191 protein-coding genes, 5 tRNA genes, 1 pseudogene and 1 riboswitch (2 of these 198 cut by a window edge) are annotated in these 230,686 nt (G+C 65.2%); of the genes and pseudogenes, 108 read left to right on the top strand and 89 right to left on the bottom strand.

Going from position 1 to position 230,686, the window contains the following annotated elements; translation table 11 throughout:
• The 10 genes in view from GNT67_RS02755 to GNT67_RS02710 are tightly spaced (at most 23 nt apart) and all read right to left on the bottom strand, a layout consistent with a single transcriptional unit that may run on beyond the window.
• Positions 1 to 1,848 carry the 5' portion of an XrtA/PEP-CTERM system amidotransferase gene (locus GNT67_RS02755; protein ID WP_159628357.1) on the bottom strand. 66 nt of this gene lie to the left of the window's left edge, so the window shows 1,848 of its 1,914 coding nt (coding positions 1–1,848); it begins with the start codon at positions 1,846 to 1,848; the stop codon falls past the left edge of the window.
• Complete coding sequence (locus tag GNT67_RS02750) at positions 1,836 to 3,032, bottom strand: TIGR03088 family PEP-CTERM/XrtA system glycosyltransferase (protein ID WP_159628355.1); 1,197 nt, start codon at positions 3,030 to 3,032, stop codon at positions 1,836 to 1,838. The genes GNT67_RS02755 and GNT67_RS02750 overlap by 13 nt, the downstream gene beginning before the upstream one ends.
• Before the next feature lie 2 nt (positions 3,033 to 3,034).
• Complete coding sequence (gene xrtA, locus GNT67_RS02745; RefSeq protein ID WP_159628353.1) at positions 3,035 to 4,612, bottom strand: exosortase A; 1,578 nt, start codon at positions 4,610 to 4,612, stop codon at positions 3,035 to 3,037.
• On the bottom strand, positions 4,603 to 5,796 hold the full coding sequence (locus GNT67_RS02740; protein ID WP_159628351.1) for a TIGR03087 family PEP-CTERM/XrtA system glycosyltransferase: 1,194 nt from the start codon (positions 5,794 to 5,796) through the stop codon (positions 4,603 to 4,605). The genes xrtA and GNT67_RS02740 overlap by 10 nt, the downstream gene beginning before the upstream one ends.
• 4 nt (positions 5,797 to 5,800) lie before the next feature.
• The gene (locus GNT67_RS02735) at positions 5,801 to 6,898 is read right to left on the bottom strand and encodes a FemAB family XrtA/PEP-CTERM system-associated protein (RefSeq protein ID WP_159628349.1); all 1,098 of its coding nucleotides are present in this window, start codon (positions 6,896 to 6,898) and stop codon (positions 5,801 to 5,803) included.
• A complete protein-coding gene (locus GNT67_RS02730) occupies positions 6,895 to 7,779 on the bottom strand; it encodes an XrtA system polysaccharide deacetylase (protein WP_159628347.1) in 885 nt (294 codons plus the stop codon). Before GNT67_RS02730 ends, GNT67_RS02735 begins: the two co-directional genes overlap by 4 nt.
• Before the next feature lie 23 nt (positions 7,780 to 7,802).
• Positions 7,803 to 8,831, bottom strand: coding sequence for an XrtA/PEP-CTERM system-associated ATPase (locus GNT67_RS02725; RefSeq protein ID WP_159628345.1), 1,029 nt, complete (start codon positions 8,829 to 8,831; stop codon positions 7,803 to 7,805).
• A gap of 18 nt (positions 8,832 to 8,849) precedes the next feature.
• On the bottom strand, positions 8,850 to 10,436 hold the full coding sequence (locus tag GNT67_RS02720) for a TIGR03016 family PEP-CTERM system-associated outer membrane protein (RefSeq protein ID WP_159628343.1): 1,587 nt from the start codon (positions 10,434 to 10,436) through the stop codon (positions 8,850 to 8,852).
• Positions 10,417 to 11,361, bottom strand: a complete 945-nt coding sequence (locus GNT67_RS02715) for an XrtA-associated tyrosine autokinase (protein WP_159628341.1) — start codon at positions 11,359 to 11,361, stop codon at positions 10,417 to 10,419. The genes GNT67_RS02720 and GNT67_RS02715 overlap by 20 nt, the downstream gene beginning before the upstream one ends.
• Positions 11,362 to 11,381: 20 nt before the next feature.
• Entirely contained in the window at positions 11,382 to 12,914 is a 1,533-nt protein-coding gene (locus GNT67_RS02710; protein ID WP_159628339.1) for an XrtA system polysaccharide chain length determinant, read from the bottom strand.
• 424 nt (positions 12,915 to 13,338) lie between these two features.
• Here GNT67_RS02710 and GNT67_RS02705 point away from each other — a divergent pair, with 424 nt between their 5' ends.
• The 7 genes from GNT67_RS02705 (at position 13,339) to pepA (ending at position 19,035) form a co-directional block, all read left to right on the top strand.
• A complete protein-coding gene (locus GNT67_RS02705) occupies positions 13,339 to 14,166 on the top strand; it encodes a S1 family peptidase (RefSeq protein WP_159628337.1) in 828 nt (275 codons plus the stop codon).
• Positions 14,167 to 14,282: 116 nt separating this feature from the next.
• The gene (locus tag GNT67_RS02700; protein WP_159628335.1) at positions 14,283 to 14,951 is read left to right on the top strand and encodes an XrtA/PEP-CTERM system exopolysaccharide export protein; all 669 of its coding nucleotides are present in this window, start codon (positions 14,283 to 14,285) and stop codon (positions 14,949 to 14,951) included.
• Between the two features lie 174 nt (positions 14,952 to 15,125).
• The gene (locus GNT67_RS02695; protein WP_159628333.1) at positions 15,126 to 15,695 is read left to right on the top strand and encodes a hypothetical protein; all 570 of its coding nucleotides are present in this window, start codon (positions 15,126 to 15,128) and stop codon (positions 15,693 to 15,695) included.
• Positions 15,696 to 15,735: 40 nt separating this feature from the next.
• Positions 15,736 to 16,002 (top strand): HPr-rel-A system PqqD family peptide chaperone, encoded by a 267-nt coding sequence (locus tag GNT67_RS02690; protein WP_159628331.1) that lies wholly within the window; start codon positions 15,736 to 15,738, stop codon positions 16,000 to 16,002.
• A complete protein-coding gene (locus GNT67_RS02685; RefSeq protein ID WP_159628329.1) occupies positions 15,996 to 16,913 on the top strand; it encodes an HprK-related kinase A in 918 nt (305 codons plus the stop codon). Before GNT67_RS02690 ends, GNT67_RS02685 begins: the two co-directional genes overlap by 7 nt.
• Positions 16,910 to 18,001, top strand: coding sequence for a nucleotidyltransferase domain-containing protein (locus GNT67_RS02680; protein WP_159628327.1), 1,092 nt, complete (start codon positions 16,910 to 16,912; stop codon positions 17,999 to 18,001). Before GNT67_RS02685 ends, GNT67_RS02680 begins: the two co-directional genes overlap by 4 nt.
• Positions 18,002 to 18,156: 155 nt before the next feature.
• Positions 18,157 to 19,035, top strand: a complete 879-nt coding sequence (pepA, locus tag GNT67_RS02675) for a flocculation-associated PEP-CTERM protein PepA (protein WP_159628325.1) — start codon at positions 18,157 to 18,159, stop codon at positions 19,033 to 19,035.
• Between the two features lie 260 nt (positions 19,036 to 19,295).
• Here the strand turns inward: pepA and GNT67_RS02670 are convergent, their stop codons facing one another.
• The 9 genes from GNT67_RS02670 to icmF all read right to left on the bottom strand — a co-directional run bounded on the left by GNT67_RS02670 (position 19,296) and on the right by icmF (position 31,883).
• Positions 19,296 to 20,402 carry a nitroreductase family protein gene (locus GNT67_RS02670; protein WP_159628323.1) on the bottom strand — a complete coding sequence of 369 codons (1,107 nt, stop codon included), beginning with the start codon at positions 20,400 to 20,402 and terminating at the stop codon, positions 19,296 to 19,298.
• A complete protein-coding gene (locus GNT67_RS02665; protein WP_159628321.1) occupies positions 20,399 to 21,286 on the bottom strand; it encodes a ThiF family adenylyltransferase in 888 nt (295 codons plus the stop codon). Before GNT67_RS02665 ends, GNT67_RS02670 begins: the two co-directional genes overlap by 4 nt.
• Positions 21,287 to 21,338: 52 nt before the next feature.
• Positions 21,339 to 21,995 (bottom strand): N-acyl amino acid synthase FeeM domain-containing protein, encoded by a 657-nt coding sequence (locus GNT67_RS02660; protein ID WP_441295124.1) that lies wholly within the window; start codon positions 21,993 to 21,995, stop codon positions 21,339 to 21,341.
• Positions 21,996 to 22,240: 245 nt separating this feature from the next.
• Positions 22,241 to 25,021, bottom strand: coding sequence for an XrtA/PEP-CTERM system TPR-repeat protein PrsT (gene prsT, locus GNT67_RS02655; RefSeq protein ID WP_159628319.1), 2,781 nt, complete (start codon positions 25,019 to 25,021; stop codon positions 22,241 to 22,243).
• A gap of 176 nt (positions 25,022 to 25,197) precedes the next feature.
• A complete protein-coding gene (locus GNT67_RS02650) occupies positions 25,198 to 25,497 on the bottom strand; it encodes a hypothetical protein (RefSeq protein ID WP_159628317.1) in 300 nt (99 codons plus the stop codon).
• A 43-nt stretch (positions 25,498 to 25,540) separates the two neighbouring features.
• Complete coding sequence (locus GNT67_RS02645) at positions 25,541 to 26,803, bottom strand: carboxylate--amine ligase (protein WP_159628315.1); 1,263 nt, start codon at positions 26,801 to 26,803, stop codon at positions 25,541 to 25,543.
• Positions 26,800 to 27,411 (bottom strand): arsenate reductase/protein-tyrosine-phosphatase family protein, encoded by a 612-nt coding sequence (locus tag GNT67_RS02640; protein ID WP_201447555.1) that lies wholly within the window; start codon positions 27,409 to 27,411, stop codon positions 26,800 to 26,802. The genes GNT67_RS02645 and GNT67_RS02640 overlap by 4 nt, the downstream gene beginning before the upstream one ends.
• Positions 27,408 to 28,487, bottom strand: a complete 1,080-nt coding sequence (locus tag GNT67_RS02635) for a polysaccharide deacetylase family protein (protein WP_159628313.1) — start codon at positions 28,485 to 28,487, stop codon at positions 27,408 to 27,410. Before GNT67_RS02635 ends, GNT67_RS02640 begins: the two co-directional genes overlap by 4 nt.
• 108 nt (positions 28,488 to 28,595) lie before the next feature.
• Entirely contained in the window at positions 28,596 to 31,883 is a 3,288-nt protein-coding gene (icmF, locus tag GNT67_RS02630) for a fused isobutyryl-CoA mutase/GTPase IcmF (protein ID WP_159628311.1), read from the bottom strand.
• Positions 31,884 to 32,105: 222 nt separating this feature from the next.
• Between icmF and GNT67_RS03050 the strand changes: the two genes are divergently transcribed.
• The 3 genes from GNT67_RS03050 to GNT67_RS03040 are packed head-to-tail and all read left to right on the top strand — an operon-like array spanning position 32,106 to position 33,323.
• Positions 32,106 to 32,453 carry a DUF3391 domain-containing protein gene (locus GNT67_RS03050; RefSeq protein WP_308637934.1) on the top strand — a complete coding sequence of 116 codons (348 nt, stop codon included), beginning with the start codon at positions 32,106 to 32,108 and terminating at the stop codon, positions 32,451 to 32,453.
• Positions 32,454 to 32,510: 57 nt separating this feature from the next.
• The gene (locus tag GNT67_RS03045) at positions 32,511 to 32,996 is read left to right on the top strand and encodes an HD-GYP domain-containing protein (RefSeq protein ID WP_308637932.1); all 486 of its coding nucleotides are present in this window, start codon (positions 32,511 to 32,513) and stop codon (positions 32,994 to 32,996) included.
• A 3-nt stretch (positions 32,997 to 32,999) separates the two neighbouring features.
• Complete coding sequence (locus GNT67_RS03040; protein ID WP_308637930.1) at positions 33,000 to 33,323, top strand: hypothetical protein; 324 nt, start codon at positions 33,000 to 33,002, stop codon at positions 33,321 to 33,323.
• A 69-nt stretch (positions 33,324 to 33,392) separates the two neighbouring features.
• Here the strand turns inward: GNT67_RS03040 and rfbA are convergent, their stop codons facing one another.
• Positions 33,393 to 34,280: a glucose-1-phosphate thymidylyltransferase RfbA gene (gene rfbA / locus GNT67_RS02620; RefSeq protein ID WP_159628309.1), complete on the bottom strand. Its 888-nt coding sequence runs from the start codon at positions 34,278 to 34,280 to the stop codon at positions 33,393 to 33,395.
• A complete protein-coding gene (rfbB, locus tag GNT67_RS02615) occupies positions 34,277 to 35,353 on the bottom strand; it encodes a dTDP-glucose 4,6-dehydratase (protein ID WP_159628307.1) in 1,077 nt (358 codons plus the stop codon). Before rfbB ends, rfbA begins: the two co-directional genes overlap by 4 nt.
• Before the next feature lie 268 nt (positions 35,354 to 35,621).
• Between rfbB and GNT67_RS02610 the strand changes: the two genes are divergently transcribed.
• Positions 35,622 to 37,451 carry a glycosyltransferase family protein gene (locus GNT67_RS02610; RefSeq protein WP_159628305.1) on the top strand — a complete coding sequence of 610 codons (1,830 nt, stop codon included), beginning with the start codon at positions 35,622 to 35,624 and terminating at the stop codon, positions 37,449 to 37,451.
• A gap of 81 nt (positions 37,452 to 37,532) precedes the next feature.
• Here GNT67_RS02610 and GNT67_RS02605 read toward each other — a convergent pair whose 3' ends face one another.
• Entirely contained in the window at positions 37,533 to 38,567 is a 1,035-nt protein-coding gene (locus tag GNT67_RS02605; RefSeq protein ID WP_159628303.1) for a GGDEF domain-containing protein, read from the bottom strand.
• 337 nt (positions 38,568 to 38,904) lie between these two features.
• Between GNT67_RS02605 and GNT67_RS02600 the strand changes: the two genes are divergently transcribed.
• From GNT67_RS02600 to GNT67_RS02550, 11 genes are all read left to right on the top strand, one after another.
• Positions 38,905 to 39,093 (top strand): Flp family type IVb pilin, encoded by a 189-nt coding sequence (locus GNT67_RS02600; protein WP_159628301.1) that lies wholly within the window; start codon positions 38,905 to 38,907, stop codon positions 39,091 to 39,093.
• A 62-nt stretch (positions 39,094 to 39,155) separates the two neighbouring features.
• Positions 39,156 to 39,698 carry an A24 family peptidase gene (locus tag GNT67_RS02595; protein ID WP_159628299.1) on the top strand — a complete coding sequence of 181 codons (543 nt, stop codon included), beginning with the start codon at positions 39,156 to 39,158 and terminating at the stop codon, positions 39,696 to 39,698.
• A 111-nt stretch (positions 39,699 to 39,809) separates the two neighbouring features.
• Positions 39,810 to 41,246, top strand: coding sequence for an ATP-binding protein (locus GNT67_RS02590; RefSeq protein WP_159628297.1), 1,437 nt, complete (start codon positions 39,810 to 39,812; stop codon positions 41,244 to 41,246).
• A complete protein-coding gene (gene cpaB / locus GNT67_RS02585) occupies positions 41,243 to 42,091 on the top strand; it encodes a Flp pilus assembly protein CpaB (protein WP_159628295.1) in 849 nt (282 codons plus the stop codon). Before GNT67_RS02590 ends, cpaB begins: the two co-directional genes overlap by 4 nt.
• Before the next feature lie 18 nt (positions 42,092 to 42,109).
• The gene (locus GNT67_RS02580) at positions 42,110 to 43,603 is read left to right on the top strand and encodes a type II and III secretion system protein family protein (RefSeq protein ID WP_159628293.1); all 1,494 of its coding nucleotides are present in this window, start codon (positions 42,110 to 42,112) and stop codon (positions 43,601 to 43,603) included.
• Positions 43,604 to 43,612: 9 nt separating this feature from the next.
• Positions 43,613 to 43,879: a hypothetical protein gene (locus GNT67_RS02575; protein ID WP_159628291.1), complete on the top strand. Its 267-nt coding sequence runs from the start codon at positions 43,613 to 43,615 to the stop codon at positions 43,877 to 43,879.
• A gap of 46 nt (positions 43,880 to 43,925) precedes the next feature.
• Positions 43,926 to 45,101 carry a CpaE/TadZ family protein gene (locus GNT67_RS02570; RefSeq protein ID WP_159628289.1) on the top strand — a complete coding sequence of 392 codons (1,176 nt, stop codon included), beginning with the start codon at positions 43,926 to 43,928 and terminating at the stop codon, positions 45,099 to 45,101.
• A 23-nt stretch (positions 45,102 to 45,124) separates the two neighbouring features.
• Positions 45,125 to 46,471, top strand: a complete 1,347-nt coding sequence (locus tag GNT67_RS02565) for a TadA family conjugal transfer-associated ATPase (RefSeq protein ID WP_159628287.1) — start codon at positions 45,125 to 45,127, stop codon at positions 46,469 to 46,471.
• Positions 46,472 to 46,481: 10 nt separating this feature from the next.
• Positions 46,482 to 47,474, top strand: coding sequence for a type II secretion system F family protein (locus tag GNT67_RS02560; RefSeq protein ID WP_159628285.1), 993 nt, complete (start codon positions 46,482 to 46,484; stop codon positions 47,472 to 47,474).
• 7 nt (positions 47,475 to 47,481) lie between these two features.
• Complete coding sequence (locus tag GNT67_RS02555; protein ID WP_159628283.1) at positions 47,482 to 48,417, top strand: type II secretion system F family protein; 936 nt, start codon at positions 47,482 to 47,484, stop codon at positions 48,415 to 48,417.
• 19 nt (positions 48,418 to 48,436) lie between these two features.
• Entirely contained in the window at positions 48,437 to 49,459 is a 1,023-nt protein-coding gene (locus GNT67_RS02550; RefSeq protein WP_159628281.1) for a LytR C-terminal domain-containing protein, read from the top strand.
• Here GNT67_RS02550 and GNT67_RS02545 read toward each other — a convergent pair.
• A complete protein-coding gene (locus GNT67_RS02545; protein WP_159628279.1) occupies positions 49,426 to 50,235 on the bottom strand; it encodes a glycoside hydrolase family 16 protein in 810 nt (269 codons plus the stop codon). The two genes, GNT67_RS02550 and GNT67_RS02545, sit on opposite strands and share 34 nt — an antisense overlap.
• Positions 50,236 to 50,254: 19 nt before the next feature.
• Positions 50,255 to 51,115 carry a polysaccharide deacetylase family protein gene (locus tag GNT67_RS02540; RefSeq protein WP_159628277.1) on the bottom strand — a complete coding sequence of 287 codons (861 nt, stop codon included), beginning with the start codon at positions 51,113 to 51,115 and terminating at the stop codon, positions 50,255 to 50,257.
• Between the two features lie 532 nt (positions 51,116 to 51,647).
• On the opposite strand from GNT67_RS02540, the gene GNT67_RS02535 reads away from it, so the two are divergent.
• The 3 genes from GNT67_RS02535 to GNT67_RS02525 all read left to right on the top strand — a co-directional run bounded on the left by GNT67_RS02535 (position 51,648) and on the right by GNT67_RS02525 (position 56,532).
• Positions 51,648 to 54,680 carry a TonB-dependent receptor gene (locus tag GNT67_RS02535; RefSeq protein WP_159628275.1) on the top strand — a complete coding sequence of 1,011 codons (3,033 nt, stop codon included), beginning with the start codon at positions 51,648 to 51,650 and terminating at the stop codon, positions 54,678 to 54,680.
• A 126-nt stretch (positions 54,681 to 54,806) separates the two neighbouring features.
• A complete protein-coding gene (locus tag GNT67_RS02530; RefSeq protein WP_159628273.1) occupies positions 54,807 to 55,535 on the top strand; it encodes a SapC family protein in 729 nt (242 codons plus the stop codon).
• Positions 55,516 to 56,532: a cupin-like domain-containing protein gene (locus tag GNT67_RS02525; RefSeq protein ID WP_159628271.1), complete on the top strand. Its 1,017-nt coding sequence runs from the start codon at positions 55,516 to 55,518 to the stop codon at positions 56,530 to 56,532. Before GNT67_RS02530 ends, GNT67_RS02525 begins: the two co-directional genes overlap by 20 nt.
• A 51-nt stretch (positions 56,533 to 56,583) precedes the next feature.
• On the opposite strand, the gene GNT67_RS02520 is transcribed toward GNT67_RS02525, so the two are convergent.
• From GNT67_RS02520 to GNT67_RS02480, 9 genes are all read right to left on the bottom strand, one after another.
• Positions 56,584 to 57,891 carry a sugar MFS transporter gene (locus tag GNT67_RS02520; RefSeq protein WP_159628269.1) on the bottom strand — a complete coding sequence of 436 codons (1,308 nt, stop codon included), beginning with the start codon at positions 57,889 to 57,891 and terminating at the stop codon, positions 56,584 to 56,586.
• A gap of 13 nt (positions 57,892 to 57,904) precedes the next feature.
• Complete coding sequence (locus tag GNT67_RS02515; RefSeq protein WP_159628267.1) at positions 57,905 to 58,873, bottom strand: glucokinase; 969 nt, start codon at positions 58,871 to 58,873, stop codon at positions 57,905 to 57,907.
• Positions 58,870 to 61,398: a glycoside hydrolase family 3 protein gene (locus GNT67_RS02510; RefSeq protein WP_159628265.1), complete on the bottom strand. Its 2,529-nt coding sequence runs from the start codon at positions 61,396 to 61,398 to the stop codon at positions 58,870 to 58,872. The genes GNT67_RS02515 and GNT67_RS02510 overlap by 4 nt, the downstream gene beginning before the upstream one ends.
• A 35-nt stretch (positions 61,399 to 61,433) precedes the next feature.
• A complete protein-coding gene (locus tag GNT67_RS02505) occupies positions 61,434 to 62,798 on the bottom strand; it encodes a GH1 family beta-glucosidase (RefSeq protein ID WP_159628263.1) in 1,365 nt (454 codons plus the stop codon).
• 126 nt (positions 62,799 to 62,924) lie between these two features.
• Positions 62,925 to 63,971, bottom strand: a complete 1,047-nt coding sequence (locus tag GNT67_RS02500) for a LacI family DNA-binding transcriptional regulator (protein WP_159628261.1) — start codon at positions 63,969 to 63,971, stop codon at positions 62,925 to 62,927.
• Between the two features lie 79 nt (positions 63,972 to 64,050).
• Positions 64,051 to 65,097 carry an ABC transporter ATP-binding protein gene (locus GNT67_RS02495; protein ID WP_159628259.1) on the bottom strand — a complete coding sequence of 349 codons (1,047 nt, stop codon included), beginning with the start codon at positions 65,095 to 65,097 and terminating at the stop codon, positions 64,051 to 64,053.
• A 5-nt stretch (positions 65,098 to 65,102) separates the two neighbouring features.
• Entirely contained in the window at positions 65,103 to 65,957 is an 855-nt protein-coding gene (locus GNT67_RS02490) for a carbohydrate ABC transporter permease (RefSeq protein ID WP_159628452.1), read from the bottom strand.
• A 38-nt stretch (positions 65,958 to 65,995) separates the two neighbouring features.
• Positions 65,996 to 66,889, bottom strand: a complete 894-nt coding sequence (locus GNT67_RS02485) for a carbohydrate ABC transporter permease (RefSeq protein ID WP_159628257.1) — start codon at positions 66,887 to 66,889, stop codon at positions 65,996 to 65,998.
• Positions 66,890 to 66,893: 4 nt separating this feature from the next.
• The gene (locus tag GNT67_RS02480; protein ID WP_159628254.1) at positions 66,894 to 68,144 is read right to left on the bottom strand and encodes an ABC transporter substrate-binding protein; all 1,251 of its coding nucleotides are present in this window, start codon (positions 68,142 to 68,144) and stop codon (positions 66,894 to 66,896) included.
• A gap of 677 nt (positions 68,145 to 68,821) precedes the next feature.
• On the opposite strand from GNT67_RS02480, the gene GNT67_RS02475 reads away from it, so the two are divergent.
• Together GNT67_RS02475 and GNT67_RS02470 are read left to right on the top strand one after the other, a co-directional pair.
• Positions 68,822 to 70,822, top strand: a complete 2,001-nt coding sequence (locus GNT67_RS02475) for an acyltransferase family protein (RefSeq protein ID WP_159628252.1) — start codon at positions 68,822 to 68,824, stop codon at positions 70,820 to 70,822.
• 454 nt (positions 70,823 to 71,276) lie between these two features.
• Positions 71,277 to 71,585 carry a hypothetical protein gene (locus GNT67_RS02470; protein WP_159628250.1) on the top strand — a complete coding sequence of 103 codons (309 nt, stop codon included), beginning with the start codon at positions 71,277 to 71,279 and terminating at the stop codon, positions 71,583 to 71,585.
• A gap of 1,100 nt (positions 71,586 to 72,685) precedes the next feature.
• Here the strand turns inward: GNT67_RS02470 and GNT67_RS02465 are convergent.
• The 6 genes from GNT67_RS02465 to petA all read right to left on the bottom strand — a co-directional run bounded on the left by GNT67_RS02465 (position 72,686) and on the right by petA (position 76,945).
• Positions 72,686 to 72,761, bottom strand: a tRNA-Thr gene (locus GNT67_RS02465).
• Positions 72,762 to 72,786: 25 nt separating this feature from the next.
• On the bottom strand, positions 72,787 to 73,284 hold the full coding sequence (locus GNT67_RS02460; protein ID WP_159628248.1) for a ClpXP protease specificity-enhancing factor: 498 nt from the start codon (positions 73,282 to 73,284) through the stop codon (positions 72,787 to 72,789).
• A gap of 128 nt (positions 73,285 to 73,412) precedes the next feature.
• Entirely contained in the window at positions 73,413 to 74,024 is a 612-nt protein-coding gene (locus tag GNT67_RS02455) for a glutathione S-transferase N-terminal domain-containing protein (protein WP_159628246.1), read from the bottom strand.
• Between the two features lie 98 nt (positions 74,025 to 74,122).
• Positions 74,123 to 74,887 carry a cytochrome c1 gene (locus GNT67_RS02450; RefSeq protein WP_159628244.1) on the bottom strand — a complete coding sequence of 255 codons (765 nt, stop codon included), beginning with the start codon at positions 74,885 to 74,887 and terminating at the stop codon, positions 74,123 to 74,125.
• Between the two features lie 28 nt (positions 74,888 to 74,915).
• Positions 74,916 to 76,328: a cytochrome b gene (locus tag GNT67_RS02445; protein WP_159628242.1), complete on the bottom strand. Its 1,413-nt coding sequence runs from the start codon at positions 76,326 to 76,328 to the stop codon at positions 74,916 to 74,918.
• 2 nt (positions 76,329 to 76,330) lie between these two features.
• Positions 76,331 to 76,945 carry a ubiquinol-cytochrome c reductase iron-sulfur subunit gene (petA, locus tag GNT67_RS02440; RefSeq protein ID WP_159628240.1) on the bottom strand — a complete coding sequence of 205 codons (615 nt, stop codon included), beginning with the start codon at positions 76,943 to 76,945 and terminating at the stop codon, positions 76,331 to 76,333.
• Between the two features lie 223 nt (positions 76,946 to 77,168).
• Here petA and mscL point away from each other — a divergent pair, with 223 nt between their 5' ends.
• The 4 genes from mscL to GNT67_RS02420 are packed head-to-tail and all read left to right on the top strand — an operon-like array spanning position 77,169 to position 79,869.
• Positions 77,169 to 77,588, top strand: a complete 420-nt coding sequence (gene mscL, locus GNT67_RS02435; protein WP_159628238.1) for a large conductance mechanosensitive channel protein MscL — start codon at positions 77,169 to 77,171, stop codon at positions 77,586 to 77,588.
• 38 nt (positions 77,589 to 77,626) lie between these two features.
• A complete protein-coding gene (locus tag GNT67_RS02430) occupies positions 77,627 to 78,775 on the top strand; it encodes a trypsin-like peptidase domain-containing protein (RefSeq protein WP_201447562.1) in 1,149 nt (382 codons plus the stop codon).
• A 27-nt stretch (positions 78,776 to 78,802) separates the two neighbouring features.
• Complete coding sequence (locus tag GNT67_RS02425; RefSeq protein WP_159628234.1) at positions 78,803 to 79,501, top strand: DUF2461 domain-containing protein; 699 nt, start codon at positions 78,803 to 78,805, stop codon at positions 79,499 to 79,501.
• Positions 79,502 to 79,512: 11 nt separating this feature from the next.
• Complete coding sequence (locus GNT67_RS02420) at positions 79,513 to 79,869, top strand: cupin domain-containing protein (protein WP_159628232.1); 357 nt, start codon at positions 79,513 to 79,515, stop codon at positions 79,867 to 79,869.
• A 63-nt stretch (positions 79,870 to 79,932) separates the two neighbouring features.
• Here GNT67_RS02420 and GNT67_RS02415 read toward each other — a convergent pair whose 3' ends face one another.
• The 5 genes from GNT67_RS02415 to GNT67_RS02395 form a co-directional block, all read right to left on the bottom strand.
• Positions 79,933 to 80,964 (bottom strand): NAD(P)H-dependent glycerol-3-phosphate dehydrogenase, encoded by a 1,032-nt coding sequence (locus GNT67_RS02415; RefSeq protein WP_159628230.1) that lies wholly within the window; start codon positions 80,962 to 80,964, stop codon positions 79,933 to 79,935.
• Positions 80,965 to 80,978: 14 nt separating this feature from the next.
• Positions 80,979 to 81,434, bottom strand: a complete 456-nt coding sequence (locus tag GNT67_RS02410; protein ID WP_308637919.1) for an SH3 domain-containing protein — start codon at positions 81,432 to 81,434, stop codon at positions 80,979 to 80,981.
• 81 nt (positions 81,435 to 81,515) lie between these two features.
• Positions 81,516 to 81,977: a protein-export chaperone SecB gene (secB, locus tag GNT67_RS02405; protein WP_159628228.1), complete on the bottom strand. Its 462-nt coding sequence runs from the start codon at positions 81,975 to 81,977 to the stop codon at positions 81,516 to 81,518.
• Positions 81,978 to 82,121: 144 nt separating this feature from the next.
• On the bottom strand, positions 82,122 to 82,385 hold the full coding sequence (gene grxC / locus GNT67_RS02400; RefSeq protein ID WP_159628226.1) for a glutaredoxin 3: 264 nt from the start codon (positions 82,383 to 82,385) through the stop codon (positions 82,122 to 82,124).
• A 46-nt stretch (positions 82,386 to 82,431) separates the two neighbouring features.
• A complete protein-coding gene (locus tag GNT67_RS02395; protein WP_159628224.1) occupies positions 82,432 to 82,833 on the bottom strand; it encodes a rhodanese-like domain-containing protein in 402 nt (133 codons plus the stop codon).
• Positions 82,834 to 82,919: 86 nt separating this feature from the next.
• On the opposite strand from GNT67_RS02395, the gene gpmA reads away from it, so the two are divergent.
• From gpmA to GNT67_RS02315, 16 genes are all read left to right on the top strand, one after another.
• A complete protein-coding gene (gene gpmA / locus GNT67_RS02390; protein WP_159628222.1) occupies positions 82,920 to 83,666 on the top strand; it encodes a 2,3-diphosphoglycerate-dependent phosphoglycerate mutase in 747 nt (248 codons plus the stop codon).
• Positions 83,667 to 83,684: 18 nt separating this feature from the next.
• The gene (locus GNT67_RS02385; protein WP_159628450.1) at positions 83,685 to 85,139 is read left to right on the top strand and encodes a murein hydrolase activator EnvC family protein; all 1,455 of its coding nucleotides are present in this window, start codon (positions 83,685 to 83,687) and stop codon (positions 85,137 to 85,139) included.
• 11 nt (positions 85,140 to 85,150) lie between these two features.
• A complete protein-coding gene (locus tag GNT67_RS02380; protein ID WP_159628220.1) occupies positions 85,151 to 86,623 on the top strand; it encodes a S41 family peptidase in 1,473 nt (490 codons plus the stop codon).
• Between the two features lie 28 nt (positions 86,624 to 86,651).
• Positions 86,652 to 87,422, top strand: a complete 771-nt coding sequence (locus GNT67_RS02375; protein ID WP_159628218.1) for a HesA/MoeB/ThiF family protein — start codon at positions 86,652 to 86,654, stop codon at positions 87,420 to 87,422.
• Between the two features lie 193 nt (positions 87,423 to 87,615).
• Positions 87,616 to 88,053 (top strand): type II secretion system major pseudopilin GspG, encoded by a 438-nt coding sequence (gspG, locus tag GNT67_RS02370; protein WP_159628216.1) that lies wholly within the window; start codon positions 87,616 to 87,618, stop codon positions 88,051 to 88,053.
• 8 nt (positions 88,054 to 88,061) lie between these two features.
• Entirely contained in the window at positions 88,062 to 88,541 is a 480-nt protein-coding gene (locus GNT67_RS02365; RefSeq protein WP_159628214.1) for a GspH/FimT family pseudopilin, read from the top strand.
• A 14-nt stretch (positions 88,542 to 88,555) separates the two neighbouring features.
• Positions 88,556 to 88,936 carry a type II secretion system minor pseudopilin GspI gene (gspI, locus tag GNT67_RS02360; protein ID WP_159628212.1) on the top strand — a complete coding sequence of 127 codons (381 nt, stop codon included), beginning with the start codon at positions 88,556 to 88,558 and terminating at the stop codon, positions 88,934 to 88,936.
• Positions 88,933 to 89,592 carry a PulJ/GspJ family protein gene (locus tag GNT67_RS02355; protein WP_159628210.1) on the top strand — a complete coding sequence of 220 codons (660 nt, stop codon included), beginning with the start codon at positions 88,933 to 88,935 and terminating at the stop codon, positions 89,590 to 89,592. The genes gspI and GNT67_RS02355 overlap by 4 nt, the downstream gene beginning before the upstream one ends.
• Positions 89,592 to 90,563: a type II secretion system minor pseudopilin GspK gene (gene gspK / locus GNT67_RS02350; protein ID WP_159628208.1), complete on the top strand. Its 972-nt coding sequence runs from the start codon at positions 89,592 to 89,594 to the stop codon at positions 90,561 to 90,563. The genes GNT67_RS02355 and gspK overlap by 1 nt, the downstream gene beginning before the upstream one ends.
• A gap of 16 nt (positions 90,564 to 90,579) precedes the next feature.
• Positions 90,580 to 91,845, top strand: coding sequence for a type II secretion system protein GspL (gene gspL / locus GNT67_RS02345; protein ID WP_159628206.1), 1,266 nt, complete (start codon positions 90,580 to 90,582; stop codon positions 91,843 to 91,845).
• The gene (locus tag GNT67_RS02340) at positions 91,842 to 92,360 is read left to right on the top strand and encodes a type II secretion system protein M (RefSeq protein ID WP_159628204.1); all 519 of its coding nucleotides are present in this window, start codon (positions 91,842 to 91,844) and stop codon (positions 92,358 to 92,360) included. Before gspL ends, GNT67_RS02340 begins: the two co-directional genes overlap by 4 nt.
• Positions 92,357 to 93,130: a type II secretion system protein N gene (gene gspN, locus GNT67_RS02335; protein WP_159628202.1), complete on the top strand. Its 774-nt coding sequence runs from the start codon at positions 92,357 to 92,359 to the stop codon at positions 93,128 to 93,130. Before GNT67_RS02340 ends, gspN begins: the two co-directional genes overlap by 4 nt.
• Positions 93,130 to 95,556 carry a type II secretion system secretin GspD gene (gspD, locus tag GNT67_RS02330; RefSeq protein WP_159628200.1) on the top strand — a complete coding sequence of 809 codons (2,427 nt, stop codon included), beginning with the start codon at positions 93,130 to 93,132 and terminating at the stop codon, positions 95,554 to 95,556. Before gspN ends, gspD begins: the two co-directional genes overlap by 1 nt.
• A 5-nt stretch (positions 95,557 to 95,561) precedes the next feature.
• Positions 95,562 to 96,983, top strand: coding sequence for a type II secretion system ATPase GspE (gene gspE, locus GNT67_RS02325; protein WP_159628198.1), 1,422 nt, complete (start codon positions 95,562 to 95,564; stop codon positions 96,981 to 96,983).
• A gap of 46 nt (positions 96,984 to 97,029) precedes the next feature.
• Entirely contained in the window at positions 97,030 to 98,250 is a 1,221-nt protein-coding gene (gene gspF, locus GNT67_RS02320) for a type II secretion system inner membrane protein GspF (protein ID WP_159628196.1), read from the top strand.
• A gap of 31 nt (positions 98,251 to 98,281) precedes the next feature.
• Positions 98,282 to 99,028, top strand: coding sequence for a type II secretion system protein N (locus GNT67_RS02315; RefSeq protein ID WP_229407894.1), 747 nt, complete (start codon positions 98,282 to 98,284; stop codon positions 99,026 to 99,028).
• Between the two features lie 15 nt (positions 99,029 to 99,043).
• Here the strand turns inward: GNT67_RS02315 and GNT67_RS02310 are convergent, their stop codons facing one another.
• The 8 genes from GNT67_RS02310 to GNT67_RS02275 all read right to left on the bottom strand — a co-directional run bounded on the left by GNT67_RS02310 (position 99,044) and on the right by GNT67_RS02275 (position 106,834).
• On the bottom strand, positions 99,044 to 99,775 hold the full coding sequence (locus tag GNT67_RS02310) for a helix-turn-helix domain-containing protein (RefSeq protein WP_159628192.1): 732 nt from the start codon (positions 99,773 to 99,775) through the stop codon (positions 99,044 to 99,046).
• A gap of 379 nt (positions 99,776 to 100,154) precedes the next feature.
• Positions 100,155 to 100,358 carry a hypothetical protein gene (locus GNT67_RS02305; protein ID WP_159628190.1) on the bottom strand — a complete coding sequence of 68 codons (204 nt, stop codon included), beginning with the start codon at positions 100,356 to 100,358 and terminating at the stop codon, positions 100,155 to 100,157.
• 17 nt (positions 100,359 to 100,375) lie between these two features.
• The gene (hslU, locus tag GNT67_RS02300) at positions 100,376 to 101,713 is read right to left on the bottom strand and encodes an ATP-dependent protease ATPase subunit HslU (protein ID WP_159628188.1); all 1,338 of its coding nucleotides are present in this window, start codon (positions 101,711 to 101,713) and stop codon (positions 100,376 to 100,378) included.
• A gap of 13 nt (positions 101,714 to 101,726) precedes the next feature.
• Positions 101,727 to 102,263, bottom strand: coding sequence for an ATP-dependent protease subunit HslV (gene hslV, locus GNT67_RS02295; protein WP_159628186.1), 537 nt, complete (start codon positions 102,261 to 102,263; stop codon positions 101,727 to 101,729).
• A 279-nt stretch (positions 102,264 to 102,542) separates the two neighbouring features.
• Positions 102,543 to 103,796 (bottom strand): STAS domain-containing protein, encoded by a 1,254-nt coding sequence (locus tag GNT67_RS02290; protein ID WP_159628184.1) that lies wholly within the window; start codon positions 103,794 to 103,796, stop codon positions 102,543 to 102,545.
• Between the two features lie 223 nt (positions 103,797 to 104,019).
• The gene (dksA, locus tag GNT67_RS02285; RefSeq protein ID WP_159628182.1) at positions 104,020 to 104,469 is read right to left on the bottom strand and encodes an RNA polymerase-binding protein DksA; all 450 of its coding nucleotides are present in this window, start codon (positions 104,467 to 104,469) and stop codon (positions 104,020 to 104,022) included.
• Positions 104,470 to 104,707: 238 nt separating this feature from the next.
• Complete coding sequence (locus tag GNT67_RS02280; protein WP_159628180.1) at positions 104,708 to 105,763, bottom strand: CobW family GTP-binding protein; 1,056 nt, start codon at positions 105,761 to 105,763, stop codon at positions 104,708 to 104,710.
• Between the two features lie 174 nt (positions 105,764 to 105,937).
• Entirely contained in the window at positions 105,938 to 106,834 is an 897-nt protein-coding gene (locus GNT67_RS02275; RefSeq protein WP_159628178.1) for an alpha/beta fold hydrolase, read from the bottom strand.
• A gap of 137 nt (positions 106,835 to 106,971) precedes the next feature.
• On the opposite strand from GNT67_RS02275, the gene GNT67_RS02270 reads away from it, so the two are divergent.
• Positions 106,972 to 107,685 (top strand): autoinducer binding domain-containing protein, encoded by a 714-nt coding sequence (locus GNT67_RS02270; protein ID WP_229407892.1) that lies wholly within the window; start codon positions 106,972 to 106,974, stop codon positions 107,683 to 107,685.
• A gap of 12 nt (positions 107,686 to 107,697) precedes the next feature.
• Here GNT67_RS02270 and xerC read toward each other — a convergent pair whose 3' ends face one another.
• From xerC to GNT67_RS02250, 4 genes are all read right to left on the bottom strand, one after another.
• The gene (gene xerC, locus GNT67_RS02265) at positions 107,698 to 108,657 is read right to left on the bottom strand and encodes a tyrosine recombinase XerC (protein ID WP_159628176.1); all 960 of its coding nucleotides are present in this window, start codon (positions 108,655 to 108,657) and stop codon (positions 107,698 to 107,700) included.
• The gene (locus tag GNT67_RS02260) at positions 108,657 to 109,325 is read right to left on the bottom strand and encodes a DUF484 family protein (RefSeq protein ID WP_159628174.1); all 669 of its coding nucleotides are present in this window, start codon (positions 109,323 to 109,325) and stop codon (positions 108,657 to 108,659) included. Before GNT67_RS02260 ends, xerC begins: the two co-directional genes overlap by 1 nt.
• Before the next feature lie 115 nt (positions 109,326 to 109,440).
• On the bottom strand, positions 109,441 to 110,721 hold the full coding sequence (locus tag GNT67_RS02255) for a porin (RefSeq protein WP_159628172.1): 1,281 nt from the start codon (positions 110,719 to 110,721) through the stop codon (positions 109,441 to 109,443).
• Positions 110,722 to 110,938: 217 nt separating this feature from the next.
• Complete coding sequence (locus tag GNT67_RS02250) at positions 110,939 to 111,988, bottom strand: porin (RefSeq protein ID WP_159628448.1); 1,050 nt, start codon at positions 111,986 to 111,988, stop codon at positions 110,939 to 110,941.
• A gap of 427 nt (positions 111,989 to 112,415) precedes the next feature.
• Here GNT67_RS02250 and GNT67_RS02245 point away from each other — a divergent pair, with 427 nt between their 5' ends.
• A complete protein-coding gene (locus tag GNT67_RS02245; protein ID WP_159628170.1) occupies positions 112,416 to 114,074 on the top strand; it encodes a tetratricopeptide repeat protein in 1,659 nt (552 codons plus the stop codon).
• 166 nt (positions 114,075 to 114,240) lie between these two features.
• On the opposite strand, the gene dapF is transcribed toward GNT67_RS02245, so the two are convergent.
• The 3 genes from dapF to GNT67_RS02230 are packed head-to-tail and all read right to left on the bottom strand — an operon-like array spanning position 114,241 to position 116,871.
• Entirely contained in the window at positions 114,241 to 115,092 is an 852-nt protein-coding gene (gene dapF, locus GNT67_RS02240; RefSeq protein ID WP_159628168.1) for a diaminopimelate epimerase, read from the bottom strand.
• 16 nt (positions 115,093 to 115,108) lie between these two features.
• Positions 115,109 to 115,972 carry an LpxL/LpxP family acyltransferase gene (locus GNT67_RS02235; protein ID WP_159628166.1) on the bottom strand — a complete coding sequence of 288 codons (864 nt, stop codon included), beginning with the start codon at positions 115,970 to 115,972 and terminating at the stop codon, positions 115,109 to 115,111.
• Positions 115,969 to 116,871 (bottom strand): lysophospholipid acyltransferase family protein, encoded by a 903-nt coding sequence (locus tag GNT67_RS02230; protein ID WP_159628447.1) that lies wholly within the window; start codon positions 116,869 to 116,871, stop codon positions 115,969 to 115,971. Before GNT67_RS02230 ends, GNT67_RS02235 begins: the two co-directional genes overlap by 4 nt.
• A gap of 146 nt (positions 116,872 to 117,017) precedes the next feature.
• On the opposite strand from GNT67_RS02230, the gene metK reads away from it, so the two are divergent.
• The 4 genes from metK (at position 117,018) to metF (ending at position 121,130) form a co-directional block, all read left to right on the top strand.
• Positions 117,018 to 118,184 carry a methionine adenosyltransferase gene (gene metK, locus GNT67_RS02225; protein ID WP_159628164.1) on the top strand — a complete coding sequence of 389 codons (1,167 nt, stop codon included), beginning with the start codon at positions 117,018 to 117,020 and terminating at the stop codon, positions 118,182 to 118,184.
• Between the two features lie 146 nt (positions 118,185 to 118,330).
• Positions 118,331 to 118,405, top strand: a riboswitch (S-adenosyl-L-homocysteine riboswitch).
• 29 nt (positions 118,406 to 118,434) lie between these two features.
• Positions 118,435 to 119,847 carry an adenosylhomocysteinase gene (ahcY, locus tag GNT67_RS02220; RefSeq protein WP_159628162.1) on the top strand — a complete coding sequence of 471 codons (1,413 nt, stop codon included), beginning with the start codon at positions 118,435 to 118,437 and terminating at the stop codon, positions 119,845 to 119,847.
• A 109-nt stretch (positions 119,848 to 119,956) separates the two neighbouring features.
• Positions 119,957 to 120,313, top strand: coding sequence for a phage holin family protein (locus GNT67_RS02215; protein ID WP_147935132.1), 357 nt, complete (start codon positions 119,957 to 119,959; stop codon positions 120,311 to 120,313).
• Positions 120,300 to 121,130: a methylenetetrahydrofolate reductase [NAD(P)H] gene (gene metF, locus GNT67_RS02210; protein WP_159628160.1), complete on the top strand. Its 831-nt coding sequence runs from the start codon at positions 120,300 to 120,302 to the stop codon at positions 121,128 to 121,130. Before GNT67_RS02215 ends, metF begins: the two co-directional genes overlap by 14 nt.
• Positions 121,131 to 121,200: 70 nt before the next feature.
• Here the strand turns inward: metF and GNT67_RS02205 are convergent, their stop codons facing one another.
• Positions 121,201 to 121,797, bottom strand: coding sequence for a 5-formyltetrahydrofolate cyclo-ligase (locus GNT67_RS02205; RefSeq protein WP_159628158.1), 597 nt, complete (start codon positions 121,795 to 121,797; stop codon positions 121,201 to 121,203).
• A gap of 113 nt (positions 121,798 to 121,910) precedes the next feature.
• On the opposite strand from GNT67_RS02205, the gene GNT67_RS02200 reads away from it, so the two are divergent.
• The 8 genes from GNT67_RS02200 to GNT67_RS02165 all read left to right on the top strand — a co-directional run bounded on the left by GNT67_RS02200 (position 121,911) and on the right by GNT67_RS02165 (position 129,860).
• Positions 121,911 to 123,899, top strand: coding sequence for a lytic transglycosylase domain-containing protein (locus tag GNT67_RS02200; RefSeq protein WP_159628446.1), 1,989 nt, complete (start codon positions 121,911 to 121,913; stop codon positions 123,897 to 123,899).
• Positions 123,900 to 123,913: 14 nt separating this feature from the next.
• Positions 123,914 to 124,882, top strand: a complete 969-nt coding sequence (locus GNT67_RS02195) for a complex I NDUFA9 subunit family protein (protein WP_159628156.1) — start codon at positions 123,914 to 123,916, stop codon at positions 124,880 to 124,882.
• A 17-nt stretch (positions 124,883 to 124,899) separates the two neighbouring features.
• On the top strand, positions 124,900 to 125,619 hold the full coding sequence (locus tag GNT67_RS02190) for a glutathione S-transferase family protein (RefSeq protein WP_159628154.1): 720 nt from the start codon (positions 124,900 to 124,902) through the stop codon (positions 125,617 to 125,619).
• Between the two features lie 2 nt (positions 125,620 to 125,621).
• Complete coding sequence (locus GNT67_RS02185; protein WP_159628152.1) at positions 125,622 to 126,716, top strand: tRNA nucleotidyltransferase/poly(A) polymerase-related protein; 1,095 nt, start codon at positions 125,622 to 125,624, stop codon at positions 126,714 to 126,716.
• Positions 126,717 to 126,824: 108 nt separating this feature from the next.
• Positions 126,825 to 128,420 (top strand): diguanylate cyclase, encoded by a 1,596-nt coding sequence (locus tag GNT67_RS02180; protein WP_159628150.1) that lies wholly within the window; start codon positions 126,825 to 126,827, stop codon positions 128,418 to 128,420.
• Between the two features lie 33 nt (positions 128,421 to 128,453).
• Positions 128,454 to 129,116, top strand: coding sequence for a GNAT family N-acetyltransferase (locus GNT67_RS02175; RefSeq protein WP_159628140.1), 663 nt, complete (start codon positions 128,454 to 128,456; stop codon positions 129,114 to 129,116).
• Between the two features lie 128 nt (positions 129,117 to 129,244).
• Positions 129,245 to 129,493, top strand: coding sequence for a ribbon-helix-helix domain-containing protein (locus GNT67_RS02170; RefSeq protein ID WP_159628138.1), 249 nt, complete (start codon positions 129,245 to 129,247; stop codon positions 129,491 to 129,493).
• Positions 129,456 to 129,860, top strand: a complete 405-nt coding sequence (locus tag GNT67_RS02165) for a type II toxin-antitoxin system PemK/MazF family toxin (RefSeq protein WP_229407888.1) — start codon at positions 129,456 to 129,458, stop codon at positions 129,858 to 129,860. Before GNT67_RS02170 ends, GNT67_RS02165 begins: the two co-directional genes overlap by 38 nt.
• A 26-nt stretch (positions 129,861 to 129,886) precedes the next feature.
• On the opposite strand, the gene GNT67_RS02160 is transcribed toward GNT67_RS02165, so the two are convergent.
• Positions 129,887 to 130,396 (bottom strand): Lrp/AsnC family transcriptional regulator, encoded by a 510-nt coding sequence (locus GNT67_RS02160; RefSeq protein ID WP_159628134.1) that lies wholly within the window; start codon positions 130,394 to 130,396, stop codon positions 129,887 to 129,889.
• 217 nt (positions 130,397 to 130,613) lie between these two features.
• Between GNT67_RS02160 and GNT67_RS02155 the strand changes: the two genes are divergently transcribed.
• The 3 genes from GNT67_RS02155 to GNT67_RS02145 all read left to right on the top strand — a co-directional run bounded on the left by GNT67_RS02155 (position 130,614) and on the right by GNT67_RS02145 (position 137,842).
• Positions 130,614 to 134,174, top strand: coding sequence for an indolepyruvate ferredoxin oxidoreductase family protein (locus GNT67_RS02155; protein ID WP_159628132.1), 3,561 nt, complete (start codon positions 130,614 to 130,616; stop codon positions 134,172 to 134,174).
• Between the two features lie 170 nt (positions 134,175 to 134,344).
• Positions 134,345 to 135,925 carry a S41 family peptidase gene (locus GNT67_RS02150; RefSeq protein ID WP_229407887.1) on the top strand — a complete coding sequence of 527 codons (1,581 nt, stop codon included), beginning with the start codon at positions 134,345 to 134,347 and terminating at the stop codon, positions 135,923 to 135,925.
• Between the two features lie 156 nt (positions 135,926 to 136,081).
• On the top strand, positions 136,082 to 137,842 hold the full coding sequence (locus GNT67_RS02145; RefSeq protein WP_159628128.1) for a M14 family metallopeptidase: 1,761 nt from the start codon (positions 136,082 to 136,084) through the stop codon (positions 137,840 to 137,842).
• 78 nt (positions 137,843 to 137,920) lie between these two features.
• On the opposite strand, the gene GNT67_RS02140 is transcribed toward GNT67_RS02145, so the two are convergent.
• Both GNT67_RS02140 and GNT67_RS02135 read right to left on the bottom strand, forming a co-directional pair.
• Entirely contained in the window at positions 137,921 to 138,409 is a 489-nt protein-coding gene (locus tag GNT67_RS02140) for a hypothetical protein (protein WP_159628126.1), read from the bottom strand.
• A gap of 157 nt (positions 138,410 to 138,566) precedes the next feature.
• Positions 138,567 to 138,989 (bottom strand): hypothetical protein, encoded by a 423-nt coding sequence (locus GNT67_RS02135; protein WP_229407885.1) that lies wholly within the window; start codon positions 138,987 to 138,989, stop codon positions 138,567 to 138,569.
• Between GNT67_RS02135 and GNT67_RS02130 the strand changes: the two genes are divergently transcribed.
• Together GNT67_RS02130 and GNT67_RS02125 are read left to right on the top strand one after the other, a co-directional pair.
• Positions 138,990 to 139,271: a delta-60 repeat domain-containing protein gene (locus GNT67_RS02130; protein WP_159628124.1), complete on the top strand. Its 282-nt coding sequence runs from the start codon at positions 138,990 to 138,992 to the stop codon at positions 139,269 to 139,271.
• Complete coding sequence (locus GNT67_RS02125; RefSeq protein ID WP_159628122.1) at positions 139,208 to 139,564, top strand: hypothetical protein; 357 nt, start codon at positions 139,208 to 139,210, stop codon at positions 139,562 to 139,564. The genes GNT67_RS02130 and GNT67_RS02125 overlap by 64 nt, the downstream gene beginning before the upstream one ends.
• A 70-nt stretch (positions 139,565 to 139,634) precedes the next feature.
• On the opposite strand, the gene GNT67_RS02120 is transcribed toward GNT67_RS02125, so the two are convergent.
• From GNT67_RS02120 to GNT67_RS02095, 6 genes are all read right to left on the bottom strand, one after another.
• Positions 139,635 to 140,585 (bottom strand): GlcNAc-transferase family protein, encoded by a 951-nt coding sequence (locus tag GNT67_RS02120; protein ID WP_159628120.1) that lies wholly within the window; start codon positions 140,583 to 140,585, stop codon positions 139,635 to 139,637.
• Complete coding sequence (locus tag GNT67_RS02115) at positions 140,582 to 141,805, bottom strand: helix-turn-helix transcriptional regulator (protein WP_159628118.1); 1,224 nt, start codon at positions 141,803 to 141,805, stop codon at positions 140,582 to 140,584. The genes GNT67_RS02120 and GNT67_RS02115 overlap by 4 nt, the downstream gene beginning before the upstream one ends.
• Positions 141,806 to 141,943: 138 nt before the next feature.
• Positions 141,944 to 142,522: a SixA phosphatase family protein gene (locus GNT67_RS02110; protein WP_229407884.1), complete on the bottom strand. Its 579-nt coding sequence runs from the start codon at positions 142,520 to 142,522 to the stop codon at positions 141,944 to 141,946.
• Positions 142,523 to 142,567: 45 nt separating this feature from the next.
• Positions 142,568 to 143,515: a tRNA 2-thiocytidine(32) synthetase TtcA gene (gene ttcA / locus GNT67_RS02105; protein WP_159628116.1), complete on the bottom strand. Its 948-nt coding sequence runs from the start codon at positions 143,513 to 143,515 to the stop codon at positions 142,568 to 142,570.
• Complete coding sequence (locus GNT67_RS02100) at positions 143,512 to 143,910, bottom strand: dihydroneopterin aldolase (RefSeq protein WP_159628114.1); 399 nt, start codon at positions 143,908 to 143,910, stop codon at positions 143,512 to 143,514. Before GNT67_RS02100 ends, ttcA begins: the two co-directional genes overlap by 4 nt.
• A 9-nt stretch (positions 143,911 to 143,919) precedes the next feature.
• Entirely contained in the window at positions 143,920 to 144,717 is a 798-nt protein-coding gene (locus GNT67_RS02095; protein ID WP_159628112.1) for an SDR family oxidoreductase, read from the bottom strand.
• Positions 144,718 to 144,774: 57 nt separating this feature from the next.
• Here GNT67_RS02095 and GNT67_RS02090 point away from each other — a divergent pair, with 57 nt between their 5' ends.
• The 18 genes from GNT67_RS02090 (at position 144,775) to sodC (ending at position 165,972) form a co-directional block, all read left to right on the top strand.
• The gene (locus GNT67_RS02090) at positions 144,775 to 145,923 is read left to right on the top strand and encodes a class I SAM-dependent methyltransferase (RefSeq protein ID WP_159628110.1); all 1,149 of its coding nucleotides are present in this window, start codon (positions 144,775 to 144,777) and stop codon (positions 145,921 to 145,923) included.
• Between the two features lie 145 nt (positions 145,924 to 146,068).
• Complete coding sequence (locus tag GNT67_RS02085) at positions 146,069 to 147,031, top strand: J domain-containing protein (protein WP_159628108.1); 963 nt, start codon at positions 146,069 to 146,071, stop codon at positions 147,029 to 147,031.
• 150 nt (positions 147,032 to 147,181) lie between these two features.
• Positions 147,182 to 148,840 (top strand): tetratricopeptide repeat-containing response regulator, encoded by a 1,659-nt coding sequence (locus GNT67_RS02080; RefSeq protein ID WP_159628106.1) that lies wholly within the window; start codon positions 147,182 to 147,184, stop codon positions 148,838 to 148,840.
• Positions 148,841 to 148,844: 4 nt separating this feature from the next.
• Complete coding sequence (locus GNT67_RS02075; protein ID WP_159628104.1) at positions 148,845 to 150,389, top strand: HDOD domain-containing protein; 1,545 nt, start codon at positions 148,845 to 148,847, stop codon at positions 150,387 to 150,389.
• Between the two features lie 240 nt (positions 150,390 to 150,629).
• Positions 150,630 to 150,714: transfer RNA gene (locus GNT67_RS02070), tRNA-Tyr, on the top strand.
• A 37-nt stretch (positions 150,715 to 150,751) separates the two neighbouring features.
• Positions 150,752 to 150,825 (top strand) — tRNA-Gly (locus tag GNT67_RS02065).
• A gap of 33 nt (positions 150,826 to 150,858) precedes the next feature.
• Positions 150,859 to 150,933, top strand: a tRNA-Thr gene (locus tag GNT67_RS02060).
• 86 nt (positions 150,934 to 151,019) lie between these two features.
• Positions 151,020 to 152,210: an elongation factor Tu gene (tuf, locus tag GNT67_RS02055; protein WP_159628094.1), complete on the top strand. Its 1,191-nt coding sequence runs from the start codon at positions 151,020 to 151,022 to the stop codon at positions 152,208 to 152,210.
• A gap of 116 nt (positions 152,211 to 152,326) precedes the next feature.
• Positions 152,327 to 152,402 (top strand) — tRNA-Trp (locus tag GNT67_RS02050).
• A gap of 36 nt (positions 152,403 to 152,438) precedes the next feature.
• Positions 152,439 to 152,825, top strand: a complete 387-nt coding sequence (secE, locus tag GNT67_RS02045; RefSeq protein ID WP_005663637.1) for a preprotein translocase subunit SecE — start codon at positions 152,439 to 152,441, stop codon at positions 152,823 to 152,825.
• Positions 152,826 to 152,827: 2 nt separating this feature from the next.
• A complete protein-coding gene (gene nusG / locus GNT67_RS02040; protein WP_159628092.1) occupies positions 152,828 to 153,460 on the top strand; it encodes a transcription termination/antitermination protein NusG in 633 nt (210 codons plus the stop codon).
• A gap of 112 nt (positions 153,461 to 153,572) precedes the next feature.
• Entirely contained in the window at positions 153,573 to 154,004 is a 432-nt protein-coding gene (gene rplK / locus GNT67_RS02035) for a 50S ribosomal protein L11 (RefSeq protein ID WP_137172442.1), read from the top strand.
• Positions 154,004 to 154,702, top strand: a complete 699-nt coding sequence (rplA, locus tag GNT67_RS02030; protein WP_159628090.1) for a 50S ribosomal protein L1 — start codon at positions 154,004 to 154,006, stop codon at positions 154,700 to 154,702. Before rplK ends, rplA begins: the two co-directional genes overlap by 1 nt.
• A 273-nt stretch (positions 154,703 to 154,975) precedes the next feature.
• A complete protein-coding gene (gene rplJ / locus GNT67_RS02025) occupies positions 154,976 to 155,509 on the top strand; it encodes a 50S ribosomal protein L10 (RefSeq protein ID WP_123070149.1) in 534 nt (177 codons plus the stop codon).
• Positions 155,510 to 155,571: 62 nt separating this feature from the next.
• Positions 155,572 to 155,946: a 50S ribosomal protein L7/L12 gene (gene rplL / locus GNT67_RS02020; protein ID WP_159628088.1), complete on the top strand. Its 375-nt coding sequence runs from the start codon at positions 155,572 to 155,574 to the stop codon at positions 155,944 to 155,946.
• A 298-nt stretch (positions 155,947 to 156,244) separates the two neighbouring features.
• Positions 156,245 to 160,351 (top strand): DNA-directed RNA polymerase subunit beta, encoded by a 4,107-nt coding sequence (rpoB, locus tag GNT67_RS02015; protein ID WP_159628086.1) that lies wholly within the window; start codon positions 156,245 to 156,247, stop codon positions 160,349 to 160,351.
• Positions 160,352 to 160,578: 227 nt separating this feature from the next.
• Positions 160,579 to 164,823, top strand: coding sequence for a DNA-directed RNA polymerase subunit beta' (gene rpoC / locus GNT67_RS02010; protein ID WP_159628084.1), 4,245 nt, complete (start codon positions 160,579 to 160,581; stop codon positions 164,821 to 164,823).
• 642 nt (positions 164,824 to 165,465) lie between these two features.
• Complete coding sequence (gene sodC / locus GNT67_RS02005) at positions 165,466 to 165,972, top strand: superoxide dismutase family protein (protein ID WP_229407882.1); 507 nt, start codon at positions 165,466 to 165,468, stop codon at positions 165,970 to 165,972.
• 53 nt (positions 165,973 to 166,025) lie between these two features.
• Here the strand turns inward: sodC and GNT67_RS02000 are convergent, their stop codons facing one another.
• The 4 genes from GNT67_RS02000 to GNT67_RS01985 form a co-directional block, all read right to left on the bottom strand.
• Positions 166,026 to 166,874: an alpha/beta fold hydrolase gene (locus GNT67_RS02000; RefSeq protein WP_159628082.1), complete on the bottom strand. Its 849-nt coding sequence runs from the start codon at positions 166,872 to 166,874 to the stop codon at positions 166,026 to 166,028.
• A 94-nt stretch (positions 166,875 to 166,968) separates the two neighbouring features.
• Entirely contained in the window at positions 166,969 to 168,609 is a 1,641-nt protein-coding gene (locus GNT67_RS01995) for a M28 family peptidase (RefSeq protein WP_159628080.1), read from the bottom strand.
• An 84-nt stretch (positions 168,610 to 168,693) separates the two neighbouring features.
• Positions 168,694 to 170,922 (bottom strand): M28 family peptidase, encoded by a 2,229-nt coding sequence (locus GNT67_RS01990; RefSeq protein WP_159628078.1) that lies wholly within the window; start codon positions 170,920 to 170,922, stop codon positions 168,694 to 168,696.
• A 124-nt stretch (positions 170,923 to 171,046) separates the two neighbouring features.
• The gene (locus GNT67_RS01985; RefSeq protein WP_159628076.1) at positions 171,047 to 171,709 is read right to left on the bottom strand and encodes an energy transducer TonB; all 663 of its coding nucleotides are present in this window, start codon (positions 171,707 to 171,709) and stop codon (positions 171,047 to 171,049) included.
• A 417-nt stretch (positions 171,710 to 172,126) separates the two neighbouring features.
• On the opposite strand from GNT67_RS01985, the gene GNT67_RS01980 reads away from it, so the two are divergent.
• From GNT67_RS01980 to GNT67_RS01965, 4 genes are read left to right on the top strand one after another with little or no spacing between them, the layout of a single operon-like run.
• Positions 172,127 to 172,747 carry a response regulator gene (locus GNT67_RS01980; RefSeq protein ID WP_267872697.1) on the top strand — a complete coding sequence of 207 codons (621 nt, stop codon included), beginning with the start codon at positions 172,127 to 172,129 and terminating at the stop codon, positions 172,745 to 172,747.
• A gap of 52 nt (positions 172,748 to 172,799) precedes the next feature.
• A complete protein-coding gene (locus tag GNT67_RS01975) occupies positions 172,800 to 173,699 on the top strand; it encodes a hypothetical protein (protein ID WP_229407879.1) in 900 nt (299 codons plus the stop codon).
• On the top strand, positions 173,696 to 175,237 hold the full coding sequence (locus GNT67_RS01970) for a sensor histidine kinase (RefSeq protein WP_159628070.1): 1,542 nt from the start codon (positions 173,696 to 173,698) through the stop codon (positions 175,235 to 175,237). Before GNT67_RS01975 ends, GNT67_RS01970 begins: the two co-directional genes overlap by 4 nt.
• Before the next feature lie 5 nt (positions 175,238 to 175,242).
• Entirely contained in the window at positions 175,243 to 176,934 is a 1,692-nt protein-coding gene (locus tag GNT67_RS01965) for a M14 family zinc carboxypeptidase (RefSeq protein WP_159628068.1), read from the top strand.
• Between the two features lie 118 nt (positions 176,935 to 177,052).
• Here GNT67_RS01965 and GNT67_RS01960 read toward each other — a convergent pair whose 3' ends face one another.
• The 3 genes from GNT67_RS01960 to GNT67_RS01950 all read right to left on the bottom strand — a co-directional run bounded on the left by GNT67_RS01960 (position 177,053) and on the right by GNT67_RS01950 (position 180,587).
• Complete coding sequence (locus GNT67_RS01960; RefSeq protein WP_159628066.1) at positions 177,053 to 178,858, bottom strand: DUF885 domain-containing protein; 1,806 nt, start codon at positions 178,856 to 178,858, stop codon at positions 177,053 to 177,055.
• A gap of 20 nt (positions 178,859 to 178,878) precedes the next feature.
• Positions 178,879 to 180,015, bottom strand: a complete 1,137-nt coding sequence (locus GNT67_RS01955) for a branched-chain amino acid ABC transporter substrate-binding protein (RefSeq protein WP_159628063.1) — start codon at positions 180,013 to 180,015, stop codon at positions 178,879 to 178,881.
• An 86-nt stretch (positions 180,016 to 180,101) separates the two neighbouring features.
• Positions 180,102 to 180,587 (bottom strand): Lrp/AsnC family transcriptional regulator, encoded by a 486-nt coding sequence (locus GNT67_RS01950; protein WP_159628061.1) that lies wholly within the window; start codon positions 180,585 to 180,587, stop codon positions 180,102 to 180,104.
• A 152-nt stretch (positions 180,588 to 180,739) separates the two neighbouring features.
• Here GNT67_RS01950 and GNT67_RS01945 point away from each other — a divergent pair, with 152 nt between their 5' ends.
• The 3 genes from GNT67_RS01945 (at position 180,740) to GNT67_RS01935 (ending at position 191,354) form a co-directional block, all read left to right on the top strand.
• Entirely contained in the window at positions 180,740 to 182,275 is a 1,536-nt protein-coding gene (locus GNT67_RS01945; RefSeq protein ID WP_159628059.1) for an aminotransferase class V-fold PLP-dependent enzyme, read from the top strand.
• A 190-nt stretch (positions 182,276 to 182,465) separates the two neighbouring features.
• Positions 182,466 to 190,487 (top strand): GH36-type glycosyl hydrolase domain-containing protein, encoded by an 8,022-nt coding sequence (locus tag GNT67_RS01940; RefSeq protein WP_159628057.1) that lies wholly within the window; start codon positions 182,466 to 182,468, stop codon positions 190,485 to 190,487.
• A gap of 9 nt (positions 190,488 to 190,496) precedes the next feature.
• On the top strand, positions 190,497 to 191,354 hold the full coding sequence (locus GNT67_RS01935; RefSeq protein ID WP_159628055.1) for an outer envelope protein: 858 nt from the start codon (positions 190,497 to 190,499) through the stop codon (positions 191,352 to 191,354).
• Positions 191,355 to 191,369: 15 nt separating this feature from the next.
• Here GNT67_RS01935 and GNT67_RS01930 read toward each other — a convergent pair whose 3' ends face one another.
• Together GNT67_RS01930 and GNT67_RS01925 are read right to left on the bottom strand one after the other, a co-directional pair.
• The gene (locus GNT67_RS01930) at positions 191,370 to 193,466 is read right to left on the bottom strand and encodes an AAA family ATPase (RefSeq protein WP_159628053.1); all 2,097 of its coding nucleotides are present in this window, start codon (positions 193,464 to 193,466) and stop codon (positions 191,370 to 191,372) included.
• Between the two features lie 83 nt (positions 193,467 to 193,549).
• A complete protein-coding gene (locus GNT67_RS01925) occupies positions 193,550 to 194,086 on the bottom strand; it encodes a hypothetical protein (RefSeq protein WP_159628051.1) in 537 nt (178 codons plus the stop codon).
• 208 nt (positions 194,087 to 194,294) lie between these two features.
• Between GNT67_RS01925 and GNT67_RS01920 the strand changes: the two genes are divergently transcribed.
• Both GNT67_RS01920 and GNT67_RS01915 read left to right on the top strand, forming a co-directional pair.
• Entirely contained in the window at positions 194,295 to 194,708 is a 414-nt protein-coding gene (locus GNT67_RS01920) for a hypothetical protein (protein ID WP_159628049.1), read from the top strand.
• On the top strand, positions 194,708 to 195,715 hold the full coding sequence (locus GNT67_RS01915) for a helix-turn-helix transcriptional regulator (RefSeq protein ID WP_159628047.1): 1,008 nt from the start codon (positions 194,708 to 194,710) through the stop codon (positions 195,713 to 195,715). Before GNT67_RS01920 ends, GNT67_RS01915 begins: the two co-directional genes overlap by 1 nt.
• On the opposite strand, the gene GNT67_RS03020 is transcribed toward GNT67_RS01915, so the two are convergent.
• The 4 genes and pseudogenes from GNT67_RS03020 to GNT67_RS01900 all read right to left on the bottom strand — a co-directional run bounded on the left by GNT67_RS03020 (position 195,712) and on the right by GNT67_RS01900 (position 200,507).
• Positions 195,712 to 196,632 (bottom strand): ATP-binding domain-containing protein, encoded by a 921-nt coding sequence (locus tag GNT67_RS03020; protein ID WP_229407877.1) that lies wholly within the window; start codon positions 196,630 to 196,632, stop codon positions 195,712 to 195,714. The genes GNT67_RS01915 and GNT67_RS03020 overlap by 4 nt on opposite strands.
• Positions 196,633 to 197,029: 397 nt before the next feature.
• Positions 197,030 to 197,347: pseudogene (locus tag GNT67_RS03015) on the bottom strand (nuclease-related domain-containing protein); the annotation flags it as partial.
• 100 nt (positions 197,348 to 197,447) lie between these two features.
• The gene (locus tag GNT67_RS01905; RefSeq protein ID WP_159628045.1) at positions 197,448 to 199,787 is read right to left on the bottom strand and encodes a GH92 family glycosyl hydrolase; all 2,340 of its coding nucleotides are present in this window, start codon (positions 199,785 to 199,787) and stop codon (positions 197,448 to 197,450) included.
• A gap of 147 nt (positions 199,788 to 199,934) precedes the next feature.
• Positions 199,935 to 200,507: a YdeI/OmpD-associated family protein gene (locus GNT67_RS01900; protein ID WP_159628044.1), complete on the bottom strand. Its 573-nt coding sequence runs from the start codon at positions 200,505 to 200,507 to the stop codon at positions 199,935 to 199,937.
• A 162-nt stretch (positions 200,508 to 200,669) separates the two neighbouring features.
• Between GNT67_RS01900 and GNT67_RS01895 the strand changes: the two genes are divergently transcribed.
• Entirely contained in the window at positions 200,670 to 202,283 is a 1,614-nt protein-coding gene (locus GNT67_RS01895) for a CehA/McbA family metallohydrolase (protein WP_201447553.1), read from the top strand.
• On the opposite strand, the gene GNT67_RS01890 is transcribed toward GNT67_RS01895, so the two are convergent.
• Positions 202,280 to 202,855 (bottom strand): TMEM165/GDT1 family protein, encoded by a 576-nt coding sequence (locus GNT67_RS01890; RefSeq protein WP_159628042.1) that lies wholly within the window; start codon positions 202,853 to 202,855, stop codon positions 202,280 to 202,282. The two genes, GNT67_RS01895 and GNT67_RS01890, sit on opposite strands and share 4 nt — an antisense overlap.
• A gap of 185 nt (positions 202,856 to 203,040) precedes the next feature.
• Between GNT67_RS01890 and GNT67_RS01885 the strand changes: the two genes are divergently transcribed.
• Complete coding sequence (locus tag GNT67_RS01885; RefSeq protein WP_159628040.1) at positions 203,041 to 204,897, top strand: M1 family metallopeptidase; 1,857 nt, start codon at positions 203,041 to 203,043, stop codon at positions 204,895 to 204,897.
• Positions 204,898 to 204,914: 17 nt separating this feature from the next.
• On the top strand, positions 204,915 to 206,519 hold the full coding sequence (locus GNT67_RS01880; protein WP_159628038.1) for a serine hydrolase: 1,605 nt from the start codon (positions 204,915 to 204,917) through the stop codon (positions 206,517 to 206,519).
• Positions 206,520 to 206,567: 48 nt separating this feature from the next.
• Here the strand turns inward: GNT67_RS01880 and GNT67_RS01875 are convergent, their stop codons facing one another.
• Together GNT67_RS01875 and GNT67_RS01870 are read right to left on the bottom strand one after the other, a co-directional pair.
• Positions 206,568 to 208,172: a S1C family serine protease gene (locus GNT67_RS01875; RefSeq protein WP_159628036.1), complete on the bottom strand. Its 1,605-nt coding sequence runs from the start codon at positions 208,170 to 208,172 to the stop codon at positions 206,568 to 206,570.
• A gap of 121 nt (positions 208,173 to 208,293) precedes the next feature.
• Positions 208,294 to 209,079 carry a class I SAM-dependent methyltransferase gene (locus GNT67_RS01870; RefSeq protein WP_159628034.1) on the bottom strand — a complete coding sequence of 262 codons (786 nt, stop codon included), beginning with the start codon at positions 209,077 to 209,079 and terminating at the stop codon, positions 208,294 to 208,296.
• A 386-nt stretch (positions 209,080 to 209,465) separates the two neighbouring features.
• Here GNT67_RS01870 and GNT67_RS01865 point away from each other — a divergent pair, with 386 nt between their 5' ends.
• From GNT67_RS01865 to GNT67_RS01820, 10 genes are all read left to right on the top strand, one after another.
• The gene (locus GNT67_RS01865) at positions 209,466 to 211,100 is read left to right on the top strand and encodes a TldD/PmbA family protein (RefSeq protein WP_159628032.1); all 1,635 of its coding nucleotides are present in this window, start codon (positions 209,466 to 209,468) and stop codon (positions 211,098 to 211,100) included.
• A gap of 9 nt (positions 211,101 to 211,109) precedes the next feature.
• A complete protein-coding gene (locus tag GNT67_RS01860; RefSeq protein ID WP_159628030.1) occupies positions 211,110 to 212,444 on the top strand; it encodes a TldD/PmbA family protein in 1,335 nt (444 codons plus the stop codon).
• Positions 212,445 to 212,514: 70 nt separating this feature from the next.
• Positions 212,515 to 214,152, top strand: a complete 1,638-nt coding sequence (locus GNT67_RS01855; RefSeq protein ID WP_159628028.1) for a TldD/PmbA family protein — start codon at positions 212,515 to 212,517, stop codon at positions 214,150 to 214,152.
• A gap of 10 nt (positions 214,153 to 214,162) precedes the next feature.
• Positions 214,163 to 215,500: a TldD/PmbA family protein gene (locus tag GNT67_RS01850; RefSeq protein ID WP_159628026.1), complete on the top strand. Its 1,338-nt coding sequence runs from the start codon at positions 214,163 to 214,165 to the stop codon at positions 215,498 to 215,500.
• 15 nt (positions 215,501 to 215,515) lie between these two features.
• On the top strand, positions 215,516 to 216,139 hold the full coding sequence (locus GNT67_RS01845) for a DUF4159 domain-containing protein (protein ID WP_159628024.1): 624 nt from the start codon (positions 215,516 to 215,518) through the stop codon (positions 216,137 to 216,139).
• 3 nt (positions 216,140 to 216,142) lie between these two features.
• The gene (locus GNT67_RS01840) at positions 216,143 to 217,147 is read left to right on the top strand and encodes an AAA family ATPase (protein ID WP_159628022.1); all 1,005 of its coding nucleotides are present in this window, start codon (positions 216,143 to 216,145) and stop codon (positions 217,145 to 217,147) included.
• Between the two features lie 14 nt (positions 217,148 to 217,161).
• Entirely contained in the window at positions 217,162 to 218,046 is an 885-nt protein-coding gene (locus GNT67_RS01835) for a DUF58 domain-containing protein (protein WP_159628020.1), read from the top strand.
• A gap of 4 nt (positions 218,047 to 218,050) precedes the next feature.
• Positions 218,051 to 219,034, top strand: a complete 984-nt coding sequence (locus tag GNT67_RS01830; protein ID WP_159628018.1) for a BatA domain-containing protein — start codon at positions 218,051 to 218,053, stop codon at positions 219,032 to 219,034.
• Positions 219,018 to 221,102 carry a hypothetical protein gene (locus tag GNT67_RS01825; RefSeq protein ID WP_159628016.1) on the top strand — a complete coding sequence of 695 codons (2,085 nt, stop codon included), beginning with the start codon at positions 219,018 to 219,020 and terminating at the stop codon, positions 221,100 to 221,102. Before GNT67_RS01830 ends, GNT67_RS01825 begins: the two co-directional genes overlap by 17 nt.
• The gene (locus tag GNT67_RS01820; RefSeq protein WP_159628014.1) at positions 221,099 to 222,634 is read left to right on the top strand and encodes a hypothetical protein; all 1,536 of its coding nucleotides are present in this window, start codon (positions 221,099 to 221,101) and stop codon (positions 222,632 to 222,634) included. The genes GNT67_RS01825 and GNT67_RS01820 overlap by 4 nt, the downstream gene beginning before the upstream one ends.
• A gap of 2 nt (positions 222,635 to 222,636) precedes the next feature.
• On the opposite strand, the gene GNT67_RS01815 is transcribed toward GNT67_RS01820, so the two are convergent.
• From GNT67_RS01815 to GNT67_RS01805, 3 genes are read right to left on the bottom strand one after another with little or no spacing between them, the layout of a single operon-like run.
• On the bottom strand, positions 222,637 to 222,942 hold the full coding sequence (locus GNT67_RS01815) for a hypothetical protein (protein WP_159628012.1): 306 nt from the start codon (positions 222,940 to 222,942) through the stop codon (positions 222,637 to 222,639).
• Between the two features lie 58 nt (positions 222,943 to 223,000).
• Positions 223,001 to 223,783: a DUF4852 domain-containing protein gene (locus GNT67_RS01810; RefSeq protein WP_159628010.1), complete on the bottom strand. Its 783-nt coding sequence runs from the start codon at positions 223,781 to 223,783 to the stop codon at positions 223,001 to 223,003.
• A gap of 31 nt (positions 223,784 to 223,814) precedes the next feature.
• On the bottom strand, positions 223,815 to 224,615 hold the full coding sequence (locus GNT67_RS01805) for a hypothetical protein (RefSeq protein ID WP_159628008.1): 801 nt from the start codon (positions 224,613 to 224,615) through the stop codon (positions 223,815 to 223,817).
• Positions 224,616 to 224,844: 229 nt separating this feature from the next.
• Between GNT67_RS01805 and GNT67_RS01800 the strand changes: the two genes are divergently transcribed.
• A complete protein-coding gene (locus GNT67_RS01800) occupies positions 224,845 to 226,650 on the top strand; it encodes a caspase family protein (protein WP_159628006.1) in 1,806 nt (601 codons plus the stop codon).
• Entirely contained in the window at positions 226,647 to 229,913 is a 3,267-nt protein-coding gene (locus GNT67_RS01795; protein WP_159628004.1) for a CHAT domain-containing tetratricopeptide repeat protein, read from the top strand. The genes GNT67_RS01800 and GNT67_RS01795 overlap by 4 nt, the downstream gene beginning before the upstream one ends.
• A 3-nt stretch (positions 229,914 to 229,916) precedes the next feature.
• On the opposite strand, the gene GNT67_RS01790 is transcribed toward GNT67_RS01795, so the two are convergent.
• A protein-coding gene (locus tag GNT67_RS01790; protein WP_201447552.1) for a TonB-dependent receptor plug domain-containing protein crosses the window boundary here: on the bottom strand, positions 229,917 to 230,686 show its final stretch. The gene runs 1,654 nt beyond the window's last position; the window shows 770 of its 2,424 coding nt (coding positions 1,655–2,424); the start codon falls outside the window, past its right edge — the gene reads right to left on this strand; it ends in the stop codon at positions 229,917 to 229,919.

Here is a 230,686-nt window from a genome sequence, read left to right as displayed (position 1 = left end):
CCACAGCGTCGTCGCATGGTCCTTGGTCCCAGCCTGGTGCTCGTCCACCATCTGCTTCAGGTAGGCGACATTGAAGATTCCGGTGTCGAGCAGTGCCGGATTGAGTACCGCGCGCTGCATGGTCTCACGCAGTGGTCCACGCAGCCAGGCCGCGAGCGGGATTGAAAACCCCATTTTCTTGCGGTACAGGATGTCGTCCGATAGGTAGGGCTGGAGCGCCTTCTTGAAAATGTGCTTTCCTTCGCCGTTGCGCAGCTTGCAGTCGGACGGCAATCCCGACACCCATTCGACGAACTGGTGGTCGAGCAGCGGCACCCGCACCTCGAGCGCATGCGCCATGCTGGCGCGGTCGACCTTGGTCAGGATATCGCCCGGCAGGTAAGTCTTCATGTCCAGGTACTGGATCAGCGACAGCGGATCGTCGGTCGGCGCCGCGTCGGCATAGCCGCGCATGACCTCGACCGCGCGGTAGCCCTGCAGGCGCTGGCGGAAGCTGTCCGAGAACAGCTGCTTGCGCTGGCGGTCGTTATTGATCGACACGCCATGGAAGTAGCCTTCGGTCAGGTCGCGCGCCAGCGCCTCGAAGGTGGTCTTGGCGCGCAGCACGCGCGGCGCCCAGTCGGCTTTCGGATAGGCCTTGCCCAGCAGGCCGAATACCGGTTTTCTCAGGGCCAGCGGCAGCATCGAACGCACGCGCTGCTCGCCCATCGCCATGCGGTGGCGGCGGTAGCCGGCAAAGTTCTCGTCGCCGCCGTCGCCCGACAGCGCCACCGTGACGCGCTTGCGCGCCAGCTGGCAGACCCGGTAGGTCGGGATCGCGGAGCTGTCGGCATATGGCTCGTCGTACAGGCCGGCCAGGGTGTCGATCAGGCCGTAGTCGTCCTTGTCGACGGTTTCGCACTGGTGGTTGGTCTGGTAGCGCTCGGCGACCTGGCGCGCGTATTCCGATTCGTCGAACGAGGGGTCGTTGAAGGCGATCGAGCAGGTGTTGACCGGCGCGCTGCCGACGCCGGCCATCATGGTCACGATCGAGCTCGAATCGACGCCGCCGGACAGGAAGGCGCCCAGCGGCACGTCGGCGATCAGGTGGCTTTCCACCGCCTCGCGCAGGCGGGCGATCAGTTCGCCTTCCATATCGCGCTCGGTCATCTGCTGGTGCGGCGTGAACGGCACGTCCCAGTACTGCTTCGACTTCGGCACCGGCTGGCCGACGCGCAAGGTGAGCGTGTGGCCCGGCAGCAGCTTGTGGGCGCCAGTGAAGATGGTGCGCGGTTCGGGCACGTAGCCGTAGGCGAAATACTCTTCGACCGCCAGCGGGCAGATCTCGCGCTTCAGGCCGGGCAGCGCCAGCAGCGACTTCAGTTCCGAGCCGAAGGCGAACATGCCGTCGTCGAGCAGCGCGTAGTGCATCGGCTTGATGCCGAGGCGGTCGCGCGCCATGAACAGGGTCTGTTGCGGACGGTCCCAGATCGCGAAGGCGAACATGCCGCGCAGGTGGTTCACGCACGCGTGGCCCCACTGCTCGTAGGCGTGGACGATGGTCTCGCTGTCGGAGGGTGTGCGGAACACATGGCCCAGCGCCTGCAGTTTGGTGCGCAGTTCGCGGAAATTATAGATTTCGCCATTGAAGACCAGCGCCAGCGTCTCGTCTTCGTTGAACAGCGGCTGCAGCCCGGCTTCCAGGGCGATGATCGACAGCCGCCGGTGGCCGAAGCCGAGTCCCGGCTCGAGGTGCAGGTCGCCTTCGACCGGTCCGCGGTGGAACTGGGTCTGGTTCATACGGTCGAGCAGGTCGCGCGCGATCTCGCGGCCGCCCTTCAGGTCAAGAATGCCAACTATTCCGCACATGGTGTGATCGCTTCATTTACTTTGTTCTTGGAGTGTAGCAGGCCGTCGTACAGCGCAAGATAGGCCTCCAGCATGGCCTGCATGCTGTATTGTCGTTCGACGCGCGCGCGCCCGGCCGCGCCATGGGCCTGGGCCAGGGCCCGATCGCGCACGTAGGCGGCCAGCGCCTGCGCCAGGGCCTGCGGGTTCGATGGCGGCACCAGGGCGCCATTGGCGCCGTCGGCCACCAGGTCGGGAATGCCGCCCACGGCGGTCGATACCACCGGCAGGCCGCTGGCCATCGCCTCGAGCAGCGTGACCGGCGTGCCTTCGGCGATCGACGACAGTGCGAACAGCGAGAAGCCGCGCATCACCGGCGCCACGTCGGCGCGCGCACCGGCCAGCCAGACCCGGTCCTGGAGGCCGTTCGCCGCCACTTGCGCCGCCAGCGACGCGCGCAAGGGGCCGTCGCCGACCAGCACCAGCCGCAGGGGCTCCTGCGGCAGCATGCGGCACAGCAGCGCGAAGGCGTCCACCAGGGTGGCCTGGTCCTTGACGTCCTGCAGCCGGCCCACGCTGCCGATCACGAAGGCGTGCGGATCGTCGTGCCAGGCTTCGGCGCCGGATTCGCCGGGCAGGGCCGGGCGAAAGCGCTCGGTGTCCACGCCGTTGTCGATCAGGCACAGCCGCCGCTCGGCGATGCCGACCGCGTCGCGCAGCCAGGCGTGCAGGTCGCGCGAGACCGGCACGATGCGGTCGATGCAGGGCGCCACCAGTCGCCGCAGCAGGTTGTGCTTGCGGTTCAGGCCCTGGGGGTCGCCGGCGTCGCGGCCGTGCTCGGCATGCACCCGCACCGGCACGCCCGCCAGCAGCGCGGTGGTCGCGTACTCGATCGTGCCCAGGTTATAGGTGTGCAGGATCGCCGGGCGCAGCCGGCGCAGCAGGTACCACAGGTCCAGGTGCGTGCGCGGCGCCGCGCCGGGCAGCTTGTGCAGCGCGAACAGCTCCACGCCGGGACGCGTGATGCGTGCGGCGAACTCGGTGTAGTCGGTCAGGCATACCACTGCATGCCGGTAGCGCTCGGCCGGCATGCGGTTGATGGCGTCGACCAGCAGCGTTTCCAGGCCGCCGATGTCGAGCCGGTAGATCAGGTGCACGACCAGCGGCGGCTGGCAGGCGTGCGCGGATGATGCGATTGCGGCCATGCTCAACGTTCCCGGGTCGCCTGCAGTGCGGTATCCACCGCGCCGAAGTGGCCTGCCACGAAGGCGCGCAGGGCGGCGCGCGCGGTTTTTGGATCGTCGTTATAGGGGACGGCCAGCAGCACCGCGGCGCCATCGTCGCCCTGGAACAGCAGGCGTCCCTGCGCCTGGCGCAGCTTGCCGGCCACGTTGCTGGTCAGGTAGTCGCCGTTGATCCACATGGTCTGCCATACCAGCAGCTTGCCATTGGAGCTGTTCAGGATGGTTTCGCGTAGCGGCAGTGCGCGTGCGCCAAACGTTTCGCTGCGGTTGCTGCTGGTCAGCGGATGGAAGGCGTCCTTGTTGCCGGTCAGGCGGTTCACGGAACTGATGAGGCCTTTCTGTTTGTCCTGGTTGCGGTAGTACAGGATTTCGAGACGCACCGGACGCTCGGCGCCCGGCACCTGCCAGGTACGCAGCAGGCGCGCATCCGGTTCCATGTAGCGTACCTGCCAGTCGGGGAAGTCGCTGGCCTGGGCCAGCCTGATGTCGGGTTCGCCCAGCTGGACCGGCGCCGGGTTGAGGTTGGCGCGCTCGTTGACGAAGGAGAAGGCGGGCCACAATGCCAGCAGTCCAATTACCACGACCGCCATCGGCATGAGGCGGGCAGCGCCAGCCCGGGCGCGGGCAGGCGCGTCCACGGCCGCGTCGATCGCCGCGTCAGCGCGCGGTTTGGCCGGGGCCGGTGTCTCGTCCTGGCGCCAGAAGCTGCCGAGCCAGAACATGATGAACATGATCAGGCCGAAGAACAGCCAGCCGTAGACCAGGTGATCGACGCCGGTCGCATGTTCCATGCTGCTGTAGTGGCCGATCATCACGATCATGTAGGCGCGCAGGCCATTGGCCACGATCGGCACCACGATCGACAGCGCGATGAACACCGCGCGCCGGCGGTTGCTGCTGTAGGTGAGGTAGGCATACAGGCTACCCAGCGTAATCGACGAGATCAGGTAGCGGATGCCGCTGCAGGCTTCCACCACCGACCACGAGCCGGTAGGCAGGTCGAAGCGGGTGCCGTTGCGCAGCACCGGGATGCCGGTAGCCTGCACTGCCCAAACCGTGAAATCGGCCGTGACATGGATCAGCGGGTCGATAAAAATTTCACCGAACGGTACCGCGAACAACAGAAACATCAACGGGAAGGCGAAGGCGCCCGCCAGGCGCGGGCCGAGCAGGGCCAGCGTCGCGGTCGGGATCATTGCCACGAAACAGTACTGCATCACCACCGAGACGTCGCCGAAACGGCCGGCCAGCCAACCGGCGCCCAGCACGGCCAGCAGCAGCAGGGCCGGCGGATACGGCACGGCAGGAAGCTGGCCGAAGCGTTCGCGCCGGCGCCAGATCAGCCACAGGCTGATCGGCAGGATGGCATAGCCATGGGCGAAGGTCTCGGAACTGTTCCAGGTCGCCACCATCGAGGCGACGGTGCCGTAGTACAGGGCGAACGGCGCCAGCATGGTCAGCACCAGCAGGGCCAGGGCGGGGCTGGGCGCGCTCGACAGGAGGGCGGCGCCAGGCGCCACGGGCGATGATTTCAGTAGCATTCGAGTCTCTCCCCGATGCAGGCCAGGTTGCTCGGCCAGCTGTAGTGGTGTTCGACCCTGGCGCGCGCGGCCAGGCCCATGGTGTTGTCATCGCGTCCGAGCAGCAACCAGACGGCGTCGGCGAAGTCCTGCGCATCGGCCGCCAGCAGCAGCTCGCGGCCCGGGTCGGCTGCAATGCCTTCGAGTGCCTGCGGCGAGACCACCACCGGCGTGGCCATCGCCATCGCCTCGAGCACCTTGTTCTGGATGCCGCGCGCAATGCGCAGCGGCGCCACCGCCACCCGCGCGTGGCGGATGTAGGGGCGCACATCGGGCACGGTGCCGGTGACGGTCACACCTGCCAGCTGGCCCAGCGCCTGGACCTGCGGCGCCGGGCGCGAGCCGACGATATAGAAGCGCAGCGCCGGATCTTGCCGGCGCAGCAGCGGGAACACCTCGTCGCAGAACCACTGCACCGCGTCGACATTCGGCCAGTAATCCATGGCGCCGGTAAACACCAGCGCCCGTTCGCCGGGGGCGTAGGGGTTGGCCAGCTCATGCTCGGGCGAAAAGTAATCGGTGTCGACGCCGTTGCTGAAGTGGCCGATGCGCGCCGTGCTTTCGGGCGCCAGCTGGCGGAACAGATCGGCCTCGGGACCCGAGACGAACAGCGAGGCGTCATACTCGCTGGCCACCTTGCGCTCGTAGCGCAGCAGCTGGCGCGCCTCGTGCCGGTACAGCCAGCTCATGGGCCAGGATTTCTTGTCGGCGTACTGGCGCCATTTGTCCGAATCGACGTCGCAGAAGTCGATCACGCGCCGCGCCTCGGGGACGTTGTCGGCGTACTGCGCCATCGCCGACGAGAACACCAGCACCCGCTTGATCGCATGCGCGGCAACGGTCTGGTCGACCCAGCGCTGCAGGCCGGCGTCCTGGTAGTAATCCAGTGACAGCGAACGGTTCTTGAGCAGCGCGCCCAGGCTGCGCACCCGTGCCAGCGTGGGATTCAAGGCCGCGAAATGGCTGCTGGCGCACATCGCTTCGACGGTCGGCACGTACTGCCAGTCGTCAGCGTCGTCCACGAACGTCGCCAGGTGCACCCGGTAGTCGCGCGCCAGGTGCTTGAGCAGGTTGTACGAGCGGATCTTGTCGCCCTTGTTGGGCGGGTAGGGGATGCGGTGGATCAGCAGCAGCAGGTCTTGCACGACATTACCCCAGGTTGCGCACGATGTAGGGACCGAGGAAGTTCGCCACCGGCAGCGGCAGCTTTTTCCACATCTTGATGAACAACTGGTATTTCGGGTTCAGCGGATTGTTGTCCGGCAGCGCGCTCGAGGCATACAGCTTGTATTCGTAGGGCAGCGGCTCGGCCGTGAAACCCCAGTTCTTCTTGAAGTCGTAGGCGCCGGTACCGAGCTTGCTGCGGCCGAAGTCGAACAGGCGGCAGCCGCGCGCGGCGGCCGCCTGCATCAGGTTCCAGTACATGAAGTCGTTGCCGGCCACCGAGCGCGCCAGGTCGGTGCCGCCGCCGTAATACGGCACGACTTCGTCGCGCCAGTAGAACGACAGCACCGAGCCGACCAGGCGCTCGTCTTCGGTATAGATGGTGCGCACCTCGCACTCGTCGCCGAAGGTCTGCTGCAGCAGGGCGAAGTATTTTTTCGGGAACACCGGGGTGCCCAGGCGCAGCACGCTGGTGGCATAGGCCTCGAACATGCGCTCGACATTGTCCTCGACCACGCCCTTGAGGCCGAGCTTGATCCCCTTGCGCACCATGGCGCGCTGCTTGCGCGGGATGGCGTTCAGGTTGGTCTCGTCGTCGCCCGTGATCTCCTTGCGGAAGGTGACGTACAGTTCCTTGGTATGCCAGGATGTGTCGTCCGGATGCGCGCGCTGCATGCCGCGGTATTCGAGGTGGCCCACGCCGAGCTGCCTGGCCAGGGCGTCGGCCGCCTGGTCGAGCATCAGGCGCGCCGTGTCGTCCAGCGCGGCCACGCCGCCATACACGCAGAACGGCATCGCGCCGAGCGCGTGGCCGAACAGCCGGCTCTTGATTTCGGCCAATGGCAGCACGCCCTGGATCTGGCCGTCCTGCTCCACGAAATAGAACCAGGTCTTGATGCCGAACGATTGCTCGATGACGTGCTGCCAGCCCGACAGGTGGAAGAAGGTGGCGCAAGGGCAGGCGCGCACGAAGGCGTCCCAGCGCGCCGCATCCTGCGGCTGCATCAGGTGCAGGGTCGGGGCGCCGGCGGCGGCGCCTGGCGCCGCGCGCCTGGCCTGCGCCGCTTCGATGATCGAATTCATGGCTTGTCCAGGAAGATGCGGTCCATGCGGTCCCACGCGAAGTCGCGCGCCAGGCATTCCAGTCGCCGCTCCATGCGGTCGATATTGATGTAGTGGCGGAAGCGCGCCTTGGCGCCAAGCCCTGCGGGGCGGGGCTGGCCGGGATCGACTTCCCATGGATGGAAGTAGAACAGGGCCGGTTCGCGGTCTTCGCGGTTGACCTTGGCCATCATCCAGCGCGACAGGGCATAGGGCAGCAGGCGGAAGTATCCGCCGCCGCCGGCCGGCAGGTTGCGGCCGGCCATCTTGACGGTGGTGATCGGCACTTCCAGCAGGCCGTCCGGGCCGTTCGGATAGAAGGCGAAGCGCGGCGCGTCCGGCATGCCGTAGTGGTCGTGGGCGATCGGGTAGATGCTCGAGCTGTACCTGTAGCCGGCTTCATGCAGCGCGTCGAGCGCCCACAGGTTGGCGTGGCCGATCGAGAAGCTCGGGGCGCGGTAGCCGACCACCGCCTGGCCGCCGATGTCTTCCAGCAGGGCCTTGCTGGAACGGATATCGTTGTCGAATTCGGCGCGGCTCTGGTCCGAGGCGCGCAGGTGGCTGTAGCCGTGGCTGGCCAGTTCGTGGCCGGCATCGACGATACGGCGCACCATGGCTGGATAGCGTTCCGCGATCCAGCCCAGGGTGAAGAAGGTCGCGCGCACGCCATGGCGCTCGTACAGCGCCAGGATGCGTCCCATATTCGCTTCGACCCGGCACTCGCGGGTGGGCCAGCTGGCGCGGTCGATGTAGGGCGCGAAGGCCGAGACCTGGAAGTAATCCTCGACGTCGCAGGTCATCGCATTGCGGATTTTTTCGCCTGGCGCGGGACGCGGGCGTTGTGCGGGAGTGGTCATGTTCATTGCCGTGTCCTTTCCTGGAAAAATCAGTCCTGGTTGTCCATGTGGCGCGCCGCGCCGGGGGGCGTAGCCGCGATCTTCTTGAGGATCGACAGCACCGACACGATCGATTTCTCGAGCCGCATCATGCGTTCGTCGAGCTGCTCGACGCTGGCGCCGCGGCGTTCGCCGTGTTGCAGGTCATGCTGACCGGAGGTGTCGCGGGTGGAGGCAGGATCGGGTTCGCCCAGGCCATCGGGCGCCTGGAATTCGTCCGAGATATCGCGTACCACGTCGCCGATATGCGTGCCGTTGAAGGCGCGCAGTTCTTCCAGGTAGCCCATCAGGAGCACGCGGTCCATCAGGGTATTGGTCTTGCGCGGGATGCCGCCGCTGTAGGCGTAGATGGCGGCGTGGGCGTCGTCGTCGAACGAGGGGTCGCCCTGCCAGCCGACCGTCGCCAGGCGGTGCTCGACGTATGCGCGGGTCTCCTGCGCGTCCATCGGCCCCAGGTGGTAACTGGCGATCACGCGCTGGCGCAGCTGCTGCATGGTGGGGCTGTGCAGGGTGGCGCGAAACTCCGGCTGGCCGAGCAGGAAGGTCTGCAGCAGCGAGCGGTCGTCGGTCTGGAAGTTCGACAGCATGCGCAGTTCTTCGACCGTGCGTGCGTTCAGGTTCTGGGCCTCGTCGATCACCAGCAGGGCGCGCTTGCCCTGGCGGTCCACGCTGCGCAAGAACTGCTCCAGGCGATTCAGTAGCTCGGCCTTGCTGGCGCCTTCATACGGCAGGCCGAAGGCCGAGACCACCATGCGCAGCGTGTCTTCCGGATCGAGGCTGGTGTTGACGATGTGGGCCGCCACGATCTGGTCCAGCGGGAGCCGGTTGAGCAGGTTGCGCACCAGGGTAGTCTTGCCGGCGCCGACCTCGCCCGTGATGACGATGAAGCCTTCGCCCTGCGACAGGCCGTACTCGAGGTAGGCCATGGCGCGCTTGTGGCCCTTGGATCCGAAGAAGAAGTGCGGATCGGGGCGTAGCTGGAAAGGCTTGGCCGACAGGCCGTAGTAGGATTCGTACATCTGCTGGGTTCTCTTCGCTTAATACGTCATGGTCAGGTTGGCGAGCACGGCGTTTTCGGTGTAGTCACGGCGGCCGGCAAAATCCGTGCCGCCGGTACGACGGCGCACTTCCAGGCTGCCTTGCAGGTAACGCCCCAGGTCGCGGTGAAGCCGCGCATACATCGTCCTCTGGCGCGATTCGATGCCGGTCGTGAGCGACTCGCTGAAGCGGTAATCGGCGCCGGTATTCAGGTTGGTACGCGGGCTGAAGCGGTAGTTGACGTTCAGGCTGGCGCCGTGCTGCCGCACATTGTTGTTGAGCGAGGACATCGACGTGCCCAACAGCGGGTTGTCGCTCTGCTGATCCGATATTGCCCGTCGTTCAGTACGGTAGACGCTCATGATGGTTGTCGCGCGTGGTGAACGCCAGGCGAACGAACCACGCAGCAGCTTCTCGCGGGCATAGCGATTACTGAGGAACGTGATGTCACTGGCAATGCTGCTCGGCAAACCGTTGGCCTGTATATAGGCGGCTACCGCGCGTTCGCGTGCGAGTGCATCGGGGAAGATACTGCTGAACAGGTTATCGAGCAGCGCGGCGGTATCGACCGCGGCCGGCAGCAGGAATCGGGAACGCGACGAGGTGATCGCGTCGCTGTACTGCACATCCCACACCGTGCGGCGGCTGCGCACCGTCGCATTCAGGGCGCCAGTCTTGCCATACAGGTGACGCCCGGCCGATGCCTGTATGCTGGTGCGCGTACTGGGGGTCCAGACCCCGCCAACCGACCAGTTATGGCCTTTCGTTTCAGGACCCGGACCTTCGAAATCGTAGGTGTCATGGCCGGCCGTCGCCGTCGCGGCCCAGGAACGCGAGAACTGATGTCGCAGCGACCCGGTCACGACTTCGGACGACGATTCGCCGAGCAGGCGGTTGTCGATATCCTGGCGTACGTAGGTCAGTCCCCAGCCAAGCGTACGTAATTGTGCGCCGCTGGCGAGGTTGAGCAGCACGGTGTCGCCCGTGGTGGATCCATACGTGCTGCGCAAACCGCCATCGACCGAGTCGCGGGTATAGCGCAGTTGCATCGAGGCATCGCGCCCGATGCGGCGTACCAGATACGGACTGATGCTCCAGGTCTTGACGTCGGTCTGGTTCTCTCGCGAGTAAGGATTATCGAGTGCCCCCGGGCCGAAAGCCACGATGTTCTGGTTGCTCTTGCTGGCCCTGGCGTCGACATACATCATCTGATCGACCAGCGTACCCTGCAGGTTAGCCGAGTAGGTCTGACGGCTATCGACCGGACTGCGTACTTCGTCCTTGTCGCTGTAATAGTATTGCTGCCAGCTGGCGAAAGCAGCCACGTTCAGGCGCCGGCTCTTGCCAGTCACCGCCACCGAGGGGCGCAGTTCGGTCACCCATTGCGACCGTGCCTCGTCATCCCTGCGCAGGCCGACGTTGTCGCTGTAGCGCTCGTACAGGCTGACGCGCGGCATGACGTCCCACTGTCCCTGGGCGTGGCTGAGCGGCGTCGTCGCCAGCATTGCCGCCGCGAGCGGCAGCAGGCGTGGCAGGGAGCCCGCTGCGCGCGCCGCGCGCCGGGGTTCAGCCATAGTGATAGTCATACTTTTCTTCGATTCCGGGAAGATCGCGGGTCTTGTTGTAGATGAGATTGACGTTCTCGAAACCTTCCAGGCGATGCAGCGCTTCCTTGACCGCGTGCTGGGTAGTGGTCTGGGCTTCCACCACGACCACGATCTGGCCCATGTGACTTGCCAGCTCGCGCGATTCACTGGTGAGCATCAGCGGCGGCGAATCAAAGATGATCACGCGATCGGGATAACGGTGCGCCAGCTCATGGACCAGGGCCGTCATCGCCGAACTGGCCAGCAGTTCGGTAGCGTGCGGGGTACTGGTGCCGGCTGGCAGGATGGCCAGGGTTTCGACGTTGGTGCGCAGCAGCACGTCCGACACGTCGATGCTGTCGTCGACCAGGATGTCCATCAGGCCGCGCTGTGCCGGCAAGCCCAGCGTACGCATCACCGATGGCCGCGCCACGTCGGCGTCGACCAGCAGCACCGTATGGTCCAGTTCCATGGCAATGCTCATCGCCAGGTTGATCGAGCTGTAGGTCTTGCCTTCGCCTGGCAACGAGCTGGTGATCATGATCAGGTTGCCGGGGTTCTTGTGTGGCGCGCGCTCGGCGAATGCACGCTTGAGCAGTGGACGCTTGATGACTCGGAATTCTTCCAGCAGGTTGGTGCGGCCGCCGGCCGCGGTCACCATGCCCTGCTCGCGCATGCGTGCCAGATCCAGCTGGACCCGGCGCGCTCCACTGCGTGTAGTAGCAGAGGCTGGCGCCGGCGCCATTGCGGCGCCAGCCTCTGCCGCGGTGGCAGGCTGTCCGGCGCTGATCGGCTCGGCCGCCACCAGGACGCTGCCAGGATGTTCGCCGGCGATCGGGTCGCGCTCGGCATTGCCGGCGCTGGCGGGGGTAGCAGCTTGGCGCTGCTGGTCGATGCGGCTGGCCGCTTTTTCGATAATGCTCACATTCGCTCCTTGGTACAGCCTTACAGGGGAAGCACGAGAATGGCCGCCATGCCGGTGCCATAGGCGCCAAACAACAGCAAGATCGCGGCAGCCAGGCCGATCAGGCGCCGCTTCCGGAGCACGGTCTGTTCGGCGGTCCAGTTCATGCTGATCGCGCCCAGGATCGGTAGCCCGCTGGCATCGCGCAGCGCGGCCTGGCTCAGGAAGGTCGGACGTACCTGGCTCAGTAGGAATGCACTGGCCAGGCCAGCGCCAAGTGCGGCGATGAACACCGCGGTGAATAGCTGCAGGCGATTAGGCCCGGATGGTTTGTTGGGCGCCAGTGGCGGATCGATCACACGGAAACTGAGCAACTCGGTTGCCGATGACAGGTCGCCCGACATCTTTGCCGATTCACGGCGCTGGAGCAGCTTCTGGTAATTCTCGCGGTTGACTTCATAGTCGCGGTTGAGCTGGGCGAGCTGGGCTTCGATTTCCGGCACCTGGGCGCTCTGGCCACGCAGGGTGGTGACGCGTGCACCGTACTCGTTCACCCGCGCCTGCAGCGCAGCCACGCGCGCCTCGGCTTCGGACAACGCCACGTTCAGCTGTTGCAGCATTGGGCTGTAGCGGGCGCCAGGGTCAGCGCTCGGTTTCGCCGTCTTCGCGTCTTCGGCCTTGCGTGCCAGCAACTGCTCCAGCAGGCGGCGGTTGGCCACGATGTCAGGATGTTGTTCCGTGTACTGGGTGCGCAGGCTGTCGAGTGCCTTGTTGACCGCGGCAATGCGTTCTTCGAGTGCCGGGTCGGTCATGAGCGGCAATGCACGCTGGCCGGGGGCACCGCGGGTGTCTCCCGAGATCTGGCGCCGGATTGCATTACGCGCCTGCTCGGCTTCGGCAAGCTCCAGGCGTGCCTGGTTCAGGGATTCGCTCATCGACATCATGCGCGAGTTATAGTCGGCACCCTGGTTGGGCAGCATGCCCATGTGCTTGATCTTGAACTCCTTGAGCGAATTCTCAGCGCTCACCAGGCGTTCTTCGTAACTGCGGATCTGGTCATCGATGAACTGGACCGCGCGCTCGGAGTCATTGCGTTTGCCGCTGAAACTGCCTTCGACGAAAATGGTGAGAAAGGCCTGGACCACGTCGCGTCCCTGTTTGGCAGTCGGTGCGGTATAACTGATGGTATAGATATCGTCACGTTCGGTCCCGGCCATCTTGATTTTGGACATCATCTGGTCGACGATCTTATCGAGTTCCTTGGGATTCTTTGCCCCGACGTCAAGATCGACCTCGCGCACAACGCGTTCGACATTCGGACGGCTGAACAGGGTACGGCGCATGAACAGGACCTGCTGCTGCATCGACGGCATTGCAGTCATTCCAGACATCAGCGGCCGCAGGATGCTTTGTGTGTCAACGTATACACGAGCTGACGCCTCGTACTGATTTGGCAGGGAAAGTACAACAATCCATCCTGCGATAGCGACTATCCAAGTAACGGCAACCGCATGCCAACGATACTTTCCAAGTGCTTTAAGGAAATTCAGGATTAGGGCTATGATTTCGGCCATCTTTTGGTCTCGCCATTCAAGGTCCGTTACCGGACTCGGTCAAAAAAACATCCTGCATGATCGCTTGTTGCATGTGCAATTGCAATTGCATGTTGGCAAATTCGGCAAATACGATACTATCGTGCTACAACACTTATTCTTCAAAACAACAGAAGGAATGACATCACGCCGTATGATGCGCATATAACGTTGCATTATCGCAAACATCCAAGCTTTTTGCTTGTTGCATTTTGCGAAACTTTGTAACCGTGGTTGTGGTCAACGGACAGCAAGGTCAGTACAAAAGAGTATCATCATTGACAAAAAGTTGTCTTTAATAAATTTCCTGTGGTAAAGCAACGTTATTTTAATGTCTTAGCTTTGAAATACCTTGCACGATTGGATAGCCGTGGATGAAGATGTACCCCATCCATATGAACTGCTTATGAATCGTCCTTTCTTCAGCTATCCCCCCTTTGAGCGCCGATCCGTAGTCGGTCGCCGTGCCGCGCGCGCATTTTTCCTCGTTCTTGCCTTCGTGTGGGGTGGGCCGGCTGTTGCTGCCTCTTTGCCCGAGACGGTAGCGATGGTCAAGCCTTCGGTCGTTGGGGTCGGTACATATTTGCAGACCCGCAGCCCTGCAGTCACTTTTACGGGAACCGGGTTCTCGGTCGGCGATGGCTTGAGCGTCATTACCAATGCGCATGTGGTGCCGGCTGCCCTCGATGGTGCGCGCAAGGAGACGCTGGGTATCGTGGTGCGCACGGGAGCCGATGGCAGCGACACGGTGTTCCGGCCGGCTACCGTGGTGGCAATCGACCGCGACCATGACCTTGCGCACTTGCGGCTGAGCGGGTCACCTCTGCCGGCATTGCGCCTGGCCGACAAGGACGACGCGCGCGAAGGCCAGGCCCTGGCGTTTACCGGATTTCCGCTCGGGATGGTCCTGGGCCTGCATCCTGCGACCCACCGGGCCGGGCTCGCCGCTATCACCCCGATCGTTCGCCCGTCGCTCAATGCGCGCAAGCTTGATGCGCGCGCAATCACGCAATTGCAGCGCGCACCGTTTACGATCTATCAGCTTGACGGTACGGCGTATCCGGGCAACAGTGGCAGCCCTGTGTATGATCCTGATACCGGGGTGGTTCTGGCTGTGATCAATATGGTCTTCGTCAAAGGCTTGAAGGAGACGGCCATCACCAGCCCAAGTGGCATCACTTATGCGATTCCTGCACGTCATGTACACGCCTTGATGCAACGCACACAAGAGTAGCGCGATATTGACTGTCGCTCTTGTTGCAACAAATTCATTTGTGCATACCGTTTCCTACAAGACTCTGATATACAATAACGACGTTTTGATGGTGAAATAACAATTTTAACTAGTAAATGGTGCGCGGTGACGCCGCGTCACAGCCTGAAGGAGTGAACGTGAGCAAGACGAGCCACCTGACCGATACCTTGGCCAAAGCCGGCGCTATCGCCTGCCTGCTGTTGCTGGGCGCTTGCAGCACGCCGCCGGCGCCGTCAGCTGCCGCAATGGCGCCCATTAATCCCGATTACCTGATCGGCCCGGGCGACGCGGTCAATATCATTGTATGGCGTAATCCTGAAGTATCGATGTCGGTCCCGGTGCGTCCCGACGGCAAGATCACCACTCCCCTGGTTGAAGACCTGCCAGCTGCCGGCAAGACATCGACTCAGCTGGCCCGCGATATCGAAGGCGCGTTGGCCAAGTTCATCCAGCAGCCGGTGGTGACTGTCGTCGTGACCAATTTCATTGGCAACTTCAGCGAGCAGATTCGGGTCATTGGCCAGGCGGCCAATCCACAGGCCCTGCCTTACCGCCGTGAAATGTCATTGATGGATGTACTGATCGCGGTCGGCGGCGTCACTGACTTCGCGGCCGGGAACAAGGCCAGTATCGTACGCATGGTCGATGGCAAACAGGAAAAGCTCAACGTACGACTGAATGACTTGATCAGGGACGGCGACATTTCGGCCAACGTGATGATGCGGCCTGGAGACATTTTGGTGATTCCTGAGAGTTATTTCTAACTGTCGACTATTTTTACAGCCAATCAGTATTCATCGCTACGATAAGGATCGCGCCTGCCACGCGCGGCAAGTACCTGCTTGTTTTGTAAAGGTTTTTTCCAGTCTGAAATTTCGGGCATGGAATTTGCTGCATAGTGCCGTGCGCTGAGAGCACTCCATGTTAGGGGAATAAAATTGTCGACCGAACAACAAGCAGCTCGTGATGAGAACCCGAAGCCGCCGATGCAGGTGCAGAACGCGGGCCGCCGCCGCATCGCGCGTGCAGGCATTGGCGCTGCCGGTATCTTGTTGACCCTCGAAAGCAGGGTGGCGATGGCGACGGGACCGCAATGCGTTGCACCGTCCGCCGCTGCCCTATCACATGGTGATAACAGCAACTATGTTGAGCGAGGCCGCTGCGAGGCAATCGGCCCCGAACGCTGGGTGGAGTTGACCGATCAGTGGCCGTGTTCCAAGGATGTCAAGTTTGGCGCGCTGTTCAAGTGTCGGGGGGCGGAAGCAGAGTTTGCCGACATCGAAGTGCTGAAGATCCTGAGTGAAGTAGCCTATGTCGAGTTCATCGGCCGTGCCCTGGCAACGACCTATCTGAACATCTTGTCGGGCAAATTGACAGTTCTGGACGATACGACGCTGCTCAAGATGTGGGATGACCTGCAGACCTACCAAGCGTATTCACCGACGTCCAATGTGACCTGGACGGCATACGACGTGCGCCTGTACCTGGAATCGACCTATCGTGCCTGAGGCGCGCCATGCGTGGCGCGTGGCAGACGGGCAAGGTTTGATGCGACGCGAGTGGGACGGCGAAGCCGTCCTGTTCAACCACCTGACTGGTTCCACTCATCTCTTGTCTTCCACTGCCGTCTGGTTGCTCGAACAGCTGGCTAGCGCACCTGACGACCTGGCCGGCCTGGCGGCTGCGCTTGACGCCGAACTGGCCGCCCAGGCGTTGGCTGATGACGATGAGCTGGCAGGCACCCCGATCGACCGCGCGCATCTGACCACGCTGCTGGACAAGCTGTGCTCGCTACACCTGATCGAACCATGCTGAACGTGTCGTCCCTGACGCCGGCGCAGTTACGCGCGTGTCTGGACGGTCCCGGGCTCGATTTCCAGACCGGGCCGTTCGTCAATCGACTGCACTCGAACATCCCCCATCTTGCAAGCGGCCTGGCGCTGTTGTACGGCGATTATCCGCTGCGCGCGGCGGGCGGCTTTGCCGACTTCCACCTGAACCTGAGCCAGCCTGGCGGCCTGCGCCGCTGGTGGCGGCCCCAAGTCCGTTTCGAACAGGATGGACGACATCCATTCAAGCCCTTGCCCGTAACCCAGGCGCAGCCTTTCTGCGAGTGGATGATGAACTGGTGCGTGTCGAACCGCGCCCATGGCTATCTGGTCATCCACGCTGCCGTGGTCGAGAAGAATGGACGCGGCATCATCCTGCCGGCCCCGCCGGGCTCAGGCAAGAGCACTCTGTGCGCGGCCCTGGCCTGCCGCGGCTGGCGCTTGCTGTCGGACGAACTGACGCTGGTGCGGCATGGCGATGGCATGCTGGTGCCGGTGCCGCGTCCGATCAGCCTGAAGAACCGGTCGATCGACGTGATCCGCGAGTTCGCTCCGGAGGCCGTGTTTGGCTCGGTCGTGCATGGCACCATGAAGGGTACGGTCGGGCTCCTGCGTCCACCTGCCGCCAGCGTCCATCGCGCCGGCGAACTGGCGGCGCCACATGCGATCGTGTTTCCGCAGTGGGAGCCAGATGCGCCAGCGGTGCTCGAACCGACGCCGCGGGCGCGCCTGTTCATGCGCGTGGCCGACAATGCCTTCAACTATACGCTGCTCGGCGCGCAGGGCTTTGCGACCCTGGCCGGTCTTGCCGAGCGCAGCGCCGGCTATACCTTCAAATACAGCAAGCTCGATGAAGCAATGACGATCTTCGATGCGCTGGCCGGAAACGCGCCATGAGCCCGGCATCGCTGCCGCTTCTGGTTCGCGTGCTGCGCTCGCCGCACGCCACAGTGGACTTCGACCTCGGCCAGTGGGATCTGCTGCTGCGCCAGGCCGCCAATGCCAACCTGCTGGTGAGCTTGCTTTATCTGCTGGAAGACAATGGCGTGCTCGACGCCGTACCAGCGGCCCCGCGCGTGCACCTGGAATGGGCCCGGCTGGCGGCTGCGGGCCATGCGCGCAGCGTGCGGCATGAGGTAGCGCGTATCGGTGCCGCGCTGGCGGGACTCGGTGTGCCGCTCATCCTGCTGAAGGGCGCTGCATATTCGATGGCTGGGCTCGATGCCGGGCGCGGCCGGCTGTTCTCGGACATCGACATCCTGGTGCCCAAATCGCGGCTGGACGAGGTGGAAGGCGCGCTGATGCTGCATGGCTGGGCCAGTACCCATCACGATCCCTATGATCAGCGCTACTACCGCGAATGGATGCATGAGATTCCGCCGATGGTGCATGTGCGTCGTGGCAATACCATCGATGTGCACCATGCGATCCTGCCCGAGACCGCGGCCAGTCGTCCCGACCCAGCCAGGCTGCGCGCATCCGCTATCCCCATTGCTGGCATGGAAAATTTGTATACGCTGTGCCCGCATGACATGTTCCTGCACAGTGCTGTCCATTTATTCTCCGGCGGCGAATTCGACCATGGCTTGCGCGACCTATTCGACCTGTACCGCCTGATGCACCAGTTCGACACCGAGCCGGGTTTCTGGGAAGGCTTGCCGGCTCGGGCCGCCGAACTCGAACTGACACGGCCCTTGTTCTATGCCATGCGTTACACCGAGCGGCTGCTTGACAGCAGGATACCGCAGGCCGTGTTCGATGCAGCCGCCGGTGGTCGACCACCGGCACCGCTGCTGGCATTGATGGATGCGCTATTCATGCGCAGCCTGCTGCCGCAGCACCCGAGCTGCAACGGCCGCTCGCATGCGGCGGCACGGTTTGCCTTGTATATCCGCGGAAACTGGCTACGCATGCCGCCACTACTGCTTAGCCAACATCTTTTCTACAAAGCGTTTCTCTCGCCACGCGAGAATGTAACCACTTAGCAACTTTTGTTGGTGTCGATTTTTTTTACATTTTGGTCTTCCAACGTTTCATGCACGATTATAAGTAGTTGTTTTAACTGGACTATTTCTATTGGCACGCAATTTGCTAATACATCATGTGTTTAACCGATTAACCTAAAGCAAGGAAGACCAACATGAATTTCCTGAAAAAACTGGGCTGCGCTGCTGCACTTTCGATGGCCTTCACCAGCGCTGCGTACGCAGCCCCAGTGTTGAACAACTGGACGTTTAATCCTGCAGGTACCGGTTTTGCTGCGGGTGTGAACATCAATGAAAGCTTGACCATCACTGGCGATGCGTTCATCCAATTGAGTGGCACCACACCTGGCAACTTTAGTTTCCGCGAACACGCGGTATTCAATGTGCCTTATGGCGATAATGGTGCTACTGGTCCATTCGGCCCTCGCGGTAACATCACTGCAACGTTTGAAGCAACCGGTACTGGCACGTTCGGCGTCGGTAGCACGAATGGTTCGTTCCAGTTCGATGCCGGCGTCATTCGTATGTATCGGAGCGATACTTTCACCTTCGGTACGACTCAAGGTATCTATGGTTCGAACGTGGGTGAGCTGATTGCAGAGTTCCAGGTTCTGCAAGGCGGCGGCGGCCAAGTCGATGCCAATGGCAGCCCAATCAATAATGGCCAGGTCACCGTGAATGCGCGCGCTGGCGCAGGCGCGCTGGATGCAGGCTACTTCTTCAGTGGCGATGGCACCGATCTGTCCGAAGCGGCACTCCTGGCGTTTGCCTTCACCAACGCAAATACCACGGGTCAGCCATCGGGTAATATGATTGGCGAAATCGCCTGCCAGTACGCCAGTTTCTCGGGCCCAGGCTGCCCCGGTGGCACCTATGCCAATGTTCCTGGCCAGTACTTCTTCGTTGGCAACAATGGTCAGTTCAAGCTGGGTCTGCCTGAAGCAGAAGTGCCAGAGCCAGGTTCGCTCGCACTGCTCGGCATTGCAATGCTGGGCGCTGGCGTGGCCAGCCGCAAGCGTGTCAAGAAAGCCTGAGCTTTAAGGACTTAGCAAGAAGAGCGGGCTTGCCCGCTCTTTTCTTTTGGCGCTGTCCCTGTTAGCTGTCGATGACGTCGAATGCAATACGTAGCAATTGCTCGACAGAATTCACTATCCCGCTATCAAGTGCCCATTACCATCCCAGATAAGCGTTGGACTGCCGATTCGCTCAGCAGTTCAGTACTCGTCCACAGCTAACGGGTACAGCGCCAAAAAAAAGCGGGCCGCAGCCCGCTGTCATTCATTTGCATTGTATTTCATGCGATGAGCAACTCGTTCATCTCGCGCCGGACCGAACGTGCCCGTGGCGCTGGCCCGTAGCCCATCCGCCCCATATAGACCGGGTGCAGCGCGTCGGTAAATACCAGCTCGGCCGTCTGGCGCTCGAGCTGCCTGGCGAATGCCTGCAGGCCTGCCTTGGCCGTGAAATCCATCCTGTTTTCGCGCACATATTTCGAGAAAATCAGCGGCGTCATTTCAGGCTGCATGAACAGGCCGAGATTGGTCATGGTAAGCCAGAAGCGCTGCAAGGCACGCCCGGCATCGATATAGTCGTCGATGCTCTTCGGTTCGGTGTGGGCCTTGAGCACGAAATGGGCGGCGCAGGCCATACCCGGGATAAGGTCCATCTGCAGACGCGGCGCCCAGGTGCCCATCAGGGTGTTCACCGTGGACATGCGTTTCCAGCTGCCCATCGCCCATTTCATCAATACCAGCGTTCCCAGATCGACGCCCAGCGCGGCGGCTGGTACGCGGTCGGGACTTTTCTGCACGCCCCAGTGAATGATGTCGCGATGGGTCGGGAATGCTTCGGGCATGGTCAGGCGCAGCTTGGCGTTATTAAACATCAACTGCGCAACCTTCCACTTGGGGCCGGCACCCTCGATCCATGCCAGCGCATAAGCGGGGCCCACCGACGCTTCCAGAATGCGCTTGTGCTCGGCACTGAGTGCTTGGGTACGCATTGGGCGGCGCTGCACGGTACGCACATCGATGGCCCTGATCAAGGGATCCGGCGCTAGGCCCTGCTCGGGCGTGAAATGCACGTCAAACACGAGCCGCAACGGTTCCAGTGGGTCGCAATCGGCTTGCAGCTTCAGTTCCTGGCGTGTGATGCGCGCGCGCATGCCCTGGCCGGTGGCGGCGACGGCAATGGTTTCGAGCAGGGTGCCGAATGCGATCTGGCTGGGATGACCATCGCGGTCGTAGACGCAGTGATCGCGCGTGTCGTGCGCATGGACGACCAGATGGTCGGGCGCGGCGATCCTGAAACGCCAGGTCTGCATATTGTCGCCACTGGGAGCCCAACGAGCGAGCTCGGCGATTTTGTAGGCTGGGCTGGCGGTATCGATCGAAGCAGTCATGCGCGTGCCCCTGCTGTTGCGAGATCCCTGGCCAGCTGGCGTTTGCCGATCGCGATCATCAGGCGGTGCAGGGGATTGCGGTTGCCGCCAGGGCGCCAGGTGCGGGCCAGCTTATTGCGGTAGGCATCGAACTGGATGCCGTAAGGCGCGGCAAGTACCTTGCCGCGGCCGAGGAGGATCTTGAGCGCCTCGGTGCCCATCACGCCGGCGCACAACTGGCAGGCCATGATGGTCGAGGGGCCGCGCTGTTCGACGAAGTTGACCGCCTCCGGCACCACTAGGTAGGGACGGTGCAAGCCGGCCGGCGCCAGGCCGACGACGAAGTGCACTGCCTTGTCGGCGTCCGACAGGCCGTCCCAGCGAAAATACTCTTCGAACGTCATCTGGCCCGGCAGGAAATTGAGCAGGGCGGCGCCCATGCCCAGCGGCGCCACGGTGATCGCTGGTATGCCCAGGCTGGCGCAGCGCGCGAAGGTATCCCTGCGCGCATCGAAGGCGAAGAAATCGAGCGCATCGACGTACAGGTCGGCTCCTGCGAGGAACTCATCGAGATTGCCCGAACCTATACCGTTCGGAAACATGTCGATCGTGATGTCGGGATTGATATCCCGCGCCAGGCGCGCCATCACATCGACCTTGGGCTGGTCCAGCGTCGACATCGTGGCGCCGACCTGGCGGTTGAAATTGGCGATATCGAAAGTATCGAAGTCAGCGATGCGGAAGCGGGTAATGCCCAAGCGGGCCAGGGTCAACAGATGCACGCCCCCGACCCCGCCGCCACCGGCGATTGCCACCAGCTTGGTGCCCAGGCTCGCTTGTTCCTGCTTGGTGACCCAGCCGATATTGCGTGCGAACGCCTGCTCGTAAGAAAATTTTTTCGTCATGAAGAGGCTGCCTCCTGTAACAGAGGAAAAGCCGCGGACGACGGTCTGCCCGTCATGCGGTGTGGTGATCGTCGATACGGCGCAGTCGATTGATGATGCCGGCCTCTTCGCGTGGGGAGAAGAAATACGGGTAGAACGAGCGCTCGGTGGTATTGGTTTCGAACGTGCCGCCAAACTGCTTGATCTGCTTGGTGACGTACTCGAGGTTGATGCGCAACAGGTAGGCTGGCGCGTTCACGCGCTGGTTGACCTTCATCTCGCCTACGCGCTCGAAACCGAGCATCTGCTGGTAAAAACGGCGATGACGTGGGTTGACCTCGATGACGATGTCGGTACAGTCATGGATATCGCGCGCATAGATCACGGCAAGATGGAACACATTGGCCAGCGACGCCTTGGAACGTACCGATGGGTCGAATGCCAGCTTGGTGAACTCGCACAATCGCGCACCACGCACACGATGCGCGTCCAGTTCTTCCTTAAAAATCTGGTCGGCCATCAGCCCGATCTCGGAATCGAGTCCGATCGTGAGCGTTCCTACGACATCGCCCTTGTCGGTTGCAGTGAGCGTGATCCGGTTCGGATCGTCCGTCTGCACATGCGTGCCCGCATAGCCTCGCCACGCGTACATTTTATTCACGAGCATGCTAGCCGAGTTACGCCCGGTGGGCGTATCGGTAAGACGGATGCCGTATGAATCTTGATTCACAATAACATCCTCAGTATCGAAGTCAGCTATCTTAGCGCAACCCTCAGCAATAGGGTCGTTCGATATGCTATCAGTGGCATCAGAGCTTTCGGGCCCTGTTTCCAGGAGGTTCGACTGATCGTTCATAGCGTGACTTTCTGGTTTCCGCTGCCTACTGATACTGCATAAATGCCTGGCATGATACCGTGCCTGGCTCGGGTAGTCAGGCACCTACATTGGATTTTTTGTAACTTGATGGTAGTTCGTTATAGCGTTTTAAGCAATGAACGCGCAGCATCTGCATGTGTAAAAGACTTATTTTCAGCCAGCAATGTTTCAAGCTCTTTACGTGCTGCCGCTTTATTGCCTTGCTTGCTCAACCCTACCGCATAGTGATACCGGATCTCAGGGGCATTCGGTGCTAGGCCTGCTGCTTTTTGCAGCAAAGGCACACCACGGGCGACATCACCTTGTTCGACCAGCAACCAGCCGTAGGTATCGATCACTGCCGGATTGTTGTCGGCAAGCTTGTATGCCTGTTCTGCAGTAGGAAGCGCACGGGGATCCTTCTCTTGCTGGAAAGCATAAGCTAGATTGTTCAGTGCCACAACGTGGTTTGGGACACGCTTAATGATGTTCTGGAGCAATGGAATGGCTTCCTTGTCTTGATTCGCCGCAAGATGCATCTCGGCCAGGTATAACAGCGCAGCGTTATCGGTTGGATTCTGCTTGAGCCATTTAGTCAGGCGCTGCTGCGCTTCGCCATTCTTGCCCTGACTGCGCAGGATGCCGGCGTTGCGCATCAGTATTACTGAGGTCGGCTGCATGGCAAATGCCTTGTCATATGCGGCCAGCGCAGCATCAGGCTTCTTGAGGGCCAAGTGGACATCGCCTTCAAGGACCAGACCTGCTTGCGAGGCAGGTAGGTCTTTCTGCACCTGGCGTGCCATGGCTAATGCTTCCTCATGCTTGCCACGACGCAGTGCCAATTCGATCTGGGCGGTGCGTACCGGCAGCAACTCGGGTTGCAGTGCCGCGCCGCGCCGCAGTGCTTCTGCCGCCGCCGATTCGTTTTCCAAGACCATTTGCGCCTGGGCCAGTCGCATCTGGGCGAACCCCGACTTCGGCAGCATGCCAGTTAGTTTGCTGTACGTATCAACAGCGCCATTGCCGTCGTTTGAAGCCAGCTGGGCTTGGCCGAGCAGGTCGAGCAATTCCGCGTTGGTTGGGTGTTGCGCGTTATAGTTGCGTGCCAGCCTGAGTGCCTTGTCAGCTTGTTTGGTCGCCAGGTAAAGATTTCCCAATTTCAACACAGCCACGATCGCCGTAGGATTCTCGCTTTGGGCCTTTTCCAAGAAACGGGTAGCGTCTTCTGGCTTGTTTTCAAGAATTGCCAGTTCGGCAAGGCCACCCAAGGCAGCGAAGTTCTTTGGATCCTGCGTCAATACTGTCTCAAAACGTTTCTTCGCGGCAGGTATATTCTTAGCGGCCAGATCAAGCCGCACCAGTGCGCTCACAGTCGGGAAATAGTTTGGCTGCAATGCCAACGCTTTGTCCCAGGCGGCACGTGCGGCCGACTGGTCACCCTTTGCCAGCAGGACGGCGCCCTTCATATGATGGGTTTGCGGATTGTCTGGTTGGATCTTTTCGAGACGAGCCAGCGCAGCCAGCGCCTTGTCATAGCTCTTCAAGCCGGCCTCGGCTTGCGCCAGCGCTACCAGCGCACCCGGCGACTTGGGGTCGAGTTCGGTTGCACGCTGCAGTTCAGCAATCGCATTTTCGTTTTGGCCCTGGCTCAGGCGCGCCATACCGAGCGACGTACGTACCACGGCTGCCTCGGGTGCCAGCTTGGCCGCTTTTTCCAGATAGCCGGCTGCCTTGCCGAAGTCGCGGTTCTGCATGTGCGACTGACCTGTCAGTGCCAGCAGCTGGGCATCGTTCGCATGCTTGGCCAGGATCGGACTCAGGACATCGACCGCTGCGCCTGGCTGCTCGCTCTTGAGCAAGGTTTGGACCAGCAGTTTGCTTGCATACAAGTTGTTAGGGTCGTTCTGCAGATACTTACGCAGATACAGCTCCGCCTGCTGGACCGAGCCCAGATTGAGTTCGACCGCGCCAGCCAACAGAATGCTCGGCATATGATCGGGCGCCGCCTTGAGGATCTTCAGCAGCGATTCACGGGCCGCTACGTGGTTGCCCTGCGAAAATTCGAGCAGGGCCTGTGCGTAAACGGTCTGGAGTGCACCCGGGGACTGCTTGCGCGCAGCCTCGATGTTGGCCTTGGCCTGATCGTACTTGCCCTGGTTAATGTTCAGGTAAGCCTGTTCGACGTGCGCATTGACTTCGGTGGGACGCAATTGCGCCACCTTGGCGTAGGAGGCCAGCGCCTCATCGTTCTTGCCGGCGGCGCGCAGCATGGCGGCGTGGAAGAACCAGACATCCGGGTTCCTGGCATCCTTCTCGACCGCTTCGCCAACTAGCCGTGCCGCTTCCTCACGGTTGCCGGACACTAAGGCGTGGCGTGCCAGGCCGATCATCGCCGCACCATTGAATGGCTGCAGGGTGAGCGCCTGTTCGAAAGCCTGCTTGGCAGCGTCCGCCTGCTGGATGGCCAGCAGCGCATTGCCTTTCAGGGCCAGCAATGGCGCCGACTTGGCGGCCAGTTCAGGTTTGAGTTCGTCAAGTGATTCCTTGAACTTGCCTTGTGCCTGGAGTGCCTGCGCCAATGGCTGCACCACCTGGTCGGGGCTGATGCCGAGGCTGGCGGCGCGGCGCAGCTCCTTGTCAGCCGACAGAATGTCGCCCATTTCGAGGTGCAACTTGCCTAGTTCTAGGCGCGCACTCGCATCTTCAGGGCTCTTGGCCACCGCATTCTTGAGCTGAATCAGCGCAGCCTTCCGATCGCCTTTTGCTTGGTATTCCTTGGCTTCGGCAATCAGTGCCGGGGTCGACTGGTCGCTGCTGCAGCCAGCCAGGCCGCTGGACAGCAGCAGAACGGAGGACAGGACAGCTAGGGCAAGGGGAGAGATAGAGACGTGGCGCGGCATGAATTCCTCAGATGGTCTGGCTCGCCCAGAAAGGAGGACGAGTTTCTTCGAAAACAATAATACCCGAAGGAATTCATGAAATCTCACACAATTATCAGAGTGTTGCAAATGTAGCGCATTTGATATCAAAGTACTATTGGCGTCATCGATCGAGTCGCGTAAACAAACACAAGACCTCATTCGCGCAAACGCCGCAGCAAGGCTGCTACATCGTCGCTGACGGGCACGCCGTGGCGGCGCAGTAACTGAATATGCAGCACCATATTTTCCAGCACCAGTTTGGCCGACACTGCCAACAGCGTTAGCACGCGATCTTCCTGGCTGAAGTTTTCCAGTGCAGCGGCCATTTCGCACAAATGGCTGGCGACTAGTTGGCGCAGAGCATCTTCGGAAAAGGGAAGGTCGGCGAAATCGATCGGGTCTTCGCGTTCGACATCACGCATCAGTTCGGCAAGTTGTTCGGGCTGGATGGGCATGGCGTGGCTCGCTCTACAGGCCGGTTCGCGTCAGCAACCGCTGTTACTTTCCCGGCGCCGGCGTGCTTTTCAGGCCTGGCAGGCGTTGCGTGACCGCACTGGCCGCCTTGCCAAGGATCTGGCGCAGGTCGTTGAAGAACGGGCGCGCGTCGTCGAAGCTGAATACATAATAACGGCTGTCCGGACGGACGAAGTCGGCCAGGTAGCCGGCCAGCTCCCCGATCCGGTCGAAGCGAAGGCTTTTGTCGGCAATTTTGTGCTGGGCAAACAGGATGCGCAGCAGGCGCCGGGTTTCCGGAATCATGTAGCGGCAACGCACGCCGGCACGGTATGGCAATGTCTGGAGCCGGTTGCCGCCGCTGGCGAGCGCATGCATGATGCTGGGAAAGCGCGCGCCAGCGTGCCTGGCCAGGGGCAGGCTGCCCCAGAAACGGCCATTGATTTCCATCAGCGCCGATTCGCCGGTGGCCGGGTCGTGCCGGTATTCCACCATGGCGATGCCTTCCCAGTTGAGCGCGCGCAGCAGCGCGACCGACCGCGCCATCAGGGCCTGGTGCGAATCGGCAGGCAGCGATTCGCACATGCTGGAAAATCCGCCTTCCGGCGGCCACTCATGCAGGCGACGGTGCTGGAAGGTGTAATGGGGCTGGCCATCCTTCATCAGGATGAACTGGCCGAGGCCATAACCGGCGCAGTATTCCTGGACCAGCGGATACACCCCCGCTTTCTGGTATGGACGCAGATAGTCGAGCAATTCCTGGGGCGAGTGGCAATATCGTGTCTTGTTCAGCGCCAGCCTGGCCGCAGAAAGGCGCGCCGCTACCTCATGGGGATTGGCCCACTTCAGCACCACCGGGAAGCGCAGTGTCTGGCTGAATCGTTCGACCTCCTCGAATATCTGCGCCTGCTCGGTGCGCGGCGTACGTACGCCGACGCTGGCGGCGGCGCGATAGGTCTGGTCCTTGTTCAGCACACTATTCATCCTGGCCTCGTCGGCAAACATGATCGTGTACGCGGACAGGCGCGCGCGGTGACGGTTGAGCAGGGCGATATCGTTTTCCGAGACGGCAAACAGGCAGGCACGACCCAGCTCATGACCGAGATCGGCCAGCTGGTCGATCAGGCCGGCAGCTTCGCGCGGGCGCACCAGGCCTTTTGTCAGGTAGCGTGACGCCATGCCGAGTGCATGTTTGCTGCGGCCGATGCCGATCACGTCAATGCCGTCCTGGCCAAGGTCACGCACGATCGTCAGGCCGATCGGGCTGTCGATGCCGACAACGACGGCGGGCAGCATCGGCGCCGTCATGCGACTGTCCCTTCGCGTGCCAGTGTGGGAGCCGGGACGTCAGCCGGTTCGCGTACGTGCGGCAGGGCTGCCGCCAGGCGCTCGACGGCGATCCCGACACGGCGGAAGCACGTCTCGAAGTACAGGGCGCCCAGAGTGAACGGATCGTGCAGGTGCGGCATGACGGGCTCGCCCCACATGCCGAGCAGGCCCACGCGGACGTCGGTGCGCTTGCCCAGGCGACGCCGCATCTCGTGTGCCTGGCGCACTTCCATGACCAGGAACAGGTCGCCTGGCTGTACGGCGAAGTCGCCCCAGCTGCAGGCGCGGTGCTCGCGCATGTCGGCGCCCAGGCGGCTAGCGGCGGTCAGGGCCGGCGCCGGTGAGCGCACGCCGGTCGTGGTCGACAGTCCCAGCGAGGCCACGCGCATGCCGAGTCGGCGGGCGATGATATGGGCATAGGCACTGCGGCAGATATTGCCATGGCAAACGAAAACGACGCGCCGAATCGATTCCGGATCTCGCAAGCGGAACGGCGACAGTCGTCCGCTGGCCAATTCGGCATACCCCAGTGCGGTCCGGACCAGGCCACGGAATGTGCCGAAGCGGTCGTTGATCATCGTCTTCATGTTGCGTTCGCGGCGTCCCGTTTCAAAGCCCAGCGGCTGTAATTGTCATAGATAACTTGCTCAGCCATGCGCGGCAGGCTTTGCGACAACGATACCTCGAGCAGGTCGTTGCGGGCCGAGGCGGTGGCGTCGGTGTCCAGTGCGTGCACCAGACCGCATGCCTCGAAGGCATCGTCGTTCTGCTGCAGGTATTCGCACAGCCGGCGCAGCCGCTGTTGCGTCACATGCTGCTTCCGGGTGCGGGAAAACGTTGCATCGTGCGCGAGCACGTATTCGAACGGATGGGTCAGGATCACCACGGTTGCGATGCTGGCAGCGCGCGCGCGCTCCAGCAGGGTGCGTATCTCGCCAAAGCTGGTGCCGGCAATCGTCAGCGATTTCATGTGCCGCTTGCTACCGAAGGACCAGTCGCTGAAGGACAGGACCGGGCATTCGATCACGCCGTGACGTTCGTGGTGACCGCTGTAGAGCTGGTAATCCGGGTCGCCGCTGTCGAAAATCGCCGCCCCGACATTCGAGCTGTAGGGAATGCCTACCGCAGCGAGCGCTTTGTAGAGGTTGGCGTCGTGCTGGAGATTGCCGCTGCGGAACGCCTTCGGTCGTGGTAGTCCCCACTGCGCGAACGTATCAATGCCTTCCTGCAGCAGTGTGATCGAATCGGCCAGCGGGCGGCCAAAGAAATCGTCGGGACGCCTGGTGGTGCGTACGCGTTCCTTCCAGTCCGCGTGCTCGAACAGGCGCCAACAGGGATGCAAATGCAGTTCGGTCTCATGCCCGCTATCGCGGATCTGGTGCGCAATGGCGCGCATCGGATCGTGGCTGAAATACTTGCGCTGCAGCGTTTCCACGAAAAACGTCGCTTGCACGTCATGGGTACGGAAGGTATCGAGCATGAAACCGAGGCCTTCCGAACGCTCGTTGACGTTGCAATACACCATGGGCTCGGCAACCGGCCGGCGCGTGGCATCTGCAAATGCGCCTCCAATGCTGAACTCGGTGTCAATTGTGATACAGACGCGCGTGCGCATGGCTGCTCGAGGATAAGAAAAGATTGACGGGATGTTACCACGCGTCATCCAGGAAGCCAGGTTCTTGTGTGCGCAATGTCTACCCTATTGGATAACGAAACAACATCGCTCAAAGGTGTCAGCCTCGTCAATACGGCCGATCCCGGCTGATCGTGATCACATATTGCGCCGGTACTGCCCTCCGACTTCGAACAGCGCGGTGGTGATCTGTCCCAGCGAACACACGCGCACTGCGTCCATCAGACGCGCAAACACGTTCTCGTTGTCGATCGCGGCCTGGCGCAGGGCAGCCAGGGCAGCGGGCGCCGCATCGGCATGGCGACGGTGGAAGTCTTCCAGGCGCTGCAGTTGCGACTGCTTTTCATCGTCAGTCGAGCGCGCCAGTTCGATCGTGGCCGGCGCGCCTTCGCCCTTCGGATTGCGGAAAGTATTGACGCCGATGATGGGCAAGGTGCCGTCGTGCTTCTGGTGCTCGTAGAGCATCGACTCTTCCTGAATCTTGCCGCGCTGGTAGCCGGTCTCCATCGCCCCCAGCACGCCGCCACGCTCGGCGATGCGCTCGAATTCCTGTAGCACCTGCTCTTCGACCAGATCGGTCAATTCGTCCATGATGAACGAGCCCTGGTTCGGGTTTTCGTTCTTGGCCAGGCCCCACTCGCGGTTGATGATCAGCTGGATCGCCAGGGCCCTGCGCACCGATTCGTCGGTCGGCGTCGTGATCGCCTCGTCGTAGGCGTTCGTGTGCAGCGAATTGCAGTTGTCGTAGATCGCGATCAGCGCTTGCAAGGTGGTACGGATGTCATTGAAGTCGATCTCCTGTGCGTGCAATGAGCGGCCCGAGGTCTGGATGTGGTACTTCAGCTTTTGCGAGCGGTCGTTGGCGCCGTACTTGTCGCGCATGGCGACGGCCCAGATGCGGCGCGCCACCCGGCCCAGCACCGTGTATTCAGGGTCCATGCCGTTCGAGAAGAAGAACGACAGGTTGGACGCGAAATCGTCGATGTTCATGCCGCGCGCAAGATAGGCTTCGACGAAGGTGAAGCCGTTCGACAGGGTGAAGGCCAGCTGCGAGATCGGGTTGGCGCCCGCTTCGGCGATGTGGTACCCCGAGATCGACACCGAGTAGAAGTTGCGCACGCCGTGGGTGACGAAGTATTCCTGGATGTCGCCCATCACTTTCAGCGAGAACTCGGTCGAGAAGATGCAGGTGTTCTGGCCCTGGTCTTCCTTCAGGATGTCGGCCTGCACGGTGCCGCGCACCGCGGTCAGGACCCAGGCGCGGATTCCCTCTGCTTCTTCTTCGGTCGGAGCGCGGCCGTTCTTGTCTGCGAACTTGTCGATCTGCTGTTCAATGGCGGTGTTCATGAACATCGCCAGGATGGTCGGTGCCGGACCGTTGATCGTCATCGAGACCGAGGTCGACGGGCTGCATAGGTCGAAACCGTCGTATAGCGCCTTCATGTCGTCCAGGGTCGCGATCGACACGCCCGAGTTGCCGACTTTGCCGTAGATGTCCGGACGTAGCGCCGGGTCGGCGCCGTACAGGGTCACCGAATCGAAGGCGGTCGACAGGCGCTTGGCGTCCATGCCGGTCGAGACCAGCTTGAAGCGTTTATTGGTGCGGAAGGCGTCGCCCTCGCCGGCAAACATGCGGGTTGGATCTTCGCCTTCGCGCTTGAAGGGGAACACCCCTGCAGTATAAGGAAAACTACCCGGCACGTTTTCCAGCATCAGGAAACGCAGGATCTCGCCGTGGTCCTCGAAGCGCGGCAGCGCCACCTTGCGGATCGGGTTGCCCGACAGGGTTGTTTGTACCAGGCGGGTGCGGATTTCCTTGTCGCGGATTTTCACCACGTGTTCATCGCTGGCGTAGGTCGCCTGCAGTTGCGGCCACGAGGCGACCAGCGACTTCGCTTCGCCATCCATCGCGTTGTCGCGCTCGATGATCAGGTCGTCGAAGTCGACGTTCCGGCTGGCCGCGGCCAGCATGCGTCTGGCTTCGTTCAGTTGCTGGCGCTCGCGCGCCAGTTTCACTTGCTTGCCGACGTTGCGATGATAGCCGCGCACGGTGTCGGCGATCTCGGCCAGGTAACGGCTGCGCGCCGGCGGCACGATCACGTTCTTGCCGCTCGAATAGCGCTGCGCCGGCGCCTGCAGGCTGCCGGTTTCGACTTGCAGGCCCAGTGCGGCCAGCTTCGGCAGCAGGCCGTGGTACAACGCGGTCACGCCATCGTCGTTGAAGCGTGAAGCCTGGGTGCCATACACCGGCATCTGGTCCGGGTTCACCGACCACAATTCGCGGTTGCGCTGGTATTGCTTGGCCACGTCGCGCAGTGCATCGAGGGCGCCCTTGCGGTCGAACTTGTTGATGGCGATGAGGTCGGCGAAATCGAGCATGTCGATTTTTTCCAGCTGCGAGGCGGCGCCGAATTCCGGGGTCATCACATACATCGAGGTGTCGACATGCGGCACGATGGCCGCGTCGCCCTGGCCGATGCCCGAGGTCTCGACGATCACCAGGTCGAATCCGGTCACCTTGCAGGCCGCGATCACGTCCGGCAGCGCCTGCGAGATTTCGGAGCCCGCTTCGCGCGTGGCCAGCGAGCGCATGAATACGCGCTGCTGGCCGTTCCACGGGCCGATCGCATTCATGCGGATGCGGTCGCCCAGCAGGGCGCCGCCCGACTTGCGGCGCGACGGGTCGATCGAGATCACGGCGATGTTCAGGCGGTCGCCCTGGTCGAGGCGGATGCGGCGGATTAGCTCATCGGTGAGCGAGGATTTGCCGGCGCCGCCGGTGCCGGTGATGCCAAGGGTCGGCACGCGCAGCGTGTCGGCCGTATCGAGGATCTGCTTGCGCAGGCTCGGTTCGACCTTGTCGTTTTCGAGCGCCGTGATCAGCTGGGCCAACGGGCGGTGGCGCGCGGCGATGTCGCCATTTTGCAGTGCATCGAGCGTTGTCGGGGCGTAGGGCGACAGGTCGACGTCGCAGGTTTCGAGCATCGAGCGGATCATGCCAACCAGGCCCATGCGCTGGCCATCCTCGGGACTGAAGATGCGCGTTACGCCAAAGGCGTGCAACTCCTCGATCTCGCTTGGGACGATCACGCCGCCGCCACCGCCGAACACCTTGATATGGGCGCCGCCGCGTTGGCGCAGCAGGTCGATCATGTACTTGAAGTATTCGACGTGGCCGCCCTGATAGCTCGAGATGGCAATGCCCTGCGCATCCTCGGCCAGCGCCGCGGTCACCACATCGTCGACCGAGCGGTTGTGGCCGAGATGGATCACCTCGGCGCCGTTCGATTGCAGGATACGGCGCATGATGTTGATCGAGGCGTCGTGGCCGTCGAACAGCGAGGCGGCGGTGACGAAGCGGACCTTGTTGGCCAGGCGTGGCTGTTCCGGCAGGTCGAGCTTCGAGGCGGGAGTGATGTCGTTCATGAGGGCGTGGTCCTTGTAGGCGGTGACGACGGGGGATACTGGTACGGTATATGACGTTAACGTTAACGTCAAGGTCGCGGCGATGTAATACAGCGCCGTTGGGCTGGCGTCACACTGTATATCCCCATGGCAACAACATGTTTCATTCCATCATGTACTTGCTATACCTGATGCATAAAGAGGTGCTGGGCGCCTGCTTAATCACACCAGGAAGAGACACAGATGCTGAAGAAAGTGGATTCTTCACAGCTCAAGGTGGGCATGTTCATTCACGACCTCGATTGTGGCTGGATGGAGCACCCCTTCGTACGCAACAGCTTCCTGATCACGGCCGACGACGAGATCGGCAAGATCGTCGCGGCGCGCATTCGTGGCGTGGTGATCGATTGCAGCCGGGGCCTGGACATCGATGCGCCGACCCTGGCCGAAGCCGAGGCCGCGACCGAGGCCGAAGTCGCGGCGCTGGCCTCAAACGTGATCAGCCGCGTCAGGGTGCCGCTGGGCGAAGAGCTGCAACGCGCCGTCAATGTGCGGCGCCAGGTGGTGGACCTGGTGCGCACCGTGATGTAGGACGCGCGCCTTGGCAAGGCGGTCGAGCTGGACCAGGCCAGCTCGGTGGTGCAGAGCGTGACCGAATCGATCCTGCGCAACTCCGGCGCCCTGTTGAGCCTCCTGCAAATCAAGAACAAGGACGACTACACCTTTCTGCATTCGGTCAGCGTGTGCGCGCTGCTGGTCGCGTTCTGCCGCTCGCGCGGCATGATTGATGACATCATCTATCAGGCTGGACTGGGCGGCCTGTTGCACGATACCGGCAAGGCGCTGGTGCCGGACACCATCCTCAATAAGCAGGGTAGCCTGAGCGACGCCGAATTTGAGATCGTCAAGCGCCATCCGCGCGATGGTCACGACATCCTTTCGCGCACGCAAGGCATCGGTCCGATCCCGCTCGACATTACGCTACACCACCACGAGCGGCGTGACGGCAGCGGCTATCCCGAGCGCCAGGCCAAAGGTGACATCAGCGAGCTAGCGCAGATGGCCGCTATCGTCGATGTGTATGACGCGATCACCTCCGACCGTTGCTACCACAAGGGCATCGCGCCGGCCTAGGCGTTGCGCAAGATTTACGAATGGAGCAAATTCCATTTCAACCCGGCGCTGGCCCAGGAATTCATGCGCTGCGTCGGCATCTACCCGGTCGGCACCCTGGTGCTGCTGGAGTCGGGACGGCTGGGTGTGGTGGTCGAGCCGCACGAGTCGAGCCTGCTCACGCCCAAGGTCAATGTGCTCTTCCATGCGAGGCAGCAGGTGTATATTCGGCCCGAGACAGTCGATCTGTCGAAAGGCGTGGGATTTGGCGGGGCCGACTGCATCGTGCGCCATGAGTCGGCCGACAAATGGAAGGTCCAGCCGCTGCGTTTCATGCAACTGGCATGAGGCTTGCGCCACCAGCCTGGCGCATGCCATGCCAGTCCGGTGGCTGGCGAATGCGAGGGTCGTTGGCGCTCAGTTATCGACCAGTTGTCGCAGGTAACGACCGTAGTCGCTCTTGCGCAAGGGATGGGCAAGGCGTAACAGGTGCTCGGCATCGATGAAGCCTTTGTGAAAGGCGATCTCTTCCGGACAGCACACCTTCAGTCCCTGCCGCTTTTCGATGGTGGCGATGAACTGGCCGGCATCGAGAAGCGAATCCGGTGTGCCGGTGTCGAGCCAGGCCGTACCCCTTCCCATCAGCTCGACATGCAATTGCTGCCGGCGCAGGTATTCGCGGTTCACGTCAGTGATCTCAAGTTCGCCACGTGGCGATGGCTGGATGTCGGCAGCAATATCGCACACGGTATTGTCGTAGAAATACAAACCAGTCACGGCAAAGTTCGACTTGGGCTGCTCCGGCTTTTCCTCGATCGACATCGCGCGCCGCTGTGCATCGAATTCGATCACACCATAGCGGCGTGCATCCTGCACGTGGTAGGCGAACACGCTGGCACCGTGGGCCCGCCTGGTGGCATTCTCGAGTTTTTGCTGCAGATCGGTTCCATAGAAAATATTGTCGCCCAAGATCAGGGCCGACGGCGAGTTGCCCACGAATTCGCGCCCGATCAGAAAGGCTTGTGCCAGGCCATCTGGCGAAGGTTGTATTGCATACGAAAGGTTAATGCCCCACTGCGTCCCATCTCCGAGCAGACCCTGGAAACGAGGCAAGTCCTGGGGCGTGGATATGATCAGCAGATCACGCAACCCACCCAGCATCATCGTGCTCAGCGGGTAATAAATCATCGGCTTGTCATATACAGGCAACAGCTGCTTCGACACAGTCGTGGTGATCGGGTGCAAGCGCGTGCCGGAACCACCTGCTAGCAGGATACCCTTGCGGTGCGGGATAACGGTAGTCATTCACATGCCTCCATATTGCGGTTCGCGTAATTTTCTTCGATCCAGGTCAGGTAGTCGCCCGACTGCACCTGTGCAACCCAGGCCTGATGGTCCAGGTACCAGCGCACTGTCCTGGCAATGCCGGTTTCAAAAGTTTCAGCTGGCTTCCATCCAAGTTCGCGTTCCAATTTGCGTGCATCGATCGCATAGCGGCGATCGTGCCCTGGACGATCCTGGACGAATACGATCTGCTCGCGGTAGCTGCCAGTCGCGCGCGGGACGAGCAGGTCGAGCATGTCGCACAGGACTTGCACTACGTCGAGGTTGGTCCGCTCGTTCCAGCCGCCGATATTGTAGGTTTCGCCGAGCCGTCCGCGTGCCAGTACGGTGCGGATCGCCGCGCAGTGATCGGACACGAATAACCAGTCGCGGATCTGTTGGCCATCGCCGTACACAGGAATTGGCTTGCCGGCCAGTGCGTTGACAATCACCAGCGGAATCAGCTTTTCAGGGAAATGGTAGGGGCCGTAGTTATTCGAGCAGTTGGTGGTCAGCGTTGGCAGTCCATAGGTGTGATGGTAGGCGCGCACCAGATGATCCGACGCTGCCTTGCTTGCGGCATAAGGGCTGTTCGGCTGGTAGGAAGTGGTCTCGGTGAACGCTGGATCGGCGCCGTCGAGTGTGCCGTAGACTTCGTCGGTCGACATGTGGAGGAAGCGGAAATCTTCACGTTCGGCCCCAGGCAACGATGACCAATAAGCGCGTGTTGCCTCGAGCATCGAGAACGTGCCGTTGATATTCGTGCGGATGAACTCCCCGGGGCCCTGGATCGAGCGGTCGACGTGGCTTTCTGCGGCAGTGTGGACAATGGCGCGTGGCCGATAACGCGCTAGCAGTTCCGAGACAAGCGCCTGGTCGCCAATATCGCCTTTGATAAAGATGTGGCGTGGATCGTCACGCAGCGCATCCAGATTACTTATATTTCCGGCATAAGTCAGCTTGTCCAAGTTGACGACGGCCTCGCTCGACTCTCCAAGCCAGTCGAGCACGAAATTCGAGCCAATGAATCCTGCCCCGCCGGTTACTAGAATCATGTGGTGCCTAAAAGAGGAATACGAAGCTCACCATGCCGGGAATCCAGCAGGTTCATTCGACCAATAATAAAAAACAAACAACATTCCTGAAAGAATAAGGTGTGTTGTCTTCAAAGGTCAAGGCTGTAACGGCAAGCGTGACCATGGTTTTGCCCTACCGTGTGTAGCTTGACCAAATGCAAGTATAGCAACATACTTGCCTTGTGCATCATGCGCACACTTCCTCTGTTGGTCCCGCCCACCTCGTCTTCCAGTAGAAAACAATGCAATGAGCACCGTGCCGCCTCCACTACAACAACGAGTTGTCGATCCCAAGTACATGCTACCGATCCTAGCTATCCTGCTGGTCCAGATCGGGCTCTATCTGTGGATGGCAGCGCGGGGTTTTGAATTTACGGACGAATCCTACTACCTGCACAATTATCTGCACTGGCGGGAATTCGCCGGTACCGTCACCTTCTTCGGCGCATATTTCGAATGGCCATTTCGCATGATGGGCCAGGATATCGCCGCCATGCGCATGCTGTCACTGGTACTAGTGCTCGTCAGCGCCGCAGTGCTCGTGTTCGAGTTGCTGCGCTTTGCATTTCCTTCCCAGGCTGAGGGACGCGCCGGAAGCGGTGGCCATCTTGCCTGGTCTATCCTGGCCCCGATGGCCTCGGCAATGCTGTTCTTCAGTTTTCTTACCACGCTTCGGGCGCCGTCCTATAACCTGCTCTCGATCGTGACCATTGCCCTGATGACAGCCTGCATATTGCGTGTGCTGGCCTCAACACCCGTGCGCCGGCCTGTGCTGCTATGCTTCGCGTATGGGTTAGCGCTGGGCATGTGCTTCTTGTCCAAGGCGACGACCTCGGTCCTGGTCACGTTTGCCCATCTGGTATTCTTTTGTGTCCTGTATCGTGACTGGAAAGCAGCATGGCTATTGCGGGGTTTCGCGGCCATCGTCGCCGGCTTCGCGCTCAACTTCCTGATGCTGCAACTTGCCTTCCCACAGTGGCTGGTGTCGCTGCGCGATGGCATCGATCTGGTGCGGGTGCGCGATGGCTCATATGGTCCAATGAGTATGCTCAACGGATTTCGCTGGGAATTCCAGCGACTGGCCTATGTCATCGGGCCCTGGCTGGCCGCTGCGATGGTCATCCTGTTCCTCTTGAAACGCAAAATCCGTAGTGGATCGCTTATTGCAGTGTCGGCCGTGGCGCTGGTCGCGGCCGCGGCGATTGCCGCCAGCATCATCATGGAGCCGCAGGGGAAAAGCTGGCTCATCGTAGTTGGCGCCAGCACCTGTGCACTCTGGCTGACCGAGCGTTGGGCCGGCAAGAGCCAGAGCGATCGATTCGATGCGCGGCGCGACATCGCACTGATGTTGTTGTTGCTGTTCCTGCCAGTCGCTTTTTCTTATGGCACCAATATGTCGGTACTGGCGCATAGTGTCATCGCTGGGCTGTTTGCCTTCTGCGCCGTCTACATTCGCCTGTATCGCCTGTCTCACGAACGGCTGCTGGGACCTGCAGTGCTGGCCGTGTGCCTCGTGTTGATGTGCCTGCCATCGCTGATGGTACAGTGGCGTGCATGGACCGATGTGGCATATACATATCGGATGCCGACATCGATGGAGAATCAAATCGTGCCCGTAAAACCAGTTGCGGCGGGTGGCACGGTGTATGTCGACCCCGCCACCAAGAAAGCCCTGGACGATGTGCAGGCAATGGCGCGTGCGGCTGGCATGCGGCCAGGCCAAGACATCCTGGACCTGACCGGCGACGGGCCGGGACTCATCTATATCCTCGGTGCGAATCCCTTGGGTTCGCCTTGGCTCTTGGGCGGTTATCCAGGAAGCGCCGCTTCGGTCGAACACGTCATGCTGAAGGTCGATGCCGACAAGATCCGCCGCGCCTGGGTACTGGTGTCGGCCGATAACTCACGACGTATGAAGGACTGGAAGGGCATGCTGGCGCGCCGCATTGGCGCTAACACCCATCAGTTGGCGGGAGACGTCACGATCATGAACCCGCATGCGCGGTCTCGAAACCAGCCGCAGCAGGTGAACGTGCAATTGTGGAAACCGCTTGCTGACACATCAGGTTCACGCTGAATGGCTAGTGGGTCCGATCGACGTCGCGTTGGCCAGGAAGCCGTTCTTGCTGACAGCCGCAAATAGGATACTGGATCTGGCCTAGAAAAACTCGGCGGTATCGTTGACCGCCACCGTCTGCAGCAGCCCGCCCTCGACCAGCTCTTCGTAGTAGCACACGCGGTTGCGGCCATGGGCCTTGGCGTAGTACAGGGCCTGGTCGGCGTGGCCGAGCGTGATCACCGGCGAGTCGGCCGCGCTGACGCTGGTAAAGCCGATGCTGACCGTGACCTGGCCCACCTGCGGGAAATCGTGGCTTTCGACATCGGCCCGGAAGCGGTCGATGATGCACCGCGCATTGTCCAGGTTGGTCGAGCGCAGCAACACCACGAATTCCTCGCCGCCGAAGCGGAATACCCGGTCCTGGGCGCGAAACGACGACTGCAGCAGGTTGGCGATCAGGATCAGCACCTCGTCGCCGTACAGGTGGCCGAAGCGGTCGTTGACGCCCTTGAAGTGGTCGACGTCGACCACCGCCAACCATTGCTTCTCGGCGCCGCTCGACTGGCGCCGCTCGGCCTGGCCGTGGCTCGAAGCGTCGGTTTCGGAGGCGTGCAGCATGCGCGCCAGCTGGTCGTCGAAGGTCTTGCGGTTGAGTAGGCCGGTGAGCGAGTCGCGCTCGCTGTAGTCGAGCAGGTTCTGGAAGTTGCGGTACACGCTGACGATGCCGTTGACCATGTACAGCGCTTCCGGCGTGAACGGGTCGGCATGCATGATCTCGAGACAGGTGTCGGCCTTGTCGCCGAACCAGATCGGCAGCCACAGGCGGCGCAGGCCGTCCGCGCCTTCGCTTTCGGCGCGCATGTCATGGCGCCGCAGGCAAGCCTCCAGTTCGGGATAGAGCGCGATCGGCTCGCCCGGACCGTTGTCTTGCGGCTCTTCGGGGCAGGCTACGCCGCCGGCGTGGATGCAGGCGCGCGAGCGCACGAAGTATTGTCCGCCGACGCTGGCGATGGCAAGCACCCGGGTGCGGGCCGCGCCGGACAATTCCTGGACCGCCGAAATCACGGAGATGTCCAGCATCGTGTGATCGCGGTGGCCGGTCATGTCCACCATGTGTCGCAGCAGGGAATCCATGTCGTCGTTATCAGACCAAGCAAGAAGAGGTACCGGGAGAGAACAGGCAGGCCGCACGCTGCACCGATGGGCTCGGCGGCACTGGATTTTCGGCGGTCAAGCAAAACAGCATAATGCCTTTTTGTATTAGCGGCAACTATTCTTAACAATTTTTATCCATCGCCGTTCGACTTTGTTTCTTATCAGAAGCACGAATTTCCAATGGGAAAAGTTGTGGGTGGTCAACTTGCCGTACGGCATTAATCGCTACAGTGAACTCACTGGCAAACGCAACACAGCAGTAGCGACGGGGCCCAGTCGCAGCCAGTATTTCCTCAACCACTACAAGGAGTTTGTCATGAGCACGATTACCTCCGCCATCAAAGCATTTTTCGCTGACGAGAACGGTGTGACGGCCATCGAGTATGGCCTGATCGCCGCCCTCATCGGCGTCGTGATGGCCGGTGTCGCCGGAGAGGTCGGCACAGAAATCAAAGCGGCCTTCGAGTACATCCGCGATCAGTTCGAAACGCCACCTACTCCGTAATCTGCCTGCCCCCCAGGGACGCGGTTCGGCCCCGGGGGGCTTTTTTTTTGTGGAGTCGCATCATGGTTGTCGCACATTACCTCGATACGCTGCTGCTGCTGACGGTGACGGCGGCGGCGGTCAAGGACCTGGAGAGCCGCCGCATCCCGAACCGGCTGCTGGCCGCCGGCATGCTCGGCGCCCTGGTCCTGCATCTGCTGTCGCCGCAACCGGTGGCGGGGCTGCTCGCCTGGCTGGGTGGGGCGGCGGCCGGGCTCGCGATTTTCATGCCCTTTTACCTGGTCCGCGGCATGGCCGCCGGGGACGTCAAGATGATGGCGATGGTCGGCGCCTTCGCCGGTCCCGGCGACGCGCTGCGCATCGCCATCCTGGCCTGGTGCGCCGGCGGCGTGATGGCGCTGGCGGTGGTCGTCTTCAAGGGCCGCCTGCGCATGGTGCTGGCCAATCTGTGGGCGATCCTGCGGCCCACCTTGCTGCGCCTGCCGCGCGGGCCGATGCCCGCCGTCGGCAGCGCTGGCGGCAGGCCCAGCGCCGGCGCCATTCCCTATGGCGTGGCGATCGCCGCCGGCGCCATCGTGCTGCTGGTGCGGCGCTACACGCAATAGCGATTCCATGAGCGGCGGGTAGGGCCTTTGTCAGGTATCAAGTACCTGATGAGGCCGCTCGCTAGAATCAAATCAAGGTTTCTTGAAACATCTTCATGGGCAGGAGGCTTCATGACGGAAATGTTGTCGGCCACCACGGCCACGGCCGGAAGCGACGCGCCGGCGTTCGCATTCGCCGCCGGTGCGCCATCCGACGATGGCGACGTGACCGCCGTGCTGCCGCGCCAGCCGCGCACCGTGCGCGATACCGGGCTCGATCCACGCCTGGTGACGGCGCTGGTGCTCAAGGTCCTGCACGCGGGCGGCAAGACGCCGCTGTCGCGCCTGACCGGCCGCCTGCGGCTGTCGGTGAGCGTGGTGCGCGAAGTGGTGCAGGGCCTGGTCGCCGGCGGCCAGGCCGAAATCGCGTATTCGGGCGAGACCGAGATCGACGTGCACTACCAGCTCAGCGCCGCCGGCACGCGCGCGGCCTGCGACCACCAGGCCGAGTCGCGTTATGCCGGGCCGGCGCCGGTGACGCTGGCGGCCTGGCGCGCGGTGGTGGCGCACCAGTCGCAGCGGCGGCCCGATGCGCCGCGCGTGATGCGCGCCGAACTCGAGGCGCTGCTCGATGGCGATGGCCTGGAACCGGCGGCGCGCGAACTGATCGGCGCAGCCCTGTATTCGGGCCGGCCGTTGCTGCTGTACGGCCCGTCCGGCAGCGGCAAGACCACCCTGGGGCGCAAGTTCGCGCGCCTGCGCCAGGATCCGATCGCGGTGCCGTACGCGGTGCTGGTCAACCACGAGATCGTCCAGCTGCACGACCCGGCCCTGCATCCGCCGCCGCTGCAGCTGCGCGGCCTGGAAGAACGGCGCGGCGTCGACGCGCGCTGGGTCCTGTCCCAGCGTCCGCTGGTGCATGTGGGCGCGGAGCTGGTGCGCGACATGCTCGAGCTGCGGGTGGACGCGGCCAGCGGCGTGCTGCGCGCGCCGCCCCACATCCTGGCCAATAACGGCCTGCTGGTGCTGGACGACCTGGGACGCCAGCGGGTCCCGGCCGGCGAACTGCTGCACCGCTGGCTCGGCGCGCTCGAGGCGGGCCAGGACCATGTGACGGTGCCGCACGGCCCGAGCCACGCGCTGCCGTTCGACGTCGGCCTGGTGCTGGCCACCAGCCTGGCGCCGGAATCGGTGCTGGACGACGCCTGCCTGCGCCGCATCGGCTACCGGATCCCGGTCGGGCCGCTGTCCGAAGCGAGCTACCGCGCGCTGCTGCGGCGCCAGGCGCGGCTGCGCCGGATCGAGGTCGACGAGGCCGCGCTCGACTACCTGATCGTCGAACTGCATCGCCGCACCCGGCGCCCCTTGCTGGCCGCCTGGCCGCACGAGCTGCTGGGGCGGATCGCCGATTTCGCCGGCTTCGCCGGCCGCGCCCCGCGCTGCGACGTGGAGAGCCTGGTCCAGGCCTGGAGCAGCCTGTTCGGGGCCAGCGCCCTGCCGCCCGCGCTGCCCTCCCCATTATTCCCATCGGCGGCCGACAGCATCGACAAGGAAGGAGCCGGGCGATGAAGAACAAGCGTGCCGTGATCATGATGGCGCTGGCGGTGGTGCTGGGCCTGCTGGCGGTGGCGCTGGCCGGCAGCTGGCTGCTCAATGCCCCGGGCGCGAGCGCGGGCCGGATCGTCGTGGCCAGGGCCGACGTCGACATCGGCCAGCGCCTGGCGCCCGAGATGTTCAAGCTGGTCGACTGGCCGGCCGACAGCGTGCCCAAGGGCGCTTTCACCGACCCGGCGGCATTGGGCGGGCGGGTACTGAAAAGCAGCCTGCTGGCGGGCGAACCGATCAGCCAGGCCAAGCTGGCCCCGGCCGGCACCCTGGGCGGCCTGTCGGCCATGATCGCCGAGGGCAAGCGCGCGATCACGGTGCGCGTCAACGACGTGGTCGGGGTGGCCGGCTTCACCCTCCCGGGCAACTACGTGGACATCATCGTCAGCACCGAGACCATGCCCGACCCGAATGCGGCCCGCTCGCGCGAGCAGAGCATCTCGAAGATCGTGCTGGAACGGATCCTGGTGCTGGCGGTGGCGCAGGAAGTGAGCCGCGACGAGACCAAGCCCAAGGTGGTCAATGCCGTCACGCTCGAAGTCACCCCGGGCGAGGCCGAGAAACTGGACCTGGCGCGCAGCGTCGGCACCCTGTCGCTGGCGCTGCGCAACCAGGTCGATCCGGCCGCCGCCGCCACCCTCGGCGCGACCAAGGAAAACCTGCTGCCGGCGCTGGCCGTTGCCGCACCGCCGCCGGTGGTGCGCGCCCCGCCGCGGCCGCGCGTGCAGCAGGTGCGCGCACCGAGCCCGCCCAAGCGCGACTGCATCGCCGTCATCAATGGCCTGCACGCGTCGCAGGAATGCTTTTGACCATCGACTGGACCGATCATGAAACGCCTGACGATCATATTGCACACCGTTGCCGTTGCTGGAGCCTTCCTGGGGAGCGCCAGTGCCGCGCCTGTCGTCGAGCATGGCTGCCGCGGCGAGGCCGCGCGCCCGGCCACGATGGCGCTCCAGATGGGCAAGTCGACCATGCTGCGCCTGCCCGAGAAGGTAGCCCGGCGCAGCGTCGGCAACCCGGCCGTGGTACAGGCCATGCTGGTCGCGCCCGACACCCTGTATATCGCCGGCGTGGACGTCGGCAGCACCAATATGATCGTCCAGGGCCGCAGCGGCTTGTGCAGCGTGATCGACATCACGATCGCGATGGACCCGGGCGGGCTCGAAGCCACGCTCGAGGCCGCGATGCCGGACGAGAAGGACATCAAGGTGATGGCGGCCCACGACAGCCTGATCCTGACCGGCACCGTCAGCGACGCCGCCGCCGTGCAGCGCGCGGTGGAGCTGGCCGGCGCCTACGTGCGGCGCCCCTTGCGCCAGTTGCCGGCGGCCGACAAGGAGAACGACACCGACGGGGTGATCGTGGTCGGCAAGGGCGGCTCCAGCGGCGGCGGCGGCGGCAATGCGGGCGCCCGGGTGGTCAACCTGCTGGCGGTGAGCGCACCGCAGCAGGTGCAACTGGAGGTCAAGGTGGCCGAGGTCTCGCGCACCCTGTTCGAGCGGCTCGAGACCGGCGCCCGTTTCAGCTTCGGCTCCGGCAGCTGGACCACCACCCTGGCCACCGACTTCCTGAGCGGACTGGCGCGCGGCGGCCTGTCCGGCATCAAGACCAACGGCAACCGTTTCGGCATCGAGGCCGACAAGGTCGATGGCCTGGTGCGCATCCTGGCCGAGCCGAATGTGCTGGCCATCAGCGGCCAGGAAGGCTCGTTCCTGGCCGGCGGCAAGTTCTATATCCCGGTATCGCAGGACGATGACCGCGTCACGCTGGAAGAGAAGGAATTCGGGGTCGGCGTGCGCTTCACCCCGACCGTGCTGGCGGGCGGGCGCATCAACCTGAAGGTCGCGCCCGAGGTGTCCGAACTGTCGCGCGAGGGGATCGGCATCACCGCCGCCGGCATCAACGGCACCGCCATCATGCCGCTGGTGACCACGCGCCGCGCCAGCACCACGGTGCAGCTGTACGACGGCCAGAGCTTCGCGATCGGTGGCCTGGTGCGCAACAACCTGGTCGCCAACATGAAGGGCTTGCCGGGCCTGGGTGACGTGCCGGTGCTGGGCGCGCTGTTTCGCAGCACCGACTACCAGCAGGACCGCACCGAGCTGGTGTTCGTGATCACAGCGCGCCTGGTCAAGCCGCTGGCCGGCGGCAGCCACGTGCTGCCGACCGACGGCCACGTGGCGCCGTCGCGCGCCGGCCTGTTGCTGGGCGGGCGGCTGGAAGGCGAGCACCCGGCCACGCCAGCCGCGCCGGCGGCGCCGCCACCGGCCGCGGCGCAGACCGCCGCAGCGGTATCCGGCGGCTTCGAACTCAACTAGGGGAACGGAATGCGATCGATATTCACACGATGGACGGCGCTGGCGCTGCTCGCCTGCGGCGCGGCGGGATGCGTCTCGACCACCCCCGGCTGGGACGCGCAGTTCGGCGCCGCTACCCGTCGCAACCTGGCGGCCCAGACGCTCGACCCGGCCGCCGGCGCCGACCGCAATCCGGCCCTGGGCCTCGATGGGCGCGCCGCCCGCGCCGCCATCGACAACTACCAGCGCTCGTTCGCCCGGCCCGAGGGCCAGCCGGCGGCGATGGTGGACCAGTGATGGACGCGCGCCGAGCCAACGCACGACGCCACCGCCGGGAGCTGCCATGAGAGCGCTCCTGATCAGTCGCGACAGCCACCTGTACGCCGAACTGGCCTCGCAGGGTGCGGCGCGGGTGCCGCCACTGCACCTGGCCGCCACCCGCGCCAGCCTGCGCGAGGCGCTCGACCGCCCCGAGCCGGATGCGCCGCAACTGGTGATCGTCGACGCCAGCGGCCTGGAGCCGGCCGAGGCCAGCCTGCTCGAACGCCTGGGCCGCCAGTATCCGGGTTCCCAGCTGATGCTGCTCACTAACCAGCACCAGCCGGACCTCCTGATCGCCGCGATGCGCGCCGGCGTGCGCGAGTTGCTGCAGATGCCGCTGGTGCATCGCGCCTTCCACGAGGCGATGGACCGGATCGCCGCCGCCGCCGGCGTGTCGAGCCTGCGCGAAGGCAAGGTACTGGCCTTCATCGCCTGCAAGGGCGGCAGCGGCGCCACCTTCATCTCGGCCAATTTCGGTTACGCCCTGGCCACGCTGGCCGGCAAGAAGGTCCTGCTGATCGACCTGCACGGCCAGTTCGGCGACGCCGCGCTGTATGTGTCGGACCAGAAGCCGGCCATGACGATGTCCGACGTGTGCGCCCAGATCGCGCGGGTGGACGGTCCTTTCCTCGAATCGTGCCTGGTGCACGTCACGCCCGGATTCGGGGTGCTGGCCGCGGCCGACGACCCGGGCCACGCCAGGCAGGCCAAGCCCGAACACATCGACACCATCCTGCGCGTGGCGCGCCAGAACTACGACTACGTGCTGCTCGACGTGGGGCGCCAGATCGACGCGGTTTCGCTGCGCGCGCTGGACGTGACCGACACCATCTATCCGGTGCTGCAGCTGGCGCTGCCCGACATCCGCGACGCGCGGCGCCTGCTCGATATCTTCCGCTCGCTGGGCTATGTACTCGACAACATCCGCCTGATCGTCAACCGCTACGAGAAGGGCGGCAAGCTGCGCCTGCAAGACCTGCATGCGGCGCTCGGCTGCGAGGTGGTGCACACCTTCCCCAACGACTACGTGGCGGTGACCGATTCGGTTAACCAGGGCGTGCCGGTGCTGCAGCTGTCGCGCTCGAGCGCGGCCGCGCGCAGCCTGTCCGAAATGGTCGAACTGGTGACCGCGCACCGGATCCAGGAAAGCCGCGGCCTGCTCGATCGCCTGTTCGGGCGCCAGGACGCCGATTACTAAACCAACCCACGCCGGAGACGCCCATGTCCCTTCGCGAACGACTCGCCCTCGGCGGCCAGGAGCTGAGCACAGGCATCGAGCTGTCGGATGCGCCGAACCAGGCCTACCAGGAACTCAAGAAGCTGATGCACCAGATGATCCTCGACCGGATCGACCTGGAGCGCTTGAAGCGCCTGACCGCCGAGCAGTTCAAGCACGAGCTGGCGCTGCTGGTCCAGCGCATCATCGAGGACGAGCGCATCGTGCTCAACCAGCACGAGCGGCACCACCTGGTGCTCGACATCCAGCACGAGATGCTGGGCTTCGGCCCGCTCGAGCCGCTGCTGGCCGATCCCTCGATCTCGGACATCCTGGTCAACACCGCCAGCAAGGTGTACGTCGAGCGCCGCGGCCGGCTCGAGCTCACCGAAATCACCTTCCACGACAATGCCCACCTGATGAAGATCATCGAGAAGATCGTCTCGCGCGTGGGCCGCCGGGTGGACGAATCGAGCCCGATGGTCGACGCCCGCCTGCCGGACGGCTCGCGCGTGAACGCGATCATTCCGCCGCTGGCGGTCGACGGCCCGATCCTGTCGATCCGCCGCTTCGGCGGCAGCCCGCTGACGGTGCAGAACCTGCTCGACTACAAGAGCATGACCGCGCCCATGATCCGGGTGCTGGAGGGCCTCGGCACGGCCAAGGTCAACATCCTGATCTCGGGCGGCACCGGCAGCGGCAAGACCACCCTGCTCAACCTGATCTCGGGCTTCATTCCGGCCAGCGAGCGGGTGGTGACGATCGAGGACGCGGCCGAGCTGCAGCTGCGCCAGCCGCACGTGGTGCGCCTGGAGACCCGCCCGCCGAATATCGAGGGCAAGGGCGAGGTGCCGCAACGGGCGCTGGTGCGCAACGCACTGCGCATGCGGCCCGACCGCATCATCCTGGGCGAGGTGCGCGGCCCTGAAGCGCTCGACATGCTGCAGGCGATGAACACCGGCCACGAGGGATCGCTGGCGACGATCCACTCGAACACCCCGCGCGACGCCCTGTCGCGGCTGGAGAACATGGTCAGCATGGCGGCGGTGAACCTGACGCCGCGTGCGATCCGCCAGCAGATCGTGTCGGCGGTGACGGTGGTGGTGCAGGTCTCGCGCCTGACCGACGGCACCCGCAAGCTGGTCAGCCTGCAGGAAATCACCGGCATGGAAGGCGAGATCATCTCGATGCAGGAGATCTTCCGCTTCGAGCAGCGCGGGGTCGACGTCGACGGCAAGGTGCTGGGTCACTTCAGCGCCACCGGCGTACGGCCGCGCTTCGCCGACCGCCTCAAGCTGTTCGGGGTGCCGGTCTCGGACGATTCGTTCGACCCCGACCGGCTATTCGACTAAGGGAGCGCCCATGGACGGCTTGTTCTATGGTTTCGTGGTGCTGGTGTTCGCGGCCGTGATCCTGGCGGTCGAGGGCTTCTACCTGTGGTGGATGAGCACCCACGGCGCGGCCGCGCGCCGCATCGCGCGCCGCCTGCAGATCATGTCCGGCGGCGTCAGCGGCCGCAGCGGCGAGCGGATCTCGATCCTCAAGCAGCGCCGCTACAGCCGCTTTGCGGCGCTGGACCGCCTGCTGCATGGTTTCAGCCTGGCCCAGCGCATCGACGCGCTGCTGGTGCAGGCCGGCGCCAGCTGGTCGGTCGGCCAGTTCCTGGCCGGCTCGCTGGCCTGCCTGGTGGCGGCGCTGGCGCTCACCTCGGGCGCGGTCAGCGCGGTCGCGGTGCCGGCGCCGGCGCGCCTGCTGGCCGCGGTCGGGGGCCTGGGCTTGCCCTGGTGGCTGGTGCACCGGATGCGCATGCGGCGCCTGGTGCGCATCGAACACCAGCTGCCCGAGGCGGCCGACTTCATCGCGCGCGCGCTGCGCGCCGGCCACTCATTCACCAATGTGCTGCAGATCGTCGGCAACGAGCTGCCCGAACCGCTGGCCGGCGAGTTCCGCATCACGCGCGAAGAGATCAACTACGGCGTGCCGATGAACGAGGCCCTGCACGGCCTGGCCCAGCGCATCCCGCTGACCGACCTGCGCTACCTGATCATCGCGGTGCTGATCCAGCGCGAATCGGGCGGCAACCTGGCCGAGATCCTGGGCAACATCAGCCAGATCATCCGCGCCCGCCTGAAGCTGGTGGCGCACGTGCGCGTGCTGTCGGCCGAGGGCCGCATGTCGGCCTGGATCCTGGGCGCGCTGCCGTTCGGCGTGATGGGCGTGATGCTGCTCAGCAGCCCGGCCTATGTCCGCATGCTGTGGACCGACCCTTCCGGCGTGCGCCTGCTGTGGTACGGCCTGGGCATGATCGTGTTCGGCGTGATCTGGCTGCGCAAGACCATCCGCATTCGCGTGTGAGGCCGCCATGACTTCTTCCCAACTGGCTTTTTTGCTGATCGTCTTCGTCGTCGTCTGCCTGCTGGCCTGGGCCGCGCTGGCCCTGTTCGCGCCGCTGGCCCTGCGCGAACGCCTGCGCCGTTTCCTCGGCCAGGGCGAACCGCATGAATCCCGGGTGCGCTGGATCGAGCGCATGGCCAGCGTCGCCCGTCCCCTGACCCGGCTGTCGATCCCCGAGGAAGGCTGGGAAAAATCGACCCTGCGCACCCGCTTCATGAACGCCGGCTGGCGCCACCCGTCGGCGCCGACCCTGTACTTCGCGTCCAAGACCGCGCTGGCGCTGCTGGTGCCGGCCATGTGCGCGCCACTGCTGGTGCTGTACGGGCGCGAGCTCGCCGGGGGCAAGATGCTGGGCGTGCTGCTGCTGGGCGCGGCGTTCGGCTACTACGCGCCCAACGCGCTGCTCGAACGCCTGATCAAACGGCGCCGGCGCGAGATCTTCGAGACCATTCCCGACGCGCTCGACCTGCTGACCGTGTGCGTCGAGGCTGGCCTGAGCCTGGAGCGGGCGCTGGTCAAGGTGGCCTCGGAGATCCATATCAAGAGCGTGGTGCTGTCGCAGGAACTGCAACTGGTGCTGATGGAGATGCGCGCTGGCTTCAGCAAGGAGAAGGCGCTGCGCAACTTCGCGCTGCGTTCGGGCGTGGACGACGTCGATACCCTGGTGGCGATGCTGATCCAGTCCGAGCGCTTCGGCACCAGCGTTGGCGACTCGCTGCGCGTGCATGCCGATAACCTGCGCCACAAGCGCCAGGTGATGGCCGAGGAAACCGCCGCCAAGATCGGCCTCAAGCTGCTGTTCCCGCTGATCTTCTGCATCTTCCCGACCCTGTTGATGGTCCTGCTGGGACCGGCCGCGATCCAGATTTCGCGCACCCTGGGCGCCATGCCCTTCGCACGCTGAACCGCAAGGAGCCAGATCCATGAAACGCAGTTTCCAGATGACCCGCGTGGCGCTGCTGTGCGTCGGCCTGATGGCCTGCTCGCCGTTCGGCTGGCGCTCCGTCCACGACAGCGGCGCCCGGGCCGAACAGGCTTATCGCGATGGCCGCGCGCATCACCTGGCGCGACGCCCGGACCAGGCGCGCACCGCCTACGAGGCGGCATTACGGTTCGACGCTGTTCACCCGGGCGCGCGCAACGGCCTGGCGACCCTGCATGCCGAGGACCGCGAGCTGGCGCCGGCGATCGCCATCTGGCGCGAGCTGACGGCGCCGCTCGGCCTGGACGCGGGACCGGGCAAGGCCTATCTGTTCGCCAACTTGGGCCAGGCTTACCTGCTCGATGGCCAGCCCGGACAGGCGCGCGCCGCACTGGAGCGGGCCTGCCTGCTCGACCCGCTCAACCCGCGCGGCTGGCAGTTGCTGGGCGACGCCCTGGCGGCATTGGGCGAGCGAGACCGCGCCACCCAGATGCGGCGTCAGGCCATGGCGCTGCGCCAGCACGACCTGCGCGCCGACCTGGCCGTCGTCAGCGGCGGCAAGACCGAGGTCGCGGCCCTGGGTCAGGCGGTTTCCAGTCCGGCGCCGCAGGCGCACCCGGACTGGGCCCAGGACTATATCCATGTCGGCGCGGACGGCATGATGGAGTTGCGCCGCACGGCAGCGCAGCCCGGGACCGAGGCGACCCTCCCGGCCGCGCTGGCGCGGCTCGAGATCCGCAACGGCAACGGCGTGACCGGCATGGCGCGCGCGCTATCGCGCCGGATCGATCAACCCGGCGTGCAGGTCACGCGCCTGTCGAACGCGCCGGGCTTCGATGTGCGCCAGACCCGCATCGAGTACGAGGCCGCCCATGTCGACGCCGCCCGCAGTCTGGCCCGGCGCTTCGGCAACGCCCGGCTACAAGAGGTAGAAGAGTGCGCGCCCGCCGACCTGCGGCTGGTGCTGGGGCGCGACCTGGTGCATCAGGGTCAGGGCGTCGCCTTGCGGTACACGCGCACGTAGTCGACCAGCATCTGGCGCGGGAACGGGGTGGTGGCATCCGGATAACCGGGCCAGTAGCCGCCCACCGCCAGGTTGAGCAGCACGAAGAAAGGCTGCTCGAACACCCATTCACCCTTCACGGTCTCGGGCGTCGCGCTATGGAAGTGCACGCCGTCGCGGTACCAGCGGATCTGCTTCGGTTCCCATTCGACGGCGAACACGTGGAAGTCGTCCCCATAGTCGGCGCCTTCCAGGGCGATCGCCTTGCTAAACGCATGCTCGCCCGAGTAACCCGGGCCGTGCAGCGTGCCATAGGAGTTGCCCGGCTCCTTGCCGATGATTTCCATGATGTCGATCTCGCCGCTCCTGGGCCAGCCGACCTGCCCGATGTTCGCGCCCAGCATCCAGAACGCGGGCCAGATGCCCTGGCCCTTGGGCACCTTGATGCGCGCCTCGTAGCGGCCGTACCGGGTTTCCTTCAGCCCGGCCGTCTTGAGCCGCGCCGAGGTGTAGTCCTTGCCTTCGTAGCTTTCCTTGCGCGCCTCGATCACCAGGTGGCCGCCTTCCAGGCGCACGTTCTCGGGCCGGGCGGTATAGAACTGCATCTCGTTATTGCCCCAGCCATGGCCGCCGGTCTCGGCCACCCAGGTGCTGCGATCGAGCGTTGCGCCGTCGAATTCGTCGCTCCATGCCAGGGTCCAGCCGGATGGGGCAGGGGTGGTGGCGGCGGGGGGCGTCGCGCAGCCGGCGCTGACGGCCAGCGCGAGCAGCGCGGCCAGGGTGCTCAGGGTCTTCATGCGTCTCCTTGTCGAGCCGTCAGCGCGCGGCGGGCTGCTCGCGCCTGACGTGCTTCATGATGTTGAGGAAGGTGTCGGTCCAGTACTCGTTGCGGTGCGCGGCCAGGAAGCGGAGCAGCTCCTCGTGCGCCTGGGTCGATACGCTCAGGTGGTCGCCGCCGATGCCGTGGAAGGTGAAGGCGACCATGGTCCCGTGCTGCGCCGCCTGCTTGACCAGCGCGATCAGCTGCGCCCCGCTGCTGCCGACCGGCGCCACCGCGGGCACCCGGTAGGGGTCGAGCGTCTTCATCGAAAGCGGCACGCCGGGCCCGGAGCCGGCCTTGATCGCCACGAAGCTCGCGTGCAGCGGCGGCAGGTAGTCGCCGTCCTGCGCCTTGACGTCGAAGCAGGGCGCGGTATAGGTGCGCTCGCGCTGGCCGTCGAGCGCCGTGAGCATGGTGCTGGCCAGCAGGACCTGGTCGCGCATCTGTTCGCGGCTGGTGGTGTCGAGGTCCTGGTGTGGCGCGACCCAGGCGCGGTCCGGTCCGGCGCCAGAGCACTGGTGGAACAGGCTGTGGTTGCCCAGCTCATGGCCATTGCTGGCGGCGGCGCGCCAGTCGGCCATGCGCGCGTCCACCACGGGACTGGACAGCTTGAGGTAGAAGGTGCCCTTCAGGCCATGGCGGTCGAGGGCGGGGACGGCGTTGTCGAGCTGGGAGTCGAGGGCGTCGTCATAGGCCAGGCTGACTGCGGCGCGGGCGCCGCCAGGCCAGGCGAAAACCGGATTGGTCTCGATTGCCGCCGCATGCGAGGGGGCCGTCATGACAAAGGTGAGCCCGACCGCGAGCAGGCCGGTCCCGGTGGTGATGCGACCGGCAAGGCAGGCGAGAAAATGGTGCATCCGTGCTCCAGTTTGGAAACGTTACCATACAAGCAATCCGACTATAGCATTCCCCAAAAACGGCTGTCAACGAGGGAAACAACGGGCGGTCGGAACCATCGCTCACCATAACTCAGCTTGGCGCTGCACCAAAGTGTTGCAAAACTACGTCACATACCCCCATGACGTTATGGAATATTCCGTTGACAATTTTTTTTCCTAACCCTAATATTCAGACCAATACATGGAAACGTTTCCATGACCCAAACAAGTCAGCTTCGATCCCCGAATGGCACTGTCAGCCATGGAGCCGAGGACAAATGAACCAGCGCGACGCGCACCAGGCAATTCATGCAGCGAGGCCACCGGCACCAGCCGGCCGGCTTCGCTTCGTCGCTTGGTGCCGTGCCGCGCGATTGCCCGGTCGGGAGGTGGCGGGCAGGTGAGGTAGCAGCGAGTAGCAACGGAAGTGCGCCGCCTGCGGCGATGCGTCCGGATGGCGGAGACACCGTTGCCAGGCGACGGTCATATTTATAAAAAGACAGGAGAAGACATGTACTACCCAAAGGCTAAACAGACCTTGATCAGCCTGGCAGTAGCCAGCGCATGCTCGGCGTTCATCCCGGCATTCGCGCAACAGGCTACCCCGCCGGCCGACACCGCGACGAGCGCGCCGACCCAGGCGCTTGATGCCGCCAGCAACCCGACCGCTTCGATCACCGGCCCGGCGCAACCGGCCGCCCAGACCGTGGTCGTGACCGGCATTCGCGCCAGTCTCGAATCGTCGCTGAACCTCAAGCGCAATGCGCAGGGCTTCGTCGACGGCATCGTCGCCGAAGACATCGGCAAATTCCCCGACACCAACCTGGCCGAATCGCTGCAGCGTATCTCGGGCGTGTCGATCGACCGCGAAATCGGCGAAGGCTCGAAGATCACAGTGCGCGGCGTGGGCCCCGACTTCAACCTGGTGCTGCTCAACGGCCGCCAGATGCCGGTCTCGAACCTGGGCGACCGCAACGGCCGCGCCTTCGACTTCGCCAACATCGCCTCGGAAGCGGTGTCGCAGCTGCAGGTCTATAAATCGAGCCGCGCCGAGACCCCGACCGGCGGCATCGGCGCGACCATCAACGTGATCACCGCGCGTCCGCTGTCGCGTCCCGGCATGCAGGCCAGCATCGGCGTCAAGGGCGTGCACGACACTTCGGCCACCAACCTGCCGGACGGCCTGCAGAGCGGCGACAAGGTGACTCCAGAAGTCTCGGGCATCTATTCCAACACCTCGGCCGACGGCCGCTTCGGCATCGGCCTGTCGGCCAGCTACCAGGAACGCAACCTGGGCTACAACCGCGCCTCGGTGCCCAATGGCTGGAAAGGCCCGTTCCGCGGCAGCGACACCCAGTGGGGCACGATCCCGCAACCGGATGCCTCCGGCGCGACCCCCGGCATCGTCAACCGTCCCGGTCCGAACGACCTGTACCAGGTGCCGCAGAACCTGAACTACAACCTGTCCGGCGTGCAGCGCGAGCGCACCAATGCCCAGGTGGTGTTCCAGTTCGCCCCGACCAAGGACATCACCACCACCCTCGACTACACCTACTCCGAAAACAAGATCCACACCCGCCGCAACGATATGTCGGCCTGGTTCAACTTCGGCCCGTCGTCGAGCAGCTGGACCGACGGCCCGTTCGCGGCGCCGCTGACCTATACCGAGATCATCCCGCTCGGCGCCAACGACATCGCGATGGGCGCTTCCGACTTCGCGACCAAGAGCGAGAACAAGTCGCTCGGCTTTAACGCCGCATGGCGCGTGAATTCGGACCTGCGCCTCGAGCTCGACGCCCACAGCTCGTCGGCCGAATCGACCCCGGACAGCCCATGGGGTTCGAGCAACGTGATCGGTACCGCCAGCTTCAGCCGCGGCAACACCACCGCCGACTTCTCGCAGGACTTCCCGGTCCTCTCCATCGAAGGCGCCGACTTCCTGCGCTCGCCGCAACAGGTGACCGGTTCGGTGTTCGAAAACGGCTACATGAAGACCGAAGTCGACCAGGTGCAGACCCACGGCAGCTGGAAGGTGATGGAAGCGTCCGAATTCAAGTTCGGCGTCGGCGCCACCAAGGTCAAGTACCGCTCGGCCTTCTCGGTCCAGCAGCGCGACACCTGGGGCGGCGCGACCCAGGCCTCGGACTACCCGGCCAGCCTGTTCACGCCAGACAGCCTGTCGAAGTACTTCGACCGCATCGACGGCAGCGGCAACCCGAACCTGTTCAACCGCTTCCACACCTTCAACTTCGGCCAGATCCGCGACATCGTGGCCCAGGCCTCGGGCCTGCCGCACCTGTACCTGCCGAAGACCACCTACGACACCGACCGTCGTACCGAGGAAAAGTCCAAGAGCCTGTACCTGCAGTTCAACACCGAGTGGGATACCCGCTGGCCGATCAATACCGCGCTCGGCGTGCGCTACGAGAAGACCGATGTCAGGTCGAGCGCGCTGGTGCAGGTGCCGACCGCGATCAGCTGGGTCTCGCAGAACGAGTTGCCGGTGGTGTTCGGCGAGTCGGGCTTCACCACGCTCGACGGCAGCTATAACCACGTGCTGCCGAGCTTCGACGCCGACATCGCATTCCGCCCCGACATCAAGGGCCGTTTCAGCTATGGCGAGACCATCGGTCGTCCGCGCTACGACCAGATTGCCGGCGGCCAGGTGCTCGACACGCTGGCGCGCGTCGAAGGCGGTACCGGTTCGCAGGGCAACCCGGCGCTGGAGCCGGTCAAGTCGAAGAACATCGACCTGGCGCTCGAGTGGTATTACGGCCGCCAGAGCTTCGTCTCGGTCAACCACTTCCGCAAGCACCTGGATAACTACGCCGGCCAGTCGCAGATCATCGCCCAGCCGTTCGGCGTGCGCACCCCGGTGGGCGGCGCCTACTGGAACGCGGCGCTGGCCAATGGCTGCGTGGTGGCGGACACCACCTGCATCCGCAACTACATCTTCCGCAACTTCAACGGCCAGGAAGGCGTGGTGCGCGGACCGGACAACGCCACCGGCGACGCCACCGGCACCATCACGGCCATCGGCAGCGATCCGGTCGCCGACTTCCGCATCACCTCGTACTCGAACCAGAAGAAGGCGCGCATCCGCGGCCTGGAATTCAACGTCCAGCACATGTTCGGCAACAGCGGCTTCGGCTTCCAGGCCAACTATACCTACGTCAACTCGGGCCTGAAGTACGACAACAACAGCTTCGGCGAGCAGTTCGCGCTGGTCGGCCTGGGCGACTCGGCCAACCTGGTGGGTATCTTCGAGAACGACAAGTGGAATGTGCGCGCGGCCTACAACTGGCGCGACGAGTTCCTGTCGTCGACCTTCGACGGCCAGGGCCCGAACCCGAACTATGTCGAGAAATATGGCCAGCTGGACCTGAGCATCGGCTACAACGTCAACCAGAACCTGAGCCTGTCGTTCGAGGGCATCAACCTGACCGACGAGATCCAGCGCATCCACGGCCGCACCAAGAACCAGGTGCTGTTCGCGGTGCAGTCGGGCCCACGCTATATGGTGGCCGCGCGCTACAAGTTCTGATCGGGGCTTTGCCTGTGCCGCCATTCGGGAGTAGACTTTCCGGATAGCGGTATTGACGGCGGGTCGGCAACAGCCGGCCCGCCGTTGTCGTTATGATTCCCCATAAAAAGCTCAACGAGACATTCCATGCCCAACATCGCCCTGTTGAACAATATCGAGCACAAGGACCTGCGCATCGTCACCGGCCACCGCCCCGGCCTGGGCAGCGAAGTAGCCTGGGTGCCGACCTTCGCCGACGAATTCCGCTCTCTGCAGGCACACTATCCGATCATCTTCCGCCAGCTCGAGGACGGCGCCAACTACGAGGCGATCGCGCTGCTCGGCTTCCAGGAAGACGAGAACCTGTTCCTCGAGGATGGCCGCTGGGACGCACCGCTGGTGCCCTGGCTGCACGAGCGCCAGCCGTTCTACATCGGCCGCAACGGCGACGAGCTGATGATCCAGGTCGACCTCGACCACCCGCGCGTGAGCACGACCGAGGGCGAACCGGTGTTCAAGCCGCATGGCGGCAATACCGACTTCCTGGAAAAGACCAGCGCCATGCTGTCCAATATCCACAACGGCGTGCAGGCCAATGCCGGCTTCCTCGAAGCCCTCAAGCGCCACGCGCTGCTCGACGCCTTCGTGCTCGACATCGAGTTCGAGAACGGCGACCGTAACCGCATGGGCGGCTTCTTCACCATCCACGAGGAACGCCTGGGCGCGCTCGACGGCGCGATCATCGCCGAGCTGCATGCGGCCGGCTACCTGGCGCCGATGTATTTCGCGCTGGCCTCGCTGTCGCACTTCCGCGCCCTGATCGACCGCAAGAACCGCCGCAACCGCCGCGATGGCCATGACGCCGCCAGCAGCTAAAGCGATGCGCGAGATCGCGGGCTTGCGGCCCGCCGATCTCGGTCCCGACATCCTCGCCTCGACCGAGCCGCTGCTGCTGCGCGGCCTGGTGGCCGACTGGCCGATGGTGGCCGCCGCCCGCAGTTCGCCGCGGGCCGCGATCGACTATTTGCGCCGCTGGTATGTCGACGCCACCGTCAACGCCATGCTCGGCGCGCCCGAGATCGACGGCCGCTTCTTCTACAACGAGTCGCTCGACGGTTTCAACTTCCAGCCGATGCGGGTGCGGCTCGATGCCGTGCTGGATGAACTTGAAAAACACCTGGACACGCCCAAGCCGCCCGCGCTCTACGTCGGCTCGACCACGATCGACGGTGCGCTGCCGGGCTTCCGGGCCGAGAACGACGTCGACCTGGGCCCGCGCGACCCGCTGGCCAGCATCTGGATCGGCAACCGCACCCGCATCTCGGCCCATTACGACCTGCCCGACAACCTGGCCTGCATCGCTGCCGGCCATCGCCGGTTCACCGTGTTCCCGCCGGGCCAGCAGCACAATCTGTATGTCGGCCCGATCGACCTGACGCCGGCCGGCCAGCCGGTCAGTCTGGTCGATTTCGCCAAGCCCGATTTCACGCGCTTTCCCCGGTTTGCCGAGGCGCTGGAGCACGCCCAGGTGGCCGATCTGGCGCCGGGCGACGCGATCTTCGTGCCCAGCATGTGGTGGCACCACGTGGAAGCGCTGGATGGCTTGAATGTGCTGGTCAACTACTGGTGGCGCCAGTCGCCCGACTGGATGGATACGCCCAACAACGCCTTGATGCACGCCCTGATGACGGTGCGCGATCTGCCGCCCGCCCAGCGCGCGGCCTGGGCCGAGCTGTTCCGTCACTACGTGTTCGAGGCCGGTGACGACACCGCGGCCCATATCCCGCCGGCCGCGCGGGGCCTGTTGGCGCCGTTCGACGACCATGCCGCGCGCATGGTGCGCGCGCAGCTACTGAAACGCCTGAACCGCTGATAAAAAAATGCCCGCGACATGCGCGGGCATTTTTTCGTGCGGCTTGCTGTCTTATTCGGCCGCGACTTTCTGCTTGTGCAGGTTGGCGTACTTCACGCCGTAGTACATGATGAACAGGTAGCAGGCCGCCGGCACCAGGAACGAGATCTGCAGGCCGATGGTGTCGGCCAGGATGCCCTGCACGAACGGCACCACGGCGCCGCCGACGATGGCCATGCACAGGATGCCCGAACCCTGGCCGGTGAACTTGCCCAGGCCGTGCAGCGCCATGCTGAAGATGGTCGGGAACATGATCGAGTTGCACAGGCCGACGGCGACGATCGCCCACATCGCCAGGCTGCCCTCGGTGAAGGTCGCGATCAACACCAGCGTGATCGACCCGACCGCGGTGGCCGCCAGCGATTTGCCCGGGCTCACATAGCGCATCACGGCAAAGCCGATGAAGCGGCCGACCAGGGCGCCGCCCCAGTACATGCTGACGTAGCGCGCCGCGTCGGCGTGCGACAGGCCCGCGATGTGCGGCTCGCCGATGAAGTTGATCAGGAAGCTGCCGATGCTCACTTCAGCGCCGACGTACAGGAAGATGCCCAGCGCGCCCAGCACCAGGTGGCGGTACGACATCGCGCCGCCCTTGGCGTCGATGGTCGCCGAGGTGCTGTCGTCGAAGGCGATCTTCGGCAGGCGCGCCATCGCGAACAGCACCGCCAGCAGCGCCAGCGCGGCGGCCAGCCCCAGGTACGGGCCTTGCACGGCGGCCGCTTCGGCGGCCTTGTGCGCGGCCTGTTCGGCGGCCGGCAGAAGGGCCAGCTGGTCGGCCGACAGGACCACGGTCGACAGGATCAATATGCCGCCCAGCGCCGGCGCCACCGTGGTGCCGAGCGAATTGAAGGCCTGGGTCAGGGTCAGGCGGCTGGCCGCGGTACGCGCCGGGCCCAGGGCGGTGACGTAGGGATTGGCGGCCACCTGTAGGATGGTGATGCCGCTGGCCAGCACGAACAGCGCGAACAGGAACATGCCGTAGCCGCCGTTCGAGGCCGGATAGAACAGGGCGCAGCCGGCGGCCGCGATCAATAGGCCGGTGACCGCGCCGTTCTGGTAGCCCAGGCGGCGGATCAGGGCGCCGGCCGGCAGCGAGACGATGAAATAGGCGCCGAAGAAGCAGAACTGCACCAGCATCGCCTGCATATAGGTGAGGGTGTAGATCGACTTGAGGTGCGGGATCAGGACATCGTTGAGCGACGTGATGAGGCCCCACATGAAGAACAGGATGGTGACGATGACCAGCGCACCGGTGTGCTGGTTGTGTTCCCCTTCCACGGCAGCGCTGGCCACGGTGGGGGTCTGGGAAGGATTCTGCATGAAGTCTCCGTTGTTATTGCAGAGTATGGACGCGATCCGACAGGATAGCTGAAACCCCGCGCAGCGCGGGATATTGTTCGGTGATCAGGTAGGTCGGAATGCGCGCCAGGTAGCCACCGAGGCGGCCCTTGTCCTCGAAGCGCGCGCGAAACGCCGACTGCTCGAACAGGTCGCCAAGACGCGGCACGATGCCGCCGCCGATATACATGCCGCCGGTCGCGCCAAGGGTCAGCGCGACGTTGCCGGCCACGCTGCCCAGGATGGCGCAGAACACGTCCACCGAGCCGCGGCAGTCGGCCGAAGAACCATCGAGCGCCGCAGTGCTGATGTCGACCGCCTTGAGGCGCTTGCCGGTGCGGGCCCAGTGGATCAGTTCCATCCCCATGCCCGACAGCAGGCGCTCGGCCGAGACATGGCCATATTCTCCCCACAGCGCTTCCAGGATCGCCACTTCGTCGCGCGTGACCGGTGCGAAGCTGACATGGCCGCCTTCACCCGACAGCGCGATCCAGCGCCCCCCGGCCGGCACCACGCCCGAGACCCCCAGGCCCGTGCCGGGGCCGATCAGGCCGATGGTCCGGTCGGGCAGCGCGACGCCGCCGCCGATCTGCCGGCGGCCGTCCTGCGCCAGGTGCGGCAGCGACATCGCCAGCGCGGCGAAGTCGTTCACCATCAGCAGCGTGGTCAAACCCAGTTCGAGGCGCAGGGCCTCGATCGAGAAGCTCCAATGGTGATTGGTCATCTTGATCTCGTCGCCCTCGACCGGGTTGGCGATCGCGACCGCCACGTGGCGGACCGACTCGACCGCCAGCCCGCGGCCGCGGGCGTTGGCCAGGTAGGCGCGCATCGCCGCGCCCAGGGTCGGATAGCCGCTGGCCGCCAGCACCTCGATGTCGTCGAAGCCGCCGCCCGCAGTCGATTGCAGGGCGAAGCGCGCATTGGTGCCGCCGACATCGGCCAGCAGCCGCAGTTCTACCGTCATTTCAGTTCGCCGCACTGCACGGCGCCCGCTTCCCTGGCCGCGCCGCCGGCGATCTCGATATTGGCGAACGCCGCCGCGAATGGCGCATCGCTGCTGACGGCGAACGGGGTATCGACCTTGGCCAGGTCGATGCCCTTGGCCGTGAAGCACGACAGCGGAATCGCGACGGTGTTCTTGGCGCCAACCGCCAGGCGCTTGAACAGGGTGGTCGCGTCGAGATCCACGCTCGTTGCGCCCTGGCGCATCGACAGCATCACCTTGCCGCTCGGAGCCTTGTCCACGATGGTGTCGAAGCGCAGCGCGCCATCCTTGAGCGCCGCCGCTGGCAGCACGATGGCGCGCGTCCCGCGTGCCTCCAGCGTGGCCGGGCCGGTCCAGTCGCCGCGCTTGGCGTCCTGCTGGGTGTTGACCTGGGCGGTGGTGACGGTGATGTTCGGCAGCTTGAAGCTGGCGTTCAAGTCGGCGCCGAGCACGGTAGTCTGCTGGCCGCTGCGGATCGCCAGCGGATAACTGGTGCGGTCGGCCTGGCTGAACACCGGGAAGGTGTTGCCGGCGCTGCAGCCGCCTTGCGGGATGGTTTCATCCAGTTTGCCGAGCTTGGAGCGGGTGCCGGCCTTCAGGCCATAGCCATAGGCGAACAGCGGCGCATACTCCTTGTCGCCCACGTTCAGCTTGACCTGGCAGGCCGACTTCGGCCACGAGAATGGCAGCACGCCGCGGAAATCGTGGCGCTGCTGGCCCTCGATCAGCAGGTCCGACACGCCCTTGCCCTCGGAGCCCGGCAGCCAGGCCGAGATGAAGGTGTTCGACAGATTGAGCAGGTCGTTGGCGTACACCGGACGGCCGGTGACCATGACCGTCACCACCGGCTTGCCCTTGCCGCCCACCGCCTGCAGCACGGCCAGGTCTTCCGGATAGCGGCTGCTGTGGCGCAGGGTGCCCGACGGGTGGATGTCGCCATCGCCTTCGGCATATGGACGCTCGCCGATGACGGCGATCACGACGTCGAACTTCGACACGTCGACGCCCTTGGCATCGAGGCTGAAGGTGACGTTGTCCTTGCCGGCCGCGTCAACGATGCCGGTCAGGATCGTATCGGCATTCTTGAAATCGGCATTGGTGGTGGCGGTGCCTTGCCAGGTGATCGACCAGCCGCCGCTCTGGTTCGACAGCTCGTCGGCGCTCTTGCCGACCACCAGGATCTTTTGGCCGCGCTTGAGGGGCAGGGCCGGGCCTTCGTTCTTGAGCAGCACCAGCGACTCGCGCACCGCCTGGCGCGCCAACGCGCGCGCCTGCATCGCATCGTCCTTGCCGGCATGGGCATTCTGCACCGGGCTCTTGTCGAACAGGCCGGCGCGCAGCTTGACGCGGATGATGCGCGATACCGCATCGTCGATGCGCGCCATCGGGATCTCGCCGCTTTCCACCTGCTTGATGGTGTTGGCGATGAAGGCTTTCCAGTCGTCCGGCACCATGATCATGTCGTTGCCGGCATTGATCGCCTGGGCGCAGCTGTCGTTGCGGCAGCCCTTCACTTCGCCGTGGCCGTTCCAGTCGGTGACGACGAAGCCGTCGAAGCCCATCTTGACTTTCAGGATGTCGGTCAGCGCTTCCTTGCTGCCATGGAGCTTGCCATACTGCTTGCCGGTCGCGGTGTCGGTCCAGCTGTTGAACGAGGCCATCACGGTCTGGGCGCCGGCGTTCAGCGCCGGGAAGTAGCCGGCGCCATGGATGTTGATCAGGTCGGCCTGGCTGGCTTCGGTCACGCCGCGGTCCTTGCCGTTCATGGTGCCGCCGTCGCCGATGAAGTGCTTGGCGGTGGCGATGGTGTTGGCGTCATCCTTGAACACGCCCTGCATGCCCTTGACGTATTCGCCGGCATAGCTGCGCACGACCTCGGGATGCTCGGCATAGCTCTCATAAGTACGGCCCCAGCGGTCGTCGCGCACCACGGCCAGGGTTGGGCCGAACACCCAGGCGATGCCGGTCGCGCGCACCGCCCTGGCGGTGGCGGCGCCGATCTCGCGCATCAGTTGCGGATTGCGCGCCGCGCCCAGGCCGATATTGTGCGGGAACAGGGTAGCGCCCGGCACGTTGTTATGGCCGTGGACCGCGTCCGTGCCCCACACCACCGGCACCTTGATCGCCATGTCGGTCTTCATCGACGCTTCGTGGTAGGCCTGGGCCAGCGCCAGCCACTCTTTCGCATCAGCCGCCTTGTTATTGTTCGGCCAGCTGCCGCCGCCGTTGAGCACCGAGCCGAGGTAGTACCTGGTGACGTCCTCGGGCTTGGCGCTCTTGATTTCGGGCTGGGTCATCTGGCCGACCTTCTGGGCCAGGGTCATCTTGCCGACGATTTCCTTGACCCGCTGCTCGATCGCCTCGTCCTTCTTGATGGCGCTGGTCACGCGTGGCCAGTCGGCCAGCCTGGTGTCGACCGGGGCCGCGATGGCGCTGCCGCACAGCGCGGGCAGGGCAAAGGAAATGGCAAGGGCCAGCGTGGAAGGACGAAGCTTGAAGGTCATGGATGTCTCGCTTTATTGTGCGTTGATGTGAAGGTTCATTCCTGGCGCAGGAAGGAACCGTACCATTTGCCGCTGTTCTTCAGGCGGCGCTGCTGGGTGGCGTAGTCGATGTGCACCAGGCCGAAGCGACGCTGGTAGCCCTCGGCCCACTCGAAGTTGTCGAGCAGGCTCCAGGCGAAATAACCCTTGATCGGGGCGCCGGCGTCGATCGCATCCTTCATGGCGCAGAGATGGCGTTCGAGATAGCTGCGGCGTTGTTCGTCGTCGATCTCGCCGTCCGGGCCGACGACGTCCTCGAAAGCCGAACCGTTCTCGGTGACGTACATCGGGCCCGGGTGGTAGTCGTTCTCGATGCGGGTGAGTAGTTCGGTGAAGCCCTCGGGCGAGACCGGCCAGCCCATCGCCGTGATTTCGCCGCTGGTGGTCGGCAGCACCTTCGCATCGAGCGGCGCGTGGCCGGCCTCGTGCTTGATCACCTCGGGGAAGTAGTAATTCACGCCCATGAAGTCGGTCTTGACCGCGATCGCTTCCATATCGCCCGGCGCGACGTCGGGCGCGGCGGCGCCGAACAGCTCGCGCGTGGCGTCGGGGTAGCCGCGGCCGAACAGCGGGTCGAGGAACCAGCGGTAGCGCAGGCCGTCGTGGCGTTCCATCGCCGCCTTGTCGTCAGCGCTGTCGCTGGCCGCGCGCAGCGGGTGCAGGCTGACCGCCAGGCCTACCTGCGCATCGGGCACGTTGGCGCGGATCAGCGGCACCGCCTTGCCGTGCGAGACCAGCACGTTGTGCGCCACCTGCAGCGCGGCCTTGAGGTCGGTCTTGCCCGGCGCATGCCAGCCTTCGAAATTGCCGATGATCGAGGTGCACCACGGCTCGTTGTGGGTGATCCAGTGTTTGACGCGGTCGCCCAGGGTGCGGGTCATGGCGTCGGTGTACTCGAGGAAGGCATCGATGGTGGCGCGGTTTTCCCAGCCGCCCTGGTCCTGCAGCGCCTGCGGCAGGTCCCAGTGGTAGAGCGTGGCCCACGGCTGCAGGCCGCGCTCGAGCATGCCGTCGACCAGGCGCGAATAGAAGTCCAGCCCTTGCTGGTTCGGCTTGCCCTTGACGCCGGTGTAGATGCGCGGCCAGGCGAACGAGAAGCGGTAGGCGTTCAGGCCCATGCCGCGCGCGATGTCGAAGTCTTCCGGCCAGCGGTGGTAGTGGTCGCAGGCTTCGATGCCGCTCGAGCCGTCGCGGATCGTACCGGGGGTGGCGGCAAAGCGGTCCCAGATCGATTCCACGCGGCCGTCTTCACGGCCGGCGCCTTCGATCTGGTAGGACGAGGTGGCGCAGCCCCACAGGAAATCGCGGGCGAAATCGCTGCGTTGCGGCGCGTGAGGCTCGGGTCGGTTGGCAGTGGTCATGGTCTCGCTTCAGGTAATGGAGGTGTTCTGAATAAAATTTTGGGAAAGCCCGCCAAAACGATTGGAAAGCTTTCCAGTTTGTTGCCAAAAAAACGGCCGCGCACGGCCCGCCGGAGCGTGCCGACTTCACTCGCGTTTGCTCCTGGCCCTGGACTTGGCCTTGGCGCTGCCGATCCTGGCCAGCGATGCGCGCATGGTCACGCTCACCGGGAAGGTGCGCACCACCGGGCGTTTCAGGTCATAGCAGCGATTGAGCAGGGCGTTGATGCCGTTCTGCGTCATCTCGCGCCACGGCATGTGCACCGACGTCAGGCGCGGCGCCGAGAACTCGGCGCTGGGCGTATCGTCGTAGCCGATCACCGACAGGTCGCGCGGCACGCTGATGCCGGCTTCCTGGAAATAGGACAGGGCGCCGACCGCCATTTCGTCATTGGCGCAGAACAGGGCGGTGCAGGGCCGTTTCGATTCGACCAGCGCCTTGGCGGCATGCCAGCCGCCCAGCGGCGAAAAATCGCTCTCGACCAGCCAGACGGCGTCGGTGTCGACCCCGCCGTCCTTCAGTTCGTGCATGAAGCCGTCGATCCGCGCCACGTTGTCGACCAGCGCATTCGGGCCGGCGATGACGGCGATGTCGCGATGGCCATGCTCGAGCAGGGTGCGCGCCGCCACCCGCCCGCCTTGCGCATGGTCGACCGTGAAGCATTGTTCGGGGATGTCGCTGAAATCGTGGTTCAGCGCCACGATCAGGCGCCGCTTGGCGCCCAGGGCCGCGATGTCTTCGTCGAGCAGGGCGCTGGTCATCATGATCAGGCCGTCGCAGCCGCGCTCGATCAGGAACTCGATGCCCTCGATCGCCTGGTTGCGGGCGTCGCCCAGGCCGACGCCGAAGGCGACCACCATGTGCAGGCCGGCGGCGCGCAGTTCGGTGTCGATGATTTGCAGGATCGGCGTGTAGAAGGTGCCGGACAGGACGGGGATATAGACGCCGACCATCCGGCTGGTGCCGGACAGCAGGGCGCGCGCCGCGTGCGAGGGCCGAAAGCCCAGCTCGTCGATCGCCTTGCGCACGCGTTCGAGCGTGGCCGGCGATACCGAGCCCTTGCCGCTCACCACGCGCGAGGCGGTGCCGAGACCTACTCCCGCCAGCCGCGCTACGTCCTTGATTGTCGCCACCGCGATTCCTATCCGATCAATGCGTTAATCAAACCAACCGCCAAGCATACTGCATCCGCGTACGGATGGCATCCATCCGTCATCGCCGCCCCCCATTTGCAGGGTCGAACAGGGAAACACGGGTGGTGTCGATGGCGAAGCGCACCGCCTGGCCGGCTGCCAGCGCCCGGCCGTCATGCTCGATGCACGACAGCGCCTGGCCGCCGCAGTCGAGCCATACCACCTGGTGGTTGCCCATCGGCTCGACCAGGGTGACGCTGGCCTGCAGCGGGCCGTTGTCGTCGATGTGGATGTGTTCCGGGCGCGCGGCCAGCGTCACCGCGCCGGCCTTTACACCGCCCGCGAGCGCCAGCGTCACCGCGCCCGCGCCGAAGCGGCCGTTCGCGTCGACCTCGCCGTCGATGAAATTCATCGAGGGCGAACCAAGGAAGCCCGCCACGAAGCGGTTGGCGGGCGTGTCGTAGACCTCGGCCGGGGTGCCGATCTGCTGGATGCGCCCGGCCTGCATCACCACGATGCGGGTCGCGAGCGTCATCGCCTCGGCCTGGTCGTGGGTCACGTAGATCATGGTCGAGCCGAGCGCCTGGTGCAGCATCTTCAGTTCGCGCCGCAGTTCGGCGCGCAGCTTGGCGTCGAGGTTCGACAGCGGTTCGTCGAACAGGTAGACGCCGGCCTCGCGCACCAGCGCGCGGCCGATGGCGACCCGCTGGCGCTGGCCGCCCGAGAGTTGGGACGGCTTGCGGTCGAGCAGGGCGTCCAGCTGCAGCATCTCGGCCGTCTTGCGCACGCGGCGCGTCACTTCGGCCTTCGGGGTGCCGGCGATTTTCAGGCCGAACGACATGTTCTTCTCGACCGTCATGGTCGGGTACAGCGCATACGACTGGAACACCATGCCGATCCCGCGCTCGCTCGGGTCGGCATGGCTCATGTCGCGCCCACCGATCTCGATCGCGCCGCCGGACAGGTCGATCAGGCCGGCGATGCTGTGCAACAGGGTCGACTTGCCGCAGCCCGAAGGGCCGAGCAGCACCAGGAATTCGCCCGGTTCGATCTGCAGGTCGAGGTCACGGATGATCTGGTTGCTGCCGCGGGTGATGCACAGCTTGCGCAGGTGGACGTTTGACATGGGGGTCAGCCTTTCACGGCGCCGGCGGCGATGCCGCGCACGAACCAGCGTCCGGAGATGAAGTAGATCGCCAGCGGCACCGCGGCGGTCAGGATGGTCGCGGCCATATTGACGTTGTACAGGCGGGTGCCGGTGGTGGTGTTGATCACATTGTTCAGCTGGACCGTCATCGGCAGGTTTTCGCGCCCGGCGAACACCAGGCCCAGGATGTAGTCGTTCCAGACGCCGGTGACCTGCATGATGGCGGCCACCACGATGATCGGCAGCGACATCGGCAGCATCACTTGCAGGAAGATGCGCCAGAAGCCGCCGCCGTCGATGCGCGCGGCCTGGAACAGTTCGTGCGGCACCGAAGCATAGTAATTGCGGAACAGGAGCGTCATGAGCGGCATGCCGAACACGACGTGCACCACCACGATCGCCGGCAGCGAGCCGAACACGCCGGCATGCGCCATCATCCACACCAGCGGATAGATCATGACCTGCACCGGGATGAAGGCGCCGGCCAGCAGCACGCCGAACAGCAGGTTGGCGCCGCGCGGACGCCAGAACGACAGCGCATAGCCATTGACGGCGCCGAGCAGGATCGGGATCACGGTGCTGGGCACGGCGATCGCCACCGAGTTCCAGAAGCCCTGGCTGACCGCGCCCCAGGCCGTGCGCCACGGTTCGAGCGTGGCGCTGGCGGGCAGGGCGAACACGTTCCCCATGCGGATCTCGTCCATCGGCTTGAACGAGGTGATGATCATGACGTACAGCGGCAGCAGGAAGAACAGGGCGGCGCTGAACAGGAAGGCGTAGATGCCGAGGCGCGCCGGCGTGAAGCGGCGCTTGCGGCGCGCGGCCGCGGTCGATTGCATGGGCATGGGTTGCGCGACCGCTTGCAGGCAATGGTGGCTCATGCGTGGCCTCCGGCCAGGCGCGCGCGTCGGCTGCGAGCGTAGGCATACGGCGCGAGCAGGGCCAGCACGGGAATGAGCAGCGTGACCGCGCCGGCCGAGGCCAGGCCGATATTCGAGCGCAGGAACAGGTGGTCCATGATGAACTTGGCCGGCACTTCGCTGGCGATGCCGGGGCCGCCCTGGGTCATCGCGACCACGGCGTCGAACAGTTTCACCACCGCGGTCGACAGCAGCAGGAACACGGTGGCGACCGATGGGCCGAGCATTGGCAGCACGATCTGCAGGTACACCCGCCACGCCGGGATGCCGTCCAGGCGCGCGGCCTTGTAGATTTCGGGATCGATGCCGCGCAGGCCGGCCAGCATCAGCGCCATCACCAGGCCCGAGGCCTGCCACACGGTGGCGATGACGACGGTGTAGATCACCAGGTCCTGGTGCACGATCCAGTCGAACGAAAAGCCTTCAAAACCAAGCTGGCGCATTGCGCCTTCGATGCCGCTGCCGGGCGCCAGCAGCCATTGCCAGACCAGGCCGGTGGCGATGAAGGACATGGCGTACGGGTACAGGAACACCGTGCGCAGCAGGCCTTCGCCCTTGACGTTCTGGTCGATGAAGACCGCCAGCAGGAAGCCGATCAGCATGCAGGCGATGATGAAGGCGACGCCGTAGACGGCCAGGTTGTGCAGCGATAGCAGCCAGCGCTCGTTGTCGAACAGGCGCACGTATTGCGCCATGCCGATGAATTGATCGGACGGGAAGGTGCGCGAGGCCGTGAACGACGTGCGCAAGGTCCACAGCGCGCCGCCGATATACGCGCCCAGCACCACCAGCGCCATCGGCAAGAGGGCAAGGTGGGGAGCCAGGCGGGTATGGAGGCGTTGGGCGAGCATGGCGTCAGTACTTGAGGGCGTTGGCGATGCTGCGCTGGACTTTGTCGACCTTGATGTCCATGTTCCAGTAGGCGGTGAGGATGTCCTGCATGGCGCCGTTCTGGTCCGGCGTCAGGTAGACCTCGGTCACGCCGGCCTGGCGCGTGCGGTCCTTGATGATCTCGATGCCTTTTTGCGCGCACAGGTCGAGCTGGGCCGCATCGGCATCCTGGCGCACCGGGATCGAGCCTTTGAGTTTGCTGAACGTGACCTGCAAATCGGCCTGCGAGACCACGTTGGCCAGCAGTTGCTGGGCCTTGATCGCGTCCGCCTTCTTGGTGCGCGGGAAGACGAACACGTCGCCCTGCATCAGGTAGGGCGTGTCGGCGCGCAGGCCGGGGATGCAGCCATAGTGCTGGCCGGGCAGCTGGCCGGCGTTGGTGAACTCGCCCTTGGCCCAGTCGCCCATCACCTGGAAACCGGCGCGGCCGGCGATGAGCATCGCGGTGGCGTCGTTCCAGTTGCGGCCCGGCGCGCCGGCGTCGACATACGACTTCATGCGCTTGAACGTGAGCAGGACGTTGCGAAACTGCGGCGACAGGATCGTGGCCTGGTCGCGGTCGCGGATCACTTTCAGGTACAGCTCGCGCCCGCCGATATTGGCCAGCAGGGCCGAGAACAGGATGTTTTCCTGCCACGACTGGCCACCGTGGGCCAGCGGCACCAGGCCGGCGGCCTTGAGCTTGTCGAGGGCGGCGAACAGATCGTCGATGCTGGCCGGTTCCTTGTCGATGCCGGCTTTCTGGAACGCGGCTTTCGAGTACCAGATCCAGGTCTGCATGTGGATATTCAGCGGCACCGCATAGTAGTGGCCATCGTGCTTGATCACGTCGATCAGCGGCTCGGGCAGAATGCGGTCCCAGTCCTGGGCCTTGGCGACCAGGTCGACGTTGTTGAGCATATCCTGCTCGATGACGTCGGTGAACTGCTTGGACGTGTTGAACTGGGCGGCGGTCGGCGGGTTGCCGCCGATGATGCGGTTGATGGTGACGGCGCGCGACTGGTCGCCGCCGGCGATGGCGCTGTCGACCCAGACGCCGCCCGCGGCGCGAAACGCCTGGGCCACCTGCTTGACGGCGTTCGATTCGCCGCCCGAAGTCCACCAATGGATGACTTCCGCCCGCGGCGCGGCAGCATGGGCTGGCGCGATGCCTGGCGTGAAAGCAGCGGCGCACAGCCATGCGCAGGCTGCCGCCAGGTTGCGGGGTATGACCATCTTGTCTCCATTCCGTTATTGTTTTGGTACGTTTGGAAACGTTACCATCGGCTTTGGGGCGACTATAGCATTGCGTTAATTCTGGGTCAAACTAAACTTGCAGTATGTTATTTTGGCATGAATCACTCTGGATGGGTTGAGCTCAACCGTTGCTTGGGGCCGATATTTGTGAGGATACTACGAGATAGACGATCGGTATGGCGACCTCCCTCACCACAGTATTCATCCGGAATAGACCTTTAGCAGTTGCGGCAGCGGTGGTGCTTGCGGCCTCGATTTCAGGCAAACTGATGAGTGTGCGGATGGGAAGCATTCATGGGTAAGCCGGGAGTAGACGTCGCTTATTGGGCTGTCTCTGCCGACCAAAGTTCACATGATAATCAACTTTTTCCCAAAAAAGTATTCTCACCAGTGAAACCTTGACCGCGTCGCTGTTGACAACGATTTGCAGCGCAAGGATGACAATCACGACTGAGTGTCCCTAAAGGGTCTTCCCACTCACGCTAGAGACTAAACAGGCAAGAGTTGGACAATGATCAGCAACACAATGGTCGCTCCCTTGTATATAAAATCTCCATGGCAGAGCATATGGCTGGCTTAACAAGGTATGGCGAGGTTGTACTTAAATATAATAACAGCGACATTTATTTCTTGTTGCTAATCAGTTTGAGGCTATATTGAAATCTAATTCCTATCCCCTGCGTCAGCGCCGTGACGATATTCAGGGCCTTCGTGTCGTTAGTGCATTACTCGTCTTTTCCTTCCATGTTTTCTTCTCAGGGGTCTCGGGTGGGGTTGACGTTTTTTTCGTAGTATCAGGTTATTTCTTGGCGTCAAACGCGGTCAAGAGAGACGAACTAAGGGTGCTTCCGCCTCTGCTTTCTTTTTATCGTAACTTCTTATTGAGAGTGGCGCCACAAGCGATTGTTGCACTGTTAGGCATTTTGCTGTTGCTGCTTTTCCTGATGTCGCCAATGGTCTGGGCAACCAATCTGCGCGATATCGCTGCAAGCGCCCTGTACCTTGAAAATTTTCGCCTTATCAACCGTGGGCATGACTATCTGGCGAGAAGCGAGTCGCTTACGGTGGTTCAGCATTTTTGGGCAGTATCGCTGATCGGCCAAACATATTTTGTGTGGCCCTTCATCATCAAACTGAACAAATTATTGATGCGCTGGTTTATACGTGAACCTCGCAAAATGCTGACACTGCTCGTTTCTGTTCTTACGCTTGCATCGTTCTGTTGGTGTCTTTACTTTACGCATACTTCTCCTTCCAGTGCGTATTTCGATTTCTTCTCGCGTTTTTGGGAGTTCGGCTGCGGCGTACTTCTCGGCATCCAAAGCACGAAGGCACAGCAAATGCCACGCCATGCAGCTGTCTTGTCCTGGCTTGGTCTCGCTGCTCTGGTTAGCTGTGGCTTCCTGATTGGCTCTACACTCGCCTTTCCTGGCTACGCGTCGGTATGGCCAGTAGCAGGTGCGCTTCTGTTCATACGTTATGGGGATCCAGAGAAGCAACTCAACCCGAGCTGGTTGTTATCGCGTCCGCGGCTGGCCAATCTGGGAGCCATATCGTTCGGTGTCTACCTTTGGCACTGGCCGCTGTATGTTGTTTTTGGAAACAGCACTGACCATACAGGCGCGTTACCACTCATGCCCGGGCTTGGGGTGTTATTTCTTTCTATTATCTGTGCCATTTTAAGCAAGAAAATCGTAGACTGGTTTTTCTCACATAAGCTTGTTTCGTCTAGCAAGACACTGGTACCACTCAGCTTTCTTTCGCTCCTGTTCCTGATTTCTTCGTCCAGCGAATTTGCTCGCAGGGAAGTCAATAAAAAAGGCCGCTCCTGGGATGCGGCCAATATGCACTCAACCGGTTTCGTTCTGCCCGGCCCATTCAGTGTTCGTGGTGACAATGCGTCCGTCTACAAAAGCGGATGCCATCAGCATGGCACTGGCGTCGAAGTGAAAACCTGCAGTTTTGGTAGGAACGACGCGGCAAGGAAAATAGTATTGGTTGGCGGTTCACATTCCACCCATTGGCTACCTGCACTTGTCCTTCATGCTGAAAAAGAAGATTGGCAGGTCATTTCGATTACCAAATCCGGGTGCTTGTTCGGCGATCCTGCCGATGAGGAGATTTTCCGTAACGCTCATACTTCATGCCGAACCTGGAACCTAGCGGCAATACGCGAGATTACTGCGCTTAAACCGGATCTGGTGGTTACCCTTGCAACGCGATCCGTCTACTATCCGCAGGGACGGACTGAATATGTACCAGAAGGGTATCTGTCGTATTTTCGCCAATTGAAAGCGAATGCGATTCCTGCACTCGCACTGCGCGACAATCCATGGATGGGCAAGGACATTCCGATGTGTGTGTACTCGCCAATAGTTACCGACAAGGATATCTGCGGTCAGGACCGTCATCAGGTATTGCACGACGATGCTTACTTCGAGGCAATAAAAATCCTTCCCTCAAATGTCCGAGTGGCTGACTTAAGCTCGCAATTTTGTGACGACATTCGTTGCTGGGCAGTAAAAGATGGGATTGCCATATATAGGGACAGCAACCATATGACGGCGAGCTATGCAGAGCGGATCTCACCAGCATTGCGAGATGCTGTCAATAACGCCCTTTTCCACGCAGACACAGAACCGAAGGCGAAACCCTAGAAAGCAAAAAGCCCAGAATGAAATTCTGGGATAGATCCTGCCTGACAGAACTTCATGATGACATACGAGCCTTATTGGACGGCTTTTCGCGGGGTGGCGATTGATTCCCCTTCCATCTGGTGTCTCGGCGGCGGGCTTCGCTATGCTGAAGCTAATACGCGACCACTCAATGAGCTCTTTAAGGTTGCGCTCGGAGCTCCCAGCAAATCCTCGGTTTAGCAACGACTCTTTGCCAGAATTAATACAGGCACTCGGTTGGACGCGAACGAACGATAGTGGCATCGCCATCCTGACGACTTCGGGCGGAGTAATTCTTGCTCTTGGCGAAGGTCATATGATGCTTCGCTGCGTGCTTTTCGATTACGTAGAGGCCAATCGGCCACCTTGGATTATGCTCGCTCTCGACGGCAGAACGAGAATGCTTAGCTTCGCCCCAATCGAATTCGGCCAATCCATGAACGAAGCTTATTTAGCGGAAGGATACGACGACGAAGTAGTAGTTTTTTGGGACCGTCTCGCGGCAATCGCTAGGGGGCAAAAGGATACTAGCCTGAGTGCGATCAGAAGACATAAGGAACGATTGTCGTTGCGGTATGAAAAGCAAAGAACCGGCCGCGATCCTCAATGGCGTTCAATCGAAAGCAACGGTGATGGATACGATGTGATGTCTATTTGTTTCGGCAGAAAACTTCGCCTAGAGACAAATTCAAGTGAAAACTATCACCATAGGTATCTCTGGAACCCTGCATTTGACGCGCAATGAGTGGGACGCCACGGTGACAATGAGGCATCACGCATTTCACTTGTGGAATTTGAAAGATATGGGCGAGCCGAAGCTGGCTGTAATCAGCAGAGATCAAATGAGTGTCCATGTCCCTAACGACGCCGGAGCTGGCTTATGGCAAGAGGTAGAAGTGCCAATGCGCGAGTTTGGCGAACACTTTATCCCCGTCGAGGCTTGATTGATCGTTTCGGCGCCTAGTTGTTGACGATCGCCCTTAATTGGCCCGCTTAGAAATGGTTAAAAAACTCCGAAGCAACTATGATGTCCAAACGGTTCACTCATGTGGGAGCACGCCATGTGGACGGCAGAGCACCGGTGCGGCATAAGGTCTCGCGGCTGAAGGCGCGGGGAGGCTATCCCAGAGATATCAGCTACCAGGAGTGGAAGTTCGTCGGGCCGCTACTGCCAGGCATAGCTCGTACTGCACGCCCTCGAAAGGGTTCTGTCGCGTTAGCGGTTAGTTGCCCGAATCTGGCTGTGGACCTACAATCCAGGCCGGCCCAACATGGCGCTCGGCGGTATTACGCCAAAACAGAAATTGGCACTGGCCGCTTAACCTCTACTTTTAGCGTGCTCTAAAAATGGGGGGATTACCATCCGAAAGTTCCGCCTCTTGTGGTTTCGCTCTTGGTGCTGACAGAATCAAGTGAGGTGCTAGTGGAGACGCAAGACTGGGGTGGTGGGGTATCTGCACCCCACTATCTAGAGAGCATTTGTGTGACGGTGCGAAACCGTCAGCAGCATCCCGTCTGCAGCGACGGGTTAAACACAGTTCGAAAACGCTCCAGGCCTCACAAAGAATTTGGAGTAAAAACGGATGTTGTGCTATCGCAGACGTTATCGGCAGAGTGAGGACGACGTTTCCGGCGCTGTCGGGACGCCGACATCCGATATTCACCTGAAGGCAGGCTAAGTGCGCTTCAATAGGAAAATTCTTGGACTAACTGGTCACGCTTAGCTATTTTTTCCTGTAGACGCATCTAACGCTAAAAGTGGAAAAAACTGCCTACATGGCGCCTACACGGCTCTGCAATGAGACAAGGGGTTACAACTAAATAGCTGTAACCCCTTGATTTTATTGGTGCCGACTGCAGGACTCGAACCCGCCACCTGATGATTACAAATCAACTGCTCTACCTGATGAGCTAAGTCGGCATGATCTTAAGACAACGATTATACGCTATTTGATCCTGGTCAAGGTCGGACGTCCGCCTTTCTTGGGCGGTTCGTCATCCCCACCTGGCGCGGGCGGCGGCGTATCGGCCACCACCGGCGAATCCACGCCCTTCGACGGCACTGCCGACAGCGCCGGCGCAGCCGGTGCGGTTCCGACAGTATCCGACTCCGAAGCCGAACCTTCCGGCGCCGCGCCCACCTCGAACGCCATCCCTTGGCCATTCTCATTGGCATAAATCGCCAACACATTGTGCACAGGGATATAGATCTCTCGCGAGACGCCATTGAAGCGCGCCCGGAAGTGAATGGCGTCATTGTCCATCTTCAGCCCCGACGTCGCGCCGTAGCTGATGTTCAGGATGATCTCGCCCTTGCGCACATATTCCATCGGCACCGTGGTTCCCCCATCGACCTTGACGGCGATATAGGGCGTGAAGCCGCTGTCCGTGCACCATTCGTAGATGGCGCGCAGCAGGTAGGGTTTGGTGGAGATCTCTGCCATGGTGGTGTTGTCCAGGAATACAGGCTGTCACGCCAGTCTACCGGATTCGCCCCGGGGGCGTCCATTTACCGGCGTAGTAAAGCTATCAAGCAAACAAGGGCGGGACAAACGCATCCCGCCCCGGCACATCAACGACGCATCACTTTCTCGGACGGGGTCAACGCCTCGATATAGGCCGGACGCGAGAAGATGCGCTCGGCATACTTCATCAGCGGCGCCGCGGTCTTCGACAGTTCGATGCCATAGTGGTCCAGGCGCCAGAGCAGCGGAGCAATTGCCACGTCCAGCATCGAGAACTCGTCACCCAGCATGTACTTGTTCTTCAGGAACAGCGGCGCCAGCGTGGTCAGGCGATCGCGGATTTCGGCGCGCGCCTTGTCGTGGTTCTTGTCGTTCGACTTGTTGCGCTCACTTTCCAGCGTGTGCACGTGGACGAACAGCTCTTTTTCGAAGTTGAACAGCATCAGGCGGGCACGGGCGCGCATCAGCGGATCGGCCGGCATCAGTTGCGGATGCGGGAAGCGCTCATCGATGTACTCGTTGATGATGTTCGATTCGTACAGGATCAGTTCGCGCTCGACCAGGATCGGTACCTGGCCGTACGGGTTCATGGTCGAAATATCTTCCGGCTTGTTGAACAGGTCGACGTCGCGCACCTCGAAGTCCATGCCCTTTTCGAACAGGACGAGGCGGCAGCGTTGGGAGAACGGGCACGTGGTGCCGGAGTAGAGAACCATCATGGTTTATAGTTCCTTAAGAAACAAAGGGGTGTAGCGCAAAGCACTCACCCCATAGAAATGATTGCCCGTATTATAGCCAACCGGGCAAGGAAAACGAATTACTTCACTTCTTTCCAGTACGATTCGTTCAAGCGCCAGGCCAGGAACGAGAATACCGTCAGGAACAAGAGCACGATTACACCCAGCCGTTTGCGGGTATTTTGCGCTGGCTCAGCCATCCAGACCATGTAGGCAACCAGGTCGGCGGTGGCGGTGTCGAACTCTTGCTGACTCATGGTTCCGGGCGCTACCTGCTCGAAGCCGGCGAACTTGTGCACCATCTTGCCTGGCTCGTGCGGATCGGCTTCCTCGGCGAACTTGGCGACGCGTACGCCCTGCTGCTGCCACATGGCGTGCGGCATCGCAACATTCGGCACCACCATATTATTCCAGCCGGTCGGACGGGTATCGTCCTGGTAGAAGGTGCGCAGATAGGTGTACAGGTAGTCGGCGCCCGAGCCCGCAGGCGATGCCTTGGCGCGTGCAATCACCGACAGATCCGGCGGCACGGCGCCGAACCAGGCCGCCGCATCTTTCGGCCGCATCGCCGTCGTCATCATATCGCCCACTTTGTCGGCAGAAAACAACAGGTTGTCACGAATCTGGTCTTCCGAAAGACCGAGGTCGCGCAAGCGGTTGTAGCGCATCGAGGCTGCGGCGTGGCAATTCAGGCAATAGTTGACGAAGATCTTGGCGCCATTCTGCAGCGACGCCATATCGTTGCGGTCCGGTGCGCGGTCCAGCGGGATGCCGCCTTCGGCGGCGAAAGCCAGTCCCGGCACCAGCGCCAGGACTGCAATCAGTTTCTTTGCAAACAATTTCATGTCGTGTCCTTGTGCTCTTGTCCGGTGATCAATGCGGGGTGAAGGTGACACGGGTCGGCACCGGCTTGAAGGTGCCCATCGTGCTCCACCACGGCATCAGCAGGAAGAACGCAAAGTAGGCCAGGGTGCACACTTGCGACAGGAGGGTGAAAGCGGGGGTCGGCAACTGGGTGCCCAGGTAGCCCAAGGTCACGAACACCAGCGCAAACAGGGCATATACCCATTTGTGCCAGTCCGGACGGTAGCGCAGCGACCTGACCGGCGAATGGTCGAGCCATGGCATGCCGGCGATGATCATCACCGACGAACCGAACAGCACCACGCCCCAGAATTTCGCATCCAGCACCTGCGGCAGCATGCCGATCACCAGCACCAGGCCGATCACGGCGATGATCGCCTTGGTGCGGAACGCCAGGCGCGACTTGAGCCAGATGAAGGCCACGTACAGGGCCACGCCGGCCATCAGCACGTACATGAAGTCGGCCGTGGTGGCGCGCAGCACCGAATAGAAGGGCGTGAAGTACCAGGTCGGCGCGATGTGGGCCGGGGTCTTCATCGAGTCGGCCGGCAAGAAGTTGTTGTACTCCAAGAAGTAGCCGCCCATCTCTGGTGCGAAGAACACCACTGCCGAGAACAGCAGCAGGAACACCGAGACGCCGAACATGTCCTTGGTGGTGTAGTAGGGGTGCGACGGGATCGAGTCGAGCGGATGGCCGTCCGGGCCCAGGTGGTCGGCGACCTCGATGCCGTCCGGGTTGCTCGAGCCGACTTCGTGCAGCGCCGTCAGGTGGGCCACCACCAGGCCGATGATCACCAGCGGCAGCGCGATCACGTGGAAGGCGAAGAAGCGGTTCAGGGTGGCGTCCGAGACCACGTAGTCGCCGCGGATCCAGAGCGACAGGTCTTCGCCGATCACGGGAATGGCGCCGAACAGGTTGACGATCACCTGGGCGCCCCAGTACGACATCTGGCCCCATGGCAGCAGGTAGCCGAAGAACGCCTCGGCCATCAGGCACAGGAAGATGCCGAAGCCGAACAGCCAGACCAGCTCGCGCGGCTTGCGGTAGGAGCCGTACATCAGCCCGCGCGCCATGTGCAGGTAGACCACGATGAAGAAGGCCGAGGCGCCGGTCGAGTGCATATAGCGCACCAGCCAGCCCCACGGTACTTCGCGCATGATGTATTCGACCGAGCCGAAGGCCAGCGCGGCATCGGGCTTGTAGTGCATCGTCAGGAAGATGCCGGTGACGATCTGCAGCACCAGCACCAGGGCCGCCAGCGAGCCGAACAGGTACCAGAAGTTGAAGTTCTTGGGAGCGTAATACTTGCCCCACTGGTCGTTCCACAGCTTCGACGCCGGGAACCGGTCATCCACCCAGGCCAGGGCTTTCTCGTGTGCCGGTGCATTGGCGGGGAGCTTGGTCTCCTTGTACGCGCCCATGGTTATGCCTCGCCTTTCTCGTCTTTGCCGATCACCAGCTTGTTATCGGAGAGATACATATACGGGGGAACGTCCATATTCGTCGGCGCCGGCTTGTTCTTGAACACGCGTGCGGACAAATCGAAGGTCGAGCCGTGGCAGGGGCACAGGAAGCCGCCCGGCCAGTCGTCGGGCAGGTTCGGCTGCGGGCCGGAGGCCAGGCGCGAGGAGGGGGAGCAACCCAGATGGGAGCAGATACCGACCGTGACCAGCACTTCCTTGTGCTCGGCGCGCGAGCGGAACGCGTTCTTGGCGTATTCCGGCATCGGCAGCTGGAATACCTTGTCGGAGCCGGGGTCGGCCAGTTCGCCCTGGTCTTTCTCGAGCGTGGCCATCATTTCGGGGGTGCGGCGCAGGATCCAGACCGGCTTGCCGCGCCATTCGACAACTTTCATGCCACCCGGCGCGACGTCGGAAATGTCGACCTCGACCGGGGCTCCCGCCGCCTTTGCGCGCTCGGAAGGCTGGAAGGTGCTGACCAGGGCTCCCGCCGTGGACGCACCGACGACGCCGCCTGCCGCGCATGTCGCGACCAGCAAACCGCGTCGGCCCGAATCGACCTGCTTTTCATTACTCATACCAACCCCACTCCGTGAATATACGAATTTTAAGAATTAATAGCGAGCTTCCAGCATCCAAAATTATATGTGAACGGCAATACCTGAGGGAAAAAAATTGTCTGGGCTACACGCTTTGGCAGAATGGTCTTTTGTGCTCTTGCAGCATTCGGGTGCGGGACAGCCTGCGGAGCCTTCGGGTATCATGCAAATGCTTGTATCAACAACAACGAGGGGATCCCAAATGGCGATGATGGAAGAGTTCAAGAAGTTTGCGATGCGCGGCAATGTGATCGACCTTGCCGTCGGCGTGATCATCGGTGGCGCCTTCGCGCGCATTACCGACTCGCTGGTCAAGGACATCGTGATGCCGCCAATCGGCGCGGTGCTCGGTGGTCTCGACTTCGCGAACTATTATATTCCTCTCAACAACCAGGGTTATAACCTCCCCTTGGCAGAGGCGCAAAAGGCCGGAGCTGTGTTGGCATACGGTAATTTCCTGACCATTTTGCTGAACTTTATCTTGCTCGCCTTCATCATCTTTCAAATGGTGCGCGTCATTAACCGCCTGCGCGGTCCGGCAGAAGCTCCCAACCCGGCTCCCGCAGTTACGCCAGAAGATATTGTCCTGCTGCGTGAAATACGGGATTCCCTGAAAAAGTGAAAGACGATATCGTCCACGAACTCAAGCGTCCGCATCCATTGCGGCGCTTTTGGCTGCTGTTCGCGCAAACGGTGACGATTGCGCTGGCGGCCTGGTTCGTGGTCGCTGCCCTGCGTCCCGAATGGCTCGAGAGAAAGCCCGATACGGTCGCGGTCGGCGCCCCCGGCAGGCAGGTGCCGATGCTGCAGGCGCCGTCGCGGGCCGCGGGCGGCAGTTTCCGCGACGCCGCTGCCAGGGCGATGCCGGCAGTGGTGAATATTTATACCAGCAAGGCCTCGCGCCAGTCGCATCCCTTGCTGAAAGACCCGTTCTTCCGCCGCTTCTTCGGTGACCGCGCGCCGCCCGACGAGCAACTGGCCAGCCTCGGTTCGGGCGTCATCGTCAGCAGCGATGGTTATATCCTGACCAATTTTCACGTGATCGAGGGGGCCGACGCGATCGAGGTCGGCCTGGCCGACGGCCGCAAGGCCGCCGCGCGCCTGGTCGGCACCGATCCCGAAACCGACCTGGCCGTGATCCGCGTCAGCGAGCGCAACCTGCCTGTGATGGTGCTGGGCGACCCCGAGGGCGCGCAGGTGGGCGATGTGGTGCTGGCGATCGGCAACCCCTTCGGCGTCGGCCAGACCGTCACCCTGGGCATCATCTCGGCACTGGGCCGCAACAACCTGCACATCAACCATTTCGAGAATTTCATCCAGACCGATGCCGCGATCAATTTCGGTAATTCGGGTGGTGCGCTGGTCGATACCGATGGCCACCTGCTGGGCATTAACTCGGCGATTTATTCGCAGACCGGGGGCTCGGTCGGCATTGGCTTCGCGATTCCCGTGTCCACCGCCAAGACGGTGCTCGACTCGATCGTCAAGCACGGCAGCGTGGTGCGCGGCTGGATCGGCATCGAATCGCAGGACATCACGCCCGAACTGGCCGACAGCTTCGGCCTGGCCAAGCGCAGCGGCGCCATCATCGCCGGCGTGGTGCGCGGCGGGCCGGCCGACCGCGCTGGCATCTTGCCAGGCGATATCCTGGTGGCCGTGGCCGGCGACAAGGTCGGCACCACCAGCGATATGCTGAACCTGATCGCCAAGCTCGAGCCGGGCGTCAAGACGCCCATGACCATCCTGCGCCAGCGGCGCGAAGCCACGGTCGAGGTGACAGTGGGCCGCCGGCCGCGCCAGGCGCCCTGAATATTTTAATTGGAACACTTGAGTACCATGCATCTGCGCGACCTCACGCAATACCTGACCGAACTAAGCGACAACAACAACCGGCCCTGGTTCCTTTGGAATAAGCCGCGCTATGACATCCTGCGCACCGAGTTCGAGGAAACGGTGACCGAGCTGATCCGCGCACTGACGACGTTTGACAAGCAGGTGGCGGCCTGCAATCCGAAAAAGGCCATGTTCCGGATCCACCGCGACACCCGGTTCTCGAAGGACAAGACGCCCTATAAAACCCGGTTCTCGGCCGGCATCACCCCCTACGACAAGCGGCGCCCGAGCGCGGGCGGCGGTTCGACCTATTATTTTCATATCGAGCGCGACGGCAAGCTGGGTTTCGGGGTGGGCGAGTACCTGCCGCCGGCGGCGCGCCTGAAGGCGATCCGCGAGCACATCGTCAACGATGCGATGGGTTTCGCCAAAGTATTGAAGAATAAGCATCTTCGCGCCACCTATAATGACATGCTGGAAGAGGACAAGCTGCAGCGTCCACCCAAGGGTTTCGACCCCGATCATCCGCATGTCGATTACCTGAAACTGAAGAGTTTCTTCGTGTGGACCGAGGTGGACCTGGACCTGAACGCACCGGATCGGCTGGTGCCGCGGCTGGCGCAAGGATTCCAGGACGCCTATGCGCTGGTTGCATGGCTGCGCAGCGTGCCGGAACCGCAAGAAGAAACGACGAACACATAGAGGAGGGCGACATGGCCTTGCATCACGCAGTATCCGGCGAAAAAATTGCTTTGCAACGCGGCGACGACGACATCGCCCATTTCACTTCGGTGGCCCTGGTCAAGACCGAGCACCTGGAACTGATCCGGCTGGTGCTGCCGGTCGAGCGGCCGATCCCCGAGCACAAGGTCGATGGTGAGGTGACGATCGTGTGCCTGGAAGGCGAGATCGCGGTCGACGCGCACGACAAGACGACCAGCCTGCAGCCGAACGAGATGGTCTATCTGGCCGGTGGGGTGCCGCACACGATTCGCGCGGTGCAGGACGCGGTGGCCTTGATGACCATCCTGATGGGACCTGAACGCTCCGGCGGACCGACCGGGGCCTGAACACGCGGGTCGGGGTGGCGGCTTGCCGCCAACCCGACGCGTCCTGGCCATTCGGTCAAACCATCACGCCAGCTCGACCCGCGGATCGCGCGCCAGCAACTGCGCCGCCATCTGCGCCGCTTCGACTCCATCGAACAGCACGCTGGCCACCGCCTCGGTGATCGGCATATCGACTCCCATCCCGCGCGCCAGTTCGCGTACCGCCTTGGCGCACGGCACGCCCTCGGCCACATGCCCCAGTTCGGCCACGATCGTGTCCAGCGCCTTGCCCTGGGCCAGCGCCAGGCCCACGCGTCGGTTGCGCGACAGGTCGCCGGTGCAGGTCAGGATCAGGTCGCCCATCCCCGACAGCCCCATGAAGGTTCCCGGCTGCGCCCCCAGCGCCAGTCCCAGGCGGGTGATCTCGGCCAGTCCGCGCGTGATCAGCGCCGCGCGCGCATTCAGGCCCAGCCCCAGTCCATCGGCGGCGCCGGTGGCGATCGCCATCACGTTCTTGACTGCGCCGCCCACTTCCACGCCGACCAGGTCGTCATGCGAATACACGCGCAGATTGTCGCCATGGGCCGCCGCCACCACCCGCTCGCGCAGTTCGGCATTGGCCGACGCCACGGTCAGCGCGCATGGCAGGCCGCGCGCTACTTCTTGTGCGAACGAGGGGCCGGACAGCGCCGCGCCCGGCACGCTGTCGCCCAGCACCTGGGCCACCACCTGGTGCGGCAGCAGGCTGGTGCCGGCTTCGAAGCCCTTGCACAGCCAGACGACATTCGGGATGGCGCGGCCACGCAATTGTTCCAGCAGCGGGCGCAGGCCGGCCACCGGGCAGGCCAGGATCAGCAGCGGCGCGTCCTGGCCCAGGCCGGACGACACATGGGCCAGCGCCGCCTCGAAGTCGGCGCTCACACGCAAGGCTTCCGGCAGCGGATGGCCCGGCAGATAGGCCAGGTTGTCGCGTGCGGCGTCGGTGTCGAGCATTTGCTGCCGATTGCGGCCCCATAGCAGCACGTCATGGCGCGCGGCCAGGGCGATGGCCACGGCGGTGCCCCAGGCGCCGGCGCCGAGGACGGTGATCTTGGTGTTGGGTTTGTTCTGTTGCATGGAACTCCTGGTGGTTACAGGCCCCAGATGTCCGAGACCTTGATATAGCCGACCACGCCGTCGCGATGGCGCACGCGCGCCCAGACGAGGGCATGCGGATCGACCAGTTCAAGTAATACGCCCTTGTCGGCGGTCATCAGGACCGCCGAGGTGTCGTCGGGGCCGGCATGGACCCGGCCACCGGGCGTGCGTACCAGCACATTGCGGCGTGGCGCCAGCACCCGGGCCTGGGTCCAGGCCACGTCGCCGTTCATGTCGCGCACCTTGACCCACTCGCCATAGGCGATCATGACCTGCAGCGGCATGCCGGGCGGCGCCAGGTAGAGTTTGTTGCCCTTGGCCGATGGCGTTTCGTACAGGATCGCGGCGGTCGTGCCGACCGTCTTGAAATCGAAGGCGACCACGTGCGGGGCCGCCAGCACTGTCATCACGAACAGTGGAGCACCTGCGAGAAGTCGGTGAGGGAGCATGGCGGGCCTGGGTTGTGGGTGGAACCGCGACGCCGGAAGGCTGGCACGGACGCGGCATGCACCGCGTCCGTGAAGTAGTACTTAGTTTGCCGGTGCGGCGGCAGCTGCTTCGGCCATGGCCGCGGCGCGCTGCTGGTAGAAGGCTTCGAAGTTGATCTCGGCCAGGTGCACTGGCGGGAAGCCGGCGCGGCTGATCACGTCGGCGATGTTCGCGCGCAGGTACGGGTAGATGATGTTCGGGCAACCGATGCCCAGCAGCGGATCCATCTGCTCGGCAGGGATGTTGCGGGCTTCGAAGATGCCAGCCTGCTTGCCTTCCACCAGGAACGCGACCTTGTCCTTGACCTTGGCGGTGACGGTGATCGTCACGGTCGACTCGTAGATGCCTTCGGCGATGCTTTCGGCGCCGACGTCGAGCGACACTTCGATGGCCGGCGCTTCCTGTTCCAGGAAGATCGATGGCGAATTCGGTTGCTCCAGCGACATGTCTTTCAGATAGACGCGTTGGATTTGGAATACTGGTTGCAGAGTTTCGTCAGACATGGAACGCTTTCTAGTAATAGTGGGGAGCGGCGGGCCACTCCGGGTGCTTTGGTCGGGCGCGACCTCGGATCAAACGCGACGGCAATTGTAGCAAAACCAACTAGGAAGCAATAGCATCTTGCCGCCGCATTCAGCCCGATCAGCTTACTCGCCCTTGAGCATGGGGTCCAGGCGTCCGGCCTGGTCCAGCGCATACAGGTCGTCGAAACCGCCGACATGGGTGTCGCCAACATAGATTTGCGGCACGGTGCGGCGGCCGGTGCGCTGCATCATGATCTGGCGCTGTTCCGGGTCGAGGTCGACGCGGATGCGTTCGATATCGTGGATTCCCTTGGCTTCGAGCAGGCGCTCGGCGCGCACGCAATAAGGGCAGGCTGCGGTGTGGTAGAGAACGACGTGAGCTGTCATGATGGATCCTTTACGTGTCTGCCCGATCGAAAAGCGACCGGACGGGTTACTTGGTGACCGGCAGGCCTGCAGCCGTCCAGGCCGCCAGACCGCCTTCCAGGCTGTGGACGTCGTCGAAGCCGGCCGCCTGCAACTGGCGCGCGGCCTTGTCGCCGCGGGCGCCGGTCTGGCACACCACCACCACGCTGCGGTTCTTCGACTTGTCCAGTTCGCCGATGCGATTGCCCAAGTCTGCCAGCGGGATGTGTTTCGCGTCGCGCAGGTGGCCGGCCGCGAATTCTTCAGCGCTGCGCACGTCCACGATGGTGGTCTTGCCGCGGTTGATCATCTGCGTTGCCTGCAGCGGGGTCACGCGTTTTCCGCGCGGCGCCACGGCCGGCCACAACAGGGCTGCGCCCGAAATCACAGCGATCGCCACGATGAAAATATTATCGAGTATGAAATTCACAAGGGTTCCGTTGGTTGAACTGAATCGGAGCATTATAAAATAGATGTCGGACCGGACTTCAAACTGACTTTTCAAGAAGAGAACCCATGTACAAGATCGTATTCATGCGCCACGGCGAATCCACCTGGAACCTGGAAAACCGCTTCACCGGCTGGACCGACGTCGACCTGACCGAAAAAGGCGTGGCCGAGGCCAAGGCCGCCGGCCGCGTGCTCAAGGAGGCCGGCTTCACCTTCGACGTGGCCTATACCTCGGTGCTCAAGCGCGCCATCCGCACCCTGTGGCTGGCGATGGACGAGATGGATGCGATGTACCTGCCGGTCAAGAACGACTGGCGCCTCAACGAGCGCCACTACGGCGCCCTGCAGGGCCTGGACAAAGGCGAGACCGCCGCCAAGTTCGGCGACGAGCAGGTGCTGGTATGGCGCCGCAGCTACGACACCCCGCCGCCGGCGCTCGAGAAAGACGACGAGCGCACCAGCTTCGGCGACCCGCGCTATGCCGCCCTCTCCGATGAGCAAATTCCCCTGACCGAATGCCTGAAGGACACCGTGGCGCGCGTGATGCCGGCCTGGGACGACGAGATCGCCCCCGCCATCCGGGCTGGCAAGAAGATCTTGATCTCGGCCCACGGCAATAGCCTGCGCGCCATCATCAAGATGCTCGACAATATCAGCGACGCCGACATCGTCGGCCTGAACATCCCCAACGGCCAGCCGCTGGTGTATGAGCTCGACGCCGACCTCAAGCCGATCAGGCACTACTACCTGGGCGACCAGGACGCGATCGCCGCCGCCATGGCGGCCGTGGCCAACCAAGGGAAGGCAAAGTAAGTCTTGCATTTGCCATCCATGAAGGGAGCCGCCAGCGGCTTGCTCTGCACGCTGCTGGCGGTCGCGCTGTCCGGCGCGTTCGCCACCGATGCCTGGGCCCAGCGCCAGACCGAGCGCAGCCGCCAGAAGGTGGCTGCCGAGAAGCAGCGCGCCGGCATCCAGCAACAACTGCAGGCGATCAAGCGCGACATCAGCCAGACCGAAAGCGCCAGGGAAGACGCGGCCGATACGCTGGCCGAGTCCGAGGCCGCCATTTCGAACGCCAACCGGGCCCTGCGCGACCTGGAGGAAGAGCAGGACGCCACCAACACGCGCCTGCAAGACCTGGCCACGCAGCAGGGCCAGCTGTCGCAAACGATCGCCGCCCAGCAAAAGCAGTTGGCCAAGCTATTGCGCGAGCACTATGTGGCTGGCAATGAAGACCGGATCAAGCTGCTGCTCTCGGGCGACAACCCTAACCGCATCAGCCGCGACCTGCAATTGATGGCCTATGTCTCGCAGGCCCAGGCGCGGCTATTGCACGCGCTGCGCAGCAACCTGGTCCAGGTCGAGGCCAACCGCGACCAGGTCGAGAACGCCCAGCAAGAGCTGGAAGAAATCGCCCAGGAGCAGCTCGACCAGAAGGCATTGCTGGAAAAGGAAAAAGCCAAGCGCGCCGCCTTGCTCAGCACCTTGTCGAGCCGCCTGACCGACCAGCGCAAGCAGGCCGACCGCCTGGAGCGCGACGAAGAACGCATGTCGGGCCTGGTGACCCGCCTCGAGCGCCTGATCCGCGAGCAGGAAGAAGCCGAGCGCCGCCGCCAGGTGGCCCTGGCCGCGGCGCGTGCCAAGGCCAAGGCCGCGGCCGAGGCGAAAGCGAAGGCACTGGCGGCGGCGCGCGCGAAAGCGGCCGCCGAGAAGGCCGAGCGCGACCGCGAGCGCGAACGCATCGCGCGCGAAAACGCCAAGCCGGGCGCCAAGCCCAAGCCAATGCCCGAGCCGATCAAGGAAGCGCCGATCCTGGCCCAGGAGCCGGTCGAAGAAGACACCCGGCCGAGCGAACCGCCGCCGCCGATCCTGGGGCCGGCCGCTGCCAGCGGTTCGTTCACGGCGCTCAAGGGCCGCATGGCCAGCCCGGTCAACGGCAGCGTGGTGGCGCGCTTCGGCGGCCGGCGCGGCGATGGCCCGACCTGGAAGGGCAATTTCATCAAGGCGCCGGAAGGCGCCGAGGTGCGCGCCGTGGCCCCGGGCCGGGTGGTGCACGCCGACTGGATGCGGGGCTTCGGCAACCTGATCATCGTCGACCACGGCGATGGCTACCTGTCGATCTACGGCAACAACCAGTCCCTGCTCAAGCGCCCCGGCGACAGCGTGCGCGCCGGCGAGGCGGTGGCCAGCGCGGGCAATACCGGTGGCAATGAAGAATCGGGGCTATACTTTGAACTCAGGCATCGCGGCAAGGCCATCGATCCGGCAGGCTGGGTCAGGTTCTAACAAGGTACAACATGGGCATCAAAGCAAGGCATTTCGGGCTGGTCGGCGTGGGCGTGCTGGTGGGCGTGGCGGCGTCGTTCCAGCTGTCGGCCCATGCGCAAAAGTCGGGCGCGCCCTTGCCGCTGGACGAATTGCGCCAGCTGGCCGATGTCTATGGGCTGATCAAGACCGACTACGTCGAGCCGGTCGAGGATAAGAAGCTGCTGTCCGAGGCGATCGGCGGCATGGTCGCCTCGCTCGACCCGCACTCGGTCTACCTCGACCAGAAGGCCTTGCGCGACATGAACGAGGCGGTGCAGGGCAAGTTCGTCGGGGTCGGCGTCGAGATCTCGAACGAAGACGGTTACATCAAGGTGGTGTCGCCGATCGAGGATACGCCCGCCTTCAGGGCCGGCGTCAAGCCGGGCGACCTGATTACCCGCATCGACAATGTTCCGGTACGCAATATGTCGTCCGATGAGGCGATCAAGCGCATGCGCGGCAAGGTCGGCAGCAAGGTCACGCTGACCATTGCCCGTCCCGGCGAAGACAAACCCTGGGTGGTGCCACTGGACCGCCAGGAAATCAAGGTCGTCAGCGTCAAGGCCAAGATGGTCGAGCCCGGCTATGCCTGGCTGCGCATCAGCCAGTTCCAGGAAAATACCCTGGACGAGCTGGCGAAAAAAACCAAAGAGCTGTATGCCGAGCAACCTGACATCAAGGGCCTGGTGCTCGACCTGCGCAACGATCCCGGCGGCCTGCTGCCGGGCGCGATCGGGGTCTCGGCGGCGTTCCTGCCGCAGCCGGACCAGGTCATCGTCAGCACCAAGGGCCAGGTGGCCGAGTCGAACCAGGCCTTCTATGGCCGGCGCGAATTCTATGCCCAGCGCGGCGACCCGCTGGCCGGCTTGCCGGCCGGCCTCAAATCGGTGCCGATGGTGGTGCTGGTCAATGGCGGCTCGGCATCGGCGTCCGAAATCGTGGCCGGCGCGCTGCAGGATTACCAGCGCGCGATCGTGATGGGCAGTCGCACCTTCGGCAAGGGCTCGGTGCAGACCCTGCGCCGGCTGTCGGCCGACACCGCGATCAAGCTGACCACGGCGCGCTACTACACGCCCAAGGGCCGGCCGATCCAGGCCACCGGCATCGAGCCCGACCTGCGGGTGGACGAGTCGGCCGAGGGCGACCTGCTCAATGCGCTGCGCGTGCGCGAGGCCGACCTGCAGCGCCACCTGGTCGCCGAGGGCGACAAGAAAGATACGCCGGCCAAGGACCAGGCAGGCAGCCTGGCGCAGCAACAGCGCGCGCTGGCCCTGCTCAAGGACCGCAAGCCGCTCGAGTTCGGCGGCAACGACGATTTCCAGCTGGCGCAGGCGATCAATCACTTCAAGGGCATGCCGGTGCAACTGGCCAAGGGTGTGCCGGACGAAGACAAGCCGGTGCCGGCGCCGTTGCCGGGGGCGGAGCAGAAATTGCCTGAGTTGAACGCGCCACCGAAGAAATGATGTTGGGGCATCCCCGCCCCCACACCCCATGAACGACAATCAACTCCTGCGCTACTCGCGCCACATCCTGCTCGACGACATCGGCATCGAAGGCCAGCAGCGCCTGCTGGCCGCCCATGTCGTGATCATCGGCGCCGGCGGCCTGGGATCGCCGGCCGCGTTGTACCTGGCCTCGGGCGGCATCGGCCGCCTGACGCTGGTCGACGACGACACGGTCGACCTGACCAACCTGCAGCGCCAGGTCATGCACACCACCGACCGCATCGGCCAGCCCAAGGTCGATTCCGGCCGCGCCGCCCTGCTGGCGATCAATCCCGAGATCGAGGTCACGGCCCTGGCCGAACGCGCCGGCCCCGAACGCCTGTTGGCGCTGGCCCGCAGCGCCACCGTCGTGCTCGACTGCAGCGACAACTTCGCCACCCGCCACGCCGTCAACCGCGCCTGCGTGGCGGCCGGCGTGCCGCTGGTCTCGGGCGCCGCGATCCGCTTCGACGGCCAACTGGCGGTGTTCGATCCGCGCCAGCCGGAGGCGCCGTGCTATGCCTGCCTGTTCCCGGAAGACAGCGGTTTCGAAGACGTCGCCTGCGGCACGATGGGGGTGTTCGCGCCGCTGGTCGGCATTGTCGGCGCGGTCCAGGCCGCCGAAGCGATGAAATTGATCGCAGGCGTGGGCGGGTCGCTGGCCGGCCGCCTGCTGATGCTGGACGGGAAATTCATGGAATGGACTGACGTCAAGGTGGCGCGCAATGGCGCCTGCCCCGTGTGCGCGGTGCGCGGGGGCAAGCCGAACGCGGTTTGATGAAGACCGGCTTAAGGACACGGATCCACAGTGTCATGACAGGCGTAGGTAGCTTACAATTGCACACCCGCCTTCGGTAGCGATGTAACGATCCTCACAGTTTTGTATGCAGTTTCATCCGTAGTATTGTCCTGTCATATTTCGGACTTATACTGTCCCTGTTCCACCGATTCACAGCCTAATCACACCGCATATGAATTTCCAACGCACACAACGTCGCGCCCGCGGCTTCACCCTGGTCGAGATCATGGTCGTCGTGGTCATCATCGGCATCCTCGGCGCCCTGGTCGTGCCTAAATTGCTGGGTCGTACCGGCGAGTCGCGCATTACCGCCGCCAAGGTCGACATCGCCACCATGATGCAGGCCCTCAAGCTGTACAAGCTCGACAACCAGCGCTATCCGACCACCGAGCAGGGCCTCAACGCCCTGATCGCCAAGCCGACCTCCGGCCCGTCCGCCAATGGCTGGAAAGAAGGCGGCTATATCGAGAAACTGCCGAAGGACCCGTGGGGTAACGCCTACCAGTACCTGTCGCCGGGCGTGAAGGGCGAGATCGACGTGTTCTCCTACGGCGCCGACGGCCAGCCGGGCGGCGCCGGCGACGACGCCGACGTCGGTTCCTGGCACTAAGTTCTACCATGCCGGCCTGGCGCGCGCGGCGCTCGTCCCTCGGCTTCACCCTGGTGGAGCTGCTGGTCGTGCTGGTCATCATCGGCATCACGCTGGGACTGGCCACGCTCAACGCCATCCCGAGCCCGCGCCAGGACCTGGAAAACGAGGCCAAGCGCATCGCGCTGCTGCTGCAACTGGCGCGCGACGAAGCCATCGTGCGCAACCGCCTGGTGGCGTTCGAGGCCAACGGCGAGCGCTACCGCTTCATGGTGCGCGGCGACACCGGCTGGGCGCCGGTCACGCGCGACGACCTGTTACGCGAACGCAGCTTCAAGAATCCGCCGCTGCGCCTGCTGCTCGAGCCGTCCGGGACCGGCGGCCCGGACATGCTGCGCATCACCTTCGGGCGCGAGCCGGTCGACCGGCCCTTCGTGCTGACGCTCGCATCGGGCGCCAATGCGGTCGCGATCCGGGCCGACGGCGTCGGCCACTTCACCGTCGAATGACGCACCGAACCGCCATGTCCTCTCGCCGCGCCTCAGGATTCACCCTGCTCGAAGTGCTGGTGGCGCTGGTCATCGTCGGCACCGCGCTGGCCGCCGGCCTGCGCGCGGTGGGCAGCCTGACCACCAACAGCGCCGGCCTGCGCGCCTCGATGATGGCGACCTGGTCGGCCGAGAACCGGCTGGTGCAGATCCGCCTGGGGCGCGAATTCCCCGAGATCGGCAAGCGCAGCTTTCCCTGCCCGCAAGGCGACCTGGATCTGGTGTGCGAAGAAGAAGTCATCACCAGCCCCAATCCGCTGTTGCGCAGGATCGAAGTATCGGTCTTCGACGCCGACAATCCCGGCCGCCGCATTGTCAAACTCATCCAACTGGTCCTGAGGCCTTCCTCGCTATGAAGATCGGGTCGCGGCATGCGGGCTTCACGCTGGTCGAGCTCCTGGTGGCGATCGGCATCCTCGCCATGGTGGCCGTGCTCGGCTGGCGCGGGCTCGATGGCATCGTGCGCGCGCGTGTGGCGCTCACCAACGAGATGGAAACCACGCGCGGCATGCAGCTGGCCTTCGCCCAGATGCAGAACGATTGCGAAAACGCCGCCGGCAGCGAACTCATGCGCGGCCGGCCGGCGCTGCTGTGGGATGCCGATCGCCTGACCCTGGTGCGCAAGGTGTATGTCGAGCACGAGCCGTCGCGCCTGCAGGTGATCAGTTACCGCGTCGTCAACGGCCAATTGATCCGGCGCGAGTCGCCCGGCACGCGCGACCTGGACCAGGTCGGGCAGCTATGGCAGGCGCTGGCCTCGGATGCGCCGGCCGACAATGCGCCGTCGGTGGTGCTGCAGGTCGGCGTGACCGCGATGCAAGTGCAGGGCTGGCAAAACAATGCCTGGCGCAATGAGCCGACCGCGGTCGGCGCCACGGGCGAGCAGCCGCCGGGCGGCGTGCCTGCGCCGCCCACCGTCAATGCGCTCGAACCGACCGGCGTGCAGGTGGCGCTGACCGTGCAGGGCCTGGGCCAGCCGATGGTCAAGGCCTTCCTGCTGGGAGGCACCTGATGCGGCGCTCCTGGCACTCCCGGCGCCGCCAGCGCGGCGTGGCCGTGGTCACCGCATTGCTGCTGACCACGCTGGCGATCTCGATCGTCGCCAGCCTGTTCTGGCAGCAGCAGGTGCAGGTGCGCTCGATGGAAAACCAGCGCCTGCAGCTGCAGACCAAGTGGATCCAGCGCGGCGCCCTCGACTGGGCCAGCGTGATCCTGCGCCAGCCTTTCGGCAACCGCATCTCGCTCGACCAGATCTGGGCCACGCCACTGGCCGAGACCCGGCTCGACCAGTACATCGAACGTGAGCGCATCCAGGGAGAAAACTTCACCGCATCCCTGTCAGGGCAGGTTTACGACGCCATGGCGCGTTACAATCTGAACAACCTGGCCAGCGGCGGTGTGCGCGACCCGGTCGAGACCGAAGTGCTGGGGCGCTTGCTGACCAATCTGCGTCTGGAGGCGCGGCTGGCGCGGCCGATCGCCGACCTGGTCGCCGCCGGCCAGCCGCTGACGGCGCAGGATCCGATCAACCCGATCGCGGGGCCGCAGACCCCGCGCACCGGCAATCCGATGCCGGTGATGCGGGTCGACGACCTGCTGGCGGTGCAGGGCGTCAAGCCTGAGGCGGTCGAGGCCCTGCGCCAGTTCGTGATCGTGCTGCCGGCGGAGGCGACGAAGGTGAATGTGAACACGGCGCCGGCCGAGGTACTGGCGGCGGTCTTGCCCGGCTGCTCGGTTTCTCAAGCGAATGCGCTGGTGGAACAGCGCAAGCGGATACCGTGGAATGATGTTGGGATATTTTCGGGTGAAGCACAGTGTCTGGCAGAAAACGCACAGCCGAAGATCGACGTCACCAGCACCTTTTTCCTGGTGCAGAGCCGCATCCGGCTCGACCGGGCGGCGCTCGATGCCGAGTCGCTGGTGCAAAAAGGCTCCCTGGCCAGCCGCGGTGGGGTGAACGTGATCTGGACCCGCCAGAACTAGAAGAAAGCGAGATGGTTTGACTACTCTTTATATTCGGCATCCGGCCAGGAGCGAGGGCGAAGGCGCCCTGACGCGCTTCGCGCTGGTCGGCGACAACGGCGCCATCGGACAGCAGGGCGAAGGCATGCTGCGCAACCTCGGCGACGTGGTCGCGGCCAGCCGGCGCGTGGTGCTGATCCTGGCCGCCAGCGACGTCACCCTGCTGGCGGTGCAGGCGCCGCCGCTGGCCGGCGCGCGCCTGCGCGCGGCGCTGCCGGCCCTGGTCGAAGAATATATCCTGGGCGACCCGCTCGATTGCGTGCTGGTGGCCGGCCCGGTCATGGGCGACGGCCGCCGCCCGGTGGCCGTGGTGCAGCAGGCCTGGCTCGAGCCGCTGGTGCGTAAGCTGCTGGAAATGGGGGCGCGCGCCGTGGTGGCCGTGCCCGAGCAATTGTGCCTGCCCCTGCATCCAGGCAGCGTCAGCGCCGCCTTCGGCAAAGGAGAACTGATCCTGCGCCAGAGCCAGTACGAAGGCCTGGGCCTGGCGCTGGACGGCAGCCCGGTAGTGGCCCTGCAGACGGCGCGCGCGCTGGCGGGCGATGCGCCGCTGGTGCTGTATGTCGACCACGAACAATTGGGCGAATATCAGGTGCTGCTGGCCGAGGCCGGTCCTGGCATTACGCTCGAGAGCGACAACTGGGCGCACTGGATCGCCGGCGCCCGGGGCAGCAACAATGGCAACGGCGCGCTCGGCCCGGCGCTCGACCTGGTGCCCGGCCTGGGCACGGCCGGCGTGGCGCGGCGCGACTGGCGCCGCTGGCGCTGGCCGGTCCGGCTGGCCCTGGCGGCGCTGGTGGTCAATGTCATCGGCCTGAACGTCGAATGGCTGGGCATGAAGCGCGAAGCCGATGCCGTGCGCCTGCAGATGAGCCAAACCTTCCGCGCCGTCTATCCGGGCCAGCCGGCGATCGATCCGGTGGCGCAGATGCAGCAGAACATCGCGCGCGCCCGGGCCGGCAGCGGCGAGGTGGGCGGCGACGAATTTACCGCGATGGCGGCCGCCTTCGGCGAAGCGCTGGGTGGCCTGGGCGCCCCGCCTGCGATTGCATCAATCGAGTTTCGCGAACGGGCCCTGACGGTGCGCGTCAAACCTGAATCCGCCAACCCCGGCATGGCAGACCAGCTGCGTCCGGCCCTGGCGGCACGCCATCTGAGCCTTGAAGCGCCCGAGGCCAACACCTGGCTGATCCGCAGCAGCGGCGCCGCGCCATCGGGCATAACGCAAGCAGGGGGTATGCAATGAGTTTCGCCGGCAAAATCAGCGCGTTGCGCGAACGCGCCACCGCCTACTGGATCGCGCGCACCGAGCAAGAACGCAAGTTCCTGCTGGTGGGCGGCGCCGTGGCCGCGCTGGCGCTGTTTTATCTGGTCCTGCTCGAGCCGGCGCTCGACGGCCGCGAGCAGTTACGCCGCTCGCTGCCCGAGCTGCGCCAGCAGGCGGCCCAGCTCGAGGCGCTGGCCGGCGAGGCGCGCGCCGTCGCCAGCGAGCCGGCGCCATCGGTCACGCCGCTCACGCGCGAGGCGCTGGCCGCCAGCATGTCGACGCGCGGCCTCAATCCGGCCTCGCTGTCGGTCAGCGGTGAATATACAAAAGTTCAACTCAGCAATGTTTCCTTTGCCAACCTGATGGCCTGGCTCGACGCCCAGCGGCGCGAGAGCCGCCTGGTGGTGCAAGACGCGCAATTTTCCGCCCAGAGCGCGCTGGGCCAGGTCGACGCCACGCTCACGCTGCGCCAGAGCGGCGGTCCGGCTTCATGAGGCGGGCACTTTCGTGGAGCCTGCTGGTCATCCTGGCGGTCGTGGCGACGGTGCTGGCTTTCCTGCCGGCGGCATGGCTCGGTCCGCTGGTCGAACGTCAGACCGGTGGTCGATTGACGCTGGGAGATGCGCAAGGTACGCTTTGGAGAGGCTCAGCCTTCATCGGCGGCGCGCCGGGGCCGGGCGGGGCGGTGACGCCCTTGCTGCCGGGCCGTTTTTCCTGGACATTGTCGCCGCTGGTGGTGCTGGGCCAGGTGAGCATGAGCCTGGACAATCCGCAGGCGCTGGCCAACCCGGTGCGGGTCGAGGGCAGCTGGTCGCAGTGGCAGGTCAATGCCGGCGAACTGCTGTTGCCGGCAGAAGGTCTGGCGGGCCTGGGCGCGCCGTTGAACACGCTGGCGCCGAGTGGCCGCATCCGCCTGTCCTGGAACACGCTCGACCTGCTGCGCCAGCAGAATGCCGTGACGGTGCAGGGGCGCACCGTGCTGTCGATGGGCGATATGGGCGCGCGCATGTCGCCCGTCAAGCCGCTCGGCAGTTATGAAATGATCATGGACTGGCGTGGACCGCAGGCCGATTTGACCCTTCGCACCGTACGTGGCGCTTTGCTGCTGTCGGGCGCGGGGGTACTGCAAAATGGACGCCTGCGCTTCTCGGGCCAGGCCAGCGCCGCCGATGGCTATGAAGACCAGCTTGGAACCATGTTGAACCTGCTGGGCCAGCGCCGGATGGTGAACGGCAAAAACGTAATCGCACTCGAGTTCAGATAATGAAGAAAACAGACCGCTCCACCTCCGCGCCCCTCGACCTGTCGGCCCGACCGCTGGCGGCCCTGCAGCTGCCGGCCCTGCGCCGGCTCGCCGCCGGCGCCATGCTGTGCGCCGCCACGGTGATCGCGCTGCCGCTGCCGGCCCTGGCGCAAGAAAGCGCGAACGCCGCCGCGTTGAGCTTCGTGAATGCCGACATCGAATCGGTCATCAAGGCCATCGGCCACTACACCGGCATGACCTTCATCATCGATCCGCGGGTCAAGGGCACCCTGACCCTGGTGTCCGAGAAATCGCTGAGCAAGAGCGAAGCCTTCGGCCTGCTCACCTCGACCCTGCGCCTGCAGGGCTTCGCGGTGGTCACCAGCGGCGACGGCTATGCCAAGGTGGTGCCCGAGGCCGAGGCCAAGCTGCAATCCTCGCCGACCCAGGTCGGCGGCGTGCGCTCGAGCAAGGCGACGGGCGACCAGATCGCGACCCAGGTGTTCTATCTGTCCTACGAGTCGGCGGCCAACCTCACCGCCGTGCTGCGTCCGCTCATTTCGCCAAACAATTCCATCATGGCGAACCCGGGCAACAACACCCTGGTCATCACCGACTACGCCGACAACCTGCGCCGCCTGGCGCGCATCATCGCCGCGCTCGACGCGCCGGTGGCGGCCGACCTCGACGTGGTGCCGATCCGCAACGCGATCGCCAGCGACATCGCCACGCTCGTCACGCGCCTGATGGAACCGGCCGCCGGCGGCGATTCGGGCCGGGTCACGGTGCTGGCCGATCCGCGCACCAACTCGGTCGTGATCCGCGCGCCGTCGCAGGCGCGCGCCAACCTGGCCAAGAGCCTGATCGCCCGCCTCGATCAAGAAAGCTCGAGCAAGGGCAATATCCACGTCGTGTATCTGAAGAACGCCGAAGCCACCCGCGTGGCCCAGACCCTGCGCGCGGTGGTCTCGCAGGATTCCTCGGCGCTGCAGGTGCAGCAGGGCACCCAGGGCAGCTCGATCACATCCGGCATCGGCAGCCAGGCCGGCCAGGGCGGCCAGGGCGGCCTCGGCGGCCAGCAAGGCTTGCAGGGCGGCACCGGCGTCGGCGGCAGCGGCAACAGTTTCGGCCAGCAGGGCCAGCAGGGCACCCAGGGCGCCGGCGGCGGCCAGGGCTCGGGCTTCATCCAGGCCGACGCCTCCACCAACAGCCTGATCATCACCGCACCGGATGCGGTGTACCGCAACCTGCGCTCCGTCATCGACCAGCTCGACGTGCGCCGGGCCCAGGTCTATATCGAGGCGCTGGTGGTCGAAGTCACGTCCAATAAAGCCTCCGAATTCGGCGTGCAATGGGTCGGCGCCACCGGCGACTCCGACAGCAAATACCGCTTCGGCGGGCTGCAGAACTTCACCGGCGGCGGCTCGAACAACAGCATCGTCAACCTGGCGCTGGCCGCGGCCCAGGGCACGGGCGGCACCAGCACCTCGGTGCCGAGCCTGCCGAGCGGCCTGACCTTCGGCCTGTTCCGCCAGGTTGGCGGCGAGCTGGGCCTGGGCGCGGTGGCGCGTGCGCTCGAATCCGACGGCAACGCCAACATCCTGTCGACGCCGAACATGATCACCCTCGACAACGAGCTGGCGGTGATCAAGGTCGGCCAGAACGTGCCGATCATCACCGGTTCGTTCGCCACCAACAGCACCACCGGCGGCGGCAACCCGTTCCAGACCGTCGACCGGCAAGACGTGGGCCTGCTGCTGCGGGTGCGCCCGCAGATCTCCGAAGGCGGCACCATCAAGATGGCGATCTACCACGAGAACTCGAGCGTGGACGCCTCGACCCGCAACGCCGAATCGGGCCTGACCACCAATGTGCGCGCCATCGAAAGCAATGTGCTGGCCGACGACGGCCAGATCATCGTGCTCGGCGGCCTGATCGAGGACAGCGAAGGCGATGGCGAAGAGAAAGTGCGCGGCCTGGGCGACATCCCGGTGATCGGCAACCTGTTCAAGTACCGCACCCGCAGCCGCGTCAAGACCAACCTGATGGTGTTCCTGCGCCCGGTGGTGGTGCGCAGCAAGGATGCTTCGAATTCGATTGCGATGGACCGCTACGAATACATGCGCGCCGCCGGCGCCGCCGCCCAGCCCGAGTCGTCGGCGCTGCTGCGCGACCTGGGCGCGCCGCAACTGCCGCCGCTGGTCAATGGCCAGCCGCCGGTCGGTGGCGGCATGGCGACCGTGCCGGTGCAGCGCCAGCCGGCGCCGAACGCGGCCCCGGGGGCGTCCAACGATGGCGCCGCCTCGCGCCATCAGGGCACGGCGCCGGGAACCGCGCCGGGCGCCGGCGTGTCTGAAACAGGATCGGGCGCCGTCACGCCCGGCGCGGCCATGCCGGCCTCGCCAGCGTCGCAGCCGCGCGCGGTGCCGCCAGCGAACGGAGAGTAAGCCTCATGAACAATCTGCTGCCCTACGCCTTTGCCCGCGACCATGGTGTGCTGGCGCGCGGTAACGGCGAGCCGGGCCAGAGCGTCGAAGTGCTGGTCTCGAGCGCCACCGCGCCGGCCGCCATCGCCGAGGTGTCGCGCCGTTTCGGCCGCATCCAGCTGCGCCGCCTCGACCGCGACGAACTCGACGCGGCCATCGCCGGCGCCTATGCGGGCGGCGGCGGCGACGCTTCGCAGGTGGTCGACGAATTCGACGCCGACCTCGACCTGACCAAGCTGCTGCAAGACGTACCGGCCATCGAAGACCTGCTCGAATCGTCCGACGATGCGCCGGTGATCCGCATGATCAATGCGCTGCTGACGCAATCGCTGCGCGAGGGCGCGTCCGACATCCACATCGAACCGTTCGAGCAGACCTCGGTCGTGCGCTTTCGCATCGACGGCGCACTGCGCGACATCGTGCGCCCGAAAAAAGCGATCCACGCCTCGCTGATCTCGCGTATCAAGATCATGTCGCAGCTCGACATCGCCGAAAAACGCCTGCCGCAAGATGGCCGCATCACCCTGCGCGTGGGCGGCAAGCCGGTCGACGTGCGGGTCTCGACCCTGCCGACCGGCCACGGCGAACGCGCCGTGCTGCGCCTGCTCGACAAAGAAGCGGGGCGCCTCGACCTGTCGCACCTGGGCATGGCCGAGGCCATGCTGCCGCAGTTCGACCGCCTGATCAACCAGCCGCACGGCATCGTGCTGGTGACCGGCCCGACCGGTTCCGGCAAGACCACCACGCTGTACGCCGCGCTGTCGCGCCTGAACGCCTCGACCACCAATATCATGACGGTGGAAGACCCGATCGAGTACGACCTGAACGGCGTCGGCCAGACGCAGGTCAATGCCCGCATCGACATGACGTTCGCGAAAGCCCTGCGCGCTATCCTGCGGCAAGATCCTGACGTTATCATGATCGGCGAGATCCGCGACCTGGAAACAGCGCAGATCGCGGTGCAGGCCTCGCTCACCGGCCACCTGGTGCTGGCGACCCTGCACACCAACGATGCCGCCTCGGCCGTCACCCGCCTGCTGGACATGGGCATCGAACCGTTCCTGCTGTCCTCGTCGCTGCTGGGCGTGATGGCCCAGCGCCTGGTGCGCAAGCTGTGCTCGCAGTGCAAGACCTTCGACGGTTCCACCTGGCATGCGGTCGGTTGCGAGCGTTGCGGCCACACCGGCTACCATGGCCGGGTGGGGGTGTACGAGCTGCTCGAGACCACCGAGCAGATCCGCTCCCAGATCCACAACCGCGCCTCCGAAGCCGACATCCGCGATGCGGCCCTGGCGACCGGCATGAAGACCATGCGCGACGACGGCGAACGCTGGCTGGCCGATGGCACCACCACGCGCGCCGAACTCGTGCGCGTGACGAAAGACTAGCGATGGGAACTGCCAGCATGGACATTGTGCGGATGGAGACTGATTAATGCCGGCATTCCGCTATGAGGCCGTCGACGCCGGCGGCGCCACCCGCAAGGGCGTGGTCAATGCCGACAGCCCGCGCGCGGCGCGCGCCGACCTGCGCACCCAGGGCCTGACGCCGCTGAGCGTCGACGCCATCGCGACCCAGGTCGACGCCTCGGGCACGACCCGCGCGCGCGGTATCGGCGAGCGCCTGTCGCAAAACGAATTGGCCCTGTTCACGCGCCAGCTGGCCAGCCTGCTCGAGGCCGGCTTGCCCCTCGAGCAAGCCTTCACCGCCCTGCTCGAGCAGGCCGAGCGCGCGTACATGCGCGACCTGATCGCCTCGATCCGCTCCGAAGTCATCGGCGGTTCGCCGTTTTCCACCGCGCTGTCGCATCACCCGCGCGACTTCGCCGAGATCTACCGCGCACTGGTGGCCTCGGGCGAGCAGATCGGCCAGCTGTCGCGCGTGTTGTCGCGCCTGGCCGACTACATCGAGCGCCGCAACGCCCTGGTGCAAAAGGTGCGCCTGGCGTTCACCTATCCGGCGATCGTGACCGTGGTGGCGTTCGCGATCGTGATCTTCCTGCTCACCTATGTGGTGCCGCAGATCGTTTCGGTGTTCGCTAACACCAAGCAGAAGCTGCCTTTCCTGACCGTGGTCATGCTGGCGGTGTCCGACTTCGTGCGCGCCTACGGCATCTATTGCGCGATCCTGATCGGCGGCGCGTTCTGGATGTGGCGGCGCGCGCTGCGCAATCCCGTGCTCAAGCGGCGCTGGCATACCTGGCTGCTGACGGCCCCCGTCTATGGCAAATTCGAGCGCAGCCTGAATACCGCGCGCTTTGCCAGTACGCTGGCGATCACCACCGGTTCCGGCGTGCCCATCCTGCGCGCGCTCGACACCAGCCGCGAAACGCTGTCCAACGTGGCCATGCGCGAGCTGGTCGAGCAAGCCACGGCCAGCGTGCGCGAGGGCGTGAGCCTGGCGCGCGCACTGTCGGCGCAAAAGCTGTTCCCGCCGATGCTGGTGCACATGATCCGCGCCGGCGAGATCACCGGCGAATTGCCGGCCATGCTGGAACGCGCCGCCAATTCGCAGCAGGCCGACCTCGAGCGCCGCACGCTGACCATCGCCGGCCTGCTCGAGCCGGTGCTGATCCTGGCCATGGGCCTGGTAGTGCTGCTGATCGTGCTGGCGGTGCTGATGCCGATCATCGAAATCAACCAGCTGGTGCAGTAAAACAATGGCACTGAATAATATGAACAAGCGTTTGCCTCTTCTTCTCAGCCTGCTTGCCCTGATCCTGCTGGCTGCCTCGATCGCCTATTGGGTGCTGCAGCTGTACAAGCCCGAGCAGCGGCCGCTGGCGGCGGCGCCGGTCGCCAGCCAGCCGGCGCCGAGCCCGGAGGCCGCCGCGGGCCTGTTCGGCGGCCAGCCGACGGCCGTGATCGCCAATTTCCAGCTCACCGGCGTGGTGGCGGCCGGCGCCGACAGCGCGGTCATCCTGGTGGCCGACGGCCAGCCGCCACGGGCGGTGCGCATCGGACGCGAAATCGTGCCGAACGTGACCGTGGTCGAAGTGCACCGGCGTTATGTGATGCTGTCCGATGGCGGCGTCATGAAACGGGTAGACCTGGCGCCCGATGCCGGCCAGTCGACGGCGATCATGCCGCCCGAGCCGCGGATGATGCAGCAACCGATGCAGCAATCGATGCAGCAATCGACGCAACAGCCGATGCAACAGCCGATGGGCGCCGCGCCAGGCGCCGGACCGCAGAGCGCGCCGGGCGTGGTGGGTGTGCCGCCCGCGATGCAGAGCCGGCCGCCGCCGGGCGGCGGTCCGCAGGGTATGCCGACCACGATCGAGAATTCCCAGGTCGTGCCCGAGCCCGAAATGGACCCGATCGATCCGAACGCACCGCCGTCCGAACCGTTCAACCAGGCGCCGGCCAACCAGGTGCAAATGCCACCGAATATCCCGGCGGAGAACCCGAACCAGCCACCGATCACCCAGTGATGGCGGCGGCGCGGTTCAGCGCCGTAGCGCGGTGAATGCCGCCAACTCCCAAGATCTAAATCCTAGCAGCAAGGTATAGCCTTCACGCTCGCCGGCCGGTAGACGCCGGTCATTCAGGTGCAGCCGCGCCAGTTCCGCCGCCAATTGTTCGATCTTGAGCGATAGCTCGTGGGCGCTGGCATGGGATAAACGCGCGGGCAGGCACAGCAGCGCCTCGCCCGCGCCATCGAAGCGCCCGCCAAAATAATCCTCCACCACATGATCGCGGAAGAAGTGCTGCACCGGGCCATCCGCCAGCCAGCGGAATGCGTTCGACACCCGCAACTGGTAGCGGTTCAGCGGCTTGAGTTCGATCAGTCCCAACCGGTCGAGCTCGGCGAGCAGGGTGATGCATTCGGCTTCGCCCAGCTGATAGGTCTCGATCACCTGTTCCACGTTCCAGTGTCCAAGGCAGCAGATCGCCATCAGGAGCAGACGCGGGTTGGCCACCAGCGAACGTTCTTGAGGCAGGCTCAGCCCATCGAGCTGGGGCCGGGTCTCGAGCGCGCCGCGCAGCAGTTCGTCGAGCGGGATGCCGGTCGCCTGGCAAATCTCGGCCAGCCGCGACAGCGCCATGTCCTTTTGCCCGAACATGCGCTTCACGCTCGATTCGCTCACGCCGATGCGTTCGGCCAGCAGCTTGTAGGTAATGCCGGCCGCGCGCAGCCGGGCGCGCAGGGCGTCGAGGATCAGGTCGGGTGAGCTCATGGTTTCCGTGATGGATGACGAAGGCTGACTCTACCGTTGAATGGGGGCACGGACAAGGCACATGCGACGAATGGTCATCAGCGCCGACGAACAGCGCGAAGAGAGCGTCCAGGATTGTGATTCCTGTCGCCATCAATACGCCATCGTGAAGAGAAGAGAAAAAGCCCATAGCCAGCGGGCCTGTCATTCGGGTTGTTTGGAGGCCAAGCGTGCTCTGCTTCTTCGGCAATCATTGCCGAAGCCGCGCGAGCGATGAACCCGCTTCGGGTTTCATGTCTGGCTTCTGCAAAGCGATATTTTTACACACCAATAACATTGTGCCAAAAAACGGGCACCGAAGTGCCCGTGAAGGAGAATTTTTTGAACGCCGACGCAGAGCTTACTCGTCCTCGCCTACTACCAGCCTGACCTTCTTGAGCACCCGCTTGGCTTCATGCCGCTCGCTCGAGGCCGGCTTGGCATGCGGCCCGGCCGCACGCGCCTTGGCCAGCGCCGCGATCGGATTGCGCGGCTTGCCGAACTGCTGCGATGGTTCGATGCGCAAGCGCATCTTCTGCCGGGTCGCCAATGCCTTGTTCGCCATGCGGACCTCGTGAATGGTTACAGCACGTAGCGCGACAGGTCTTCATTGACCGCCAGCGCATCGAGCCGTTCGTTGACATAGGCCGCGTCGATCCGCACCGCCTGGTCTTTCTCGAGCCCGGCGCTGAACGAGATCTCTTCGAGCAGCTTTTCCATCACCGTGTACAGGCGGCGCGCGCCGATGTTCTCGGTGCGCTCGTTGACCGAGTACGCGATCTCGGCCAGGCGGTGGATGCCTTCGTCCAGGAACTCGATCTTGACGCCCTCGGTCGCCAGCAGCGCCTCGTACTGCTTGGTCAGGCTGGCATGGGTCGAGGTCAGGATGCTCTTGAAATCCTCGATCGACAACGATTCGAGCTCGACCCGGATCGGGAAGCGGCCCTGCAGTTCCGGGATCAGGTCCGACGGTTTCGACAAGTGGAACGCGCCCGAGGCGATGAACAGGATGTGATCGGTCTTGATCATGCCGTACTTGGTGTTCACCGTCGTGCCCTCGACCAGCGGCAGCAGGTCGCGCTGCACGCCGGCGCGCGAGACGTCGGCGCCGCCGTGTTCGGAACGGGTCGCGATCTTGTCGATCTCGTCGAGGAACACGATGCCGTTCTGCTCGACATTGGCGATCGCCTTTTGCTTGAGCTCATCTTCATTGAGCAGCTTGCCGGCCTCTTCGTCGATCAGGAGCTTCATCGCTTCCTTGATCTTGAGCTTGCGCGGCTTCTTGCGCGCATTGCCCACGCCGGCGAACATCGACTTGATCTGCTCGGTCATTTCTTCCATGCCCGGCGGGGCCATGATTTCCATCTGCGGCGCGGCGTCGGCCACCTCGATCTCGACCTCGCGGTCGTCGAGTGCGCCTTCGCGCAGACGCTTGCGGAAAGTCTGGCGGGTGGCGTCGCCATCCTTGCTTTCACCGCCATTGCTGGTATTGAAACCGAAGTCGCGCGCCGGCGGCACCAGGATGTCGATGATGCGGTCTTCGGCCGCGTCTTCGGCGCGCTGGCGCACCTTTTTCGCTTCGCTGGCGCGGGTCTGCTTGACGCCGATGTCGATCAGGTCGCGGATGATGGTGTCGACGTCGCGGCCGACGTAGCCCACTTCGGTGAACTTGGTCGCCTCGATCTTGATGAAGGGCGCGTCGGCCAGCTTGGCCAGGCGGCGCGCGATCTCGGTCTTGCCGACGCCGGTCGGGCCGATCATGAGGATGTTCTTGGGCGTGATTTCGTGGCGCAGCGGCTCTTCGACCTGCTGGCGCCGCCAGCGGTTGCGCAGTGCGATGGCGACCGCCTTCTTGGCCTTGCCCTGGCCGACCACGTGCTTGTCGAGTTCGGAGACGATTTCCGGTGGGGTCATGTTCATGATGCTGCTCATATCAATCCAGGGTCTCGATGATGTGGGACATATTCGTGTAGATGCACAGCTCGCCCGCGATCGTGAGCGCTTTCTTGACCACTTCGGCGGGCGCCATGTCGGTGTTCTCGTACAGCGCCTTGGCCGCCGACTGGGCATAGACGCCGCCCGAACCGATGGCACCGATTCCGTCTTCGGGCTCGAGCACGTCGCCGTTGCCGGTGATGATCAGGGTCGACTCGCGGTCGGCCACCAGCAGCATCGCTTCCAGGCGGCGCAGCACGCGGTCGGTGCGCCAGTCCTTGGCCAGCTCGACCGATGCGCGCAGCAGGTTGCCCTGGTGTTTTTCCAGCTTGCCTTCGAAGCGGTCGAGCAGCGTGAAGGCGTCGGCCGTGCCGCCCGCGAAGCCGCACAAGACCTTGCCCTGGTACAGCTTGCGCACCTTGCGCGCCGAGCCCTTCATGACGACATTGCCCAGCGTGACCTGGCCATCGCCACCCAGCGCGACCTGATTGCCGCGCCGCACACTGACGATGGTTGTACCGTGAAATTGTTCCATTTTGACCTCGTAATTGTCTAGCCAACAGCAGGTGGGGACCAGCGCTGGAAATTGCAAGGTTGGCTCATCCTTAAAGATGGCCGGGCAGGGGTGCGCCCTACGCCGCAGGCAGGCTGTACGCTATCGGCATCGGATCATCCACAGGAATGGCGATGTTTTTCTTTTTCTCGAACAAGCTCGGCTGCCTCGGCTCGATCCTGGTCTCGCTGGTGGTGACCTTGCTGCTGCTACTGGTACTCGGCGTCCTGTAATGGCGCCATCCACCCCGTCAGGCGTGCATCAATAGCGGTGCGGATACAGCCGCACGCCATCGCCGGCGCCGAGCAGGCGCAGCAGGGTGGCGACCAGGTGGTTCAGTTCGCGCAGCTCGACCGCGCGACCGGCGGCGCCGTGCGCATCCAGGCGCGCCAGCAGGCTGCCGGCGCCGGCATAGTCGATGCGCGCCAGGCGCGAGCAATCGAGCACCAGCGTCTCGCGCCCGTCGGCATAGGCATCGATGGCCGCCAGCAGGGCGGCGTCAGGTCCGGTCACGCTCGACGGCAGCATGAAACGGTCGCCGTGGCCGGGCGCCGGCGCGGCGGTGGACACGCGCAGCGGGGCTTCGAACGAAGGCGGCGACACCTCATAGGTGACGCAGTAATCCATGGCCGCTTCCTCGAACTGTTTTTCGCGGTTGGTCAGCAGCAGCAGTTCGAGCAGCAGCAGCCAGGGCGCCGGGCTGGCGCCGCGCTCGCCGATGACGAGCATCGGGCGCAGGGTCGCGAGCAGGGTGTCGGCCCCGGCCAGCACCAGTTCGCGGCCGGCGCCGCGCAGGCCCTGCAGCGCCGCCAGCAGGCTGGCGGCGCCATCGGCGTCGATCGCCGTCACCCGGCCGAAGTCGAGGCGTACGGTCGGCGCCGTCGCCGCCAGCACGCGCGCCAGGCGCGGCGCGACGCCGGCGTCGATCGTGGGACCGAAGGCTTCGCCGGTCGCGACCCCGGGGCCGGACCGGGCCTGCGCTGCGCCGGGCGCGGCCGGCAGCGGGGTCCAGGCCGGCGGCGAGGTCTCGAAATGGCTGGCGTAGTCGATGGCCACGCTCTCGAAGGCCTGTTCGCGGCCATCGGCCTGGTACAGGTCGAACAGCATCCACCACGGCAAGCGTTGGTGGCGGCCCAAGGCCGGCAGGCAAGCCAGCAGCAACTGCTCGGCGGCCGCGGCCTGGCCGTTGGCATACAGGATGGCGCTTTCGTCGACCGCCGGCGCGCTGGCGGGCGCCGCGGCCGGGACCGGCGGATCGGCCTGGGGTGCGATGGCGCCCGCCGGGCGCCGGGCGCCGCTGCCCCAGGCCGGCTCGTCGTCGAACATGTCGGCGGCGAAGGCGAGCTCGATTTCGTCGATCTTGGCGGCGGTGGCGCGCGCGATCTCGCGCTGGCGCTCGCGCTCGGCCTCGGTGTCGAGGCGCGACGGTTCGCCGCGCAGGCGCGACTCGGGCGGCGGCCAGTCGCGTGCGCCCGCCGTGTCGTTCTTTCTCTTCAGGAAGGAGAAAAGCCCCATGCTCACCGTTGTCAGTCAGGCCAATCGTGCCAGACCATAGCACGAACCATCGGCATGCATGCTGTGCGCACGCCGCCGTGGTTAGTGTATCCGATAGGAAACGAGAGAGACGGCGCGCCGCGTGAAGCGTGCGCGGCCCTGGCGCTGGTCAGCGTGGTCGAGCGCGCAAACAAAAAAAGCATGCGACAGGTCGCATGCTTTCTTGGGTGGGCAAGGCGATAAATCAGTCGCCGTACAGTTTTTGCTTCAGCTCACGGCGTTGCTGGGCTTCCAGCGACAGCGTGGCGGTCGGGCGTGCGATCAGGCGCGGGATGCCGATCGGTTCGCCGGTTTCTTCGCACCAGCCGTATTCGCCGCCGTCGATCGACTGCAGCGATTGCTGCACTTTCTTGAGCAGCTTGCGTTCGCGGTCGCGGGTGCGCAGTTCGAGCGCGTGTTCTTCCTCGATCGTCGCCCGGTCGGCCGGGTCGGGAACCAGGACGGTTTCACGCAGGTGTTCCGTGGTTTCACCGGCGTTCTTCAGCAGTTCCTTTTCGAGTTCCTGCAGGCGGTTCTTGAAGAACGCGAGCTGGGCTGCATTCATGTAGTCATCATCGCCCATCGCCCGAATTTCTTCTTCCGTCAGGAGGCGTTCTTCGGACTGGGTGGTATTCGGTTTCGTTGTTTTAGTCATGATGCCTTCGATACGACAGAGGTTTTCATTTTATCAGCTTGCTCCACAGTTACGTCTTGCCAGGGCGTGCGTGAGGCAAGCTGCCTTGATGGCGACGCGGCGCCATCCCATCTCCGTCCGCGCCGCTATGCGGCTGGGCGGTGCAGGCGGCTGGATGCCTGCCTGCGGTCCCGAGCCTCCCTAACTGTCGAGGCAGGTCGTCATGCGACCTCGGGCAGACCAGTCAAACTGATGTAGTTTATACCAAACACTGTTCAAGTCCGCGGATAAATACGTCTTTTGGTAAATTTTTACCAATAAACACCATCTTGGTCGCGGGCGTCTCGCTTTCGCCCCACTTCGGTCCCACGTCGCTGCCCATGATCTGGTGCACGCCCTGGAACACGACCTTGCGGTCCACGCCTTCCATCCGCAGCACGCCCTTGTAGCGCAGCATTTGCGGACCGAAGACTTGCACCAGGCTGCCGAGGAATTGTTCCAGGCGTTCAGGGTCGAACGCGCGCTCGCTCTTGAACACGAAGGCGGCGATCTCGTCGCTGTGGTGGCCGTGGTGGTGGTCGTGGTTGCACGCTTCGCCGGGTGCGTGGTCGTGGCCGGCATGGTCATGGTGGTCATGATCGTGGTCGTGCTCTGCCTCGACCTTCAGGAAGTCGGGATCGAGCTCGAGCTTGTCGTTCAGGTTGAAGCCGCGCAGGTCGAGCACGTCGGCAATCGGCGCCCGGCCGAAGTCGCTGGTCGCGATCGGTGCGCGTGGATTGATGCGGTGCAAGCGCGTCTTGAGCGCCTCGACGGCGGCGGCGTCGACCAGGTCTGTCTTGGACAGCAAGATCTTGTCAGCAAAACCGACCTGGCGCTGGGCTTCCTCGTTCTGGGTCAGCTGGTCCATCGCGTGGCGGGCGTCGACCACGGTGACCACGGCGTCGAGCAGGTAGTTGGCGCCTACTTCTTCGTCGACGAAGAAGGTCTGGGCCACGGGGCCCGGATTGGCCAGGCCGGTGGTTTCGATCACCACCCGGTCGAACTGGATTTCGCCGGCGGCGCGCTTTTGCGCCAGGCTGGTCAGGGCCACGATCAGGTCGCCGCGCACGGTGCAGCAGATGCAGCCGTTGTTCATCTCGACGATCTGCTCGGTGGCATCCTGTACCAGGATTTCGTTGTCAATATTCTCCTGGCCGAATTCGTTCTCGATGACGGCGATGCGCATGCCGTGATCCTCTTGCAGGATGCGGTTGAGCAAGGTGGTCTTGCCCGCGCCGAGGAAGCCGGTCAGGATGGTGCTGGGAATCAGGTCCATTGGTTCGCTACGCGTGTTGGGTCGGGGTTGGACAAAAGAACCGGGGGATTATGCCGCAATTCTTGCAACCTCACCATGAAGCGTGTTTTGTGTTGACCGAGTTCAAACCAATCGCTGGAAAATGTGGCCGGAACGGCGCGAGTGGTGGCGCCGATTGCCGCCTTGCCGTCCCCATTATTTGCTCGGCTGCGCCTTCGCGCGCACCGCGCGGGCCTGGTCCGCAGCGGCGATCACGTGTTCGACTGCATTGATCACCAGTTGCGGCTCTTCCTGATGGATATTGTGGCCGCTATGCGACGTCACTACATGGAGGCCGCTCGTGAACGTGCCAAAGAAACGGGCGTGCAAGTCGCGCCAGACGGCGACCGCGGCCGGCGTTTCCAGGAACAGCTCCGGCTTGGCGCGATGCTGGACCGACGTCAATACCGCGACCGGTACGTCCGGCAGCGGCCCGGCCAGGTTCAGCTTGCCGCTGTCGAGGATGGCCTGGACCTGGCCCAGTTCGGGCTGCAGCTTGGGCGGCATGAATTGCGCCAGCAGCCGGGCGTCGCTGTCGACGCCGGCCGGGTCGAGCTTGCGCAACGCCGCGTTCTGGTGTTCGTCGCTGGGATCGACGAACACCATCCCGGCCACGTGTCGTGGATGGCGCGCCGCGTAGCTGCGGATCAGGAAGCCGCCATAGGAATGGCCCACCAGGATGAAGGGTGGCGGCAGGCCCGCGGCCGCGATCAATTGCTCGAGCTGATCGGTACGGCTGTCCAGGGATGGCGTACCGGGGCGCGCTTCCGAGCGGCCATGGCCGGCGCGCGAATAGGTGAGCACCTTGTTCGACTTCGCAATGGCCGGCGCCACATTGCGCCAGACATTCAGGTCGCGCCCGAAACCCGATTCGAAAATCACGGTGTAGGGGCCGGCGCCCATGGTCGACACCTGCACGCCGTAGTCGCCGACCCGCAGTAGCTCGGGTGCCGCCCCCGGCGTCGGTGTTGCGGCGGTCGCGATCGGCAGCGTGCATGAGGCGCTCAAGGCCAGCATGGCGGCGCCGAGGGCCAGGGACAGGCGGTGCGGCATGGAAACTCCGTAATAATGGTTGTTGTCTCGGCTGTATGCGAGGAGAATTAGGCGTGAAGCAACATTCTAAGAAGTAGTATCAAGCAGCGATACTGTCAAATATGTCAGTCGAATACTGACCGCGTGAAAGGCATGGTGTGGACGAATCGATGGCCGGCTGGCGCAGCCGCCACCTCGAGGCAATGGGGCGCGCGCTCGACGCCGCCAGCCTGTTCGACATCGTCGCCGGCGCTGCGCGCGAACTCGGTTTCGACTATTGCGCCTATGGCATGCGCCTGCCGCTGCCATTGTCGAATCCGGCCACCTTCATGCGCAATAACTATCCGCCTGCCTGGCAGGCGCGCTACGCGCAGCAGGGCTACCTGGCGCACGACCCCACGGTCAGGCACGGCATGGCCTCGGTCCTGCCGCTGGCATGGAGCGAGTCGCTGTTTGCCGATGCGCGACCGCTGTGGGAAGACGCGCGCGGCCATGGCCTGCAGGTCGGCTGGGCCCAGTCCTCGCGCACGCCCGATGGCGGGGTCGGCCTGCTGACGCTGGCGCGCTCGCACGAGCCGCTGTCCGAATCCGAACTGCGCCATGGCGAAGCCAATATGTCATGGCTGGCGCATGCGGCCCACCAGGGCCTGTCGCGCATGCAGCGGCGCGACGTACCGGCGGTGGGGCTCAGCCAGCGCGAAGCCGAAGTACTGCGCTGGATGGCCGACGGCAAGACCTCGAGCGAAGCGGCGACCATCCTGGCGCTGTCGGAACGAACGGTGAACTTCCACGTCGCCAATGCCCTGGTCAAGCTCGGCGCCGCCAACAAGACGGCGGCGGTGGTCAAGGCGGCCCTGCTCGGCTTGCTGTAAGCCCGACTGCGGCTACTTGGCCTTGGCGCGCGGATGGGCCGCGTCGTACACCTTCGACAGGTGCTGGAAGTCGAGCGCGGTATAGATCTGGGTCGAGGTGATGCTGGCGTGGCCGAGCAATTCCTGCACCGCGCGCAGGTCGCCCGAGGATTGCAGCAGGTGCGAGGCGAAGGAATGGCGCAGCACGTGCGGATGCACGTGGACCGGGGCGCCGGCGCGCAGCGCATGCTGCTTGAGCCGGCCCTGCACCACGCGCGGCGAGATGCGGGTAGCGCGCGCCGACAGGAACAGGGCGGCGCTGCCGTCGCGCGCGGGCGGACGTACCGCCAGCCAGGCCGCCAGCGCGTCGCGCGCCGGCGCGCCGACCGGCACCCGGCGCATCTTGTTGCCCTTGCCGGTGACGATCACTTCGCCGGCCTGCAGGTCGAGCCAGCCGAGCGAGGCCGGCTGGCCGGCGCGCGCATCCTGCCAGGCGACATCCAGGCCCGCCAGTTCCGACACCCGCAGTCCGCTCGAATAGAGCAGCTCGAACATGGCGCGGTTGCACAGTTCGAAGGGTTCGGCGTGGCCACGGGTGTCGGCTTCCATCAGCTGCACGGCATCATCGACGGCCAGCGCCTTGGGCAGGCTGCGCGGGCGCTTCGGGGCCTGGACGCCGTCGACCGGATTGGCCGCCAGCGGCGTGTGGTTCGACAGCCAGCCATAGAAGCCGCGCCAGCCCGACAGCTTGCGCGCGATGGTGCGCGCCGACTGGCCGCCGCCATGCAGCCGGGCGGCGAAACGGCGGATGTCGAAGTGGGTCAGCCGGGGCCAGTCGTCGTGGCCGGCCAGCGTGGCCAGCTCGGCCAGGTCGCGCCGGTAGGCGGCGACCGTGTGCGGCGACAGCTGGCGCTGGAGCGCCAGCTCGTCCAGGTAGCGCCTGGCCCAGTCGGCCGCGGCGCCGGAACCGCCGTCGCGCCCGGGCGTGGCCATTATGCGGCGCGCAGCGGCGCCAGCGCGGTGGTCGAGGTGGCCGCGATATGGACCAGGAAATCGGTCGCCATCGCGGTCGTGAAGCGCGCCGGGTCGGGCGAGCCCAGCACCAGCAGGCCGAAGCTCTGGCCCGGCTGGCCCAGCGGCAGCATCACGGTCGAGCGGATCGATTCCGCGTCGTCCAGCCACCGCACCGCCTCGAAATCATTGTTCGGGCCGCAATACGGCGCGCGCAGGCTGTTGGCGAAGATGCGCGCGTCGTCCGACACGCCCTGCGCGAACCAGGCGCCGGCATGTTCCGGCGCCACATTCCACAGGCGCAGGGTAACTTGCGGCACGATGAAATGGGTGCGCAGGCCGTCGGCCAGGTCGCGCGCCATGGCCGCGCCGCCTTGCGACACCAGCAGGGCCTGGGTCCAGGCGTGGAAACGGTTGGCGATGCCGGCGTTTTCCTCGGCCCGGCGCGAGAGGTCGGACAGGCGCAGCTCGAGGGCGCGGAACTTGTCGCGCATCACTTCCATCTGGCGTTCCTGGAGCGACACGGCGCGCCCGGTGAGCGGGCTCGACAGCTTCACCTCGCCCAGCAGGCCGGCGTGCTCCTGGAAGAATTGCGGATGATCGATCAGGTATTGCGCGACAGTGCTGGCGTCGAGTGGGGCGATGCTCATGGGTAATTTTCTGGTGAAATCAATCGGATCATTTTACCCGACGCGGGCAGTAGACCGGGTTATAACAGGCAACAAAAAAGACGCCCGCAGGCGTCTTCGGTGAAGCGCGAAGCGCTCAGAAACGGTGACGGATACCCAGTTGCAGGGCGCGGCCGTCGGCGCCCGGGGTTTCGGTGAAGCCACCCGGATTGCCCGAGGTGCCCGGCGAATACTGGGCTTCGTTGTCGTTCTTGATGAAGGCCAGCGCGGTGTACAGGTCGGTACGCTTGGACAGGTAGTAGTTGTAGCCGACCGCGTACAGGTCGGCGTCGCTGTTGGACGCGGTGCGGTCGTTCTGGTGCGCGTACGACGCCACGATGCGGCCGTTGCCGATCCGGTAGTGGGCGCCGATCTGGTAGCTGTGGGCGTCCTGTTCGGTGTTGGCCTTGATATTGGTCTGGAACACGCCGAGCAGGAAATTCTGGGTCTGCTGCGGCACGCCTTGCGCGACCAGCGCCGGCACCACGGCCTGGTTCCAGCCACCCAGGTAATCGGGCAGCAGCGCCGAATTCTTGTTGCGCTGGCTATGGAAGCCGGCAAAGAATTTCCAGCTATCGCTCATCGTGTACGAACCGCCCACAGTGACGGTGCGCAGGCTCGGACGGTTCTGCAGGTCGTAGCCGTGGTTGTAACCGACGCCGACGTCCAGGCCATTTGCCTTGTAGGTGACGGCGCCGGCGCGGAATTTCTTGTAGCGGCCCAGGTAGCCCGAATTGCGCGCGCCATACATGACCGAGCCGCCCCAGCCGCTCGGCAGGGCGATGCGGTACTGGATCGCTTCCTGCGAGCGGATATCGGCGCCCAGCGCGGTAAAGCCGGCGGTGCCGCCGGTGACGTGGCCCCAGGTGCCGGCGGTGCCCGATTCGAAGGCATCGGCCATATTGAACACCTCGTAGCCCGGGGTATACATGCGGCCGAGCATCACGGCGCCGATCGGGGTGATCAGGCCGACCATGGCGGTGCGGTCGAACAGGGCTTTTTCCTGGTTGACAGCCGGCGCGCCTGGCGGCTGGATCGCTGCCTGCAGGCGGTCGCGGATGGCTTGCGGAATCTGGTTCATGCCGCGCAGCAGGTAGACGCCCGGATTGTCGTTCATCAGGGCCGGCTGCTGCGAACCGTTGTCGAGTTCGACGCGGGCTTCGAGATTGAAGATGGCCTTGTAGCCATTGCCCAGGTCTTCGCTACCCCGAATGCCGAGACGGGAACCGTCGGCGCCGCCGCTATAGATCTTGGTCGGGCCACCTTTTTGCCACATCACGCCGGCATCGGCGATGCCGTAGATCTGGATATTGGTCTGGGCCATGGCCGAGCATGCAAACGTAGCGCCGAGCAGGGCGGCGATCAGGCTTTTCTTCATCGTGTCTCCATTGATTTTCTTGTCGCGATGCATGCGCTCGCTTTACCAATATGCCATTGCCCAGGCGCACTGTACAGAACGCTCGTTCGCGAATTGGCGAAGGGGGAGATGCCGTTGTGAAAACGCTACAGGATGACGCGCGAAGACAGCGGAAAAGCGGCTTTTCGATACCACTCCATGCACGAAGGATGAGGTCGATATCCCGCTTTGCGCAGGGTCAGAACGTGTGATTGATGCCGATATCGTACTGCCGGATCGTGGCGGGATTGGCCGGCAAGCCCGTTTTGCGCGAGGCGTCGATATACAGATAGGTGCGCGCCGACAGGCTGTATTCATAGCCCAGCGATAACTGCTTGACCTTCTCGAGGCCGTCAGCATCTTTTTGGCCATACCCTGCGAGGAATTTACCAGGCCCCAAGGTGTAGTTCGCCCCCAGCACCCATGCGGTGGTGTCGGTATTGAACAGGCGGGTATGGTCTTCGTCCAGCCTGGTGAACGTGCCCATCAGCTTCAGTTCCGGGGTCGCATGCACCGAGGCGCCCACCGACCAGACCGTCGATTCGATCGCATTGCGTTCATAAGCGGCCATCAGGGCCGCTGGCCCGTCGTGGTAGGTGGCCGAGACCGAGAACGGCGTGGCCGAGGCCTCGGCGCCGGCCGGGTATTGCGGCGCGCCGGCGCTGCCGCGGCCGATGATGGCGACGGCACCATTGTTTTCTTTAGTGGCGAGCGCGGTATTGAGCTGGAAGCCACCCATGACCGGCGAGTCGTACCAGACCGCGTTCGACCAGCGGTTGCCGGAAGCGCCGACCGGGTCGAGCGGCTGCGAACTGTAGCCGGCGACACTCAGGTCGGTATGGAAGCCGCCCGCGGTCGGGATCGCATGGAATGGCTCGAAGTGTCCGATGGTGTCGTGGAACGGGGTCAGGCCGCGGCCGATGCGCAGCGTGCCGAAGCCACCCTGCAGGCCGACCCGGCTCTGGCCCTGGAAGAGCGCGCGCCCGTTGCCGCCAGGGCCGACCTCGCTGCTGCCGGTATCCGGCTCGTAGCGCATTTCGAGGTGAAACAGGGCTGTGAAACCATTGCCCAGGTCTTCGGTGCCCTTGAAGCCGAGGGTGTTGGCGGCGCGCTTGCCGATGCTTACCTCCTGGCCGCTGCGCTTGACGACGCCGGCATCGAGATTGCCGTAAACCTGCACCGACGTCTGCGCATGGGCCGCAGCGGCGCAGGCGCCCAGCAGTGCGACAGCCAGGAGGGAATGCTTCATCGGTCGAAAATTCCCCAGGTCGAGGTGGATGCGGGCAGCGGGCATGGCGCGCCGGGAACGCCACCTTCAGTGTTCCGGATATCGGGGCGGGCCATGTGGCCAATTATCAGTGGCGTGCTTGGTAAATTGCTAATCAATCCAATCGTGCTGTTGTATTTTTGAAACGTATGCGCGCGAAGGCGCGTGGCGCGCGTTGGCGCGTCGCCAAGGCGGCCGGTTTCATCGGTTTAACTCTGCTTTGCGACGCGTCAACTCATCGCCCAATCGAATCGAATCGCCGTCGGCGGCGGCTTAGACTTTGGCCTCTACATATGGAGACGACGGGGATTGTCAATACCTTGTATATTGGCAAACTTCGCCAGGCCGACTGGCCGTGAAATCGTCGCCGTTGTGTGTTGCCGACTCACTTATTACATGTATTCCAACGATGGCTAACCGCGAAGAATTGGCGATCATTCGCAACGCCCGCGCCGGGCAGGTGGCGGCCCAGCTCGAGCTGGGCAAGCTGTATTTGTTCGGCAGCGCCGGACTCCCGCAGAGCTTGCCAACCGCATTGCACTGGCTCGAACGCGCGGCCCGGCAAGACTGTCCGCCAGCCTGGCAGCTGATCGGCAATCATATTCCTCTCGAGCTGGCCCAGCGCAACGCAGCCGCCGTCGCCCAATGGTACGAGCGCGCCTATGACGACGGCAGCCTGCATGCCGGCCTGGTCTACGCCCAGCTGGTGCTCGATGCGCAAACGACAGCCACGCCGCACCCCAAGGCGGTGCAGGCGCTCGAGGATGCGGCGCGCGCCGGCTTTGCACATGCGCAATGGATGCTGGCGCAGCGCCAGGACAACGGGCCGGCCGCCCAACCGGGTGCGCGAACGGCGCCGCCCGATGCGGCGCGGCAAACCACGCATGCCCCTGAGACCGGTGCGCGCATGCCGGGCCGGCCGCCGGCGCCAGCGCCGCAGCGGCGTGCGCCGCCGCATGGTGCCGGCGCGCCGCACGACGCCGCACTCGATGCCGCCTGGACGGCGCGCCGCCTGGACGACTACCTCGCGCACGCGCTGCCGCGGGCGCGGGCGCTGGCGGGCGAACGCGGCGAGCAGGGCGAGATGCGCCGCTTCGCCCCAGACGAAATCACCCTGCTGTCGCGTTGCGCGCGCTTGCTCGATCCGGCGCTCGACGGCGTGAGCGGCCTGGCGGCGCTCGATGCCGGCGCCGTGGCCGCGCTGTGCCAGGCGGGCGAACCGGCCGTGTTCTGGGAACTCGCCGCAGCCGAGCACGATCCCCACGCCCAGCTGGCGCTGGGCCTGCGCTGCGCGCGCATGCGGGTCGACGGCAGGCGTTGCACCGTGGGCGCCAGCCAGGCCCACGTGGCCAATTTCAAGAAGGCGATCCGCTGGTTGACGCTGGCCGGAGAACAAGGCCTGGCCGAGGCCTGGTATGCGCTGTCGCGCATCTATATCAAGCCCGAGTTTTCCCAGCGTAACGTGGCCGATGCCCAGCGCTACCTCGAGCGGGCCGCCGAGATGGGCTATCGCGACGCCCAGCTCGAGTGCGGGCACAATGCCTGGCGGGCGCGCCGCGAGAACGAGAACAACGATGTGCGCGCCGTGTACTGGCTGCAAAAGGCGGCGGCCCAGGGCTCGCCCGAGGCCGTGGAATTGCTGCGCAAGATCGCGCCGCGCGCCGCGAGCGCGCCCTATACCGAGACCGGCCGGCTGCTCGACAGCCATGCCGACGCGCTGGCCGCGCATCCACTGCTGGCCGCGCGCATCGAACTGGCGGCGCTGTTCGACCTGTCGCGCGCCGAGGCGCTGCTGCTCGATGTCGGCGCCGCCGACCAGGGCCATTGCCTGGTCATCGATATCCGCGCCAGTTACGGCCGCAGCAAGCGGCGGCTGGTGATGGTCGATTCGGCGCACGAGCGCCAGGTACTGGACCGCATCGTGCACCTGTTCGAGCAAGTCGATTGCGGCCCGAGCGGGCCCGAAGGAAACTACCGGCAGCGCCTGTACCGGCTACGCACCGTGCTCAATGTGGCGCTGCCCGGCAACGACGATGACGGCGGCGGCGACATCGAGCTGGCAGCCTGAAGCGCCAGCTGATCAGATCCCGCTCAAACCGTCGTGGCGTAGGGTGGACGGCTCCGCCGTCCACGCGTTCAAATCCCAGTGGCCCAGTGACGAAGCCGCCGTTGTTTGAACGCGTGGACGGGGGACCCGTCCACCCTACGCTGCCGTTAACATCGCCGCATCACGCTCAGACCTCGATCTCGCCGTCGAACACCGACACGGCCGGTCCGCTCAGGTAGACCGGCTGGCCCGGTCCCGCCCAGGCAATACTGAGCTCGCCGCCCCGGGCCGACACCCGCACCGGCGAATCGAGCAGGCCGCGCCGAATGCCGGCCACTACCGCCGCGCAGGCGCCGGTGCCGCAGGCCAGCGTCTCGCCGGCGCCGCGCTCATGCACGCGTAGGCGGATATGCTGGCGGTCGACCACCTGCATATAGCCGGCATTGACGCGCTTCGGAAAACGCACGTGGTGCTCGATCAGCGGGCCGGTCTGTTCCACCGGCGCCGCGTCGACGCTATGCACCACCTGCACCGCATGCGGATTGCCCATCGAGACCACCGAGATCTGCACGGCTTCGCCGCCCACCGGCAGCGGCCACAGCGTGTCCTGGCCCTCGGGCTTGCCGTTCAGTCCGGCGCTGTCGAACGGCACCTCGGCCGGATCGAGGCGCGGCGCCCCCATGTCCACCGTCACGCTGCCGTCGTCTTCCAGGCGCGGGCTGATGATGCCCGACATGGTTTGCACGCGGATCGTGCGTTCGCGGGTCAGGCCTTGGTCGACCACGAAGCGGACAAAGGCGCGCGAGCCATTGCCGCATTGCTCGACTTCGCCGCCATCGTTGTTGAAGATGCGGTAGCGGAAGTCCACACCATCCTGCTCTGGCCGCTCGACCACCAGGATCTGGTCGGCACCGATGCCGAAGCGGCGGTCGGCCAGGGCCCGCCATTGTTCCGGGCTCAGGTCGACCTGCTGGTTGATGGCGTCGACCACGATGAAATCGTTGCCGGCGCCGTGCATCTTGGTAAATTTCAGTTTCATGCGCGTTCCGTCCTGCTCAGTCGTACAGCGAAGCTTCACCCGGCGGCCGGGTCTTGAAGCGCTTATGGGTCCAGAAATATTGCTCAGGCGCTTCGCGCACGCGTTCTTCGATGAAGGCGTTCATGCGGCGGGTCGCTTCGACCATATCGTCGCCCGGATAGTTCTCCCAGGCCGGATAGAAGCGCACGCGCCAGCCCTGGTAGTTGGGCAGGTAGGTGGCGATCACCGGGATCACCTTGGCGCCGGTGGTCGCGGCGATGCGGCCCAGTGCGGTCAAGGTCGCCGCCTGCACGCCGAAGAACGGCACGAATTCGGCATCCTTTTCGCCGAAATCCATGTCCGGCAACATGAAATAGGGCAGGCCGTCGCGCAGCGCGCGCAGGATCGGCTTGATGCCTTCCTTGCGCGTTACCAGGCGTACCGGGCCGTAGCGTTCGCGGCCATGGCGCAGCAGGCGGTCGAAGGCCGCGTTTTTTTGCGGTACGTACATGCTGCACACCGGGATCACGCGCGAGGCGACGCCGGCCACGTCCAGGCACACGAAGTGCGGGCACAGCAGGATGGTGGGGCCGTCTTCCATCGCGGCTTGCGGCACCGCCGGCTCGACCTGGATCAGGCTGCGCACGCGCTCCTCGGGCGCCCACCACAGGATCGAGCGCTCGACGATGCTGCGCGCGTAGGCGCGGAAGTGGCGGCGCGCGATGTCGCGCCGTTCTTTCTCTTCCAGCTCGGGCATGGTCAGGCGCAGATTGGTCAGCGCGATATGGCGCCGGCGGCCCATGATCATGAACATCAGGCTGCCGATCGCTTCGCCAATGCGGCCCAGGATGGGCAGCGGCAAGAAATGCAGCAGCCACAGGATTCCAAGCAAGAGCCTCATGCCTTGACCTCGCCCTCGGGGCCGGCCACGCCGTCCGGCTGCTTGTAGCGGTTATAGCTCCAGAAATACTGGGCCGGCGCACGCGCAATCAACTGCTCCATGGCGCGGTTGATCGCGGCCGCCTGGTCGGCTGCCGAGCCGCCCAGGTCGCCATCGAACGGCACGAAGCGCACGATATAGCCGGCGCCGTTCGGCCGCCGTTCGGCGTACACCAGCAGGATGTCGGCCTTGCCCAGTTGCGCCAGCTTGGCCGGCAGGGTCATCGTATAGGCGTTGCGGCCGAAGAAGGGCGCCCATACGCCTTCGCCTTCCTGCGGCACCTGGTCGGGCAGCAAGCCGATCGGCTGGCCGCTCTTGAGGGTCTTGGCCAGGATGCGCACGCCCGACAGGTTGGCCGGCGCCAGGTGCAGGTTGTGGCGCGCGCGCGCGCCTTCGACCAGCGGCCTGAGCGCATCCTTGCGCGGCGGACGATACATGACCGTCAACGCCGTCTTGAGCGCGATCTGCTGGGCCGTCATTTCGAAGCAGCCCAGGTGTGGCGTCAGGAACACAATGCCGCGGCCGGCGTCGAGTTTTTCCTGGACCAGCTCCCAGTTCTCCACCGTGGCATGCCTGGCAACCCGCTCCGGCCGGGCGCACCACACGAAGGCGAGCTCGATCGCGGCCTTGCCGGCCTCGGACACAGCCTGCTTCCAGTAGGCGTCATAGCCGGCCTGGGCCAGGTTGGCGCGCAGGCGGCGCCGGTACGACGGCGACAGCCAGTACACCAGCCAGCCCAGCGCCGCGCCCAGGGCGTGCAAGAAGGACAAGGGGAAAATTGATAATATTCGGAAAATGACTACTAGCATGTCGATTGATGGGTGTCGAAGCGTGTCCGCATAGCGCGTGCGTTTCCACACCAAAATTCCAAGGAAGCGTAAAATACCACTTTATGCTGGATCCGCCGAGTTAACAGACAACTTGCGAAGCGGAATATAAATTTCGCTAAAGCGTCGCAGGCAACGGTTGCTGCGGCAATTCTATGTAATCAGTAACTGGAGCCTCCATGTCGAACGACTACCTCTTCACTTCCGAATCCGTTTCCGAAGGCCATCCGGATAAGGTCGCTGACCAGATTTCCGACGCCATCCTCGACGCCATCCTCGAGCAAGACCCGACCGCGCGCGTTGCCGCCGAAACCCTGTGCAACACCGGCCTGGTGGTGCTGGCCGGCGAGATCACCACGCACGCCAACGTCGACTATATCTCGGTGGCCCGCAATACCATCAAGCGCATCGGCTACGACAATACCGATTTCGGCATCGACTACAAAGGTTGCGCCGTGATGGTCTGCTACGACAAGCAGTCGCCAGACATCGCCCAGGGCGTGGACGAAGGCGCCGGCATCGATCTCGACCAGGGCGCCGGCGACCAGGGCCTGATGTTCGGCTATGCCTGCGACGAAACGCCAGAGCTGATGCCAGCGGCTATCTATTACGCGCACCGCCTGGTCGAACGCCAGTCGCAGCTGCGCAAGGATGGCCGCCTGCCGTGGCTGCGTCCGGACGCAAAATCGCAAGTCACCCTGCGCTACGTCGACGGCCGTCCGGTCGCCGTCGATACCGTGGTGCTGTCGACCCAGCACCACCCTGAAGTCACCCATTCGCAGATCGAAGAAGCGGTCATCGAAGAAATCATCAAGACCACCTTGCCGCGCGAGTGGCTCAAGGAAACCCGCTTCCTGGTCAACCCGACCGGCCGCTTCGTCATCGGCGGCCCGCAGGGCGATTGCGGCCTGACCGGCCGCAAGATCATCGTCGACACCTACGGCGGCGCAGCCCCGCACGGCGGCGGCGCGTTCTCGGGCAAGGATCCATCCAAGGTCGACCGTTCGGCCGCCTATGCCGCACGCTATGTCGCCAAGAACATCGTCGCCGCCGGCCTGGCGCGCCAGTGCCAGGTGCAGGTCAGCTACGCGATCGGCGTGGCGCGCCCAATCAATATCACCGTGTACACCGAAGGCACCGGCGTGATCCCGGACGAGAAAATCGCGGCTCTGGTCAATGCGCACTTCGACCTGCGTCCGAAAGGCATCGTCCAGATGCTCGACCTGCTGCGCCCGATCTATACCAAGACCGCGGCCTACGGCCACTTCGGTCGCGAAGAGCCTGAGTTCAGCTGGGAACGTACCGACAAGGCAGCCGAGCTGCGCGCAGCGGCCGGCCTGGCATAACGTAGGGTGGACGGCTCCGCCGTCCACGCGTTCAACCGGTGCATGCGCTGTCCGGACGCATGGGCGGCGGAGCCGTCCATCCTGCATCACATCATTTCATCTTTCTGCAAGCATCCCCGCCGTCCTCCAGGCGTGCTAAACTACCCCGTTCCGAGGAGCGTTGCGACAAAGAGTTCCCCTCTTTGCCAGGCTCGGATATCCAGCAACTGCGCTCACGTTACTTTTTTCTAAACATTGAAAGGAGGGCGTGATGAACGCCGTACTCAAAGATTCCCAAGACTATATCGTTGCCGACATCTCCCTGGCTGCCTGGGGCGAGAAGGAAATCCGCATCGCCGAAACCGAGATGCCGGGCCTGATGTCGATCCAGGAAGAATACGCCGCGACCCAGCCGCTCAAGGGCGCGCGCATCGCCGGTTCGCTGCACATGACGATCCAGACCGCGGTCCTGATCCGCACCCTGGAAGCGCTGGGCGCCACCGTACGCTGGGCATCGTGCAATATCTACTCGACGCAAGACCACGCCGCCGCGGCCATCGCCTCGGTCGGTACGCCTGTGTTCGCCATCAAGGGCGAGACCCTGGACGAATACTGGGAATACACCCACCGCATCTTCGAGTGGCCTGGCGACAACCACGCCAACATGATCCTCGACGATGGCGGCGACGCCACCCTGCTGCTGCACCTGGGCGTGCGTGCCGAGAAAGACATCTCGGTGCTGGACAAACCGGGCTCGGAAGAAGAAATCTGCCTGTTCAACGCGATCAAGGGCCGACTGGCGCGCGATCCGTCGTGGTACTCGAAGCGCCTGCCGGAAATCAAGGGCGTGACCGAAGAAACCACCACCGGCGTGCACCGCCTGTACCAGATGCACCAGGAGGGCAAGCTGGCCTTCCCGGCGATCAACGTCAACGATTCGGTCACCAAGTCCAAGTTCGACAACCTGTACGGCTGCCGTGAATCGCTGGTCGACGGCATCAAGCGCGCGACCGATGTCATGATCGCCGGCAAGATCGCCGTCATCGCCGGCTATGGCGACGTCGGCAAGGGCTCGGCCCAGGCCATGCGCGCCCTGTCGGCGCAGGTGTGGGTTACCGAAATCGATCCGATCTGCGCACTGCAGGCGGCGATGGAAGGCTACCGCGTCGTGACCATGGACTACGCCGCCGAATTCGGCGACATCTTCGTCACCTGCACCGGCAACTACCACGTCATCACCGAGCAGCACATGCTCAAGATGAAAGACCAGGCCATCGTCTGCAATATCGGTCACTTCGACAACGAAATCGAAGTCGCCGCACTCAAGAAATATGAGTGGGACAACATCAAGCCGCAGGTCGACCACGTCATCTTCCCGGATGGCCATCGCATCATCCTGCTGGCCGAAGGCCGCCTGGTGAACCTGGGTTGCGGCACCGGCCACCCGTCGTATGTGATGAGCTCGTCGTTCGCGAACCAGACCATCGCCCAGATCGAGCTGTTCATGAACACCGCGCAATATCCGGTGGGCGTGTACACGCTGCCGAAGAAGCTGGACGAAAAAGTCGCGCGCCTGCAGCTCAAGAAGCTCAACGCCCAGCTGACCACGCTGACCGAAGAGCAGGCGAACTACATCTCGGTGAGCCAGGAAGGTCCGTACAAGCCGGAACACTACCGTTACTGATCGGTAGCGCTTTATTAGTATTGTGAAACGTCCTTCGGGACGTTTCTCTTATCCACCATCGGGCGCTTTACGCCGCTGTCGCGCCCGCGTACCACGAAAGTCTGTACCGATGCGCTTGCTGATTACCTGGCTGATCAATGCCGCAGCCCTGATGGCCCTGCCTTACCTGATGCACTCCGTCGAAGTGTCCAGCATCGGCACCGCCCTGATCGCGGCGCTGGTCCTGGGACTGGTCAATACCCTGATCCGTCCCGTATTGGTGATCCTGACCCTGCCGGTCACCCTGGTCTCGATGGGCCTGTTCATCCTGGTCATCAATGCCTTGCTGTTCTGGCTGGTGTCGAATGTGGTCGGCGGCTTCGAGGTCGCGGGTTTCTGGTCGGCCTTCCTGGCAGCCATCCTGTACAGCATCATTTCGTGGGCGCTCTCTACCTTGCTTCTCTCCGACAAAGATGGAAACTCCTGATTTCAGTATCGAGTTCTTCCCGCCCAAGACGCCCGAAGGCGCCGAGAAACTGCGTATCGCCCGCGAAAAGCTGGCCGATCTGCAGCCCAAGTATTTCTCGGTGACGTTCGGCGCCGGCGGCAGCACCCAGCAAGGCACCCTGGCGACGGTGCGCGAAATCCAGGCCGCCGGCCACGAGGCCGCACCGCACCTGTCATGCATCGGCGCCACGCGCGACTCGATCCGCGACGTCCTCCAGCAATACAAGGACAGCGGCATCCGGCGCGTCGTGGCCCTGCGCGGCGACCTGCCGAGCGGCTATGGCGGCGCGGGCGAACTGCGCTATGCCAGCGAACTGGTGGAATTCATTCGCCAGGAAACCGGCGACTGGTTCCACATCGAGGTCGCGGCCTATCCCGAGATGCATCCGCAGGCACGTTCGCCGCAGGACGATCTGCAAGCTTTCGCGCGCAAGGTGCAGGCCGGGGCGAATGCCGCCATCACCCAGTATTTCTACAATGCCGACGCCTATTTCCAGTTCGTCGACAATGTGCGCAAGCTGGGTGTCGATGTGCCGGTCGTGGCCGGCATCATGCCGATCACGAACTATATGCAGCTGATGCGCTTCTCGGATATGTGCGGCGCCGAGATTCCGCGCTGGGTGCGCCTCAAGCTGGCCAGCTTCGGCGACGACAGCGCCTCGATCAAGGCTTTCGGGCTGGACGTCGTGACCGGGCTGTGCGAACGGCTGCTGGCCGGTGGTGCGCCGGGGCTGCATTTCTACAGCATGAACCAGGCGGCGCCGACGACGGCGATCTGGCAACGCTTGCGGGCTTGAGTGGCTGCCTGAACGCGTGGACGGCATAGCCGTCCACGCGTCCAGGCGACCTCCGCCCTGCCGCGCCGTTTTATTCCTCGGTAATCACCCTATCCAGGGGCACGTCATGCGTATCGCCGACAAACGCGACCAACTGGCACCCATACGCAATCCCCACCGTACAGGGCCTGGGCTCCGGCGCCAGCGTCCGGTCATAGAAGCCACCCCCATACCCGACGCGATACCCCTGCGGATTGAACCCCAGGCACGGCACCAGTAAAGCCGGCGGGCGCGCCACCATCCGCAACTCGGCCGGTACCGCCACCCCCAGCCGGTCGGCCACGGTCGCTTCACCGGGTACCCACTCGGCAAATCCCAACGGTGCATCGCGTTCGATCACCACCGGCAATGCCAGCCGTACGCCCGCCTGAGCCAATTGCGCGTAGGCTGGATGCAAGTCCGGCTCGCCCGCCAGCGGCCAGTACACGCCGAGCGCCGCATGCGGATTGGCCTGCCACCAGGCCAGCACCCGCGCGCCGATGCGCTCGTCCCAGGCATGCCTGGTGGCCGGGTCGATCGTGCGCCGCAGTGCCTTGAGCGTGCTGCGTAGCAGCGCTTTATCCTGTTGCTTCGGGCCAGTGTCTGGTAGAGCCGTGGAGGTGCGTGGTATTCTTGGTTCGCCGGTCATGGTTTCAATGCAGCGTAATGTGAGAGTGGTGGATGTATCAATCGAAATTGTCCGCCGGCCTGTTGCCGGTTGCTATTGCCCTTGTTCTGTCCTGCGCACTGCCTGCAGGCGTGATGGCCCAGGAAGACCCCGATGCACCCGCGCCCGAGGTGGCGCTGCCCCCGATACCGGCCGGTGCGCCCTCGGTGCCCGGCGCCGGCACGGTCGGCGTTCCCGCTGCCGGCGGGCCGGCCATGGTGGCCGACAGCCGCGCCGATGACGACAACTTCCTGCTGCTGCGCGAAGCCGCGCGCCAGAACGATGGCGCGCGCGTCAATGCGATCGCCTCGCGCCTGTCGTCAAATTACTCGCTGGCATCCTACGTCGACTATTATCGTCTGAAACCCCGGCTGCGCGATGCCATCCAGGACGAGGTCCTGCAGGTGCTGCGCCGCCATGAAGGTACGGCCGTGGCCGCGCAACTGCGCGCCGAGTGGCTGCTCGAACTGGGCAAGCGGCGCGAATGGAATACCTTCGAACGCGAAGCCGGCGAGCTGGCCCAGTCCGGCGGCGTGCAGGTGCGCTGCTACGCCTTGCTGGCGCGCGCCGAACGCGGCGAGCGGGTGGCCGACGAAGCGCGCGCCCTGCTCAAGGCCCCGGCCGGCTATGGCGACGCCTGCGGCGGCCTGATCGCGCAACTGGCCGGCAATGGCCAGTTCACCCAGGCCGACCTGCTGTGGCAGCTGCGCATTGCCGGCCTGGACAATGCCACCGGCCCCGCACGGCGCGTCGCCGTGCTGCTGGGCCTGCCCGAAACCCGCGCCACCCAGGCGGTCGACATGCCGGCGCTGGCGCTGGCGCGCGGCATCGGCGCCAGCCGCGCCGAGCGCGAACTGTACCTGGTGGCGGTGGGGCGCATGGCGCGCACCACGCTCAGGATCGCCGTCGCCAGCCTCGAAAAACACGGCCCGCGCCTCTCAAGCGAAGAGCGCGCCATCGGCTGGGCCAATGTGGCGCTGGCCGCGTCGATCGCGCTGGCGCCCGAGGCGCATGGCTATTGGGACCGCGCCAAGGGGGCGCCCCTGACCGAATTCCAGATGCAGTGGAAAACCCGCATGGCGCTGCGCCGCGGCGACTGGAAAGAAGTGCGCGCGACGATCGAGGCGATGCCGTCCAACCTGCGCGCCGATTCCACCTGGATCTACTGGCTGGGCCGCGCCCTGCAGGCCGAGGGCCGCACGCAAGAGGCGCGCGCGCTGTGGCAGGGCATCGCCGCCCAGACCACCTTCTATACCCAGCTGGCGTATGAAGAGCTGGGCAACCAGATCGTCGCGCCGCCGCCGGTGGCGCCGATCACGGCGGCGGAACTGGCGCAGGCGACCAATAATCCGAGCCTGCAGCGGGCCTTGAAGTTCTATCGTTTGAGCTTGCGCGCGGAAGGCAACCGTGAGTGGAACTGGGGCTTGCGCGGGCTGTCTGAACGTCAGCTACTGGCCGCCGCCGAGCTGGCGCGCCGCAACGAGCACCTCGACCGCATGGTCGAGACCTCGCTGCGCACGCGCACCGAGCTGAGCTACGACCAGCGCTTCCCGGCGCCGCATCTCGAGGTCCTCAAGCCCACCGCCCAGGGCCTGAGCCTCGATAAAGCCTGGGTGTATGGCCTCATCCGGCAAGAGTCGCGCTTCATCCGCGACGCCCGTTCGGGCGTCGGCGCCTCGGGCCTGATGCAGGTGATGCCCGCCACCGGCAAGTGGGTGGCGGCCAAGATCGGCCTGGATAATTTTGTGCACACCATGCTCAACGACCTGCATACGAATATCACGCTCGGCGCCAACTACATGAACATGGTGCTCGAGAACTTTGAAGGCTCGCAAGTGCTGGCCACGGCCGCCTACAACGCCGGCCCGGGCCGTTCGCGCACCTGGCGCGGCCGGCTCGACGCGCCGATGGAAGGCGCGATCTTCGTCGAATCGATCCCGTTCACCGAAACGCGCGGCTATGTGCGCAACGTGATGGCCAATGCCACCAACTATGCCTCGATCTTCGAGGGCAAGCCGCAGTCGCTCAAGGCGCGCCTGGGCACGGTCAGCCCGCGCCCGGGCAGCGCATCCGTACTGGACTGAACAGGAGTATCGCCATGAGCGCGCGGCCTCTGGATGTGGTGCTGATCGGCGGCACCGGCTTCATCGGCCAGCACCTGGCCGCGCGCCTGTCCGACGATGGCGTCAAGGTGCTGGTGCCGGTGCGCCACTACGAGAGCGCCAGGCAGCTGACGGTGCTGCCGGGCGTCGATGTCGAGGTCGCCAATATTCATGACGACCTGGTCTTGCGCAAGCTGCTGGCCGGGCGCGACGCCGTGATCAACCTGGTCGGCGTGCTGCATGGCGGCCATGGCCGGCCGTACGGCGCGGGTTTTCGCCACCTGCATGTCGACCTGCCGCGCCGCATCGCCGCGGCCGCCCTCGATGCCGGCGTCGCGCGCTACCTGCACATGAGCGCGCTCGGCGCCAGCGCCAACAGTCCTTCCATGTACGGACGTTCCAAGGCCGATGGCGAAGCCGCCGCGCGCAGCCAGCCGGCGGTGGCGGCCACCATCTTCCGCCCGTCGGTGGTGTTCGGTCCCGGTGACCATTTTCTTACCATGTTCGCGCGCCTGCAGCGCCACCTGCCGCTGGTGCCGCTGGCAGCGAGCCGCGCACGTTTCCAGCCGGTGTACGTGGGCGATGTCGCCGCCGCCTTCTCCATCGCCCTGGCGCGGCCAGACACGCGCTGCGCCACGATCGAGCTGGGCGGCCCGGCGGTCCATAGCCTGGGCGAGCTGGTACGCCTGGCCGGGCGCTACGCCGGCCGCGAGCGGCGGGTGGTCGGCCTGCCCGACTGGGCGGCGCGCCTGCAGGCCGGGCTGTTCGAACTGCTGCCGGGCCAGCCCCTCGTCAGCCGCGACAACCTCGATTCGATGCTGGTCGATAATATCGTGGCCGCCGACACCCGCGCCTTGACAGCCGAGGCGCTCGGGATCAAGCTCACGGCGATCGAGTCGGTCGCCCCGCACTATCTCACGCGGCACGACCGCCTCGCCGACTACCGCAGCCACGCCGGACGCTAAACCACCAACGACCAACCATGCAGACCATCGAACGCGACCCCATCCTCGCCCGCACGCTCGACGTGACCCGACACCCCGGTTTGACCCTCATCATCGGCAACAAGAACGTGTCTTCCTGGTCGATGCGGCCCTGGGTCGCGGCGGTCGCCTTCGGCATTCCGTTCACCGAGGTGCGGGTCTTGCTCGACCAGCCCGACACCGCCAACCAGATCGCGCGCTATTCGCATGCGGGCCGGGTGCCGGTGCTGATGGCGGGCGACATGACGGTCTGGGACAGCCTGGCCATCACCGAATACCTGGCCGAGCAATTCCCCGACAAGCACATGTGGCCGCAAGACGTGGCCGCGCGCGCGCTGGCGCGCTCGATCGTGGCCGAGATGCATTCCGGCTTCGGCGAGCTGCGCAATACGATGTCGATGAATATCCAGGCGCGCCTGCCGGGCCGCGGCCGCACGCCCGGCACGCAAGCCGACATCGGCCGCATCTGCGAGATCTTCGAAGACTGCCTGTCGCGTTTCGGCCATCATCAATTCCTGTTCGGCGAGTTCTCGATCGCCGACGCCTTCTATGCACCGGTGGTGTGCCGCTTCCAGACCTATGGCGTGACGCTGGCGCCGGCCCTGCAGGCCTATTGCGAGCGCGTGCTGGCCCACCCGGCGGTCGCGCGCTGGGTGCGCGAAGCCATGGCCGAATCCGATCCAACGCCGCTGCACGACGCCGATTTGCCGGGCGAGTGACGATGCGCAGCTATGTCGTCGGCGGCGCCGTGCGCGATGCCTTGTTGGGCCTGCCCGTGAAAGACCACGACCACGTGGTGGTCGGCGCCACCCCCGAGCAAATGCTCGAGGCGGGTTTCCGCGCCGTCGGCAGGGATTTCCCGGTCTTCTTGCATCCCAGGACGCACGAGGAATACGCACTGGCGCGCACCGAGCGCAAGACCGCACCCGGCTACCATGGCTTCGTGTTCCATGCCGCCCCTGACGTCACCCTCGAGCAAGACCTGGTGCGGCGCGACCTGACCATCAACGCCATGGCCCAGGCCGAGGACGGCAGCATCGTCGACCCGCACAATGGCCGCCAAGATCTTGCTGCGCGCCTGTTCCGGCACGTGTCCGATGCCTTCGCCGAAGACCCGGTGCGCATCCTGCGCATCGCCCGCTTCGCCGCACGCTTGTCCGAATTCACGGTGGCCCCCGAGACCAATGCCCTGATGCGGCGCATGGTCGAGGCGGGCGAGGTCGACGCCCTGGTGCCCGAGCGCGTCTGGCAAGAGCTGGCGCGCGGCCTGATGGAAGACAAGCCGTCGCGCATGCTGGCCGTGCTGCGGGACTGCGGCGCGCTGGCGCAACTCTTGCCCGAACTGCCGGCGCTCGATACGCCTACCGGCGCATCCCTGCTGCGGGCGCTCGACCGCGCCACCACGCCTGACCATCCGCTCGAGGTGCGCTTTGCCGTCCTGATGCGCTACCTGGATGGGGTCGACGCGATCCAGGCCGTGTGCAAGCGCCTCAAGGTGCCCAATGAATGCCGCGACCTGGCCGTCATGACAGCGCGCGAGCGCGACGCGCTGCGTCAGGCGGCCGCACTGCCGGCCGAGGCGATCGTGACACTGTTCGAGCGCAGCGATGCATTCCGCAAGCCTGAACGCTTTGGCCGGATGCTGCTGGCCGCCGAATGCACAGCGACCTTGCTGGCGCACGCCCTGGACGCGGCGCGCGCCGTGAACGCGGGTGAGATCGCGGCGCGCCATGCCGACCACAAACACCAGATTCCGATAGCGGTTCATCAAGCACGTGTCGAAGCAGTAACACTGTTGTTGCACCAAACCAACTGATACCGGCGTATTTACTGGTTTTGGTTACATGAAGTTACATGGTCTGTGCAGTGCGGGCCATCGTTTTGCTATCCTGCAATATGTAAATTGTTGCGTTGGAGAAAAACGATGTTCACCTTGTCGGTATGGCGAGCAGGTTGGGGCCGCCGCCGCCGCATGCTGCTGGCCAGCCTGGCGATCCTGTTCATGAGCGCGGTGCTGGTGTTTCTCTACATCCGCACCGATGCCGTCGACCCCGAAATCCGCAACAGCGTCATGCTCAACCTGCGCGAGCTGGAAAAGCTCGACGCCGAATGGGATGCCAACATCCTGCGCGCCCATACCGGCCGCGCCTCCGCACCACTCGACCTGGGCGCGCAACTGCCACGCATGCACGACCTGATGGCGCGCCTGGGCGATACCCTGCCGCTCACCGGCGACACTACCGCCCAGGCCGCCTATGCCCAGCTGCAGGTTGCGCTGCGCGGCAAGGAACAGCTGGTCGCCCAGTTTGCCCGGCACAATCCGCCGCTGCGGGCCGCGCTGCTACACATGCCGCCGGCCGTGGCCGACCTCAAGACCGAGATTTCCGGCATCGAAGGCGCCCTGGCGCCGGCCCGCATCGTGGTCCGGCTCGACTCCACCCTCAATGCGCTGTTGACCGAGACCCTGCGCTACAACATCGCGCCGAGCCCGGCGCTGGCGGCCCGCATCGACGAGATCCTGGGCGACGTCGCGGCCCAGCAGATCGCGTTTTCCCCGGCGGTGATCGACAAGATGGACGCCGTGATTGCCAGCAGCCGGGTGATCCTGGCAAAGCGGCCGCTGGAAAACCTGCTCGAGGCGCAGATCGCCGCCGCCGGCAGCGACCTTGCTCTCGATCGCCTGGAGCGCGGGTTCGACCATTCCTTCGATGCCGTGCTGCTCGAGCGCCAACGCTTTCGTGGCTACCTGTTCGCCTACAGCGCGGTGCTGATGCTGTTGCTGGTGTATGCCGGCGCCCGCCTGCGCAGCAGCTACCGCATCATCGGCGTCGTCAACCGCCGTCTGCAGGCCGCCAACGAGACCCTCGAACAGCGCGTGGCCGAGCGCACCGCCGAACTGGAGGCGCAGTCGCGCCAGCTCGAGCGCCTGGCCCAGCACGACAGCCTGACCGGCTTGATCAATTACCGCCAGCTGACCCGCCTGCTGGAGCGGGCGCTGGCGCGCGCCGAGCGCCGCGACAGCGTGGTGGTGCTGATGTTCATCGACCTCGATGGCTTCAAGGCGGTCAACGATACCCTGGGCCATGCGGCTGGCGACCAGGTGCTGCAGATGGTCGCGCGCCGGGTGGGCGCGAAGCTGCGCGCCGAGGATGCGCTGGCGCGCCTGGGCGGCGACGAATTCGTCATCCTGCTCGAAGACGTGGCCTCGGAGAGTGGCGCGCTGCGGGTGGCGCGCCTGGCCCTGGCCGAAATCGAATCGATCACCGAGGTCGACGGCCATGCGGTGACGATCTCGGCCAGCATCGGCATCGCCAGCGCGCGCGGCCAGATGGGCGCCGCACGCGGCCAGGAAACCTTGCTGGCCGATGCCGACAAGGCCATGTATGCGGCCAAGCAGTCCGGCAAGGGGCGTTTCGTGGTCAGCCCGGAAGCGCAATGGCTGGGCCAGGACATCCCTTCGGAACTGGTGCTGGCCGATGCCGCGCGCGACAATACGGCAAGCGCCGACCCGATCGGCTAGAATCGGAAGGTTGCAGTACGTGAAGGTATCGAGATGCTGGACAATCCGTTACGCCGCTGGCTCCAGGGCCTGAGAGGCAAGAAGGGCCAGCTGCCGGTGCTGGTCAAGGAACTTGGCGAGCGCGACCGCCGTCGCGTGCTGCGCCACCTGCTGGCGCTGGACAGCAACGACCGCCTGCTGCGCTTCGGCAGCATGGTCCCGGACGCGCAGATCGCCGCCTATGTCGACAAGCTCGATTTCTCGCGCGATATCGTGTTTGGCGTGGTCAACAATGTATTCCAGCTGGTCGGGATGGGCCACCTGGCGTTCGCCTCGGCCGAGGGCCGCAAGTCGACGACCAAGCAGCAGGTGGCCGAGTTCGGCGTGTCGGTGTCGGCATCGGCGCGCGGGCAGGGCGTGGGCACGCGCCTGTTCCAGCGTGCGGCGATCCACTGCCGCAACTCCGACGTCGACACCTTGTACATGCAGTGCCTGACCTCGAACCAGACCATGATGCATATCGCCAGGAAGGCCGGCATGCGCATCAAGCGCGAGTATGGCGAGGCCGACGCCCACCTCGAACTGCCGCCGCCCAGCCCGGGCAGCGTGATGGCCGAGGCGCTCGAAGAACAGTTCGCGGCGATCGATTACACGGTCAAGGCCAATACCAGGGCGGCGATGAAGTTCTTTACTCCCCGCAAGCCGCCGCAGGGTTGATCCTCGTCAACAGAACACGGTTACAGCGATAATTCATATAAGTAATACGTTTACGTATTACTCAATAGCGGTTAACATGATGGCTAACGGCGTAATATCCTTCATCACGCCGTCCAGAGGAGCCTTCCATGCTAGCCCCAATCCTGGTCAAGACCGTATCACTAAAGATGCCTCAAGATCTCGTTGATGAGACTGAGAGCTTCGCCAAAGCAAGTCACAAGCAAGTGTCCGAGTATATCCGTGAGGCTGTACGCGAAAAAAATGAGCGGCAGTTGGCTGAGCGGATCAGGTTCTTGGCCGCGAAATTTTCAGCCGAAGCCGAGTCGATGGATGAGGAATTTGACGCGGCTGTCGGAGACGGTCTTGCTAAAAGTTAAACGCGGGGAAATCTGGCTGGTCAACCTGAATCCTCAAGGCCATCCTGAAGAAATCGCAAAGGATCATCGGCCTTGTGTCGTTCTCCAAGCGGATTTGCTCAACGCTGCCGGTTACTCGACGACTGTCGTCATCCCATGCACTTCCGTGACTTATCGCGATGAGAATGGCGATGGATTTCCGCTGAAGGTAGGCGTAGGGAGAATCCAGAAACCCGGATACGCGCCAGAGGAAACGGACGCGCTGATCACATCGATCAGGTCCATCTCCAATAAACGTTTTCAAGGCGACAGGCCTATCGGGGTTGTCTCACGTAATCTCATGAAGCGGGTCGAGGATGCGCTGAAAATCATCCTCGGGCCGATGTGAAAGCGCTCGCGCACCGAACGAACACCTCACACCAGCGGCATCGCCGTGGTTTCCTTGATCCGCTGCAGCGCAAAGCTCGACTTCACGTCCAGCACCGCCGGATGCTTGAGCAGGGTGCCCATCATGAAGCGCGAAAAATGTTCCATGTCACCGACATGCACGCGCAGTAGAAAATCCATGTCGCCAGTCATCGCATAGCAGGCCACGACCTCGGGCCACGATCCCACCGACACCGCGAAATCGTTTCGCGGCGACGTCGCCGGCAAGCCTGGCTCGCGGGTGGCGCTGGCCACCTCGCTGTGCTTTTCCAGGCGCACATTCACATACGCCAGTAGCCCCAGCCCGATCTTGTCCGGATCGAGCAGCGCCACGTACTGGCGAATCACGCCGGCTTCCTCGAGCCGCTTGATGCGGCGCAGGCAGGGCGAGGGCGACAGGTTCACCCGCTCGGCCACGTCCTGGTTCGACAGCCGGCCGTCGCTTTGCAAGATCTCCAGGATCTTGCGATCGGTTTTATCCAGTTCAATCTTCGACATACCCACCCCAATCGTCACTTATATGGGGCAATTTTATTGCGCAATTCAAGAGGATGGGGGAATTGTTTGGAATTTAATGCTTGGGGGGCAGGTCTATACTGGCTCACAAACGGCAAGCGCCTGGTCGTCGCAGTATCGAGCACGACGGCGCCTGGCAGCGAGATGCAGGAAATGCGCCGCTGCGCCGACTTCCGCGATGAGAAACCTGGAGACACCCATGAACGCACCCACGGACCGCGCCCACCTGGCGTTGCCGCAACCTTCCCCGCACGACATCACGCTCGACGACAAGTGGACGCTCGAGCGCGGCCGCGCCTTCATGACCGGCACGCAGGCCCTGATCCGCCTGCCGATGCTGCAGCGCGAGCGTGACGAGAAGGCTGGCCTGAACACCGCCGGCTACATCACCGGCTACCGCGGCTCGCCGGTCACCTCGGTCGACCAGACCGCGATGAAGGCCAAGAAACACCTCGACGCCCACCACGTCAAGTTCCACCCCGGGATGAACGAGGACCTGGCCGCGACCGCCGTCTGGGGCACCCAGCAGACCAATCTGTACAAGGATGCCAAGTACGACGGCGTGTTCGCCATGTGGTATGGCAAGGGCCCGGGTGTCGACCGCTGCGGCGATGTGTTCAAGCACGGCAACAACGCCGGCTCGTCCAGGCATGGCGGGGTGCTGGTGCTCGCTGGCGACGACCACGCGGCCAAGTCGTCGTCGACCGCCCACCAGTCGGATCACATCCTGACCCACTGCGGGATCCCGGTGCTGTACCCGTCGTCGGTCCAGGAATACCTCGACTTCGGCCTGCACGCCTGGGCCATGAGCCGCTACACGGGCCTGTGGGTGTCGATGAAGTGCGTGACCGACATCATCGAGTCGGGCGCCGTGGTCGACCTCGATCCGGACCGGGTCCAGATCGTCACACCGACCGACTTCCAGCTGCCGGCCGACGGCTTGAATATCCGCTGGCCGGACGCCGTGCTGGACCAGGAAGTTCGGATGAGCAACCACAAATGGTATGCCGCCCTGGCCTATGCGCGCGCCAATAAACTCAACCGCATCATCTGGGACAGTCCGCAGCCGAAGATCGGCATCATCACCGCTGGCAAGAGCTATCTGGACACGCGCCAGGCGCTGGCCGACCTCGGCATCGACGAACAGGCCGCGCGCGACATCGGCCTGCGCCTGTACAAGGTCGGCATGACCTGGCCGCTGGAAGCCGAAGGCGTGCACGAATTCGCGCGCGGCCTCGATGAAATCCTGGTGGTCGAGGAAAAGCGCCAGGTGATGGAATATGCGCTCAAGGAAGAGCTGTACAACCTGCCCGACGGCGAGCGTCCGCGCGTGGTCGGCAAGTTCGACGATACCGGCGAATGGAGCAACCGCAACCGCATGGGCCATGGCGACTGGCTGCTGCCGGCGACTTATGAACTCAATCCGGCGCAGATCGCGCGCGCCATCGCCTCGCGCATCTCGCACTACTGCGCCGGCCATCCGGTGGCCGAGCGGGTCAAGGAACGCATCGCCTTCCTCGAGGCGAAGGAGCTGGTGCTCAAGAATATCCCGGCCAAGGCCGACCCGCAGACCGACCGCATCCCGTACTTCTGCTCGGGCTGCCCGCACAACAGCTCGACCAAGGTGCCGGAAGGCTCGCGCGCCATGGCCGGCATCGGCTGCCACTACATGGTGTTGTGGATGGACCGCGAGACCTCGACCTTCACCCATATGGGCGCCGAGGGCACGACCTGGATCGGCCAGTCGCCGTTCACCGACGAGAAGCACGTGTTCGTCAACCTGGGCGACGGCACCTACTTCCATTCGGGGATCCTGGCGATCCGCGCGGCGGTGGCGGCCAAGGTCAACATCACCTATAAAATCCTGTACAACGACGCGGTCGCCATGACCGGTGGCCAGAACGTCGACGGCCCGCTCGACCCGGGCATGATCAGCCGCCAGATCGCGGCCGAGGGCGTCAAGCCGATCATCGTCGTCACCGACGAACCGGACAAATACCCGAGCGACTATGCCTGGGCGCCGGGCACCACGGTGCGCCACCGTTCCGAGCTGATGGACGTGCAGCGCGAGTTGCGCGAGATGCCGGGCGTGTCGGCCGTGATCTACGACCAGACCTGCGCCTCCGAGAAGCGCCGCCGCCGCAAGAAAGGCGAGTTCCCCGACCCGGCCAAGCGCGTCGTGATCAACGAGGCCGTGTGCGAAGGCTGCGGCGACTGCTCGGTGCAATCGAACTGCCTGTCGGTCGAGCCGCTGGAAACCGAACTCGGTCGCAAGCGCCAGATCAACCAGTCCTCGTGCAACAAGGATTATTCGTGCGTGTCGGGCTTTTGCCCGAGCTTCGTCACGGTCGAAGGCGGTGGGCTCAGGAAGCCCAAGAAAGCCGCCGCCTCGGACGCCGCACCGCCGGCATTGCCGATGCCCGTCATCCCGTCGGTCGAGACGCCCTATGGCATCCTGGTGGCCGGTGTCGGCGGCACCGGTGTGGTCACGGTCGGCCAGATCCTGGCCGTGGCGGCCCACGTCGAAGGCAAGGGCGCCATCGTGCTCGACCAGAGCGGCCTGGCCCAGAAGGGCGGTCCGGTGATGTCGCACGTGCGCCTGGCCGCGCACCAGGCCGACCTGCATTCGACCCGGGTCGGCACCGGCAGCGCCGATCTCGTGATCGGCTGCGACCAGATCGTCAGCGCCAGCCGCGACGCCTTGTCGCGCATGGGCGAAGGCCGTACCCGGGCCTTCGTCAACGCCAGCGCCTCGACCACCGCGGCCTTCGTCAAGAACCCGGACTGGCAATTCCCGGCCGAGGGTTCGCGCGCCGCCATCGTGCAGGCCTGCGGCAAGGACAACGTCGAGTTCTTCGACGCCGGCCAGATCGCCAGTGCGCTGCTGGGCGACGCGATCGCGACCAATATGTTCATGCTCGGCTACGCCTTCCAGAAGGGCCGCGTGCCGCTGCAGGAAAGCGCGCTGCTCAAGGCGATCGAATTGAATGGCGTCTCGGTCGCCTTCAACAAGGCCGCCTTCATGTGGGGCCGCAGCGCGGCGCACGACCTGGCCGCGGTGAGCCGCGCCGCCATGCCGGCCAAGGTGATCGAATTCAAGCGCAGCCAGACCCTGGACGACATCGTCCAGCGCCGCATCGAACTGCTCACCGCCTACCAGGACGCGGCCTATGCCGGCAAGTACCAGGCCTTTGTGGACCAGGTGCGGGCCGAGGAAGCGAAGCTCGGCAAGGGCACCCGCCTGACCGAAGCCGTGGCGCGCTACTTCTACAAGCTGATGGCCTACAAGGACGAGTACGAGGTCGCGCGCCTGCATACCGATCCGGCCTTCCGCGAAAAGATCGGCGCCATGTTCGAGGGCGGCACCACACTCAAGTTCCACCTGGCGCCGCCCTTGATGGCCAAGCGCGACAAGGAAGGCCGCGCCATCAAGCGCGAGTATGGCCCGTGGATGATGAGCGCCTTCGGCGTGCTGGCCAAATTCAAGGGCTTGCGCGGCACCGCCTTCGACGTGTTCGGCCATACCGCCGAGCGCAAGATGGAGCGCGCCCTGATCGGCCAGTACCGCGACACGGTGGCGGCCTTGCTGCCCAAGCTCACGCCTGACAACCTGGCGCAGGCGGTGGCGATCGCCAGCATCCCGGAAGACATCCGCGGCTATGGTCACGTCAAGGAGCGCCACTTGAAGGCGGCGAAAGCGAAGGAAGCGACGCTGGTGGCGGCGTTTCATGCGCCGGGCGTGACGCCGCGCGCGGCTTGATTGACAGGCGCGTGGCTTGAATGACAAGCCGCGCGCCGATGATTATCGCCTTGATATTACTCGTTGTCGGATAGCGTCAAACGTTACAGTTCGAGGTATTCGGCCCCGATTTCGGCGTCTATAATCGGCCAATGAGCTCGCCATTTACCCCCCGCCGCACGGCCCCTTCATTGCGTTTGATTTCCAGCTCGCTCGCCGCGCTGTTCGTCCTCGCCGGTTGCGGTGGTGGCGGCGGCTCGCCGGGTGTGACCAATGCGCCCATCGCGCAGAATCCGCCGCCGACCACGCCGACGCCGCCGACCACTCCGCCGCCAGTGGCCAGCCAGCCGACCCCGGAAGACCTGAACCCGAACCTGCTGGGCGACGCCTACAGCACCTACTGGAACAAGTGCGCCGTCCCGCGCACCGGCCGCGACGCGAGCGGCAAGGCCTACCCTGACGTCCAGGGCACGCTGCTCGACGAACTGAAATTCCTGCGCGCCTGGACCAACCAGTACTACCTCTGGTACAACGAAGTCCCCAACACCTACAAGATGGCCGACTTCACGAGCGCCCTCGATTACTTCGAGGTGCTCAAGACGCCGGCCCTGACGGCCAACGGCCAGCCGAAGGACCGTTACCACTTCACCTACACGACCGCCGAATGGGATGCGATGCAGACCCAGGGCATCGACCTGGGCTATGGCATCACCTGGTCGCGCAGCACCAACCAGGGCGCGCCGCGCACCTGGCTGATCACGGCGGTCGAACCGGGTTCGCCGGCCGCGGCGGCGGGCCTGCTGCGCGGCGACATGCTGCTCAAGGTCGATGGCGTCGACTTCGTCAACGCCTCCGACGAAGCCTCGGTCGACCGCATCAATGCCGGCCTGTTCCCGGCCACGGCCGGCGCCAGCCACCAGTTCACCCTGCAGCGTGGCGGCGTGGCCTATGACGTGACGCTGGCCGGGGCCGAGGTGGTCGAGGCGCCGGTCAAGAACGTCAAGGTGATCGAGACCGCCAGCGGCAAGGTCGGCTACCTGACCTTCGACAGCTTCAATGCGCTGTCCGAAAAGCAGCTGTACGACGCCTTCACCACCTTCAAGCAGGCCGGCGTCAACGACCTGGTGCTCGACGTGCGCTACAACGGCGGCGGCCTGCTGTACCTGGCCAGCCAGCTGGCCTACATGATCGCCGGCCCCGAGTCCACCAGCGGCAAGGTGTTCGAGCAATCGCGCTACAACGACAAGACGCCGGCCTACCAGCCGATCATGTTCCGCTCGACCGCCTGGGGCTTCGCCTCGAACAATCCGCTGCGCACCGGCACGCCGCTGCCGACCCTGGGCCTCAAGCGCGTGACCGTGCTCAGTACCGCGGGCACCTGCTCGGCCAGCGAATCGGTGATCAACGGCCTGCGCGGCGCCGATATCGAAGTGATCCAGATCGGCGGCACCACCTGCGGCAAGCCGTATGGCTTCACGCCGGTACCCAACTGCGGCACGACCTACTTCTCGATCGAGTTCCAGGGCGTAAACCACAAGGGCTTCGGCGACTTCACCGACGGCCTGGCGCCGACCTGCCAGGTGAGCGACGACCTGTCGCGGCCAGTGGGCGACCAGAACGAGGGCTTGCTGGCCGCGGCCCTGGCCTACCGCGCCAGCGGGGCCTGCCCGGTCTCGACCACGGCGCGCGCACGCCAGGTGCCGATGCGGATCGTGCGACCCGAGGTCAAGGAGATCTCGATCCACACCACGCCGGGCGCGCCGCCGCGCTGAACCGCGCGCTGGCCGGATCGGCTGTATTGACGGGCGGCCGGGGACATCCCCGGTCGCCCGTTGTCGTTCCAGAGCGGGGCAGGGCAGGTACAACGGCTGCGGATAACACGTCTATAATCACCGCCTTCCTTTCCTCGTCCTTGCCGGAGCTTTTCGATGATCCGTTCTGCGTTACTGCTGGCCCTGTTGTCCGCCATTCCCCTGTCCCATGCCGCACCGAACCTGACCACGGTGTCGGAACGCTCGGGCTTCACCGCCACCGGCCGCTACGACGAGACGATCGCGCTGTGCGCGGCATTCCAGCAGGCGTATCCAAAGCAGGTCCAGTGCATCGACTTCGGCATCACGCCGGAAGGCCGGCCGATGAAGGCGCTGGTGGTCAACGGCGGCGGCGTGTTCACGCCAGAGGCGGCCAGGAAGCAGGGCCTGCCCGTGACCCTGATCCAGGGCGGCATCCATGCCGGCGAGATCGACGGCAAGGACGCCGGTTTCCTGGCGCTGCGCGAGGCGCTCGAAGGGCGCGCGGCCAAGGGTGCGCTGGACAAGCAGGTGCTGCTGTTCGTCCCGGTGTTCAACGTCGACGGCCACGAGCGCTTTGGCAAGTGGAACCGCCCGAACCAGCGCGGCCCGGTCGAGATGGGCTGGCGCACCACCGCCCAGAACTACAACCTGAACCGCGACTACCTGAAGGCCGACGCACCCGAGATGCAGGCCATGCTGGCGCTGGTGAACGCCTGGGATCCGCTGGTCTATGTCGACCTGCACGCGACCAACGGCGCCAAGTTCCAGCACGATATCTCGATCCAGGTCGAGCCGGTGTATTCGGGCGATCCCGAATTCCGCAAGGCCGGCCTGGCACTGCGCAGCAACGTGATCAAGGACATCGCGAAAGAGGGCTCGACGCCGCAGTCCTACTACATGTCATTCGTCAAGCACGACGACCCGATGTCGGGCTTCATGGACAGCGTCTCGGACCCGCGCTTCTCGACCGGCTACTTCCAGCTGCGCAACCGCATGGCGATGCTGGTGGAAACCCACTCGTGGAAGGAATACCCGGTGCGCGTGCGCATTACCCGCAACACCGTGGTCTCGGTGCTGGACCAGGTCGCCAGGCACGGCAAGGGCTGGCAGCAGGCGGCGTATGCCGCCGATGCGCGCGCGGCCAAGCTGGGCAACCAGCCGGTGACGCTGTCGTACAAGGCCAGCGACAAGAAGGAGATGGTCGACTTCAACGGCTACGCCTACACGCGCACGCCATCGGAAGTGTCGGGCGCGCTGATGACGCGCTACGACGAAACCAAGCCGCAGGTGTGGCGCGTGCCGCTGTGGCAGGACATCGTGGCCGACGTCCAGATCACCGCGCCGCGCGCCGGCTACGTGATCCCGGCCGCCTACGCCGCGATCGTGGGCGAGAAGCTGCGCCAGCACGGCGTCGTATACCGCAAGCTGGATAAGGCGGTCGAGCGCTTCGACGCCGAGACCTTCCGCGCCGACAAGGCGCTGCTCGCCCCCGCGTCGGTCGAAGGCCACCAGCGCCTGACGGTGGAAGGCAAGTGGAAGCCCGAGACGCGCGCGGTCGCGCCAGGCGCGCTGTTCGTGCCGATCGCGCAGCCGAAGGCGCGCCTGGTGGTGGCGATGCTCGAGCCGCAGGCAGCCGATTCGCTGCTGGCCTGGGGCACCTTCAACACCGCCTTCGAGCGCAAGGAATACATGGAAGACTACGTGGCCGAGGACGTGGCGCGCGAACAGATGGCGGCCGATCCGGCGGTGGCCAAGGCGTTCCAGGAGCGTCTCGACAGCGATCCGGCGTTCGCCAGGAACCCGCAGGCGCGCCTGGAATTCTTCGCCAAGCGGCATACCTCGTATGACGAGCGGCTGAACCTGTATCCGGTGCTGCGCGCGAACACGGAGCTATAGGCATCATTCGGCGGACGGGCGGACGTGCAGGCTATTCGCACAGCCGACCAATCGAACGTGTCCGGCATGATGATGGCGTCACCGCTCGATTGCATCGGCACGGCTGCTTTCAGGAAGCGGCCGGCCTTTGAGGTTAAAGCGCCTGGAAAAACTGAGTGGCCGTGAAACGCCCCGGGGATCTGTAAAAGGAAGGCGAAAACGCGCGGTTTCCAGCAACTCCATCGTCCAGGTGATGCCGCCGATGAAATTGAAGCGCAGGATATCAGGCGGTTGAAGTTCAAGTCCCGAAAATGCGCCCGTGGAATACATCGCGCCCAACGAGGCCGAGTCGATGATCTGCCATTGGGCGTCCAGTAGATAAATCCGCAGATAGTCTTCGAGCGGAATATTGTCCGTGACAAAAAGGATGCGGAGGCCTCGCCACTCGACGGCAGTTTCGAGCACTTCGCCAGTAATGACCTTCCCGGTGCTTTCGCCGTTGATGAGTATCTCGCTTTGTGCAAGCTTGGTCTCTGTCCAAGGGCTTGTCAGCCGCAGCGCAACGTCGGTGGATGTCAGTATTTGCATGTCGTGTTTTGCTTACCAGATGAAGCTGGTGCCGAATGCACTCAACGTACCGCCCACGAAGGCCCCCACCGTGACGCATACGGGTGCGCCTGGCCCGCAAGCAAGCCCCGCTATTGCACCACCAGCAATACCGCCTCAATTCCTGCACCAGAAGCAGCTAGTTCCTTCTTGTACTGATCTTGTTGTTGGACGTTGCGATGTTATACGCAGAAAGACTCAAGGATGCCAACAGGAGACCTCGTCCGGCATACGAAAGGCGTGACATTGCCTGGTTGACGGCTGGATTGGACTTTCCAGCAGGGGCGACTAATTCTGCGAAGATTCTGTTCTTCTGGGTAGTCGAAAGAGTTCTCTTACCTCGGATAATTTCCATGATCAAGTTGCGCGTCGTGTATGCCTGCTGAGCGGCAGATGCCCAAGTAATTTTTCCTGATACAGCTTCCCGTCTCAGCTGCTCAGCCATTTTCTTGATCTCACGACTGTATGAGAGTCGGGCATTCGAATCGATGGTCAGATGAGCGCCTGCATTTGCTAACTGCGTTTCCAGTGCCTGACCGACGGCCACGATGTGTTCGCCCACATGGTGGTCCAGCCCGACGGCAAGATCGTCACCCTCGGTACCACCGGCGCGACCTCGACCAGTCTTGGCCTGGGTGGCGAATTGATGCTGGTGCGCTACCACGCGAACGGCCGGCTCGACACCAGCTTTGGCGAAGACGGCATCGCGCTGATCCCGGGCCATGGCATCGCCGTCGGCCGCGATCCGGGCAGCCTGGCCCTGGTCGATGGCAATTCCTCGTGTTCGGCACCACCACCACCGACCTGGCCCTCGACAACGTGCAGTCACTGCTGGCGCGGGTAAATGCCGACGGCACGCTCGACGCCAGTTTCAATCCCGATCCGACGTCCTCGATTGGCGACATCGTGCGCTTCGGCGGCGCCGAGGCGGTGGCGCTCGATGCGAATGCCGCCATCCATGACGCCGAGCTGCATGCGCGCGGCGACTACGGCGGCGCTTCGTTGACGCTGGTGCGCCAGGACGGCGCGGCGCCCGAGGATGTGTTCTCGGCGCTGGGCGAGGTCGTTTCGCGGACGTCTTGCTGCGTGTCGATGGCCTCACGATCGGCAGCGCCAGCCAGGACGACGGCGTGCTGACGCTGGACTTCAATGCGCAGGCCACCCAGGGGCGCCGCAGGAGTGATCGGGGCAGGACCGGCGGCGGGCGTCAGCACAGCTTGCCGTCGAAGGGATCGCCGATGGTGCAACTGGCGTAGTCGATCCCGCTCAGTTCCGCATACTGCGCCAGCGTGCGCGCGCTGCCCAGGCCATAGGCGCCGGGCAGGCCGTCGCCCATCAGCAGGCGGTTCAGGCGCTGTTTCGCGCGCTCGGTCAGGTAGGCCGAGCCGAAGGCGCGCCGGGCCTCGGTCTCGCCATGCCAGTGATGGGTGGCATACGGCATGCCCTCGGTCTTGTACAGGTGGTAGACCGGCGTGGTGAGGGGGTGAAAAATGTCCCATCCGCGGGTGAAGGCGCGCACCGCCAGGCTCTGCTCCTCGCCATGGAAGTACAGCCAGGGGTCGTAGGGCACTTCCTCGATGAAGGCGCCGGCCGCGAACAGGAAGCCGGCCGAGACGTGGCAGCCCATCACCGGCTCGCTCGTAAACAGGTGGCGCGCCATGAAGCGCAGCACGGCGTCGTCCGGCGCCAACCCCTTCTCGGGATGGGGACGCAGCACCAGCGCGGTATGGCCGGCGCTTGGCGTGTACTGCGGCTGGCCGTCGACCATGTCGAAGCGGTAGGGGTAGGTGCTGATCACGGGCTTGAGCGAGCGCGCCCGCAGTTGCCGGTGCAGCGCGCGCAGCTGGTCGTCCCAGCCCGGCTCGAACAGCGTGTGCGAATCGACCTGCAGCACGAAGTCTTCGCCGTCGTACAGCGAAAAGCCGATGCTGCGCGCCCAGCACACGCCGAGCGTGTCCTGCGGGTGCAGATGGACATAGCGTACCTGGCGCGCCTGCGCCAGGGCGGCGATCGTGGCGCGCTGGTCCTCGACATGCTGGTCGATGACGCCGATGTGCACCAGTTCGGGACGGGCGGCCTTGGCGAAGGCGTCGTTCAGGGTGAACAACAGCATCGGGTCGAGATAGGAGGCGATGCTGACGAAGATCGCGCCGCTCATCTCGCATACCCGGCCGCCGACCCTTCGAGCCGCTTGCCGCCGTCGTCCGCCGTGAGCGCGCGCTGCAAGGCGGACGCCGGCAGGTTCATCAACAGGCGCACCAGCTCGGGCTGGCGGTTGGTCGCGGTCTTCTGGTAGATCGACAGCAGCTGCTTGCGCACCGTGTCGTACTGCACGCCGAGCAGGTCGGCGATGGTCTTGAGCGGTACGCCATCGGCCAGCATCGAGGCGATCCGGCACTCCGCGTGCGACAGGCCGAAGGCGGCGGTGAGCAGGGCCGAATCGATTTCCTGGGCCGAGGTCGGATGGTAGAAGAACAGCATCACCAGTGGGCGCAGGCCGAAGCTGCCGAGCGTATTTTCCGGCGTCAGCATGGAAAAGAAGGCATACAGGGTATCGGGCGCCGCGCCGGCTTCGCTGCGCATGTGCAGCGCGCGGGACTCCTTGTTGTCGGGGATGCCCTGGGCGGCGGCAAGGCGCACATGGGTTTCCAGTTCGCCGCACTGCATCAGGAACGAGGTGCGGTAGCGCTGCGGCAGCACCAGCCTGCCATCGGCCACCTGCACCAGGCTGGTGGCGGCGAGCAGGCCGCGCGCCGCCTCGTTGGCCAGCACCACGTCGCCATGCGCGGTCAGGAGCATCACCGGCTGGCGCAGTTTGTCGACCAGGGCGTGGCCCACCAGCGCCTGGGTCGAGTACACGAATTGCGCCAGGCCGAGGCGCACCGCGCGCTCCATGTGCGGCCGCAGGCGGTCGAGGAAGGCCAGGGCATCAAGCGGCAGCGGGCCCTCGTCGCTGCTGCGCAGGCACGACAGGATCACGGTCGCCTCGGGGGTCTCGACCAGCTTGCAGGCCGAGACATAGCGCGCCCCGTGCGGGATCAGGAATTCCTGGTAAAAGGGGTGGTCGGCGGCGAAACCGTCGTCGAAATGCTCGTGGCAATGCAGCCAGCCGTTGGTGGATTGCTGGCGCAGCAGGCCGACGCGCGGGTCGATGAACTGGTATTTCTGGATATATTCGAGGTCGATCTGCGGGGCCATGGCGGCGCCGTCGCTGTACGACAGCGCGCCGCGCTCGCCATCGAAGCCGAGCATGTGGACGGCGCGGCCACCGATCGCTTCATGCACGCTGTCGAGCATCAGGCGCCATGCGGCCCGGTCGTCCAGGGTGTCGTAGATGAGGTTGACGATGCGGTCGAAGCGCGCCTGCGACAAGTCCACGATTTCTCTCCCGATATTAATTGTGCATTTATGCAAATGCTATCGGGCCTTCGATTCTTGGTCGATACAATTTTGCGACATCTATTGATTGTGGAAATTGTAAGACACAAGCTGTTGTCACAACGCCGCACTGGCGCTTCAGGGCGCGTTGCCAGTCGGCGGCAACGAGGTCAGCACCACGGTTCTTGTCGCGCCGCCTGGCGCAGCGCTGAGCTGGTAGAGGCGGTCGTATTCGTTGTCGGCGATATCGGCGCCCGGTTCGCCGCCGAACAGGCGCACCAGTTCCGGCAAGGTGTTCGAATGGCCGACCACCAGCACCGCGCCATCGCGTGCCTTGACCTTCTCGACCAGCGCCTTCGGGGCAGCCGGGTCGTAGTGTTCTACCGTCAGCCCGAGTTGCTGCGCCAGCGGCTGCGCGGTCTGCAAGGTGCGCGCGGTCGGCGTGCTGAAGATGGCCTGGATGCCGCTGCGGTGCAGGATCGTCGCGATGTTCTGGGCGCGCAGTTGCCCTTGCGCGGTCAGGGCAGGGTCCTGGCCGGTGCTGGCTTTTTCGCCGTGGCGGACGAGGTAGATTGCGGTCGGTTCAGCGCAGGCCATGCCGGGGATCAGGATGGCAACAGACAGTAGAGATGTTCGCAGCAAGCGTGCGAGGTGGATCGATGGCAGGCGCATCGGCGTGTTCTCCAAGAAGGACAGGTGGGCGGGCTTCCCGCCCATGCGTTCAACCATAGCATGCGTTGTCACATCATCGAGGTGACGCCATCAAAGCTGCGTCAACGAAATCGTATTCGCCACCGGCGTCGAACACGGCTCCTCATCGAACGCAATATCCCCCAGCGGATTCGGCACCCCATCCGTCTTCAGGCCGACGAAGTCGAACAGGTTCCGGTCCTGCAAATGCGACGGCACCACGGTCGACAGCGACGAGAAGATATTCTCGACCCGCCCCGGATGTTTCTTTTCCCACTCGCGCAGCATGTTCTTGATCTGCTTGCGCTGCAGGTTCTCTTGCGAGCCGCACAGGTCGCACGGAATGATCGGGAACCCCTTCACTTCGGCATAGCGCTCGGTATCGGCTTCCTTCACATAGGCCATCGGACGAATCACCATGTGCTTGCCATCGTCCGACACCAGCTTGGCCGGCATGCCCTTCAGTTTGCCGCCGAAGAACATATTCAGGAAGAAGGTCTCGAGGATGTCGTCGCGGTGGTGGCCGAGGGCGATCTTGTTGCAGCCGAGTTCATCGGCCACGCGGTACAGGATGCCGCGCCGCAGGCGCGAGCACAGCGAGCAGGTGGTCTTGCCTTCCGGGACCAGGCGCTTGACGATGCTGTAGGTGTCCTGGTTCTCGATGTGGTACGCCACACCGAGCTTGTCCAGGTAAGCCGGCAGGATATGGGCCGGGAAGTTCGGCTGCTTCTGGTCGAGGTTGACCGCGACGATATCGAAGTGGATCGGCGCGCGCTCGCGCAGGGTCAGCAGGATGTCGAGCAGGGCGTAGCTGTCCTTGCCGCCCGACAGGCAGACCATCACCTTGTCGCCGTCCTCGATCATATTGAAGTCGCCGATCGCCTGGCCTACCAGGCGGCACAGGCGCTTGTGCAGCTTGTGGTCTTCGCGCGCGATCTTTTCCTGCTTTTTGGCGTCGATCGCCAGGTCGGCGGTCGGGAAGTCGTCTTCGACCACGCGCTCGATGACTGTTTCGTTCATGCTGCATCCTTGATCTGGAACACTTCGACACCGACGCCTTCGCAGTCCGCATAGACATCCGGCTTCATCGTCGACACGCTGGCCGCGCGCACGCGCGGATGCGCGAGCATGGCCTTGACCACGTCGTCGCACAGGGTTTCCTGCAGGTGGATGTGGCCCCTGGCGATGCGCTGGGCAATGGTCTCGCGCATGAAATCGTAGTCGACCACTTCCGACAACTGGTCGGCCTTCGGCGTCGACAGCTCCAGCGGAATATACAGCTCGACATTAATCAGGACACGCTGCTCGCCCTTCTTCTCGAAATCGTGCACGCCGATATTGATCATCACTTCGTAATTGCGCAGGAACAGCCGGCGGCAATCGCGCAAGCTCGGGTGGGACAGGGCGGACAACATGGTTAAGCCTTAATTTGATGGTTTATTCGATTCGGTCAGGAACATCACGTCGCGGCCGAGCGGCACCAGGTGCTGGCCGCCATCGACCAGCAGGGTGGTGCCGGTCAGCGCGCGCGCGCCGGCCGCGTAGACCACCGCGTCGGCGATGTCCTGTGGGGTCGAGGAGCGTCCCAGGGGCGTCTTGCGGTGCGCTTCGGCGAAGCCGTCCTCGGTCTGCTCGCCCGAGACCAGCGTGATGCCGGGGGCGACGCCGACCACGCGCAGCTTCGGCGCCAGCGCCTGCGCCAGCATCGTGGTCGCCGCATGCAGCGCCGCCTTCGACAGCGTGTACGACAGAAAATCCGGGTTGAGATTGTACAGTTTCTGGTCCAGCAGGTTGACCACGACCGCTTGACTGCCTGGCGGCGTGGCCGCGTGCAGCGCCTGCGCCAGCAGCAGCGGGGCGGCCACGTTGGCCTGCATATGGGTGCCCAGCAGGGCCGGCGAGAAGTCGGTGGCGCTGTCGTATTCAAACAACGAAGCATTGTTGACGATGCAAGACACCGGCCCCAGCGCGTCGATCGCGCGGCCAAGCAGCCGGCGCACCGCCGCTTCATCGGCCAGGTCGCATTGCAGCAGCGCCGCGCGCCGGCCCAGCGCCAGGATGGCGTCGCGGGTGGCGATCGCATCGCGTTCGGAATGGCGGTAATGCAGCGCCAGGTCCCAGCCGGCTGCGGCCAGGCCGAGCGCGATCGCGCGGCCCAGGCGCCGGCCGGCGCCGGTCACGAGCGCAACCGGGGGCAGGCAAGTCGAGGAACTGTCCGTCATCGTGGTTCCATGAAGGCGTAAATTGTTGATAAAAGCTATTCTGGCTACAATGCCGGCATGTCCCTGCCCGCACCCGACCACGACGCCCTGGCCGCGTCCCATTCCCTGCAAGATCTCCTGGCCGCCGATATCGCGCAGCATGGCGGGGCGATCGCCTTTTCTCGGTTCATGGAGCTGGCGCTGTACGCGCCCCGGCTCGGCTACTACAGCGGCGGCGCGTCCAAGCTCGGCGCCGATGGCGATTTCATCACCGCGCCCGAGCTGACGCCGCTGTTCGGGGCGGCCGTGGCGCGCGTGGCAGCCGCTATTATCGCCCAAAGCGCGCCCGACATCATCGAGTTCGGCGCCGGCACCGGGCGCCTGGCGCGCGACGTGATCGCCGCCCTGGCCCGGCAGGGTGTTCCATTACGCTCGTACACCATCATCGAATTGTCGGGCGAATTGCGCGCGCGCCAGCAGCACAACCTGGCCGACCTGCCGCAAGTGCGCTGGCTGGACGCCATGCCGGACGGTTTCAGCGGCGTGGTGCTGGCCAACGAAGTGCTCGACGCCATGCCGGTCGAGCTGGTGATCCGCGGCGCCGACGGCTGGCGCCGGCAAATGGTGACGGTCGAGGACGGCGCATTCGCCTTCGTCCAGGCGCCGCTCGGAGAGGCCCTCGAGCAGCAACTGGCGCGCCAGGTGCCCGACCATGAAAACATGATTGAAGGCTATGTCACCGAGCTGCACCCGGTCGGCGCCGGCTTCATGCGCTCGCTGGCGAAGATGTTCGCGGGCGGCCGCGGCGCCGCGATCCTGGTCGACTACGGCTTCCCGGCCCACGAGTACTACCTGGACCAGCGCATCGGCGGCACGTTGATGTGCCACTACCGCCATCACGCGCATCCGGATCCCTTCTATCTGCCCGGCCTGCAGGACATCACGGCCCACGTCGACTTCACGGCGATGGCGCTGGCGGCGCAGGACGCCGGCCTGCCGGTGCTGGCCTATATGAGCCAGGCCGCCTTCCTGCTCGGCGCCGGCATCGGCGAACTGTTGCTGGAAAACGACCCCGAGGACGCCAAACGCTTCCTGCCCCATTCGCGGGCGGTGCAAAAACTGGTTTCTCCTGCTGAAATGGGGGAATTGTTCAAGGTGCTGGTGGTCGGACAAGACGTGGAACTGCCGGCCGCCATCGCGGGCGCGGACCGCAGCCACCGATTGTGAACTTGGGGTATCTTGCACAGCGATCTTGCACAGGAGACACAAATCCGGCTAAGCTGTGAGATATTCCCGCACCCCGTCGCCACGACGGGCATCGGCCGAGGACAGACAGAACGCGCAGGGTAGAAGCGGGTAGACTTGACAGATCATGGCCAAGATTCACACACATTATGACAACCTGAAGGTGTCGCGTCATGCGCCCCAGGAAGTCATTCGTGCATCCTACAAGGCCCTGAGCCAAAAATATCACCCTGACAAGAATCCGGGCGACGAAAAGTCCGCCCGCATCATGGCGGTCGTCAATACCGCCTACAACGTCCTGTCCGATCCCGTGCGCCGCAAGGAACATGACGAATGGATCGCCTCCGAGGAATGGGAGGTCGAGTGGCTGGAAAGTTCCAACGCCAAGGAAGGCCAGCCGCGCAAGCATGGTGAGCAGGCAGAAACGCCGCCGGGCGGCAAGCCGCGCCGCAGGCGCCTGTGGCGCGATCCGCGCTGGTGGCTGGGCTTGACGAGCTGCTTCGTGGCCGGCGCCATCGCCGCGGTGCTGACCATCGAACACCAGCCGGACATCGTGCCCAGCGCCCTGGCCTGGAGCGGCGTCGCCCAGCCCGAAGGCATCAAGACCGGCCATGCCGATGCGCCCGGCGTCGATGCCAGTAGCGATGGCTGGGCCCGCCGTATCGGGCCGGATGGCGCCAAGGGCCCGCCGCCCGCGGTGCGCGCGCTCGCCGTCACCCAGTTGGCAGTGCCGGCGCGCGTTCCCGACTGCAGCACCGATCTGCAGACCCTCGCCGCGCCCAGCGGCGATCCGTGGCCGCTCGAGTCGTCCTACCTGCCGGGCTACCCGGTCGGCAACGACGGCGAAGAGATGCAGGTCTCGATCGATAACAGCGCGAACCCGGGGCCGGTGTTCGTCAAGCTGTACGACCTCGACCGTCGTTCGAACGTGCGCCACGCCTTCGTCCAGCAGCGCTCGACGTTCACTTTCGACAAGCTGGCGGCCGGCAAGTACGAGGTCCGCTACCAGAACATCGTCGACGGCGCCAGCAAGTCCGAGTGCGACGGCAGCCACGCCGCCCTGCGCCAGGCGGCTGCGGATATCCAATAATCCTGTCGTTTTTTCGGCGCGGTGACATATTCTGGTGTCACGTACTTACCCGATTTCATTATTTTCGTTCTGCGCCGTAATATACTGGCCTGATGCCGCGCGCCCATGCAGCCGCGGCGCTACGCCCAACGCAGGCTCACACGGACCATCATGAATGAACTGGAAGGCCTGACGGCCCTGATCATCGAACCCCATGCGGGAATGCGGGCCAGCATCCACAGCATGCTCACGCTGTGCGGGCTGACCCGGATCGAGCACGCCAGTACCTCCAACCAGGCCGTCAAGCACCTCGGCCTGCGCCAGTTCGACATGATCCTGTGCGAATACGACCTCGAAGGCGGCCAGGATGGCCAGCAACTGCTCGAAGACTTGCGCCACCACAAACTGATGCGGCTGGCCACCATGTTCTTCATGGTCACCGCCGAGGGTAATCACAGCAAGGTGGTCAGCGCCGCCGAGCTGGCGCCGACCGACTACATCCTCAAGCCCTTCACCGCCGACCGCCTGCTCGACCGCATCGCGCGCGCCCTCGACCGGCGCAATGCCTTCCTGCCGGTATACACCCTGATGGAGGCGGGCGACCAGGAACAGGCCATCGCCGCCTGCATCGAGGGCCAGCGCCTGCACACGCGCTACGCGGTCGATTTCCTGCGCCTGCGCGCCGAGCTGCACATGTTCCTGGGCCAGGCCGAGCAGGCCGAGCCGATCTATCGCCACCTGGTCGAGATCAAGGCCATCGCCTGGGCCAGGCTGGGACTGGCCAAGACCCTGTTCGTGCGCAAGCGCTACGACGAGGCGCGCGAGATCCTGGAACACCTGGTCGACACCAACCGCAACTTCGTCGATGCCTACGACTGGCTGGCGCGCACCCACGCCGCGGTCGGCCAGTTGCAGAAGTCGCAAGCGGTGCTGGGCGAGGCGGTGGCGGTGTCGCCGCATGCCGTGCGGCGCCTGCGCACGCTGGCCGACACCGCCTTCGACGCGGGCGACGTCGACACCGCCGAAAAAGCCCTGCGCCAGGTGGTGGGCAAGGCCAAGTATTCCGAGTTCCGCGACCCCGAAGACCACGTCAAGCTGGTGCGCGCGCTGGTGCACAAGGGCGACCCGGTGGGCGCCGCCGCCGTGATCCGCGACCTCGACCGTTCGATGGGCGGGCGCAACAATACCGCGCTGTGCAGCGCGATCGCCTCGTCCCTGGTGCACGAGTACACCGGCAACGAGGCGCGCCTGGGCGAGGCCCTGGGGACGGCCCTGGCCGCCAGCAAGGACGCGCCCGGCCTGTCGGCCGAACTCAAGCTGGAGCTGGCGCGCACCTGCATCGACAATGGCCGCGAAGAAGGCGCTTCCGAACTGGTGCGCGAGGTGATGAGCAATGCCTCGAGCGATGCCGTGGTCACGCGCGCCATGGGCGTGCTGGAGCAGGCCGGCAAGGGCGAGCTGGCGCAAGCGCTGGCCCAGCAGAGCCGCCAGCAGGTGGTCGACCTGGTCGCGGGCGGCGCCGCGCGCGCCAGGAATGGCGACTACCAGGGCGCGGTAACCCTGATGCTGGAAGCGGCGACCAAGTTGCCGAACAACCCGGCGGTGGCCTTCAATGCCGCGCTGGCGGTGCTGCGCTGCCTCGAGCACGAAGCCTGGGACAGCCGGCTCGGGGCGCAAATGCCGGCCCTGATCGGCAATGTGCGCAAGCTCGATCCGCTCAATCCCAAGCTGCCGGCGCTGGCGGCGCTGCACCAGCAGGTGCTCAAGCAACACAACCAGGGACTGCGGCAGGGCGCGTACGCGGCCGCGCCGCTGCGCCAGGCGGGATAGGGCGATGGCGGACACTCCCCAGGACGGCGCCGTGCGCCGCGTGCGTCCCGCCCTGATGCGTAAGCTCAGCGGCACCGAACGCATGTTCACCCTGGGCGGCGCCATCATGCACGTGATCGGCATGGGTTATAGCGACGACCTGGGCACGGCCGATCTCGCGTATTACGTGGTGTCCGACGTGGCCCTGACCCAGCGCATCCTGCGGCTGTCGAATACGGTCCAGTACCGCACCCTGTCCGGCACGCCGGTGACGACGATCTCGCGCGCCATCTCCCTGCTCGGCTTCGACAATGTGCGCGCCGCCGCGTTGGCGATGCTGCTGGTCGATGCGCTCGATACCGCCGAGCACGGCGTGCGGGTGGAGCTCGAAGCGGCCCTGTGCGCCAGCCTGGTGGGACGCGAGCTGGCGCGCCACAGCCCGATTCCCGGCGCCGAGGAAGCGGCGATCTGTGCGCTGTTCAAGAACCTGGGCGCACTGCTGCTGGCCAGCCATGAACCGGAGCGCTACCGTGAAATCGCCGCACTGGTGGCGGCCGGCAAGCACAGCCCCAGCCTGGCCGCGCAACTGATCCTGGGCTGCAGCTTCGAGACCCTGTCCGAGGCGGTATTGCGCGAATGGCAGATGCCGGCCCTGATCGTGCAGGCCCAGGTGGCGGTGGGGCCGGGGGTGCTCGCGGTCGCGGCCGACCGCAATGAATGGATGCGCCAGGTGGCCGCCTTCAGCCGCGAGATGGCGCGCCTGATGGGCCGCCACCACGATCCGGCCGCCGCGCCCGAGACCCAGGACCTGATTCGACGCTACGGCGCGGCGCTGGGTGTCGACCATCCGGCCATGGTGGCGCTGTTCGACGAGGTCCAGGACGGCATGAACGGCATGCTGCAGAGCATGAACATGGAGCGCGCGCCCAAGACCGACCCCAAGGCCGGCAATGGCCTGCCCAATGTGCTGGCGCTGGCCACGCTCGATGCGGGCGAGGACGACGAGGCCGAGTTCCACCCCAGCGGCAAGCCACGGAATGCGCGCGACCTGTTGCTGGCGGGCGTGCAGGACGTGACCCTGCTGGGCGGCTCGGGCGCCGGGGTCAATGACGTGATCATGGCGGTGCTCGAGACCCTGTATGGCGCGCTCGGTTTCCGCTTCGCCACCGTGTGCCTGCGCGATGCGCGCACCAGGCAATTCCGGGCGCGGGTATCGCTCGGCGAGGGCAGCGTGGAGCTACAGGATGGCTTTGTCTTTCCCTGTGCCTTTGCGCGCGACGTGTTTCACCTCGCGCTGGAGAACAATGCCGACATGATGATCGCGGATACCTTCAGCCCCCGGATCCGCGACCTGCTGCCGGCCTGGTACAAGACCCTGCTGGCCGATGCCGAGAGCTTCATCGTGCTGCCGCTGGTGGTGGGCAAGGCGCAGCTGGGGCTGATCTATGCGGATCGACTCTTCACCGCGCCGGAAGGCGTGGCGCCGGACGAGACGGCGCTGATCAAGGCGCTCAAGGCGCAGGTGCTGGCGGCGCTGGCGCCGGCAGGCCAGCACCATCCCCAACCCTGACCAACGTCGCTCCCGCGCAGGCGGGAACGACGTTGGTTGAAGGTATCGGCCTGCTGACAAAACAATTCCAGATAAGTTCATAAAGATTTTTTCGCACTTGGCAAAATCACCCTTGCAGCTTTACAGTCGGCCCGTTACAATCACGCCCCGAAGCAACGCTGTCAGGCAAGGTAGATAAGACTACTACCGAAACCTGATTGACAGTACGTTGAGCTTGCTTCATACTCTGCGGTTCTTCGCGGTGGGGTGGCCGAGTGGTTAAAGGCAGCAGACTGTAAATCTGCCCTCTCTGAGTACGCTGGTTCGAATCCAGCCCCCACCACCAAAAAGAAGATCGTGAAGTCGGATAGAAGTTGTACCTCGCGGGTGTAGCTCAATGGTAGAGCAGAAGCCTTCCAAGCTTACGACGAGGGTTCGATTCCCTTCACCCGCTCCAGTTAGTGCGGTGGTTTCTACATCGCAAATATCAGCCCTTGTAGCTCAGTGGTAGAGCACTCCCTTGGTAAGGGAGAGGCCACGTGTTCAATCCACGTCAAGGGCACCAGAATTTCGTACGGCAGTCGCGTTGCACTCGTCCGTCAGGTGTGCCTGGTAATTCCCAAATATATCGTTAGATCTTAGGAGTCTGAAATGGCAAAAGGTAAATTCGAACGGACCAAGCCGCACGTCAACGTCGGCACCATCGGTCACGTTGACCACGGTAAAACCACCCTGACGGCGGCAATCGCTACCGTCCTGTCGAAGAAATTCGGCGGCGAAGCCAAGGCCTACGACCAGATCGACGCGGCACCAGAAGAAAAAGCACGCGGCATCACCATCAACACCGCGCACGTCGAGTACGAGACCGAAAACCGTCACTACGCGCACGTCGACTGCCCAGGCCACGCCGACTACATCAAGAACATGATTACCGGTGCTGCCCAGATGGACGGCGCGATCCTGGTGTGCTCGGCCGCCGACGGCCCAATGCCACAGACCCGCGAGCACATCCTGCTGGCGCGTCAGGTTGGCGTTCCATACATCATCGTGTTCCTGAACAAGTGCGACCTGGTCGACGACGCGGAACTGCTGGAACTGGTCGAAATGGAAGTGCGCGAGCTCCTGTCGAAATACGAGTTCCCAGGCGACGACCTGCCAATCATCAAGGGTTCGGCACGTATGGCCCTGGAAGGCCAGCCTGGCGAGATGGGCGAAGAGTGCATCACCCGCCTGGCAGAAGCCCTGGACACCTACATCCCAACGCCAGAGCGCGCTGTTGACGGCGCCTTCCTGATGCCAGTCGAAGACGTGTTCTCGATCTCGGGTCGCGGCACCGTGGTGACCGGTCGTGTCGAACGCGGCATCATCAAGGTCGGCGAAGAAATCGAAATCGTCGGAATCGTCGACACCGTCAAGACCACCTGCACTGGCGTGGAAATGTTCCGCAAGCTGCTGGACCAGGGTCAAGCTGGCGACAACGTCGGCCTGCTGCTGCGCGGTACCAAGCGTGAAGACGTGCAACGTGGTCAAGTCCTGGCAAAGCCAGGTTCGATCAAGCCGCACAGCAACTTCACCGGTGAGATCTACGTCCTGTCGAAAGACGAAGGCGGCCGTCACACCCCGTTCTTCAACAACTATCGTCCTCAGTTCTACTTCCGTACGACTGACGTGACCGGTTCGATCGAACTGCCAGCAGACAAAGAAATGGTCATGCCAGGCGATAACGTCTCGATCACCGTCAAGCTGATCGCTCCGATCGCGATGGAAGAAGGTCTGCGTTTCGCAATCCGCGAAGGCGGCCGTACCGTCGGCGCCGGCGTGGTTGCCAAGATCCTGGCCTAATCAGCCAAGGTAGAGGGAAGCAGGCGGGGTTGCAAAGCCCATCTGTTTCCCTCAAACAGCATTGCCAGTGAGCGCGCGCTTGCTGTATAATGCTGGATTCAGTAGGAAGTCTTCGTAGGGGTGTAGCTCAATTGGCAGAGCGTCGGTCTCCAAAACCGAAGGTCGCGGGTTCGATTCCCTCCGCCCCTGCCACCGAATTCTGGTGCGCAGCACCGAAAGTAAAGAAGAATGTCTAATCAATCCGTGCAAACTGTCAGCACCTCGAATGACAAGTTCAAGGTCGCACTGGCGGTGGTTGCAGCGATTGCAGGCGTCGTCGGGTTCTTTTACCTGACTGGCCAAAACAAACCAGCCTTGGTCGCCGCAGGCGCCCTCGTGGCTGGTTTAGTTTTTGCTGTCCTGCTTTTGTGGACTTCCACCACCGGCCGTGATTTCCTGAGCTTCGCCAAAGAGTCTGTGCGCGAGACCAAGAAGGTCGTCTGGCCGACCCGCCGTGAAGCCATGCAGATCACCGGCATCGTGTTTGCCTTCGTGGTCGTGATGGCGATTTTCCTGTGGGGCACGGACAAATTGCTCGAGCTCCTGTTGTACGACTTTGTCCTGGGTTGGAAATAAACATGAGCGATAACGTCCAAGACAGTGCGACGCCGGAAGATACTCCGGCAGTTGGCGCTCCTGAGCAAGAAGCAGCAGCTGCACCGGTGAGCGTACCGGTCAGCAACAAGCGCTGGTACGTCGTCCATGTCTATTCGGGCATGGAAAAAAGCGTGATGCGTGCGCTGACCGAGCGTATCGAGCGCGGTGGCATGCAAGAACAGTTCGGCCAGATCCTGGTGCCGACCGAGGAAGTCGTCGAGATGCGCAACGGCACCAAAGCCGTTTCCGAGCGCCGCTTCTTCCCGGGCTACGTGCTGGTTGAGATGGAAATGACCGACGAAACCTGGCACCTGGTGAAAAACACCAGCAAGGTCACCGGCTTCATCGGCGGCAAATCGAACAAGCCGACCCCGATCCCAGCGCGCGAGATCGACAAGATCATGCAGCAGGTGCAAGAGGGTGTCGAAAAGCCTCGTCCGAAAGTGCTGTACGAAGTGGGCGAGCAGGTCCGGATCAAGGAAGGCCCGTTCACCGACTTCAACGGCAACGTCGAGGAAGTGAACTACGAAAAATCGAAGGTGCGTGTCTCAGTCACCATCTTCGGCCGCGCAACTCCGGTGGAACTGGAGTTCGGGCAAGTCGAAAAAGTCTAAACGCTACAATCGGAGCGTCGCAGCAGCTAGGCGGAATCCGGTAAGAGGAGCCCCGCCGAGACGAGTAGTCGTGGTGGGGCGCTACTACTCAAGTCAAAGATAGGAGCCTTTCATGGCAAAGAAAATCATTGGCTTTATCAAGCTGCAAGTTCCAGCTGGTAAAGCAAACCCATCCCCACCGATCGGTCCAGCACTGGGTCAGCGCGGTCTGAACATCATGGAATTCTGCAAGGCGTTCAACGCCCAGACCCAGGGTGTCGAGCCAGGCATGCCAATCCCGGTCGTGATCACCGCGTTCGCCGACAAGTCCTTCACCTTCGTGATGAAGACCCCACCGGCAACCTACCTGATCAAGAAAGCCGCCGGCATCACCAAGGGTTCGGCCAAGCCGCACACCGACAAGGTTGCGTCGCTGACCCGCGCCCAAGCTGAAGAAATCGCAAAAACCAAGCAGCCGGACCTGACCGCCGCCGACATGGACGCAGCAGTGCGTATCATCGCTGGCTCGGCACGTTCGATGGGCATCACGGTGGAGGGTCTGTAATGGCTAAGCTGTCCAAGCGCGTTAAAGCAATCAAAGCAAAAGTTGACCGTAACAAGGTCTACGAGTTCGACAACGCTGTGTCGATCATCAAGGAATTCGCCACCGCCAAGTTCAACGAGTCGATCGACGTCGCCGTTCAACTGGGCGTGGACCCGAAGAAGTCGGACCAGGTGGTTCGCGGTTCGGTCGTGCTGCCAGCTGGCACCGGCAAGACCGTGCGCGTCGCTGTGTTCGCGTCGGGCGACAAGGCTGAAGCTGCCAAGGCAGCCGGCGCCGATGTGGTCGGCATGGAAGACCTGGCAGAGCGCGTGAAGGCCGGCGACATGCCGTTCGACATCGTGATCGCTTCGCCGGACACCATGCGTATCGTCGGTACCCTGGGCCAGATCCTGGGCCCACGCGGCCTGATGCCGAACCCGAAAGTCGGCACCGTGACCCCAGACGTCGCTACCGCCGTCAAGAACGCCAAAGCCGGTCAGGTCCAGTACCGTACCGACAAGTCGGGCATCATCCACGCGACCATCGGCCGCAAGTCGTTCAGCGACGCAGATCTGAAGAGCAACCTGGTTGCCCTGATCGACGCCCTGAACAAGGCCAAGCCAGCGACCTCGAAAGGCGTGTACCTGCGCAAGGTCGCCCTGTCGTCGACGATGGGTGCCGGCGTTCGCGTCGACCACGCGTCGATCTCGGCTGCTTAAGCTGCAAGAATCAAGTCCTCGCCGTTAAGGCGGGGCGCATCTTTGGGCTGTCGGAGCAAACCACCGCTCCGGCAGGCAATCAAAGACCGTTGGGCCGAAGGCAGAGGTTGAGCCGACGGTTAATAGACCACCCAACGCAGATGGTGTACCCGAACAAGTTTTGTAGTCCAGCTGTGTGAATGTATCCGCCCAGTTTTAAGACTTCTTAACTTCGGACGCCGTGTGTTCGAACCGATGCAGACGTTTTGTCGGCATCATTTAAGGAGATTGACCGTGGGTCTTAATCTGAATGACAAAAAGGTCGTCGTCGAAGAAGTTTCCGCAAAAGTAGCAACTGCGCAAACCATCGTCGTGGCTGAGTACCGTGGCATCCAGGTTAGTCACTTGACCAAGCTCCGTGCAACCGCACGTGCCCAGGGCGTGTACCTGCGTGTTCTGAAGAACACGCTGGCTCGTCGCTCTGTCGAAGGCACGCAGTTTGCCTCGCTGGCTGATTCCATGACCGGTCCGCTGATCTACTCGATCTCGGACGACGCCGTTGCTGCAGCAAAAGTCATCAATGACTTCGCTAAAACCAACGACAAGCTGGTCATCAAAGCCGGTAACTACGCAGGTAAGCAGCTCGACGTAGCTGGTGTTACCGCGTTGGCAAGCATCCCATCCCGTGAAGTCCTCATCTCGCAGCTGTTGGGCGTCATGCTGGCTCCGGTGTCGGGCTTTGCACGTGGTCTGGCTGCACTGGCAGCGAAAAAAGGCGAAGGTTCTTCCGAGGCAGCTCCGGCAGCCGAAGAAACCGCTGCTGCTTAATTAAGCACAGCCTTTTTTCTCAAGTACTAACTGAACTACACACACATTAACTGGAGTTTCAAATGGCAATTAGCAAAGACGATATCCTGAACGCAGTGAGCGAAATGTCCGTCATGGACCTGAACGAACTGGTCAAGGCATTCGAAGAGAAGTTCGGCGTGTCGGCCGCTGCAATGGCAGCACCGGCAGCTGGCGGCGCCGCCGCTGGTGCAGCTGTTGAAGAGCAGACCGAATTCAACGTCGTCCTGACCGAAGTCGGCGCGAACAAAGTCGGCGTCATCAAAGCCGTCCGCGAAATCACCGGTCTGGGCCTGAAAGAAGCCAAAGACGTGGTCGATGGCGCACCGAAGACCGTCAAGGAAGCCCTGCCAAAAGCTGACGCTGAAGCCGCTAAGAAAAAGCTGGAAGATGCTGGCGCCAAGGCCGAACTGAAGTAATACATATGCACCGGGCACTTGATTCAAGTGCCCAGCGCGGGAGTCAAAGCTTGCAAAACCTGTCGGAAGACGGGAATTGCTGCTTTGGCTCTTTTGTCGTCCCTGCCGCAAATGTCGGTGGCGGCCGGCAACTAGCACCAAGACTTACCGAAATTCAGCAGCATCGTATCACAGCAGTTTGCTTGTCCTTTTCATCTGGCGCGAAAGAGTAAGAGACTTCAGGGCTTGTGTGTGGTGGTGGCGCGTGCCACTGGCAATTCCTGAATTCTCCATCCTTTCTGTCACTCACGGAGTGTCCATGCACTACTCATTTACTGAGAAGAAGCGCATTCGCAAGTCGTTCGCGAAGCGCGCCAACGTTCACAACGTTCCCTATCTGCTGGCTACCCAGCTGGAATCCTACGAGAACTTCCTGCAGGCTGATGCCGCCCCATCGGGCCGCAAGGCCGAGGGTCTGCAATCGGCCTTCTCTTCGATTTTCCCTATCGTGTCGCACAATGGTTTTGCGCGCCTCGAATTCCTGTCGTATGTGCTGGGTGACCCTGCGTTTGACGTGAAAGAGTGCCAGCAGCGCGGCCTGACCTTCGCGTCGCCGCTGCGCGCCAAGGTGCGTCTGGTGATCCTGGACAAGGAATCGCCGACCAAGCCGGTCGTCAAGGAAATGAAAGAGCAAGAAGTCTACATGGGCGAGTTGCCGCTGATGACCACGAACGGTTCGTTCGTGATCAACGGCACCGAGCGCGTCATCGTCTCGCAGCTGCACCGTTCGCCTGGCGTGTTCTTCGAGCACGACCGCGGCAAGACCCACTCGTCGGGCAAGCTGCTGTTCTCGGCACGCATCATCCCTTACCGCGGCTCGTGGCTCGACTTCGAGTTCGACCCGAAAGACATCCTGTTCTTCCGCGTCGACCGTCGCCGCAAGATGCCAGTGACGATCCTGCTGAAAGCCATCGGCATGACGCCGGAGCAGATCCTGGCGAACTTCTTTGTCTTCGACAACTTCACCCTGCGTAACGACGGCGGCGAACTCGAGTTCGTCTCCGAGCGTCTGCGCGGCGAAGTCGCGCGTTTCGACATCGTCGACAAGTCGGGCAAGACCATTGTCACCAAGGACAAGCGGATTAACGCCAAGCACGTGCGTGACATCGAAGCGGCCGGCATCAAGTCGATCTCGGTGCCAGAAGACTACCTGCTCGGCCGCGTGCTGGCCAAGAACATCGTCGACCAGGACACCGGCGAAATCATCGCCGTGGCCAACGACGAGCTGACCGAAGAACTGCTGGGCAAGCTGCGCGACGCCAGCGTGACCGACATCCAGACCCTGTACACCAACGATCTGGACCAGGGCGGCTATATCTCGCAAACCCTGCGCACCGACGACACCGCCGACCAGACCGCCGCACGCGTGGCGATCTATCGCATGATGCGTCCTGGCGAACCGCCAACCGAAGAATCGGTCGAAGCGCTGTTCAACGGCCTGTTCTACATGCCGGAACGCTACGACCTGTCGGCAGTGGGCCGCATGAAGTTCAACCGCCGCATTGGCCGCGATGAACTGACCGGCGACATGACGATGTCGAACGAAGACATCCTGGCCGTGATCAAGATCCTGGTCGAGCTGCGCAATGGCCGCGGCGAAGTCGACGATATCGATCACCTGGGTAACCGTCGCGTGCGTTGCGTCGGCGAACTGGCTGAGAACCAGTTCCGCGCCGGCCTGGTGCGCGTGGAACGCGCCGTCAAGGAACGCCTCGGCCAGGCCGAAGCGGACAACCTGATGCCGCACGACCTGATCAACAGCAAGCCGATCTCGGCCGCGATCCGCGAATTTTTCGGTTCGTCGCAGCTGTCGCAGTTCATGGACCAGACCAACCCGCTGTCGGAAGTGACCCACAAGCGTCGCGTCTCGGCCCTGGGACCTGGCGGTCTGACCCGCGAACGCGCCGGCTTCGAGGTGCGCGACGTGCACCCGACCCACTACGGCCGCGTGTGCCCGATCGAAACGCCCGAAGGCCCGAACATCGGCCTGATCAACTCGCTGGCACTGTACGCCCGCCTGAACGAATACGGCTTCCTGGAAACGCCATACCGCAAGGTCGACGATTCGAAAGTCACCGACAAGATCGAATACCTGTCGGCGATCGAAGAAGGCCGCTACATCATCGCCCAGGCGAATGCGGCGATCAACGACGCCGGTCAACTGGTCGACGAACTGGTCTCGGCGCGTGAAGCCGGTGAAACGATCCTGGTCTCGCCAGAGCGCATCCAGTACATGGACGTCGCTCCAGGCCAGATCGTGTCGGTCGCAGCTTCCTTGATTCCGTTCCTGGAACACGATGACGCGAACCGTGCACTGATGGGCGCCAACATGCAGCGTCAGGCCGTGCCTTGCCTGCGTCCTGAAAAGGCCGTGGTCGGTACCGGCATCGAGCGCACCGTGGCGGTCGACTCGGGCACCACCGTGCAGGCACTGCGTGGCGGTATGGTCGACTACATCGATGCGGGCCGCGTCGTGATTCGCGTGAACGATGACGAAGCAACGGCTGGTGAAGTCGGCGTCGACATCTACAACCTGATCAAGTACACCCGTTCGAACCAGAACACCAACATCAACCAGCGTCCGATCGTGCAGGTTGGCGACCGCGTTGCCCGTGGCGACGTGATTGCCGACGGCGCATCGACCGACCTGGGCGAACTGGCCCTGGGCCAGAACATGCTGGTGGCGTTCATGCCGTGGAACGGCCTGAACTTCGAGGATTCGATCCTGATCTCGGAAAACGTGGTCAAGGACGACCGCTATACCTCGATCCACATCGAAGAGCTGTCGGTGGTCGCTCGCGACACCAAGCTGGGCGCGGAAGAAATCACCCGCGACATCTCGAACCTGGCAGAGAACCAACTGGCACGCCTGGATGAATCGGGCATCGTCTATATCGGCGCCGAAGTGCAAGCCGGTGACGTGCTGGTCGGTAAGGTCACCCCGAAAGGCGAGACCCAGCTGACCCCAGAAGAGAAACTGCTGCGCGCGATCTTCGGCGAAAAAGCGTCGGACGTGAAAGACACCTCGCTGCGCGTGCCTTCGGGCATGGTCGGCACCGTGATCGACGTGCAAGTGTTCACCCGCGAAGGCATCCAGCGCGACAAGCGCGCCCAGCAGATCATCGACGATGAACTCAAGCGCTATCGCCTGGACCTGAACGACCAGATGCGTATCGTCGAGGGCGATGCCTTCGAGCGTCTGGAGCGTATGCTGGTCGGCAAGATCGTCAATGGCGGTCCGAAGAAGCTGGCAAAAGGCGCGGCGATCACGTCGGAATACCTGGCCGACCTGGACAAGTTCCACTGGTTCGACATCCGCCCTGCGGAAGACGACACCGCCAACGCGCTCGAAGCGATCAAGGAATCGATCAACGAGAAGCGTCACCAGTTCGACCTGGCCTTCGAAGAAAAGCGCAAGAAGCTGACCCAGGGCGACGAGCTGCAGCCTGGCGTGCAGAAGATGGTCAAGGTCTACCTGGCCGTCAAGCGCCGCCTGCAGTCGGGCGACAAGATGGCGGGCCGTCACGGTAACAAGGGTGTGGTCTCGCGTATCGTGCCGGTGGAAGACATGCCGTTCATGGCGGACGGTCGTCCAGCCGACGTGGTGCTGAACCCGCTGGGCGTTCCGTCGCGTATGAACGTCGGTCAGATCCTGGAAACCCACCTCGGTTGGGCGGCCAAGGGCCTGGGCTGGCGCATCGGCGAAATGCTGCAGGCGCAAGCGAAGGCTGCGGATCTGCGTACCTTCCTGGCCAAGATCTACAACGAAACCGGCCGCAAGGAAGACCTCGATAGCTTCAGCGATGAAGAGATCCTGACCCTGTCGAACAACCTCAAGAACGGCGTGCCGTTCGCGACCCCGGTGTTCGACGGTGCGCACGAGGAAGATATCCGCCGCATGCTGGACCTGGCGTTCCCTGACGACATCGCTGCCCACCTGGGCATGACGCCGTCGAAGAACCAGGTCACCATGTTCGACGGCCGCACCGGCGAATCGTTCGAGCGCAAGGTCACCGTTGGCTTCATGCACATGCTCAAGCTGCACCACCTGGTCGACGACAAGATGCACGCGCGTTCGACCGGTCCGTACTCGCTGGTGACGCAGCAGCCGCTGGGCGGTAAAGCCCAGTTCGGTGGCCAGCGCTTCGGTGAGATGGAGGTGTGGGCACTGGAAGCGTACGGCGCATCGTACGTGCTGCAAGAGATGCTGACCGTCAAGTCGGATGACGTGAACGGCCGTACCAAGGTGTACGAGAACCTGGTCAAGGGCGACCACGTGATCGACGCCGGCATGCCGGAATCGTTCAACGTGCTGGTCAAGGAAATCCGTTCGCTGGGTATCGATATCGATCTCGAGCGCAACTAAGCAGGGCCAGCATGGCCGCCAGCCTTCGGGCCCGGCCTGCTGCTCCTGAATCGTCGTTCCCGCGCAGGCGGGAACCTAAGCCCGGCGAATTGGCCGGCAAACTTGGATTCCCGCCTGCGCGGGAATGACGCTTTCAGGGGTAGGGGGTTGTGCAAGCACCGGCGAAAATCGGTGAGAAGCGGCGGCAGTAGTACTTAGTACAGAATCAATCACCTTTGGAGTGATACATGAAAGCACTGCTCGATCTATTCAAGCAAGTTCAGCAAAACGAAAGTTTCGACGCCATCAAGATTGGCCTGGCGTCGCCTGAGAAAATCCGTTCGTGGTCGTTTGGCGAAGTCAAGAAGCCAGAGACCATCAACTACCGTACGTTCAAGCCTGAGCGTGACGGCCTGTTCTGCGCCAAGATCTTTGGCCCGATCAAGGACTACGAATGCCTGTGCGGCAAGTACAAGCGCCTGAAGCACCGCGGTGTGATCTGCGAGAAGTGCGGCGTCGAAGTCACCCTGGCCAAGGTGCGCCGTGAGCGCATGGGCCACATCGAACTGGCGTCGCCAGTGGCGCACATCTGGTTCCTGAAGTCGCTGCCGTCGCGTCTGGGCATGGTCCTGGACATGACCCTGCGCGATATCGAACGCGTGCTGTACTTCGAAGCATACGTCGTCACCGATCCTGGCATGACTCCGCTCAAGAAGAGCCAGATCATGTCGGAAGACGACTACGCCGCCAAGTACGAAGAGTATGGCGACGACTTCACCGCCTTCATGGGCGCCGAAGGTATCCGTGAACTGCTGCGCTCGATCGACATCCACCGCGATGCCGAAGCCCTGCGCGTGGAGCTCAAGGAATCGAAATCCGAAGCCAAGATCAAGAAATACGCCAAGCGCCTGAAAGTGCTCGAGGCGTTCCAGCGTTCGGGCATCAAGCCTGAATGGATGATCATGGAAGTTCTGCCGGTCCTGCCGCCAGAGCTGCGTCCGCTCGTCCCGCTGGATGGTGGCCGTTTCGCCACGTCCGACCTGAACGACCTGTATCGCCGCGTCATCAACCGTAATAACCGCCTGAAGCGCCTGATGGAACTGCGCGCACCAGAGATCATTACGCGTAACGAAAAGCGCATGCTGCAAGAAGCAGTGGATTCGCTGCTGGACAACGGCCGTCGCGGCAAAGCGATGACCGGCGCCAACAAGCGTCCGCTGAAGTCGCTGGCCGAGATGATCAAGGGCAAGGGCGGTCGTTTCCGTCAGAACTTGCTGGGCAAGCGCGTCGACTACTCGGGCCGTTCGGTCATCGTGGTCGGTCCACAGCTCAAACTCCATCAGTGCGGTCTGCCGAAGCTGATGGCCCTCGAGCTGTTCAAGCCGTTCATCTTCAACAAGCTGGAACTGATGGGTCTCGCGACCACCATCAAGGCGGCCAAGAAGCTGGTCGAAGTGCAAGAGCCAGTGGTCTGGGACATCCTTGAAGAAGTCATCAAGGAACACCCGATCATGCTGAACCGTGCGCCTACGCTGCACCGTCTCGGTATCCAGGCGTTCGAGCCAGTCCTGATCGAAGGCAAGGCAATCCAGCTGCACCCACTCGTCTGCGCGGCGTTCAACGCCGACTTCGACGGTGACCAGATGGCAGTCCACGTCCCGCTGTCGATCGAAGCGCAGATGGAAGCGCGTACGCTGATGCTGGCGTCGAACAACATCCTGTTCCCATCGAACGGCGAACCGTCGATCGTGCCGTCCCAGGATATCGTGCTGGGTCTGTACTACGCGTCGCGCGAGGCGATCAACGCCAAGGGCGAGGGCATGATGTTCCCGGACGTGTCGGAAGTCATCCGCGCGTACGACAATAAAGAAGTCGAACTGGCCACCCGCATCACCGTGCGTATCGTGGAATTCCCACGCAACGCCGAAGGCGGCTTCGACCAAACGCTCACCCGCTACGAGACCACGGTTGGCCGTGCGATCCTGTCCGAGATCCTGCCGAAAGGCCTGCCATTCTCGGTGCTGAATCGTTCGCTCAAGAAGAAAGAGATCTCGAAGCTGATCAACACGTCGTTCCGCAAGTGCGGCCTGCGTGCAACGGTCGTCTTCGCCGACAAGCTGATGCAGTCGGGCTTCCGCCTGGCAACGCGCGCCGGTATCTCGATCGCTGTCGACGACATGCTGATCCCGGACGTCAAGAAGGGCATGATCGCGACCGCCGAAGCCGAAGTGAAACAGATCGAGCAGCAGTACAGCTCGGGTCTGGTCACGGCCGGCGAGCGTTACAACAAGGTCGTCGACATCTGGGGCAAGACCTCGGATGAAGTCGGCAAGGCGATGATGGACCAGCTGAAAATCGAGCCGGTCACCAAGCGCGACGGCACCGAAGGCACCCAGGAATCGTTCAACGCGATTTACATGATGGCCGACTCGGGCGCCCGCGGTTCGGCAGCCCAGATTCGCCAGCTGGCGGGTATGCGTGGTCTGATGGCGAAACCGGACGGTTCGATTATCGAAACGCCGATTACCGCGAACTTCCGCGAAGGCCTGAACGTTCTGCAGTACTTCATCTCGACCCACGGCGCGCGTAAAGGTCTGGCCGATACGGCACTGAAGACCGCGAACTCGGGTTACCTGACCCGTCGCCTGGTGGACGTGACGCAGGATCTGGTGGTGATCGAAGACGATTGCGGCACCAGCAACGGCACCCACATGAAGGCGCTGGTCGAAGGTGGTGAAGTCATCGAAGCCCTGCGCGACCGTATCCTCGGCCGCGTGGCAGGCAACGACGTCGTCAATCCAGAAACGCAAGAGACCCTGTACGAAGCCGGCACGCTGCTGGACGAAGACATGGTCGAAGAGATCGAACGCGTCGGCATCGACGAAGTCAAGGTCCGTACTCCGCTGAACTGCGACACGCGCTTTGGCCTGTGCGCCAAGTGCTACGGTCGCGATCTGGGCCGCGGCATGCTGGTCAACAGCGGCGAAGCGGTCGGTGTTGTCGCTGCACAGTCGATCGGTGAGCCGGGTACCCAGCTGACCATGCGTACCTTCCACATCGGTGGTGCGGCATCGCGTGCGGCAGTGGCATCGTCGGTCGAAGCCAAGTCGAACGGTACGGTCCGCTTCACCGCGACCATGCGTTACGTCACCAACGGCAAGGGCGCGCAAATCGTCATTACCCGTTCGGGCGAAGTGCTGATCACCGACGACCACGGCCGTGAGCGCGAGCGTCACAAGGTGCCGTACGGCGCGACCCTGCTGGTCAAGGACGGCCAGACCGTCAAGGCCGGTATCGCCCTGGCGACCTGGGATCCGCTGACCCGTCCGATCATCACCGAGTACGCCGGTACCATCCGCTTCGAAAACGTGGAAGAGGGCGTCACCGTCGCTCGCCAGGTCGATGAAGTGACCGGTCTGTCGACCCTGGTCGCGATCGATCCGAAGCGTCGTGGTTCGGGCAAGGTCGTGCGTCCGCAGGTCAAGCTGCTGAACGAAGAAGGCCAGGAAGTCAAGATCGCCGGCACCGAACACGCCGTGACGATCGGTTTCCAGGTCGGCGCGCTGATCATGGTCAAGGACGGTCAGCAAGCCACCGTGGGTGAAGTGCTGGCACGTATCCCGACCGAATCGCAGAAGACCCGCGACATTACCGGTGGTCTGCCGCGCGTTGCCGAGCTGTTCGAAGCACGTTCGCCGAAAGACGCGGGCATGCTGGCTGAAGTGACCGGTACCGTGGCATTCGGTAAAGAGACCAAGGGCAAGCAACGCCTTGAGATCACCGACATGGACGGCAACAAGCACGAGTTCCTGATCACCAAGGACAAGCAAGTGCTGGTCCACGACGGTCAAGTCGTGAACAAGGGCGAGATGATCGTGGACGGCCCGGCCGATCCGCAAGACATCCTGCGCCTCTTGGGTATCGAAGCGCTGGCCCGCTACATCGTCGACGAAGTGCAGGACGTGTACCGTCTGCAGGGCGTGAAGATCAACGACAAGCACATCGAGGTGATCGTTCGCCAGATGCTGCGTCGTGTTCAGATCGTCGAAGCAGGCGACACCGACTACATCGTCGGCGAGCAGGTGGAACGTTCGGAACTGCTGGATGCAAACGACCGCGTCCTGGCCCAGAACAAGCTGCCGGCAACCTACGAAAACGTGCTGCTGGGTATTACCAAAGCGTCGCTGTCGACTGACTCGTTCATCTCGGCCGCATCGTTCCAGGAAACCACCCGCGTGCTGACGGAAGCCGCGATCATGGGCAAGCGCGACGGTCTGCGCGGCCTGAAAGAGAACGTCATCGTCGGCCGCCTGATTCCTGGCGGTACCGGTCTGGCATTCCACCGCGCTCGCAAAGAGAAGGAAGTGTGGGAAGCGGAAGAGCGTCAGGCACTGCTGCAGCAAGAGAAGGCCAATATGGCTGCCGAGCTGCAAGCGATGGAAGACCAGCAGACTGCGTCGGCTTCGGCTGAGCAGCACAACGACGGCGAGTAATTGCTTTAGTTGTTAGCGAAAACGGCACCCTAAGGGGTGCCGTTTTTATTTGCATGACGGATTTGTGACGCCAGTTCGTCAGGACGGTGTGCGCCTGTGCCAGAGATAACCTGCGATGAGTCCTGATGCGACGAGGGCGAATGCGGCGTACGCTTGGAGGTAGTAGCCGTCACCTTGTTCCAGTCGCAGATATGGACCAACGTCGGGAGAGTGAATTTCCAGGAACAGGCTGGTGAACCAGATCGCCGCAGGGGTAAAGCACATGGCGCCAAGCCATGGCCTGAAGCGGGTAGTGAAGAGGCATAGAAGTGCTGCAGCCAATCCCACCTGCCAAAAAAGGACAGCACTCGGCTCTTTGTCGCTTACTTCGGCTAGTAAGACTGTCGGGTAGAAAAGACAGGCAGGCGCTAATATTGCACGATGAGCGGAAGCTCGCGAGCTTTCCATTTGGACCACTCCAATGACGCAACACCTCACGATTGTCCAGACCAACGCTGTTGCTGCCGTGCGCCGCCGCAAGAAGACCACAGTTTCTGTACCAGGTCAGCAGGACACCCCGTACGCATGAGAATGATCTACACTAGGTTAGCTTTTTACTATCCCTGTAGATCTTCGAAGGAGCAAACAATGAAAATGCGATGGATGAGTGCAGTCCTGCTGAGCGCCGTGTGCGCTACCGCCAGTGCCGCCGACAATACCGTGACCCTCAAGCTGGCCACCGAAAAAGGCGAAGGCGCCGAGATTGGCACCGTGACGCTCAGCGAAACCAAATTCGGCGTCGTGTTTACGCCTAACCTGAAGGACCTGCCACCGGGCCTGCACGGCTTCCACGTCCACGCCAATGGCAGCTGCGCGCCGAACCAGGCCGACGGCAAGACCGTGCCTGCCGGCGCCGCAGGAGGCCACCTCGATCCGCAAAAGACCAACAAGCATGGCACCCCATGGGGCGACGGCCACCTCGGTGACATCCCGGCCCTGTCGGTCGACGCCAAGGGCATGGCCACTTATCCAGTCCTGGCGCCGCGCCTGAAAATGTCGGATATCAAGGGCAAGGCCCTGATGGTCCACGCCGGCGGCGAAAATCACGCCGATCACCCGGCGCCGCTGGGTGGCGGAGGCGCGCGCATGGCTTGCGGCGTGATCCAGTAAGCGACCAGCTGAAAGCGGATGGCGGCCCGCGGCGCGTCATCCGCCACGCGCGGTCAATCCGCGCGCAACTGGCCGCGCAGCCACACCAGGCTGGACGCGGCGTAGTTCATCACCGAGAGATGTCCATCGTCCGGACGTTGCCACAGCTCGGCCCAGCGGCAGTGTTGCGCCAGCCATTCGCTGTGCGCTGCCGGCACCACGCGATCCTGCATGCCGTGCACGAACAGCACCGGGCAGGCGATGCGCGTGCAATCAAAGTCCCATGGCGTCACATAGGCCACATCGTCGTCGATCGCACCGGCAGGACCCTTGGCCACTGCGGGCCTGACCACGCTGTCGAACCATGACCACGGCCCCGCCAGCGCCTCCCAATCTTCAGACGTGAACATCGCTCGGTCGAACTCGAGGCCCAGCGTGTCGTGATATTCCCTGGCCGCGCGACCCTGCGCCGCCGCCCGCAGCGCCGCCGCGCCGTACTCGCCCATCCCCTTGAACCAGTCGAGTCCCTCGGCATCGGGCGGCGCCAGGCCCGCAATGCTGACCGCAGCCACCACCCGCTCGGGCAGCAGGGCGGCGCAGGCCAGCGCATGTGGCGCGCCGCCCGAATGGCCCATCACCGCGAAGCGCCCGATGCCCAGCCGGTCGGCGATGCGCTCGACGTCGAAGGCGGCCGATGCCACATCCCGGCCAGTGCGTTCGGACGAGCCGCCGTAGGAAGGGCGGTCGTAACCGATCCAGCGGATGCCCAGTTCCGCCGCCAGCGCGAATAGCGGCTCCGGCGGGCGCCCGATATTGGGCGTGCCGTGATGCCAGAAGACGGCCAGCTGCTGCTCGCCAGGCGGCGGCATGTCGTAGAAGTGCAGCGTGCGTCCATCGCCGAGCACCAGGTCTTCTTCACGCATCGTTCACCTCATCAAAAAAGGTCGGCCAAAAAAAACGCGCCGGTGGACCCCAGTGTGGTCCGCCGACGCGTTCATGTCGAGCCTATCCGGCTATTTACTTCGCCGCGCGCGCCTTGCCGAACGGATCGCCCGCCTTCCAGGCCGGCATCTTCGGCGCATCGGCCACCGCGCGGCCCAGGTTCAGCGTGTACTGCGCCTGCTGCACCATGCCCGACAGGTCCCAGCTCGGATCGTACTCATCGCCGACCTGGTGATACTTGTCGCGGTAAGTCGCGGCCTTGGCATTGTTGGCCTCGACATCTTTCACCCAGCTGCGGCCCGCACCCACCGAGAACGCCGGCACGCCGGCCTTGGCGAAGCTGAAGTGGTCGCTGCGGAAGTAGCCGCCGGCCAGGTCGGGCTTGGCCGGCGCCACCGTCAGGCCCATCGCCTTGGCGGCGGCGGCTGCCATCGCGCCCAGTTCGGTGCGCTCGCTGCCCGGCACGCTCACGTCCTTGACCAGGCCCACCCAGTTCAGGCTGTCCAGGTTCAGGTTGGCGGCGGTTTTTTCGATCGGCCACAGTGGCGCCGACACATAGGCCGCGCTGCCCAGCAGGCCTTGCTCTTCGGCGCCGACCCACAGGAACATCTGGCTGCGCTTGGCCGGATGCTTGACCGCTTCGGCGGCCATCGCCAGCAGCGCGCCGGTGCCCGAGGCGTTGTCGACCGCGCCGTTGAAGATGGTGTCGCCTTCGGTGCCCTGCTTGCCCATGTGGTCCCAGTGGGCCGAATAAATCACCACTTCGTCCTTGAGCTTCGGATCGGTGCCCGGCACGATGCCGGCCACGTTGAACTCTTCCAGCGACCGCACGGCGGCGCGCGCATCGCCCTTGATGCGGGCGTTGAGCGTCACCGGCTTGAAGTTCTTGTCTTCGGCGGCGGCGCGCAGCTTGTCCAGGTCCTGGCCGGCGGCGGCGAACACCTTGCGCGCGGTGGCGTCGGTCATCCAGCCCTGCAGGCCGGTGCCCACTTTGCCTTCGGTGAGCTGGAAGCGCTCGGCGTTGGCCCAGCTGTTCTGCACCACGCTCCAGCCGTACGAGGCCGACTTGTCGGTGTGGATCAGGATCGCGCCGGCCGCGCCCTGGCGCGCCGCTTCCTCGAACTTATAGGTCCAGCGGCCGTAGTAGGTCAGGCCCTCGCCATTGAAGCGCTTCGGATCCGCTGCCGTCGGCATAGGATCGTTCACCATCATCACCAGCACCTTGCCCTTCAGGTCCATGCCCTTGAAGTCGTTCCAGCCGCCTTCTTCAGGCGCCACGGTGCCGTAGCCGACGAACACCAGGTCGGCATCGAGCGTGTGGTCGGCCTTGCCGTCGCCCGGGCCCCAGACCCAGTCCGCGCCGAACTGCAGCGGCAGCGCGCTGCCGCCGGCCGAGATGGCGATATTGCTCTTCTCTGGCAGCGAACGCACGCCAGCGATCTTGACCGCCTGGCGGAAGCTGTCGCCGTTGCCGGGCTTGAGACCCACGGCCAGCGCCTGGGTCTCGAGGTAGGTGACGGTCAGCTCGCCGCCGCGCTGGCCGGTGCCGCGGCCTTCGAGGGCGTCGGACGACAGGAAGGCCATGTGCGCGCGCAGCGGCGCTTCCTGGACGGTCGCGGCTTGCGTTTTCGACTTGGTCTGGGCCTGGGCCGGGTAGGCCAGTGCCAGGCTGCCGGCGAGGGCGGTGAGGACGAGGGTGGAGACAATCTTGTGCATGGAGATCCTACGACGTTTTTATCGAATCGTTAATCGGGGGAAGGGCACGCTCGTGGCGTACGCGGGACATTCTATGACAAGTCATCAATAAAATCGCAGGATATCGGTCGACAGCGTCATGCCCGATTGCGCCCGTACATACGGGGCGCCTGCATCCTGCGGCGGCAACAGATGGCGCGGCAGGCCAGGCAAGCGCTCCTGTACTGTCACCGCGAAGATCTCCTTCGGGTCGGTCTCGATCTCGAAACGCAGCACCCGGTCTTGCATCCCGTACAGCGACAGCGACCAGCCGCTCTCCTTCGACGTGAGCGGCACGCCATCGAGCCGCGAGCGCAGCGCCTTGGCGCCCGACATGCGCAGCTCGATGTGCGGCGCGCGATTCTTCGAGCGCACCGTGAATTCGCCCAGCCGCACCTTGCCGACGCTGTGGCGCAGCAGGAAGCATTCGGGAAAGTCGATCGCATCCTCGCGCGGCGCCTCGGCATACCACTGGCGCGGGCTGTTCCAGCCGAAGACTTCGACGAAGATGGTCGGCTGGCGGCCGGGGAACAGTTGCTGGCGCCAGTCGCCCAGCGGCTGATCCGGCAGCAGCCAGTAGGCGCGCCAGGTGTTCATGTCCTTGTAGTAGACCAGGCGTTCGGCGCCGTCGGCGTCGACCAGCCACGTTTCACGCGGCGCCGCCTGTCCCGGCAGGGCGAAGGTGGCGGCGGCCAGCAGCGCCAGCACGGCGCCCACCGCCGGCGCGATGCGCAGCACCAGCAGCAGGCTGGCAAAGCACAGCATCGGCAGCGCCATCAGCATCGGCGGCAGGTATATGCGGTGGGGGCCGAGCAGCAGCCAGGTGTCGCGCAGCGCCGGTGGCAGCAGGGCAGCGGCCGGCGCCAGGCCGACGACCAGCACCAACAGGCGCGGCGCGAACGCCTGCCGCTGTCCCCAGCGCGAATGCAGGACCAGGAAGGCGGCCAGCGCCGCCGCCAGCGGCCAGGCCAGCACGTAGGCGGCATCGGGCAGGAAGAAAGCGATCGGCAGTAGCGGCAGTGCCACCCAGGCCAGGGCGCCGAGCACCGCCGCGGCGGCGCCGATACTGCGCCGCAGCAGGTACAGGCCGGCCACGAAGCCGCAGGCCGCGACCGCCAGCACCAGCAGCGGCAGGCGATGCTCGCCCGCCAGGCCGGCAGCCTCCACCTCCTCGCGCCAGTTCCAGCTGCCGATGCGCACCGCGAGCAGCAGGAAGCAGACACCGAAGGCGCCTTGCGCCGCCTCGGTCACGCCGTCTGCGCCGAACAGGCGGCGCCAGGCAAAGACCAGCATCAGGCAAGACAGCACCGTTGGCGCCCAACCCAGCCACGCAGGGTGGTGGACCGGGCCGACCAGGGGCAATGAAAAATAAGCGGACGCGGTCTGCGTCCCGCGCGCCAGCGGCATGTCGCCATAGGTCCGCGCCAGGCGCAGCATCGCATCGCCCAGCTGCGGCGGCGCCGCTTCGCCGCCGGCGAACAGCAGCGCCGGCGCATCGAGCCCGGCCAGCGGCCCGATGTGCGGGGCGTCGTTCAGCATGCGCGATAGCGTGGTCTCGAGCGAGGAGCCACGCAGCTCGGGCGCGGCCCGCATCCAGCCGTCCAGGGCCGCGCCGCCAGCGCCGCTGGTCTGCGCCAGGCGCAGGTCGCCGTCGCCCGCAGGGTCGAACTTGAGCGCCAGGCCGATGCCGCGCGCCAGCGGATGCTGTTCGACGAAGCCCTTGGCCCCCAGCGCGCCCACATGATGGCCATCGGCGAACAGCAGCACCACATCGCTGGCGGGCGGCGCCGCGCGCAAGGCGCGCGCCGTCTCGAGCAGGGCGGCTGCCGTGGCGGCACCGCGCGCGGCGTCGCGTAGCGCGCTGCCGCTGTCGTAGTGGGTCGCCAGCAGCAGCGCGGGCCGGCGCGCGGCGTCCGGCGCGCTGCCTGGAATGCGCGCCACGATGTTGTGGACTACGCCGATCGTGTTGTGAATGCTGCCGAAGGCATGGACGACCGACTTGCGCACGGTGGCGCGCTGCACCGCGGGCGCCAGGTCCATCGCTCGCAGCTGCGCCACCAGGTAGGCGCGTGCCTGCGCATTGCCGTCGGTCGCGATCGACCGTGGGCTGGCGGCCAGCACCCGCACGTGTTCCTGCACGCGGACGCCCCAGCCGGCGGCTGGCTCGGGCGGCGCCGGCCGCGTCAACGCCATCCAGGCCAGGGCCGCCAGCACCGCCAGTCCCAGGCAGCCGGCCAGGGCCTGCATCAAACCTGTGAAGCGTAGCGCCGGTATCGCTGCGTTTGCTGCATCCATATTCTCTCTCCATATTTGTTGTGGTTGATCGACATCGGTCCGTGCAGGCGTCTATGCGCCTGTCATACGGGCGAAAAAAAGCCCGCCTGATACAGAGGGGCGGGCTCAAGAGCGGAGACGGTAATTACTCGAGTGTCCAGACATAGGCAAGCTGCGCCCACCCGGATTCGGCGGTGCCGCCGTTCATCGCCGGCTGGAATCTGCACATGCTCAGGGCATTGACCGCGGCCCGATCGAGCTCGCGATAGCCACTGGAAGACTGGATGCGGGAGTCCTGCACCCGGCCATCGGCGCCGACCAGCAGCGCCAGGGTCACGGTGCCGGTCTCCCCATTGCGCGCGGCGCGCACCGGATAGTCAGGTTTGGCGCAGCCATTGGCGTCGGCCAGTACCGCGCTGCGCATCTGGCCGCTGTTTGACGATGGCTCCGCGGCCGGTTGCGGCGGGGCGTCGGACTGGGTGGGCAGGGCCGGTTCGGGCGACGCTTCGGTACTCGCTTCGATGACCTGTTCCGGTGGCGGCTCGGCCACGTCGACCTCGACCTTCGGCACCACGACTTCGGGCGGCGCTGTCTTCACTTGCGGCTTGGGTGGTTCGGGCGGCGGTGCAGGCGGCGTGACTTCGGGCGTCACCCAAACCAGCTTGTCTTCCAGCATGGCCGGCAGCGAAATCGACTTGGCGTTCATGGTGCTGATAACACCCATCGCCACCAGCACGTGCAGTCCCGCCACCAGGGCGAACTTGCCGGCCTTGCCGCCAGCGCCTTGATTGATGTCAGAAAAATGCATGGCAACCTCCTTTATTTGTCCCGCCGCCTAGGGGGCTGACAGGTTTCACTACCTTGGAAGAATGCATATCTACAGCTCGTTGGAATCAATATATGCTATGTCCTAGCAATTTGCAAATCCATAATGAAGTAAATTTGTTTCTATTAGTGTGTGCGCAACCGTACCAACGAACCCCATACGTAGGGTGGATGGCTCCGCCGTCCACGCGTCCAACGAAAGGAAGCCCTTCCCGAACGCATGCCTTGAGTCAAAAATTCCCCCTCCCTTTCCATTCGCTTCCAACCCCGTTGTATGAAATAATTCCCCACTGTGCCGTGGCCTTTGCCCCGGTCTTCGCAACGCCAGAAACTGGCACAGCACCAGAGCCCCAACGCCAGGAGAACCAAATTGGCAGAACAGAACAAACCCATCCGCGTCATGCTCGCGGATGACCACCCGATCGTCATGACCGGCTTTGCCATGTCGCTCGAAGCGGCCGGCATGCAGGTGGTCGGCCAGGCCAAGACCCCGAGCGAGGCGACCGCCCTGTATGCCGCCGAGCACCCCGACGTGGCCGTGCTCGATATGCGCTTCGGCACCGAGCTGACCGGCATGGATGCGGCCCAGGCCATCCTCAAGTCCGACCCATCGGCCAAGATCGTCTTCCTGAGCCAATTCGACCAAGACAGCCTGATCAAGGAAACCTACCGCCTCGGCGCCCACGCCTTCGTTACCAAGGATTGCGACCCGGCCGACCTGGCCACCGCTGTGCGCCATGCCCACGAGGGCAAGCTGTACTTCCTGCCGCATATCGCCTCGCGCCTGGCCAGCATGGCGGTGCGCGGCGAAGTCACGCCGCAGTCGCAGCTCGACGAGCGCGGGCTCGAGATCTTCAAGTTCATGGCCGAGGGCATGACCAATGCCGAGATCGCGGAACGCCTCGACCTGTCGACCAAGACCATCAGCAATATCAGCCAGTCGATCAAGGAAAAGCTGGGCGTGCACCGCCAGGCCAGCATCACCCTGCTGGCGGTCAAGCACGGCCTGGTCGAGCCCTGACGCGATGGCCATCCTCCTGCACCGCAGGCCCCGCGGCAGGCGCTCTGCCGCATTGACGCCGCTGCTGGCGTTGACCCTGATGCTGGTGCTGGCCGCCGGCAGCGCCGGCGCCGCCCAGCAGATCGATCGCGAACGCGAAGAGCCGCAGGGCTACCGCTTCCAGATCCTGACCGGCGACGACAGCGCCGTCACCCACCGCATCACCGAAGACCTGTACAAGCGCCTGGTGCCCACCTTCGCGGCCTTCCGCACCGAGCTGGCGCAGAAGCGCCGCATGCTGTACGTGGCGATCGGCCCGACCGCGCTGCGCGACGCGCTCTCGCGCCGCTGCGATTGCGTGGTGATCTCGGCCTATACCTCGAGCCAGGTGTGGCGCACCCTGACCGCGCGCCTGCCCAAGCAGCGCCGCATGGCCATGACCGCGATCTACGCCGAGCCGGCGCCGAACGACCAGATGCGCCTGGCCGAACTGCTGTACGGGCGCCCGGTGCGGGTCGGGGTGCTGCTCGGCCCCGACACGGCTTTCCTGCGTCCGGTGCTGCACGAGGCGACCGAGATCCAGATGTATGCGCCCGGTGAAGACCTGAATCACACGCTCAATAGCATGACGCGCGCCGAGACCCTGCTGGCGCTGCCCGACAGCGACATCTACAACGCCGAGAACGTGCGCAATATCCTGCTCTCGACCTATCGCCGCAAGCAGGGCGTGATCGGCTTCTCGGCCGACATGGTCAAGGTCGGCGCGCTGGCCACCACCTATTCGGAGATCGAAGAGATCAACGCCCAGGTGGCCGAGCTGGCGGCCGACTTCGTACGCACCGGCGAGCTCGATCCGCCCCAGTTCCCGCGCTACTTCCGCACCATCATCAACGAAGGCGTGGCCAGCTCGCTCGACGTGCGCGTGACCGACAGCGCGCGCAACTTCGCGCGGCGCGCGCCGGCCCAGCAATGAACCTGCGTTTCTGGCGCGGCTGGGGTGTCGGACGGCGCATGGCCGTCATCACCATGCTGCCCGTGATCCTGCTGTTCACCTCCTTCGTCTGGTATTCCTGGTACGCGCACCGCGCCCAGGTGGCCGAAGAGCTGGCCGAGCGCGGACGCATCCTGGCGCGCGCGCTGGCCGAGACCTCCGAGTACAACGTCATCTCGGGCAACCTGTCCGACCTGCGCCTGACCATCAACGGCCTGGTGCAGTCGGACCGCAGCATCTACAAGGTCGACGTGATCGACGGCAGCGGACGCGCTGCGGTGCGCGTGGTGTCCGAATCGGCCAGCGACGCCCAGTCCCACTATTACGAAGCGCCGATCCGCAAGCAGGTGGTGTGGATCAACCTGTTCTCGGACAACGGCACGCCGCACGTATCGGCATCGAGCGATTCGCGTCCGCCCACGCTCACCACCGAAGTTGTCGGCTGGGTGCGGGTGACGATGTCGCCGGCGAACATGATGGCCAAGCAGACCGACCGCTTCCAGATCGAGCTGTCGATGGCGGCGCTGGCGCTGGCCGCCAGCGGCATCCTGGCCTGGGTGCTGGCGCGTTCGCTGATCGTGCCGCTGCGCGAGGCGATCGGCACCCTGCGCCAGATCCGGGGCGGCAACTACCGCGTCCATCCGCCGGTGACCACCGGCGGCGAGATCGGCGAGCTGCAGGCCTCGATCGGCGAGATGTCGCTGGCGCTGGACGAATCCAAGCGCGACCTCGAGAACAAGGTGGCCGAGCGCACGCGCGACCTGCTGGCCTCGCGCAACGAGGCGCTGCGCGCCGACGCCGACAAGCGCAAACTGATCCAGAAGGTCAACGAGATCATCGAAGACGAGCGCAAGAGCATCGCGGTCGAAATCCACGATGAACTCAATGCCTCGCTGATCGCGGCGCGCCTCGAGGCGCAGTCGATCGGCCTGCTGGCGGCCAAGGCGCCGCCCGGCCACGAGGTCGACGAGATCCGGCGCAAGTCCGAGGCCATCACCAAGCTGGCGCTCGACCTGTACGCCAACGGCCGCCGCCTGGTGCGCCGCCTGCGCCCCGAAGTGCTCGACATGCTGGGCCTGCACGGCGCGGTCGAAGAGATGGTGCGCCACTACGACACCACCTCCGGCTGCCGCTTCGACCTGCACAGCGAGGGCGATTTCGCGCGCCTGTCGAACGAGCTGGCGATCTCCGCCTACCGCATCGTGCAGGAAACCCTGTCCAACGTCATGAAGCACGCCGCCGCGCGTTCGGCCCACGTCAGCCTGTTGCTCGACGAAGGCAAGGGCCTGCTGCGCATCCGCGTGGTCGACGACGGCGCCGGCTTCGACACCGCCAGCGCCTCGGAAGGCATTGGCCTGATCGGCATGCGCGAGCGCGCCTATGCGCTGCACGGCACGATCGAGGTGCGTTCCAGCCCGGGCGAGGGCACCGACGTCGCGATCGCGCTGCCGCTCAACCTGCCGGTCCAGACGCCGGCCGTGCCGGCGACGATTTCCGAAGCTTCAACCTCACAACGATAAGATTTATGTCCATTGAACTGCTGACGCCCTACGAAAAGGGCAACCTGAACCAGACCACCACCTGGGCCGAGTGCATCGCCTGGTACGAAGCGCTCGCCGCCAGCTACCCGCATGTGCTGCGCTTCGAGAAGATCGGCGTATCGGATGCCGGCGTGCCGATCCACGCGGGCGTGGTCAGCAGCGACGGCGTGTTCGAGGTCGAGGCGATCAAGCGCGCCGGCCGTCCGGTCTTCTTCAACAACAACGGCATCCACCCGGGCGAACCGGAAGGCGTCGATGGCTGCATGGCGATCGTGCGCGATTTCTGCCTGCAGCCCGAGAAACTGGCTGCGCTGGGCCAGACCGTGTTCCTGTTCGTCCCGCTGTACAACGTCGACGGCAGCTTCAACCGTGCCGACACCTCGCGCGTGAACCAGGACGGGCCGGAGCAGTTCGGTTTTCGCGGCAACAGCCGTCACCTCGACCTGAACCGCGACTTCGTCAAGTGCGACACCCTGACCGCGCGCGTGTTCAACGGGCTGTTTACGCAATGGGATCCGGACGTGATGGTCGACACCCACACCTCCAACGGCGCCGACTACAGCTATACGATGACGCTGATCCACACCCAGGCCGACAAGCTGGGCGGCGCCCTGGGCGAATTCCTGCGCGCCGAGATGCTGCCCGCGCTGTACGCCGGCATGGACGCGCGCGGCTGGCTGACCTGCCCGTATGTCAATCCGGTGCAGGACAGTCCGGACCACGGCATCGCCGAATTCCTCGAGACGGCGCGCTTCTCGACCGGCTACGCGGCCCTGCACCACACCATCGGCTTCATGCCCGAGACGCATATGCTCAAGCCGTTCAAGGACCGTTATGCGTCGATGGTGGCGCTGGTCGAGGTGGCGCTCGAGTTCACCGTCAAGAACGGTGACCGGATCCAGGCGCTGCGCCGCGCGGCGCGCGCGGCGGGCCGCACGCAGGCTGAGTGGCCGGTGCGCTGGAAGATGGACGAGGCCAATCCTTCCAGCTTCCGCTTCAAGGGCTATGAGGCCAAGTACAAGAAAAGCGTCATCGGTGACTACACCCGCCTGTACTACGACCGCAGCAGCCCGTGGGAGCGCGATATCGCCTATTACAACAGCTTCCCGGTCGAGGTCGCGGTGCCGGCGCCACAAGCCTACGTGGTTCCGCAGCAGTGGCGCGAAGCGGTCGAGCGGCTGGAATTGAACGGCGTGCGCATGGAGCGGGTCGAGGCGGATCGGGTTCAGGAAGTAGTGTATTACCACGTCGATTCGGTGACCTCGCGCCCGAGCGCCTATGAAGGCCATATGTTCCATGACGATGTGGTCCTGGATCGCCGCATCGGACAGGTCCTGCTGCGCGCCGGCGACTACATCGTGCCGCTGGACCAGGACCGGGCGCGCTACGCGGTCGAGATGCTCGAGCCGCTGGGCCACGACAGCTTCTTCCGCTGGGGCTTCTTCAACAGCGTGCTGGAGAAGAAGGAGCATTATTCGGATTATGTGTTCGAGGACGAGGCCGAGAAACTGCTGGCTGACGAACCCGAACTGGCCGCGAAGTTTGCGGAGTGGAAGGGTGCGAATCCTGAGCTACTGAGTAATCAGGAAGCGGTGCTGGACTTCATTTACGCCCACTGCGCGCGCTATCGCGAGCCGGAGTGGAACCGTTATCCGGTGTTCATGATCGCACGTTGAACCAGGTGCATCCGTAGGGCGGACGGGTCCCCCCGTCCACGCGTTCAACTAAACCCGATCAACCGTCAAATTCAAGCAACGTCGAACGCGTGGACGGCAAGCCGTCCACCCTACAGTCCTACTTCGACGCCGCGATCCAGCGATCGACCTTCGCCTCCAGCACCGCCAGCGGCAAGGTGCCTTCATCGAGCACCACCTCGTGGAATTTCGGCAGGCTGAACTTGTCGCCCAGCGCCGCCTGCGCACGCTGGCGCAGTTCCATGATCTTGAGCGAGCCGATCTTGTAGGCCAGCGCCTGGCCCGGCATCACCATATAGCGCTCGATCTGGGCGCGCGCTTCCTGTTCCGAATAACCCAGCGTATCGCGGAAGTAGGTGATGCCCTGCTCGCGGCTCCAGCCCTTGCTGTGCATCCCGGTGTCGACCACCAGGCGCGCGGCGCGCAGCATTTCGTCGTTCAGGTGGCCGAAGTAATCCTCGGGCTGCTCGAACAGTCCCATCTCCTTGCCCAGGGTCTCGGCATACAGCGCCCAGCCCTCGGTGAAGGCGGTATTGCCGCCGAACTTGCGGAAGTTCGGCAAGCCCAGTTCCTGCAGCAGCGCGATGTGGAAGTGGTGGCCCGGCTGGCCTTCATGCAGGTACAGCGTGACCATGCCGGTGCGGCCGTACTTGGTCGGATCGTTCACCACCGACCAGAACACGCCCGGACGCGAACCGTCCGCCGCCGGCGCCGAATAGTGGTCCGATGCGGTCGCGCGCGTCAGTTCCGGCTCCAGGCGCACTTCCAGCGGCGCCTTCGGCATCAGGGTGAACAGGGCCGGCAGCTTGGTGCGCACCTGCGCGTCGAGCTTCTGGAACACCTCGATCACCTGCTGGTCCGAGGTAAACGGCTTGTACTTCGGCTGCTCCGACACCCATGTCGGCAGGCCGGCGGCCGGGCCGGTATACCCCATCTTGGGGCCGATCTTGCCGTATTCGCCCTGGATGCGCGCCACTTCCTTCAGGCCGATCGCGTGGATCTGCTCGGGCGTCATGTCGGTGGTCGTCATCGCCGCCACGCGCGCCTTGTACCACTCGGCGCCGTTCGGCAGGGCGTTCCAGCCAGCCGTGCTGCGGGTCTTGGGCAGGTAGTCCTTCTCGACATAATCGGCCAGGCGGGTCAAGGCCGGATTGAGCTTGCCGCCGATCGTCTTGCCATACGCGTCGGTCAGGCTGCGCTTGTCGGCGCTCGAAAAGCCGGCCGGCAGCTTCCTGATCGGCGAGTAGAAGATGCTGTCGTCCGCCTTGGCCGCCACCAGCTGCTTCAGTTGCGGCAGCAGCGACTGCATCGGCTCGCGCGGATGGACGATGCCGCGTTTCACACCCTCGCGCATGTTCGCGATCGCCTGGTCGATGTACGCCACCATCTGGTCCAGGCGGCTCAGGTAGTTGCGGTAGTCCTGGGGCGTCGCGAACGGCTGCGCGCCTTCGCCGCCGGCGTAGTTGGCGATGAAGGTCGGCATGCTGAACATCTGGTCCAGCGGCAGCAGGTGCTCGGGGAAGGCGCCCAGGCGCAGCGCGGTCTCGAGCTCGAACTTGACGATGTCGTAGCTGGCCTGCTCGTGCGCATTGAGGCGCTCGCGCGGGATCGTGGCCAGGCGTTTCAGGTAGCCGCGGTACAGCGCAAACTGCGCTTCACGCTTCTTCGGCGCGATCGACAGCCCGAGCTGGTCGAAGAAGCGGCCGTCGCCGCTCTCGGTCGCCCACACCGGCTCGAAGCGCGCGTAGGCATCGTAGTACTCGTCGACCAGCTTGTTGATCGCCTTGCCCGCTTCGGTCGTGGCGACCTTCTGGGTGGCGGCGGCGGGTGCCGGTGCGGCGGCGGCAGGCGCGCATGCGAGCAGGGCGGCTGTGGCCAGCGCGCCGAGCTTGAAGATCTCTCTCATCGTTTTTATCCTTGTGAAGGTCAGTAGCTGGCCAGCGGCGTCAACGCGCCGTTCTTGAAGGTGTACACCGTTACCGCCGTCTTCTTGAGGTTGCCCTTGGCGTCGTAGCCATAGGTGCCCACCACGCCCTGGTAGTCGAGCGCGTGCATCGCGGCGCCGACCAGTTTGGCGTCGACCGACTTGGCCTGCTGAATCGCCCGGGCGATGAACCTGGTCTGGTCGTAGAACGACGGCGCGTAGACGTCCGGATCGCGGCCGAAGCGTTTCTTGTAGCTGGCCAGGAAGGCCGGGCCGCCCGGCTGCTTGGCGACGATGGCGCCGGCCTGGGCGCAGCGCACGTTCTCGCCGACCGCTGCGCCGCCCAGCTTGGCCATCTCGGGGCTGCACAGGGTGTCGCCGCCCAGCAGCGGCACGTTCAGGCCCAGCTGCTTCATCTGGCGCGCCATCGGGGCGCCTTGCGGGGCGTAGCCGCCGAAGAAAATGGCGTCGACCTTCTTGGCGCGCAGCGAGGTCAGGATGGCGGCGAAATCGCTCGCCTTGTCGTTGGTGAATTCATGGCCCGCGACCTTGATGCCGGCCTGCTGCGCCTGGCGCTTGAACTCCATCGCGATGCCCTGGCCAAACGCGGTGCGGTCGTCGATCACGCCGACGTTCCTGACCTTCAGTTCCTTGGCCGCATAGCCGGCGACCGACGCGCCTACCTGGGTGTCGCTGGCCACGATGCGAAACACCGTCGGGTAGCCGGCGGCGGTGATCTTGGGATTGGTGCCGACGGTCGACATCAGGATGCCGTTGTCGTTGTAGACGCGCGAGGCCGGAATCGCCACGCCCGAGTTGTACGGGCCGAGCACGAACTTGACGCCGGCGTCGGCGAACTTCTGGGCCACGCTCACGCCCTGTTTCGGGTCGCCGCCGTCATCCTCGGATTGCAGCACGAAGCGCAGCACATTGGCGCCGACCTGGATCTTCTGCGCGTTCAGTTCCTCGATGGCCAGGCGCACACCGTTTTCATTGTCCTTGCCGGCAAAAGCGTTGGAACCCGACAGCGGGCCGCTCACGCCGATCTTCACGATTTGTTCCGCGGCCTGTGCCTGCACGCCGATCGACGCCATCAGCGCCACCAGCGCCAGCGGCGCCATCTTTATTTTCGATCGCATTCCCTTGGTCTCCGTTGATGTCAACGGCCGCCATCATCGCACGATCGCACGCCGGGCGAAAGCGCCAGGCGTCCGCGTAAACACGCTCAGGCCGGCACGCCGTGCGAGATCAGTTCGAGCGGCAGGGCGGTGGTCGACTTGATCTGTTCCATCGAGAAGGCCGACGACACGCCGGTCAGGCGCGCGGTCTTGATCAGTTTTTTATAGAAGCGGTCGTAGCCGGCGATGTCGGTCGTGACGACCTTGAGCAGGTAGTCGATATCGCCGCTCATGCGGTGAAATTCCAGTACTTCGGGCAGGGCGATCACGGCCGAGGCGAAGCGCGACAGCCATTTTTCGTCGTGCTCGGTGGTCTTGACACTGACGAACACGGTGACCGGCAGGCCGACCTTCTGGCGGTTGACGATGCTGACCCGGCTTTCGATATAACCGTCTTCTTCGAGGCGTTTCACGCGTTTCCAGCAGGGCGTGCTGGACAGGCCGACCTTTTCGCTCAAGCCCGAGATGGAAAGGGTGGCATCCGCCTGCAGGGCGGCAAGGATCGCACAATCAAACTTGTCGAGTGAGTTCATATTCCGCAAAGCTGGTTTATAAGAATAATTATTCTATTAACAGCCCACAAATCGAGAAATTTGGGACGTTCCAATCGATATAACTCCGTACCATATTACTGGACAATAAGGTGTTGTGCGACACCTTTTTTTATGTTTTTAACAGCTAATCGATGACCACTGAAATCTACCTCGACGCCAACGCGACTTCACCGGTGCTGCCTGCCGCCGCGGCCGCCGCCATGGCGGCCATGCAGGATTGCTTCGGCAATCCGAGCAGCAGCCATGCGAGCGGACTGCGCGCCCGCGCGCTGCGCGAGGGCGTGCGTGCCTGCGCCCGGCGGGTGCTGGGCGCGCCGGCGGGAAGGCTGATGTTCAACAGCGGCGCCACCGAAGGCATCCAGACCGCGGTGCTGTCGGCGCTGTGCGCGGTACGCGAGCGGCGTGCGCGCGGCGAGGCATGCGGCGACGTGGCGCTGGTCGGCGCCACCGAGCACAAGGCGGTGTCCGAAAGCCTGGCGCACTGGAACCGCTTGCTGGGCCTGGGGCTCGAACTGCGCGTGCTACCGGTCGATCGCGACGGCCGCCACCGGCTCGAGGTGCTGGGCGCGCTGGCGCCGCGCCTGGCGTTTGTCGCCACCATGGCCGCCAACAACGAGACCGGCGTCGTGTCCGACCTCGAAGGCATCGCCGCCGTGCTGGCGCAGACGGCCAGCCCGGCGCTGTGGATGGTCGATTGCGTGCAGGCGCTCGGCAAGCTGCCCCTCGCGCTGGGCGCGAGCCGTATCGACTACGCGCCTTTCTCGGGCCACAAGCTGCATGCGCCGAAGGGCATCGGCATGCTGTATGTGCGCGCCGGCGCGCCGTTCACGCCGCTCATGTGCGGCGGCGGACAAGAAGACGGGCAGCGCTCCGGCACCGAGAACATGGCCGGCATCGCGGCGCTGGGCGCGGTGCTCGCGGCCCTGGAGCGCGGCGACACCTTCCTTGGCACGGACGCGCTGCACGCCTGCCGCGCGCGCCTGGTGGACGCCTTGAGCCGCGCTTTCCCGGGCATCGTGTTCAATGCGCCGCTGGCGCACACGCTGCCCACCACGCTCAACTTCGCGGTTCCCGAGGTGTCCAGCGCCGAACTGCTCGACCTGTTCGACGCGGCCGGCATGCGCGTCAGCGCCGGCTCGGCCTGCGCCGCATCCAGGGCCGCGCCCAGCTATGTGCTCGACGCGATGGGCGTTCCGGCCTGGCAAAGCGCGTCCGCGGTACGCCTCTCTATCGGGCCGTTGCTGGACGATGCCGCGCTCGACCTGGCGTACGAGCGGATCGCGCGCTGCGGCGCCGCGCTGGCGCTGCCGGCGTCGCCCGGCGCAACTGGATCGGCGCCGGGCGACGCCGCGCACAATGCCGACCTCGAACTCGACGCGGCCTCGGCGCGCGGCTGGCTGGCCGCCCACCCCGACGCCATCGTGGTCGACGTGCGCGACGCGCGTGAGCACAGCGTCGCCGGCAGGGTGGAGGTGCACGGCCGCGCCGCGCTCAACGTGCCGCTGGCGCGCGTGGCCGAACATGCCGCCGCCTGGCTGGGCGCCGATGCGCGCCCGCTGCTGTTCGTGTGCCGCAGCGGCGCGCGCAGCGCCCGCGCCGCGCTTGCCCTGCGCGCGCTGGGCCATCCACGCGCCTGCTCGCTGGCCGGCGGCTTCGCGCTCGCCTGATTGACGCTCGACCGCCTGCCGGCCCGGCGGGCGGTGTGTGTACGCCAGCGCACGGTAATTTTCCGGTTCTTTCCCTAGCATGGGATCAGTCGTGCGCGCCCAGCATTTGCCTGGGTCCTTGCCCTGATCCGCCCTGGGCACCCCGTCCTCCGGCGGTCCGCCGCGCACGCCTGTGTCCCGAGGTCCCCGCTTGAAAGTTGAGAACGACAAGATGCCCGCCGGGCATGCCCTGGCGCCGCTGCTGGCTAGCGACGCGCAGCGCATCGCCAGCGCCTGCGAGGCGCTCGACCGCGCCGCGCGCGCAGGCATCGAACTGCCGCCCGCCGGCGCGCGCCTGCTCGAGGGCCATCACCTGCACGGCGCCCAGCTGCGGCTGGCGCGTGCCCAAGCGCGCGACATCGGCGCCGGGCGCGCCTGGGACCTGGTACGCGAGGCGGTCAAGCGCGGCGACGGCCAGGTCGACACCGATGCACTGGCGCGCCTGGTCGGCGCCAGCCAGGAAGGCGCGCCGTGGCGCGTCGCGGAACTCGATGCGCTGCCGGCGCTGCTGCGCCTTGCGCTGCTCGACTGGCTGGCCGACCTGGCCGTGCGCGCGGCGCGGGTCTGCGCCGGCCGCGAACGGGCCGCCGCCTGGGCCGCGCGCTTCCTCGACACCGCCGAGGCCCGTCCCGGCGACCTGGTGCTGCTGTTCGCCGACATGGCGCGCGCCGAGGATCCTGACGACGGCGCTTTCGTGACCGAACTGGTGCGCCGCCTGCAAGGCCGTGGCGCGCCGCTGGCCCAGGTGGCGGACTGGATCGACGCGCGCCTGGCGGACCGCGAAGGCAGCAGCGCCCAGCTGGCGCAGGACGAACGCGGCGCCCAGGCCCAGGATGCCGTTGCGGCCGGCAATGCCCTGGCCAGCCTGCGCGCCCTGGGCGGCGTCGACTGGCGCGCCTTCGCCGAACGCCTGGGCGTGGTCGATGCGCTGCTGCGGGACGACCCGGACGGCGGTTATGCGCGCATGGACGGCGCCACGCGCGACCGCTACCGGCACACGGTCGCACGCCTGGCGCGCACGGTTGGCGCGAGCGAGACCGCGGTGGCGCAAGAGGCGATCGCGCTGGCCGGCATTCATCGCGCGCCGGGCGAGGGCGGTCTTGATACGCGCATGCGCCACGTCGGCCACTACCTGGCCGGCCCCGGCCTGGCGGCGCTCGAAGCCAGGCTGCGCGGCGGACGCACCGCATGGAAGCCGGCGCAGGCCGGCCTGGGCGTGAACGCCACGGCGGCCGCCACGGCGGTCCTGGTCCTGTTGTTCACCGGCGCCGGCCTGGTCCACGCGTGGCAGGGTGGCGCCGGGCCCTTGCTGCTGGTCCTGATGGGCATCCTGGCGCTGCCGGTCGGCGCCGGGCTGGCGCGCGCGCTGGTGCGGATGGCCAGGAGCTGGCTTGCCCGAGCGCAGGCCACGCCGCGCATGGATGTCGCGGCCGGCATCCCGGCCGATGCGCAGACCGTGGTGGCCGTGTCCGCGCTGGCCGACGACGCCGCGCGGGTCGCGGCCCTGTGCGAAGACCTCGAAGTGCGCTACCTTGGCAACCGCGATCCAGGCTTGCGCTTTTGCCTGTTGCTCGACCTGCCCGATGCGCCAGAACAGACAATGCCGCCCGACGCAGCGCTACTGGAACAGGCGCAAGGCGCGATCGAAGCGCTCAACCGCAAGCATGGCGACCGATTCATGCTGCTGGTGCGTGCCCGCAGCTGGAGCGAGGACCAGCAGGCCTGGATCGGCCGCGAGCGGCGGCGCGGCCAGCTGACCGACCTGAATGCCTGGCTGTGCGGGGCGCGCGAGCGCTTCCTGCTGGCGGCCGGCAACCTCGGGGCGGGCGCTGAAATGCGCTACGTGATCGCGCTCGACGCCGACACCGGCTTGCCGCGCGACGCCGCGCGCAGCCTGGTGGCGGCCATGGCGCACCCGCTCCACCTGCCGCTGCAGGACGACGCCGGCCAGGTCAGGGAAGGGCATGCCATGCTGCTGCCGGAAATCGCCACCGCCATGCCGGAGCGCGGCGCCATGCGCTACCAGCGCCTGTGGCGCGACGGCTGCCATGGTTGGGCGGCGATCTACGATGTCGACGCCTGGCGCCGCGCGCTGGGCCTGGAGCTGCACGACGAAGGGCGGGCCGAGCCCGGCGTGGTCGAGGAAGACCGCCTGCGCGCCGCCGGCATCGCCGACCTGCGCCTGGATGCCGCGCACCCGGGCAGCCATGGCGAACAGGTGCTGCGCCGCCACCGCGCGCTGCGCGCCGCCTGGCAAGAGGCGCGCCGGCTGCAGCCCGGCGCGGCCGGCTTGCGCGCACCCCGGCTGCGCTGGCGCCTGTTCGACACCCTGGCCGGGAGCCTGGCCGCACCGGGCGCGCTGGCGCTGCTGGTGCTGTGCTGGAGCCTGCTGGCCGCGCCGGTGTTCTGGACCGTGGCCATCCTGGCCCCGCTCTGGCTGCCGCCGCTGCTGCAGATGCTGGTGGCGCTGGCCAGCCGTCCGTTCGACGCGCCGCTGCGCCAGCACCTCGATGGCTGGGCCAGGCAGGCGCGTGGCTGCCTGGTGCGCGCCGTGCTGGCGCTGGCCTTTTTCCCGCACACGGCCTGGGCCGACGCCGATGCGATGGTGCGCGGCCTGTGGCGGCGCGATGTCAGCCGCCGCAAGTTGCTCGAACAGCGCCCGCCCGCGCTGGCGCGCACCGGCAGCGCGATGGAGAACAACTGGCGCGCCATGTGGTTCGCGCCGCTGCTGGCGGTCGGGGTGGCGGTGCTGCTGACCTTCGCCAACCCGTACGCCCTGTTCGCGACCGCGCCCCTGCTGCTGGTGTGGTTCCTGTCGCCGGTGCTGGCGTGGTGGACCAGCCAGCCGTCGCGCCGCGGCATGCGCCTGGCCAAGGGACAGACCCGCTTCCTGCGCACCCTGGCGCGCCGCAGCTGGGCTTTCTTCGAGCAGCATGGCGCCGGCGCGCACGGCCTGGCGCCGCACGCCGTGTTCGGGCATGCCGAACCGGCCATTGACGATCGGGTGTCGCCAGCCGGCATCGGCCTGGGCCTGCTGGCGACGCTCGGCGCGCGCGACTTCGGCTACCTGCCGCTGGGCGGCCTGCTCGAGCGCGGTGAAGCAGCCCTGGGGGCGACGGCGCTGCTGGAGCGCTGGCAGGGCCATGTGCTGGCCTGGTACGACGGCGCTACGCTTGCCCCTATCGAGCCGGCCCATGTCGACACCGCGGCCAGCGGCGCCCTGGTGCTGGCCCTGCGCACCTTTGCCGCCGGCCTGGATGAATTGCCAGACCGGCCGATCCTCGACGCCGCCGCGCTGGACGGCCTGCGCGCCACGCTGTGGGTGGTGCGCGACCATGCGCCGCCCGACCTGCTGCCGGCGCTGACGGCGATGGAAGAGTCGCTGGCGCCGGGCCGCAGCCGCGCCACCGATACCCTGCCGGGCCTGGCCGACTGCCTGCGCGGCATGGCGGCGCGGGCCGTCGAGCTGGACGCCGCGCTGGCGCCGGATGCGGATCCCGCGCTGCGCGCCTGGAGCGCGCGCCTGGCGCGGCAGTGCGAGGCGCAACTGCACGATTTGCAGGCACTGGCGCCGTGGACCCGCGCGCTGCAGGAATACGTGCTCGACGCCGGCCTGACCCGCATCCCCAGCTTGCGCGAGCTGGCCGAGATCGCGCCGCCACCTGGCAACGGCGGCCTGGCCGCGCTGGTCGAGCAAGGCCGCGCCTGTGCGCGCGAGCGCCTGGCCCGGATCGCGGCCCTGGCCACCCAGGCGCGCGAATTGGCGCGCGCCGATTTCGGTGCACTGGCCGATCCCGCCAGCGGCCAGCTGGCCGCCGGCTGCCATGTGCGCGACGGGCGCCTGGATGACGACGTCTGCGACCTGCTGGCGTCCGAGGCGTGCATGGCCAGCTTCGCGGCCGTGGCCCAGGACCAGCTGCCGCAACGGCACTGGTGGTCGCTCGGCCGGCCCTTGCGCATGACGGGCGCCGGGGCGCTGCTGCTGTCGCGCGCCGGGGCGCTGGCCGATGTGCTGGCGCCGCGCCTCCTGATGCCGGCATGGCGCGACACCTTGCTCGACGATGCCGGACGCGCGCTGGTGCGGCTGCAGGCGGCCCACGCCAGGGGCCGCAACATGCTGTGGGGCTATACCGAATCGGGCTGCAACGCGGTCGACGCGGCGGCGCGCTACCGCGTCGAGCGCTTCGGCCTGCCGGCCGCCGCCCTGAGCCCCCGTCCTGAAGACGATCTGGTCGCCGCGCCCCATGGCGCCGCGCTGGCGCTGGCCGTGGCGCCGGCGCTGGCGGCGGCCAACCTGCGCCGCATGGCGGACCAGGGCCTGCTGGGCGACACCGGTTTCCATGAAGCGCTCGACTATGCGCCGGCCCGCCTGCCGCAGGGCGAACGCCAGGCGGTGGTGCGGGCCCAGGTGGCGCCGCACCAGGCCGCGACCCTGCTGGCGCTGGCGCGCCACCTGCTGGGCGAGCCGATGCAGCGCCGTTTCGCGCGCGACCCTGAACTACGCGCCGCGTTCGGCCTGCTGCAGGAAGCCGCGCCGGCATCCGGCGCCGAGCCGCCACTGCGCTACCGCGCCGGCGCGGCGCCGGACAGCGGCGCAGCGACCCATCCGTATTCGCGCGTGCTGGCGCCGGACGCCTCGCCGCTGCCCGAAGTCCAGCTGCTGTCGAATGGCCGCTACCACCTGGTGCTGGACAATGCCGGCGCCGCCGTCAGCCGCTGGGAAGACGCGCTGCTGACGCGCACCGGTCCGGGCGAAGTCGGCCTGGCCTGTCATGTGCGCGACACCGCCAGCGGCGCCGCCTGGGCCAATGTGCTGCTGCCTGGCGCCGCGCGGCCGGCGGAATGCGAGGCGGTGCTGGCCGAAGGGCGAGCCAGCCTGCGCCGGGTCGACCACGGCATCGAGCTGCGCACCGATGCGGTGGTGGCGCCGGGCGACGACGTCGAGCTGCGCCGCATCCGCATCGTCAACCGCACGCCTGAAGCGCGCACCCTGGAGCTGACCAGCTGCGTGGCGCTGGCCGGACCGGCGCTGCAGGAAGGGGGCCGCAGCGGCATCCGGATCGAGTTCGACGCTCCGGCCGACAGCCTGCTGTGCGTGACCGCGCCCAGCGCGCCGGTGGTGGTGCACCGCATGACGGTGCGCGCCGTGGCCGGGCAGCCGAGCGCCGAGACCAGCCGTGCGCGCTTCATCGGGCGCGGCCACGAGCCGCAACTGCCGCGCGCGGTGAGCGTGGGCGGCGCGCTGCCGGGGCCGGACCCGGAACCGGATGAAGCGCTGCTGGCCCTGCGCCGCACCGTGACCGTCGGGCCGCAGCAGGAAATCACGGTCGATCTGCTGCTGGGCGCGGCGTCCGGCCGCGCGCTGGCGCGCGAACTGGCGGCGCGCTACGGCGCCGCCCATGTGGTCGACCACGCGATCGAGGCCGCCTGGACCCGGGCCCAGGCCGACCTGCGGCGCAGCGACGTCAGGCAGGCCGATGCCCAGCTGGTCAACCGCCTGGCCGGCTGCCTGTTGCAGCCGGTGCCGGCATTGCGCGCCGATCCGGCCGTGATCGCGCGCAATGCGCGCGCGCGCGCCGACCTGCAGGCCTATGGCGTCACGGGCGATTTGCCGTTGCTGCTGCTCCAGCTGGGCGAAGGCCCGGGCACCGGCCTGGCGCGCCAGCTGCTGCAGGCGCACGGCTATTGGCGCAGCCACGGCCTGGCGGTCGACCTGCTGGTCTTGTGCGACAGCCGCGCGCTGCGCGAGGCCCTGATGCACCTGGCCGTGCCGCTGGTCGATCCGGCCAGCTTCGACGGGCCGGGCGGCCTGCACCTGCACCTGAAAGAAGACGTGCCGCGCGAAGACCGCATCCTGCTGCGTTCCGCCGCCAGCGTGCTGCTGTCGGGCGAGCGCGGCGACCTGGCCGACCAGCTGCGCCGCGCCGGGCGCACGATGGGCGCCATGGCGCCGTCGTTCGCCGCCAGCGGACCGGCGCCGGCCTGGACCGCCGAGCCGCTGGCCACGGCGGCGACCGAGCGGCATGAGGTCGTGGTCCGCAGCAGCCCGGACCTGGCGGCGCCCGCCACGCCGTGGATCAACCTGCTGGCCAACGACGGCTTCGGCAGCATCGTCTCGGAGCGCGGCCATGCCGTCAGCTGGAGCGGCGATCGCGCGACGCGCCTGACCAGCGGCGGCGAGGACGACGTCGCGCCGCAGGAGGGCGAAGCGTTCTACCTGCGCGACGAAGACAGCGGCGTCGTGTGGTCGCCGACGCCGTGGCCGGCGCCATCGCCGGCGCCGTACGAGACGCGCCATGGCATCGGCTACAGCGTGTTCGAACACCGCGCCCACGGCATCCATTCCGAATTGCGCTGCTTCGTGGCCCAGGATGCGCCGCTCAAGTACAGTGTGCTGCGCCTACGCAATGACAGCCCCGCGCCGCGCCGCCTCAGCGCCACCGGCTACGTGGCCTGGCTGCTCGATGAGCGCCACGCCGCGCCTGGCCTGCAGGTGGTGACCGAACGCGACCTGGCCAGTGGCGCCCTGTTCGCGCGCAACGCCTTCGGCGCCGGCCTGCAGGACCGGATCGCGTTCTTCCACGTCGACGCCGAGCAGGTCGCCGTGACCTGCGACCGCCAGGAATTCATCGGCCGCCACGGCGCCATCGCGCGCCCGGCGGCATTGGGAAGCAGCAGGCTGTCGGGGGCCTTCGGTGCGGGCTACGAGCCGTGCGCGGTATTGCAGGTGGACCTGACCCTGGAACCGGGCGCCGGGTGCGAACTGGTGTTCGTGCTGGGCGTGGCCGGTCCCGGCAGCCTGGACGCCAGCGCCGCGGTCCAGCGCCATGGCGGATCGCGCGCCGCCGCCGCCGCGTGGCAGCACCTGCGCGGCTGGTGGGACCATACGTTGGGCGCCGTCGGCGTGCACACGCCCGAGCCCGCGCTCGACGCGCGGATCAATGGCTGGCTGCCGTACCAGGCGATCGGCGCCATGATGGGCGAACCCGACCCGGCCACGCGCCTGCAGTCGGCCCTGGTGTGCGCGCACGCGCGGCCCGAGCTGCTGCGCGCCGCCTTGCTGCGCGCCGCGCCCGCGTTCACGGCCGGGTCCGCGGTCGAGGATTTCCTGTGGCTGCCGTATGCGCTGGCGCGCTACCTGGCCGCGACGAGCGACCATGGCGTGCTCGATACGCCGCTGTCGGAGCGCGACGACCTGTACGAATACTGCGTGCATGGCCTGCGCGGCTGCCTGCGCTTCGGGCCGCGCGGCCTGCCGCCGGCGGCGGCGCGCCTGCATGAAGAGGGCGTGCCGGGCCGGGTCGAGAGCATCAGCCTGGGCTTCTTCATGGCCACCGTGCTGCAGCGCTTCGCCGAGGTGTCCGATCATCGGGCCGACTTCGGTTTCGCCACCACCTGCCGCGGCGCCGCGCTGGCGCTGCGCGCGCAGTGCGAGGAACACGGCTGGGATGGCGCCTGGTATCGCTGGACCTGGCTCGACAGCAGCAATGCGCTCGGCGCGATCGCCAACCCGGCCTGCCGCGTCGAGCTCTCGACCCAGTGCTGGGCCTTGAAGGCCGGGGCGGAGCAGGGCCCGCAGGCGCTGCGCGCGGCCGTCGCGCGCCTGGCGGGCAACGGCGACCTGGCGCGCTGCGATCCGCCGGTGGACGGCGTGTGGAGCGAGCGCGTCACGTCGAGCCCCGGCCAGGACCACCGTGCCACGGCCTGGGCCGCGGCCGGCTTCGCGCGGCTGGGCGATGCGGGTCGCGCATGGCAACTGGCGCGCATGCTCGATCCGTCGCACGCACCCGAAGCCCCGCCTTACCTGATGAGCGATGGCATGCGCACGATCGCGCCGCATGCCGGCCGCGCCATCGGCGGCTGCCACGGCGCAGCGGCGGCGTGGACCTGGCTGCTGTTCGTCGAAGCGCTGCTGGGCCTGCAGCGCCACGGCGCCGCGCTGCGCCTGCAACCGCGCCTGGCGCCGGGCTGGGAGGGCTTTAGCCTGCGCTATCGCTACCACAGCGCGGTCTACGAGATCACAGTGCGCGCCACCAGCGGGCCAGAGCGCATGCTGCTTGACGGCCAGCCGTGCCCGGACTGGACGCTGGCACTGTGCGACGACCGGCGTGACCACAAGGTAGAATTGCAGGTTGCCGGCACGCCGGCAACGCTCCCGGCGCCCGAAGCTTAGGATCACATCATGAACATCGTCACCCGCGCCTTCGGCTGCGGCATCTGCCTGCTGACGGCCAGCCCGGCCCTGGCGCTCGACTGGAGCGATACCGCCATCAGCTGGCGCCATGGCAGCCGCTTCGCCGAGCCCTTCAACGCCGAGCACATCGACAAGCACGTGCTGGCGCTGACCCACGCCAGCGGCTACAAGTACGGCAGCAATTATTTCAACCTCGACTGGCTCAAGTCGGACCGCAACGATCCGCGCTCGCTCGGCGGCAGTTCCGGCGCCGACGAAGCCTATCTGCTGTACCGCCACACGCTCGACATCGGCGCGCTGAGCGGGCGTGAGCTACGGTTCGGCAAGGTCAAGGGTGTCGGCCTGACCGCCGGCTTCGACGTCAATACCAAGCGCGACGTCGGCTACAACTCGCGCAAGCGCATGCTGGTGCTCGGCCCGACCCTGATGTGGGACGTGCCGGGTTTTCTCAGCACCAGCATCCTCCTGATCCGCGAAAGCAATGCGCCGGGCGGCGCCTTCGCCCCGATCTCCGAGGTGCGCGGGCGCTACAAGTACGACAACCACCCGATGCTCAACCTGAGCTGGGGCATCCCGCTGGGCGAGCGCTGGGCTTTCGAAGGCTATGCCAACTTCATCGCCGCCAAGGGGCTCGACGAAACCGGCAATCCGACCAGCGCGGAAACGAATATCGACATGCAGCTGATGTACGATATCGGCGCATATTACGGCCAGAAGAAGAACCGATTCCGCGTCGGCGTCGAATACCAGTTCTGGAACAACAAGTTCGGCAATTCGCGCGTCACCACCGGCGGGCGCGGGCAGCGCGCCAGCACCCCGATGATCCGCGCCGAATACCACTTCTGAGACGGTGATGCCGCATCAGGCCAAAAAGCCGATCGCCGCCTGCCGGCCGCGCTTGAGCGCGCATTCCTGCTCGAGCGCCGTCACCAGCGGCGCGCAGGCGGTAAAGAGCGCGAAGCGGTGGCGCCGCGCCAGCGCCGCGAAGTCGCCCGGGGTCAGCTGCGCCAGGCTGCGCACGCGCGCCTGCGCGTGCACGTCGGGCGGGGCCAGGCCGAGGGTCGCGCACTGGCGTTCCAGCATCAGCATTGCCTGCTCGGGACGCAGGTAGCCGAAGCGCAGCTTGAGGTCGAAGCGGCGCAGCGCGGCCGGGTCGATGTCGTCGATCAGGTTGGTCGAGGCGATGAACACGCCGCCGAAGGCTTCCATCCGGGTCAGCATCTCGTTGACGCGCGTGACTTCCCACGAGGCGCGGGCGCCGTCGCGGTCGCGCAGGAAGCTGTCGACTTCGTCGATCATCAACAGCGCGCCTTCGCGTTCGGCCTGGCGGAAGGCCAGGGCGATCGCCTTTTCGCTCTCGCCGACATACTTCGACATCAGCTCCGAGGCGCTGCGCAGCATCAGCGGCATCTCGAGCCGCTCGGCCAGCCAGCGGCCGAAGGCGCTCTTGCCGGTGCCCGGCGGGCCGTACAGGCACAGCCGGCCCGAGCGCGCATGCTGCAGGCCGGGCAGCAGCGCCGCCAGGTCGGTGTCGGCGTTCAGGATGGCCGGATCGTAGTCGGGCGGCAGGCGCGCGGCGCCGCCCGCATCGAGCCCGGCGTGGCCCTGGGCTTCGAGCGTGCGCCCGGCCAGCCAGGCGACGGCGCGCGCGGCGCCGCGTCCGTCGAATTGATCGCGGATGGTGCGCACCACCGAGGCCACGCGGTCGACCACGGCCGGGGCCAGGGTCTCGACCTGCGCCATGCGCGCCAGGGTCGGCGCGTCGACCAGGTCGCCGCAGGCGGCCTGCAGGATGCGCTCGCGCTGGCTGCGCGGCGGCACCTGGACTTCGACCAGCATGTCGAAGCGGCGCAGGAAGGCCGGGTCGATGCCCTCGATCGAGTTCGACAGCCACAGGGTCGGCACCCGGTTCTGTTCCAGCGTGCGGTTGATCCAGGCCTTGCGGCGCTGGGCGGTGCTGCGCTGGCCGAACATGCCGTCGTCGGCGAACACGTCCTCGACCTCGTCGAACAGCAGCAGCGCGCGGCGGCGGTCGAAGAAGCTCTGGGCGGCGCGGTAGGCGCGCAGCCGGCGTTCGCCGCCGACCGGGTCGCCATCCTCGTCTTCGCTGGCCACCTCGAACAGCTCACAGCCCAGTTGCGCCGCCAGCGCCCGCGCCAGCTCGCTTTTTCCGGTGCCCGGCGCGCCGTACACGAACACGTTCACGCCCTGGCGCGGCGTATCGCTGCCGCTCACGCTGCGCTCCAGGTAGGGGCGCAGGATCGCCAGTTCCTGTGCCAGGTGCGGGAAGTCGCCGAGCGTCAGGCGCGCCGCGGCGCTGGGGGCGACCGTGTCGCGCAGCAGCGAGATCGGATCGGCGTCGAGGCCGACCACCGAATCGGCGAAGCGGTTCGACAGCAGGTCGAGCTTGCTGCGCAGCGAGCCGCTGATCGAGCGGTCGATATTGAGCAGGCCCGAACGCGCCAGCACGCCGCCGGCGCCCAGGGCCTCGCGCACCGTGTCCGGCTCCAGGTCGAGCAGGACGGCCAGCACATCGACGATTTTGGGCGAGGACAGGTTGCCCAGCGTTTCGGCGGCATCGTCGAGGATGCGCTCGTGGTGCAGCATGGTGGCCAATTCGAGGATGCGGCATTCGACGTCGGACATCCCGACCAGGGCCGCCAGGCGGGCCACGTTGGCGTGCAGGACCGCGGGCACATCGCACTCGGCGGCGTGTTCTGCCTCGCGGTGCAGTTCGCGCAGCCGCTTCTTGACCAGCTTGGTGTCGAACTCGCGCTCGTCGTCGTCGATCCAGTCGCCCAGCCCCAGCGCGCGCGCCAGGTGATCGTTGGAGAAGCACATCGGACCGATCAGGTCGCGGTGGCCGCCGAGCGGCACCATGATGCGCAAGACCCAGAGGCGGCAGGCCTGGGCGAGTTCTTGGGGGGCGGGGCGGGAACGGCGGCGGCGTACGGTCAAATTGACTCTCCTGAACATGGAATGACGTCATTGTGCAATGGTGCTGCGACGGAATGTGTCGCAATAGTGGAGGGGCGGCGTGCTTACTTGACGCGCACGAGCCGCGGCGCGGCGCCCAGCGCCAGGATGGCGTCGCCGGCATCGGCCAGGCCGCGCCGCAGCGCCATCTCGGCATAGCGGCGGCGGAATTCGGCCTGCCACTGTGCGACCCCGGCGCCGTCGCCCACCATGGCGTCGCGCAGGCCGGCCAGGCGGCCGACCACGAAGGCGCCCAGCCAGTCGCGGCGGCTGGCCACCTGCATCGCGGGTCCGTTGCCGGCCACCGCGTCGTGCACCGATCCGGGCCACGGCGCGCGGCTGGCGCTGACCTGGTCGTCGAGCGCGCCGAGCGCCAGACGCAGGTCGAAGTCGCGGCTGTCGACGCAGGCCAGCAGCGCCGCCAGCTTCAGGTGCGGCGACAGCGTCGAGCGGCCGATGAAGGCCAGCAGCGCATCGTGGTGGCGCGCCGGGTCCTGGTGCGGCAGGCTGGCGGCCTCCTCGAGCAGGGGGCGCCAGCGGCGGCGGATGGCGTCCAGGCCGCGGCACTGTTCGAGCGGCAGATACCAGCGCAGGTCGGTCATTGCATCCTTGTTGGGCAGTGGAAGACGGCATACAGCATAGGAGGCGGGGACGACAGGATGTGTCGCAGCGCGCCCGGCCATGCATGCGACATGGACTGTCGCGTGCGCGTGTCACCCTGCTTCGCCGGCCGGATATTAATTTCCTGCCGGTAAGTTATTTGCTACCATCACATCTTGAACACGCCACCTCGGCGCGCCGAAAGCCACCATGCCCGCACTGATCGACCATATCGACGCCATCGCGCGCCAGAAGGGGCGCCCCGCGCTCTACCTGGAATTCCATCCGCAAGCCGCCGCCGAGCGGCGCAGCTACGACTACCAGCAAGACCCGATGCGCGAGCAGGTGCTGGCCTGGCTGGACGCCAACGGCGTGCCGTGGCGGCCGTGCGGCCCGCTGGCCAATCCGTCGGTGATGGCATCCTGGCTGGGCCAGGTCTACCTGGACCTGCCGTGGGACGAGACGCTGCCGGCCTACCAGGTACTGCGCGACTATCTCGAGCTGCCCGACGGCAGCATGCGCCATGCCGGCGTGCGCTTCTACGCCATGCCGCTCGCGCTGGCGATGGAGAACGCCGAGCACGACGAGCCGGGCTACTGGCAGCGCTGGGCAGAGGCGTTCTGATGGCGAGCAACCAGCAAGCCCTCCTGCGCCAGTGGCATATGCTGCAGGAAGTACCGCGCGAGCCGCTCGCGATCGAGGCCGGCGAATTGCGCGAACGCCTCGTCAAGCTCGAGTTCCCGGTCACCAAGCGCACCGTCGAGCGCGACCTGGCGGCCCTGGCCGGCGTGTTCCCGCTGGTGTGCGACGACAGCGAGAAGCCGTTCAAGTGGAGCTGGATGCGCGGCGCCCAGCGTTTCGACCTGCCTTGCCTGACCGTGCCCGAGGCGCTCACCATGACCCTGGTCGAGCAGCACCTGCGCCACCACCTGCCGCCCAGCACCACCGAGGCGCTGCAGCCGTACTTCGCATCGGCGTCGCGCACCCTGTCGCCCGACGACGATCCGGTGCCCTCGAAGGCCTGGTTGCGCAAGGTGCGCAGCATGCCGCCGCACCAGCCCCTGATCCCGCCGCGCCTGGACCACGACTGCCAGCGCACCGTCTACCTGGCCCTGATGGAAGACCGCCAGCTCACGCTGCACTACCGCAAGCGCGACGCCCAGGAGCCGACGCTGTACGAGGCGGTGCATCCGCAGGCGATCGTCCAGCGCGGCGGCATCATCTACCTGGTCTGCATGTTCGGCGATTACGAGGATGTGCGCACCATTGCGCTGCACCGCATCGTGGCGGCCGAGGCGCGCTACGAGGACGCGCGCAAGAAGGAAGGTTTCGACCTGGACGCGTATATCGCCTCGGGCCAGTTCGGCGTGATCGCCGGGGAGCCGCTGCGCCTGTGCGCCGTGTTCACCCGCACCGCCGGCGAGCACCTGTACGAAACGCCGCTCAGCCAGGACCAGGAACTCACGCTGCAAGACGACCAGCGCCTGCGCCTGGTGGCCACCGTCCCCAACACGCGCGCGCTGGTGTGGTGGTTGCTGGGCTTCGGCGACGGCGTGGTGGTCGATGAGCCGGCCAGCCTGCGCCAGGAGATGGCGCAGACCGTAGCGAAAATGGCGCAGGCCTACGCCTAGCCGGCGGCGTCCTGCAGCGCCGCGTGCAGGCACTGCTCGGCCTCGGGCGACAACACCAGCTCGACCGCCATCTGCGCCCGCGTGAGGGCGACGAACAGCATGCGCCGGGTCTTGTCGTCGAGGGTGTCGAAATCGAATTCGGTCACCACCACCGCGGGCGCGCTCTGGCCCTTGTAGCGGTACACCGATTCGATCAGCAGCTCGCCGTCGCTCCACAGGTGTTCGCCGTCGCGGTCGTATTCGCCGGTGAAGCGGCGCGTGCGGTGGCCGCCGATGGTGGCCCGGTTCAGCAGCTGCGAGCTACCGCGCCCGCGGCCGCAGACGATCGCGATGTCGCCCGGCGCGAAACCGCGCGCCAGCAGCGCTTGCACCGCCGCCTCGGTCGCCGCCAGCAACTGCGCGCCCGAGGCATAGGTGCGGATGCCCGGTACCTCGCCGTCGTAGGGATTCATGCTGCGCACTGGCGGACGCACCAGGTCCAGCGCATTGATCAATTTGCACAGGATGCGCGGGGTGCGGAAATTGTCGCTGCAGCGGATCAGCACCGCCTCGCCCAGCTCGAAGCCGTCCTTCTGGTACAGCCGCTGGGCCTCGTCCTCCAGCACGTACAGGCGCCCGCCGTCGCGCAGCAGCCGGCACAGGCTGTCCACCCATTCGGCGCTGAAGTCCTGGCCTTCGTCGATGATCAACAGGTCCAGGCGCGCCTCGAAGCCGTCGCAATCGTCGAGGTAGGCCTGGGTCATGCGCTCGAAGCCGTCCGGCGAGAATTCGGGTTCGCCGTGCCGGCGGCGGTAGTGCTCGACGCACAGCTCGTGGTAATTGACCACCTCGCAGGACGGTGGCGCCAGGCGCCGCACGTGGTCGGCCAGCGAGCGGTTGTAGCAGACATAGCCCGCATCCAGGCGCGGCGCGCGCATCCTCGAGCAGCTGCAGGGCCAGCTGGGTCTTGCCCGAGCCGGCCGTGGCCTGCACCCGCACGATGCCAGATGAGATCTCGACCCGCGGCACCCAGGTCGCCAGGCCATCGGACAACTGGCGCACGGTGCCTTGCAGCTGGTCGCGCAGCACGTCGAGCGCCGGCATCACCCGGAACTGGTTGAGCAGCAGGCGGCGCAGCGCCTCGCGCTCGACCGGGCGCTGGGTCGGCGCCAGCCAGTCGCGCACCGTGCTCACCATGCGCTCGTAGCCGACCGCGTCGATGATGCGCTCGCGCGGGATCGCCGTCACCTGGCCGTCGCCCAGCGTATAGTCGGGCAGGACCAGGCAGCTGACCAGTTCCGGATGGATGCCGGCCTGCTGCAGGCGGTTCTGCATCGCGGCGCGCTGCACCAGCGCCTGGCGCGCGACGTCGCGTTCGCCGCTGCCATAGAGCTTGTAGATGCCGCCTTCGCGCAGCACGACGGCGCCGGCCTTCACTTCCATCAGCAGCAGGTTGCCGTTCGGGGCCAGCACCACGATGTCGATCTCGCCGTAGCGATCGTGCCCGTTGTGGATGGTGTGCAGCGCGATGCTGTGGAACACCTCGAAGCCTTCCGGCAGGTGGTCGCGCAGCCGCTCGAGGACATCGAGTTCGCGATAGCGACCGGCGTCGGTGCGCAGGGGCGGCAGCAGGTGGGGAGACAGGGTGGCCATGGCGGGAGCGATCTTCAGGAGTTGCTCATTATCAAGCAACAGCCCGGATGACACCATGCCCTGTCGTTTTTCCGCACGTCGTTGCCGCGCGCTCCCTTGCTCAGTACCTGGTATGGGTATAGGGGCGGGCGCTGTGCTCCTTGCCCCAGTCCTTGTTCGGCGTGGCCTGCATGGTAAACACCAGTTCGCCGCCGGCCATGATGTCCTCGTGGCGGATGAAGGTGCGGTTCAGCGGCTTGCCGTTGAGGGTCACCCGGCCGACGTAGCCGTTGGCGCCCGAGAGGCCGTCGGCGCGCACGGTGAAGCGCTTCCCGTTCGGCAGGTTCAGGGTCGCCTTGTCCAGGAAGGGGCGGCCGATCACATACTCGTTGCTGCCCGGCGCCACCGGGTAGAAGCCGAGCGCGGTGAAGGCGAACCAGGCCGACATCTGGCCCAGGTCGTCGTTGCCCGACAGGCCGTCCGGCTTATCGCTGTACTGGGTCGCCATGATGTGGGCCAGGCGCTCCTGGGTGCGCCACGGCGCACCGGCATAGTTGTACAGGTAGGCCACGTGGTGCGAAGGCTCGTTGCCGTGGGCGTAGTGCCCGATCAGGCCCGAGATGTCTTCCATGTGGGCGTACACGGTCTCGTCGACCTTGGCGTCGAACACCTGGTCGATCTTGCTCACCAGGCCCGCATCGCCGCCCAGGAAGGAGATCAGGCCGGCGTTATCGTGCGGCATATACCAGGAATACTGCCAGGCGCTGCCCTCGGTGTAGTCGCTGCCGAAGTTCGACAGTTCGGGGTTGAACGGGGTGCGGAATTCGCCGGTGGATTTGCGGGCGCGGATGAAACCGGTCTGTTTGTCGAACACATTGCGGTAGTTCTGGGCCCGTTTGTAGTAGCGTGCGGCGATGTCCTTCTTGCCCATCTTCTCGGCCATGCGGGCGATGGTCCAGTCGTCGAATGCGTATTCGACGGTCTTGGACGCGGCCTCTTTCTCGAGGTCGATCGGCACGTAGCCCAGCTTCATATAGTGTTCCAGGCCGCCATACGGGCCGTATTCGGCGCTGGCGGTCATCGCGGCCAGGGCCTTGTCGGCGTCGAAGCCGCGGATGCCCTTCATGTAGGCGTCGGCGATCACCGGCACCGCGTGGTAGCCGATCATGGTCCAGGTTTCCAGGCCATGGAACTGCCACACCGGCAGGATGCCGTAGGGGCTGTGCTGCTGCGAAGCGATCAGCGAGTTCACGAAGTCGGCGTTGCGCTGCTCGGGCGCGACGATGGTGAGCAGCGGGTGCAGGGCGCGGTAGGTGTCCCACAGCGAGAAGGTCGAATGGAAGCGGAAGTTCTTCGCCTTGTGCACCTGGTTGTCCGGGCCGCGGTAGCTGCCGTCGAGGTCCATGAACAGCGATGGCGCCAGCATGCTGTGGTACAGGGCGGTGTAGAACTTGGTGCGCATCGGGCCCTCGGCCTCGACCTTCACCGCGCCCAGCGCATCGTTCCAGGCCTTGCCGGCGCGCTCGCGCTCCTGGTCGAAATCCCAGCCCGGCATCTCGGCCAGGTTGGCGATCGCATTGTCTTCGCTCACCGCCGACAGCGCGACCTTGACCAGCAGGGTGCCGTCGCTCGGGACGCCGAAGTTGAAGTCGGCCATCAGCTGCTTGCCCTCGACCATGGCCCGGTCGCCCGCCGTCTTGCCGGGCTGGGTGAAACCGCGGTAGGGGATCGCTTCTTCGCGGTTCAAGAGCTGGCGGGTATCGATCGGGCGCGAGAACTGGATCGCGAAGTGCAGCTGGCGTCCCGGCGCCCAGCCGCGCGTCTCGCGCATGCCGGTGATGGTGGTGCTGTTGCGCACCCGCAGGCGCGCCCACAGGTTCTTGTCGTCGTAGTTGTAGATGCTGGTGCGCAGGTCGAGCAGCACCTTGGCCGCCTCGCCGGCCTTGAATTTGTAGCGGTGCAAGCCCACGCGCTCGCTGGCGGTCAGTTCGACGTCGACGTCGTGGTCCTTCAGGCGCACCGCGTAATAGCCCGGTTCGGCTTTTTCCTGGTCGTGCGAGAAGCGCGAACGGTAGCCCGAGAACGGGCGTTCCGGATAGCCCGGTTCGAGCTTGGTTTCGCCGCCGTAGGGCATCAAGAGCACATCGCCCAGGTCGGAGTGGCCGCTGCCCGAGAAGTGGGTGTGCGAGAAGCCGAGGATCGAGCCGTCGGCATGGTTGTAGCCGGCGGCCCAGGGATAGCTCTGGCGGAAATGGCGGTGCTGGGTGTCGGGACTGAGCTGCACCATGCCGAACGGGCGGCTGGCGCCGGGGAAGGTGTGGCCGTCGCCGCCGGTGCCGATGAAGACGTTGACCGCCTCCGCCGGGCTGCCGGCAGGAACCGCCTGCGCGGGAACTGCACTAAACAACAGCGCCGCGCTGGCGGCGATCGAGAGGTGTCCGAAATGAAGCCTGGCTGTCATATTGTCTCCACAGGTGGCGGCAGCGAGGCGCGCCGCCCTTGTTGCACGATATCCACGCAACTTTATATGTGGAGTCCGGTTTCCGATCAATGGTTACCGTGTTTCAGCACATCTGTTTAGCCGGTTTACTAAACATTCTTGACTGCCCTAGAGGCGCTGGCCGGCAGCGCAGGCCTCGATCAGGCGCGCCAGGCGCGCGCTGCGGGTCTCCTGCCTCTTCGCACTGGTGATCCAGTGCAGCACGGTCGCGCGGTAGCCGGGAGGGCAGGCGCAAAAATAGGTCCAGGCCGCGGGCTGCGCCTGGAACAACGCCGTGTCTTCGGCGGCCAGTTCGGCCGGCGTCTCGCGCTCGTGCGCATAGATGCGCGAACGTTCTTCCGAGCGGCGCGCGAACGCCGCTTCGCCGGCCGGCAGCAAGCGGCCCTCTGCGCGCAGGACCGCGATCTTGGCGATGTTCACCGCGCTCCAGATCGACCCCGGTTTGCGTGGCGTGAAGCGAATGCTGTAGCTGGCGTCGTCGATGCGTCGGCGCACGCCGTCGATCCAGCCGTGGCACAGGGCCTGGTCGACCGACTCCGACCAGCTCATGCAGGGCCGGCCGCTGCCCACTTTGTGAAAACCCACCAGCAGTTCGGTCGCGCTGCCGGCATGCGCGGCGAGCCAGGCACGGAAGTGCTCTGCGGTCTCGAAGAAGACGGGTGCGGCGGCGTGGTTGGGCATCGCTGGATTTCCCGGTGGTGAAGGCGCCCGCCCACCTTAACCGGCACCCGTGCCCGCCGCAACTTGTCTTTTTTAAAACTCATCAAACCATGTGATCAAAATGACAATCTCGTAGCGAGGTCGCGCAATATGAATGCGGCATGAAGTTGCAAAAATTGCATCATGAAAACCGCATTCCATTCCCTCTTCCTGACCCTGTCCTTGTGCTGCAGCGTGGCGCAAGCCGCCCCTGCGGAACACCAGGAATTCGAAGCCACCCTGCTCGCGCCTTTCCAGTCGGGCGCGGCGCCGGGGCGCACATTTACCCTGGGCTTTGCCTACCCCGGCCTGCCGCACCCGGACACCGTCGACTGGCGGGTGGAGCTGGTCAAGCCCGGCGGGCGTGTCGCCCTGCGCTGGCGCGGCGCGGCGCCGTTCACGGGCGAGGCGATGACGGTCGCCGTGCCCTGGTCAGGCCGCCTGGGACGCGCCGCGGCGCCGGCCGGCATCTACAAGGTCCGGCTGCATGCGGCGGTGCGCGGCAACGATCACGACATGCATGAACAGGAATGGGAGATCGCGGTCGGCGCGCCGCAAGCGCCTGCGATGCCGGCGTTCGCGCCGCTGCCGCGACCCTTCGCGCCGGCCGCCGCCCCGGCGCCGGGCGCGCTGCCCTATACGGTCTATCTCGGCAACCTGCACAGCCAGACCAATCACAGCGACGGCGGCGCCGACGTCACCGAGTGCAAGGGTTCCCAGCCGCCCCTGAAAGCGCCACATGGCCCGGATGCCGCCTTTGCCTATGCCAGGCAGCGCGGCCTGGATATCCTGGTCGCCTCGGAACACAACCATATGTACGACGGCTCGGAAGGCAGCGCACCGGATGCCGACCCGGCCGCGGCCAGGGCCTTGTACCGGTCCGGCCTGGACGCGGCCGCCGCCTTCTCGCGCAAGCACCCCGGTTTCCTCGCGGTGTATGGCCTGGAATGGGGCGTCATCCACAACGGTGGCCATATCAATATTTTCAACAGCGACGAGTTGCTGGGCTGGGAGACCAACGCCAGGGGCGAGCTGATGGCCGACACGCGCACGCCGCGCGGCGACTACGCCGCCCTGTACACGTTGATGCGCGCGCGCGGCTGGGTGGGCCAGTTCAACCATCCGGCGCACTCGGGCCAGTTCCAGGTCGATGGCGTGCCGCTGGCCTGGACCGAGGATGGCGGCGAGGCGATGGCGCTGTGCGAGGTCATGAACAGCACCGCGTTCTCGACCAACGTCAGCGAAAGCGAGACCCGGCGCAGCAATTTCGAGGGCGCCTGCAACCGCCTGCTCGAGGCGGGTTATCGGCTGGCCTTCAGCACCAACCAGGATAACCACTGCGCCAACTGGGGCGCTTCGTTCACCAACCGCACCGGCGTGCTGCTGCCCAACGGCACGGCCTTGAGTCGCGCCAGCTTCGTCGAGGCGCTCAAGGCGCGCCGCGTGTTCGCGACGATGGACAAGGATTCGCAGCTGGTATTGACCGCCAACGGCCGCCTGATGGGCGAGCGTTTTAGCAATCGCGGGCCGCTGGCGCTGGTGGCCAACTTCGCCAGCGCGAGCGGCAGGAAGGCGGCCGCGGTGGCGATCATGGAGGGCGTCCCGGGCCGCAAGGGCACGGTCACGCAGATGTCGGACCAGGCCGAGACCACCTTCATCCCATCGCCCGGCGCCCACTTCTATTATGCGAAGGTGACCCAGGACGACGGCAATGTGTTGTGGTCGGCGCCGGTGTGGGTGATGCAGGAGGCGGATTAGAAGCCGAGGCCTTCGCCCATGCCGAGCAGGGTGGCGATGCCGAGCACCGCGAAAATCAGCGCCGCGATGCCATGCACCAGCTTCAAGGGCACGCGGTTGGCGATGCGTTCGCCGAAGTACACGGCCGGCACGTTGGCCAGCATCATGCCGAAGGTGGTGCCGGCGACGATCGCCGCCATCGATTCGTAGCGCGCGGCCAGCGCCACGGTGGCCACCTGCGTCTTGTCGCCCATCTCGGCGACAAAGAAGGCGATCAGGGTGGTCAGGAACACGCCGGACTTGGCCAGTTGCGCTTCCTCGGCGTCGATCTCGTCGGGGATCATGATCCAGGCGGCCATCGCCAGGAAGGACAGGCCCAGCACCCAGCGCATCACGCCCGCGCCCAGCAGTTCGCTGACCAGCGCGCCGACGGCGGCGGCGAAGGCGTGGTTGGCCACTGTTGCGACCAGGATGCCGAGCACGATCGGCAGCGGACGGCGAAAGCGGGCGGCGAGCAGGAAGGCCAGCAACTGGGTCTTGTCGCCGATCTCGGCGAGGCCCACGATGCCGGTCGAGACGAGGAAGGCATCCATAGGGGAGGCGAAAGCGACTGAGGCGGGAAGGGCGCGATCATAGCAGAGACGGCCCTGTTTTCGGCCGGGCGCGCGTGGTTTCATCGCGTATGGACGTGGCGCCGGCGCGCTTTCGCTGGCCGGGCGTGCATGCTATTCTGCTTGCGCCCCCGGCCTGCCGGGCACACCTTCCCCTGCGAGAGACCATGAACCAAAGCACCCTGCTGCGCGCGAGTACCGCAGCTTTCCTGAGCGCCTGGAGCGCCTACGCCTTCGCCCTCGATCCCCTCAGCTACGCCAAGTATGACCAGGTCAAGACCACCGCCCTGCACCTGGACCTGAAGGCCGACTTCAACAAGAAAAGCCTGGATGGCTACGCCGAGCTGACCCTCGACTGGCTGGACCAGAAGGCGACCACGCTCGACCTGGACACGCGCGAGCTGACGATCTCGAAGATCGAAGCCCAGGACGCGAAGGGCGCCTGGCGCAAGGCCGACTACTCGCTCGGCAAGTTCGATGAAGAGAAGGGCCAGCCGCTGCACGTCAAGCTGCCCGGCCAGCAGAAGAAGGTGCGCATCCACTACCGCACCGCGCCGACCGCCACCGCGCTGCAATGGCTGCAGCCGGTGCAGACCATGTCGGGCAAGTACCCGTTCATGTTCAGCCAGTCGCAGGCGATCAATGCCCGCTCGTGGGTGCCGATCCAGGACACGCCGGCGGTGCGCTTCACCTACAGCGCGCGCATCGAGGCGCCGCAAGGCCTGCGCGTGGTGATGAGCGCCGATAACGACATGAAGGCCACCGGTGAGAAAGGCTGGAAGTTCACGATGCCGCAGCCGATTCCATCCTACCTGCTGGCGATCGGCATCGGCGAGCTCGAAGCGGCCACGCTCGGCGGGCGCACCGGCGTCTACGCCGAGCCGCAGCGGATCAAGGCCGCCGAATACGAGCTGGCCGACACCGAGAAGATGGTCGAGGCGGCCGAGAAGCTGTACGGCCCGTATCGCTGGGGGCGTTACGACATGCTGATCCTGCCGCCGTCGTTCCCGATCGGCGGCATGGAAAACCCGCGCCTGACCTTCCTGACCCCGACCATGATCGCGGGCGACCGCAGCCTGGTCGACCTGATCGCCCACGAGCTGGCGCACAGCTGGTCGGGCAACCTGGTGACCAATTCGTCGTGGAAGCACTGGTGGCTCAACGAAGGTTTCACCACCTACGTCACGACCCGCATCCTGGAAGAGATCTACGGCAAGGAAACCGCCCTCATGAACCTGCAGCTGGAGCAGGAAGAGGCGCTGGAAATGCTCAAGGACCTGCCGCCGGCCAAGCAGGCGCTGGTCTCGCGCCAGCCCGACACCTCGGCCGAGTATTACCCTGACACCTCGCTGGCCTATCCGAAGGGCGCCTGGTTCCTGCACACGCTCGAACAGCGCGCCGGCCGCGCCGCTTTCGACACCTTCCTGCGCGGCTGGTTCGACGGTCACGCCTTCCAGAGCGTGACCAACGACCAGTTCCTGGACTACCTGCGCAACAACCTGCTGGCCAAGAATCCAAAGATCATGAGCGACGCCGAGCTCGATGAATGGATCTACGGTCCGGGCATCCCGGCCAGTGGCCAGCGCGCCGTGTCGCAGCGCCTGGCGCAGCTGAACGCGTCGATCGACGGCTGGATCAAGGGCAGCGTCTCGACCGAGCAGTTGAAGGCCAAGCAGTGGAATGCGGCCGAGTGGATGAAGTTCCTGAACGATATCGACAACAAGGCCGATGCGAACAAGCTGGCCGAACTCGACCGCGTCTATGACCTCGCCAACACGAAGAACAACGAGGTGGCGTTCCGCTTCTACCGCGCCTCGGTGCATGCCGGCTACCGCGCCGTGCGTCCGCAGCTCGAAGCCTTCCTGATGAGCGTGGGGCGCCAGAAGTTCGTGGTGCCCCTGTATGCCGCGCTGCGCGAGAAGCCGGACGACCGCGCCTGGGCCGAAGGCATCTACAAAAAGGCGCGCGAGCGTTACCACCCCGAGACGCAGTCGAGCGTCGATAAAGCGATGGGCAAGCAATGATGATCCGGGACTTGACAATGCGTCGTATCGCCGGCGCCCTGCTGCTGGCGTTTTGCGCGGCCGGTGCAGCGCTCGCGCAAACCGCCGCCGCGCCAGCGCCGGCGGCAGCGGCGCCAGCCTACAACCTGGAAGCCGACGTCGATCGCGTGCTGAAAACCTTCGACGTCCCCGGCATCGCGATCGCCGTGGTCAAGGACGGCAAGGTCGTCGTCACCCAGGGCTTTGGCGTACGCAAGCTGGGCGACGCGACCCCGGTCGACGGCAAGACCATCTTCGAGATCGCGTCCAACTCGAAAGCCTTCACGGCGGCCGGCCTGGCGATGCTGGTCGACCAGGGCAAGCTGGCGTGGGACGACCCGGTCATCAAGCACCTGCCGGATTTCCGCATGTACGACGCGTACGTGACGGCCGAGATGACGGTGCGCGACCTGCTGACCCACCGCAGCGGCCTGGGGCTGGGCGCCGGTGACCTGATGTGGTGGCCGACCACCACCTTCAGCACCGACGAGATCATCCACAACCTACGCTACATCAAGCCGGCGACGAGCTTTCGTAACAGCTACGCCTACGACAACCTGCTGTACATCGTGGCCGGCAAGATCATCGCCCAGAAGTCGGGCAAGGATTGGGGCGCGACGATGCGCGAGTGGATCCTCGATCCGGTCGGCATGCGCGCCACCACCACCAGCCTGGACCAGCACAAGCCGGGCATGAACGTGTCGGCGCCGCACAGCAAGATCGATGGCAAGGCCGCGGTGGTCAAGCCGATGCCGGTGGCCAATGCGATCGGCGCGGTGGGCATCAACACCAATGCCGAGGACATCGCGCGCTGGATGAATGTGTTGCTCGATAACGGCCGCGTGGGAACGGATGCCGGCGGCAAGGAAGTGCGCCTGTGGTCCGAGAAACAGGCGCGCGAGATGTGGACCGCGCAGACGCCGATGAAGATCAACGAGCCGCGTCCGCCGCTGGCGGCGACGAAACCGAACTTCTTCGCCTATGGCCTGGGCTTCCAGCTGCGCGACTACCAGGGCAAGCTGGTGGCGATGCACGGTGGCGCGCTGCAGGGCTTCTATTCGCGCGTGCTGCTGGTGCCGGAAGCGAAGCTGGGCATCGCGATCTTCACCAACGCCGAGAGCGGCCCGTCGCTCAATGCGCTGCAATACCGCCTGCTGGACCAGTACCTGGGCGTGGCGCCAACCGACTGGATCGGCCGCATCGCCGCCGTCGCCCAGGAGGCCCAGGACAAGGAAGCGGCGCGCCTGAAGACTGAAACCACCAGCCGCGCCAAGGCTTCCAAGCCATCGCTGGCGCTGCGCGACTACGAGGGCGAGTACGAGGACGCCTGGTATGGCAAGGCGATCATCAAGCGCCAGGGCAGCAAGCTGGTGATGTCGTTCTCGCGCACGCCCGACCTGACGGGGGAGATGGAGCACTTCCAGCACGATACCTTCGTCGTGCGCTGGAAGGAGCGCAACTTCAACGCCGACGCCTATGCGACGTTCTCGCTGGACCACGACAGCTCGATCGAGCGGCTGCGCATGAAGCCGGTTTCGACGGAGACGGACTTCAGCTACGACTTCCAGGATCTGTTGTTCACGCCGGTGAAAAAGGCGAAATAAGAAAACGCCCGCGATGTCCGCGGGCGTTTTTCATTGGGGACAATGGGATTATTTGCGCTCCCACACCTTCATCATGTCTTCCGATCCCTGCATCCTGACGCCGTTATCCGACAGGATCGACTCGGTCGCATCCAGCATCGCCTTGCGCGGCAAAATCATGGTTTCGCCATAGCGCTGGTCGAAGCGCAGCACCAGTTGGTCGTCCTTCAGGTCGCGCAGCAGTTCGACCATGTGGCGCAGGCTGCGCACGTGCTGGCCGTTGACCGACTCGATCACCGAACCGAAGCGGTTGCTATAGCCGCTCACCAGCTTGTGCGGGAAGAACGGCGCGCTGATCACCACCAGCTCTTCGCGCTCGGGCGTCGGCGAATCGCCGCGCTGGGTCACCAGCGGGCTGGCGTTGAAGGCGTAGGCATTCATCCCCGGCGCGCTGCCGGCGACAAAACCCATGAATTCGCTGGTGGCGCGCGAAAAGGTCATCGGGCCGTAGATGAAGTAGGACGGGTAGCCGCCATCGAGGTCCGAGATTAACAGCGGGCGCGGACCGGTGGCCGGCACCTCGACTTTCATGGTCTTGCCGGCGCGGACGATCGTCATCGGCACCTTGCCGTTCTTCGCCACCTGCTGGACCCGGTACTGGAAGCGTACGCGCAGGTTCGAGCCCAGCTTGACCATGGCCTGGTTGTCGATCGCGTGTTCGCCGATATGGGTGATCACATCCCATTCCTTGAGCGGCCAGCTGGCGTCGGTTTGATATGGCCGGTGCACCACCGCGCCTTCGACCGAGCGGTCGAGCTTGAGGAACTGGCGCAGCGCCGGATTCTCGAGCGTCTGCACGCTGTCGTGCAGCAGCGGCTTGCCGTCGTAGCGGCCATCGGCCACGTCGCGCAGGAACAGTTCGATCTCTTCGTTCGGGATCACGTAGCCGATGCTCTGCGCATTGAGCGCGCCCGCGAAGGCCAGGCCGACCATGCGGTCGCCCGACACCACCGGTCCGCCGCTGTTGCCGGGATTGATCGCGGCGTCGATCTGGATTCGCAGGCCGGAGCTGAAGGCGCCGTAGTTGACGAATTCCACGCGCGAGACGATGCCGGTGGTGGTCGACAGCGAGTTGCCGCCAACCGGATAGCCATACGCGAACACCTGCTGGCGCACGTCGGGCAGCACGGGCGCACGCGGCACCGGTGGCCGCTTGTCGAAGAAGGACGGGTCTTCCAGCTCGAGCACGGCCAGGTCGATGCCGCGGGCGAGCGCGATCACCTTGGCCGCGACCTTGTCGCCCGACTGGTTGGCCTGCACCTCGACCTGGCTGGCATAGCCGACCACGTGGGCATTGGTCAGGATGCGCTTGCCTTCGATGATGACGCCGGAACCGGTAACCGGGCTGGGAGCCGCCTTGGTCCAGGGTTTGTAGGGTTCGGGACGGCGGACGGTGGCGAAGATCTTGACCACCGAGTTCTCGACCGCGGGCAGCACCGGGGCCGGCACGGCGCTCTTGGCCGCGGCGACGACCACGGGTGGCGGCGCGGGTGTGGGCGTGGGGACGGTCGCCGGCACTGCCTGGACCTCGGGCGGCACGGCGTCCTGGGCGTGGACGGGTCCCGAGAGGGCGAATGCAAGTGCGGCCAGGCGCAATAGCGGCAGATTGTTCATGGTTTCCTTCGGCGGCATGGTTCGGAGTTTGACCGAGAGAATATACACGCCCGCCGCAAAAGGAAATACGTGGATCGTCACGCAGGCTGGCATTGCCTTCCTGCGTGACCAGGAGCGATGCTTACTGCTTGACGAACTTCAGGGTCATGCGGTCGCTCTCGCCGATCGCCAGGTACTTTTCGCGGTCCTTGTCCTTGTTGGCCAGCACCGGCGGCAACGTCCACACGCCTTTTTCATGATCGGCGGTGTCCTTCGGATTGGCGTTGATTTCCGACTTGGCGGCCAGCTTGAAGCCGGCGCGTTCGGCCATGCGGATCACGTATGCCTCATGCATGTAGCCGCTCGAGGCCTTGGCGTCCTGCTGCATTTTGGCCGGCAGGCGGTGCTCGACCACGCCCAGCACGCCGCCCGGCTTCAAGACCTTGTGCGCTTCCTTGAGCACGGCCAGCACGGCGTCGTCGCCGTTGCCGAGCCAGTTGTGCAGGTTGCGGAAAGTGACCACCATGTCGACGCTGTTCGGGGCGCCCAGCTCGAAGCTGGTCGGCGGCGCGAACAGGACCGGGGTCACCTTGTCGTACACGGCGCCGTTGGCCGCCAGGCGCTCGCGGAAGGCCTTGCCGCCGCGGCTCTCGGCGTCGGGCACGGCGCCATACAGCTTGCCCTGCTCGCGCAGGTAGGGCGCCAGGATCTCGGTGTACCAGCCGCCGCCCGGCGACAGCTCGATCACCTTCATGCCCGGCTTGATGCCGAAGAAGGTCAGGGTTTCGTAAGGGTGGCGGTAGGTGTCGCGCGCCTTGTTGGCGGCGGCGCGGTGTTCGCCGGCGATGGCCGATTTGAGGGCGTCGTCGGCGTGGGCGGCGCCGGCGATGCCGGTGGCCAGCATCGCGGCCAGGATCAGTCGTTTCATCGTGCTCAGTCTCCAGGGTAGGTGGGACGGCAGGCCAGGGCGCCGCCGCCATCGCGCAGATGATCGAACAGGCAAGGCGGACAGTCAAGCGTTCCTCGCATATGCATATGCGCGCCGCGTTTCTCCTGTATTGACTGTCCGCCGGGCGTCCGCGGCGGACACCCGGACATCTTGCGGACACCCGTCGGACAGTGCCAAACACAGGCACCGATTAGTGCATTGAGGTGGCACAAAGATTGCCTATTCAAAACGTTCTGTTACTGCTATGGTTGAGAGGTTTGCCGCGTGTCACACAGGCGAAATCACAACAAAAGCGATGTACATACAAGAGCGGCGCCGAGCTGTTTGCGGAACCGCTGCCCGGAGTAGGTCCTTCAGGAGAACACATGGAACGCCGTACCTTTCTCAATCTCAGCAGCCTGGCCGCCGCATCGATGCTGCTGCCTTTCGGACGCGCGATCGCTGCCGAGGAACTGGCCAGCACGATGCCCGTCGCCGCCAAGAAGGCCCTGGCCGACGTCGCGCTCAACGCCGCCACCAAGGCCGGCGCCAGCTACGCCGACGTGCGCCTCGGTCGCTACCTCAACCAGTTCATCACCACGCGCGACCTGAACGTCGAGAACGTGGCCAATACCGAGTCGGCCGGCGTCGGCGTGCGCGTGATCGTGAACGGCGCCTACGGCTTTGCCGCCACCTCGGACATGTCGAACGACGGCATCGCCAACGCGGCGCGCCAGGCGGTGGCGATCGCGAAAGCCAACGCCAAGCTGCAGACCGAACCGGTGCAGCTCGCACCAGTCAAGGGCGTCGGTGACGTATCGTGGAGCACGCCGTACACCAAGGACTGGCGCACGGTGCCGATCGCCGAGAAGACCGACATGCTGATCGCCGCCAACAAGGCCGGCATGGAAGGCGGCGCCAACTTCATGCGCTCGATGCTGTTCCAGGTGAACCAGCAAAAATACTTCGCCTCGACCGATGGCTCGTACATCGACCAGGACGTGCATCGCCTGTGGGCGCCGCTGTCGGCCACCGCGGTCGACAAGGCCACCGGCAAGTTCCGCTCGCGCGACGGCTTGAGTTCCCCGGTCGGCAAGGGTTATGAATACTTCGACGCCCGCCCCGAGCACAAGATCAAGGCCGCCGGCGGCGTCGCCACCCTGTACACCGACAGCTACGACATCGTGGAAGACGCGCGCGCCGCAGGCCGCGACGCCAAGCGCAAGCTGACCGCCAAGTCGGTCCAGCCGGGCAAGTACGACCTGATGCTCTCGCCCGAACACCTGTGGCTGACCATCCACGAGAACGTCGGCCACCCGACCGAACTGGATCGCGTGCTGGGCTACGAGGCCAACTACGCCGGCACCAGCTTCGCCACGCTCGACAAGCTGCAATCGAAGACGTTCAAGTACGGCGCCCCGATCGTCAACATCTACGCCGACAAGACCACCCCGGGTTCGCTCGGCGCGATCGGCTACGACGACGAAGGCGTCAAGTCCAAGCGCTGGGACATCATCAAGGACGGCATCCTGGTCAACTTCCAGGCCACGCGCGACCAGGCCCACATCATCGGCGAGAAAGAGTCGCACGGCTGCTCGTACGCCGACGGCTGGAACACCGTGCAATTCCAGCGCATGCCGAACGTGTCGCTCGCGCCGGGCAAGGCGCGCCTGACGCCGGACGAGATGGTCAAGGGCATCAAGAAGGGCATCTATATCGTCGGCGACGGTTCGTTTTCGATCGACCAGCAGCGCTACAACTCGCAGTTCGGCGGCCAGCTGTTCTTCGAGATCAAGGACGGCAAGATCGGCCAGATGCTCGAAGACGTGGCCTACCAGTCGAACACCCAGGAATTCTGGGGCGGCTGCAGCGCCATATGCGACGAGCGCGACTGGCGCATGGGCGGCTCCTTCTTCGACGGCAAGGGACAGCCGCCGCAGATCAGCATCGTCTCGCACGGCTCGTCGACCGCGCGCTTCAACGGCATCAACGTGATCAACACCGCCCGCAAGATCGGCTAAGGGACGACCATGAGCATCCTGACCCAGGACCAAACCAAGAAGATCAGCGACCGCGTGATGTCGCTGACCAAGGCCGACGAGTGCGTCGTCAATATCGAAGGCAGCACCATCGGCAATATCCGTTTCGCGCGCAACGCCGTCTCGACCGCCGGCCTGGCCGACGACACCCGCGTGCAGGTGCAGGTCGCCTTCGGCAAGAAGCAGGGCACGGCCACCATCAACGAGTTCGACGACAAGTCGATCGAGCGCGCCGTGCGCCGCGCCGAAGACCTGGCCAAGCTGGCGCCGGACAATCCGGAATTCATCCCGGCGATCGCCAAGACCGCGTACAAGGCGTCCGACACCTTCGTGCAAAAGACCGCCGACATCGATCCGGAATACCGCGCCCAGGCCGCGGCCTACGCGATCGAAGGCTGCCGCAAGCGCGGCCTGGTCTCGGCCGGCTTCTTCACCGACCGCACCAGCTTCGAGACCGTCGCCAACTCGAATGGCCTGTTCGGCCACCAGGCATCGACCTCGCTCGACTTCACCCTGACCGTGCGCACCGAAGACGGCCGCGGTTCGGGCTGGGTCAAGCGTTCGGCGCGCGATGTGTCAAAGTTCGACCCGCGCGAAGCGGCCGAGATCGCGATCGAAAAAGCACTGCGCTCGGTCGACGCCAAGGCCCTCGAGCCGGGCCGCTACACCGTCATCATGGAGCCGGCGGCGACATCGGACCTGCTGTCGTTCATGCTCGGCGGTTTTGACGCGCGCCGCGCCGACGAAGGCCGCAGCTTCCTGTCGAAGGCCGGCGGCAAGAACCGCCTGGGCGACAAGCTGTTCGACAGCCAGGTCAATATCTGGTCCGATCCGTGGGACAAGGATGTCGCCGTGCTGCCGTGGGACGACAATATGCTGCCGCGCGAACGCGTCGAACTGGTCAAGGACGGCAAGATCAATGCCCTGGACTACTCGCGCTTCTGGGCGCAGCAGAAGAACCAGCGCGCGGTGGGCGCGGCCGGCAATATCATCATGGCTGGCACCAACAAGACCACCGAAGAGCTGATCGCCAATACCAAGAAGGGCGTGCTGGTGACCCGCACCTGGTATATCCGCATGGTGGATCCGCAATCGGTGCTGCTGACCGGCCTGACCCGCGACGGCACCTTCTACGTTGAAAACGGCAAGATCAAGCATCCGATCAAGAACTTCCGTTTCAACGAAAGCCCGGTCTCGATGCTGAACAATATCGAGGAAATCGGCAAGCCGGTCGTGATCGGCGCCGACGAAGCGCGCTACTCGATGCTGATCCCGTCGATGAAGATCCGCGATTTCAACTTCACGTCGCTGTCAGACGCGGTCTAAGCCCGCGCCTTCCTGCATCACGCCGTCTCCGATCCACGGGGCGGCGTGCAAACGCAAACGGATAACACACATGGAACGTCGAAAATTCCTGCAAATTGGCGCCGGCACTGCTGGCGCCATGCTCATTCCGGTATTCGGCAACGCGATCGCGGCCGAAGACCTGCTCAAGCCGCTGGCGGCGAGCGCCAAGAAAGTCCTGGCCGATACCGCGATGGGCGCGGCCACGCAAGCGGGCGCCTCGTACTGCGACGTGCGCATCGGCCGCTACCTGAACCAGTTCATCATCACGCGCGACCTGAACGTCGAGAGCATCAACAATACCGAGTCCAGTGGCGTGGGCATCCGCGTAATCGCCAACGGCGCCTATGGTTTTGCCTCGACCAACAGCATGACGCCGGACGGCATCGCCCAGGCCGCGCGCCAGGCGGTGGCCATCGCCAAGGCCAATGCCAAACTCCAGACCGAGCCGGTGCGCCTGGCGCCGGTCAAGGGCGTCGGCGAAGTGGCGTGGGCCACGCCGATCGTCAAGGATTGGCGCACCCTGCCGGTCAAGGAAAAGGCCGACATGCTGATCGCCGCCAACAAGGCCGGCCTGGATGCGGGCGCGAACTTCATGACCGCCTCGCTGTTCCAGATCAACCAGCAAAAATACTTCGCCTCGACCGACGGTTCGTATATCGACCAGGACATCCACCGCCTGTGGGCCCCGATCAACGCCACCGCGGTCGACCAGAAGACCGGCAAGTTCCGCTCGCGCGGCGGCCTGGGCGCCCCGGCCTCGATGGGCTATGAGTACTTCGACGCCAAGGCGGCGGACAAGGTGCGCGCCGCCGGCGGCGTGACCACCCTGTACACCCGTTCCTACGACATCGTGGAAGACGCGCGCCTGGCCGGCAAGCAGGCGCGCGAAAAGCTCACGGCCAAGTCGGTCGAGCCGGGCAAGTACGACCTGGTGCTCTCGCCCGAACACCTGTTCCTGACCATCCACGAAAACGTCGGCCACCCGACGGAACTGGACCGCGTGCTCGGCTACGAAGCCAACTACGCCGGCACCAGCTTCGCGGGCCTGGACAAGTGGCAGACCAAGAAATTCAAGTACGGCGCCGAGCGCGTCAACTTCGTGGCGGACCGTACCACGCCAGGCTCGCTGGGCCTGATCGGCTACGACGACGAAGGCGTGGCCGCCAAGAAGTGGGACATCATCCGCGACGGCATCCTGGTCAACTACCAGGCCACGCGCGACCAGGCCCACATCATCGGCGAGAAGGAATCGCACGGCTGCTCGTATGCCGACAGCTGGAGCACGGTGCAATTCCAGCGCATGCCGAACGTCTCGCTGGAGCCGGGCAAGGCGCGCCTGACGCCGGATGAGATGGTCCAGGACGTCAAGAAGGGCATCTATATCCTGGGGCGCGGCTCCTACTCGATCGACCAGCAGCGCTACAACTTCCAGTTCGGCGGCACGCTGTACTACGAGATCAAGAACGGCAAGATCGCCGGCCCGCTCGAGGATGTCGCCTACCAGGCCAATACCCAGGAATTCTGGAATGCCTGCTCGGCCATCTGCGACGAGCGCGACTGGCGCATGGGCGGCTCCTTCTTCGACGGCAAGGGCCAGCCGAGCCAGGTGAGCGCGGTGTCGCATGGATCGAGCACCACGCGCTTTAACGGCATCAACGTCATCAACACCGCACGCAAGATCGGATAAGGAGACCAGGATGAAAACCCTGAACCAGGAACAAGCAAAAAAAATCACCGATCGCGTTCTGTCGCTGTCGAAAGCCGACGAGTGCACGGTGCAGATCGGCGGCAGCCGGGTTGGCAATGTGCGCTTCGCGCGCAATAGCGTGTCGACCGCCGGCCTGACCGAAGACATGCAGCTGGTCGTGCGCGTGGCCTTCGGCAAGCGCAGCGGCACTGCCGTGGTCAACGAATTCGACGACAAGTCGCTCGAACGGGCGGTGCGCCGCGCCGAAGAGCTGGCCAAGCTGGCGCCGGAGAATCCGGAATTCATGCCGGCGGTGACGAAGCAGGAATACCGCGGCACCAGTACCTTCGTGCCCAAGACCGCGGCCATCGACCCGGACTTCCGGGCCGATGTCGCGGCCACCGCGATCGAACTGGCGCGCAAGAACAAGCTCGTCACCGCTGGCTTTTTCACCGACAGCACGAGCTTTACGACCATCGCCAACTCGAACGGCGTGTTCGGCCACCAGGACTTTACCAATCTGTCGTACAGCCTCACCGCGCGTACCGAAGACGGCCGCGGTTCGGGCTGGGTGACCCGCTCGGCGGTCGATGCGGCGCGTTTTGATGCGCGCGAAGCGTCGGAAATCGCGATCGAGAAGGCGCTGCGCTCGGTCGAGGCGCGCGCGCTGGAACCGGGCCGCTACACCGTGATCCTGGAACCGGCGGCGACCTCGGAAATCCTGGGCAATATGTTCAGCGCGTTCGATGCGCGCTCGGCCGACGAAGGCCGCAGCTTCCTGTCGAAAGCCGGCGGCAAGAACCGCCTGGGCGACAAGCTGTTCGACAGCCAGGTGAATGTCTGGGCCGATCCGTGGGACAAGGACGTACCGGTTGCGCCATGGGATGAAGAATCGCTGCTGGCGCGCGAGCGCACCCAGTTGATCAAGGACGGCCGCATCGCCTCGCTCGACTACTCGCGCTACTGGGCCCAGAAGATGGGCAAGCGCGCCACTGCGGGCCACGGCAATATGATCATGGCCGGCGGCACCAAGTCACTCGAAGAGCTGATCGAAGGCACCAAGAAAGGCATCGTGGTCACCCGCACCTGGTATATCCGGATGGTCGATCCGCAGTCGCTGCTGCTCACCGGCCTGACCCGCGACGGCACCTTCTATGTCGAAAACGGCAAGATCAAGTACCCGCTCAAGAATTTCCGCTTCAACGAGAGCCCGGTCACGATCCTGAACAATATCGACGAACTGGGCAAGCCGCAGATCATCGGTGGCGACGAAGTGCCGTTCCAGATGGTGCTGCCGCCGATGAAGGTGCGCGACTTCAACTTCACCTCGCTGTCCGACGCGGTGTAACGGCAGCGTATCGAGATGGCGAGTTTCGACTTCTACTTCACGCGCCTGATGTACGAATCGGGCAATTGGGACGTAGATATCCGCATGCCCAGCAATGTGCTGAACTCCCTGGTGGAGTACACCACCTTGCGGGTCGATACGACCGAGCGCATGGTCGCCCTGTCGGATCCGAAGATGCTGCAGGCGCCGTTCTGCTACCTGGCCGGCCACAAGCTGGTGCAGTTCACGCCGGCGGAACGGAGCAATTTCGAGAAGTACGTGCGTGGCGGCGGCTTCGTGTTCGTGGATGACTGCAACCACGACATCGACGGCCTGTTCGCCAAGTCGTTCGAGGCCGAGATGGCGAAGATCTTCGGGCCGCAGGCCCTGAAGAAGATCCCGAACAACCACCCGCTGTACTCGTGCTTCTTCAAGTTCGAGGACGGGCCGCCGACGACGTCGATGGAACTCAATGGCTGGGGCGACGACCTGGTGCACGAGTACCTGAAGGCGATCGAGATCGGCGGGCGGGTGCGCGTGCTGTACTCGAACAAGGACTATGGCTGCGAATGGGATTACGACTTTCGCAACAAGCGTTTTCTCGCGGTCGACAATACCCGCTTCGCGGTGAACATCATTCAATATGCGTTGGGAGCATGACCAGTGTCGCAACAAGATGCAGTAGCGTGGAATGAACAGGAAATCGCCGCCCTGACGGCGAAGGTGGGCGAACTCAAGGCCAGCATGGCGCGCGTGATCATCGGCCAGGAAGACGTGGTCAACCTGCTCGTCACCTGCCTGCTGGCGGGCGGCCACGCGCTGGTCGAAGGCGTGCCGGGGCTGGGCAAGACCCTGCTCGTCAAATCGCTGGCGCAAGCGACCGACATGCAGTTCCGCCGGGTGCAGTTCACGCCCGACCTGATGCCGTCGGATATCGTCGGCACCGAGATCCTGGAAGAAGACGCGGCTACCCGCCAGCGCGTGTTCCGCTTCCAGCCAGGCCCGGTGTTCACGCAAGTGCTGCTGGCCGACGAGATCAACCGCGCCCCGCCCAAGACCCAGTCAGCGCTGCTCGAGGCGATGCAGGAGCGTTCTGTCACCTTCGCCGGCCAGACCCACAAGCTGCCGCGGCCCTTCTTCGTGCTGGCCACGCAGAACCCGATCGAGCAGGCCGGCACCTATCCGCTGCCCGAGGCCCAGCTCGACCGCTTCCTGCTGCGCATCGACGTGGTGTATCCGACCGAGGACGAAGAAGTGCTGATGGTCTCGCGCACCACCCATGCAGGCCTGTCGGACGCCGAACCGGTGATGGATGTCGAGACCCTGCTGCGCCTGCAGCAGCTGGTGCGCGATATCGAGATCGGCGAGCACCTGGTGCGCTACGCCACGCGCCTGGTGCGCGCCACCCGCCCGAGCGAGACCACGGTCGAAGCGGTCAAGAAGCATATCGGCTGGGGCGCTGGCCCGCGCGCCGGCCAGGCGCTGGTGCTGGCGTCCAAGGCGCGCGCCCTGATGCAGGGCCGGCTGGCCGTCACCCGCGAGGATATCGGGGCGATGCTGCTGCCGGTGCTGGCGCACCGGGTGCTGCGCAACTTCGAGGCCGAGGCCGACGGCATCGCCATCGCCGACGTGCTGCAGTCGCTGCGCAACGAGATCAAGGTGCCGTAACGGGCGTTTGCACCATGTCGTTAGCCAATACCGCGCTGATTGCGCACACCCGGAAACTCGACCTGGTCATCCGCCACGTGCTGGCCGGCCTCGGGCACGGCATCCATGCGGGCCGCGAGCGCGGGGCCGGGGTCGAGTTCTCGGAATACCGGGCCTATGTGGCGGGCGACGAGTGGCGCCGGGTCGACTGGAAACTGGCGGCGCGCGCCGACCGCTATTTCGTGCGCGAGGCCGAGCGCGACAGCCATGTGGCGGTCTGGCTGGTGCTCGACGCCAGCGCCTCGATGGCCGAACCGAGCCGCAGCATCGAGGGACTCGACAAACTGGCCTATGCGCGCATGCTACTCGGCTGCGTGGCCGCGATCGCGCAGCGCCAGGGCGATGCCTTCGGCCTGGTGGTGCTGGGCGGCGGCAAGGTGGCGTTCACGCCGGCCCTGCGCGGACCGCGCCACCTGCAGCGGGTGCTGTCCCAGCTGCAGCGCACCGCGCCCGAGGGCAGCCTGCCGGAGTCCGATACCCTGAAGGCAAGCCTGCACTTCGCCCAGTCGCCCAGCGCGATCTATGCCGCCAGCGACCTGCTCGACTGGCCGTCGCCGCTGTCGATCGCCCTGACGCGCCTGCGCCAGATGCGCCACGACGTGCGCGTGCTGGGCCTGCAGACCCGGGCCGAGGTCGACGCCAGCTTTTCGGGCGACCTGGCCTACCGCGACCCGGAACGGGACGAGGGCGTGTTCCGTTTCGGCGCCGATCTGAAAGAAGGCTACCGCCGCAACCGCGAGCAGCACTTCGGCGCGGTCACGGCGCAATGCCGCAAGAATGACATCCCGTTGACGCTGGCCGCGATCGAGCAGGCGCCGGGCGAGGTGCTGCGGCGCTGGCTGCGGCGGCCGGGAAGGTAATGCCATGAATGCTCTCTGGTGGCTGGCGCTGCCCATCCTGTTGCTGCCGGTCTGGTGGCATCGCCGCAAGCGGGTCGAGAACGAGGCGGCGCCGATGGCGACCGCGCGCTTTTTGCCGCGCACCGAACCGCGCCAGACGCGGATCTGGCGCTGGAGTAACCCCTTGCTGCTGCTGGTGCGCTGCCTGTTGCTGGCGCTGCTCATCGCCTGGCTGGCCGATCCGGTCTATCCCTACCGCGGCGACACGGTGGTGGTGACGCAAGGGGCCGATGCCGCCTGGGTCGAGCGCGAAGCGACGCAGGCCGGCCTGGCGAATGCCGAGCGGGTCGCCTTGCCGGCCGCGCAGGCGCTGGGCTGGGTGCACACCCACGAGCGCGAGTGGCAGCGTGACGCGCGCCTGCTGGTACTGGGCGACGTGCCGATGCCGGCCGCGAAGCCGGCGTTTGGCCGCCCGGTCGAGGTACGCACGCAGGCCGTCGTACCGGCCAAGGTCGAGCGCCACGTCTACATCGCCAGCGAGCGCGCGGCCCAATGGCGCCGCATGTTCGCCGCCCAGGCCGGCCCCGAAAACATCGTCGTCGACGACACGCCCGGCGCCGCCACGACGCTGATCGTGTGGGATCGCGCAGAGGCGCCGCCGGCCGCGCTGCGCGCATCGCTGTGGTGGGTCACTCAGCCGTCCGCCTTCCCCGAACTGGGCAAGGCGCGCGCGGTGGACGGCCTGCGCTACGCCGACAGCGCGCGCGGCCGCCTGTGGCATCATGCGGATTGGCCGCCGCGCGACCCCGATGCCGCGCGTGCGCTGCTCGACGATTGGCAGCAACTCCACATCGGTCCGCGTCCCTATACGATGTCCTCGCAAGCGTTCGCGGCCGACCCGGACGCCAGCGCGCCTGCGCCGGGCGGCGCGCTGCGCGGCATCCTGCTGGCCATCCTGGCCGGCCTCTTTGTACTGGAAAGGAGTCTCACCCATGCACGGAGGCGTTGAGATCACCAAACGGGTATGGCGCGCGGCGCAGTTGCGCCGCCTGCCGCTGTGGATCATCGGCGCCTTGCCGTGGCTGGCGATTCCGTCCGGACCGGGCCTGTTGGCCTGGGCCGGCTGGTGCGCGCTGGACTGGGTCAAGCTGCGCCGCCGCGTCACCTTCGAGTGGACCGCCTGGCTGGACGGCGCCGTGCCCGAGATGGAAGACAGCGCTGCCCTGCTCGAGCAGGCCGATTCGCCGATCGCGCGCCTGCAGCAGCAGCGCCTGTTCGATCGCCTGGACGCCGTCATCTCGCCGGCCCAGCTGCGCCAGATCGTCGCGCGCCACGTGTCGGCCGGTTATCCGATCATCCTGGTCAGCGCCGTGCTGGCGGGGATGGTGTGGTATGCCACCACGCGGCCGCCGGAAGCGGGCGGGGTGGCCGCGCCAAGCCCGGTCGGCAGTGCGACCGCCGCCACCCTGGCCGGGCTCACCGTCAAGCTCGCGCCACCGGCCTATACCGGCGTTGCGCCGAGTGAATCGGCCCCGCGCGACCTGCAGGCGCCGGAACAGACCGTCGTCAGCTGGTGCCTGAAGGATGGCACCGCGGGCGACAACAGGATCGAACTGGGCAACGGCCAGGTGCTCGAGCCGGGCAAGGAATGCGCGCGCTGGACCGCCACCGAATCGGTGGTCTGGCGCTGGCGCGGTGAACGTCACACGCTGCGCGTGATCCCCGACCAGCCACCCGAAATCACGATCACGGCGCCCACGCAAATGATCCAGGACCTGCGCGAGACCGCCACCAGCGCCGCGATGGGGGTGCAAGTGCGCGACGACTACGCGATCCGGCGCGCCACCCTGCACATGACCCTGGCGCGCGGCAGCGGCGAGAACGTGAAATTCACCGACCGCGAAATGCCGCTGCCGGCATCAAACGACCCCAAGCGGCGCGACTGGTCGAAGCAGTGGTCGCTGGCCGAACTGGAACTGGAACCGGGCGACGAGCTGTATTTCTTCGTGCGCGCGACCGACAATGCCGGCCGCGCCCAGACCGTGCAGTCGCCCACCTATACCGTGCGCCGCCCGGCGCCCGAGCAGGAAGGGGAAGAGGAGAGCGCGGCGATGCCCTCGCTGGTCAAGCCGGCCTCGCTGCGCAGCCAGCGCCAGATCATCATCGACACCGAGCAGCTCATCGCCGATATGCGCGGCACCAGGATCGCGGCCGAGGATGTGCGCGACCGCAGCGAACGCATCGCCAACGACCAGGCCCAGCTGCGCCGCCGCTACGGCCAGTTCCTGGGCGAGGAATCGACGCTGTTTGCCGATAACGCCGGCTCCGGCACTGGCGGCGCGCAACAGGACGACGATCACGAAGGCCACGACCATGGCCCTGGAGAGCATGCGCACGAGGAAGGTCATGGCCACGACCACGGCAACCCGAACACCCGCAAGAGCGCCATCGTCAACGAGACCCAGCACATCCTCGAAACCTATGGACACGCCCACGACGAGGCCGAGAACGCGACCATGTACGACGAGGGCACGAAGAAAGTGCTGCGGCGCGCGCTGGTGGCGATGTGGGATGCCGAAAAGTCGCTGCGCGCCATCGCGCCAAAAACCGCGTTGGCGCCCGAGCACAAGGCATTGGAAGCGATCAAGGAGCTGCAGCAGGCCGAGCGCATCTTCCTGCACAAGACCGCGTTCACGCCACCGCCGATCAAGGAAGACAAGCGCATGACCGGCGAGATGGCGGGCGCCGCCAGCTATCGCCGCCAGCAGGCCGGCCAGGATGCGCCGCTGCCGGAAGAGCTGCGCACGCTGGTGCAGGCGCTGTCCGGCGAGGCCGTGCTGCCGGCACTGTGGAGCCGCACCGCCAACGACTGGGTCCGCACCCGCCTCAAGGACGACGAACAGCGCCTGGCCGCCCAGCGCGCGATCCAGGACGTGGCCGATGGCTGCGTCGCCTGCCGGCCGGTGCTGGGCGCCTGGCTGCGCACTGGCGCCGGCGACGGCCAGGTGCTGCTGCAGGCGACGACCAGGGTCGAGACGCCGTTCGAGCGCAACTGGCGTGCGGCAGGCGCGCCATGAACCACAATCTGCTCATCGGCGCCATCGCCGTGGCGGGCCTGGCCAGCGCCGCGCTCTACCTGCGCCGGCGCCAGTGGCTCGACGCACTGCTGGTGGTCGTCGCGGCAGCCACGCTGGGCCTGTTCGCGTCCGACCTGCGCGTGCCTGGCGAGGCGGGCCGTACGCTCGCCATCGACCCGGCGGCGCCGCCCGTGTCGCTCGAGGGCGTCGATGCCCTGCGCCTGGAAGGCGACGGCCTGCGCGCCGCCGCATGGAACGATCTGCCGGCCCTGCCGCTGGCCTGGCAAGCGCCGAAGGGCGGGGCGCTGCGCCTCGATTTCCCGAGCCAGCTGGCGCTGGGCCGCCCCTTCACCCTGCGCGTCGAGCGTGAAGACAAGGTTGATGCGCGCCTGGAACTGCTGGCCGAGAACGGCCAGCGCATCGCCCAGGCCAGCGGCCCGGGCACGCTCAGCGTCGAATGGATGCCGCCGGTGGCCGAGCGCGTCGTGCTCAAGGCGCGCCTGCTCGACGCCGGGGACAAGGTCATCGCCGAGGGGCCGATTCCGTTCACGGTGCACGAGCCGGCGCCATTGCAGGTCGTCGGCCGCTTCGGCGCGCCATCGTTCGACCTGCGCGTGCTCAATGAGCTGATGGCCGGCAGCGGTGCGCTGCTCGACTGGCAGGTCACGCTGGGCCGCGACATCACCCGCACCGAAGCGCCACGCGAGGAAATGACGGCGCCCAACCTGATGGTGTTGGATGCCGCCCGTTTCGAACGCATGGGCGCCGGCGAGCGGGCGGCGCTACTCAAGCGCGTGGCCGACGGCATGCCGCTCCTGGTACTGGGCGGTAACGCGAACGACCCAGGCATCTGGTCGCGCACCCTGCAACTGCCGCTGCGCGCGCAGCCGCTGGGCGGCAAGCTGGAGGCGCCGCTGGAAATGCCGCTGGCGCCGCTGCTGCCAGCGTCGGTCGAGGCGGGCCCGTGGCGGGGTTCGGAGAACATGGTCTGGACCCGCGACTGGCAAAAGGGCCGCATCGCCTGGCTGGGCGTGAGCGAATGGCACCGCCATGCGATCGCCGAACCGCGCGCGCTGGCGCTGTGGTGGCAGGGTGTGCTCGACCGGGTCGGCGTGACGCTGGACCGGGAAACCGAATGGCTGGCGCCGACGGAGATGCCGCTACCGGGCCAGCGCCTCGAAGTGTGCGCCCGTGGCGTCGGTGGCGAAGTCGCTTTCCCGCAACTGAAACAGGCCTTGCGCTGGCAGCAGCGCGCGGACCGCCTTGACGCATCGTGCGTCGCGCTGTGGCCGCAAAAATCCGGCTGGCTGCGGATGCAGGACGCCAGGGCCGGGGCGCATGCGCTGTATGTGTACGACCGGGCCGACTGGCCGCAATGGCAGGCGATGCAACAGCGCGATGCCACGCAGCGCTACGCTGCGCGCACCCCGCTCGCGGCGCAGGAAGGACCGACCCGACCCATGCCGGCCTGGCCGTTCGCGCTGGCGTTTGCCAGCGCGATGCTGCTGCTGTGGTGGCGCGAACGGCGCTGAACTTACTTGCAGGCGTAGGCCTTGCCCACCCATTCGTTGGTCATGCTGGTACCGCGCTGCGACCACACCACGTCGGTCGCCTGGAGCCGCACGGCGTCGTTCATGGCGCGCGCCTTGGCATTCCTGGAGCCGACGCTGGCGCTCAGGCCGACGAACACGGCGTCGGAACCATGGACCTCGCCAAGCGGCCGGCATTGCTTGACATTGCTGTCGCTGACTTCACGGATGGTATTCGACTGCATCGTGGTGCAGGCGGTGAGCATGGCCAGGCTGGACAGGCAGGCGAGGGTCGGGAGGATTTTTTTCATGTCGATGGGTTTGTCATTCGAGTGATGGAAGCGGGGCGGCATGCCGCCCCGCGAAGTATTACTGCACGGTCTGGGTTGCGAGCACGTTGCCCTTGCGGTCGACCAGGTCGATCCTGAGGATCTGCGCGTTGACCGTCTTGTTGCTCACGTCGGCGTCCTGCACGAAGCCATAGACCACCGTGCGTGGCGATTCGTACTTGCTGCGCAAGCCCTCGATCACGCGCGCCTTGTCTTCTTCAGGAACGCTGAGGTAGCGGAAGTCGGCGCCGTTGCTAAAGCCAAGCTTGTAGTCGCTGTTGTCGTTGAAATAGCGGTACGAGCCTTTTTCCCACACCGAGGAATCGAGTGGGAAGCCCTTCTGTTCGAAGTCATATTTCTGGATCGAGTCGGGAATCTCCAGTTTCACGTAGCGCTGCTGGGCCGCCTGCGCCACGCCGGCGTCGATCTTGACCTTGAGCGCCTTGAGCAGGTCGTTCTTCATGAACTCGTCCGAGGCCGACCGGTAGTCGCGCGAATAGGTGTTGGCCACCTCGTTGTAATCGATCGGCATGCCGGCGATGCCCAGGTAGGCGAACATGATCTGGTTGCCGCTATTGAGCTCGATGTAGCTGCTGGCCGGCGTGTTCGGATCGCCCTTGGGCCGGCTGGCCAGCGCCTGCTGCTTGGCTTCCTGCTTGGCTTGTTCGGCCATGACGGCAGGTTGGGCGGCGTCGGCCAGGTTCGGTGGGGCGGCGCCATCGGCCGGGGCCTTGTCCTTGCAGGCGGCCAGGCCGGCCAGCAGGGTGATGGCCAGCAGCGTGGCGAATGGACGGCGCACCGGCGGGATTTGGTGGTGGGACATGATGTTCCTTGATGAAGGTGGTCGGGTTGGTTCAGGCCTTGGCGGCCAGGAATTTCATGAGGCCACGGCCGGCCAGGTACAGGCTGGCCAACAGTGACAGCCAGGCGCCGGCGCCGAAGGAGATCGCGCGCATGGCTTCGCGCAGCATCATGCTGCTGACGCTTTCGGCCATTTGTGCGGCCTGTGCGCCGCCGAAGATGCTGGCCGCGCCTTGCGCCTGCTTGACGCCGTCGTTGATGCCGAGATAGAACATCAGCACGATCAGCAGCATGAAGGCCAGCGGCAAGAGGCCGCCCAGGTGGGCGCGCTTGTCGTTCCAGACCTGGGGCAACAGCGGGCCGAGCAGGGCGACGATGCACAGGAAGCCATAGATGCCGCTGCCGCCGCCTCCGCCGCCAAGCCCGCTCATCAGGCCGGACGGCGAATTGAGCACGCCGAGCAGCTTCCAGAGCGACATCCCGACGCTGTACTGGGACGAGACCTGCACCGCGATGGTGTTGAGGAAGAACCAGCCCACCACCAGCACGCCGAGCGCCACCAGGGTCGGCATGCCGAAGCGCGCCGTCAGGCCCGCCGCCAGAGCGCCCCCCTTGGCCTTGGCCGCCTGCAGGGCCAGGTCGGCCTGCTCCTTGGCCAGCTGGGCGTCGGCCACCGGCATCACCGCGGCCAGGCCGCCCGCAGCGTCGAGCGACACGTCGACCACCATGCCGACCCGGGGCGGCTGGTCGGATTTCCAGTGCGACTCCAGGGTAAATGGATGCTGGTTGCCGCCGCTGCTGAGCAGGCCGGGTCCGGCGTTGGTGTCCCGCAAAATCTTGCCGCGATGAGTCATGATGGTGATCCTTCTTTCAGTTTGCCGTACTGCGAGCGCAGTCTGTCGCTATGTGATTCACCAACCAGAACGCACCGGTCCGGACTATTTTCAGCATTTTTCAGAAAATTATTCACCGTGCATTCTTTGTATCGTCGTGGTCGACAAAACACGCGCGGCTGACCCATAATCTTCGGATGATCCCCATCCTCGCCCCCGCAATCCCGATCGACGCTGGCGCCCGTTCCTGATGCGCCGTTGCCTGCTTATCCTGTTGTGGGTGGCCGGCGCGGCCGGCGCGTCCGAGCGCCACGCACTGCTGGTCGGGGTATCGAGCCCGCCGGCCCTGCCGCGCAGCGCCTGGCTGGACGGGCCGCGCCATGACGTGCCGGCCATGCGCAATGCCTTGCTGGCGCAGGGCTTCGCCGCCGAGCGCGTCGTCAGCCTGGCCGACGGCGTCGATGGCGCGGCCGCGCCCACCCGCGGCGCCGTCCTGGCCCAGCTGGCGCGCTACGCCAAGACGCTGCAGCCGGACGACGTGCTGGTGATCTACTGGTCCGGCCATGGCATCCTGACGCCGGGCCGGCCCAGCCTGTGGCAAACGCCGTTCGGCCAGCAGGTGCGCCTGCTGGCGCAGGATGCCCGCCTCGATAGCCGCAGCCAGCAGCTCTCCGGCACCGTCAGCAGCACCGATATCGGCCACGCGATCGACGCCCTCGCGGCACGCCGGGTGCGGGTCGTGGCCATGTTCGACACCTGCCATGCGGCCGGCAGCACCCGCGGCGACGCCGGCCTGGCCTGGCGCGGCCTGGCCAGCCCCGTGCTGCGCAGCGCGCCACGGGCGGCGAGCCTGGCGGGGCGCTCCGCGCCCGTCACCGGCACCGGCAAGCAGGCGCCGCAACCCGCGACGGGTTCGCGCGAACGCCCGCTGTTCATCGGTTTTTTCGCCGCCGAATCGCAGCAACGCAGCGCCGAGGCTGTCGCCAGCGACTATCCCGGCCAGGCGCGCGGCATCTTCACGCGCGCCCTGATCGCCGGCCTGCGCGACCGGCCGGCCAGCTACCTGGCATGGGCCGACCTCACCAGCGCCTACTACCGCCAGGCGTTCGACGAGCGCCAGTTGCCGGCCAGCGCGCGTCCTTCGCCGGTGTATGCCGGCGCGCTCGAGCAGGCGCTGTGGACGGCGGCCGCATCGCCGGCATCGTGGCCGGTACGCCAGGATGAACGCGGCTGGTACGTGCCGTATGGCCGTCTCGACGGCCTGCAGGCGGGCGACGTCCTGCAGCACGCCACCAGCACCTGGCGTGTGACCGAGGCAGGCTGGAACGAAGCACGGCTGGCGACGCCTGGCCATGCCGCGGCGAGCGCGGGCTGGGCGCGGCGCCTGCCGGCTGCCGTGGCTGCGCCGGCACTGACCGTCGTGGACCGGCGGCGGGGCGTGAGCACCGTCGGCCTCTCCCTCCCTGGCCGTGACGCGCTGCGCCTGCGGGTCGCGGACGATGCTTTGCCGGCGTTGCGTGCCCGCGCCGCCGATCTCGCCGCCGTGCTGGCGCTGCCGTCGACGGCAGCGGCGCCTCCGCTGCTGCAGGCGCGCATCGAGATCAAGCCGCCCGGCCAGGCCGGCGCCAGCCTGCCTTTCGTCGACCGCGACCTGGGCCCGCTGGCGCCCGGCACGCGCCTGCGCGTGATCGTCGAGAATGGTGGCGATGGTGCGGTCGACGCCGGCATCGTGCACCTGCCGCTGACCGGACCGGCGACCCGGGTGTTTCCCCGGTTCGGCGGCGACAGCAAGCGCCTGCCGCCGCGATCGGGCCGTGTCGAACGCGCGTTCGAGGTCACGGCCCAAGACGCGCAAAGCGGACCGGAATGGCTGGTACTGGTGGCTGCGCCTGCGGTGGACGGCGCCATGCCGCGCCGCTTCGCCGTGTTCGACGCGCTGCGCGATGACGTGAGCGATGACGGCGAACGCGGCGCTTCGCTGGCAAGCCGTCGTCGTCCCGACGCGGCGCAGGTGGCCCGCATCAGCTGGCAGGTCGCCCCTGGAGCCGTCCAATGAGGCGGCAACCGTCGTTCGGCGGCAGCTTGCGCAGGCTCGGACTGGCCGCCTGGCTGTGCCTGGCGACAGGCGCCGCCGCCGCCAGTTGCCAACCCGCCGCCGACGCCTTGATCGAGGTGGGCGAGCAGGACGTCGCCAAGGGCCGCTACCCGGAGGCGATCGTATCGTTCGAGCAGGCGCTGCGCCTGTGCCGCGACGCCGCCGACCAGCACGGCGTCTCGGCCAGCCTGCTCAGGGTCGGCAAGACCCTGCATCATGTGCACCGCTATGCCGACAGCGAGGCGGCCCTGCTGGAAGGCTGGGCGCTGCGCCAGCGGCTCAGCAGCGGCGCGCAGCCCGACGATCCGTACCGCGAGCGCATGTATTACCCGGCCGAGCTGATGTACCTGTACCGTCAGTGGAGCCGCTACGACCTGGCCTGGAAGTGGGGCGAGGAGGCCCTACGTATCAAGGCGCAACTGGCCGGCGCCAACAGCAGTTCCTACGGCACCACCCTGTCGAATGTGTCCGGCATCGCCATGATCACGCGCGAGTATGCGCGCGGCCTGCCCTACGCGCGTGAGGCGATGGACATCTGGGAAGCCACGTCCGGCACCGACAGCACCGACCACGCCTGGGGCATGCGCGATGTCGGCGTCCTGCTGCTCGGCCAGGGCAAGATGCAGGAGTCGTATCACTACCTGGAGCGCGCCTACCGGATCCGCCTGGCGGCATTCGGCCCGGACCGCACCGAAACCCAGACCAGCGTCCAGGACATGGCGGCCTGGCATACCCAGGCCGGCAACGACGCCGCCGCACTGGGCTTTGCCGAACTGGGCCTGGCCAGTGCGATCCGGCGCTACGGTCCCGATGCGGTGGACATCAGCTACGCGCTGGCGCGCGTGGCCCGCATCCACCTGCGCCTGGGTGAGTCCGCGCAGGCGGCGGCCGAGGCCGAACGGGTATTGCACCTGCGCCGCACGGCGCTGGGCGAAGACAATGCCCAGACCATGAACGCCTGGCAGGACGTGGCGAAAACCCAGCTCGCCAACAACCGTCTCGGCCGCTCGGCGGCGGCGGCGCAGGCGGCGCTGCGGGCCTGCCTGGCGATCCCGGGCGCGGTTGCCGCCTCGTGCGTGGCGCACCAGCTCGACCATGCGCGGGCACTGCTGGCGCTGGGCCAGGCCGCCGAGGCGCTGGCGCAAGCCGAGCGCGCCGCGGCCCTGGCGCGCAGCCACGGCGAATTGGATGGCGACGAACGCGCCGCCATCATGCTCGGTGCGCAGGCGCTGCGCACGCTGGGACGGCCAGAACAGGCCGAGGATGCGCTGGCCGGGCTGGCCAGCCGGGTCGCGGCGCTGCCCGATCCGCCCGCCAACGGCCAGTTCGAGGTCGCGCTGGCGCTCGATGCGGTGCGCGCCGAGCGGGGCGGCGCCGACCTGGCCGCGCTGGCCGCACGCAGCAGCGCGCTGGCGCAGCAGGTGGGCCAGGCGCGCGGATTGTCCAACCCGGCGTACGCCAGCGCGCTGCTCGACGCCGCCGCGCTCCATGCGCGCGGCTCCAACCGGGCGCTGGCACGTGAGCACAGCGCGCGCGCCATGGCGATCGGCCTGGCCAACCACGCCACGCTGCTGCAGGCGCGCGCCGCTGCCCAGTTGAGCGAACTCGACGCGGGCGCGCATGCCGTCTTTCTCGGCAAGGTGGCGGTCAATGCCTTGCAGGCGGCGCGCGAGAACACGACCGGCCTGCCGGTCGAGCAGCAGCACAGCTTCGTCCAGTTGAAGAAGGCGGCCTACCAGCGCCTCGTCGACCAGTTGCTCGACCGGGGCCGCATCGGCGAAGCCGAGCGGGTGCTGGCGATGGTCGAAGATAACGAATTCCACGACCTGGTGCGCAGCGCCGATAGCGCGGGCGAACACGATGCGCGCGTCGTGCGCCTGCGGTTCGACGGCATCGATGCGGCCCCCGAGCGCCAGTTCGCGCTGCGCGCACGCTCGCTCGAGCAGGCCGCACAGGCGCTGGCCCAGGCCAGGGCGCGCCAGGCCCAGGGCAGCGCCGACGGCGCGGCCGAACTGGCGGCGGCGCAGACGGTGATGAAGGACTTGCTGGACCAGGCCACCGAGGAGTGGGGCGGGCCGGCGCCGTCGACCGCGACGGCGGCCAGCGCGGCTGGTGCGGCTGGTGCGGCTGGTGCGACAGCGTGGACCAGCCCGGGACGCGCCACGCTGGCGCCGGGCCGCCTGCACCTGACCTACCTGGTGGGCGAACAGCGTATCCGCCTGGTGGTCCAGCATGGCAGCGTCGCGCGCGTCGTGACGCTCGATGCCGATCAGGCCGGCCTGGTGCGTGACATCGCCCACTTGCGCAGCCTGGCGCAACACCCCGGCAAGGACCCGCGCACGCAAGCGCAACGCCTGTTCCGCCAGCTGCTCGAACCGGTGCTGCCGGAGCTGGCACGCGCACGCATGCTGACGCTGTCGTTGAACGGCGTGCTGCGCTACCTGCCGTTCGCCATGCTGCACGATGGCCGCCAGTGGCTGGTCGAGCGCCTGCCGCTGCAGGTGACGGGCAGCGCCGACATCGACGGCGGCGCGGCACGCATCGCCGTCGCGCCGCGGCCAAGGTCGGTGGCCCTGTTCGGCCAGAGCCAGGCCAGCGGCGAGCTGCCGGCCCTGCCGTTCGTCGCGCGCGAACTGCAGGCGGTGCGCACCATCGGCAAGGCCGGGAAGATCCCGAACGCGACCTACCTCGATGCCGGCTTCACCGCCGCCGCCCTGGCGCGCGCCCTGCAACGCGACAGCATGGTGCACATCGCCAGCCATTTCGTGTTGCGGCCGGGGCGCGACGACGGTTCCTACCTGGTGCTGGGAGAGGGGCGGCATTTGAGCCTGGCGGAACTGGCGCAGGCGCGTTTCAGCTTCGCCGGCCTGGATCTGTTGACGCTGTCGGCCTGCGAGACGGCGGTGCCGGCCGGCGTCGACGCCAGCGGCCGCGAACTGGCGGGCCTGGCATGGCTGGCCCGCGAGCGCGGCGCGCGCCACGTGCTGGCCAGCCTGTGGCGGGTATCGGACCGCTCCACCGCCACCCTGATGACCGACTTCTATGGGGCGCTGGGACGCGGCGCCGGCAAGCCGGAAGCACTGCGCGCGGCCCAGGTGCGCCAGATCCGGCGCGCGGCGCCCGGTGGCGCCGCACGCGGCCTGAAGGCCATCGACGAACCCGTTGCCAGGCCGTCCTACGGCCATCCCTACTACTGGGCCGGGTTCACGCTGCTCGGTTCCTGACGGTCAGAATGTGTAGTCCGCCTTCACATACGCCGAGCGGCCATTCATGCCGAACGGGCAGGTCTCCCAGCAGTGCGTGAAACCCATCTGCGGGAACGGCGCCGCGCGCACCGGGTCCCAGCGGGTCGGATAGGTATCGAACAGGTTGTTCACGCCGGCCGACAGCGACAGCTGCTTGTTGAAGGCGTAGCGGCCGGTCAGGTCGACGATCCACTTCGCTTCCCAGGTCTGCACGAACGGCGCCGTGAAGCCCTGACCCTGCACTTCGCCGAAGTAATTGGCGCGCGCCGTCACGTTCCACGGTCCGGTCGTGTAGTCGGCCGACACCACATGGTGCTTGCGCGGCTGGCCGCGCTCGATCAGCGTCACCTGGGCGTCGTCGAACAGCTGCGCGCCGGTCAGCACCGGAGACTGCGAATTGCGGGCGTCGACCTCGGTCTTGTTGAAGCCCAGCTGGCCGGACAGCACCAGGGTCGAGCCCTGGCCCTTGATGGTCTGCTGCGCCACCAGGTCGAAGCCGGTGGTGGTGGTGTCGATCGCGTTGGTGAAGAACTGGGCCTGGCCCACGCGCAGCGGATCGAGGATGGAACGGATCGGGCATGCCGCCGGCGTCGGGCAAGGGCCGGACTCGGGCGCGATATTGCTCGAGAAGACGATGCGGTCGTCGATCCGCGTGCGGTACACGTCGGCCGTCACCGAGAAGCCCTGGGTCGGACGCAGGATCATGCCGATGCTGGCGCTTTTCGAGGTTTCTTCCTTGAGCGGCGCGATGC

Source organism: Massilia puerhi, assembly GCF_009861485.1.
This window is presented reverse-complemented; position numbering and strand designations above follow the sequence as displayed.

Coding starts and splice junctions, on each gene's coding strand:
- GNT67_RS01820 (WP_159628014.1), top strand. CDS start 221,099: ATGAACCACAATCTGCTCATCGGCGCCATCGCCGTGGCGGGCCTGGCC.
- rfbB (WP_159628307.1), bottom strand. CDS start 35,353: ATGATTCTAGTAACCGGCGGGGCAGGATTCATTGGCTCGAATTTCGTG.
- GNT67_RS02600 (WP_159628301.1), top strand. CDS start 38,905: ATGAGCACGATTACCTCCGCCATCAAAGCATTTTTCGCTGACGAGAAC.
- gspE (WP_159628198.1), top strand. CDS start 95,562: ATGAACAATCTGCTGCCCTACGCCTTTGCCCGCGACCATGGTGTGCTG.
- GNT67_RS01905 (WP_159628045.1), bottom strand. CDS start 199,787: ATGACAGCCAGGCTTCATTTCGGACACCTCTCGATCGCCGCCAGCGCG.
- GNT67_RS02250 (WP_159628448.1), bottom strand. CDS start 111,988: ATGAAGCATTCCCTCCTGGCTGTCGCACTGCTGGGCGCCTGCGCCGCT.
- GNT67_RS02610 (WP_159628305.1), top strand. CDS start 35,622: ATGAGCACCGTGCCGCCTCCACTACAACAACGAGTTGTCGATCCCAAG.
- grxC (WP_159628226.1), bottom strand. CDS start 82,385: ATGACAGCTCACGTCGTTCTCTACCACACCGCAGCCTGCCCTTATTGC.
- GNT67_RS01995 (WP_159628080.1), bottom strand. CDS start 168,609: ATGCACAAGATTGTCTCCACCCTCGTCCTCACCGCCCTCGCCGGCAGC.
- rfbA (WP_159628309.1), bottom strand. CDS start 34,280: ATGACTACCGTTATCCCGCACCGCAAGGGTATCCTGCTAGCAGGTGGT.
- GNT67_RS02560 (WP_159628285.1), top strand. CDS start 46,482: ATGGACGGCTTGTTCTATGGTTTCGTGGTGCTGGTGTTCGCGGCCGTG.
- GNT67_RS02670 (WP_159628323.1), bottom strand. CDS start 20,402: ATGACTGCTTCGATCGATACCGCCAGCCCAGCCTACAAAATCGCCGAG.
- GNT67_RS02160 (WP_159628134.1), bottom strand. CDS start 130,396: ATGTCGAAGATTGAACTGGATAAAACCGATCGCAAGATCCTGGAGATC.
- GNT67_RS02120 (WP_159628120.1), bottom strand. CDS start 140,585: ATGAGCGGCGCGATCTTCGTCAGCATCGCCTCCTATCTCGACCCGATG.
- GNT67_RS02565 (WP_159628287.1), top strand. CDS start 45,125: ATGTCCCTTCGCGAACGACTCGCCCTCGGCGGCCAGGAGCTGAGCACA.
- GNT67_RS02445 (WP_159628242.1), bottom strand. CDS start 76,328: ATGGGCGCGTACAAGGAGACCAAGCTCCCCGCCAATGCACCGGCACAC.
- GNT67_RS01870 (WP_159628034.1), bottom strand. CDS start 209,079: ATGAAACGACTGATCCTGGCCGCGATGCTGGCCACCGGCATCGCCGGC.
- GNT67_RS02525 (WP_159628271.1), top strand. CDS start 55,516: ATGACGCCGCCAGCAGCTAAAGCGATGCGCGAGATCGCGGGCTTGCGG.
- petA (WP_159628240.1), bottom strand. CDS start 76,945: ATGAGTAATGAAAAGCAGGTCGATTCGGGCCGACGCGGTTTGCTGGTC.
- gspF (WP_159628196.1), top strand. CDS start 97,030: ATGCCGGCATTCCGCTATGAGGCCGTCGACGCCGGCGGCGCCACCCGC.
- GNT67_RS02185 (WP_159628152.1), top strand. CDS start 125,622: ATGCGCAGCTATGTCGTCGGCGGCGCCGTGCGCGATGCCTTGTTGGGC.
- GNT67_RS02605 (WP_159628303.1), bottom strand. CDS start 38,567: ATGGATTCCCTGCTGCGACACATGGTGGACATGACCGGCCACCGCGAT.
- mscL (WP_159628238.1), top strand. CDS start 77,169: ATGGCGATGATGGAAGAGTTCAAGAAGTTTGCGATGCGCGGCAATGTG.
- gpmA (WP_159628222.1), top strand. CDS start 82,920: ATGTACAAGATCGTATTCATGCGCCACGGCGAATCCACCTGGAACCTG.
- GNT67_RS02080 (WP_159628106.1), top strand. CDS start 147,182: ATGAATGAACTGGAAGGCCTGACGGCCCTGATCATCGAACCCCATGCG.
- GNT67_RS01985 (WP_159628076.1), bottom strand. CDS start 171,709: ATGCATTTTTCTGACATCAATCAAGGCGCTGGCGGCAAGGCCGGCAAG.
- GNT67_RS02685 (WP_159628329.1), top strand. CDS start 15,996: ATGCTGAACGTGTCGTCCCTGACGCCGGCGCAGTTACGCGCGTGTCTG.
- GNT67_RS02420 (WP_159628232.1), top strand. CDS start 79,513: ATGGCCTTGCATCACGCAGTATCCGGCGAAAAAATTGCTTTGCAACGC.
- GNT67_RS02260 (WP_159628174.1), bottom strand. CDS start 109,325: ATGAGCATCGCCCCACTCGACGCCAGCACTGTCGCGCAATACCTGATC.
- GNT67_RS02090 (WP_159628110.1), top strand. CDS start 144,775: ATGTCCCTGCCCGCACCCGACCACGACGCCCTGGCCGCGTCCCATTCC.
- GNT67_RS01925 (WP_159628051.1), bottom strand. CDS start 194,086: ATGACCGACCTGCGCTGGTATCTGCCGCTCGAACAGTGCCGCGGCCTG.
- GNT67_RS02140 (WP_159628126.1), bottom strand. CDS start 138,409: ATGCAAATACTGACATCCACCGACGTTGCGCTGCGGCTGACAAGCCCT.
- GNT67_RS01810 (WP_159628010.1), bottom strand. CDS start 223,783: ATGTCCCACCACCAAATCCCGCCGGTGCGCCGTCCATTCGCCACGCTG.
- GNT67_RS01850 (WP_159628026.1), top strand. CDS start 214,163: ATGAAAACCCTGAACCAGGAACAAGCAAAAAAAATCACCGATCGCGTT.
- GNT67_RS02340 (WP_159628204.1), top strand. CDS start 91,842: ATGAGTTTCGCCGGCAAAATCAGCGCGTTGCGCGAACGCGCCACCGCC.
- GNT67_RS02365 (WP_159628214.1), top strand. CDS start 88,062: ATGCCGGCCTGGCGCGCGCGGCGCTCGTCCCTCGGCTTCACCCTGGTG.
- GNT67_RS02535 (WP_159628275.1), top strand. CDS start 51,648: ATGTACTACCCAAAGGCTAAACAGACCTTGATCAGCCTGGCAGTAGCC.
- GNT67_RS02310 (WP_159628192.1), bottom strand. CDS start 99,775: ATGAGCTCACCCGACCTGATCCTCGACGCCCTGCGCGCCCGGCTGCGC.
- GNT67_RS01970 (WP_159628070.1), top strand. CDS start 173,696: ATGAACCTGCGTTTCTGGCGCGGCTGGGGTGTCGGACGGCGCATGGCC.
- GNT67_RS02100 (WP_159628114.1), bottom strand. CDS start 143,910: ATGTTGTCCGCCCTGTCCCACCCGAGCTTGCGCGATTGCCGCCGGCTG.
- GNT67_RS02410 (WP_308637919.1), bottom strand. CDS start 81,434: ATGCTCCCTCACCGACTTCTCGCAGGTGCTCCACTGTTCGTGATGACA.
- GNT67_RS02530 (WP_159628273.1), top strand. CDS start 54,807: ATGCCCAACATCGCCCTGTTGAACAATATCGAGCACAAGGACCTGCGC.
- GNT67_RS02520 (WP_159628269.1), bottom strand. CDS start 57,891: ATGCAGAATCCTTCCCAGACCCCCACCGTGGCCAGCGCTGCCGTGGAA.
- GNT67_RS02255 (WP_159628172.1), bottom strand. CDS start 110,721: ATGAAGAAAAGCCTGATCGCCGCCCTGCTCGGCGCTACGTTTGCATGC.
- GNT67_RS03020 (WP_229407877.1), bottom strand. CDS start 196,632: ATGCGCGCGCCGCGCCTGGATGCGGGCTATGTCTGCTACAACCGCTCG.
- GNT67_RS02510 (WP_159628265.1), bottom strand. CDS start 61,398: ATGACCTTCAAGCTTCGTCCTTCCACGCTGGCCCTTGCCATTTCCTTT.
- GNT67_RS02505 (WP_159628263.1), bottom strand. CDS start 62,798: ATGACCACTGCCAACCGACCCGAGCCTCACGCGCCGCAACGCAGCGAT.
- GNT67_RS02275 (WP_159628178.1), bottom strand. CDS start 106,834: ATGCCGCACCGCCTGTCCCTGGCCCTCGGCGCCGCCATGCTGGCCTTG.
- GNT67_RS01875 (WP_159628036.1), bottom strand. CDS start 208,172: ATGAACAATCTGCCGCTATTGCGCCTGGCCGCACTTGCATTCGCCCTC.
- GNT67_RS02640 (WP_201447555.1), bottom strand. CDS start 27,411: ATGAAGACGATGATCAACGACCGCTTCGGCACATTCCGTGGCCTGGTC.
- GNT67_RS02590 (WP_159628297.1), top strand. CDS start 39,810: ATGACGGAAATGTTGTCGGCCACCACGGCCACGGCCGGAAGCGACGCG.
- GNT67_RS02375 (WP_159628218.1), top strand. CDS start 86,652: ATGAACGACAATCAACTCCTGCGCTACTCGCGCCACATCCTGCTCGAC.
- GNT67_RS01830 (WP_159628018.1), top strand. CDS start 218,051: ATGAATGCTCTCTGGTGGCTGGCGCTGCCCATCCTGTTGCTGCCGGTC.
- GNT67_RS01890 (WP_159628042.1), bottom strand. CDS start 202,855: ATGGATGCCTTCCTCGTCTCGACCGGCATCGTGGGCCTCGCCGAGATC.
- GNT67_RS02550 (WP_159628281.1), top strand. CDS start 48,437: ATGAAACGCAGTTTCCAGATGACCCGCGTGGCGCTGCTGTGCGTCGGC.
- GNT67_RS02725 (WP_159628345.1), bottom strand. CDS start 8,831: ATGTACGAATCCTACTACGGCCTGTCGGCCAAGCCTTTCCAGCTACGC.
- GNT67_RS02700 (WP_159628335.1), top strand. CDS start 14,283: ATGGTGCGCGGTGACGCCGCGTCACAGCCTGAAGGAGTGAACGTGAGC.
- GNT67_RS01945 (WP_159628059.1), top strand. CDS start 180,740: ATGACCACTGAAATCTACCTCGACGCCAACGCGACTTCACCGGTGCTG.
- hslU (WP_159628188.1), bottom strand. CDS start 101,713: ATGAACATGACCCCACCGGAAATCGTCTCCGAACTCGACAAGCACGTG.
- GNT67_RS02710 (WP_159628339.1), bottom strand. CDS start 12,914: ATGGCCGAAATCATAGCCCTAATCCTGAATTTCCTTAAAGCACTTGGA.
- GNT67_RS02085 (WP_159628108.1), top strand. CDS start 146,069: ATGGCCAAGATTCACACACATTATGACAACCTGAAGGTGTCGCGTCAT.
- GNT67_RS02000 (WP_159628082.1), bottom strand. CDS start 166,874: ATGCGTGAAGAAGACCTGGTGCTCGGCGATGGACGCACGCTGCACTTC.
- GNT67_RS02555 (WP_159628283.1), top strand. CDS start 47,482: ATGACTTCTTCCCAACTGGCTTTTTTGCTGATCGTCTTCGTCGTCGTC.
- GNT67_RS02385 (WP_159628450.1), top strand. CDS start 83,685: ATGAAGGGAGCCGCCAGCGGCTTGCTCTGCACGCTGCTGGCGGTCGCG.
- GNT67_RS02200 (WP_159628446.1), top strand. CDS start 121,911: ATGGCCCAGGAAGACCCCGATGCACCCGCGCCCGAGGTGGCGCTGCCC.
- GNT67_RS01950 (WP_159628061.1), bottom strand. CDS start 180,587: ATGAACTCACTCGACAAGTTTGATTGTGCGATCCTTGCCGCCCTGCAG.
- GNT67_RS02305 (WP_159628190.1), bottom strand. CDS start 100,358: ATGGCGAACAAGGCATTGGCGACCCGGCAGAAGATGCGCTTGCGCATC.
- gspI (WP_159628212.1), top strand. CDS start 88,556: ATGTCCTCTCGCCGCGCCTCAGGATTCACCCTGCTCGAAGTGCTGGTG.
- GNT67_RS02580 (WP_159628293.1), top strand. CDS start 42,110: ATGAAACGCCTGACGATCATATTGCACACCGTTGCCGTTGCTGGAGCC.
- GNT67_RS01895 (WP_201447553.1), top strand. CDS start 200,670: ATGAAAACCGCATTCCATTCCCTCTTCCTGACCCTGTCCTTGTGCTGC.
- GNT67_RS01980 (WP_267872697.1), top strand. CDS start 172,127: ATGCTCGCGGATGACCACCCGATCGTCATGACCGGCTTTGCCATGTCG.
- GNT67_RS02145 (WP_159628128.1), top strand. CDS start 136,082: ATGATCCGTTCTGCGTTACTGCTGGCCCTGTTGTCCGCCATTCCCCTG.
- GNT67_RS02170 (WP_159628138.1), top strand. CDS start 129,245: ATGCTAGCCCCAATCCTGGTCAAGACCGTATCACTAAAGATGCCTCAA.
- dapF (WP_159628168.1), bottom strand. CDS start 115,092: ATGAAACTGAAATTTACCAAGATGCACGGCGCCGGCAACGATTTCATC.
- GNT67_RS02645 (WP_159628315.1), bottom strand. CDS start 26,803: ATGACGGCGCCGATGCTGCCCGCCGTCGTTGTCGGCATCGACAGCCCG.
- GNT67_RS01795 (WP_159628004.1), top strand. CDS start 226,647: ATGAGGCGGCAACCGTCGTTCGGCGGCAGCTTGCGCAGGCTCGGACTG.
- xrtA (WP_159628353.1), bottom strand. CDS start 4,612: ATGCTACTGAAATCATCGCCCGTGGCGCCTGGCGCCGCCCTCCTGTCG.
- GNT67_RS02515 (WP_159628267.1), bottom strand. CDS start 58,873: ATGACGGTAGAACTGCGGCTGCTGGCCGATGTCGGCGGCACCAATGCG.
- GNT67_RS02470 (WP_159628250.1), top strand. CDS start 71,277: ATGAACGAAGCTTATTTAGCGGAAGGATACGACGACGAAGTAGTAGTT.
- GNT67_RS01835 (WP_159628020.1), top strand. CDS start 217,162: ATGTCGTTAGCCAATACCGCGCTGATTGCGCACACCCGGAAACTCGAC.
- GNT67_RS01900 (WP_159628044.1), bottom strand. CDS start 200,507: ATGCCCAACCACGCCGCCGCACCCGTCTTCTTCGAGACCGCAGAGCAC.
- GNT67_RS02485 (WP_159628257.1), bottom strand. CDS start 66,889: ATGCTCGCCCAACGCCTCCATACCCGCCTGGCTCCCCACCTTGCCCTC.
- GNT67_RS01845 (WP_159628024.1), top strand. CDS start 215,516: ATGGCGAGTTTCGACTTCTACTTCACGCGCCTGATGTACGAATCGGGC.
- GNT67_RS02460 (WP_159628248.1), bottom strand. CDS start 73,284: ATGGCAGAGATCTCCACCAAACCCTACCTGCTGCGCGCCATCTACGAA.
- GNT67_RS02180 (WP_159628150.1), top strand. CDS start 126,825: ATGTTCACCTTGTCGGTATGGCGAGCAGGTTGGGGCCGCCGCCGCCGC.
- GNT67_RS02130 (WP_159628124.1), top strand. CDS start 138,990: ATGGTGGTCCAGCCCGACGGCAAGATCGTCACCCTCGGTACCACCGGC.
- GNT67_RS02245 (WP_159628170.1), top strand. CDS start 112,416: ATGGCTAACCGCGAAGAATTGGCGATCATTCGCAACGCCCGCGCCGGG.
- dksA (WP_159628182.1), bottom strand. CDS start 104,469: ATGACTAAAACAACGAAACCGAATACCACCCAGTCCGAAGAACGCCTC.
- secE (WP_005663637.1), top strand. CDS start 152,439: ATGTCTAATCAATCCGTGCAAACTGTCAGCACCTCGAATGACAAGTTC.
- tuf (WP_159628094.1), top strand. CDS start 151,020: ATGGCAAAAGGTAAATTCGAACGGACCAAGCCGCACGTCAACGTCGGC.
- GNT67_RS02720 (WP_159628343.1), bottom strand. CDS start 10,436: ATGACTATCACTATGGCTGAACCCCGGCGCGCGGCGCGCGCAGCGGGC.
- GNT67_RS02690 (WP_159628331.1), top strand. CDS start 15,736: ATGCGACGCGAGTGGGACGGCGAAGCCGTCCTGTTCAACCACCTGACT.
- GNT67_RS02190 (WP_159628154.1), top strand. CDS start 124,900: ATGCAGACCATCGAACGCGACCCCATCCTCGCCCGCACGCTCGACGTG.
- GNT67_RS02175 (WP_159628140.1), top strand. CDS start 128,454: ATGCTGGACAATCCGTTACGCCGCTGGCTCCAGGGCCTGAGAGGCAAG.
- GNT67_RS03050 (WP_308637934.1), top strand. CDS start 32,106: ATGCTGAAGAAAGTGGATTCTTCACAGCTCAAGGTGGGCATGTTCATT.
- icmF (WP_159628311.1), bottom strand. CDS start 31,883: ATGAACGACATCACTCCCGCCTCGAAGCTCGACCTGCCGGAACAGCCA.
- GNT67_RS02280 (WP_159628180.1), bottom strand. CDS start 105,763: ATGGACCTGATTCCCAGCACCATCCTGACCGGCTTCCTCGGCGCGGGC.
- ahcY (WP_159628162.1), top strand. CDS start 118,435: ATGAACGCCGTACTCAAAGATTCCCAAGACTATATCGTTGCCGACATC.
- GNT67_RS02490 (WP_159628452.1), bottom strand. CDS start 65,957: ATGCAATCGACCGCGGCCGCGCGCCGCAAGCGCCGCTTCACGCCGGCG.
- GNT67_RS02545 (WP_159628279.1), bottom strand. CDS start 50,235: ATGAAGACCCTGAGCACCCTGGCCGCGCTGCTCGCGCTGGCCGTCAGC.
- GNT67_RS02735 (WP_159628349.1), bottom strand. CDS start 6,898: ATGAATTCGATCATCGAAGCGGCGCAGGCCAGGCGCGCGGCGCCAGGC.
- pepA (WP_159628325.1), top strand. CDS start 18,157: ATGAATTTCCTGAAAAAACTGGGCTGCGCTGCTGCACTTTCGATGGCC.
- GNT67_RS02215 (WP_147935132.1), top strand. CDS start 119,957: ATGCGCTTGCTGATTACCTGGCTGATCAATGCCGCAGCCCTGATGGCC.
- GNT67_RS02380 (WP_159628220.1), top strand. CDS start 85,151: ATGGGCATCAAAGCAAGGCATTTCGGGCTGGTCGGCGTGGGCGTGCTG.
- GNT67_RS01855 (WP_159628028.1), top strand. CDS start 212,515: ATGGAACGTCGAAAATTCCTGCAAATTGGCGCCGGCACTGCTGGCGCC.
- GNT67_RS01960 (WP_159628066.1), bottom strand. CDS start 178,858: ATGAGAGAGATCTTCAAGCTCGGCGCGCTGGCCACAGCCGCCCTGCTC.
- GNT67_RS02110 (WP_229407884.1), bottom strand. CDS start 142,522: ATGGGCGGGAAGCCCGCCCACCTGTCCTTCTTGGAGAACACGCCGATG.
- GNT67_RS02495 (WP_159628259.1), bottom strand. CDS start 65,097: ATGTCAAACGTCCACCTGCGCAAGCTGTGCATCACCCGCGGCAGCAAC.
- GNT67_RS01880 (WP_159628038.1), top strand. CDS start 204,915: ATGCGTCGTATCGCCGGCGCCCTGCTGCTGGCGTTTTGCGCGGCCGGT.
- secB (WP_159628228.1), bottom strand. CDS start 81,977: ATGTCTGACGAAACTCTGCAACCAGTATTCCAAATCCAACGCGTCTAT.
- GNT67_RS02455 (WP_159628246.1), bottom strand. CDS start 74,024: ATGATGGTTCTCTACTCCGGCACCACGTGCCCGTTCTCCCAACGCTGC.
- hslV (WP_159628186.1), bottom strand. CDS start 102,263: ATGGAACAATTTCACGGTACAACCATCGTCAGTGTGCGGCGCGGCAAT.
- GNT67_RS01865 (WP_159628032.1), top strand. CDS start 209,466: ATGGAACGCCGTACCTTTCTCAATCTCAGCAGCCTGGCCGCCGCATCG.
- GNT67_RS02705 (WP_159628337.1), top strand. CDS start 13,339: ATGAATCGTCCTTTCTTCAGCTATCCCCCCTTTGAGCGCCGATCCGTA.
- GNT67_RS02235 (WP_159628166.1), bottom strand. CDS start 115,972: ATGAGGCTCTTGCTTGGAATCCTGTGGCTGCTGCATTTCTTGCCGCTG.
- metK (WP_159628164.1), top strand. CDS start 117,018: ATGTCGAACGACTACCTCTTCACTTCCGAATCCGTTTCCGAAGGCCAT.
- GNT67_RS01885 (WP_159628040.1), top strand. CDS start 203,041: ATGAACCAAAGCACCCTGCTGCGCGCGAGTACCGCAGCTTTCCTGAGC.
- GNT67_RS02650 (WP_159628317.1), bottom strand. CDS start 25,497: ATGCCCATCCAGCCCGAACAACTTGCCGAACTGATGCGTGATGTCGAA.
- GNT67_RS02680 (WP_159628327.1), top strand. CDS start 16,910: ATGAGCCCGGCATCGCTGCCGCTTCTGGTTCGCGTGCTGCGCTCGCCG.
- gspK (WP_159628208.1), top strand. CDS start 89,592: ATGCGGCGCTCCTGGCACTCCCGGCGCCGCCAGCGCGGCGTGGCCGTG.
- GNT67_RS02195 (WP_159628156.1), top strand. CDS start 123,914: ATGAGCGCGCGGCCTCTGGATGTGGTGCTGATCGGCGGCACCGGCTTC.
- GNT67_RS02480 (WP_159628254.1), bottom strand. CDS start 68,144: ATGGTCATACCCCGCAACCTGGCGGCAGCCTGCGCATGGCTGTGCGCC.
- GNT67_RS01935 (WP_159628055.1), top strand. CDS start 190,497: ATGAACATCGTCACCCGCGCCTTCGGCTGCGGCATCTGCCTGCTGACG.
- GNT67_RS02075 (WP_159628104.1), top strand. CDS start 148,845: ATGGCGGACACTCCCCAGGACGGCGCCGTGCGCCGCGTGCGTCCCGCC.
- GNT67_RS01990 (WP_159628078.1), bottom strand. CDS start 170,922: ATGGATGCAGCAAACGCAGCGATACCGGCGCTACGCTTCACAGGTTTG.
- gspN (WP_159628202.1), top strand. CDS start 92,357: ATGAGGCGGGCACTTTCGTGGAGCCTGCTGGTCATCCTGGCGGTCGTG.
- GNT67_RS02595 (WP_159628299.1), top strand. CDS start 39,156: ATGGTTGTCGCACATTACCTCGATACGCTGCTGCTGCTGACGGTGACG.
- GNT67_RS02155 (WP_159628132.1), top strand. CDS start 130,614: ATGAACGCACCCACGGACCGCGCCCACCTGGCGTTGCCGCAACCTTCC.
- GNT67_RS01955 (WP_159628063.1), bottom strand. CDS start 180,015: ATGCGATCGAAAATAAAGATGGCGCCGCTGGCGCTGGTGGCGCTGATG.
- GNT67_RS01860 (WP_159628030.1), top strand. CDS start 211,110: ATGAGCATCCTGACCCAGGACCAAACCAAGAAGATCAGCGACCGCGTG.
- rplK (WP_137172442.1), top strand. CDS start 153,573: ATGGCAAAGAAAATCATTGGCTTTATCAAGCTGCAAGTTCCAGCTGGT.
- prsT (WP_159628319.1), bottom strand. CDS start 25,021: ATGCCGCGCCACGTCTCTATCTCTCCCCTTGCCCTAGCTGTCCTGTCC.
- GNT67_RS01825 (WP_159628016.1), top strand. CDS start 219,018: ATGCACGGAGGCGTTGAGATCACCAAACGGGTATGGCGCGCGGCGCAG.
- xerC (WP_159628176.1), bottom strand. CDS start 108,657: ATGGCCACGCCCGGGCGCGACGGCGGTTCCGGCGCCGCGGCCGACTGG.
- GNT67_RS01805 (WP_159628008.1), bottom strand. CDS start 224,615: ATGACTCATCGCGGCAAGATTTTGCGGGACACCAACGCCGGACCCGGC.
- GNT67_RS02095 (WP_159628112.1), bottom strand. CDS start 144,717: ATGACGGACAGTTCCTCGACTTGCCTGCCCCCGGTTGCGCTCGTGACC.
- gspG (WP_159628216.1), top strand. CDS start 87,616: ATGAATTTCCAACGCACACAACGTCGCGCCCGCGGCTTCACCCTGGTC.
- GNT67_RS02290 (WP_159628184.1), bottom strand. CDS start 103,796: ATGGGGCTTTTCTCCTTCCTGAAGAGAAAGAACGACACGGCGGGCGCA.
- GNT67_RS02415 (WP_159628230.1), bottom strand. CDS start 80,964: ATGCAACAGAACAAACCCAACACCAAGATCACCGTCCTCGGCGCCGGC.
- GNT67_RS02575 (WP_159628291.1), top strand. CDS start 43,613: ATGCGATCGATATTCACACGATGGACGGCGCTGGCGCTGCTCGCCTGC.
- GNT67_RS01815 (WP_159628012.1), bottom strand. CDS start 222,942: ATGAAAAAAATCCTCCCGACCCTCGCCTGCCTGTCCAGCCTGGCCATG.
- GNT67_RS02425 (WP_159628234.1), top strand. CDS start 78,803: ATGCATCTGCGCGACCTCACGCAATACCTGACCGAACTAAGCGACAAC.
- GNT67_RS02665 (WP_159628321.1), bottom strand. CDS start 21,286: ATGACGAAAAAATTTTCTTACGAGCAGGCGTTCGCACGCAATATCGGC.
- rpoB (WP_159628086.1), top strand. CDS start 156,245: ATGCACTACTCATTTACTGAGAAGAAGCGCATTCGCAAGTCGTTCGCG.
- GNT67_RS02730 (WP_159628347.1), bottom strand. CDS start 7,779: ATGAACATGACCACTCCCGCACAACGCCCGCGTCCCGCGCCAGGCGAA.
- GNT67_RS02635 (WP_159628313.1), bottom strand. CDS start 28,487: ATGACGCGTGGTAACATCCCGTCAATCTTTTCTTATCCTCGAGCAGCC.
- metF (WP_159628160.1), top strand. CDS start 120,300: ATGGAAACTCCTGATTTCAGTATCGAGTTCTTCCCGCCCAAGACGCCC.
- GNT67_RS01915 (WP_159628047.1), top strand. CDS start 194,708: ATGGCGAGCAACCAGCAAGCCCTCCTGCGCCAGTGGCATATGCTGCAG.
- GNT67_RS02540 (WP_159628277.1), bottom strand. CDS start 51,115: ATGCACCATTTTCTCGCCTGCCTTGCCGGTCGCATCACCACCGGGACC.
- GNT67_RS01800 (WP_159628006.1), top strand. CDS start 224,845: ATGCGCCGTTGCCTGCTTATCCTGTTGTGGGTGGCCGGCGCGGCCGGC.
- GNT67_RS01920 (WP_159628049.1), top strand. CDS start 194,295: ATGCCCGCACTGATCGACCATATCGACGCCATCGCGCGCCAGAAGGGG.
- gspD (WP_159628200.1), top strand. CDS start 93,130: ATGAAGAAAACAGACCGCTCCACCTCCGCGCCCCTCGACCTGTCGGCC.
- GNT67_RS02750 (WP_159628355.1), bottom strand. CDS start 3,032: ATGGCCGCAATCGCATCATCCGCGCACGCCTGCCAGCCGCCGCTGGTC.
- sodC (WP_229407882.1), top strand. CDS start 165,466: ATGAGTGCAGTCCTGCTGAGCGCCGTGTGCGCTACCGCCAGTGCCGCC.
- GNT67_RS02450 (WP_159628244.1), bottom strand. CDS start 74,887: ATGAAATTGTTTGCAAAGAAACTGATTGCAGTCCTGGCGCTGGTGCCG.
- GNT67_RS02205 (WP_159628158.1), bottom strand. CDS start 121,797: ATGACCGGCGAACCAAGAATACCACGCACCTCCACGGCTCTACCAGAC.
- rplL (WP_159628088.1), top strand. CDS start 155,572: ATGGCAATTAGCAAAGACGATATCCTGAACGCAGTGAGCGAAATGTCC.
- rpoC (WP_159628084.1), top strand. CDS start 160,579: ATGAAAGCACTGCTCGATCTATTCAAGCAAGTTCAGCAAAACGAAAGT.
- GNT67_RS02355 (WP_159628210.1), top strand. CDS start 88,933: ATGAAGATCGGGTCGCGGCATGCGGGCTTCACGCTGGTCGAGCTCCTG.
- ttcA (WP_159628116.1), bottom strand. CDS start 143,515: ATGAACGAAACAGTCATCGAGCGCGTGGTCGAAGACGACTTCCCGACC.
- GNT67_RS02570 (WP_159628289.1), top strand. CDS start 43,926: ATGAGAGCGCTCCTGATCAGTCGCGACAGCCACCTGTACGCCGAACTG.
- nusG (WP_159628092.1), top strand. CDS start 152,828: ATGAGCGATAACGTCCAAGACAGTGCGACGCCGGAAGATACTCCGGCA.
- rplA (WP_159628090.1), top strand. CDS start 154,004: ATGGCTAAGCTGTCCAAGCGCGTTAAAGCAATCAAAGCAAAAGTTGAC.
- GNT67_RS01965 (WP_159628068.1), top strand. CDS start 175,243: ATGTCCATTGAACTGCTGACGCCCTACGAAAAGGGCAACCTGAACCAG.
- cpaB (WP_159628295.1), top strand. CDS start 41,243: ATGAAGAACAAGCGTGCCGTGATCATGATGGCGCTGGCGGTGGTGCTG.